Consider the following 223862-nt stretch of genomic DNA (forward strand, 5'->3'; position numbering starts at 1 on the left):
TAGGCACTCTCAGCTGGGTGTAACCGCCATCTACAACACCGCCGCCGTGCCCAGCAACCAGCACAGCAGCGGCGCCAGCAGCAGCTTCCAGCCCAGCCCCCAGGCAGCCGCGCCGAGCTGGCGCTGGCCGGGGTGGAACTTGAACTGCAGGCCGACCGAGAACAGCGCCAGCGGCGTCAAGGTGGCACCGATCGGCGCGAACACCCCGTCGAGCCACCCCGGCCAGCCGCCGAGACGGCCCACCACGATGCCCAGCAACAGGGCGAGGAACGGGGGAAACGAAAACACGCGGCGCAGCATCGGACGCAGCTGCGGCGTACGACCCGCGTACAGCGACGCCACCACGATGCCCGCCGACGCCAGCACCGGAAACGCGCCGAGCTGGTCGGCGACCACCGCCAGCGACAAGCCGGCCTTGCCGTGCAGCGCCTGCACCATCGGATAGCCCATGTAGGCGGTGTTGCCCAGCCCGCACACCAGGATCAGCGACCCGGTGCGCTGCCGCGACCAGCCCAGCCGCGGGCCGAGCAGGCCGAACAGCAGCCACGCGCCGCCGAAGGTGAGCCACATCGCAGCCACCACGAACCACAGGTCGGCGTTGAACTTCAGCTTCGGAATCAGCTCCAGCACCAGCGCCGCCAGCGCCACGTTCAGCACCCACCAGTTGATGCCCTGCACGATGCCCGCCGGCGGCCGCGCGAAACGCGCCACCACGACGCCGAGCAGCAGGCAGACGAACAGCAGCAGCAAGGCACTCATGGGATGCGCACGGACTCGGACAAAGAGCGTCATTAGACGCGAAAAGCGCCGCCGACCGAAAGGCGCGACGGCTGGGCGATAATCGTGCGGATGCCAAAGCCGACCTCCCCTGCAGACACCGATCATCTCGTGCATGGCCTGGCCGGCAGCGACATCGCGCCCGACTGGCCCCCTCTGGTTGTGCCTGAGCTGCGCTCGCTGCTGCACCGCTTTCCGCAAGCTGGCGCCTTGCAGCGTGTCGTCTGGCACAGCCCGCGCCCACTGTCGGCGGCGTGCCTGGTCGACACCGACGCCGGCACGCTGTTCGTCAAGCGCCATCACCGGCAGGTGCGCTCGGCCGCTGCGCTGGCAGAGGAACACCGTTACATCGCGCACCTGCGCCGACACGAACTGCCCCTGGCCGCGGTGCTTTGCGACGGCGAAGGCCACTCCGCCATCGCGATCGGCGACTGGGTCTACGAAGTGCATCGGCGCGCGGCGGGCATCGACCTGTACCGCGAGCTGGTCTCGTGGCAGCCATTGCCGGACCCCAGCCACGCACGCTGCGCCGGCCGCATGCTGGCGCGGCTGCATGACGCCGGCGCCGACTATGCCGCGCCCCAACGCAGCACGCATATCCTGGTCGCGCGCAGCGAACTGATCGCCGCTGCCGATCCGGTCGCGGCACTGGCAGCGCAGTTGCCGCAGCGGCCGGGCCTCGCCGATTACCTGCACGGGCGGCCTTGGCAGCGCGAATTCGCCGACCTGCTCTTGCCATGGCACGAGCGCCTGCAGCCGACGCTGGCGCAGCAGCCGCGGCTGTGGACGCACGGCGACTGGCACGCCTCCAACCTGTGCTGGAGCGGTCGTGGCGACGATGCCGACATCACCGCCGTGCTCGATTTCGGCCTGGCCGCCGCGAACTGCGCGTTGTTCGACCTCGCCACCGCGATCGAACGCAATGCGATCGCGTGGCTGGCGCTGGATACCGGTGCGGCGGCGATCCATCTGCCGATCGCCCGCGCACTGATCGAGGGCTATCGCGAGATCCGCCCCCTTGCCCGCGACGAACTGCAACTGCTGGCCGACCTGCTGCCGCTGGTGCACGTGGATTTCGCCCTGTCCGAAGTGGAGTACTTCCACGCCATCACGCATGCACCCGCGCATGCCGACGTCGCCTGGGGCACCTTCCTGCGTGGGCACGCGGCGTGGTTCGCCACGGCGCCGGGACAGGCGCTGCTGCACGGCATCCGCGCGTTGGCGTGAGGTCCGCCGGTTCGCATGGACCCCGTTCCATGCTTCAATAGCGGTCTTGAAGCGGGGGTGCCCGGCAAAATGCCGGGCTGAGAGAGTCCCTTGGAACCTGATCCGGTTTGTACCGGCGTAGGGAGCTTGCAGAGTCGAATCGTTCTCGCGAACGTGCCGGCTCGCCGTCGCTTCGTCCATCACCCGAAGACGACGACGATGACCCGCACTCCGCTCACGCTTGCCCTGCTTGCCGCCCTTGCCGCCACCAGCGCAGCCGCCACCGGCAGCGCCACCGCGCAACCCGAAACCCCGCAGGCCGTCGACCTGGCCACCGTGCATGTGCGCGGCCACGCACCGGAGCATCCGCGTGACAGCGGCATCGACAGCTACGGCCGCGCCTCCCTGCACGACACGCCGGCCTCGATCACCGTGGTGGCGCGCCAGCAGCTCGACGACCGGCAGATCCGCACGCTCAGCGAGCTGGCCCGCGAGGATGCCGCGCTGGGCGACAACTACGCGCCGGTCGGCTACTACCAGGACATCGCGATTCGCGGCTACGTGCTGGACCCGGCCACCGGCTTTCGCAGCAACGGCCTGACCATCGCCGGCGAGCAGAAGGTGCCGCTGGAAGACGTGCAGCAGGTGCAGATCCTGAAAGGCCTGGCCGGGCTGGAAGCGGGCGTGATGGAGCCCGGCGGCGTGGTCAATTACGTCAGCAAGCGACCGGCCGACGTGCGCAGCATCACCCTGGGCACCGATTCGCACGGCTCGCGCCACGTCGCGGTCGACCTCGGCGGCTGGCTCACGCCGCAGTTCGGCGTGCGCATCAACGCGGCCCACGAGGACATCCATTCGTTCGTGCACCACGCCGACGGCCGGCGCAGCATGCTTGCGCTGGCGGCGGAGTGGAAGATCAGCGAGCGCACCACGCTGGAGCTGGACGGCAACTACCAGACCAGCGGCCAGCGTTCGGTGTCGGGCTACCAGTTGCTCGGCGGCACCACGCTGCCGGCGCACCCGGACGCCACGCGCATGCTCGGCTATCAGCCGTGGCAGCAGCCGGTGGGCATCCAGTCGTCCAACAGCAGCGTGCGCGTCGAACATGCCTTCAATGACGACTGGCGCGTGCGCGTCGCCGGCGGCCACAGCCGCAGCGTGATCGACGACAACGTGGCGTTCGCCTACGGCTGCTTCTATGCCAGCGAATGTGCCGACGGCAGCGTGCCCGGCTGGTTCTTCGCGCCGAACGGCGACTACGACATCTACGATTTCCGCAGCCCCGACGACACCCGCGTCAGCGACGAGGCCCGCGCCGTGCTTGAAGGCCGTTTCGCCACCGGCGCGCTGAGCCACGAACTGAGCCTCGGCGCCAGCGCGTTCCGCCGCACCATCGACCGCCGCGCCTATGTCTACGACTACGTCGGCACCGGCAACATCGACCAGCTCGACCCGCCGGTCTTCGCCCCCTCGCCCAACCAGCCCGGTCCCTCGGAGCGTCGGCTCACCAGTTGGCAGCACTCGCTGTTCGCGCTGGATCGCATGCACCTGGGCGAGCACTGGCAGCTGATCGCCGGCGCCCGCCTCGCACGCCTGCACGAGCGCAGCTACGACGACGGCGGCGCACCCGAGCGCACCACCCGCCTGCGCAAGGCATTGCCGCAGGCCGCCGTGCTGTGGCAGCCGAACGCACCGACCACCGTTTACCTGAGCTACAGCGAAGGCCTGTCGTTGGGCACCGAGGCGCCGTACTGGACCAGCAACGGCGGCACTACGCTGGGGCCGCGCCTGTCGCGCCAGCTCGAAGCCGGCGTGAAGCTGCAGGCCAGCGACGCGCTGGCGCTGAGCGGCGCGCTCTACCGCATCCACCAGCCCTACCAGTTCGCCCGGCCGGACGGCACGCCCGAAGGATTCACTTTCGTGCAGCAGGGCGATGAAGTGCATACCGGCGTCGAGCTGGGTGCGAACGGCCGGATCGGCGACAACCTGCGCGTGATCGCCAGCGCCAGCGTCATCCAGGCCCGCGCCGAAGGCAGTGGCACGCCTTCGTATGAGGGCCACCAGCTGATCAACGTGCCGCGCCTGCGCACGGCCGTGTTCCTCGACTACCGCCTGCCGTTCGCGCCGGCCCTGAGCCTGCTCGGCGGCTGGCGCCACGCCTCGGCCAACGTCGCCACGCCCGAAGGCACCGTGCGCGTGCCGGCCTACGACGTGTTCGATGCCGGCCTGCGCTACACCACGCCATGGCGCGGCCACGCGCTGACCTGGCGGCTGTCGGTGGACAATGTGTTCAACCACTTCTACTGGCGCGACACCGGTTCGGTCGGCGGCGATCGCTACCTGTTCCCGGGCGCGCCGCGGCTGGCGCGGCTCTCCGTCAGCTACGACTTCCAGTGATCTGGATCGAACTCGCCGGTGCGCTGGTCAGCGCCTGGGCCGTCTGGCTCACCGCCAGGCGACGGCCGTGGTGCTGGCCGGTCGGGCTGCTCTCGGTGCTGGTCTACGGCTGGATCTTCATCGACGCCAGGCTGTATTCCGACGCCCTGCTTCAGCTCGCCTTCGCCGGCCTGATCGTTTACGGCTGGCGACGCTGGCTGCAGAACCTGGGGGACGATGGCCGCGTGCAACTTGCACCGCTGCCGGTGACGCAGGCGATCGGCCACGTGGCGATCGGTGCAATCGCCGCCTTGCTGCTCGGCTACGTGATGCATCGCTGGACCGACGCCGCACTGCCCTGGCTGGACGCGGCACTCACCGCCTTCAGCCTGGTCGCGCAGTGGTGGCAGGGCCGCCGCCACATCGCGGCGTGGTGGCTGTGGATCGCGGTCGACGTGATCTATGTCGGCGAGTACATCTACAAGCACCTGCTGATCACCTCGGTGCTCTACGCCGGCTTCGTGGTGCTGGCGGCGATCGGCTTGCGCGCGTGGCGGCAGGTCGGGCGCGCCGCTGCGGCCTGATTTCACGGCACGCTGCGCCCGTCGGGGCACAATGGGCGAATCCGCAACCAGGACGAAACACCATGCCCGATCTGTCCCGTTTCCCGATCACCGCGCGCTGGCCAGCGCGGTACCCCGAACGCATCCAGCTGTATTCGCTCAACACGCCCAACGGCGTGAAGGCGTCGATCATGCTGGAGGAAACCGGGTTGCCGTACGAGCCGCACCTGGTCGACATCACCAACGACGAAAGCCACACGCCGGAGTTCCTGTCGCTCAACCCCAACGGCAAGATTCCCGCGATCATCGACCCCGACGGCCCCGGCGGCGAGCCGCTGGCGCTGTTCGAGTCCGGCGCCATTCTGCTGTATCTGGCCGACAAGACCGGCCGCTTCATTCCCGCCGAACCCGCGCGGCACTGGGAGTGCATCCAGTGGGTGTTTTTCCAGATGGCTTCGATCGGCCCGATGTTCGGCCAGGTCGGCTATTTCAACAAATTCGCCGGCAGGGAGATCGCCGACAAGCGTCCGCTGGAGCGCTACGTCAACGAATCGAAACGGCTGCTCGCCGTGCTCGAAGACCGCCTCGCAGGCCGCGACTGGATCATGGGCGACGACTACACCATCGCCGACGTCGCCACGCTGGGCTGGGTGAACAACCTGATCACCTTCTACGAGGCGCGCGAGCTGGTCGACTACGACCGCCTCGTGCACGTGCCCACCTGGCTGGAGCGCGGCATGGCGCGGCCGGCGGTGGCGCGCGGCCTGCAGATCCCGCGGCGCGGCTGAACCGGGCGCCTGTCGGCTGGACGAAGGCGCGCGCCCGGGGCAAGCTTCCAGTCACGCGGCATCCAGCCGCGTTGCCGCACAGTGGCCATCACCATGAACGACTCGATCGCCTCATCGTTGCTGCCCGGCCTGGCGCTGGCGTTGTGGCTGCTGGCCCCGGCGGCCGGCGCCCAGGACATCTACAAGTGCCCGCAGGCCGGCGGCGGCGTGGCCTATACCGATCGCCCCTGCACCGACGGCAAGGGCCAGCTGCTGCACCAGGCGGACGACAGCGAGGTGATCGACCGCTACCTGCGCCTGGGCCAGGACGACCTTGCCAGGAAATATGCCCACGCCCGCCATCTCGACGCGCTGTACGAGGAGCGCGTGGCCGCCTATCGGCAGGCACAGGAGGACGCGGCGCAACGCCGCTACGACGAGGCACTCGCCGCGCAGCAGCGCGAGGACGCCGCACACCAGCAGGCGCAGCTCGACCAGGATGCCGAGCGCGGCCAGTTGCAGGCCGAGAACGAGGCCTTGCGCCAACAGAACGACCAGTACCGCGAAGCGCTCTCGCAACCCGTGGACGACTACGCGCCGCTGTACTGGGGCGCGCCGGCACCGCCGTACCGGGATCATCCGCGCCACGACGGCGATCGCGGCCATCGCTGGACACCGCCCAGGCCGCCGACCTACCAGCCGTGCACGCAGCTTGCGGGTGGCCGGGTGCAGTGCTGAACCCTCGCGACTGAGCCGCGCAGGCGCTCGATTCAGCGTGCCGCTTGCGGTATGTCGGCGCCCTGGCGGCGAACCAGGGGGTCATCCAGGTGCTCGGCCTTCCACACCATCGCGCGGTGGATGCGCTGCCAGCCGCTGGGGTGATCGAAGAACAGGAACTCCTCGACCGGGCCGGGATGCATCTTGCGGTATTCGGACAACTGCACCGCCGCCTGGGCGAAGCCGTCCGGCTGGCGCGCCGCGTTCAGCCCGAACGCGTCGGCCTCGGCCTCCATGCTGCGGGTGATGGTGTTGTTCACCGGCGTCATGAAGAACATGAAGATCGCGAACAGCGCCGCGAGCAGCGGCAAGCCCGCCACGTCGCCCACGTCGCGCAACTGCCAGCGTTCGCCCCAGCGCCGCTGCGCCCAGCCGAAGCCCCAGCGCACGAAGGCAAAGCCGAGCACGATGATGATGCCGAAGAACACGATGCCCTTGTAGATGTGATTGAGCACGTAGTGGCCCATCTCGTGCCCCAGCACGGCCTTGACCTCTTCGGGCGTGCTGCGCTTGAGCAGGTTGTCGTTGAGGCTGATGCGGGTGGTGCCGAACATGCCGCTGACGTTGGCGCTGATGCGCTTGCTTTGCCGCGAGGCGTCGAACCAGTACACGTCCGAGGCGGGGATGCCGTTGGCGCGCGCCATCGACAGCACCTGCTCCTTCAGCGGGCTCTCCGGCAGCGACTTGTAGGTGTTGAACAGCGGCGAGATGTACACCGGTGCGATGGTGGCCATGAACATCACGAACACGATGGCCACGCCGGCGCCCCACACCCACCAGGTGCGCGTGGCCCGGCGGATCACCGCGTAGATCAGCACCAGCGCCAGCGTGCCGAAGATCAGGCCCACCGCCAGCCCCTTGGCCTGCTCGCCGAGCCAGCCGCCGAGGCTCAGATTCGACAATCCGTATTGGTGCTCACGGAAATAGCCTTCGTACAGCGCCCACGGCAGGGTCAGCACGGTCGTCAGCACGATGTATTGCACCGCGTAGATCGCCGTCTGCAGCCAGCGCCAGCGGGTGAGTCGCTCGGCGAAGTTGCGCATGCGCGCGGAGAGCCGCGTACCGAGCAGCAGCCACGCCACGCCCAGCGCGACCAGCAGGTCCCAACCGGTCAGCCAGTAACCGCCCTCGAAGTAGGCATCGGAACTGGCCCGCTGCGCCGGCGTCAGCTCGTCCATGTAGGCCTGCGTGGCGGCGTCCACGTCGAACGCCGCGACAGCGGAAACCGCCCGCGCCGGGGCCGGTGCGGTGGACGACGGCACCGTCTGCGCGTGGATCGCGCCGACGACGAACCAGGCAAGCAACAGCACGCCGAGCAGCTTCTTCATGATGCCCCCATCCCCATGTGGAGCCCGCACGCTAACCCAAGCGGCGTGCCGTCGCCACCCCCTGCCGGAAAGAAAAGAAAAGCGGGCAGCGTGACGCTGCCCGCCTTCGAGGCCGCTGTCGCGGATCAGCGGCTGAGCTGCTCCACGGTGGCGCCATCCAGTTCGCCGGTGGCAGGTATCTGCCGCGACATCTGGAACTTCTTCAGCTCCGCGCGCGTATGCGGACCAAGCTTGCCGTCGGGCTGGCCCACATCGAAGCCCAGCCGGTTGAGCTTCTCCTGCGCCTGGTACAGCGACATGCCGTTGCCCGTCGGCGCCGCGGCCTGGGCGCTGCCCTGCACCGCCATGTTGCCGCCGGTACCGAGACCGCCAGCGACGTGCTGAGCCTTGTAGTTGCGCACCGCCCTGACCACGTTGTTGTAGGAGTCGACGAACGCGGCAACGATCACCTTGCCTTCGGCCGTGTTCGCGTAGCCGCCACCGATGCCGCCGGCCGCGCCGCCGAACACGCCGCCCAGCCCGCCGAAGTCCCAGTTCTTGGCGCTGCCCTCGGCGATCGCCAGCTGCACGCCGGAACGGTTGTCATCAAGGGTGAGCAGGGTGCTCGCCTCCTTCGAATGCATGCTGCCGCCCACCAGCGCACCGACCGGCCCGAGCAGGCCGCCGACCAGCGCTCCGGCGCCGCCGGCATCGTTGTTGGAGAAGGTGATCGACGGCGTCAACGAATAATCGGCCGAGACCAGCTGGCCCTTGCCGAAGTTGGAGCTGCCGCGCAGCTCGCCGGATTGCGCCAGCGCCCGCTCGCCCATCATGTTGTTCATGGCCCGGCCGCGATCGACCACCACGAAGCAGTTCGACTGCTGGATGATGAGCTTCAGCACCGGCGTGGTCGGCCCGAGCTTGTACTGGTTCGCCAGGATGTTGTACCAGGGCGAGGCCGTGTCCTCAGTCACCGCGATGGTGCCCAGCGGTGCATCGCAGTGGGCAAGTTCCTTGTTGGCATCGTGGCTGTTGGCGCCACCGGCCGAACCGCTGGCGGCCGTCTTGGCCGAGCGCGAGCCGATCTGCATGGTGGAACAGCCGGACACGGCAAAAATCGCTGCCGCAACGGCAAGCGGCAGCAAGGCTGCTTTCATCTTCATTGATTGAACCCCTCTGGCGATGGCGCGGGCAAGCCGCCCATCCATTACCGACACCCGCGTCCCTGCGTAACTGGTTTTCAGAGGCGGGGGTGTCGATGACCTCGACATTGCCCTGGACCGTCGACTTTCCTGATCGACGGCACAGGACTCCCTGTGACCGTGTGGTCGCTCGAAACGCCGGGCGCTTTCGATCCTCTTGAAAGCGATGCCGGCGAGAGCGCGACGAGGCTAACCGATGTGGCAGACCGCGCTCAAGGACGCAACAAGGCAGCGATCACGCTTTGGGCCACGCAGCGGCGTGCGCCGTGCGGATGCGCGGCGAACGCCTGCCTGTCGTCACGCCGGTCGCCTACAATGGGGGCACGACCCGCCGGATCGATCCATGCCCCCGCTCCGCCTCAAACGCTATCTGCTGACCGGCCTGCTGACCTTCATCCCGCTGTGGGTGACTTGGCTGGTATTCAATTTCGTGCTGGGCGTGCTGGCCGGGATCGGCGCGCCGATGGTGGAGGCCCTGCTCGGCACGCTGGCGCTGGTGGCCCCGCATGCCGCCGAGTCGCTGAAGATGGAGTGGCTGACCTACATCGCCGCCCTGCTGATCACGCTGGGCTCGCTGTACCTGCTCGGCTTCGTGGCGAACCGGGTGATCGGCCAGCGCTTCCTCAACGCCTTCGACAACCTGCTCGCGCGCATCCCGCTGGTGCAGACCATCTACGGCGGCACCAAGAAGCTGATGGCGGTGCTGCAGAACAAGCCCAGCGGCATGCAGCGGGTGGTGCTGGTGGACTTCCCCCGCCCCGGCCTCAAGGTGGTGGGTTTCGTGACCCGGGTGATGATCGAGGAAGGCAGCGGCCGGGAGATCGCCGCGGTGTACATCCCGACCACGCCCAACCCCACCGGCGGCTACCTGGAGCTGGTGCCGGTGGACGAACTCGTCCCCACCGACTGGACCATGGACCAGGCCATGGCTTTCATCATTTCCGGCGGTGCGGTGGCGCCGGACAGTCTGCCGGCCGCGCCACCCCCACCTGCTCTTGCCCCCTGACCTTTGACACTGTCTGCCCCCTGTCGATTGGCCTAGCGTGAACGGCTGGGTCCGTGCGCCGGGGGAGCCTTCAAGCGCGCGGCCATGCCCGCAACCTCAACCGCCCAGTTCCACCCATCGAGGGATATCCATGACCAAGCAGTACCTGAAGCCCCTGGCCCTTGCGGTCAGCCTGGCCCTGACCGTGAGCGCCTGCGGCAAGCAGGACGCGACGCCGGCCGATACGCCGGCGCCGACCGCCAGCACCGCACCAGCCGCCGCCGGCAGCACCGCGGCCGTCGACAGCAAGAGCATCTTCGACGTCAGCGAGCTGGGCGCACCGGCCGAGGCGTGCACGGACTTCAACCAGTTCGTCAATGCCAAGTGGGTCGCGGCCAACCCGATTCCGAACGACCGCACCCGCTGGGGCGCGTTCGACAAGCTGGCCGAGGACAGCCTCAATACCCAGCACACCATCGTCGAGAACGCCGCCAAGGGCGCCGACCAGGCGGCCGCCGGCTCGATCGAGCAGAAGATCGGCAACCTGTACAAGTCCGGCATGGACGAGGCCGCCATCGACAAGGCCGGCTTCGATCCGATCAAGCCCAAGCTGGCCGAGATCGACCAGCTGAAAAACGGCAGCGACGTGGCGGCCTTCCTCGACAAGAGCTTCGCCCAGGGCGACATGCTGGTGTTCCAGTTCGGCGCCGGCGCCGACTTCAAGCACGCCGAAACGCAGATCGGCTACACCTTCCAGGACGGCCTGGGCCTGCCGACCAAGGATTACTACACCGATCCGAAGCACGCCGACCTGCGCAAGGCCTACCTCGACTACATCGCCAAGACGCTGGAGCTGACCGGCGTGTCCGCCGCCGACGCCAAGAAGCAGGCCGATGAAGTGATGGCGTTCGAGACCAGGCTGGCCGCCGCCTCGCTGGCGCCGGTCGAACTGCGCACCCCGGAAAACCAGTACCACTTCGTGAGCGTGGCCGAAGCGGACAAGATCACCCCGCACTTCAGCTGGGAGAACTTCTTCAAGGCCCAGGGCGTGACCATCGACAAGGGCTTCTCGCTGTCGCAGCCGAAGTTCTTCGCCGAGTTCGACAAGCTGCTGGCCGGCGCGCCGGCCAGCCAGTGGCAGGCCTACCTGCGCTTCCACACCATCGACGGTGCGTCCGACGCGCTGAGCAAGCCGTTCCGCGACAACAAGTTCGCCTTCTACGGCAAGACCCTCTCCGGCCAGCCGGAACAGAAGCCGCGCTGGAAGCAGGTGCTGAACGCGGTCAACGGTTCGATGGGCATGGCGCTGGGCGAGCTGTACGTCAAGCAGGAGTTCACTCCCGAAGCCAAGCAGCGCGCCGAGGAGCTGGTCACCAACGTGCGCAACGCGCTGAAGGCACGCATCCAGAATCTCGACTGGATGAGCGACGAGACCAAGGCCAAGGCGATCGCCAAGTGGGATACCTTCCTGCCCAAGATCGGCTATCCGGACAAGTTCCGCAGCTGGGACGGCCTGACCATCGTGCCGGACAACTACTACGCCAACCTGGAAGCGGCGCAGAAGTTCAACTACGACTACGACCTCGCCAAGATCGGCAAGCCGACCGACCGCAAGGAATGGGGCATGACCCCGCAGACGGTCAACGCGTACTACAACCCGACCGACAACACGATCAACTTCCCGGCCGCGATCCTGCAGCCGCCGTTCTTCGACGCCAAGGCGGACGACGCGATCAACTACGGCGGCATCGGTGCGGTGATCGGCCACGAGGCCAGCCACGGCTTCGACGACGAGGGCAGCCAGTTCGACGGTGCCGGCAACAACCTCAACTGGTGGAGCAAGGCCGACCGCGCCAAGTTCGACGCGCGCACGGCCAAGCTGGTGCAGCAGTTCAACGACTACACGCCGATCAAGGACAAGCCGGACGCACACGTCAACGGCAAGCTGACCCTGGGCGAGAACATCGCCGACCTGGGCGGCCTCAACGTCGCCTACGACGCCCTGCAGGTCGCGCTGAAGCAGCACCCGGCCGAAGCCAGCCAGACGATCGACGGCTATACCCCGGACCAGCGCTTCTTCCTCAACTGGGCGCGCGTGTGGCGCGGCAACATCCGCGAGCAGCAGGCGCTGCTGCGGCTGAACACCGACCCGCACGCACCGGCCTCGCTGCGTGCGATCGGCGCACCGTCCAACATGCCGGCGTTCGCCACGGCGTTCCAGTGCAAGCCGGGCGACGCGATGGTGCGTCCGGCCGACAAGCAAGTGAAGATCTGGTAACCGCGCTCGCCGCAACCGTTCGCCAACCCGGGCCCCGCATGCGAATGCGGGGCCTTTTTTTCATGCCGGCGCCGGCCCTCTGCCCCTGACCTTTGACACTGTTTGACCCATGACGTTTGGCCTAGCGTGGATCGGCATGGCCACGGCCCTGCCGGCCGTCGAACACCGGCCATTCCGGACACCCAAGCAACGCCTGCGGGCGAACCACCCATGGAGGCAATCCGCATGACCAAGACCCTTCTGAAACCGCTCGCGTTGGCCGTCAGCGCTGCGCTGGCGCTTGCCGCGTGCGGCAAGCAGGAACCCGCCAGCACGTCCGCGGCCCCGGCCGGTACGGCCAGCGCGGCCCCCGCCTCCAGCAGTGCCGCCACGGCGGCAGCACCCAACGTGTTCGACGTCAGCGAGTTGGGCCAGGCCGCCGAGGCCTGCACCGACTTCAACCAGTTCGTCAACGCCAAGTGGGTCGCCGCCAACCCGATCCCGGCCGACCAGACCGTGTGGGGCTCGTTCAACCTGCTGCGCGAGAAGAGCCTGTCCGACCAGCACGCCCTGGTCGACGCGGCCGACAAGAATGCCGACAGCGCCGCGGCCGGTTCGATCGAGCAGAAGATCGGCTGGCTGTACCGCTCCAGCATGAACATGGACGCGCGCAACAAGGCCGGCTTCGAGCCGCTCAAGCCGTATCTGGCGAAAATCGATGCGCTGAAGTCGAACAAGGACATCCCGGCCTGGCTCAACCAGTCCTTCGCCAAGGGCGACAACGCGGTGTTCCGCTTCGGCGCGCGCGCGGATTACAAGAACGCCAAGATGCAGATCGCCTACGCGGTGCAGGGCGGCCTGGGCCTGCCCACGCCGGATTACTACACCGACGCCAAGTACAAGGACGTGCGCGCCGAGTACGTGAAATACCTGGCCAAGCTGTTCGAACTCACCGGCACGCCGGCCAGGGACGCGGCCACCCAGGCCGACCTGGCCATGAAGTTCGAGACCGAGCTGGCCAAACACTCCATCCCGCGGGTGGAGATGCGCAAGCCGGAGAACCAGTACCACTTCGTCACCGTGGCCGAAGCGAACAAGGTCACCCCGCACTTCGACTGGAACAACTTCTTCAAGGCCCAGGGCGTGACCATCGACAAGGGCTTCTCGCTGTCGCAGCCGAAGTTCTTCGCCGAGATGGACAAGCTGCTGGCCAGCGCGCCGCTGGCGCAGTGGAAGGCCTACCTGACCGCACACACGATCTCCGGCGCGGCCGACGTGCTGTCCGAGCCGTTCGTCGACGCGCGCTTCGATTTCTACGACAAGACCCTGCGCGGCCAGCCCGAGCAGAAACCGCAGTGGAAGCGCTCGCTGAGCGCGGTCGACGACGCCATGGGCCAGGCACTGGGCCAGCTCTACGTGGCCAAGTATTTCCCGCCGGAAGCCAAGCAGCGCGCCGAGGAGCTGGTCACCAACGTGCGCAACGCGCTCAAGGCGCGCATCGAGAACCTCGACTGGATGAGCGCCGAGACCAAGACCAAAGCGATCGCCAAGTGGGAGACCTTCCTGCCCAAGATCGGCTACCCCGACAAGTGGCGCAGCTGGGACGGCCTGAAGATCACCGCGGACAACTACTTCGCCAACATGGAGGCGGCGCAGAAGTTCGACTACGACTACAACATCGCCAAGATCGGCCAGCCGACCGACCGCCACGAATGGTTCATGACGCCGCAGACGGTCAACGCGTACTACAACCCGACCGACAACACGATCAACTTCCCGGCCGCGATCCTGCAGCCGCCGTTCTTCTATGCCAAGGGCGACGACGCGATCAACTACGGCGGCATCGGCGCGGTGATCGGCCACGAAGCCAGCCACGGCTTCGACGACCAGGGCAGCCAGTTCGACGGCGGCGGCAACCTGGACAACTGGTGGACGGACGCCGACAAGAAGCAGTTCGACGAACGCGCGCAGAAGCTGGTCGACCAGTTCGACAACTACGCGCCGCTGCCCGACCACCCGGACCTGCACGTCAACGGCAAGCTGACCCTGGGCGAGAACATCGCCGACCTGGGCGGCCTCAACATCGCCTACGACGCGCTGCAGACCGCGCTGAAGAATCATCCGGCCGAAGCCACGCAGAAGATCGACGGCTACACCGAGGATCAGCGCTTCTTCCTCAACTGGGCGCGCGTGTGGCGCGGCAACATCCGCGACAAGGCGCAGATGGTCTACCTCAACGCCGATCCGCATTCGCCGATGAAGTTCCGCGCGATCGGCGCACCGTCCAACATGCCGGCGTTCGCCCAGGCGTTCCAGTGCAAGGCGGGCGATGCCATGGTTCGTCCGGCCGACAAGCAGGTGAAGATCTGGTAACCGCCGCTGCGATGGCAGGCGCAACGCCTCGCCGTCGCGACTGAGGCACCGGCAAGCTGAAACAGGAGGCCCCGCAGGTTGCTGCGGGGCCTCCTGCCATGCGGTGTCCGTTGCCCGCGTGCGGGGTATGGCCGCCTCGTGTAGTTATTGCAAATCATTCTCATTGACAATATCGTGTGCGCCTTTACGGCTGACGCCGTCACTGCATTCGATCGACGGCGATGGCTGTCGCGCGGGCGGGACGAGGACCGGCCAGATCCCGCATGACGCACAGGACCCGCATGAGCCCGATCAAGAGCAGGAAACACCTCGTCCGCCCCACCTTCCCCGCCATGGCGCCCGGACTGCTGACCACCGCCCTGCTCGGCAGCCTGACACTCGTGCCGGCGCATGCCGCCACATCCGCAAACACGTCCTCCGCCGATGCCGCCCTGATCGCGCAGGCGCGCAACCTGCCGCACGTGCAGGTACACGGCAGCGCCGGCGTCGACTACCGCATCGACGAGCTGTCCTCGCACAAGTTCACCCAGCCGCTGCTGGACACTACCCAGACCATCGACATCATCGGCCGCGACCTGATCCAGCAGCAAGGCGCCACCACGCTTTCCGAGGCGCTGCGCAACAGCCCCGGCGTGGGCACCTTCTACGCCGGCGAAAACGGCGCCACCAGCACCGGCGACACGATGTACATGCGCGGCTTCGACAGCTCCGGCAGCATCTTCGTCGACGGTGTGCGTGACCTGGGCTCGGTCTCGCGCGACGTGTTCAACATCGAGCAGATCGAGGTCTCCAAGGGCCCGGACGGCACCGAGTACGGCCGCACCGCGCCGACCGGCGCGATCAACATGGTCAGCAAGCGTCCGCAGCCGGACAGCGCCATCTCCGGCTCACTGGGTTACGGCAGCGCCAGCCAGCGGCGCGCCACCGCGGACTGGAACCAGGCGATCGGCGAAGACGCCGCCTTCCGCCTCAACGTGATGGGCCAGGACAGCGGCGTGCCGGGTCGCGACCGGGTGCGGAACAATCGCTGGGGCGTGGCGCCCTCGCTGGGCTTCGGACTGGGCACTGCCACCCGGGTCTATCTCGACTACCTGCACGTGAAGCACGACAACGTGCCCGATGGCGGCGTCTCCACCATCGGCCTGCCCGGCTATGCCAGTCCCGATCCGACGCGGCCGTTCCTGTCCGACGCCGCGCCGGTCGACCCGCACAACTTCTACGGCACGCGGCAGGACCACGACGACGTGCAGGCCGACATGTTCACCGCGATCATCGAGCACGATTTCTCCGACGACCTCGCCGTGCACGACACCTTGCGCTGGGGCCGCACGCGCCAGGATTACCTGCTCACCTCGTTCACGGCCACCGCGGCGAACTTGTCGACGCCGGACCCGGATGATCCCTCGACCTGGACGCTGGCGCGCAGCAACCCGACCTTCAAGCACCAGACCAACCGCATCCTCACCAATCAGACCAACCTCACCGCCAGCTTCAGCACCGGCGCGGTCCGCCACGACCTCAGCGCCGGCATCGAACTGAGCCGCGAAGAAGCCGCGACCCAGGGCATCGCCCCGCTCCCCGGCAGCACCTGGCCCCCGGCGAACCTGTACCGGCCGGACTCCGACCAGGGCGGCCTGGCCTACGCCCGCAACGGCGCCCACGGCCACGGCAAGACCGACACCGTCGCGGCCTACCTGTTCGACACGCTCAAGTTCGGCGAGCGCTGGCAACTCAACGCCGGCGCGCGGCTGGACCACTACCGCACCCGCTTCGTCAGCACCGACGTCTGCGGCGGCCGGCGCGGCCCGGCCTGCGGCAGCCACCCGGTCGGCACGGTGCTGCCCAGCGTGGATGCGCGCCTCTCCGGCGACCTGCCCAACTACAAGCTCGGCGTGCTGTTCAAGCCCGTCGCCGCAGGCAGCATCTACGCCAACTTCGCCATCTCGCAGGAGCCGCCCGGCGGCAACACGCTCACCCTCAGCAACGCGTCGAACAGTGCCGACAACCCCGACCTCGCCCCCCAGCGCGCGCGCGCCGTCGAGCTGGGCACGAAGTGGAGCGTGCTGGGCGACAAGCTGCTGCTGACCGGCGCGCTGTACCGCACCACGGTCAGCAACGACCTGGTGCAGGACCCGACCGACGGCCTGTACTACCAGGTCGGCAGGAAGCGCGTGCAAGGCGTGGAGATCGGCGCGGTCGGCAGGATCACCGAGCGCTGGGCGGTGAGCGCCGGCTATACCCGCATGGACGCGAAAGTCATCCACGGCAGCGCGGTGACCAGCGACGGCTCCGCCGACCTGCCGTACACGCCGACCAGCGCGTTCACCACGTGGGCCACATATCGGCTGCCGTTCAACCTCACCCTCGGCGGCGGCGCGCGTCACGCCGGCGGGATGAAGCGCGGCAGCGACGGCGCGATCGGCACGCCGGCCTTCACCCGTGGTTACTGGGTGTTCGACGCGATGGCCAGCCTCGAGGTGAACGCGCACGTCGACCTGCAGCTCAATGTCAACAATGTCTTCGACGAACACTACGTCGCGGCGATCAACAAGAGCGGCTACCGCTACACGCCGGCCATGCCACGCTCGGCCATGCTTACCGCGCAGTTGCGCTTCTGACCTGCCGACCCACGCCACCACTTCCCGCGGGTGACCCATGCTGCTGCACATTCCCGGCGTACTGAGCGCAGAACAAATCAGGCGAATGCGCGAGTCGCTCGACGCGGCGCCGTGGGTCGACGGCCGCGAAACGGTGGGTGCGCAGGGCGCGCGGGTCAAGCGCAACCAGCAACTGCCTGACGCCTCGCCGCTGCGCCGGCAACTGGGCGAAACGGTGCTGGCGGCGCTGGCCGCGCAACCGCTGTTCCACGCCGCCACGCTGCCGCTGCGCATCCTGCCGCCACGCTTCAACCGCTATGCGGACGGCGGCCAGTACGGTTTCCACGTCGACGGCGCGGTGATGGCCCTGCCCGATGGCGCCGGGCAACTGCGCAGCGACGTCTCGTGCACGCTGTTCCTCGGCGAACCGGACGAGTACGAAGGCGGCGAACTGATCGTCAGCGACACCTACGGCGAGCACGAAGTGAAACTGCCGGCCGGCGACCTGATCGTCTACCCGTCCAGCAGTCTGCACCGGGTGGCGCCGGTGACCCGCGGCATGCGGGTGGCCTCCTTCTTCTGGGTGCAAAGCCTGGTACGCGACGACAGCCGGCGCCGGCTGCTGTTCGAGCTGGACACGTCGATCCAGGCGCTGACCCGCACCGGCGCCGACCACGCCGCCGTACTGCAATTGACTGGCGTCTACCACAATCTGCTGCGGCAATGGTCGGCGACCTGATCGCCGCGACGGTTCCCTCGACGCGGCGCACGGCGGATAATCGTCGACCCCCGACGCTGATGGCTGCACCATGTTCGTACCCGGTCAACGCTGGATCTCCTCCGCCGAACCCGAGCTTGGCCTCGGCACCGTGTTGCGCGTCGAAGGACGCGGCGTGCAGGTGCTGTTCGCCAAAGCCGGCGTGCTGCGCCCCTACGCGATCGATTCGGCGCCGCTGATCCGCGCCGAGTTCCGCGCCGGCCAGCGCGTGGCGGGCAAGGGCATCGCGTTCCTGGTCGAACGGGTCGAGGCGAGGAACGACCTGCTGGTCTACCGCGGCGAAGGGCGCGAACTGGAGGAGGGCCAGCTCGACGACGAGCAGAGCGTGAGCCAGGCCGACGACCGCCTGATCGGCGGGCGCACCGACAGCGTGGCGCAGTTCGAGCTGCGCCTGGAAGGTCTCAAGCGGCGTGCCGAGGCACGCCGCTCGCCGATGTGGGGCCTGGGCGCGGCACGTATCGGACTGGTACCGCACCAGTTGCGCGTGGCCGGCATCGCCTCGGCACGCCGCCCGCCGCGCGTGCTGCTGGCCGACGAAGTGGGTCTGGGCAAGACCATCGAGGCGGGCATGATCGTGGCACGCCAGCTAGCCACCGGCCGCGCCTCGCGCGTGCTGCTGCTGTTGCCGGATACCCTGGTCTACCAGTGGTTCGTGGAGATGCTGCGCCGCTTCAACCTCAGCTTCGCGATCTACGACGAGGAACGCTGCGAGGCACTGGAACAGTCCGGCGACGCCGGCAATCCGTTCGAGGACGAGCAACTGGTGATCGCCGACTTCGGCTTCCTGGAAAGCTCGCCGAAGTACGCGCAGCAGTTGCTGGACGCACCGTGGGACCTGCTGGTGGTGGACGAAGCCCATCACCTGGCCTGGTCACCGGAAGCGGCCAGCCCACGCTACACGATGGTGGAAAAACTGGCCGCAGCGATTCCCGGCGTGATCCTGCTCACCGCCACGCCCGAGCAGCTCGGCCGCAGCGGCCATTTCGCCCGCCTGCGCCTGCTCGACCCGCAGCGCTACCACGATCTGGACGGCTATCTGGCGGAGGCCGATTCCTACCGGGCGCTGTCGAAAATCGCCGACCGCCTGCTCGATGGCCAGCCGCTCGATGCCGACCAGCACGCCGCCCTGACCGAGGCCTTCCACGGCGACGCAGCGCTCACCGCGCTGCTGGCCGATTCCACCAAGCCGGCCAACGCGCGTGAGCTGCTGGCTGCGCTGATCGACCGCCACGGCACCGGCCGCGTGATGTTCCGCAACAACCGCGTCGGCGTCGGCGGCTTTCCGAAACGCCAGCCGGAGTGGCATCTGCTCGACGCCGACGCGGTCGACGACAGCACGCGGCAGGCGCTGCTGGCCGAGTTCCACGCCGACATCCAGCAGCCGCCGGCGCTGATCGAGGTCGACTACGCCGCCGATCCGCGCATCGACACCCTGATCGCCCTGCTCGAAAAACACCCGCAGGACAAGTTCCTGCTGATCTGCCGCAGCCAGGCCAAGGTGCTGGCGCTGGAAGAAGCGCTGCGCACGAAGAGCGGCGTCGGCGTGGCGCGTTTCCACGAAGGCCTCAGCATCGTGCAGCGCGATCGCAACGCTGCCTATTTCGCGCAGCCCGACGGCGCGCGCCTGCTGCTGTGCTCGGAGATCGGTTCGGAAGGACGCAACTTCCAGTTCGCGCACCGGCTGATTTTGTGGGACCTGCCGCTGGACCCGGACCTGCTCGAACAGCGCATCGGCCGGCTCGACCGCATCGGCCAGAAGCACGACATCGCCATCCACGTCCTGGCCGTGGCCGACAGCGCCCAGCACGCGCTGGCGCGCTGGTACGACGAAGGCGTCGACGCCTTCCGCGCAAGTCCGGCCGACGGCCGCGAACTGCTGCGCTGCTACGGCGAACCGCTGGCACGACTGGCCGACGAACACGCCCGCGGCGACGACAACCGCGATCAGGAACTCGACGCCCTGCTCGCCGAAACCCGTGCCAGCCACGAGCAAATGGCGGCACTCATCCGCGGCGGCCGCGATCACCTGCTGGAACTGGCCTCCAGCCGCGATCCGCACGCCGACGAACTGCAGCAGGCCTTCCGCCGCGACGACCACGACCCCAGCCGCGACGCCTTCGTGCAGCGCCTGCTGGAGGCGTTCGGCATCCATGCCGAGGAACTCGGTGCGCAGGTACTGCTGCTCGACCCGCAATACCTCTCCACCGACGCCCTGCCCGGCTTCGCCGAGGGTCCGCAATCAGTCACTTTCTCGCGCGAGGTGGCGCTGTCGCGCGAAGAGCTGCCGTTGCTGCGGCTGGACCACCCGCTGGTGGCCGGTGCGCTGGACCTGGCGCTGTCCGGCGAGCAGGGCAATGCCGCCTTCATGGTCGACGACGTGCTGGCCCCGCGCACCGCGCTGCTGCAGGCGGTGTACGTGCTCGAATGCGTGGCCGACCGCCGGTTGGATGCCGAGCGCTTCCTGCCGCCGTCGCCGCTGGTGGTCACCGTGGACACCCGGCTGGTCGAGCGCGCCGACTTCACGCCCAGCGAGACGGCGTTGCGCAAGGCCAGCGACCGGCACATCGAGGTGGCGCGCTACCGCAAGTTTCTCGGCAAGCTGGTGCCACCTATGCTCGAGCGCACCGAAACGCTTGCCGGCACGCGCGCCCAGGCGCACATCGACGCGGCCGTGGCCGCCGCCACCGCATCGCTGGACAGCGAGCTGTCGCGGCTATTGGCCCTGCGCGCGGTGAACCCGTCGATCAGCGACGCCGAGATCGCCGCCGTCACCGACGAACGCCACGCCCTGCTCGACGCACTCCCGCAGGCACGCCTGCGGCTCGATGCCGTGCGTTTCGTCGTCAGCGCCGACTTCCTCGCCCTGCGCTGACCCGTCCGCGGCACAGGGCGGACGGTGCCCGCCCTGCGAATTCCGAATCCCGGCTCTACCGCATCAGCCGCCGCTTCGGCTTGATCGGCAGCCGGCCGCGCCAGTACTGGATCAGCACGATGCCGCCGACCATGCCGCCGAGGTGGGCGAAGTGGGCCACGCCGGCCTGGGTTCCGGTCACGCCCAGCACCAGTTCCACCGCTGCGTAGCCGATCACGAAGATCCATGCGGGAATCGGCACCGGCAGGAAGATCAGCATCATCTTCTCGTGCGGGTACAGCATGCCGAAGGCCAGCAGCAGACCGAAGATCGCACCCGAGGCGCCCAGTGTGGGGAAGAACTTCTCCGGCGAGAAGTAGTGCAGCACCAGCAGCTGGGCGATCGCCGCCACGATGGCGCAGACGAAGTAGTAGACGATGAAATTGCGCGCGCCGAAGGTGCGCTCGATGGTGCCGCCGAACATGAACAGCGCGAACATGTTGAACGCGATGTGGGGCAGGCCACCGTGCATGAAGGCGTAGGTCACCAGTTGCCACGGACGGAAGCCGATCGAGGCCAGGCCCTGTGCGGTCTGGTACACCTGATCGGGCCCCCACGGCCACAGCGCGAAATACTGCAGGAAGACTTCGCCGAAGAACTGTTGCAGCAGGTAGACGACGACGTTGGCGATCAGCAGGTTGCGCGTGACCGGCGGCAGATCCAGAGGCATCAGGCAGTTCCGGGGAAGGGGCTCAACCCCAAGCGTAACGGCGCGCGCGCCCGGCCGCCATGCAGGCGATGTCGCGCGGCTCCGATCAGCTCATGGTGCCGACCACAAAAAAGCCGCCTTGCGGCGGCTGCGGAACGCACCCTTGCAGGTACTCAACCCTTGCTGGCGGCCAGCGCCATCGCCTCCGGCCGCTTGGCGCCGGCGAAACGCTTGGCCCAATAGCCATCGTCCAGGCTGGAGATCTCCACCGACTTGCCGGCGCTCGGCGAATGGATGAAGCGTCCGCCGGAAATGTAGATGCCCACGTGCGAGATGCGGTGCCGGCCGTGGGTGCGGAAGAACACCAGGTCGCCGGGCTTGATGTCGGCGCGCTTGATCTTGACCCCGGCCAGGAACTGGCTGGCGGAGGTGTTCGGCAACTGCAAGCCGATGGCATGGGAGAACACGTAGCGCACGAAGCCGCTGCAATCGAAACCCGTGGCCGGATTGCGGCCGCCGCGCACGTAGCGGATGTCGCGCAGGCCCATCGCCGCGGCCAGCAGCGCCTTGCGCAGATCGGTGATGTTCTGGGTGGCGACTCGGGCTTCCGGGGTCTGCGCCGCCGCAACGGTGGCCGCCGGCCTGGCTGCATCCACCGGTGCGTTCACCACCGCGGGAAGCAGGTCACTGCCGTGGCTCGGCAGCACCGACTCGCTCAGGCGGGTCGCCGGGCTGAAGGCAGGCAGCGGCTGGAGCAGCGGCGCGGCCACCCGGGCCGCAGCGGGCGCGCTGAAGGCGGCATCGAATTGGGTGGCGTGAAGGACTCCGGAAAACAGCAGCGCAGGCACAAGCGCAGCAAACACAATCAATCGCTGGGTGGGCATGCTGGAAAATCCCGGGTATTCACGGAGTTGGCCGTCGTCGGAACGCGATGACGGCATAACAGGGCTGTGAAAATACCAAGCCACCACCCTTCGGATGTTGGATTGAGGTTAAGTGAACCCTGCCGTTTCGGGATTTCGGGATGTTGCGCACATTCCCATCAAGCCACTGATTTCAATGGAATTCACGAGCTTCCCGGCGATTCGGGCCAATAGTACGAGTCCGGGTACGGCCGCTTGCCGAAGATCGCCGTGCCGATACGCAACTCGGTCGCCCCCTCGGCGATGGCGAGCGGAAAATCGCCACTCATGCCCATGGAAAGCCTTGTCAAATCATACCCTTGTGCAACCGCCTGGTCACGCAACTCACGCAGCAGACGGAAGCAGCCACGGACCTCGACCGGTTCGCTCGAGTGGATCGCGAGAGTCATCAGGCCACGCACGCGCAGACTGTCGTAACGACGCAAGCTGTTCAGGAAGCCGGCCAGTTGTTCAGGTGGCAGACCGTATTTGCTGGGCTCGGGGGAGGTCTTGACCTGCACCAGCACGTCGAGCGCGCGGCCTTCGTGCTGCAGGCGCCGGTCCAGTGCCTCGGCCAGTTCCAACCGGTCCAGCGACTGCACCTCGCTGACCAGCCGGGCCACGTCCTTCGCCTTGTTGGTCTGCAGGTGGCCGATCATCACCCAGTCGATGCCGCAGTCCGCCAGCAGCGGCGCCTTGTCGCGGATCTCCTGCACCTTGTTCTCGCCGAGCCGCCTCATGCCCAGCGCCACCCCGGCCCGGATCAACTCCGGGCCGAAGGTCTTGCTGACCGGCAGGATGTCGACCTCGGACGGATCGCGCCCAACCTCCCGGCACGCCGCATCGACGCGCTGGCGGAGCCGCGCCCAGTTATCGGCCAGCCAGGAAGTGTCCGTGTCCATGCGCCGCGATCGCGCTCAGGCCTTGTCGCCCTGCTGGTGATGCCGCGCGACCACCTCGGCCACCACCATGCTGACCTTCTTGCCGGTGGGAATATGCAGGAACTCATTCGGGCCGTGCGCGTTGGAATGCGGGCCGAGCACGCCGGTGATCAGGAACTGCGCCTTGGGGAATTTCTCGCCCAGCATGCCCATGAACGGGATGCTGCCGCCCTCGCCCATGTAGGTGGCCGGGGCGCCGAAGTAATTCTGCGAGGCCTCGCTGACCGCCTGCTCCAGCCACGGCGACAGCGCAGGCGCGTTCCAGCCCGAGCCATCCTTCTCCAGGGTGAAGCTGACCTTGGCGCCGTACGGCGGGTTCTTCTCCAGCAGCTGCTTGACGAACTCGCCGGCCTTGGCGCCGTTCAGCGTAGGCGGCACGCGCAGGCTCAGCTTCACCGCCGTGAACGGGCGCAACACATTGCCGGCGCTTTCCAGCGGCGGGATGCCGCCGATGCCGGTGACCGCCAGCTGCGGGCGCCAGGTGCGGTTGAGCACCAGTTCGGCCAGGTCCTTGCTCACCGGCTGCATGCCGTCCACCCAGGGGAACTTGTCGTAGATGTCCTCGCCGAGTACCTCGGCCGAGAGATTGGCCTGGTCGATGCGCTGCTGCGGGATGTCGACGTACAGCTCCTTCGGCTTGATCGTGCCGGTTTCCGGATCCTCCAGCCGCGACAGCAGCTCGCGCAGGATGCGGAAGCTGGACGGCACCACACCGGAGGCGTCGCCCGAATGCACGCCCTCTTCCAGCACCTGCACGCCGAGGTTGCCGCCGGTCATGCCGCGCAGCGAGGTGGTCAGCCACAGCTGGTCGTAGTTGCCGCAGCCCGAATCCAGGCACACCACCAGCGAGGGACTGCCGATACGCTCGGCCAGGTGATCGACATAGAACGGCAGGTCGTAACTGCCCGATTCCTCGCAGGCTTCGATCATCACCACGCAACGCGCGTGCGGGATGCCCTGCTCGTGCAGCGCCAGCAGCGCGGCCAGCGAACCGAAGATCGCGTAACCGTCATCGGCACCGCCGCGGCCGTACAGCTTGTCGCCCTTGAGCACCGGCGTCCACGGCCCGAGGCCTTCGGCCCAGCCGGTCATCTCCGGCTGCTTGTCGAGGTGGCCGTAAAGCATCACGGTGTCGTCGCCCTGGCCCGGCACCTCGATGTAGATGAGCGGCGTGCGCCCTTCCAGCCGTACCACTTCCAGCGTGGCGCCGGGCAGCTGACTCAGCTTGGAGCGCGCCCAGGTTTCCATCAGCTTCACCGCCGCATCCATGTAGCCGTGCGCCACCCAGTCCTTGTCGAACATCGGCGACTTGTTGGGAATACGAATGTATTCAACCAGCTGCGGCACGATCTCCGCATCCCACAAATCGCTGACGAAACGGGACAGACGGCCGGTATCCATGAGGCAACTCCAACGTGGCGAACAATCGCGCATTGTAGCAGCGCCCCGTCGCGGCACCGACGGCGCCGGCGGCGAACGCCTACGACGACGGGCGCGCAAGGCGCACGCCAGGCAACCCCGGGGTCCGGCAGCGCGGCCGTGCGGCGACGCTCATGGTGGGGGCGCGGCGTCGACCGCCGCTATCCGCCCGCAAGCCGACCATTTCACGGAGGAAAAACCATGTTCCACAAGCTCGCCGCCATCGCCCTCATGCTCGGACTCGCCGCCCCGGGGCTGCTGTTCGCCGCCACGCCGGTCAACATCAACAAGGCCGACGCCAAGGCCATCGCCAAGTCGCTCGACGGGATCGGCGCGACGCGAGCCGAAGCCATCGTGGCCTGGCGCGAGGCGCACGGCCCGTTCAAGAAGGCCGACGACCTGAAGCACGTCAAGGGCATCGGCAAGGCCACGATCGAACGCAACCGCGGCGCGATCCTGTTTGCCGACGACGGCACCGCCGACAGCGACACCGCCACCGCACCCAAGCCGCGACGCAGCAAGGCGGCCGCCAGCGAGTAATCCCGGCACCGACCGGCGCAAGCGGTGCACACCCCCGCACCGCTTGCGCTACACTCGCGCGCCGCTTCCGCCGCTCCGCGCCAACATGATCCTCCCGCGTTACCACATCGCCGCCTCCGCCATCGCCGGTGCCGGCAAGGGTCTGTTCCTCGACGAGGCAGTGACCGCGGGCAGCATCCTCACCGCGCCCGACGGCATCGAGCAGACCTACCGACAGGCCGACATCGAGGCATCCGAGTCGTTGCGCGCCTTGTGGCATGCCAGCGCACGCTGGTTCGAGGATCGCTACACGCTGTCGCCCGAATGGCCCGACGAGTGCTATATCAATCACAGCTTCACGCCCAACGGGTTGTGGCACCTGGGTTTCGTGTTCGCCCTGGCCGACCTGCCCGCCGGCAGCGAGATCACCGTGGATTACCGCCACCTGCTGCCCCCGGGGCAGGTCGAGGACTTTGTCGATTCGGCCACCGGTGAGACAATCGCGGGGTTGTCCTGGCGAGAGAGCCTCGCCAGCAGTACCCGTGCCCTGGCCGAGCTGCTGGCATCCCCTCGAACCGGGTCGTGATGGCTGATGGTGATGGTTGAGATTCCTGTCCTCGAGACGCCGCGGTTGTGCCTGACCGCATTGAGCGAACGACACTTCGACGATTACGCCGCGATGCTGGCCGACCCGGACAGCACCCGCTGGGTCGGCGACGGCCAGCCGCTGGATCGCACCAACGCGTGGCGCTCGCTGGCCATGCTGCTGGGCCATTGGCAGTTGCGCGGTTTCGGCATGTGGGCGCTGGAGCTGAAGGAGACCGGCGAGTTCGTCGGTCGCGCCGGCCTGATGTATCCGGAGGGCTGGCCTGACCTGGAGCTGGGCTGGATGCTCAAGCCGACCCACCGCCACCGCGGCTATGCCACCGAGGCAGGCAACGCGACGCTGGATTTCGCCTGGACCCAACTGCGCGTGCCGCGCGTGATCAGCCTGGTGCGCATCGGCAACGAGGCCTCCGACCGCCTGGCCGAGCGGCTCGGCGGCGAACACATCGAGAACATCGACTTCTACGGCAACAACAGCCACGTGTTCGCCTACTACCCGCCGCACCGCGAACGCCGGCGCGCCTACGCCTGAACCGGCGTCAGTAGACGTCGCGTCGATAGCGCCCCTGTTCGCGCAACTGCGCGACCCGCGCGGCACCCAGCACCTCGCACAGCACCGCATCGACGCCGGGCGCCAGTCCGTCGAGGCTGCCGCAGACATAGATCGCTGCACCTTCGTCGACCCAGTGCCGCAGCTCGTCACCGGCTTCGCGCAGGCGTTGCTGCACGTGGATGCGCTCGCCCTGGTCGCGCGACCAGGCAAAATCGGCGCGCGCGATGGCGCCTTCGGCGATCCAGCGTTCGATATCCTCGCGATGAAGGAAATCGTGTGCGCGGTGGCGCTCGCCGAACAGCAGCCAGTTGCGCGTGCGACCGGCGGCGATGCGTTGCTTGAGCAAGGCGCGCAAGGCGGCCAGGCCAGTACCGTTGCCGATCAGCACCAGCGGGCGTGCATCGCCAGGCACATGGAAGTTGACGTTGCTGCGCACGCGCAGCGCAATCTCCGCGCCGATCGGTGCGTGCTCGGTGAGCCAACCCGAGCCCAACCCGGGATAGCCACCACGCGCGCGCATCCGGCGCACGATCAACTGCAGCGTGCCGTCCTGCGGCAGCGAGGCGATCGAGTACGCGCGATGCGGCAGCAACTGCAACATCGCGGCGACGCCCTCCTCGTCCAAGTCTTCGATCTCGTCTGGCTCGGGCAGGCGACAGCGCGCCAGCAAGGTCGCCAACGGCAGCCGCTCCCGGTACCCGAACGGCACCACGACGCGGCCATCCAGCCCGCGCGCCGCCAGCCATGTAGCCACCGCTTCGGCGGCATGGCGGGGACCGATCTCGGCCAGGTCGCCAGCCTGCCAATCCGCGTGACCCTCCAGCGGCTTGAGTGCCAGATGGAAACAGGGCTCGCCCACGCTGCCCGGGTTGAGCAAGCGGCGCTCGACCAGTTGCCAGCGCCGGTACTTCGGCGGCTGCCAATCCGGCAGATCGGGCGCGCCGCCGAGCACGGCCAGGTGATGCTGCCAGCGGCGCTGACTGGCGTCGTCCTCGCTGTCCACCTCCACCGGATCGAACAACGCGTGTGCGCCGCTGGCCTGCAGCCAGCGATGGAGCTGGCGGCCGAAGCCGCAAAAGTCCTCGTAGTCGCTGTCGCCCAGAGCCAGCAGGCCGTAATGCAGACCGGTCAGTGACGCGGGCTGCCGCATCAGTTGCCGGGTGAAGGCCAGCGCCATGTCAGGCGGCTCGCCATCGCCGGTAGTGCTGACCACGAACAGCACGCGACCCGCCTCGCGCAGATCGTCCAGCGCCACCTCGTCGATACCGATCACGCGAGTGGGCAGACCGGCCAGCTGCAGGCTCTGCGAAGTCTGACGGGCCAGTTGTTCGGCGAAACCGGTCTGGCTGGCGTACACCACGCGCAGCGCCGCATTTGCGGACCGCGCCTGGGCAGCGGGGACGTCGCCAGCTTCAAGCGTGGCCCGCTGCCCGGTCGCCACGTCCTTCACGGCAACCGGCTGGCTTGGCGCAGCGCCGAGCCGGAAGCGCGACAGACCAAACAGATCCCGCGCCAAACTGATCCAGTGCCACTGATGCAGCTGGCACATCCAGGATGCGCGACGCGGCAGATCCGTGTTTTCAGCAAGAGAGGCTGGTTGACCCATGGCGATCCGTGTTCGGCGCACCGGACCTTCCCGCGGCACCTCGCGAGGGCGCGAAAGACGGAACCGGCGCGGCGCCGGACGAAAGATCCGGCCGAGCCATTAAATCGCAAACAAGAATCACTCGCAATAGCGCGCGGCAAATGACCACGGGATTTTGGCGGGAACTCGTCTGCCGAACGGCCGCCGAGAAAGAACCGCCTCACGAGCACAGTACTGCGCGAGCGGCGGCATTCGCCCCGGCATCCGGCGACGTGCAGGCGGCTCCCGGTTTCCTTGCAGCGGCCCCCCCGATCGGCGGAGCCAGCTCGGGCAACGCCGGGGGTCAGCTCAACCCGATCTGCTTCATCGCCTTGCTCTTGATCCCGGCGAAGAAGCCCTTCTTCGCATGCGTTCCCTTGTCGCTGCTGAGCCCTTCCAGTTGCAGGCGGGAGCCCATGATGTTCTTGTTGGCGATCTTCAGCAGCGGGTCCATCTGCTTCTTCTTCATCAGCTCGACCTTGTCCATCCAGCCCGGCAGGCCGATGTCGGCGACGAACATGTTGGCGACCGCCGAGGTGTCGGCGCAGGTGAGCAGATAACAGCCGAGGATCGGACACTCGTTGAACACGGTGAGATCCAGCGTGTTGGGCGCCGCCAGCCGCTTGTTGCCGGCGCGCATATCCTTGATGTCCAGACCCAGCGAAAACAGCAGCAGACCCAGGCTGGCCAGCGTGTTGGCCACGCCGATCGCGGCGGTGGTGGCCGTACCGAAGTCGGCGAACAGGCCGCCGATCTTCGCTCCCGTCGCCACCGTCTGCTGGCCCAGCTTCACCGAATGCTGGGCCAGGTCGCGCTTGATGATCGCCTGGATCGCCTCGGCCGCCGCACTCGGGTCGCCCATGCGGAAACCGTTCTTGTACTCGTCGCTCTTGTAGAGGTTGTAGCCATCCTGCGCCACTGCCTTGCCCGCCTTGGCCAGCTTCACCGTGCTGGTGACCACGCCGAGGTAAGGCGTTACCTCCGACACCAGTTCGTGCAGCACCTCGCCGCCGATCGCCTCGATCACGTCGTGGATGTTCTCCACGTCGGCGCACTCGACCATGAAGTTCTCGAACGCTTCCTTCATGCCCGGCACGCTGGCGACCTTGGTCGCCGTGCTGCCGCCCTTGGCCAGCTTGCTGACGTCGGATTTCAGCGACTTGCCGGAGGACAGCAGCGACTTCCCCGTCGACAGCGTGCTGGCACTGCCGAACTTGAGCCTGGTGCCTCCGAACATGTTGACGACGAGCTGCCGGCGTGCCTTGGCAAGCTCGCCCATGGCGATGAATTCGGCGCGGCTCAAAGGTGTGGAAGGCATGATCGCTGTCCCCTCAAGTGATGTCTCATGACTCGTGGCGCCCCGTGCTTCTCCGTGCTCATCGAACAGGCGGAGATGCCACCGGCATTAGAAAAGCGTGAACCCGACCCCGCCCTTGCTTATTCAGCAAGGCGAACCTGATCCCGTTACTGACCACAGAACCAAACTAGATCAACCCTCCACGATAAAGCTCCGCATTCACCGCCACGCCACCCGTGGCCCCATACCGATTCGTGATGACTAGTTGAGACCCGCTGAAGTCGTAAATGAGCTTTCCATAATTGGACGTCTGATTTCTGTCGGGAAACAGATTCATCATCCATTGCGCGCGTACCGGTGAATATGGAATATAACGAAGCGCAAAACGTTCCACCTCGTTGGTGGGAGCGGCATTGGGATTGTTTGCAAACTTCATCATTACGTTGTTTCCAAAGTCCGCGTTGCTCATTTTCAGTCTCTGGAGCAGCGCCGCCTTTTCAATCTCAATCTGCTGCTTTTGCGGGCTGTTCTGCAACGCTGCCACCTCCTGCTTCTTGTCGACGTACAGCACTTGATCCTCGTTTTCGCATGTGTGCTTGAGGTCGCCATCGTTGGAAACCGCCCCGGTCCAAGCCACCATCCGAATGTTTCTTGCGCCACACAATTCGCGGAAGAACTTGTAAGCAAAACTGCTGGCCAACTCGCCGGAGGGAATCATGCCTTCATGGTTCAGACGGACGTTCCTGCAACGCGCGCCGTAGCACATCACGAGGCTGATTCTGTATTTCTCGTCTCGTATTGGCATGAGAAGCTTGGCCAGGCGCCCGAGTTGCTTGAACGTACAGACAGAACCCCCGCTTGTGGAAAATCCTTCATCGGTGTCATCCGGCTTGCCGTGCAACACGAAAACGACCGTCCGCGACTTCTCGATATGCTTGCGGATGTCCTTGACGTCATCCTTGGACAAGGTGCCAGCCGCGTCCCTTGCAATGAGTTCCTGGCATGGGTAGAAGACCATCCTTGCTCGCCCTTTTGTAACCTCTCGCTTGGCATAGACCTGCGCCGTGCCCGCGGCAGCCGCACCTGCGCCAAACTTGGAAGGATCTCGCCCCCCTTTCACCTTGCCAGTCGCCACTCGTGGACTGCTGTCTTCGAAATTGAGAATCGTGTAGTAATTCATGCTGGCTGAATCCCTCTAAACATTGGCTGCCTTCCGCAAGTCGAGGGGTGGGGCGCAGGCCGGTCTCATGCAGATGTTCGATCAGTGCAAGCGAGATGATTTCTGGCCAGTCGGGCGCTTTTACCCAAACCCGTAAGAGAACTCCCCATCCGTCACGCCGACCTGCACTTTCGCCACCTCCTCGCCCGCAATCATCCTGGTGAGGAACGCGCGAGAGATATCCGGCAACATGGAGTTGGTCAGGATCGCGTCGATCATGCGGCCACCCGACTCGGTCTCGGTGCAACGCTCCACCACCAGCTTCACCACGTCCTCGCTGTATTCGAACGGGATCTTGTAGCGGGCCTCGACGCGCTTCTTGATGCGGTTGATCTGAAGCTTGACGATCTTGCCCAGCATCTCCGGGCTGAGCGGGTAGTACGGGATCGTCACCAGGCGACCGAGCAGCGCGGGCGGGAAGATCTTCAGCAGCGGCTCGCGCAGCGCCTTGGCCATGCCCTCGTGATCGGGCATCAGCTCCGGGTCCTTGCACAGGCCGGCGATCATGTCGGTGCCGGCATTGGTGGTGAGCAGAATCAGGGTGTTCTTGAAGTCGATCTGGCGGCCTTCGCCATCCTCCATCACGCCCTTGTCGAACACCTGGAAGAAGATCTCGTGGACGTCCGGATGGGCTTTCTCCACCTCGTCCAGCAGTACTACCGAATACGGCTTGCGGCGCACCGCTTCGGTGAGCACGCCGCCCTCGCCGTAGCCGACGTAACCCGGAGGCGCACCCTTGAGCGTGGAGACGGTGTGCGCCTCCTGGAACTCGCTCATGTTGATGGTGATGATGTTCTGCTCGCCGCCGTACAGCGCCTCGGCCAGTGCCAGCGCAGTTTCCGTCTTGCCGACGCCGGAGGTGCCGGCCAGCATGAACACGCCGATCGGCTTGTTCGGATCGACCAGGCCGGCGCGCGAGGTCTGGATGCGCTTGGCGATCATCTCCATCGCGTGATCCTGTCCGATGACGCGAGCGCCCATCAGCTTGGCCAGGTTCATCACGGTCTCGACTTCGCTCTTGACCATGCGACCGACCGGGATGCCGGTCCAGTCCGACACCACCGAACCCACCGCCTGCTGATCGACCGAGGCCAGGATCAGCGGATGCTCACCCTGCAGCTCGGCCAGCTGGCCCTGCAGCTCCTGCAGCTCCTTCAGCGCGGCGGCACGATCGTCGCCCGCGAGGGCAGCTTCACCCGTTGCCGGAGCTTCCTTGGCTTCGGCAACCTGATTGGCCGATTCTTCCAGGGCGCTGCCGGTGCCTTCGACCGGTGCGCTGGATCCACGCAGCTTCGCGCGGATATCCAGGATCTTGTCGACCAGATCCTTCTCCTTGATCCAGTTTGCTTCCAGCGTTTCCAGCCGCGCCTTCTGCGTGACCAGCTTCTCGTTGGCGGCTTCTTCGCGGGCGGTGACATTCACGCCGACGTTCTTCTCGCGGGCGATGATGCCCAGCTCGGTCTCCAGCGCCTGGATGCGCTTGCGGGTGTCGTCCACTTCGGCCGGCACCGCGTGCTGGCTGATCGCCACGCGCGCGCAGGCGGTATCGAGCAGGCTGACCGACTTGTCCGGCAGCTGCCGCGCGGGAATGTAGCGGTGCGAGAGCTTCACCGCCGCCTCCAGCGCCTCGTCGAGGATCTGCACCTTGTGGTGCTTCTCCATCACGCTGGCGACGCCGCGCATCATCAGGATCGCCTTCTCCTCGCTGGGCTCGTCGATCTGCACGGTCTGGAAGCGGCGGGTCAGCGCCGGGTCCTTCTCGATGTGCTTCTTGTATTCGGCCCAGGTGGTGGCGCCGATCGTGCGCAGGTTGCCGCGCGCCAGCGCCGGCTTGAGCAGATTCGCCGCGTCGCCGGTGCCGGCCGCGCCGCCGGCGCCGACCAGGGTGTGTGCCTCGTCGATGAACAGGATGATCGGCTTGGTCGAGGACTGCACCTCCTCGATCACCTGCTTCAGGCGGTTCTCGAACTCGCCCTTCATGCTGGCGCCGGCCTGCAGCAGGCCCACGTCGAGCACGCGCAACTGCACGTCCTTCAGCGGTGGCGGCACGTCGCCGATGGCGATGCGCATGGCGAAACCCTCGATCACCGCCGTCTTGCCCACACCGGCCTCGCCGACCAGCATCGGGTTGTTCTGGCGGCGGCGCATGAGGATGTCGACCAGCTGGCGGATCTCGTCGTCACGACCGACGATCGGGTCCATCTTGCCGTCGCGCGCCTGTGCGGTGAGGTCGATGGTGAATTGCGCCAGTGCCTCCTGCTTGCCCATCTGTGCGGGCGACATCGCGCCGCTGGCCTCGCCGGGCGCGCTGCCGCCGCCCATCCTGAAGCCGTCGTTGGCGCTCTGCCCGTCCTCGGGCGAGCCGCCGACCACCTCGGCGAACTTCTCCACCAATGCTTCGGGCTTGATCTTGTCGAACTCGGCGGAAATGTTGACCAGCGCGTTGCGCAGGTTGCGCGTGCGCAGGCAACCGACGATCAGGTAACCGGTGCGCACCTGTGCCTCGCCGAACATCAGCGTGGCGAACACCCAGCCGCGCTCGACCGCCTCTTCGACGTTGCTGGACAGATCGGAAATGGACGAGGAGCCGCGCGGCAGCCGGTCCAGCGCATCGGTGATGTCGCGCGCCAGGTTCGACGGGTTGAGGTTGAACTGCTTGACGATGCGGTGCAGGTCCGAATCCTGCAGCTGCAGGATCTGGTGGATCCAGTGCACCAGCTCCACGTACGGATTGCCGCGCAGTTTGCAGAACACGGTGGCGCTTTCGATGCACCGGAAAGCGAGCTTGTTGAGTTTCCCGAACAGCGCGCCGCGACTGATCTCGGCCATGTCATTGATCCTCTGTGTTGATTGCCAATCCCATCATGTCTGCTGCCACGTCGATCCGGCCGCCGGCGGCTATCCCACCGGCTGCAGCACGACCTCATCGACGTCAGCGGCGTGCCGGGGCGACCCCAGCCACGTCGTCAGCCCCATCCTTCCGTCGCGCCCCAGGCGCGTCACCGGCACGTCAGCCCTTTTCAGGACCAGCTGCACGTCCCAGGCTTTTTCCTCGCCGAGATAGGTCTTCACGGCGGCGACCAGCTGCCGGAGCGCGTCGCCGCCCGGCAGGAAATTGTTGAACTGGGCGCGGCTGAGCGGCCCCAGGCGCAGGCGGAAACGCTGCTGGCTGCCGCGCACGTACTGCCCGGTGACCGTGGTCAGGCCCAATGCAGCCACGTCACTCGAGCTGCCCAGGCGCAGCAGCGAATCGGACGGCAGCCGCATCCACTCAGCAATGAACTCGACGATATCCACCGGCACGCGGAAAAATCGCTCCAGCATGCCCTGCAGACCCTCGGCGTTGCGTGCCTGTTGCAACAGGCGCCCCGCGAAGAACCGCTTGAACTGGTCCGGCAGCGCGTCGCGATCGTCCAGATCCGGCGTGGCCAGGCCTACCAGGGCGCCCATGTACAACCGGAAACGGTCCTCCTCGGGACGATCCATCTGCACCGTGGGCTGGGCATCGGCCCAGCTGCGGTAGAACAGGCTCATCATGCGGTGGTGGAAGATGTCGGCGAATGCACGGAACGTGCTGTCGCGGGAATTCATCTCGCGGTCCATCGCATATTCGGTCAGGTGCAGCGGCAGTGGCCCGTTGGGGCCGAACAAGCCGAAGAACAAGCCGTGCATGCGCGCCGGCCTGCCGCCACCGCCGGGCTGGTAGCTGTCCACGGTTCTCGGCGCGAACGCCAGCGACGGCGTCTGGCCGAGCCTCACGAAGTCGTCGCTGGCCTTGGTCGACTGGCCCAGCCGCGGACGCTCCGGGAACGCGCACTCCAACCGCCGGATCGCTTCGAAGAACTCGAAGGACTCGGGGTGGTCGCGCAGCGCATTCTCCAGCGCTACAGCGTCTGCCGTGTTCCCAACCGGGCGGGCCATCGGGCGACCTCGTTGCGTTCCAGCGTGCGCAGAACGGTTTCAGTGAAGGAGTTGATCGATACGTATCGGGCAAAGAACTGCTGCATCACGGCGCCCAGCAGGAACGCGCCGGTGCCTTCGAAGGCACCGTCGTCGCAGGTGAGGGTGATCTCCAGGCCACGGCCAAAAGTGATCGGGCCCGGCAACGGGATACGCCGCACGATGGATTGCGAGCTGACCGCCTTGAGTCCCTCGATCTGGCGCCGCGCACCGGAATCGAATTCGTCGCAGTAGAGGGTCAGCATCTCGCGCAGCGCTGCGGCGCCTTCGCCTGCGTTGTTCTCCAGCAGGGAGACATAGTTGAGTTGCAGGTGACTGAGCAGGCGCCATGCGGTCTCGCCGGTAGCCACCGAGGCGCGTGGCTTGGTCGGACCGGCGACGCAGCGGATCGACTCCACCGGCGCGCCGGTCTCCAGGGTGAAATCGGTATGCGATTTGCCGACCGGCATCTGCAGCGGCAGATCGCGGTTGGTGCACATCAGCTGCATGCCGATCTGGCGCAGCTCGGTCGAGTACGGCGCCTCGCTGGAGTCGACCAGCGAGATGTACATCTCGTTGCCGATGTAACTGGAACGCGCACCCTGGCGCTTCTGCCTGGAGGAAAGCAGCCGCGGTTCGCGCCGGATCGTGTAGTAGGCCGAGTGCCGGGCGTGCCAGCTGCGCTCATCGCAGCCGTAGAACGGCAGGAAGCGCTGTTCCGGCTCCTGCCGGTCGCCGAAACCCTCGACGTTGCCGATGCTGTGGATCTCGAAATCCATCGGCCGGGTGCGATCGGCAAGGATGTGGTACTCGCTGGTGCCCTGCTTGAGGTGGATGCGATCGGCCCGCCGCGGGAACAGGTTGATCGCCGGGGTGCAGAACAGCCGGAAATTGCTCACGTCGACGGCGTTGTGCAGGCTGGCCACGCTGCGATCAAACAGCACCACGATCTCGAACTCGCTGCCCTTGGCGCGGGCCAGCAGCGGCTGCAGGCCGGTGAACTCGGCGAACAGGAAGCGCTCCGGGCAGGCGAAGTATTCCTGCAGCAACCGGTAGCCGCTGAACGAACGACCGGAATACGGAATGAGCGCTTCGTCGTCATCGAAGCCGCGCCGCTGGATGCGGTTGGCGTCGTGGCTCTCGCTGATCGTTCCGGATGCGCCTTGCGCCCGCACCTGGTAGCCGACCGCGTTGCCCAGCAGTTGCTCGTACAGGCGCTTGGGCAGCTCGTCGGTGCCGGCAACGAATACCGGCAACCGATCCAACGCCAGCATGTTGGCCTGGGCACCGGCGGTGACACGAAACTTCAGACGCAGTCCGGCACGCACGGTCTTGCCCGCCGGCAGTACCACCCCGGCGGCGGCAATCGCGGCGGGCGTCTCGAAGTACTTCGCCTCGGTCAGCTCCAGCGGCCACAGGGTGACCTCGTGGGCGGTGCGGTATTCGCAGGCGGTGCGGTCATCCTTGCCGATCAAGCTGCGCAAGGCCGTGTGCCGGGCCACCTTGTGGCCAGCCAGCAGCCCGCTCTCCTTCAGATCCGGGTACATCTGCACCACGGTCATCGACGGTACCGGTGCCAGGTAATGCGGGTAGATCATCTCCAGCAGGTGCTGGGTGAACACCGGATACTGCGCGTCGAGCTTGAGCTGCACGCGCGCGGCCAGGAAGGCAAAGCCTTCCAGCAGGCGTTCCACGTAAGGATCGGCGCACTCGAAGCCTTCCAGGCCGAGTCGACCGGCGATCTTGGGATATTCGCGGGCGAACTCGCCGCCCATTTCGCGAACGTGTTGCAGCTCCCGGTTGTAGTAGCGCAGCAGTCTGGGGTCCATGGGTGATCAGCCGAAGCCCTCCGACACCTTGAAGTTGCCCGTCTCGAGGTCGACCTCGGTCTTCAGGTACAGATTCAACGGGATCGGCTGCGCCCACATTTCCGATTCGATGTTGAAGATCAGCGCCTGGCGATCCATGCGCTTGCCGAGCGCGTTGACGCTGACGCGCAAGGTATTGGCGGTCAGCCGCGGCTCGTAGGCAACGATGGCGTCGCGCACACGACGCTGCAGCGCTTCCGCGTTGATGCCGGACAGCGCCACACCGGTGAGATCCGGAATGCCGAAGTTCAGCACCGAGCGGGAAACCTCGGAATACTCCTCGAGCTCGACGCTCGCCTCCAGGCTCACGCAATTCAACAGCCAGGAAATGTCGCGGGTGACGCATTCGCGCAACCGCGATACGGAGAGCACGCGCTTCTCGCGGCTTTCCTCCAGCTTGCCCGGCTCATCGTCGGTCAGGCGATCTAGCAGCGAAGGCTGAAGTCGTTCCTGGGTGGTGAGTTCAGCCATGGAAGGTCAGTGCTCCCGCTCAGGCGACATCGAACGTGATCAGTCGCACGTCGAGCAGCGGATAGTCGGCCACGTCGGTGGCCAGCATGCGCTGGCCCAGGCCGATCTGGTCGCTGTCCTGCTCCGCCCAGTCGGTCTTGCGCGCGAGCACGATGTCGTGGTCGTCGGACCGTTCGCTGCCGGCATAGCGCCCGGGAATGAAGCCGATCGCCTGCCCGCCGTTGGTCCAGGTCACCTGGGTCGGCACCCAGATCTTGTCGCGCAGATCGCTGGGGGCCTCGAACTTGAGTTCACGCAGCCGCGAGAACGGTACCCAGGAGTAGCCGCCGTTGACGATGATCTCCAGGCACGGCCCGATGCGGGGGTCGGCATCGGCGATCCACTCGAACGCGGTGCCGTCGATGTTGCCCGCCACTGCCGGAGCCTGTTCCAGTGCCTGCTCGCGCAGCGCCGCGGCCTGCTCGTGCTTGCCTTCAGCACCGAGCTTGAGCGACTGCAGCAGCAGCGCCAACCACTGCTCCGGTTCGCCGATGATCACCGGCATGCGTTTGCCGGCGAAGACGTCGGCGCGCACCAGTTCGCCCTTCAGCGCCTCCGAATAGGCGCCGACCATCATGGCGTTGAGCGGGTCGAGTTCGCCGCAGACGTTGAGCTGGTTCTGCGCCCGTTCCCATTGTCCGAGCAGCGCCAGCAACTGGAATAAAAAAACCCGGCGTTTGGCGTCTGCCGGGTTGTTGCGTACTTCCGCCGTGAGCAGTTGCAGCGCCTCGTCCGGCCGGCCTTCTTTGAGCTTGCTTTCGGGTGTCATGTCGTCTCTCGATGCCGGCGACCCCGTCGGCAACGGGGTGGCGGGCGCGGGAAGGTCGCCGTCGCCCCAACCGGCGATCCCGGGTGCAGGCGGACAAATGCCGCCCACCGCACCCGGAACGCCATGGCGCAACAGGCCGTCGCATCCATCCCCTGGACCTGGATCGCCGGATTGCAGCGTCCGGCGAAACCTGGTCAGGCGCCGACTCAGCTCGCCGCGACTTCCTCGACGCTGTACCCCACCGTGCCGGCCGAAGCCACCACGCCCTTGTCGTTCTGGGCGAAATACTCGACATCGAACTTGGCGAAGCTGATCGAGATGTTCTCCGTCAGCATGTCCTCGCCACCCGAGCCACCGGTGGAATAACTGGTGATCATCGCGCTGGTCAGCTTGATGGTGAAGTAGTCCTCCTGCTTGCCGCCTGCCTTGGATATGAACAGGGTCGCGGTGTCGACGTGCGCGCCGGTGACCAGCGCCTTGATGAAGGACGTGGTGCTCTTGTCGATGTACTTGGTGAAGCTGATGTCCTGCACGTTGGCCTTGCCGGCGCCGCCGCCGGTGCCATGGCCGAAGGAACCGCTCTGCGACATCCCCCAGGACCAGGCCAGCAGCTGGATCTGGTCTTTGTGCTTGGCATGCTTGGACTCGCCGGTGAAGGTGACGTCGCCGCCCTCCAGCTTCAGGTGCATGTCTAGTGCCATGAGAATTCTCCTTGTCTGTTGAGATCAGGTGAACCGGACAGTTCTCGCTCGGAGGAAGCTGCTCGGCGATTGACTGGTACTGCCAGTTGAAACCGTGGAACGAACCTGCGGGAAACTTCCGGGTCAGCCCTTGGCCGCCGAAGGAAGACGGGACACCAGCCTCAAGGAAACAGTCAGGCCCTCCAACTGATAATGCGGCTTGAGGAAAAACTTCGACGTGTAATACCCGGGCGCGCCTTCCACCTCTTCCACCACCACTTCCGCGGCCGACAAGGGTTTGCGGGCCTTGGTTTCTTCGCTGGAGTTGGCCGGGTCGCCATCGACGTACTGGTTGATCCAGGACCCCAGCCAGCGCTCCATCGCCGTGCGATCCTTGAAGGAGCCGATCTTGTCGCGCACGATGCACTTCAGGTAATGCGCGAAGCGGCAGCAGGCGAACATGTACGGCAAGCGCGCGCCCAGCGCCGCGTTGGCGGTGGCGTCCGGATCGTCGTACTCCTCCGGCTTGCTCAGCGACTGGGCACTGATGAACGCGGCCATGTCCGAGTTCTTGCGATGCACCAGCGGCATCATGCCCATCTTGTCCAGCTCGGCCGAGCGGCGATCGGTGATCGCGATCTCGGTCGGGCACTTCATGTCCACGCCGCCATCGTCGGTCGGGAAGGTGTGCGCGGGCAGGCCTTCCACTGCGCCGCCGGACTCGATGCCGCGGATGCGCGAGCACCAGCCATATTCCTTGAACGAGCGGTTGATGTTCACCGCCATCGCGTAAGCCGCGTTCTGCCACGTGTACTTGGACGAATCGGCGCCGGCGGTGTCCTCCTCGAAGTTGAACTCTTCCACCGGGTCGGTCTTGGCGCCGTACGGCAGGCGGGCCAGCGTACGCGGCATGGTCAGGCCGATGTACTTGGCGTCATCCGATTCGCGCAGCGAACGCCACGCGGCATAGTCCGGCGTGGAGAACACCTTGGCCAGGTCGCGCGGGTTGGCCAGCTCGTTCCAGCTGTCCATGCCCATCAGGGTGGATGCGGCGGCCGAGATGAACGGCGCGTGCGCCGCCGCGGCGACCTGCGCGATGCCCGAGAGCAGTTCGACATCCGGCGGGCTGTGGTCGAAGTAGTAGTCGCCGACCAGGCAGCCGTAGGGTTCGCCGCCGAGCTGGCCGTACTCTTCCTCATACAGTTTCTTGAAGATGGGGCTCTGGTCCCAGGCCGTGCCCTTGTAGCGCTTCAGGGTCTTGCCCAACTCCTTCTTGGAGATGTTCATCACGCGGATCTTCAGCAGCTGATCCGTCTCGGTGTTGTTGACCAGGTGATGCAGGCCGCGCCACGCGCTTTCCAGCTTCTGGAAATCGGCGTGGTGCATGATCAGGTTGATCTGCTCGCTGAGCTTGCGATCGATCTCGGCGATGTAGGCGTTGATGGTCTGGGCTACGTCATCGGAAACGATGTCGGCCTTGTTCAACACCTGCTCGGCCAGCGTGCGCACGGCCGATTCGACCTCTTCCTTGGCGCGATCGCTCTTGGGCTTGAATTCCTTGTTCAGCAGCGCAGCGAAATCGCCGGCGTCGAGAGTCTGTACGGCGCCTTCCTGGTCGGCTAGTTTTTCGGTGGCCATGCGTGCTTACTCCCCGTCTTTGTTGGTGTCGTCGGCGGGCTTGGGCGCCGAGACCAGCGACTGCAGCAGCGCCGGATCCTTGAGCGCCTGGGCAATCAGGTTTTCGGCGCCCGCCTTGCCGTCCATGTAGGTATCCAGGTTGGCGAGCTGGGTGCGCGCCTCGAGCAGTTTCGCGACCGCACCGACCTTGCGGGCCACCGCCGCCGGCGAAAAGTCGTCCATGCTCTCGAAGGTGATGTCCACGGCCAGGTTGCCTTCGCCGGTGAGCGTGTTCGGCACCGCGAAGGTCACCCGCGGCTTCATCGAGTTCAGGCGGCTGTCGAAATTGTCGACGTCGATTTCCAGCGCCTTGCGATCCTCGATCGGCGGCAACTCGCCCGCATTGGCGCCGGACAGATCCGACATCACGCCCATCACGAACGGGACCTGTACCTTCTTCTGGGCGCCATAGACCTCGACGTCGTACTCGATCTGCACGCGGGGCGCACGGTTGCGCGCGATGAACTTCTGACTACTCTGCTTGGCCATGCGATTCTCCCGGTGGGCATGCGTGGGTTTTCGAAATGCAGCTTCCATCCGTTTCGGCGCGGCCCGGACCTGCCAGGCGGCGGCGAAACGAAAAGTCATTCGGGGTAGGGGCTGAAGCGCAGCGGTCGCGACGACGGATGGTCGTGACGCAGGTGCTGGCGGCGTGTGCCCGGTGCTCGGGGTGGATCAGGGGGGAGCGTGGAAAGGCAGCGCGCCAGCACAAACCGTGTCGACGCGCGGGAGCGTGGCCCGATTCCGGTGGCGAGTGTATGCGCAAGCGTACGTTCCCCTTCGTTCCGCGCGGCAAGTCGGCTTGGCGACGCGATGTTCCCCGGTGGCATACGCAACGCCCCGGACCCCGCCCGACTCCAGTGATGCACCACACCCCGCCACAGCGCGTCGAACCGATGTTCACCCCACCTCGACGCGGAATTCCGGAGTGGCTGAGTGCCCGATCTCCTCAGATCACCTCACGGCCCGCCGGGACCCGAGTCGCCAGCAGCCGGAGTACGATCGACCGTCTGAACAATCTACATCCGTGAATGGATTGCTGCAAGCTGAATCGACCGGGATCGGCCCATCTCCGGAGAGCAACGAAGCTTCGCGGATTCACGCCGGCAGATGCGGTGACGGCATCGGGTGGAGCCGCGTCCACCGAGGCGGCAATCCGCTCGCGAAGGCCATCGGAGTCGGGAGCGCAGCATGGTGCCGCCCGACGAAAAAGGGGAACCCCTCAGGATTCCCCTCTCGGCTCCACTCGATCGGTGGATCATGGAATTGGTGGGCGGTACAAGGATCGAACTTGTGACCCCTACCATGTCAAGGTAGTGCTCTACCGCTGAGCTAACCGCCCGTCGCCGCGGCCAGGCCGTGCGAGCCGCGCAGTATACGGGAGCCGGCGGCGGTCGACAATATCCCGCCCCGGCTCAGCGCAGCGTCTGTTCGCGCAACTGGTGGATCTGGTCCCGCAGCCGCGCGGCGTCCTCGAACTCCAGGTTCTGCGCGTGCTTGTACATCTGCGCCTCCAGCTTCTTCAGCAGGGCGGCTGCCTGGGGCGCGCCGAGACTGGCGTAATCGGCCACCTGTTCGGCCACCGCCCGATCATGGCCCCGGGTCTTGCCGCCGCGCCGGTTGCCGGCCTCGCTGCGCGCGCCTTCCATGATGTCGGCGATGCGCCGCACCACGGTTTTCGGGGTAATGCCGTGCGCCTCGTTGAAAGCGACCTGCTTCTCCCGGCGACGCGCGGTCTCGTCCATCGCCGCCTGCATCGAGCGGGTGACAGTGTCGGCATACAGGATCGCCTTGCCGCGCACGTTGCGGGCGGCGCGGCCGATGGTCTGGATCAGCGAGCCGGTGGAGCGCAGGAAGCCTTCCTTGTCGGCGTCGAGCACCGCCACCAGCGACACCTCGGGCATGTCCAGGCCTTCGCGCAGCAGGTTGATGCCGACCAGCACGTCGAACTCGCCCAGGCGCAGGTCGCGGATGATCTCGCTGCGCTCGACCGTCTCGATGTCCGAGTGCAGGTAGCGCACCTTCACGTCGTGCTCGGCCAGGTATTCGGTGAGGTTCTCGGCCATGCGCTTGGTCAGCGTGGTCACCAGCACGCGATCACCCAAGGCGATGCGCTTGTGCGCCTCGCTGAGCAGATCGTCGATCTGGGTGCGCACCGGGCGCACTTCCACTTCCGGGTCGACCAGCCCGGTCGGGCGCACCACCAGCTCGGTCACCGCCTCGCCGGATTTCTGCAGCTCGTAGTCGCGCGGCGTGGCGGAGACGTAGATCGCGCGCGGCACGCGTGCCTCCCACTCCTCGAAACGCAGCGGCCGGTTGTCCATCGCCGACGGCAGGCGGAAGCCGAACTCGACCAGGGTTTCCTTGCGCGAGCGGTCGCCCTTGTACATGGCGCCCAGCTGCGGCACGGTGACGTGCGACTCGTCCACCACCAGCAGGCCGTCGGCCGGCAGGTAGTCGAACAGCGTGGGCGGCGGCTCGCCCGGTTCGCGCCGGGTCAGGTGGCGCGAGTAGTTCTCGATGCCCTGGCAGTAGCCCACCTCGGCCATCATCTCCAGGTCGAAGCGGGTACGCTGTTCCAGCCGCTGCGCCTCGACCAGCTTGTTCTCCTTGTAGAGGTATTCCAGCCGGTCTTTCAGCTCGAGCTTGATCGTCTCGATCGCGTTGAGCACGCTCTCGCGCGTGCTGGCGTAGTGCGTGCGCGGGTAGACCGTGTAGCGCTGCACCTTGCGGATGGTCTCGCCGGTGAGCGGGTCGAACAGCGCCATCTTCTCCACTTCGCCGTCGAACAGCTCGATGCGCAGCGCCTCGGTTTCCGATTCGGCCGGGAACACGTCGATGATCTCGCCACGCACGCGGTAGGTGCCGCGGCGCAACTCCATTTCGTTGCGGGTGTACTGCAATTCGGTCAACTGGTGGATCAGCTTGCGTTGGTCGATGCGTTCGCCGGTGGCCAGGATCAGGCGCAAGGACAGGTAGTCCTCCGGATTGCCCAGGCCGTAGATCGCCGACACGGTGGCCACGATGATCGAGTCGCGCCGCGACAGCAGCGCCTTGGTCGCCGACAGCCGCATCTGCTCGATGTGCTCGTTGATCGAGGAATCCTTCTCGATGAAGGTGTCCGACGCCACCACATAGGCTTCCGGCTGGTAGTAGTCGTAATAGCTGACGAAGTACTCCACCGCGTTGTGCGGAAAGAATTCCCTGAACTCGCCGTACAACTGCGCCGCCAACGTCTTGTTCGGCGCCATCACGATGGTCGGGCGCTGCACCCGCTCGATCACGTTGGCGATGGTGTAGGTCTTGCCCGAACCGGTGACGCCGAGCAGGGTCTGCGCGGCCAGACCGGCCTCGAAACCCTCGGCCAGGCGCGCGATCGCCTGCGGCTGATCGCCGGCAGGCTGGTAGGGGGCGGCGAGCTGGAAGCGATCGGTCATCGGTTGCAGATGTGGGCGGGACGACACATTTTAAATCCATGCTGCTGACAAGCCGCGTCAGCAGAGTCCGACGCTGCGGGCGGCATCGGGCTGCTGGCTGGCCCGGGCCATCGCCCTAGCATGCAGGTTCCGGCACAGCGCAAGGATGCGAGATGACGACGACGGCACGGAAAGCCAGCCGCGGCTTCAGCCTGATCGAACAAGTCATGGTACTGGCCATCGCCGGCATCCTGACCGGCATCGCGTTGCCACCGCTGCACCATCTGCTGAGCCGCAATCGGCTGCAGGCGGCGCAAAACGACTTCATGGCCGCCTTGCAGCACACACGCAGCACCGCGGCGATCACCGGCAAGCGCACGCTGTTCTGCCCCAGCGCGGACGGCAACCGATGCAGCGACGACAACCGCTGGGAACATGGCTGGCTGCTCGGGCAGGACATCGACGGCGATCACCAGCCCGATGGCCAGCCTGCCCGCACCGGCGCGGCCTACGGCGCGGGTCTGCGCATCACCAGCAGCAACGGTCGCCACGAGGTGCGTTTCCAGCCCGACGGCAGTGCCGGCGGCAGCAACCTGACCTTGCTGTTCTGCGAGCCGGGGCGCGACAGCCAGGCGCTCAGCGTGGTGGTGTCCAATGCCGGTCGGGTGCGCGGCGCGCTGGCGACGACCGCGCAGGCGGCGCGCTGCCAGCAAGGCCACTGACGGGCGGGATCAGCGGTCGTCGCGCGTCCAGATCGCGCCGTCTTCCTCGATCACCGGAAAGCTGGCGATCGGGACATACGCCGGCGGCTTGGTCACCGCGCCGGTGCGCAGGTCGAAGCGCGCGCCGTGGCGTGGGCATTCCACCTCGAAACCGAACACTTCGCCGCCGGCCAGCTCGCCGCCGTCGTGGGTGCAGGTGTCCTCGACCGCATACAGCGCGCCGTCGATGTTGTACACGGCGATCGACGTATCGCCATCCCACACCACCTTGTATTCGCCGGGCAGGAACTCGCTGCGCGTGCCGACCCTGGTCCATCCGTTCATGCAAGCACCTCCGCGAACTCCTTGAGCAGTACTTCGAAACACAGATCGGCGCGACGCGGAATGCCGAAGCGCTCGTTGCCATACGGGAACGGCTGCCGTTCGCCGGTGCGCCGGTAGCCGCGCCGGCCGTACCAGGCGATCAGCTCCTCGCGTTGCACGATCACCGTCATGCGCATGGCGCCGCAATGCCACTGTTCGCGCGCGATGCGCTCGGCCTCGGCCAGCACCTGCTTGCCCAGGCCGTGGCCCTGCTCCATCGGAGCGACGGCGAACATGCCGAAATAGCCGGCCGTGCCCTGCCGCTCGACGTGGCAACTCGCCACCAGCGCACCGTCGCGGAACGCCAGCAGCACGCAGCTGTCCGGCCGCGCGATCAATGCACCGACGTCGGCCGCGTCGGTGCGCTGGCCATCGAGCAGGTGGGATTCGGTAGTCCAGCCACGCAGGCCAGATTCACCGCGATAAGCCGATTCGACCAGCGCGACGATGGCGGGGACGTCCGCGGCAGCGGCGGTGCGGAATGCGATGGAGGCGCGTGGCTCGGTCATCCATGCATGGTAGTGCGCGGCGTGCCGGCCAGCCATGATCTGCAGCAAGCGCGCACGCCGGATCGCCTCATGCCGACGCGGTGGCCAGCCGACGGGTCTCGTAGACCTTGAGGTGCGCCTGAACGAGTTCCAGCATCGTGGCCGGCAACTGCGCCTGCCGCGCACGCGCAAGCATGTCGCCCACCACGTGGTCGGCCTCGATCGGATGGCCCTGGCGCAAGTCGCGCAGCATGGAGGCTTCGAGGCTCGAACCCGGGTCGGTCAGCAAGCCGCGCGCGCGCTCCAGCACGCGCTCGCCCGGCGCGTAGCCGCTGGCCGCCGCGGTCGCGCGGCACTCCTCCAGCAACGCGAGCGCGGCGGTCGCACCGTGGGGCGCCGACGCGATCTCGCCGATCGAACCGCGCATCAGGCAGGTGATGCCAGCCAGCGTGGCGAGGAAGAGCCACTTGTCCCACATTTCCTGCACGATCGTGTCGCTGGGTCGCGCGTCGAAGCCTGCCTCGGACAGCTGGGCAGTGATCTGCCGCATCCGCTCGGAGCGGGCGCCGTCGCGTTCGCCGAAGGTGATGCTGTGCATGCGGTTGAGGTGCCGCACGACGCCGTCGTCGTCCAGCGTGGAGGAAATCACGCACTGGCCGCCCAGCACGTGCTGCGCGCCGAACTTCTCGTCCAGCCGCTCCAGTTGCCGCATGCCGTTGAGCACCGGCAGGATCGTGGTGTCAGCGCCCACGGCCGGTGCGATGTCCTCCAGCGCCTGGTCCAGCGCATAGGCCTTGCAGCTGAGCACGATCAAGTCGAACGGTTCGGCCAGTTCGCTCGCCAACAGCGTCGGCGGCGCGGAAATGTCCGCGTCGCCGGTGGCGCTGCGGATCACCAGCCCGTGTTCGGCCAGTTGCCGTGCGCGCCTGGCCCGCACCAGGAAGGTCACGTCCCGCCCATGCTGCAGCAGGCGTCCGCCGAAATAGCCGCCGGTGGCCCCGGCTCCCACGATCAGGATGCGCATGTCATTCTCCAGTCGGGTCGCCAGCAGGCGCCAGTTGCATGCGGGCGGCCTGGGCGTCCTTCTCGTGCCACAACTCGTTCATCCATGCCTTGACCCGGCCGCGGAACGCCGCGTCCTCGTCGTAGCTGCCGATGAGCTCGTGACCGATCGGACGCTCGCGCACGTGCACGCGAACCTCGCGCACGCGGCCGGCGATCAGGTCAGCGATGGTGCACGGGCCATGCGGATAGACGATGGTGACGTCGAGGATCGCATGCAGCGCCTCGCCCATCGCGTCGAGCACGAAGGCCACGCCGCCGGCTTTCGGCCGCAGCAGGTAGCGGAACGGCGAATGCTGCGCATCGTGCTTGGCCGGCGTGAAGCGCGTGCCTTCGGCGAAGTTCATCACCGACACCGGCATGTGGCGGAACTTCTCGCAGGCGCGGCGGGTTGCCTCGCGATCCTTGCCCTGCAGTTCGGGATGGCGCAGCAGGGTCTGCGGCGAATAGCGCTTCATGAAGGGGAAATCCAGCGCCCACCACGCCAGGCCGAGCAGGGGCACCCAGATCAATTCCTGCTTGAGGAAAAAGCGCAGGAACGGGATGCGTCGGTTGAACACCTTCTGCAGCACCGGGATGTCCACCCAGCTCTGGTGGTTGCACAGCACCAGGTAATTGCCGTCGCGGCGCAGCCCCTCCAGCCCCTGCACCTGCCAGCGCACGCGGGCGAACACGCCGAACAGGACGTTGTTGACGCCGATCCAGCTTTCCGCGATCGCCACCAGCGCGCGCGAGCACGCCTGCCGGATCGCATGCACCGGCAGCAGCAGCTTGAACAGGGTGAACGCGAAGATGAAGACCACGTGCAGCAGGATGTTGAGCGCGAGCGCAAGCAGCGCCAGCGGCACGCGGATGAACGATGGCAGCGAGGCAAGCATGGGGATGATCGATGGGGGGTTCCACCGCGCATGATGCCCGACCGTGGCGGCGGCAGGAAAGCCGCCGCCGGTTCAGCGCAGCAGGCGGCGCACCTTGAGCAGGGCGGCGACGAAGCTGTCGATCTCCTCGCGCGTGTTGTAGAACGCCAGTGACGCGCGCAACGTGGCGGGAACGCCGAAGAACTGCATCAGCGGATGGGCGCAGTGGTGGCCGGAGCGCACGGCGACGCCTTCGAGGTCGAGCAGAGTCGCCAGATCGGTGGCCTGCGCGCCTTCCAGCAGGAACGAGATCACCGGTTCCTTCTCGGCCGCCTCGCCGATGATGCGCAGGCCGGGAATCTCGCGCAGGCGTTCGGTGGCGTAATGCAGCAGCTGCTGTTCCCACGCCTCGATCGCGGTGAAGCCGACCGACTCGTAGTAGTCGATCGCTGCCGCCAGGCCGACGAAGCCGGCGATGTTCGGCGTGCCGGCCTCGAACTTGTGCGGTGGCGCGGCGAAGGTGGTGCCGGAGAACTTCACCTCGCGGATCATCTCGCCGCCGCCGAAGAACGGCGGCATCGCCTCCAGGTGTTCGCGCTTCGCCCACAGTGCGCCGGTGCCGGTGGGGCCGAGCATCTTGTGCCCGGTCAGCGCGTAGAAATCGCAGCCCAGCGCCTGCACGTCGACGCGCCTGTGCGGCACCGCCTGCGAGCCGTCGACCAGCAGCGGGATGCCGCGCTTGCGACATTCGCGCGCGATCTCGCGCACCGGGTTCACCGTGCCCAGCACGTTGGAAACGTGAGTGACGCAGGCCAGCTTCACCTCCGGCGTCAGCAGCTCGACGTACTTCTCCACGATCAGTTCGCCACGCTCGTCGATCGGCGCGGCCTTCACCGTGGCGCCGCTGCGCGCGGCCACCAGCTGCCACGGCACGATGTTGGCGTGGTGCTCCATCACCGTGGTCAGGATGCTGTCGCCCGCCTTCAGTTGCGGCAGCACATGGCTGTAGGCGACCAGGTTGGTCGCCTGGGTGGTGCCGGAGGTGAGGACGACCTCGTCACGCGAGCCGGCATGGATGAACCGAGCCAGCTTGTCGCGCGCGCCTTCGTACGCCGCCGTGGCCTCCTCGCCCAGCTGATGCACCGCGCGCGACACGTTGGCGTTGTGCTCGCGATAGTGGGTATCCACCGCTGCGATCACCGACTCCGGCTTCTGGCTGGTGTTGGCGCTGTCGAAGTACACCAGCGGCTTGCCATGCACCGTGCGCGACAGCAACGGGAAGTCCGCACGGATGCGCTGGACGTCGAAGGCGGCGGACGGGCTGGCTTGTGCGTTCATTCGGAGAATCCGGTGGGAGCTCCCTCCCCTGCTCGCGGGGGGAGGAGACAAAGGTGTCAGGTCGGCAACTGCGCGACCAGCAAACCGGACAAGTGCTCGCGCAGCGCGGCGTTTGGCAGGTCGTCCAGCACCGCGCGGCAGAATGCGGCAGTCAGCAGCGCGCGCGCCTCGGCCAGCGGGATGCCGCGCGAACGCAGGTAGAACAGCGAGCGTTCGTCGAGCTGGCCGACCGTGGCTCCGTGCGCGGCCTGCACTTCGTCGGCGTAGATCTCGAGCTCGGGCTTGGTGTCGATCTCGGCGCTCGGCGACAGCAGCAGGTTCTTGTTGCTGAGGTTGGCATCGCTGCCGTCGGCACCGGGCGCCACCACGATGGCGCCGCGGAACACGCCGCGCGCACGGTCGTTGGCGACGCCGCGCCAGTGCGAGGTGGATGTGGTGTTCAACGCCTGGTGGCGAATCGCCAGCTGGGTGTCGATGTGCTGACGCCCGTGCGGCATGAACACCCCGCGGGTATGCAACTGCGCGTCGTCGCCGATCAGCTCGGCGCGCAGGTCATGGCGCACCAGCGCGCCGCCGAGCTCCAGCACATGCAGGGTGGCCTGCGCGCGCGCGTGCAGGTGCAGGCTGCTGCGTCGAATCAGGTTGGTACCGATCGCGGCATCCTGCAGCACCACGTGATGCAGTTGCGCGCCGTCGCGCAACTCGATGTCGCTGACCAGGGTGGCCAACTGGGCGGCGTCGCCACGGCTGGCATAGTGTTCGACCAGGGACAGCTCGGCGCCCTCGCCCAGCTCGATCACGTTGCGCGCATGCCAGGCCAGCTCCGCCTCCGCGCCAGCAAACACCAGTTGGACCGGCTGCTCGATTCTTGCGTGGGCGGCTACCCGCAGCACCACCCCATCACTGGCAATGGCGGCATTGACCTGCGCGAATGCGTCGCCAGCGTCGCGGTAATGCCGCGACAACGCGAAGCGCAGCGGCTCGGCGTCGCCCTGCAAGGCCAGCGACAACGGCTGCAGCGAAAGCCCGTCCGGCAATGCATCCAGCGTCGACAGGTCGGCACGGAACGCGCCATTGACGAAGACCAGCCGCACGCCAGCCACGCCGGGCAGCGCCAGTGCGGACGCATCCACCGCGCGTGTTTGTGCGTCGGCGTCGCCATTGGCAAAACTGCGCTGGCCGAGGCCGCGCAGCGCGGTGTATTTCCACGCCTCCACCTTGGTATCCGGCAGACCGGCGGCGGCAAACGCCGCGCGATTTTCCTGCCGCGCCGTGTCCAGCCAGGCGATGCCGCTGGGCGGCAGCGGAGCGTCCAGCAACGAGGCGACCAACGGCAGCGGTGCCGGCTGGTTCATGCCTGCGCTCCCGCCCGGTGCGGAGCCGCCGCATGGCCTGCGCCGATGCCGGCGTAACCGTGGGCCTCCAGCTTCAGCGCCAGCGACTTGTCGCCGCTCTCGACGATGCGGCCATCGGCCAGCACGTGCACGAAATCCGGCACCACGTAGTCGAGCAGGCGCTGGTAATGGGTGATCATCAGGAACGCGCGCTCGGGCGAGCGCAACGTGTTGACGCCCTGCGCCACCTGCTTCAGCGCGTCGATGTCCAGGCCCGAATCGGTCTCGTCGAGGATCGCCAGCTGCGGCTCCAGCACCGCCATCTGGAAGATCTCGTTGCGCTTCTTCTCGCCACCGGAGAAGCCCTCGTTGACGGCGCGGTGCAGCAGCTCGTCGGAAATCTGCATCACCTTCAGCTTCTCGCGCACCAGCTTGAGGAACTGCATCGAATCCAGTTCCTTCTCGCCGCGCACCTTGCGCTGGGCATTCAGCGCCGCACGCAGGAAATAGGTGTTGTTGACGCCGGGAATTTCCACCGGGTACTGGAACGCCAGGAACACGCCAGCCGCCGCCCGCGCTTCCGGCGCCAGGGTCAGCAGGTCGACGCCGTTGTAGGCGACCGTGCCGGCGGTCACTTCATAGCCGTCGCGGCCGGACAGCACGTTGCCCAGCGTCGACTTGCCGGCGCCGTTCGGCCCCATGATCGCGTGCACCTCGCCCGCGTTCACCTCGAGGCTGAGCCCCTTGAGGATTTCCCTGCCCGCGACGCGGGCGTGCAGGTTCTCGATTTTCAGCATGGTTTCGACTCGACACAAATTGTAGGAGCGCACCCTGTGCGCGATTGGGTTGCCGGGGAGTTCGATCGCGCACAAGGTGCGCTCCTACCCGTCAACCGACAGCACCTTCCAGGCTCACCTCAAGCAACTTCTTCGCCTCCACCGCGAATTCCATCGGCAGTTCGCGGAAGACCTGCTTGCAGAAGCCGTCGACGATCATCGACACGGCGTCTTCTTCCGGGATGCCGCGGGCGCGGCAGTAGAACATCTGGTCGTCGGAAATTTTCGAGGTGGTCGCCTCGTGCTCGACGATCGCGGTGGGGTTTTTCACTTCCATGTACGGGAAGGTGTGGGCGCCGCACTTCTTGCCGATCAGCAGGCTGTCGCACTGGGTGTAGTTGCGTGCGCCTTCGGCACCCTTCTCCATCTTCACCAGCCCGCGATAGCTGTTGGAGCTGCGCCCAGCGCTGATGCCCTTGGAGACGATCTTCGACTTGGTGTGCTTGCCGAGGTGGATCATCTTGGTGCCGGTGTCGGCCTGCTGGAAGTGGTGGGTCAGCGCCACCGAGTAGAACTCGCCCACCGAGCGGTCGCCGCGCAGCACCACGGAAGGGTATTTCCAGGTGATCGCCGAGCCGGTCTCGACCTGGGTCCAGCAGATCTTCGAGTCGTCGCCGCGGCAGTCGCCGCGCTTGGTCACGAAGTTGTAGATGCCGCCCACGCCGTTCTCGTCGCCGGGGTACCAGTTCTGCACGGTGGAGTACTTGATCTGCGCCTTTTCCAGCGCGACCAGCTCGACCACCGCCGCGTGCAGCTGGTTCTCGTCGCGCTTGGGCGCGGTGCAGCCTTCGAGGTAGGACACGTGCGCGCCTTCCTCGGCCACGATCAGGGTGCGCTCGAACTGGCCGGTGTTCTGCGCGTTGATGCGGAAATACGTGCTCAGCTCCATCGGGCAGCGCACGCCTTTCGGGATGAACACGAAACTGCCGTCGGAGAACACCGCCGAGTTCAGCGCGGCGAAGAAGTTGTCGCCGGTCGGCACCACGCTGCCCAGGTACTTCTGCACGATTTCCGGGTATTCGCGGATCGCCTCGCTCATCGAGCAGAACAGCACGCCGGCGTCGGCCAGCTGCTTGCGGAAGGTGGTGCCGACCGAGACCGAGTCGAACACCGCGTCCACCGCCACGCCGGCCAGCGCGGCGCGCTCGTGCAGCGGCACGCCGAGTTTCTCGTAGGTTTCCAGCAGCGCCGGGTCGACTTCGTCCAGCGACTTGGGCTGCTTCTTGGGCGCGGCGTAGTAGCTGATCGCCTGGTAGTCGATCGGGTCGATGTTGAGCTTGGCCCAGTCGGGCTTGGGCATGGTCAGCCAGTGGCGATAGGCCTCCAGCCGCCACTCGGTCATCCATTCCGGCTCGTGCTTGACCGCGGAAAGCGCGCGGATGGTGCCCTCGTCCAGGCCCGGCGGCAGGCCGGTCATCTCGATCTCGGTGATGAAACCGGCCGAGTAGGTGCGGCCGAGCGCCTCGGCGACGTCGGCGTTGTCGCGCAAGGCGGTGGCGCTGCTGCTGTCGTTGATCATGCTGTTCATTCGGTGATGGCCTCGCCGGTTTTCACGGTGACGGCGATTTTTCGTTTCGCGGGCGGCGGCTTGAGCATGTCCTCCAGGCTGACCGCACGCAGGGCCTGGTCCAGCACGCTGTTGATTCGCTGCCAGCTGCCACGCACGCCGCACTGCGCTTCGCGCTCGCACTGGCCTTCGCCGATACCGCACTCGGTCATGCCGATCGGACCTTCCAGCGCCTCGACGATTTCCGCCAGCGATATCTCGGTGGCCGGGCGGGCCAGCCGGTAGCCACCGTTGACGCCGCGAAAGGATTCGACCAGCTCGGCATGGCCCAGCGCCTTGAGCAGCTTGCTGACCGTGGGCAGTTCGAGCCGCGTCTCGTCGGCGATCTGCGCGGTACTCAGCACGTCCGCCGGGTGCGCGGCGATGCAGGTCATCACCACGGTGGCGTAATCGGTGAGGCGGCTGACGCGAAGCATGGCGAGCGGATTCGGCCGGGCTTGAATCGGGACCAAAATGGTACTGATTAAGCCTGCGTTGGTCAATGTGACCGCGCACCCGGGCTGTCTCGCCATGCCCCGGAGGCCTCGCTAAGCTGGCGGCCATGACTTCGCACGATCGCGCCGCCGCCCGCCTCGCCTGGGCCCGCCAAACCCTGAACGACCCCACGCTGACGCTGGACAGCGCCTCCGCCGATGCCAGCTTTCGCAGCTACTGGCGTACCGGGCACGGCGGGCAAAGCTGGATCGTGATGGATTCGCCGCCCGAGCGCGAAGACCCGCGCCCGTGGCTGGCCATCGGCGAGCGCCTGGCTGCCGCCGGGTTGCACGTGCCGAAGGTGCAGGCGCGCGACCTCGACCAGGGCTTCCTGCTGATCGAGGACCTGGGCTCGCGGCTGTACCTCGATGTGCTGGACGACACCAGCGCCGTCCGGCTCTATGGCGACGCGATGGACGCCCTGCTGGCGATGCAGACGCGGGTGGCCGCCGATGACCTGCCGCCGTTCGACCACCAGGTGCTGGTCAGCGGACTGGAGGTGATGCCCGAATGGTTCCTGCAGCGCCACCTCGGCCACACGCCGGACTGCGGGGAATGGGACGTGCTGGAAGCGGCGTTCGACCTGATCGTGCGCAACGCGCTGGCACAGCCGCGCTGTTTCGTGCACCGCGACTTCCACAGCCGCAACCTGCTGCTGACCGAGGCGAACAACCCGGGCATCGTCGATTTCCAGGGCGCGCTGCACGGCCCGGTCACCTATGACCTCGCCTCGCTGCTGCGCGATGCCTACATCGCGTGGCCGGTTGCGCGCGTGGAGGCCTGGGTGGAGTCGTACCGCCAGCGGCTGCTGCGCGCGGGCGTGATCGACGCGGCAGTGGACGCCACGCGTTTCCTGCGCTGGTTCGACCTCACCGGCTTGCATCGCCACGTGCGCGTGCTGGGCCAGTTCTATCGGCTGTGGTATCGCGACGGCAAACCCGGCTATCTCAAGGACGTGCCGCAGGTGTACCGCTACGTGATCGAGGTGGCGCGCCGCTATCCCGAGCTGGCCGATTTTGCCGACCTGCTGGAGCGCCACGCGCAGGGCCGCGACCTGACCCGGGTGGCCGCATGAGGCACGCACTGATCTTCGCCGCCGGTCGCGGCGAGCGCATGCGCCCGCTGACCGACCGCACGCCCAAGCCGCTGCTTTGCGTGGGTGGCAAGCCGCTGATCGTCTGGCACCTGGAGCGCCTCGCCGCGGCCGACGTGCATTACGTGGTGATCAACACCTCGCACCTGGCCGAGCAGTTTCCGGCGACACTGGGCGACGGCTCGCGCTGGGGCCTGCGCATCCGCTACGCCTACGAAGGCCCGACGCCGCTGGAAACCGGCGGCGGCATGTTGAACGCGCTGCCGCTGCTCGGCACCGAGCCGTTCCTCGCCATCAGCGGCGACGTCTGGTGCGACGCCGATTTCGCCACGTTGCCCGTCCAGCCGGCGGGGCTGGCGCACCTGCTGCTGGTCGACAACCCGCCGCACCACCCCGAAGGCGATTTCGCGCTGGACGGGCAAGGCCTGGTGCAGGCGAGCGGCGAGCCGCGGCTCACCTTCAGCGGCATCGGCGTGTTCCGCCGGGAGCTGCTGGACGGCTGGCGGGAACTTGCCGGCACGGTCGCCGACGAAGGCGCTGCGCCCACCTTCAAGCTGCGCCAGTTGCTGATGGGCGCGATGGATCGGCAAGCCGTCAGTGGCACCCGTCACCACGGCGTGTGGACGGACGTGGGTACGCCCGGGCGCCTCGCACAGCTCGACGCCGAACGCGGCGGTGCAGCGATGCCACATCGCGATCAGCGCGACGCGGGTTTCGCCGAGAACTGAGTCGCGCCCGCCCCCATCGCCGCCGCGCTGTCGGGGTGGACGATCGCCGGCGGCACCGGCAGGCGCTTCGGCGCGGGCGTCGTGGCGACGAGCGGAGCGGCCGGTGCCGCCGGGGTTGGCGCCGGTATCGCCGATGGCTGCGTCGCGCCGCCATCGGCCACTTCCATCGAACGCGCCGCCTTAGCGGCCTGATCGGTCATCACGATGATGCTGATGCGGCGGTTGACCGGATCGGCGGGGTTCTGCTTGTCGAACGGCACCGATGCGGCCAGGCCAACCACGCGCGAGATCTTGTCCGCCTCCAGCCCGCCGGCGATCAGCGCGCGGCGTGCGGCGTTGCCGCGATCGGCGGACAGTTCCCAGTTGCCGTAGTCGTGCTGGCTGTTGTACGGCGCATCGTCGGTATGGCCGGAGATGCTGATCTGGTTTGGCACGTCGTCGATCGAGCGGCCCAGTTCGTGCAGGATCTGCACCGTGTATGGCTTGAGCCGCGCGCTGCCGGTGTCGAACATCGGCCGGTTGAGCTTGTCGACGATCTGGATGCGCAGGCCTTCGGAGGTAATGTCCAGCAGCAGCTGATCCTTGAACGGCGCCAGCGCCTGGCTGCTCTGGATCGAGGCACTCAGCTGCTTCATCAGTTCCTCCAGGCGCGCCTTGTCGGTCTGGCGCGCCAGCTTGATCGCGTCCTCGACGTTGTGCTCGACCTGCGGCGCGCCGCGCTTTTCCGCACCCGGGCCGCGCGGCAGGTCCATCGTCCCGCCCAGCTTGATCATGCTGTCGCTGGCGCCGCCCGGGCCGGCCCGGCCCGGTGGCGCGATCGTGGCGGTGCCCGGAGTCATACTCGGGTTCTTGAAGTACTCCGAGATCGCCGCCTTCTGTTCGCGGGTGCCCACGCCGATCAGCCACATCACCAGGAAGAACGCCATCATCGCGGTGACGAAATCGGCGTACGCGACTTTCCACGCACCGCCATGATGGCCGTGCTTCCGGCGCTGCACGCGACGGATGATGATCGGCTGGTCGAACTCCTCGCTCACGCGCCGGCTCCGGCGCGCGCGCCCTTGAGGTGGCCCTCCAGCTCCATGAAGCTGGGCCGCGCCTGCCCGGCCAGCGACTTGCGCGCGAACTCCACCGACACCATCGGGTTGTAGCCGCGCAGGTTCGCCATCAGCGCCACTTTCACGCACTCGAAGGCCTTGCCGTCCTCCTGCGCGCGGTTTTCCATCGCCGAGGCCAGCGGCCCGGCGAAGCCGTAGCACAGCAGGATGCCGAGAAAGGTGCCGACCAGCGCGCCGGCAATGTGTTCGCCGATGCGCGAGGTATCTCCGCTGAGCTGCGACATCGTGGTGACGATGCCGAGCACCGCCGCCACGATGCCGAAGCCGGGCAACGCGTCGGCGGATTTCATCAGGGCCATCGCCGGCGCCTCGGCTTCCTGGTGATGGACCTCCAGCTCCACCTCCAGCAGTTGTTCCAACTCGTGCGGGTTCATGCTGCCGCCCACGATCAGGCGCAGGCAGTCGGTGATGAACTCGATCAGGTGGTGCTCGGCGAGCAGGCGCGGATAGGCCGAGAACACGCTGCTGGAAGCCGGCTCCTCGATGTGCGATTCGAGGCTGAGCAGCCCGTTCTTGCGCATCAGGCTGAAGACGTCGTACAGCAGCGAAAGCAGGTCGAGATAATCCTGGCGGCGGTATTTCGGGCCTTTCAGCAGGCCCGCGATGTCGCGGAAGGTGGCCTTGACGATCTTGGTCGGATTGGCGGTCAGGAAGGACCCCGCGGCACCGCCGCCGATGATCAGCAGCTCATAAGGTTGCCACAGCGCCAGCAGCTGTCCGTGAGACAGCAGATAGCCGCCCACGACGCTGACGAGCACAACCAGGGTTCCGACCAGGACAAGCATGCAGGTTCCAGCGCGCGGTTCGACAACGAGTTATCGGCCAGCCGCAGGAAAGATGTAGCCCGGATTTGCCGCATGGCCGCATGCTCCGCCAACGGCAGGAGTGCCGGACAAGCGAAAGGCCCGGCATGGCCGGGCCTTTCGCTTGACTCGTGCCACGCGCGATTGCTCAGGGACGGCGCGCCAGCTCCGGGTTGTCGCGGGTGACCGGCATCAGGTCCTTCTTCGACACGCCCAGCCACAGCAGGATCGGGCTGGCCACGAAGATCGAGGACAGCGTGCCGACCACGATGCCGATCAGCATGGTGATGGCGAAGCCGTGCACGGCCGGGCCGCCCAGCAGCCACATCGCGCCCATGGTGATGCCGGTGAACAGCGAGGTGATGATGGTTCGCGACAGGGTGTTGTTGATCGATCGGTTGAGGATCTCCTCCGGCTCGGCCTTGCGCGCGAGGCGGAACAGCTCGCGGATGCGGTCGAACACCACCACCTTGTCGTTGATCGAGTAGCCGATCACGGCCAGCACCGAGGCCAGCACGGTCATGTCGAACTCGCGCTGCACCAGCGCGATGACGCCCAGGGTGACCAGCGTGTCATGGATCTCGGTGGCCACGGCGGCGATCGCGAAGCGGCGCTCGAAGCGGATCCACAGGTAGGCCATGATGCCCAGGATGACCAGCAAGGCTGCCCAGGTGCCGTCCGATTTCAGCTCCGCGCCGACCTGCGCGCTGACGAAGTCGCGGCTCTTCAGCTTGGCGTCCGGACGCGCCGCGTGGAGCTTCGCCATCACGTCGGCGGAAACGCGATCGAGGTTGACCGTGCCGTTGGCCTGGATTGCCTCCGGGTCATCCTTGGCCTGGAACCGGATCGACACCTCGCGGGTGCCGCCCAGGCTCTGCACCACGGCGCCTTCGAAGCCGCCCTTGGCCAGCGCGCCGCGCACGTCGGCGATCTCCACCGGCTGCTCGTAGTTGACCAGCATCGACACGCCGCCGGTGAAATCCAGCCCGTAGTTGAGCCCGCGGGTGGCGATCAGCGCGATCGAGCCGATCATCAGCAGGATCGCCAGGCCGACCGTGTACTTGCGCATCCCCAGGAAGTGGATGTTGCTGTCGTGATTGAAGATTTCCATCGCAATTCTCTGTGTGGACGTTCCGTTCCGGTCAGGCGGCCCTCATGGCCGCACGATCAATTCAGGGAAATCCCGTTCCGGCGAAAGCGGCCGTCCAGGGCCGCATGGTTCGGCCCCCTAGACCGACAGCGTCTTGAGCTTGCGGTGGCCGTGAATCGCCGCGGTGAAGGCATGGGTCAGCGTCACCGAGGTGAACAGCGAGGTCAGGATGCCGATCATCAGCGTGATGCCGAAGCCCTTGATCGCACCGGTACCCATCGTGGTCAGCGCCAGTGCCGCGATCAGGTGGGTGACGTTGGCGTCCAGAATGGTCGACCAGGCCTTCTCGTAGCCGGCGTAGATCGCCGCGTGCGGGGTGGAGCCGTTGCGCAGTTCCTCGCGCACGCGTTCGCAGATCAGCACGTTGGCGTCGATCGCCATGCCCAGGGTGAGCACGATGCCGGCGATGCCGGGCATGGTCAGGGTTACCCCGATCAGCGACATCACCGCCACCAGGATCACCAGGTTGAAGAACAGCGCGATGTCCGCGACCAGGCCGAACAGCTTGTAATAGATCGCCGCGGCCAGCAGCACCAGGGCCAGGCCCAGCATCACCGACTTGAAGCCCTTGTCGATGTTGTCCGCGCCCATGCTGGAGCCGATCACGCCTTCCTCGATGATGTCCACCGGTGCGGCGAACGCACCGCCCTTGAGCAGCAGGGCGAGGTCGGAGGCTTCCTTCGGGCTGCCCAGACCGGTGGTCTGGAACTGCCGGCTGAACGGGCTGGCGATGTTGGCGTCATTGATCACCGACTCGGTGACCTTGGGGACGCGCACTTCCTTGCCGTCGACCATCTTGGTTTCGGTCACGCGCTCGACGTAGACCACCGCCATCGGCTTGCCGACATTGGCGTTGGTGAAATCGCTCATCTTGCGCGCGCCGGCGGCGTTGAGCGTGACGTCCACCTTGGGCGTGCCGCTCTGCTGGTCGATGCCGGAGGAGGCGTCGACCAGCTCCTTGCCGGTCACGATCACCTTCTTGCTGACCAGCACCGGCAGGCCGGTACCGCGCATGTGATAGAGGTTGGCGTCCGGCGGAATGTTGCCGGTCTTCTCCGCCTCGCGCGCCTGCGGATCGCCGGGATGACCGATGCCGGGGCGGTATTCCAGGGTGGCCACGGTGCCGATCAGCTTCTTCGCCTCGGCCGGGTCCTGCACGCCGGCGAGGTCGACCACGATGTGGTTCTCGCCCTGCTGCTGGATCAACGGCTCGGACACGCCCAGCGCGTTGATGCGGTTGCGCAGCGTCTGCAGGTTCTGGGTGATCGCGCCGCGGCCGATGTCGCGCAGCTTGTCGGGTTTGATCACCGCGTTGAGCACGAAACGGTCGCCCGTGCTGGGGCCGTTGGACACCAGCAGGTCGGTGTACTCGTTGGCGATCGCGTCGGCGGCCTTGGCGCGGTCATCCTCCGAGCGCAGCACCACGGCGACGCCCTTGCCGCGCACCGAGTTGCGCGCCACCGACTCATAGCGGATCTTCTTGTCGCGCAGCAGGCTGCGGATGTCGTCCGCGTAGCTGCTTTCCTGCTTGTCGATGACGTCGTTCTGGTCGACCTGCATCAGGAAGTGCACGCCACCCTGCAGGTCCAGGCCCAGCGGCATGGAACGGGCACCGATCATGCCCAGCCATTCCGGCACGGTGGACTGCAGCTTGAACGCCACCGTGTACTGGTCGCCGAGCAGCGCCTTGATCGCGTCCGAGCCGCTCTTCTGCACGTCGGTGTCGGCGAAGGTGGCCAGCAGGTTGTCGCCTTCCACCACGACCTTGCCGAAGGCGATGCGCTTCTGGGTCAGCGTGTCGATGACCTTCTGGCGCACGGCCTGGTCGATCGCCGGCGCGCCGCGGTTGGCGCTTACTTGCACCGCCGGCACCGGCACAAAGGCGTTCGGCAGCGCGTAGATCACGCCAAACACCATCACCAGCGCGACCAGCGCGTATTTCCAGCGTGGAAAATCAGTCATGCCCTGAACCCGTCAAGGCCGCGGCAACAGGCCGCGGCGTTCACCACCATCGAGGAAAGTGGAGGCGCCCGCTGCCATCGCCGGCAGACCAGGCCGCGCCCCCGCCGCCGTCATGCGGACTTAAGCGAGCCCTTGGGCAGCACCTGCTGCACGGCGCCCTTCTGCAGCTTCACCTTCACGTTCGGCGCGATCTCGACCGTGACGAAGGTGTCGCCCACCTCTTCCACGCGCCCGGCCAGACCACCGTTGGTGACCACTTCGTCGCCCTTGGCCAGGGCGGCGATCAGGGCGCGATGCTCCTTCTGCCGCTTCATCTGCGGCCGGATCATCATGAAATACATCAGGCCGAACAGGACCACCATCATGATGATCATGGACATGCCACCGCCTTGCGGCGGGGCGGCCTGGGCAATCACGGGGGAAAGCGGAAAACTCATCTTCGCGTCTCGCAAGTTATGGCGCCATCAGCGATTTCCGCTGAACGCCCGATAAAAGATTCTCGATTATGCCTTGCGGGAGGGGTCAGCGTCACCTGCGGCCGGCGAAAGCTGCCCCTGGCGACGGTCCGGCCCCCATTCCACGCCGCGCCGGGCATAGAACTCCGCGATGAAGCCATCCAGCCGGTGCCCGGCGATCGCCTCGCGCAGGCCTCCCATCAGCCGCTGGTAATAGCGCAGGTTGTGCATGGTGGCGAGCTGGCTGCCGAGGATCTCGTTGCAGCGGTCGAGATGGCGCAGGTAGGCGCGGCTGAAGCCGTGGCTGCAGGCGTAACAGTCGCAGCCCTCCTCGATCACGCCGGTATCGGCGGCGTACTTCGCGTTGCGGATGCGCAGCGTGCCCGCGGCGGTGAACAGGAAACCGTTGCGCGCGTTGCGCGTCGGCATCACGCAATCGAACATGTCGATGCCGCGACGCACCGCCTCGACGATGTCCTCCGGCCGGCCCACGCCCATCAGGTAGCGCGGCTTGTCCCCCGGCAGCAGGGGCACGGTGAAATCCAGCGCGTGGTTGCGCTCGGCCTCCGGCTCGCCTACCGCCAGGCCGCCGATCGCGTAACCGTCGAAGCCGATGCTCACCAGGCCTTCGGCCGAGCGTCGGCGCAGGTTTTCGTAGACGCTGCCCTGCACGATGCCGAACAGCGAATTGGGATTCTTCAGGTCGTCGAAGGCGCGGCGCGAGCGCTCGGCCCAGCGCAGGCTGAGTTCCATCGAATCGGCCGCCACCTTCTCCGTCGCCGGGTACGGGGTGCACTCGTCGAAGATCATCGCGATGTCCGAATCCAGCGTCTGCTGGATCTGCATCGACACTTCCGGCGACAGGAACACCTTCGAGCCGTCCACCGGCGAGGCAAACGTCGCGCCTTCCTCGGTGATCTTGCGCTTGTGCGCCAGCGAGAACACCTGGAAGCCGCCCGAGTCGGTGAGGATGGGTTTGTCCCAGCCGATGAACCGGTGCAGGCCGCCGAACTTCTCCACGATCTCCAGCCCGGGTCGCAGGAACAGGTGGAAGGTGTTTCCCAGGATGATTTCCGCGCCGGTGTCGGCGACGTCGCGCGGCGTCATCGCCTTGACCGAGCCATAGGTGCCCACCGGCATGAAGGCCGGCGTCTCGATCGTGCCGCGGGCAAACGTCAGGCGCCCGCGGCGGGCCGCGCCGTCGGTGGCGTGGAGGTCGAACTGCATGGAAGTCATCGGCCCATTATCGCGGGTTTGGCCCATTCCGCCCATCGCCACATCGTGTGTTCAGGAGCCCGCTTGCGGGAGATGCTCTTTGAGCCGGGATCGGAGATCGCAAGAGCATCGCCCGCAAGCGGGCTCCTACAACAATGCAGCATGTCGCTCAGGCCCCGTGCGGCAGGATCAGCATGGCATCGCCGTAGGAGAAGAACCGGTAGCGCTGTTCGACTGCGTGGCGATACGCGTCCAGCATGAACTCGCGTCCGGCCAGCGCCGACACCAGCATCAGCAGGGTCGACTGCGGCAGGTGGAAGTTGGTGAGCAGGCCGTCGATGCTGCTGAAACGGTAGCCCGGGAAGATGAAGATCTGCGTCTCGCCGGCAAACGGATGCACCAGGCCGTCCTTGCTGGCGCTTTCCAGCGCGCGCACCACCGTGGTGCCGACCGCGATCACTCGCCCGCCGTTCGCACGGGTGCGCCGGATCTGCTCGACCAGGTGCGCACCGACATTGAGCCATTCGGTATGCATGTGGTGGTCTTCGAGATTGACCGCGCGCACGGGCTGGAACGTGCCCGCGCCGACATGCAGGGTGACGTAGCCGAACTCGACGCCGCGTTCGCGCAGCTGGTCCAGGATCGCCTCGTCGAAATGCAGGCCGGCGGTCGGTGCGGCCACCGCGCCGGGCTCGCGCGCGAACACGGTCTGGTAGCGCTCCATGTCGCTGGCGTCCGCGTGGCGCTCGATGTATGGCGGCAGCGGCATCTCGCCCAGCTTCAGCAGCAGTTTTTCCAGCGGCTCCGGCGCCTCGAAACGCAGCCGGAAGAAACCCTCGTCGCGACCCAGCACCACCGCATGGCTGCCATCGGCCAGTTCGATCCGGCCGCCCTCCTTCGGCTTCTTGCTGACGCCGAGCTGCACGGTGGCCTCGTGCGCGCCGGTGACCCGCTCGATCAGGATCTCCACCGCACCGCCGCTCTCCTTGCGCCCGTACAGCCGCGCCGGCAGCACGCGGGTGTCGTTGAACACCAGCAGGTCGCCCGGGCGCAGGAAGTCGGGCAGCTCGCGAAACATGCGGTCCTGCCGCGACCGCGCGGCCACGTCGAGCAGCAGCATGCGGCTGGCCGAACGCTCCGGCAACGGCGCCTGCGCGATCAGCTCGTGCGGCAGGTCAAAATCGAAATCGGACTTCTTCAAGGGTACGGCCGGCATCGGAAAACGGGACATTATCCCGCAGCATGGACGCCCCCGTCGCCTGTCGCCGCCTTACAACCAGCCTTTTTGCCGCGCCAGCCGATACGCCTCGATGCGGTTGCCGACGCCGAGTTTGCCGATTGCCTCGGACAGATAATTGCGCACGGTACCGTGCGACAGGTTGAGTCTCGCGGCGATGTCGCCGGCGGACTGGCCCTCGCCGGCGAGGCGCAGCACCTGGCGTTCGCGATCGTTCAGCGGGTCGGCTTCGGACCAGGCTTCCAGCGCCAGCTGCGGGTCGATCGCGCGGCCGCCGCGATGCACGGTGCGCAGCGCCTCGGCCAGGTTCTCGGCGGGAGCATCCTTCAACAGGTAACCGGACACGCCGGCATCCAGCGCGCGGCGCAGGAAGCCGGGACGCGCAAACGTGGTGACGATGATGACCTTCACCGGCAGCTCGTCGTGACGCTGGATGCGTTGCGCCAGTTCCAGCCCGGTGAGGCCGGGCATTTCGATGTCGGTGACCAGCACATCGGGCTTCAGGCGCTGCACCTCGCGCCACGCCGCCTCGCCGTCCGGTGCCGAACCGAGCACCTCCATGTCCGACTCCATGCCCAGCAACGCCGACAGTGCGCCACGCACCATCGCCTGGTCCTCGGCCAGCAGCACGCGGATCATGCGGCACCTCGCGGCGATTGCTTCAGCGACATTGCAACGGCTCCATCGTGATGACTTCGATCGTCAGGCGGCCGAATGCCCGCCCTGCGCCGCGGCCGCCACGCCGTCGATGCCCTGGGGTGAGGTGGCGACCAATCGCAACACCGGCAGCGGCGCCACCACCAGCAGCGTCGTGCCGCCGCGCAAGGGCGAACTGATCTCCAGCGTGCCGCCCAGCGAGCGCACGCGTTCGCGCATGCCGCGCAGACCGTTGCCGTCGCCGCCGATGCCGCCGCGGCCGTTGTCATGGATGCGCATGCGCACGCTGGCGGGTTCGCGCACAAAATCGACTTTCGCGCAGCTGGCTGCGGCGTGGCGCGCGACATTGGTTGCCGCCTCGCGCAGGACCAGCGAGAGGCCACGTTCGGTATCTTCCGGCAGGTCGCTCGGCGGCGGCTCGTACTCCATGCACACGCCGGAAGACTCCAGCAGCAGCCGCGCCGAGGCCAGTTCAGCGGCCAGGTCGGTGGCATGGATGCCGCTGACCGCGCTGCGCACTTCGGCGAGGGCGTGGCGCGCCACTTTCTCCGCCTCCTCCACTTCGCGCCTGGCCGCCGCATGATCGCGGTCGAACAACTTGCGCGACAGCTCCAGCTTCAGCGTGATCAGCGAAAGGGTATGGCCGAGCAGATCATGCAGGTCGCGGCCGATGCGTTCGCGCTCGGCGGTGGCGGCCAGCCGACGCACTTCTTCGTGCGAGAGCCGCAGCTGCGCGTCCTTCTCCTCGCTGGCATGCTCGGCCTTGATGATGATGCCGATGATGAACGAGGTCAGCGGGATGGAGAACACGGCCTGCCACGGGTAGCCGAGCAGCGAGGTCTCGGCCAGCAACACCACATTGAGTCCGGCCAGCCAGCCGAGATAGGTGCGGAAACGACCCGCGCTGGTGCAGAGCATCACGCAGCCATAGATGAAATAGGTCAGCCCGCTGGGGTACCAGGGCAACAACGACATGCTCAGCAGCACCAACGCCAGCGCGCCGGCGCGGACCTGCGCCCGCGGCCCCGTGATGCACCGGTAATACAGCATCAGGAACAGCGGATAGCTCACCAGCGTGGTGACGACCCAGCGCGTGCTCCAGCCGTCGTCGTTCCACACCGGCACGACGAAGACCCACGCCGACCACAACAGGTGCACCGCGTCGGTCCACGGCGACTTGCCCCGTTGCATGGCGCGCGCCGCCGCGGAGTCCGGCGCCGGGGTCAGAAACTGGACGATGCGCTGGTGCATGGCGCCAGGCTCCCGCAGATTGGGCATGAGGGACATCCTACTTCAACCATTCCGGCGCAAGCGCCGCGCCGCCAGCCACAGGAAAACCGCAGCGAAACCGGCCAGCGCCAGCACGTGGCCCAGCAGTGGGTCATGGTTCAGACCCACTGCCGCCTGGGTCAACTGGTTGAGGTGATAGCTTGGCCACACCGGCGCGATCCGCTGCAGCGCACGCGGCAGCATCGACAGCGGCAGCCACAGCCCGGACAGGAACGCCATCGGCAGGTAGACCAGGTTGAGCAGCCCCGGCGCGCCCTGCCCCTTGAGCAAGGTGCCCACGAACATGCCCAGCGCGCAGAACGGCAGCACGCCGAACGCACCGGTCGCCAGCAGCGCCAGCATCTGGCCGGGCGACAAGCTGACGTGCGCCAGCAGGATGCCGATCGCCAGCAGCAGCGCGACCACCACGCTCGCGGCAATCATCGCCATCACCATCTTGCCCAGCAGGTAAGCACCCGGTGGCATCGGCAAGGCGCGCTTGAGCGTGAGCAGACCGCCGTCGCGCTCGATCGCCAGCGAGACGCCGAAGCCGAACAGGCCCGGCCCGATGATGCCGAACGCGCCATAGCTGGCCAGCAGGTAGCGCGACGCCTCGCCGTGATTGAGCAACACGCCGAACATCAGATAGAACACCGTCGAGAACAGCGTCATCGGCAGGATGAAACCCGGCGCACGCAGGTAGCGCAGGCATTCGCTGCGCATCTCGGCCAGGTAGGCGCCCAGCATGCGCCGGCGCGACATCGTGGCAGCGGCGGGCAACGGAATCGGCATGGCATGTTCCATCTCAGGCAACCTCGCGTCGTGTTTCGGGCAAGCCCTGTTCGGACTCGCGGGTGAGTTCGGTGAAGGCTTCGGCCAGGCCGGCGCGCTGCACTTCCAGTTCGCTCAGCTGCGGGTCGGCGTCGAGCAGGCGGCGCACCACGGCTTCGGCCGCCTCGGTGGTCACGTGCAGGCGGCCCTGGCGCCGTTCCGCCGCAGTGACCGCAGGCCAGCTGCAGACCACGCCGGCATCCACCGCGCTGAGGCAGCGGATGCGCCGGGTCGCGACCCGTGCGCGCAACGCTTCGACCGTCCCTTCGTGGATCACCCGCCCGCGCGCCATCACGCAGACCCGGTCGGCCAGTGCCTCGGCTTCCTCCAGGTAATGCGTGGTCAGCAACACCGAGCAACCCTCGGCCAGCAATTGGCGGATCGCCGCCCACAGCCTCTGCCGGGTCTCGATGTCCATGCCCACGGTCGGCTCGTCCAGGAACAGCAACTCGGGCCGGCCGCACAGCGCCAGTGCGAACTGCACGCGCCGCTGCTGGCCGCCGGACAGCTTCGCGTAGGGGCGCGTCAGCAGGTCGTCGACGCCCGCCATGCGGGCGCTCTCCGCCACGCTGCGGGGAGCCGGGTAGTAGCTCGCGGTCAGGCGCAGCAGCTCGCCCACCCGCAGCGTGCCGGGCAGTTCGGCGTGCTGCAGCATCACGCCGATGCGCTGGCGCGCGCGAACATCCTGGGGGTCGCGCCCGAACAGCTCGACCGTGCCGGCATCGGCGCGCAGCAGGCCCAGCAACAGGCTGATCGCCGTGGTCTTGCCGGCGCCGTTGGGGCCGAGCAGGGCCAGCAGTTCGCCGCGGCGCAGTTGCAGACCCGTGTTTTCCAGCGCAACCAGGCGCCCGTAGCGCTTCTCCACCCCCGCCAGTCGGGCTACCACCTGCTCGGAAACATTCATCGGCACGCTCCTCCTCGATGCCTGCAGCTTGGGCATTCCCGGGCCGATTGCCCATGCGCCGGCGTCAGTCATCGGGGGTGACAGCCGTCATGCCGGGGGTACCGGAGACCCGGCCCGTCGCGTTATGCTGGGCCACTGATCTTGCGCGACCGGCCACGTCCGGGCGCCCCGAAGGGGGCTCGCCACGCTGGAATTTGCGCTACGCAAGAATTTCCGGCCCACGACGCCCACGCGCGGATCGAGCGGCCTGCTTCGCGCCGGGTGCGAGGCGCCGACGTCTACGAGGAGAATGTCATGGGTGTGATCAACCAGCTGCGCGAACTGCGCGAATTCGGCGGCAAGCCCCGCACCACCGGTCTGGACGACGCCAGCATCGAGCGCATGGCGGCGAACGATCCGCTGCTGGGCCAGGCGATCGCCGAGGCCGTCGCACGTCATCGCGAACTGCGCGACGAGCTGGGGGATTTCCTCAAGCTCGACGAAGCCGAGCAACTGGCCAAGGCGCAGGCGGGTTTCGTCAACTTCTACCCGGACGACGCGATCAATCCGTACCTGCCCGCCGCCGCACGCGGCCCGTGGATCGTCACGCTGAAGGGCGCGGTGGTGCACGACAACGGCGGCTACGGCATGCTCGGTTTCGGCCACAACGACGCGGCCATCCTGGCGGCGCTGTCGCGTCCGCAGGTGATGGCCAACGTGATGTCGCCCAGCGTGGCGCAGATGCGTTTTACCGCCGCGCTCGACAAGGAGCTCGGCCGCAGCCGCGGCAAGAATCCATACGAACATTACCTGTGCCTCAACTCCGGCTCCGAGTCGGTGTCGCTGGCCTGCCGCATCGCGGACGTCAACGCCAAGGCGATGACCGATGCCGGCGCGCGCCATGCGGGCCGCACGATCAAGCGGCTGGCGGTGAAGGGCGCCTTCCACGGCCGCACCGAGGCGCCGGCGCTGTATTCGGACTCCTCGCGCAAGACCTACCAGCAGAACCTGGCCAGCTACCGCCACGAGGAGAGCGTGATCACGGTGGCGCCGTATGACGTGGCGCAACTGAAGGCCGCGTTCGCCGATGCCGACAAGCACGGCTGGTTCATCGAGGCCATGTTCCTGGAACCGGTGATGGGCGAAGGCGACCCGGGACGGGCGGTGACGCCCGAGTTCTACAGTGCCGCCCGCGAGCTGACCGAGGCGCACGGCACCCTGCTGCTGGTCGATTCCATCCAGGCCGGCCTGCGCGCGCACGGCGTGCTGTCGATCACCGACTACCCCGGTTTCGAGAAACTGCCGGCGCCGGACATGGAAACCTTCTCCAAGGCGCTCAACGCCGGCCAGTACCCGCTGTCGGTGCTGGCGGTGGGCGACCGCGCCGCCGGGTTGTACCGCAAGGGCATCTACGGCAACACCATGACTGCCAACCCGCGCGCACTCGACGTGGCGCTGGCCACGCTGGGCGAATTGACCGACGAGGTGCGGCAGAACATCCGCGAGCGCGGCAAGGAGTTCGTCGACAAACTCGGTGCGCTCAAGCACGAGCTGGGCGGCCTGATCACCAAGGTGCAGGGTACCGGCCTGCTGTTCTCCTGCGAGCTGGCCCCGGAATACAAGTGCTACGGCGCCGATTCGACCGAGGAATACATGCGCGAGCATGGCATCGGCGTGATCCACGGCGGCGTCAACTCATTGCGCTTCACCCCGCATTTCAAGGTCACCAGCGCCGAGGTCGACCTGATCGTCGCCCACGTGCGCAAGGCCTTGCTGGAAGGTCCGCGCAAGGCCAAGGCCGAAGCGGCCTGAGCTGCGCGGTCACCCACACCAGCTGCGGCGAAACACGACATTTCGCCGCAGCTGAATACTTCATGCACGTAAGAACTTGCCGACTGCCTTGACAGTGTCCCCCTGCCTAGACTGATCCGGCCGGCAGCTGCCGGTCACCCAGGGAGGATTCACCATGTCACTGTCACTGCGCCTGCTCGCCGTCAGCGCCGCCTTCGCCTTTGCCGGTACCGCCTTCGCGGCCAGCCCGGCGACGCCTGCAGCCACCAAGCCGCATACTGCCCAGCAACAGCGGATGATCGACTGCAATCACCAGGCCACCGGCAAGAAGGGCGCCGAGCGCAAGGCGTTCATGAGTTCGTGCCTGAAGGGCCACGCCTCGGCATCTGCGGCGACCGGCACGACCCAGCGCACGAAGATGAAGAGCTGCAATGCGGACGCCACGAGCAAGGCGCTCAAGGGCGCCGACCGCAAGGCGTTCATGAGCTCCTGCCTGAAAGGCGAAGCGACCGCGCACTGAGCACGCCCCGACACGCTGCCCGCGCCCGCGTGCGTGGGCAGCGTTGCTTCGCTAAGCTCTTCGGACTGTCGCGCCCGGCGCCGCTACCAGACCGTCCACCAATGAAGATCGTCGAAGTCCGCCACCCCCTGATCCAGCACAAGCTGGGTCTGATGCGTCGCGCCGGCATCAGCACCAAGGAGTTTCGCGAGCTCGCTTCCGAAGTCGCCGCCCTGCTCACCTACGAGGCCACCAAGGATCTGGAGACGGTCGAGGAGGAGATCGAGGGTTGGGCCGGTCCGCTGCGCGTGCACCGGATCAAGGGCCGCAAGATCACCATCGTGCCCATCCTGCGCGCCGGTCTGGGCATGCTGCCAGGCGTGCTCGACATGATTCCGGCGGCCAAGGTCAGCGTGGTCGGCCTGCAACGCGACGAGCACACGCTCAAGCCCGTCACCTACTACGAGAAACTCACCGGTCGCATGGACGAACGCATCGCGCTGATCGTCGACCCCATGCTGGCCACCGCCGGCACCCTGGTCGCCACCGTCGACATGCTCAAGGCGGCCGGCTGCAAGCGCATCAAGGGGCTGTTCCTGGTCGCCGCACCGGAAGGGCTCGAACGCATCACCGCGACGCACCCCGACATCGAGATCTACACCGCCTCGATCGACCAGCGGCTCAACGAGAACGGCTACATCCTGCCCGGCCTGGGCGACGCCGGCGACAAGATCTTCGGCACCAAGCAGCTGCCCTCCGGCTGACAACACGGCCCCGACAGGCACGCCGCGTCGCTTTCACGGCATGGTCACGTGGCGCCAATAAACTCGGCGCGTTCCGGCTGACCGGACTTCATCGGGGGGAGACACCATGTTCGCAAAGCTCGCGCAACGCGGCCTGTGGCTGTTGCTGGCCGGCGTCGCCTCGACGTTCGCCGCACAGGCTGCCGACGTCAGCATCGACCAGTTCCGGGTCCGCGGTCCCGCCGGCGGCAACGACGAGTTCGTCGAACTGTTCAACGCCGGCCCTGCGGCCATCGACTTGTCGGCGTACAAGTTCAACGCCTCCAACGCCAGCGGCAGCATCGGCACGCGACTCACCTTCCCCGCCGGCACGCAACTGGCATCGGGTTGCCACCTGCTGCTGACCAACAGTGCCAGCAGCGGCTACTCCGGCAGCGTGCCGGGCGATCTCACCTACGCCACCGGCGTCACCGACACCGGCGGCCTGGCCCTGCTCGACGCCGACGGCAACATCGTCGACCAGGTGGGCCTCAGCACCGGTTCGGCCTACAAGGCGGGTACGCCGCTGGCCTCGCTGGGCAGCAGCAATACCGACCAAGGCTACCAGCGGCGACAGACTGCGGCCGGCCTGCCACAGAACACCGGCGACAACAGCGCCGATTTCGTCACCGTGAGCCCGACCCAGCCGCACAACAGCACCAGCCCCTGCGTGGCCATGGGCCCGTCGCTGTCGATAGCCGACAGCAGCATCAGCGTGCATGGCGCCGGTGACGTGGCCATGCCGTTCACCATCACCATGAACCAAGCAGCCCCGAGCGGCGGCACCAGCGTGCACGTGGCCACCGCCAACGGCAGCGCCACTGCGGGCGTGGAGTACGAGGCGCTGGACACCACCCTCACCATCGCCGCGGGCGAGACCCAGGCCAGTTTCAACGTGGTCGTGCACGGGCGCACCACGCCGGCCGACGACAAGAGCTTCAGCGTCACGCTCAGCGATCCCGGCGACGGCGTGGCGCTGGGCGACGCCACCGCCACCGGCACCATCCATTACGACATCCCGGTGCAGGCGGAGATCTGGCAGATCAACGGCAGCGGGCAGCGGGCCGCCCTGCTCGGCAAGTCGGTGCTGACCTACGGCAACGTGGTCACCGCGGTGGGCCCGCTGGGCTTCACCATGCAGACGCCCGATGCGCGCGCCGACGCCAGCCCGCTGACTTCCAACGGCGTGTACGTCTTCACCAACAGCATACCGACAGTGCACGTGGGCGATGCCGTGGACGTGGCTGCACGGGTGGACGACTACTACGGCCTCACCGAACTGAAGAACGCCACGGTCAACGTGGTCGACCGCCACGTGCGCCTGCCGCGTGCGGTCGTGTTCGACCGGCGCACGCCCTCGCCCGATCCGGACCATCTCTCCTGCGGCGCCACCAATTTCCAGTGCTTCATGAGCATGCGCGTGCGCATCGACCACGGCATGATCAACACCGGCAACAAGCGCTTCAGCAGCGAACCGTATGCGGAGGTCAGCATCACCGCGAATGGCCGACGCTCGCTGCGCCAGCCCGGCGTGGTATTCGGCGTGCCGGTGCCCGCAGGCGTGGACCTGCCCAACTGGAGCGGCAACCCGGAAGTGTTCAAGATGAACACGGCCGACTTCGGTGCGGTGCCGCTGAACACGCCGTTCAACGCCGGCAGCACCTTCCACGCCGAGGGCGTGATCTCCTACGACTTCGGTGCCTACACCTTCATCCCCACGCAGTTCCGGCTGGCGTACGCCGCACCAATGCCGCGGCCGGTCTCGCCCACCCCGCTGCTGGCACTGCGCATCGGCGCGTTCAACATGGAACGCTTCTGCGACAGTGTGTTCGACACCACCTACACCTGCAGCGGCGGCAGCAAGGAGCCCACGCCGGACGCCGTCGCGCTGAAGACCCGGCGCCTGTCCAGCTACGTCGGCAGCGTGCTGCAACTGCCCGACGTGCTGTCGGCGGAGGAAGTGGAGACCCTGCCGATCCTGCAGGGCCTGGCCACGCAGATCCTTGCCGACTATGGCGTGGCGTACGACGCCTATCTGCTGCCCGGCCACGATCCCAGCGGCATCAACGTGGGCTTCCTGGTGCGCCGCGACCGCGTGCAGGTACTTTCGGTGCAGCAACTCGCCGCCGGCGAAACCTGGGACGACGACGGCCACACCGCCTTCATCCACGACCACCCGCCGCTGCTGCTCACCGCGCAGGCAGGCCACACGCGCTTCCAGGTCATCTCGGTGCACATGAAGGCGCGCTCGAACGTCGACGACGATACCGCCGACGCCGAGCGCGATCGCGAGAAGCGCTTCCTGCAGGCGAAATCACTGGCCAGCCAGGTGCAGGCATTGCAGCAAGCCGATCCGCGCATGCCGCTGCTGGTGGTGGGCGACTTCAATGCCTACCAGTTCACCGATGGCTGGACCGACGTGGTGAACCTGGTCGCCGGCCGCTACGACGACAACCAGAACCTGCTCAAGCTCGGCCACAATATCGTGCAGCCGGCGCTGTGGAACGCCGTGAACACGGTGCCGCCCAACGATCGCTACTCGTTCCTGTACACGCAGAATTTCGGCGAGATCCAGGGCTATACCAGGGCCGGCAGCGGCAACCCCGGGCGCACCGTGCCGACCTTCCAGGTGCTGGACCACGCCCTGCTCAACGTGCCGGCGCGGCTGCGCTTCCTGGACATGCAGTTCGGCCGCGCCGACCTCGACGCGCCGGCGCAGACCGTCGACGATGCCGCCAGCGCCAGCGACTGGACGCGGGCGATCGGCGTCTCGGACCATGACGGTTTCGTGGTGGACCTGTTCGTGCCGCTGATCCACCGGCGACTGCACTGAACACACCCCGCGAAGGCCGCCGACCGGCGGCCTTCGCACGTTGACCGGGCTCAGCGACCGAAGCGGTCGGTGGCTTCCAGCAACTGGTGCAGGATGCCCGGCTCGAACGCCGAATGGCCGGCGTCCTGCACGATGTGCAGGTCGGCTTCGGGCCAGGCACGGTGCAGATCCCATGCGCTGCGCAATGGGCACACCACGTCGTAGCGGCCCTGCACGATCACGGCCGGAATATGGCGGATGCGATCCACGTTGCGCAGCAACTGATCGTCGTGTTCGAAGAAGCCGCCGTTGACGAAGTAATGGCATTCGATGCGGGCAAAGGCCAGCGCGAAGTCGTCCGCGGCACTCGATTCGATGTGCGACTTGTCCTGCCACAGGAAGCTGGTGGCGCCTTCCCATACCGACCAGGCGCGCGCCGCCGCGCTGCGCACCGCGGCGTCGTCGCTGGTCAGGCGACGGTGGTAGGCACTCATCAGGTCGCCGCGCTCCACCTCGGGAATCGCCGCCAGATAGGTTTCCCATGCGTCCGGGTACAGCGCGTCGCAACCCTTCTGGTAGAACCATTCCAGTTCTTCCCGGCGCAGCATGAAGATGCCGCGCAGCACCAGCTCGGTCACCTTGTCCGGATGGGTCTGCGCGTACGCCAGCGCCAGGGTCGAACCCCACGATCCGCCGAACACCTGCCAGCGGTCGATGCCAAGGTGCTCGCGCACGCGCTCGATGTCGGCGACCAGGTCCCAGGTGGTGTTGTCGGTGAGTTCGGCATGCGGAGTCGACTGGCCGCAGCCGCGCTGGTCGAACAGCACGATGCGATAGATCGCCGGATCGAAGAAGCGCCGGCACTTCGGATTGGTGCCGCCGCCCGGGCCGCCGTGCAGGAACACCACCGGCTTGCCGTGCGGGTTGCCGCTCTGCTCGTAGTACAGCGTGTGCAGCGGCGATACCGGCAGCATGCCGCGGTTGAACGGCTCGATCTCGGGGTACAGCGAACGCAGCGGCGACGACGGCATGACGGCTCCTTCGAATCCACAGACAAGCCGCCAAGGCTAGCACGGGCGCGGTTTGCAGGCCCTCAATCGTCGGCGAACAGCTTGCCGGGGTTGAGGATGCCCCGCGGGTCGAACACCTTGCGCACGCCACGCATCAGGGCGATTTCCGCCGCGTCGCGGGTGCTGTCCAGGTAGGCCCGCTTGACCAGGCCGATGCCGTGTTCCGCCGAGATGCTGCCGCCATGGCGCTGCAGCGTGTCCGCCAGCAGGTGGGTGACGTGTTCGCACTGTTCGATGAACGCGGCCTCGGCAAGATCATCCGGCCGCAACACGTTGATGTGCAGGTTGCCGTCACCGATGTGGCCGAACCAGATCACTTCGGCCCGCGGATACTTGCGTGCCAGCAAGGCCTGCATCTCGTGCAGGAACGCCGGCACCGCACCGACCCGCACCGCGATGTCGTTCTTGTACGGCCGCCGCGGCGCCAGGCTCTCGGTGATGCCTTCGCGCAGCCGCCACAGCGCGGCAGCCTGCGCCTCGCTCTGCGCGATCACGCCGTCGCTGACCCAACCCTGCTCCAGTGCCTGCTCGAACACGGCCAGCGCCGCTTCCTGCTGTCGTTCGTCGGCGGCGTCGAACTCGGTGACCACGTAGTACGGATGGTCCCCGTCGATGGCGCGCTGCGCACCGTGTGCCAGTACGTGGCGCAGCGCGTGGTCGGTGAAGAATTCGAATGCCTGCAGTTCCAGCCGCGCGCGGAACAGCGCGAATACCTGCATCAGCGCGTCCATGTCCGGCAGCGCCAGCAGCATCACCTGCGAGGGCGGCGGCGGATCGGTGAGCTTCAGCGTCGCCTCCACCACGATGCCCAGCGTGCCTTCCGAGCCCACCAGCAACTGGCGGAAATCGTAGCCGCTGGAGTTCTTCACCAGGCCGCGATTGAGTTCGAGCAGCTCCCCGTTGCCGGCGACCACCTTCAACCCGGCGATCCACTCGCGCGTGTTGCCATAGCGGATTACCCGTATGCCGCCGGCGTTGGTGGCGATGTTGCCGCCGATCGAACACGAGCCGCGCGCCGCGAAATCGACCGGATAGATCAATCCATGCTGGCGTGCCGCGTCATGGACGTGCTGCAGGATCATCCCCGCCTGCACGGTGAGGGTGCGATCGACCGCATCGAAGCCGAGCACGCGCTGCATCCGCTCCAGGCTGAGTACCAGCTCGCCATTGGCTGCAACGGCGCCGCCGGACAAACCGGTACGCCCGCCCGAGGGCACGATCGCCACCGCCTGCTCGTTGGCCCAGCGCACGATCGCCTGCACCTCCTCCACCGACACCGGCAGGGCAATCGCCAGCGGCGCCGGCGTCCAGCGCCGGGTCCAGTCACGCCCGTAGTGTTCGAGGTCAGCCGGGGCCGTCAGCAGGCGCAGTTCGGGCAGGCGACGGGACAGATCGGCGAGGCGGTCATGGGACATGCGGCGGCTCCGGGGTGTCCGCACAGACTGCCAGCCGCGCTGGAGCACGTCCAGTGTTGCAGTGCGGCAATTCCTCGCCTACTCTGGACCGACCGCCGCCACCCACCGGACACGCCACGAAGATGCAGACCTCCTATCCGCGCCAGGACATCAAGGTATTGCTGCTGGAGGGGGTCAGCGCCAGCGCGGTGGAGGTGTTCCACCGGGCGGGCTACAGCCAGGTCGAGTTGCACGCCAAGTCGCTGCCCGAGGATGAACTCAAGGCGCGCATCGGCGAAGCCCACATCATCGGCATCCGTTCGCGCACGCAACTCACCGCCGAGGTGCTGGCGCAGGCCAAGCGGCTGATTGCGGTGGGCTGCTTCTGCATCGGCACCAACCAGGTGAACCTGGGCGCCGCCCGCCTGGCCGGCGTGCCGGTGTTCAACGCGCCCTATTCCAACACCCGCAGCGTGGCCGAACTGGTGATTGCCGAGGCGATCATGCTGCTGCGCGGCATTCCGCAGAAGAACGCGCAATGCCACCGCGGCGGCTGGGCCAAGTCGGCCAACGGCAGCTACGAGACGCGCGACAAGGTGCTCGGCATCGTCGGCTACGGCCACATCGGCACCCAGGTCGGCGTACTGGCCGAGAGCCTGGGCATGCGGGTGATCTTCCACGACATCGAGACCAAGCTGGCGCTGGGCAATGCCCGCGCGGTATCCAGCCTGGACGAGCTGCTGGAACGCTCGGACGTGGTCACCCTGCACGTGCCGGAGACCCCGGCCACGCAGCTGATGATCCGCGCCGAACAGCTGGCGAAAATGCACGCCGGCGCCATGCTGATCAACGCCTCGCGCGGCAGCGTGGTCGACATCGAGGCGCTGGCCACGGCCTTGCGCGAAGGAAAGCTGGCCGGCGCCGCGGTCGACGTGTTCCCGCTCGAACCCAAGGGCAACGACGACGCCTTCGTCTCGCCGCTGGTGGGCATGGACAACGTGATCCTGACCCCGCATATCGGCGGCAGCACGCTGGAGGCGCAGGACAACATCGGCATCGAGGTCGCCAGCAAGCTGGTGCGCTACAGCGACAACGGCTCGACCCTGTCGGCGGTGAACTTCCCGGAAGTCACCCTGCCCGAACACCCGCACAGCCGCCGCCTGTTGCACATCCACCGCAACGTGCCGGGCACGCTGTCGCGCATCAACGAACTGTTCTCCGCCGGCAACCTCAACATCGACGCGCAGTTCTTGCAGACCGACAGCGAGGTGGGCTACGTGGTGATCGACGTCAGCGCCGACGAGGCCCAGGCGAATGCGTTGAAGGCGCAGATGGCGGCGATCCCGGGGACGCTGCGCAGCCGGGTGCTGTATTGAACGCCCGAGTCCCGAATCCCGAACATGAAAAAAGCGCCCAATAGGCGCTTTTTTTGTCTGAAACCGAATTGGTCGGGGCGGCCGGATTCGAACCGACGACCCTCTGCCCCCCAGGCAGATGCGCTACCAGGCTGCGCTACGCCCCGACGAAACGGCGATTCTAGCAGCTTGTGGCGCGCTGCCGGAAGCGGGATCTCGCTCAGCGACGCAGCAGCGTCAGCACTTCTTCCAGCTCCATCCGCACCTGACGCACGATCTGGTGCGACATGCTGGATTCCAGTCGTGCCTGCGGGCCTTCCAGCCGTGCGCGCGCGCCGGTAATGGTGAAGCCCTCGTCGTACAGCAGCGAGCGGATCTGGCGGATCATCAGCACGTCGTGGCGCTGGTAATAACGGCGGTTGCCACGGCGCTTGACGGGGTTGAGGGCCGGAAACTCCTGCTCCCAGTACCTCAGCACGTGGGGCTTCACACCGCACAGCTCGCCCACTTCACCGATGGTGAAGTAGCGCTTGGCCGGGATGGCCGGCAGTTCGGTGTTATTCCCTTGATCCAGCATAGCCTTCGACTCTCACCTTGAGTTTCTGCCCCGGTCGGAACGTCACCACCCGCCGCGCGGAGATCGGGATCTCCTCGCCGGTCTTGGGGTTGCGCCCCGGCCGCTGGTTCTTCATGCGCAGGTCGAAATTGCCGAAGCCGGACAGCTTCACCTGCTCGCCGTTCTCCAGCGCGCCGCGCACTACCTCGAAGTAGGCATCCACGAATTCCTTGGCCTCACGCTTGTTGAGACCCACGTCGAGGAAAAGCCGCTCGGCCATTTCCGCCTTGGTCAGCGCCATCTCATCCTCGCAGTTTCCCCTGGCATGTCTGCTCCAACGCGTTCACCGCTTCGCGTACCCAGTGATCCGCGTCGTCATCTGTAAGGGTGCGTGAAGCGTCCTGCAAAATCAAGCCCATAGCGAGACTCTTTCGGCCTGCTTCGACGCCTTTGCCACTGTAACGGTCGAACAACCGCAGCTCCCGCAGCCGCGCGCCCAGCGTGCCGCGAACGGTTTGTTCGATCCGTGACCAGCTGACGCTTTCCGGCAAGTCCATCGCGATATCGCGGCGCACCGCCGGGAAGCGCGGGATCGCGGTCGCCCGGGGCAGGCGACGCGCCAGCAGCGGCTCCAGCGCCACTTCCAGCACGTGCACATCGGGGCCGAGATCGAGCTCCCGCGCCAGCCCGGGATGCAAGGCGCCGAGATAGCCGACCGTCTCGCCATCTCGCGCGACGCGGGCGCCGCGGCCCGGATGCAGCCAGGACGGCAGTTCATCGGCATGGATCGACCAGCGCTCCGGCTCGCCGCCCCAGGCGATCAGCGCATCCAGGTCACCTTTGAGATCGTGGAAATCGAGCGTGCGCGACGGCTCGCCCCATTGTTCGGCGCGCGCGTTGCCGCTGGCCACGATGGCCAGGCTGGGCGTTTCCACCGGCGGGTCGCCGGCCTGCGGATGCGTCAGGCCGTGGATGCCCGGCTCCTCGCGCCCGACCGGACCGTGCCGGAACACCCGCGCCACTTCGAACAGGCGCACACGACCCTGCTGGCGTGCGCGGTTGTGCCGCAACGCCTCGACCAGGCCCGGCAACAGCGAGGGGCGCATCACCGCCAGGTCGGCCGACAGCGGATTGGCCAGGGGCACCACTCGCTCGTTGAAGCCCCAGCTGGAGAGCAACTGGGCCGCCACGAACGACAGGTTGACGGCTTCATAGTAGCCACGCGCCGCCAGTTGCTCGCGCAGCGCCAGCTCGTTGATGCGTGCTTCGGGCTCGATCGCCAGCGCCAGCGCGCCGGACGGCGAATGAGTCGGGATCTTGTCGTAGCCGAAGATGCGCGCGACCTCCTCGATCAGGTCTTCCTCGCGCTCGATGTCGAAGCGGCCGCTCGGCGCGGTGACCTGCCAGCCATCGGCGGTCGTTTCCACCCGCATGCCCAGCGCGGTGAAGATACGCGCCACCTCGGCGTCCGCCACGTCCGCCCCGAGCACGCGCTTCAGGCGTGCGCGGCGCAAGGTCAGGGGCACCGGCTGCGGCAGGTCCGCGGCGTTCTCGGCCACCAGCACCGGGCCGGCCCGACCACCGGCAATCGCCAGCAGCAGTTCGCTGGCGCGCTCCAGCGCGCGACGCGGCAAGCCCGGATCGACGCCGCGCTCGAAGCGGTGCGAGGCATCGGTGTGCAGGCCCAGCTTGCGTGCGCGGCCCATGATCGCGGCCGGAGCGAAATGCGCGGACTCCAGAAACACGTTGCGCGTGGCGTCGGTGACGCGCGAGTCGTGGCCGCCCATCACGCCGGCCACCGCCAGCGCCTTCTTTTCGTCGGCGATCACCACGAAACCTTCGTCGAGTTTTGCCTCGTTGCCGTCGAGCAGTTTCAGCGTCTCGCCGGTGTGCGCGTGGCGCACCACAATGTCGCCGTCCAGCGTATCGTCGTCGAAGGCGTGCATGGGCTGGCCCAATTCCAGCATCACGTAATTGGTGACGTCGACCACCGCGTTGATCGGGCGCAGGCCGGCGCGGCGCAGGCGCTCGGCCAGCCACAGCGGGGTTTTCGCCGCCAGGTCGATACCCTCGATGATGCGCCCGAGATAGCGCGGCGCATCCTTGCCCGCCTCCAGGCGGATGCCGCGGCGCGCTTCGCTGCTCACGGGCACCGCCGCCTGCGCGACTGTCTTCACGTGACTGCCGAACAGCGCGGCCACGTCATGTGCCAGGCCGACCAGGCCGAGACAGTCGGGGCGGTTCGGAGTGAGCTTCAGTTCGAAGCTGGCGTCGGGCAGGCCGAGGTAGGCTGCCAGCGGCTTGCCCACCGGCGCATCCAGGGGCAGTTCCAGCAGGCCGGAGGCATCGGCGTCGATGCCCAGTTCCTTCGCCGAACACAACATGCCGAACGATTCCACGCCACGCAGCTTGGCCGCCTTGATGGCGATGCCACCCGGCAACGTCGCGCCCACCGTCGCCAGCGGCACCTTGATGCCCACCCGCGCGTTCGGCGCACCGCACACGATCTGCAGCGGCTCGCCCTGCCCGGCATCGACCTTGCACACCTGCAGCCGGTCGGCTTGAGGATGTTTCTCGGCCGCGACGATCTCGGCCACCACCACGCCAGCCAACCCATCACCCAGCGGCGTGAGCTCTTCCACCTCCAGCCCGGCCATGGTCAGCGCATGCGCCAATGCCGCACGGTCAGCGTTGACCTCGACCAGTTCACGCAGCCAGTTTTCGGAGAATTTCATGGTTTGAGTCCGGGATTCGGGATTGGGGATTCGGGATTCGGAAAGGCAGGCATCCGAGGCTCTTGCGAATCCCGAATCCCCAACCCCGAATCCCGCTTCTCAGGCAAACTGCCTGAGAAACCGCAGATCGTTCTCGAAGAACGCGCGCAGGTCGGAGACGCCGTAGCGCAGCATGGCGAAGCGTTCCACGCCGAGGCCGAAGGCGAAGCCGGTGTAGCGCTCCGGATCGATGCCGCAGTTTTCCAGCACGTTCGGATGCACCATGCCGCAGCCGAGCACCTCCAGCCAGCGGCTCTGGCCATCCTCGGTCTCCCAGCGGATGTCGACCTCGGCCGAAGGCTCGGTGAAGGGGAAATAGCTGGGGCGGAAGCGCATCTCGAAATCGCGCTCGAAGAACGCGCGGATGAACTCGGCCAGGGTGCCCTTGAGGTCGGCGAAACTGGAAGTCTCGTCGACCAGCAGACCCTCGATCTGGTGGAACATCGGCGAGTGGGTCTGGTCCGAGTCGCTGCGGTAGACCTTGCCCGGCGCGATGATGCGGATCGGTGGCTGGCGGCCGGCCATCGTGCGGATCTGCACCGGCGAAGTGTGCGTGCGCAGCAGGCGCCCATCACCGAAGTAGAAGGTATCGTGCATCGCGCGCGCCGGATGGTGCGGCGGAAAGTTCAACGCCTCGAAGTTGTGCCAGTCGTCCTCGATCTCCGGACCGTCGACGCGCTGATAGCCGAGCCGCGCGAAGATCGACGCGATGCGTTCCAGCGCACGGGTGATCGGATGGATGCCGCCACGCTCGCCATCGCGGCCGGGCAGCGAAATGTCGATCGCCTCGGAGGCAAGCCTTCGATCCAGTTCGGCCTGCTCCAGCACGGCCTTGCGCGTCGCCAGCGCATCGACGAGACGTTCCTTGACACGGTTCACTTCGGCACCGCGCGCCTTGCGCTGCTCGGGCGCCAGGGTGCCCAGGGTCTTCAGCGCGGCGGTCACGATGCCGCTCTTGCCCAGCAGGCCCACGCGCAGGGACTCCAGCGTGTCCAGCGTGTCGGCTTGTTCGATAGCAGCCAGCGCCTGCGCGGCCCGGCGTTCCAGATCTTCCATCGGTGCGGTCCCGGTTCGGACGTGCAAAAACGAAAACGGGGAGGAGGCGTGTGGCCTCCTCCCCGCTTGATTCACATTCTATCGTCGCAGGCGACGATCAAGCAGCCAGGGCGGCCTTCGCCTTGTCAGCGATGGCCCCGAACGCCTTGATGTCGTGCACGGCGATATCAGCCAGGACCTTGCGGTCGACGGTGATGCCCGCCTTGCTCAACCCATTGATCAGGCGGCTGTAGGAAAGCCCGAACATGCGCGCGGCAGCGTTGATGCGCACGATCCACAGTGCACGGAACTGGCGCTTGCGCTGCTTGCGGCCGATATAGGCGTACTGACCGGCCTTGATGACGGCCTGGTTGGCGACGCGGAAGACCTTGCGACGGGCGTTGTAGTAGCCCTTGGCGCGGCCGATGATGGTCTTGTGACGACGACGAGCGGTGACGCCACGCTTTACACGAGCCATGGTCTATCTCCTCACAAGTACGGCAGCATGCGAGCCACGCCCGGGGCGTCGCACGCCTTGAGGTGGTTCGGGGCACGGAGACCACGCTTGAGCTTGGTCGACTTCTTGGTCAGGATGTGCGACTTGAACGCGTGGCCGCACTTGATCTTGCCCGACGCGGTCTTGCGAAAACGCTTCGCCGCCGCCCGGTTGGTCTTGATCTTGGGCATGGAATGCTCCTTGAGTGGGAATGATCCCGTTTCTGACTGATCTGGCGGCAACCGCGGGTTGCTCTTTCCGTCCTGCCACGATCGGTGCACGACCCTTCCGGCGGGTCGAACCGGTGATTATACGGAGTTCCCTACCCCGATACCAGTAGGAGCGCACCTTGTGCGCGATGCTCTTGATCTTCACCCAAGCCGAAGAGCATCGCGCACAAGGTGCGCTCCTACAAAAGCGACGCCCGAAGGCATCGGCAGCCTATTTCTTCTTCGGCCCGATCATCATGACCATCTGGCGTCCCTCGAGCCGGGGATACGACTCGACCTGGCCGTTGTCACCGACGTCTTCCTGGATCTTGCGGGCCAGGTTCTGGCCCAGATCCTGGTGCGACATCTCGCGGCCGCGGAAGCGGATGGTGACCTTGACCTTGTCGCCCTCTTCCAGGAAGCGGAGCATGTTGCGCAGCTTGATCTGGTAGTCGCCCACGTCCGTGACCGGACGGAACTTCACTTCCTTGATCTCGACCTGCTTCTGCTTCTTCTTGGCGGCCTGGGCTTTCTTCTGGGCTTCGAACTTGAACTTGCCGTAATCCATGATGCGGCATACGGGCGGATCGCCATTGGGCTGGATCTCGACCAGATCCATGCCGGCTTCCTGCGCCAGCGCCAGTGCTTCGTCACGGCTCAGGATGCCGAGTTGCTCGGAATCCGCGCCAATGACACGCACCCGCGGAACGCGGATTTCCAGGTTGCGACGATTACCCTTGTTGTCGGTGGTTGCGATACCACGATCCTCCAGAAGAATTGATGAAACAGACCGCTCGGCGTTCAACGCCGGGTTTCGGTCTCCAGTCGCTCGATGAAATCGGCCAGCGGCATGCTGCCCAGATCCTCGCCGGAACGGGTACGGACAGAAACCGCGCCCGTCTCCTTCTCGCGGTCGCCGACCACGAGCAGATAAGGCACTTTCTGCATCGTATGTTCGCGGATTTTATAGCCGACTTTCTCGTTGCGCAAATCCGATTGTACCCGGAAACCTTTGTCGACAAGGGCTTGCGTGACCTCGCGGACGTAGCCGGCCTGCGCGTCGGTGATGCTGAACACCATCGCCTGCACCGGTGCCAGCCAGGTCGGCAGCAGGCCGGCGTGGTGCTCGATCAAAATGCCGATGAAACGCTCCATGGAACCCACGATGGCCCGGTGCAGCATCACCGGATGCTGCTTCCGGGATTGCTCATCGACGTATTCGGCGCCCAGGCGCTCGGGCATCATGAAATCCACCTGCATGGTGCCGACCTGCCAGTCGCGGCCGATCGAATCGCGCATGTGGTACTCGATCTTGGGGCCGTAGAAGGCGCCCTCACCCGGCAGTTCGGTCCAGGTCACCCCGGCGGCCGCCAGGGCACCCCGCAGTGCAGCCTCGGCCCGATCCCACACCGCGTCGTCGCCGATGCGCTGATCCGGGCGCAGCGCGAGGGCGACCTCGATCCTGTCGAAGCCGAAGTCGGCGTAGACCTGCATCGCCTGCCGATGGAAGGCGGTGACCTCCGGCGCGATCTGCTCGGGCGTGCAGAAGATGTGGCCGTCGTCCTGGGTGAAGGCGCGCACGCGCATGATGCCGTGCAGCGCGCCGGACGGCTCGTTGCGATGGCAGCCGCCGAACTCGCCGTAGCGCAACGGCAGGTCGCGGTAGCTGCGCAGGCCCTCGTTGAAGATCTGCACGTGGCCGGGGCAGTTCATCGGGCGCAGCGCGAAGGTGTGCTTCTCCGACTCGGTGAAGAACATGTTCTCCTTGTAGTTGTCCCAGTGCCCGGACTTTTTCCACAGCGACACGTCCAGCACCATCGGGCAGCGCACTTCCTGGTAGCCGCTGCTGCGGTAGACATTGCGCATGTACTGCTCTACCTGCTGCCAGATCGCCCAGCCGTTCGGGTGCCAGAACACCATGCCGGGGCTTTCTTCCTGCTGGTGGAACAGGTCCAGCTGCTTGCCGATCTTGCGATGGTCGCGCTTCTCGGCCTCTTCCAGCTGGAACAGGTAGGCCTTCAGGTCCTTGTCGTTGAGCCAGGCGGTGCCGTAGATGCGGCTGAGCATCGCGTTGTTCGAATCGCCGCGCCAGTACGCGCCAGCCACCTTCATCAGCTTGAACGAATGCAGCTTGCCGGTGTTCGGCACGTGCGGACCGCGGCACAGGTCGGTGAATTCGCCCTGCGAATACAGTGACAGGTCCTGGTCGGCCGGAATGCCCTCGATGATCTCGGCCTTGTAGTGCTCGCCCAGGCCGCGGAAGAATGCCACCGCGTCGTCGCGCGATTTGACGCTGCGCGTGACCGGCAACTGCTCGGCCACGATCTTGTGCATTTCCGCTTCGATCTTCGGCAAGTCTTCGGGCGTGAACGGACGCTCGTAGGCGAAGTCGTAATAGAAGCCGTTGTCGATCACCGGGCCGATGGTGACCTGCGCGCCGGGAAACAGCCGCTGCACGGCCTGGCCCATCAGGTGTGCGGTGGAGTGGCGCAGGATCTCCAGCGCCTCGGGGCTTTTCTCGGTGACGATCTGCAGGCTGGCGTCATGCTCGATCGGGAAACTGGCGTCGACCAGCTTGCCGTCGACCTTGCCGGCCAGGGTCGCCTTGGCCAGGCCGGCGCCAATCGAGGCGGCCACGTCCTGCACGGTGACGGGGTGTTCGAACGGCTTCTTGCTGCCGTCGGGGAGCGTAATCTCGATCATTGCGAAAGCTTCTCTGGAAAAGCAAAAAAGGGCGCGACGCCCTTTCTTTGACAAACGAAGGCGTGGTGGCGGTCAGTCGTGGCAGCGCGTAGTCGTCATGTCGCACACTCGGCCGGCGCAAGCGCGGGCCACCTCGTCTCGTGGATGATGCCGAAATCCTAGTCTAGCCCAGATCGCGCGCGACGCGGAGAGCCTCAGAACGGCTTGGCCAGCACCAGCCAGATCACGCCCAGCAGCAGCAGCACCGGCAGCTCGTTGAGCCAGCGCAACGTGCGTGCCGACGGCAGCGCCAGACCCTTTTCACTGCGCTTGAGCATGCGCCCGGCCCAGGTGAAATAGACCAGCAACACCGCGACCAGGGTCAGCTTGGCGTCGATCCAGTGCGTGCCGGAGGCCACGTTCGGCAGGCTCTGCGGGAATACCCGCCAGCCCTGCCACAGCACCAGGCCGAACAGGAAGGCGATACCGAACATGTTGTGGCCGAACTTGTACAGCCGGCGTCCCATCAACTGCAGCCGCGCCTGCACCGCCGGCTCATTCGCCGCTTCGGCCATGTTCACCAGGATGCGCGGCAGGTAGAACACCGTGGCCATCCACGCGATCACGAACAGCAGGTGCAACGACTTGATCAACAGATAGGTCATGACGAATGGACGTGGCCGCTGCCTCGCGCAGCGGCGGGCATGATAGCGCGAGCGGCCGGTTTCACTCGCGCGCGGGGCCGATCCGCGCCAGCAGCGCCTGCAGCAGGCGCTCCTGGCGTTGCGCATCGAGCGGCGCGTTGGCGCGATCGGTCAGCTGGAAGAAATCCTCGACCCGCTCGCCGAAGGTGGCGATGCGCGCATCGTGCACGCGCACGTCCTCGCCCAGCATCACCTGCGCCACTGCCGCCAGCAGGCCGGGTCGATCGGTGCCGACCAGGGCCATCTGGGTCCGGCCGCCTGCCGCATGGAAGCTGATCTTCGGCGTCATCTGGAAATGCTTCTGATGGCGCGACATGCTGCGCTTGCTCGGCTGCACGCCCAGCGATTGCGCCAGCGCACGCTGCAGGCGCTGCTGCAGCTCCTCGGCGCGCGCGGCGCTGGCCGGTTGCTGGCTGTCGGCTTCTAGCAGCAGGAAGGTATCCAGCGCCATGCCGGTGGGCGAGCTGAGGATGCGCGACTCCATTACCGAGAAGCGCAGGCGGTCCAGCATCGCCGTCACGGTGGCGAACAAGCCGTCCCGATCGGGCGTGTAGACGAACAGCTCGGTGCTGCCGCGCACCGACAACGGTTCCACCGCAACCAGTGGCACCGCACCCTGCGCACGCAGGATGGCCGCGGTCTGCCAGGCGATCTGTTCGGGCCGGTGGCGCAAGAAGCTGAGCTGCGGAAAATCCTCCCAGGCCTTCCGCACGGCAGCTTCGGCGAAGCCATCCTCCTGCAGTCGGGCCAGCGCCTGCGCGCTGCATTCGCGCACGCGGGCGCCCGCGTCGCGCGGCAACTCGACATCGCTGCGCAAGGCATAACGGGTGCTGGTGTAGAGATCGGCCAGCAGGCGATCCTTCCAGCTGTTCCACAGGCGCGGGCTGGTGCCGATGATGTCGGCGATGGTCAGCAGGTAGAGCTGGCCGAGCTGCTCCCGGTCGCCCACCACCTCGGCGAACCGATGTACTACTTCGGGATCGGTGATGTCCTGGCGTTGCGCCGTGGTGCTCATCAGCAGGTGATGGCGCACCAGCCAGGCGACCCGCTCGCCATCGCCGGCAGGAAGCCCCAGGCGCGCGCAGAAGTCCCGCGCGTCCTGTTCGCCCAGCACCGAATGGTCGCCGCCGCGCCCCTTGGCGATGTCGTGGAACATGGCTGCCAGCAGCAGCACTTCGGGCTTGGGCAACTTGGCCCAGATTTCGCACCCGAGCGGAAATTCGGCGCGCGCCGCCGGTTCGGCGAAGCGCGCCATGTTGCGCAGCACGCGCAAGGTATGTTCATCGACCGTGTAGACATGGAACAGGTCGTACTGCATGCGCCCGAACACCTTGCCGAACGCCGGCAGGATCGCCGCCAGCAGGCCGTGCCGGTTCATCCGCCACAACGCCTCCACCGCCGGCGCACCGCGCCGCAACAGGCGCAGGAAGGCGGCCAGCACCTCGCCATCGCGCGCCAGCAGGCCACCATGCGCGTCGGTCGCCTGGTGGATGCGCCGCATGGTGTCGGCACTGAAACCCAGCACGCCGGGCTGTTCAAGCCGCGCGATGAAAATCTCCACCAGCGCCGCGGGTCGACGCATGAACAATTCCGGATCGCGCGCGGCCAGGCGCGCGCCATAACGCACGAAATCGTCACCTACCGGCTGCTCCGCGGCGGGAGGCTCCAGCATCTCCTCGAAGCGCTCGGCCACCTGCACGCCGAGCCGCTCGACCTGGCTGGCCGCGCGGTAGTAGCCCTGCATGAACTGCTCGACGCCGAGGTTCTTCTCGTGCTCGTCCTGGAAACCCAGGCGTGCGGCCAGCGCCTGCTGGTAATCGAACAGCAACCGCTCCTCGGCCCGACCCGCCTCCAGATGCAGGGCGTAGCGGTAACGACGCAGCGTCGATTCGGCCTGTTCCAGCTGGGCCTGCTCGGCCGGGTCGAGCAGGCCTTCGGCGACCAGCTCGGAGAGCTCCCCGGCATGGGCCAGCCGCCGTCCCATCCAGCGCAGCGAATCCAGCGTGCGCAAGCCGCCGGGGCCGTCCTTGAGATTCGGTTCGAGGTTGTAGGCGGTGTCGTCGTAACGGGCGTGCCGCGCATTGCGCTCGTCCAGCCGTGCCGCCAGGTACGCGCGCGGCGGCCACAACGCCGGGTCGTCGACGATGCCCCGCAGCTGGCCGTCGAACGCGGGATCGCCCGCCAGCCGCCGCGCATCGAGCAGGCTGGTGAACACGCTGGCGTCCTGAGCGGCCAGCGCCCGGCATTGTGCCGGTTCGCGCACCGCATGACCTACCTTCAGGCCAATGTCCCACAAGGTGGCGAAAAACTGCTCCAGCGCCCGCAGGCGCGCCGGCTCGGACGCCGTCGCCAGTGCCAGCAGATCCACATCCGAATACGGAAACAGCAGGCCGCGACCAAAGCCGCCAATCGCGAACAGTGCCGCACCAGTCACTTCACCGAGGCAGGCCACCCACACATGCGCAACCACCCGCGCCACTGACTCGCCGCGCCGCCGCGCCAACGCACTGGCATCCATGCCGTCGCGAAACGCCGTAGCCAACCCGCGATCCACGTCCTCCAGCAACTGCCGCAACGCCCGCCGCGCCTCGGCCGAAACGCCGGAGCGCGGCACCGCCACGGGCAGGCGCGGCAAGGGAGGGAGCGCTGGATTCATGGGAGCGGGAAATGAGTGGATGGGAGTGAGGCATGAGAGAAAGCAGTCTGCCATGTCTCCATGGCATCCGGCGCCAGTGCCGCGCGCCCGACTCTGTTTCCCCGCTTCTCCCCACTCACTCCTGCTTCAGGCATCCGGCCAGGGTGTGAGGATCTCGAAGCCGTCGTCGGTCACCGCCAGCGTGTGTTCCCACTGGGCGGACAGCGAATGATCCTTGGTCACCACCGTCCAGCCGTCGGGCAGCTGGCGCGTATGCGGCTTGCCGGCGTTGATCATCGGCTCGATGGTAAAGGTCATGCCCTTCTTCAATTCGACGCCGGTGCCCGGCTTGCCGTAGTGCAGCACCTGCGGCTCGTCGTGATAGACCTTGCCGATGCCGTGCCCGCAATACTCCTTGACCACGCTGAAACCGGCCGCCTCGGCATGCTGCTGGATGGCATGGCCGATGTCGCCCAGCGTGGCGCCGGGACGCACCGCCTCGATGCCGCGCATCATCGCCTCGAAGGTCGTGTCGACCAGCCGCTTGGCCAGCACCGAGGGGGCGCCGGCGACGTACATGCGGCTGGTGTCGCCGTGCCAGCCGTTCTTGATGACGGTGACGTCGAGGTTGACGATGTCGCCGTCCTTGAGCACCTTGCCCTCGTTCGGGATGCCGTGACAGATCACGTGGTTGACCGAGGTGCACAGGGTCTTGGGGAAGCCGTGGTAGCCCACGTTGGCGGGGATCGCCTTCTGCACCTTGACGATGTGTTCGTAGGCGCGCCGATCCAGCTCCTCGGTGGTGACGCCGGGCTTGACGTAGTCCTTGAGCATCGCCAGTACTTCGGCGGCGAGCTTGCCGGCGACGCGCATGCCTTCGAGGTCTTGCGGAGATTTCAGGGTAATAGCCATCGGTTCCACTCATATGGCGGCAAAAGCCAAATAAATCCAGCGACTTGCCGCACTGCCGGCGTACCGGCTACAATTTCGGAGTTTTGCAGGGCCGATGCCTCCCTTTCGGGAGTTGGCCCACGCAAAGCGAACGGGAATTGTAACCCTCCGCGGTACAACACCCAAACCAACGCCACACACGCATCGGCACCGTCTTCGGGGTGCCGCGCCTTGCCCACCATCAAGATCGGGTCAGGCGCGGTCGAAGCCGGGGATGCGTGGAGGTCCCAACCCCCAGGTTCCTTCTCGAGGGAACCGACAATCGGAGCGACACCCCATGGCACAAGTCACCATGCGTCAGATGCTGGAAGCCGGCGTCCATTTCGGTCACCAGACCCGTTACTGGAACCCCAAGATGGCCCCGTACATCTTCGGCGCCCGCGGCAAGATCCACATCATCAATCTCGAAAAGACCCTGCCGCTGTTCACCGACGCGATGAATTTCCTGTCGGGCCTGGCGCAGAAGCGCGGCACCATCCTGTTCGTCGGCACCAAGCGTTCGGCCCGCGAGCCGTTGGCCGAAGAGGCCGCGCGCGCCGGCATGCCGTTCGTCACCTCGCGCTGGCTCGGCGGCATGCTGACCAACTTCCGCACCGTGAAGCAGTCCGTTTCGCGCCTGAAGGAGCTGGAAGCGGCCGAGACCGACGGTTCGTTCGACAAGCTGGTCAAGCACGAAGTGCTGGCCCGTCGTCGCGAGCGCGACAAGCTGCAGGCCTCGCTGGGCGGCATCAAGGACATGAACCGCCTGCCCGACGCGCTGTTCGTGATCGACATCGGCCACGAAGACATCGCCGTGCAGGAAGCCAAGAAGCTGGGCATCCCGGTGATCGCCGTGGTCGACACCAACTACAACCCGGAACTGGTCGACTACGCCATCCCGGGCAACGACGACGCGATCCGCGCGATCCAGCTGTACGCCCGCGCCGCTGCCGACTCGATCCTGGAAGGCAAGGCCGCCGCGCCGGCCGCCGCCCAGGGTGACGGCAACGACTTCGTCGAGCTGGACGAGGAAGGCAACCCGGTCGCCAAGGTCGACCGCCCGCGTCGCGAAGCGGCCCCGCGCAAGTCCGCCCCGCGCCGCGACGGCGGCCGTGGCGCGCGCAGCGAAGGCGCCCCCGCCAAGTAAGCACCGTGGCGGCGGTCATCGACCGCCGCCAGGCTGCCGAGATCAATGCGTGACGGCGTTTGCTTGCCGTCGCGCCATCCAAGCATTGGAGAACTACCGATGAGCAATATTTCCGCCCAGATGGTGAAGGAGCTGCGCGAGCGCTCCGGCGCCGGCATGATGGAATGCAAGAAGGCGCTGGTCGAGAACAACGGCGACCTCGACGCCGCCATGGAGTGGCTGCGCAAGTCCGGCCTGGCCAAGGCCGACAAGAAGGCCAGCCGCATCGCCGCCGAAGGCCGCATCGTCACCAACCAGGCCAGCGGCAAGGCCGTGCTGGTCGAGATCAACTGCGAAACCGACTTTGTCGGCAAGGACGCGAGCTTCCTGAAGTTCAGCGACAACGTGGCCGAAGTCGCGCTGAAGTCCGGCGCCGCCGACATCGACGCACTGAAGGCGGCTGCCTACCCGGGCGGCGGCACGGTCGAGGACGCGGCCAAGGCGCTGGTCGCCACCATCGGCGAGAAGATCGACGTGCGCCGCATGGCCCGCATCGAGAACGACGGCGTGATCGGCAGCTACATCCACGGCGGCCGCATCGGCGTGCTGGTGTCGCTCAAGGGCGGCTCCGAGGAGCTGGCCAAGGGCATCGCCATGCACGTGGCGGCGATGAATCCCGCGCATGTCCGCGCCGAGGACGTGCCGGCCGAGTTCGTCGCCAAGGAAAAGGAAATCGCGCTGAGCCTGATGTCCGAGAAGGACAAGGCCAAGCCGGCCGAGATCCTGGAGAAGATCATCAGCGGCAAGATCCACAAGATCGTTTCCGAAGTCACCCTGCTGGGCCAGCCCTACGTGCTGGACACCAACGTGACGGTGGCCGAGGCGCTGAAGAAGGAAGGCGCCGACGTGATCTCGGTGGCCCGCCTGGCCGTCGGCGAAGGCATCGAGAAGGTGGAAGAGGATTTCGCCGCCGAAGTGATGAAGCAGGCCGGCCTGAGGTAAGGCGACCCGTCATCCCTGACGGTGAAAACCGGCCATCCATGGCCGGACTCTCAAAAAGAGCAGCACTTCGAACAAGGGTCGCGGGAAGCCGCGGCCCTTTTCGTTTTCGCGGCCGGAGATCGGTCGCACGAACTCGTTCCTCACTCTTCTCCCCTCACTCCTCGCTCCCGCTCTCCGCTACAATGCGCCGGTTTGCCCCACACAATCCGGAGAACCCATGAGCGCCCAGCCCAAGTACCACCGCATCCTGCTCAAACTCTCCGGTGAAGCGCTGATGGGCGAGGCCGATTACGGCATCGACCCGAACGTGATCGGCCGGCTCGCCGAGGAGATCATCGAAGTGCGCCGCGCCGGCGTGGAAGTGGGTGTGGTGATCGGCGGCGGCAACATCTTCCGCGGGGCCGGCCTGGCTGCGGCCGGGATGGATCGCGTCACCGGCGACCACATGGGCATGCTCGCCACCGTGATGAACGCGCTGGCGATGGCCGATGCGATCGAGAAGCGCGGCGGCTATGCGCGGGTGATGAGCGCGATCCAGATCCACGACGTGGCCGAGGATTACATCCGCCGCCGCGCGATCCGCCACATCGAGAAGGGCCGCATCGTGCTGTTCGCCGCCGGGACCGGCAACCCGTTCTTCACCACCGATTCGGCCGCCGCGCTGCGCGCGGTGGAAATCGGCGCCGACCTGCTGCTCAAGGCCACCAAGGTCGACGGCGTCTACAGCGCCGACCCCGCCCGCGACGCACACGCCACCCGCTACGAGCGGCTGAGCTACGAGGAAGTGATCCAGCGCAACCTGCAGGTGATGGACACTGCCGCGATCGCCCTGTGCCGCGACCACGGCATGCCGCTGCGCATCTACGACATGAGCGTGCCCGGCAGCCTCATGCGCATCATGAGCGGCGAGTCGATCGGCACGCTGGTCGCTTGAGCCTGCCCGACCCACGGGGGCGACGCCCGCCACTGCTATAATCACGCGTTGCCAGATTCACCGGGATACGACACATGCTCAACGACATCAAGAACGATGCCCAGGCCCGCATGGGCAAGAGCATCGAATCGCTCAAGCACGACCTCACGCGTATCCGCACCGGCCGCGCCAGCACCACCCTGGTCGACCACATCAAGGTTTCCTACTACGGCGCGGACATGCCGCTGGCGCAGGTGGCTTCGGTGACGCTGGCCGACGCGCGCACCATCCTCATCACGCCGTGGGAAAAGAACATGGTGGCGCCGATCGAGAAGGCCTTGATGGCATCGGACATCGGCATCACGCCGACCACCGCCGGCACCGTGATCCGCCTCAACATGCCCGCACTCACCGAGGAGCGTCGCAAGGAGCTGGCCAAGCACGTCGGCCATGAAGGCGAGAACGCCAAGATCGCCATCCGCAACGTGCGCCGCGATGCCCTGCAGCAGGTCAAGGACCTGCTCAAGGACAAGCAGGTCACCGAGGACGAGGATCGTCGTTTCGACGACGAGATCCAGAAGCTCACCGATCGCGCGGTCAAGGACGTCGATGCCGTGGTCAAGGCCAAGGAAGAGGAGCTGATGGCGCTCTGAGCGCCATCGCACCCCGCATGCCGGCCGCCACGGCTGCCCGGGTTCCCCGCCATGTCGCCATCGTGATGGACGGCAACGGGCGCTGGGCCCGCGCGCGGCATCGCCCGCGCAGCTTCGGTCACAACGCCGGGCGCCGCGCGGTGCGCGAGGTGGTCGAAGCCTGCTTGCGCGAAGGCGTGCCGGTGCTGACCCTGTTCGCCTTCTCCAGCGAAAACTGGCAGCGTCCGCAGGACGAGGTCAGCGCGCTGATGAACCTGTTCCTGCGCGCGCTGGACAAGGAGGTGGAGGAACTGCACGGCCATGGCGTGCGCCTGCGCTTCATCGGCGACCTGAACAGCTTCGACGAGCCGCTGCGCCAGCGCATGCGCTCGGCGATGGATCGCACTGCCGGCAATGCGGCGCTGCAACTGAATATCGCGGTGAGTTACGGCGGTCGGTGGGACATCGTGCAGGCCTGTCGCCATGCTGCCGCGGCAGTCGCGCACGGCGAGTTGCGCGCCGACGAGATCGACGAATCACGGCTGGGCCAGTGGATGAGCCTGGCCGAACTGCCGCCACTGGACCTGTTCATCCGCACCGGCGGCGAACGCCGCATCAGCAACTTCCTGTTGTGGCAGGTCGCCTACGCCGAGCTGTACTTTACCGATACGCTGTGGCCCGATTTCGACCAGGCTTGCCTGCGCGAGGCCATCGCCGACTACGCCTCGCGCGAGCGCCGCTACGGCCGCACCAGCGCGCAGCTCGCCCCTGCCCCCTAGAGGATTTCCATGCTGCTTCAGCGCATTCTCACCGCCCTGGTGCTCGCGCCGCTGGCGATCCTGATCGTCCTGCTGCCGCCGACCGGCGTCTTCGGCGCCATCGTGGCCGTGACCTTCCTGGCGGCGTGGTGGGAGTGGGCCCAACTGAGCGGCTTGCGCGGCCGCGCCCGCGTGGCCTTGCTGGTCGCGGCGGCCGTCGTGTTCGTGCTGCTCTGGCTGGCGCGTGACAGCGCGTGGATCGACTGGCTGCTGGCTGCCGGCGTGGCGTGGTGGCTGGTGGCTTGCCTGTGGTTGCGTCATTTCGCGTTCGCCGCGGCACCCACGCGCGACAACACCGCGCTGAAAGTGCTGGCCGGCGCATTCGTGATCTTTCCGGCCTGGGTCGCCCTGGTCCGCATCCATGGCCACTCGCCGCACGGCCAGTGGTGGACCTTGCTGGCGCTGATGACCGTGTGGGCCTCGGACATCGGCGCCTATGCCGCCGGCCGCGCGTTCGGCAAGCGCAAGCTGGCGCCGCACATCAGCCCGGGCAAGACCTGGGCCGGTGCCTACGGCGCGCTGGTCGCCGGCGTGCTGCTGGCGCTGGTCGGCGCCTGGCTGCTCGACGTGCGTGACGTGCGGTTGCTGCCGCTGGCGCTGCTGGCGGCCGCCACCGTGGCCATCTCGATCGTCGGCGACCTGCTCGAAAGCCTGCTCAAGCGGCATGCCCAGGTGAAGGACTCGGGCAGCATCTTCCCCGGCCACGGCGGCCTGATGGATCGGCTGGACAGCGTGTTCGCGGCACTGCCCATCTTCGCCGCCGGCCTGTGGCTGCTGCAGTTGTGACGATTCGCAGAGTCGCCGTACTCGGCGCCACCGGATCGATCGGTGGCAGCACGCTTGATGTCATCGCGCGCCATCCCGAACAATTCCGCGCCAGCGTGCTCACCGCGAATCACCGGGTGGAGGCGCTGGTGGAGCTGTGCGTGCGCCATCGGCCCGACCTGGCCGTCGTGGCCGACCCGGCCCACGAGCGCGAACTGGCTCGCCGTCTGGCTGATGCCGGCGTGCACTGCGAGGTGGCCAGCGGCCCGGCTGCGCTGGTCGCCGCGGCATCCGGCGAGCTGTGCGACACCGTGGTGGCAGCGATCGTCGGCGCCGCCGGGCTGGAGTCGACGCTGGCCGCCGCGCATGCCGGCAAGCGGTTGCTGCTCGCCAACAAGGAATCCATCGTGATGGCCGGCCCGCTGCTGCTGCAGGCGATGGCCCGCGGTGGCGGAGCCTTGATCCCGGTCGACTCCGAGCACAACGCGCTGTTCCAGTGCCTTCCCGGTGGACGACCGGAGCTGGCCCGCAGCGGCGTGCGGCGGCTGATCCTGACCGCCTCCGGCGGCCCGTTCCGCGGCCGCAGTCGCGCCGAACTGGCCCATGTCACGCCCGACCAGGCCTGCAAGCACCCCAACTGGGTGATGGGCCGCAAGATCTCGGTCGACTCGGCCACCCTGATGAACAAGGGGCTGGAAGTGATCGAGGCGCATCACCTGTTCGGCGCGCCGATCGAGGCGATCGACGTGGTGGTCCATCCGCAGAGCCTGATCCACTCGATGGTCGAGTACGTGGACGGTTCGGTGCTGGCGCAGCTGGGCAACCCGGACATGCGCACCGCGATCGCCCACGCGCTGGCCTGGCCGGAGCGGGTGGAGTCCGGCGTCAGCCCGCTCGACCTCGCTGCCTGCGCGCCCTTGCAGTTCGAGGCGCCGGACCTGGCCACCTTCCGCTGCCTGGCGCTGGCCTTCCAGGCGCTGCGCGCCGGTGGCGACGCCCCGGCGGTGCTGAGCGCGGCCAACGAGGTGGCAGTGGAGGCCTTTCTCGCCGGCACGCTGGCGTTCCTGTCGATTGCCGACGTGGTCGAGGCGGTGCTTGCGGAACTGCCGGCGCAAGCGGTGGTCGATATCCCGACCCTGCTCGAGCGCGACCGGGCGGCCCGCGAGGCGGCCCGACGCGTACTGCGCAGGGCTTGCTGATATTCTTGTCCCGATGACTTTCCGCTGCGGTACTTGATGACTTCCTTTTTCGGCTCGGTGTTCTGGTTGCTGGTCACGCTCGGCGTGCTGGTAACCTTCCATGAGTTCGGCCACTACTGGGTCGCGCGGCGCTGTGGGGTCAAGGTGCTGCGTTTCTCGGTCGGTTTCGGCAAGGCGATCTGGAAACGCATCGGCCGCGACGGCACCGAATACTGGATCGCCGCGATCCCGCTGGGCGGCTACGTGAAGATGCTGGACGCACGCGAGGGCGAGGTCGATCCGGCTCTGCGCGACCAGGAGTTCACCGGCAAGTCGGTGTGGAAACGCATCGCCATCGTGGCGGCCGGTCCGGGCTTCAACGTGATCTTCACCATCGCCGCGCTGTGGCTGATGTTCATGCTCGGCCGCAGCGATTACGCGCCGGTGGTGACCGCCACGCCGGACAGCATCGCCGCCGAAGCCGGCATCCAGCCGGGTGACCGCATCCTCAGCGTCAACGGGCGCCAGGTCTCCACCTGGAGCGATTCGATGGACGCCATCGGCAACGCCCTGCTGGCGCTGACCCCGCTGCCGCTGACGGTGCGCCACGCCGATGGCCAGACCAACGAACTCGTGCTGCCGCTGGACCGCCTGCCGGCCGGCCAGCCGATCGACCAGTACTTCGGCAAGCTCGGCCTGCGCCTGGCCCCGCCGCCGGCAGTCGCCGGCACGGTCAAGCCCGGGCAACCGGCCGCGCTGGGTGGCATCCGGAGCGGCGACCGCATCGTCAGCATCAACGGCCAGCCGGTGGGCGATTTCGACAGCCTCGGCAGGCTGGTGCAATCGGCGGCGGCCACCTCGCCGCGACTGTCGATCGGCGTGCTGCGCGACGGCCAGCCACTGACCCTCGCGGTCACCACGACATGGGAATCGCTCGGCGGCCAGCCGGCGAAGTGGATGCTGGGCGTCGCCCCACCGCCGCCGGAGCCGGCCACCGTGAAGTACTCGCCGGCACGCGCACTCGGCGCCGCGTTCACCACCACCTGGCGCAACACGCGACAGACCTTCAGCATGATCGGCGAGATGCTCAGCGGGCATGCCTCGACCAAGAACATTTCCAGCGTGATCGGCATCGCCCAGTACGCCAACGCGTCGGCGCAGATGGGACTGGCGTGGTTCCTGCAGTTCCTGGCGATGGTGTCGCTGAGCCTGGCGATCCTGAACCTGCTGCCGATTCCCGTCCTCGATGGTGGGCATCTGCTGTATTATCTGATCGAATTGGTCAAGGGCAGCCCGGTCAGCGAACAGGCCATGGTCATCGGCCAGTACATCGGCCTGGTCCTGCTGTTCAGCCTGGTGGGGTGGACGCTCTTCAACGACATCCAGCGAACCCTGCTGTCGTGATGTGCATCGCCACTGCCCTCGACCATCTGGCGATCCGCCAGACTGCGCCCACCGTGCTTGCCCGGGCAGGCGCGGTCCGCAACAACTCCCGCTGGAATGCAGCGCCCCTTTTCGCGACGGGCTCACTCCCCGCCGCACGCGTTGACGGGTCGGCCGCGCTGGCCGCCCCGTCAAACTAACCCAACGGAACCGACGATGAAGCGTATCGCCGCGCTGATCCTGCTTGCCTCCCTTGCCGCCAACGCGTACGCGTTCGAGCCCTTCGTGATCTCGGACATCCGCATCGACGGCCTCAGCCGCATCGCGGCCGGCACGGTGTACAACTACCTGCCGTTGAACAAGGGCGACCGGCTCACCAACGCCGAGGCGGCGCGCGCCATCCGCGCGCTGTACCAGACCAAGTTCTTCAGCGACGTGGAACTGGACCGCGACGGCAATATCCTGGTGATCAAGGTGGTCGAGCGGCCGTCCATCGCCAAGCTCAACATCCGCGGCAACCACGACATCAAGACCGACGACCTGAAGAAGGGTCTCAAGCAGACCGGCATCGCCGAAGGCGAGACCTTCGACCGGCTGGCCATCGACGGCGTGCAGCAGGAACTGATCCGGCAGTATTACAACCGCGGCAAGTACAACGTGTCGGTGGAGCCGCACGTGACCCGGCTCGACCGCAACCGCGTCTCCATCGACATCGAGATCCGCGAGGGCAAGGCCGCCAAGATCCGCGAGATCAACATCCTCGGCAACCATGCCTATACCGACAAGCAGATCCGCGACGATTTCGAGTCCGGCACGCCGAACCTGATGTCCTGGTATTCCAAGAACGACCAGTACTCGCGCGAGAAGCTTTCCGGCGATCTGGAGAAGCTGCAGTCCTATTACATGAATCGCGGTTACGCGGATTTCGGCGTGGATTCGACCCAGGTCACCGTCTCGCCGGACAAGCGCAACATGTACATCGACGCCAGCGTCAAGGAAGGCGACATCTACAAGGTCACCGACGTCAAGCTGCTCGGCGACCTGATCCTGCCGGAAACGGCGATGCGCCAGCTGGTGTTCGTCAAGGACGGCGACATCTTCAACCGCGGCGCGATCGAGAACTCCAGCAAGGCGATCAAGGCGGTGCTGTCCAACATCGGCTATGCCTACGCCAAGGTCACCCCGATCCCGAAACTGGACAAGGACAAGCACACGGTCGACCTGACCATGTACGTCGAGCCGGGCCAGCGCGTGTACGTGCGCCGCGTGATCTTCTCCGGCAACACCAAGACCGAGGACAACGTGCTGCGCCGCGAGATGCGCCAGCTCGAGGGCTCCATGTACTCGCAGGCAGCGATCGACCGCTCGAAGATCCGCCTGCAGCGGCTGGGCTATTTCAAGAAGGTCGACATCGACAAGAAACTGGTGCCCGGCTCGCAGGACCAGGTCGACGTGACCGTCAAGGTCGAGGAGCAGGCCGCCGGCAGCATGCAGTTCGGCATCGGCTACTCGCAGTACGCCGGCATCATCCTCAACGCCTCGCTGAGCCAGAACAACCTGTTCGGCAGCGGCGACAGCTTCTCGGTGAGCGGTTCGCGCAGCACCTACCAGACCAGCTTCGGGGCCAACTACTACAACCCCTACCTGACCGACAACGGCATCGGCATCGGCTACAGCGCGAACTACTCCAAGACCGACTACGGCAATACCGACTACGCCAACTACAGCACCAGTGCCAAGGGCTTCTCCACCTACCTGGGCATCCCGATCACCGAAACCGACGGCGTGCGCGTGGGCCTGGGCATCAGCAGCAACAAGGTCAACCTGATCCCGGGCTTCAGCCCGCTGGAGCTGATCGACTACCAGAACCAGCTCGGCAACAAGACCATCCATTCGTGGACCGGCACGCTGGGCTGGAACCACGACACCCGCAACGGCTACTGGGCACCCACCCGCGGCGGCCTGCTGCAGGCCCAGGCCGACGTCACCCTGCCCGGTTCCACCGTGCAGTACTGGAAGCTCACCGCCGAGGCCAATCACTACTGGCCGATCGGCAAGGGCTTCGTGCTCTACCTGGACGGTCAGGTGGGCTACGGCAAGACCTATGGCAAGAACGGCATCAGCGACGACCAGTTCGCCGTGCTGAAGGCGGCCACCGAAGCGCAGCGCGGCGCAGGCTACGTGATGCCGGACATGCGCCAGGACTTCCCGTTCTTCGCCAACTTCTCATCCGGCGGCGTGCGCGACGTGCGCGGCTTCCAGGACAACACCCTGGGGCCGCGCGTGTGCATCGACGGCAGCTCGCCCGACGTCCGCGGCAACTGCCTGGGCGGTTACTGGGCGCAGCCGATCGGCGGTTCGTTCAAGGTGCTCGGCACCGCCGAGCTGTACCTGCCGCTGCCGTTCCTGAAGGACATCAACACCGCACGCGTGTCGTTGTTCACCGACGTCGGCAACGTCTACCGGGATTATCAGAGCTTCGATGCCAGCACGCTGCGCGCCTCGGCCGGCATCTCGTTGCACTGGCAGGCACCGATCGGTCCGCTGATCATCAGCCTGGCCGTGCCGTTCCGCTCGCAGCCGTCTGATGGCCATTACGAGGAACGCATCCAGTTCACCTTCGGCAGCCAGTTCTGACGGCTCACCGGTGCAGGCCCGGCGAGCCCGGGCCTGCCCTTTCCGGCGGCAAGACGCGGCGATGCCGCGTTTTCTTTTTTCGCCCCCCCCAGGCACGGCTGCGTCATGCAGTGCCACGCCCTACAATGACGCGCACAGTCGGGAGCTAGCATGGACCCCATCCACTATTCGGTAGCCGAACTGGCCGAGCGCTTCGGCCTGGAGGTCCGCGGCGACGGCGCGCGAATGGTGAGCGGCGTGGGCACGCTCGCCGGCGCCAACGCCAGCGAGTTGAGCTTCCTCTCCAACGGCAAGTACACCGCACAGCTGCTTTCCACCCGCGCCGGCGCGGTGGTCCTGCGCGAGGAGAACCTCGCCGATTGCCCGACCACCGCGCTGGTCGCGAAAGACCCTTACGTCACCTACGCACGCATCGCCGCCCTGTTCGAGCGCCTGCCCGCCGCGCCCGCGGGCGTGCATCCCAGCGCCGTGGTCGCCGCATCGGCCCGGGTCAGCCCTGGCGCCAGCATCGGACCTTGCTGCGTGATCGAGGCGGACGCCGTGGTCGAGGACGGCGCCGTACTGGGACCGCACTGCATGATCGGCGAGGGTTGCGTGGTGGGCGCGCAGTCGCGGCTGGTGGCCCGGGTCACCCTGGTCACGCGCGTCACCCTCGGTCGCCGCGTGCTGGTGCACCCCGGCGCGGTGATCGGCTCGGACGGGTTTGGTCTGGCCTTCGACACCGACCACTGGATCAAGCTGCCGCAGCTGGGCGGCGTGCGCATCGGCGACGACTGCGAGATCGGAGCCAACACCACGATCGATCGCGGCGCGCTGGAAGACACCGTGCTGGAAGAAGACGTGCGGCTGGACAACCAGATCCAGATCGCCCACAACGTGCACGTCGGTGCACACACCGCGATGGCGGGCTGCGCCGCCGTGGCAGGCAGCGCGAAGATCGGCCGCTACTGCATGATCGGCGGCAACGCCGGCGTGCTCGGCCATCTGGAACTGGCCGACCGGGTTACCATTACCGCCAAGAGCCTGGTCACCCATTCGATACGCGAACCGGGCGAGTACTCCTCCGGCGTGCCGCTGCAGGACAATCGCCTGTGGCGCAGGAATGCGGCGCGATTCAAGCATCTGGACGAATACGCGCGCCGCCTGGCGGCGCTGGAAAAGGACAAGAGCGATGACTGAGGAAAATCTCGAGATCACCTTGCCGGTGCAGGTGGAGCAGATCCAGCGCCTGCTGCCGCACCGCTACCCGTTCCTGCTGGTCGACCGGGTGGTCGAGGTCGTGCCGGACGTCAGCGCGGTCGCGCTGAAGAACGTCACCATCAACGAACCGTTCTTCGACGGCCATTTTCCCGGCCACCCGGTGATGCCGGGCGTGCTGATCATCGAGGCCATGGCGCAGGCCGCCGGCCTGCTGACCCAGATCAGCCGCCGCATGAAGGGCGACGCGGGCAGCCCGCTGTTCTACCTGGTCAAGGTGGACAACGCGCGCTTCAGCGCTCCAGTGGTACCGGGCGATCAGTTGCGCCTGGAAGTGAACCTGAAGCGCCTGGTCCGCGGCATGGGCCTGTTTGCCGCGCGCACCACGGTCGACGGCAAGGAAGTGGCAAGCTGCGAACTGATGTGCGCCGCGAGGTCATGAACATGAGTGACAGCACCGCGATCCACTCCACCGCGCAGGTCGACCCGGGCGCCGTGATCGGCGCCGGCGTGCGCATCGGCGCCTACAGCGTCATCGGCGCGGAGGTGGAGATCGGCGACGGCACGGTGATCGGCCCGCACGTGGTGATCGAGGGCCCCACCCGGATCGGGCGCGACAACCGTATCGCCCAGTTCGCGTCGCTGGGCGGCGACCCGCAGGACAAGAAGTTCGCCGGCGAACGCACCGAGCTGGTCATCGGCGACCGCAACCTGATCCGCGAGTTCACCACCATCAACCGCGGCACCGGCGACGGCGGCGGCATCACCCGCCTCGGCGACGACAACTGGGTGCTGGCCTACGTGCACATCGCGCACGACTGCCAGATCGGCAACCGGGTGGTGTTCTCCAACTACTCCGCATTGGCCGGGCATGTCGAGATCGGCGACTGGACGATCCTGTCCGGCTATTCGGGCGTGCACCAGTTCTGCAAGGTCGGCGCGCATGCCTTCATCGGCATGGGCTGCCTGGTCGGCCATGACGTGCCGCCATTCGTGATGATGGCCAACGAACAACAGGGCCGCCCGCGCGGCATCAACAGCGAAGGCCTCAAGCGCCGCGGCTTCGATGCGACCCGCATCGCCGCGATCAAGCGCGCCTACCGCACGCTCTACATGGCCGGCCTGTCGCTGCCGGAGGCGCGCGAAAAACTTGCCGAACAGGCCCGCGAAAGCGCGGACGTCCTGGCGATGCTGGAGTTCCTCGATCACAGCGAGCGCTCGCTGGCGCGTTGAGCGCGTCGCACTGGTGGCCAATCAGCACGCGTTCTGGCTCTCGCTTCACCACGGAGACAAAATGCAAAACACCGACGTCTCCGCAGCTGCCCCCCTGATCGCCATCCTCGCCGGCGAGGATTCCGGCGACCAGCTGGGCGCCGACCTGATCGCCGCCCTGCGCCGGCACTATCCGCAGGCGCGCTTCATCGGCATCGGTGGCGCGCGGATGCAGCGCGAGGGGTTCGAGTCCTGGTACGACATCCGCGAACTGTCGCTGTTCGGTTTCAGCGAAGTGATCAGCCACCTGCCGCGCCTGCTGAGGCTGCGCCGCTCACTGGTCGCGCGCCTGAAGAAGGCACGGCCAGCGGTGGTGATCGGCATCGACGCGCCGGATTTCAACCTCGGCGTGGAACGGCGACTGAAGGAAGCCGGCCTGCGCACGGTGCATTACGTCAGCCCCTCGGTGTGGGCCTGGCGCGAGAATCGCGTGGAGAAGATCGGACGCAGTGCGGATCGCGTGCTGTGCCTGTTCCCGATGGAGCCGGCGATCTACGCGCGGCATGGCGTCGATGCGCGTTTCGTCGGTCACCCGCTGGCTGACCGCTTTGCGCTGGTCGCCGACCGTGGCGGCGCGCGCCAGACGCTGCAACTGCCGCAACAGGTGCCGGTACTGGCCGTGTTGCCGGGCAGCCGGATGTCCGAGGTGGAGCGACTGGGCCAGATCTTCCTGGACGCCGCCCGGCGAGTCGCCGCCGCCCTGCCCGGCCTGCGCATCGTGGTGCCTGCCGCCAACGCGCGGGTGCACGCGCGATTGCAGCAACTGCTGGCCAGGTGGCCGGACAGCGAACCCGCGCCGCTGCTGCTGGACGGCCAGGCGCACGACGCGATGCTGGCCGCCGACGTGGTGCTGCTGGCCTCCGGCACCGCCACGCTGGAGGCCATGCTGGCCAAGCGGCCGATGGTGGTCGGCTACCGCGTGGCGCCGCTGAGCTACCGCATCGCCCGCGCCCTGAACATGCTCAAGACGGACGTCTATTCGCTGCCCAACATCCTCGCGCGCGCCAGCGGGCTTGGCCCGGGGCTGCGGGTGCCCGAACTGATGCAGGACGATTGCACCGCCGGCAAGCTGGCGGCCGCCACGCTGGACCTGTTCGGTGACAGCGAGCGCCGCGGCGCGATCGTGGCTGCTTTCGAATACCTGCACCATGAGCTGCGCGGCGACATGGCGGACCACGCCGGCGACCGTGCGGCGGCAGCCATCGTCGAACTGATCGGGCAACCACATGCCGCTGGATAGACCGCCCACACGTCACCGTGCATCAGCCCGGGCGCGGATGGATGCGGCGGACCTGCTCACGGCCGGCGTCGACGAGGCCGGCCGGGGGCCGCTGGCCGGCCCGCTGGCGGTGGCCGCGGTGATCCTCGACCCGGCGCGGCCGATCCGCGGCCTCGACGATTCGAAGAAGCTCAGCGAGGCACGCCGCGAGACGCTGTTTCCGCGGATCGTGGAGCGCGCGCTGGCGTACTGCATCGTGCTGGTCGAGCCGGAGGAGATCGACTCCCTCAACATCTTCCACGCCACCATGACCGGCATGCGCCGCGCCATCGCCGGCCTGGCGCCCGCTGCGCAACATGCGCTGATCGACGGCAACAAGCTTCCGCCGGATCTGCCCTGCCCTGCGCGCGCGATCATCGGCGGCGACGCGCTGGAGCCGGCGATCAGCGCGGCTTCCATCCTGGCCAAGGTCACCCGCGACCGGCTGATGGTGCAACTGGATGCGCTCCACCCCGGTTACGGCTTCGCCCTGCACAAGGGCTACCCGACCCCGGGCCACCTCGCCTCGCTGCAGCGACTGGGGCCATGCGCCTTGCACCGGCGCAGCTACGCCCCGGTGCGCCTGCTGCTGGATCAGGGACGCCTGTTCTGAACCGATGCCGCGCGTGGCGTGGAAATGGCCACCTCCATCGACGGCCTCCCGGTGGCGCGAACGCACTGGGCGCACCGCTGGCCGCGTCGCGCAAACCGCGCACAAGTCAATCTTGCCGCTGCCTCCGGTGCCGGGTAGCCTGCACTGACTACGCGCGCAGATTTGCATGACCGCCAGCTTCGCCCACCTCCACCTGCACAGCGAGTATTCGCTGGTCGATTCGACCATCCGCATCAAGGCGCTGGTCGCCGCCTGCGTGCGCGACGGCATCCCGGCGGTGGCGCTGACCGACGAATGCAACATGTTCGCGCTGGTGAAGTTCTACAAGGCCTGCAGCGCGGCCGGGATCAAGGCGATCGGCGGCTGCGACCTGCTGGTCTCGGCGCCGGACGATCCGCGCCCGTGGCGGCTGACCCTGCTGTGCCAGGACCACGACGGCTACCTCAACCTGTCGCGGCTGGTGTCGCGCGCCTGGCAGGAAGGCCAGCACGGCGGGCGCGCGCTGGTCGACGCCGGCTGGCTGCATGACGAGGCCTGCAGCGGCCTGATCGCCCTGCTCGGACGCGACAGCGAAGTAGCCCGCATCGCGCTGAACCAGGGCAGCGATGCCGCACTGGCGAAGCTGCGTCCGCTGGCGCGGCTGTTTCCCGACCGGCTGTACCTGGAACTGACCCGCTGCGGCCGCGACGGCGAGGAGCTCTGGAACAACGCCGCCCTGGCCCTGGCCGCGACGCTCGACCTGCCGGTGCTGGCCAGCAACGACGTGCGCTTCCTCAAGCAGGCCGATTTCGACGCGCACGAGGCGCGCGTATGCATCAACCAGGGCCGCGTGCTGGCCGACCCCAAGCGCCCGCGCGACTACAGCGACCAGCAATACCTGAAGACGCCCGAGGAAATGGCCGCGCTGTTCGCCGACCTGCCCGAGGCACTGGAAAACACCGTCGAGCTGGCCAGGCGCTGCACGCTGGAACTCAAGTTCGGTACCTATTACCTGCCGGACTTCCCGGTGCCCGAAGGCCACGACCTCGACAGCCACATCCGCGAACTCTCGCGGCAGGGTCTGGAAGAACGCCTCGCGCTCGCCCCGCTGGCCGCCGGCCATTCGCGCGCCGACTACGACGCGCGGCTCGAACGCGAGCTGGACGTCATCGTCAAGATGGGCTTTCCCGGCTACTTCTTGATCGTCGCGGACTTCATCAACTGGGGCAAGCAGCACGGCATTCCGGTGGGCCCCGGGCGCGGTTCCGGCGCCGGTTCGCTGGTCGCCTGGGCGCTGAAGATCACCGACCTCGACCCGCTGCAGTTCGACCTGCTGTTCGAGCGTTTCCTCAATCCCGAACGCGTGTCGATGCCCGACTTCGACATCGACTTCTGCATGGACCGCCGCGACGAGGTGATCGACTACGTCGCGCGCAAGTACGGCCGCGACAAGGTCAGCCAGATCATCACTTACGGCTCGATGGCGGCCAAGGCGGTGCTGCGCGATTCCGGCCGCGTGCTCGGCATGGGTTACGGCCAGGTCGACAAGCTGGCCAAGATGATCCCGCCGCGGCCGCTCGACCTGACCCTGTCCGATGCGCTGGGGTTGTCGGAGAAGTCGAAGAAGGAAACCGATCGCGTCGTGCGCGAGTTCTGCGACGCCTACGCGCAGGACGAGGACGCCCACGCGCTGATCGACCTGGCGTTGAGCCTGGAAAACCTCACCCGCAACGCCGGCAAGCATGCCGGCGGCGTGGTGATCGCGCCCACCCCGCTTACCGATTTCTCCCCGCTGTACTGCGAAGCCGGCGGCGGCGGCGTGGTCACCCAGTACGACAAGGACGATGTCGAGGCGGTCGGCCTGGTCAAGTTCGACTTCCTCGGCCTGCGCACGCTGACCATCATCGACTGGGCGGTGAAAGCGATCAATGCGCGCCGCGCGAAAACCGGCGAGGCGGCACTGGATATCTCCGCGTTGCCGCTGGACGACCCCGCGCCGTACGAACTGCTGAAGAAGGCGCAGACCGTCGCCGTGTTCCAGCTCGAATCCTCCGGCATGCAGCGCATGCTGAAGGATGCGAAGCCCGACCGCTTCGAGGACATCATCGCGCTGGTGGCGCTGTACCGCCCCGGCCCGATGGACCTGATCCCCAGCTTCATCGCGCGCAAGCACGGCCGCGAGGAAGTCGAGTATCCCGACCCCCGCGTCGAGCCGATCCTGAAAGAGACCTACGGCATCATGGTCTACCAGGAGCAGGTGATGCAGATGGCGCAGATCGTGGGCGGCTACACGCTCGGCGGCGCCGACCTGCTGCGCCGCGCGATGGGCAAGAAGAAAGTCGAGGAGATGGTCAAGCACCGCGCCATCTTCCGCGAGGGCGCCGCCAAGGACGGGCTCTCCGGCGAAAAGGCCGACGCCATCTTCGACCTGATGGAGAAGTTCGCCGGCTACGGCTTCAACAAGTCGCACGCGGCGGCCTATGCGCTGGTCTCCTACCAGACCGCGTGGCTGAAGGCGCACTATCCCGCCGAGTTCATGGCCGCGACGATTTCCGCGGACATGGACAACACCGACAAGGCGGTCACCTTCCTCAACGAAGCGCGCGCGCTGGGCATCGTGGTGCAGCCGCCGGACGTCAATGCGTCCGAGTACATGTTCGTGGCGGTGGAACCCAAGGTCATCCAGTACGGCCTGGGCGCGATCAAGGGCGTCGGCCACGGCGTGTGCGAGGCGATCGTCGCCGAGCGCGCGCACGGACGCTACACCGACCTGGCCGATTTCTGCCGCCGGATCGATTCGGGCAAGCTCAACCGGCGCGTGCTGGAGGCGCTGATCCTGTCCGGTGCGCTGGACGCGCTGGCCGTCAATCGCGCCAGCCTGATGCTGCAACTGCCCGATGCAGTCAAGGCCGCCGAGCAGCACCAGCGTGACCGGCAATCGGGCCAGAACGACATGTTCGGCGCGGCGATGGGCTCGGCCACGCCGGTACTCGAGATCGAGTTGCCGACCGCGCCGGAGTGGCCACTGGAACAACGCCTGCAGGGCGAGCGCGACACCCTCGGCCATTACCTTTCGGGCCATCCCACCGATCCGTGGAAAGACGAGCTGGCGCAGCTGTCCACCTGCCCGCTGGGCGAGATCGTCGACCGCTACCAGCCGCCGAAACCGCGGCGCAACGACGATGGCAGCGAGAACCGCTTCCGCCGCGGCCCGGACACGCCGTGGACCATCGCCGGCATGGTCGCCGCCGTGCGCAAGCGCGGCGACAGCGACGCGTTCGTGCGCATCGAGGACGGCGGCGGCGCCATCGAGGCGAGCTTCTTCGGCGAGGTCTACCACCAGGCCGCGCCCCTGCTCACGCGTGGGCAATTGCTGGTGGTCGATGGCGGTCTGCGCATCGACGAGTTCTCCGGCGGCGGCTTCCAGTTGCGCGCGCGCAGCGCCTGCTCGCTCGACGACGCCTGCCGCCGCCATGCGCGCTTGCTGCAGCTGAAGTTGAACGGCATCCACGCCGACTTCGCCGAACAGTTGCAGCGCACCCTGGCCGGCTACCGCGGCGGCCACGCCAGCGTCACCCTGCACGGTTACCGCAACCGCAGCGCCCAGGCCGACCTGGAACTGGGCGAGGAGTGGCGCGTCGACGCCATCCCCGACCTGCTGCGCGCCGTACGCGCCCTGCCCGGCGTGCAGGCCGCCCGCCTGCGCATCGTCAAGCAGCAGGATTGAAGATCCGGGATTCGGGACTGAGGATTCGGAAGGCGCAGGAGCCCGCTCGCGGGCGATGCCTTTGCTTTCCCGAATCCCGAATCCCGGCTTTACAGAGCATCGCCCGCGAGCGGGCTCCTACGATTTGCGGCGCGCCATCATCGCCTTCAAATCCGCGAACGGATTGCCGGTCGCCGCTGGCGCCTGGTCCACCGCCATCACCCCGCCGCGCACGTGGTCGATGTGCCGCGCATGCTCGTTGTCATGGCAGTACACGCACAGCAATTCCCAATTGCTGCCGTCGGGCGGATTGAAATCGTGATCGTGGTTGCGATGGTGCACGGTCAGTTCCTGCAGGTTCGCGCGGGTGAACTCGCGGGCGCAGCGGCCGCATACCCACGGATACATCTTCAACGCCCGCTCGCGATAGCCCAGCTCGCGCTGCTCGGCGGCGCGGCGCGCCTCGGCCACGATACGGTCGAGTTTCGCGTGGTCGATGGGCTTGCTGGGCATGGCGGGGTCCGGTGGCAGGGGCTCGATGGGGCGGACGATAACGCAATCGCCGCGCCGACGGCAGGCATCTGTCGACCCGGTCACGGCCATACGGCGCCGTTCTCGCCTTTTCCTGCGGAACGGTATACTTGAGCGCTTCCGCGCCACGAATAGCAACGAATGAACCCCAACTTCCTCGATTTCGAACAACCCATCGCCGAACTGGATGCGAAGATCGAGGAGCTTCGCCACGCCAGCGACGGCCAGGCGTTCAACATCGACGAGGAAGTGGCGCGCCTGCGGCAGAAGGTGAAGGTGAAGACGGCGGACATCTTCCGCAACCTCAACTCCTGGCAGACTACCCAGCTTTCGCGCCACCCGGCGCGTCCCTACACGCTCGACTACATCGGCGTGATCTGCGAGGAGTTCCACGAGCTGGCCGGCGACCGCATGTACGCCGAGGACGCCGCCATCGTCGGCGGCCTGGGCCGCATCAACGGCCGGTCGGTGATGATCATCGGCCACCAGAAGGGCCGCGACACCAAGACCAAGGTACGCCGCAACTTCGGCATGCCGCGCCCCGAGGGCTACCGCAAGGCGCTGCGCCTGATGCAGATGGCCGAGCGCTTCGGCCTGCCCCTGCTGACCCTGATCGACACCCCGGGAGCCTACCCCGGCGTCGGTGCCGAAGAGCGCGGGCAGAGCGAGGCGATCGCGCGCAACCTGCTGGAAATGGCCGAACTCAAGGTGCCGATCATCTGCACCGTGATCGGCGAAGGCGGCTCCGGCGGCGCGCTGGCGATCGGCGTCGGCGACCGCACCAACATGCTGCAGTACTCCACCTATTCGGTGATCTCGCCCGAAGGCTGCGCCTCGATCCTGTGGAAGAGCGCGGACAAGGTGAAGGACGCCGCCGAGGCGCTGGGCATGACCGCCCCGCGCCTGCTCGAACTGGGCCTGATCGACAAGCTCATCCGCGAGCCGCTCGGCGGCGCCCACCGCAACCCGCGCTCGATGGCGATCCGCCTGAAGGCCGTGCTGCTGAACCAGCTGGACGAACTGCAGGCCATGCCGATCCCCGACCTGCTAGAACAGCGCTACAAGCGCCTGCGCAGCTACGGGGCGTATCAGGAATAGTCGGGATTCGGGATTCCAAGAGCGTCGCCGGCGAGCGGGCAGTCGCGGCAACAGGCGCGGCGGGAGTTACCATCCATCCGTCCCCTTCGATGGATATCCCGCCATGGCCCACGACAAGCTTGCCGTCCTGATCGATGCCGACAATGCCCGCCCGGCGATCGTCGAGGGGTTGATGGCGGAGGTGGCCAAGTACGGCACGGCGCACGTCAAGCGCATCTACGGCGACTGGACCAAGCCGGACTTGAACGGCTGGAAGGACGTGCTGCTGCGGCACTCGATCCAGCCGATCCAGCAATTTCGCTACACGGTGGGCAAGAACGCCACCGACTCGGCGATGATCATCGACGCGATGGACCTGCTCTACTCGGCGCGTTTCGACGGCTTCTGCATCGTCTCCAGCGACAGCGACTTCACCCGGCTCGCCTCGCGCATCCGCGAATCGGGCCAGACCGTGTACGGTTTCGGCGAGAAGAAAACCCCCGAACCGTTCCGCACCGCCTGCGACAAGTTCATCTATACCGAGGTGCTGATGCAAGCCACCGAGGCCGAACCCAGTGCCGGCGTCAAACGCCGCAGCGCCAAGGAGCTGCGCGGCGACACGCAGTTGATGAACTTGCTGCGCAATGCCATGGAAGCGGCCTCCGACGACTCCGGCTGGGCCGGCCTGGGCGCGGTCGGCAGCATCATCAGCAAGCAGTCGCCGGACTTCGACTCGCGCAACTATGGCTATGCCAAACTCAGCGGCCTGATCAATGGCATCGGTCTGTTCGAGGCCGATGAGCGGCAGATGGGCGGCGGCAAGCATCTCTACGTGCGCCCGCGCAGCACGCGCAAGTGAACGGCGCGCTGCCGCGCTACCTGCAGGCCGCGCTCACCGCTGTGCCTGCCGCGCCGCTGCTGGTGGCGTTCAGCGGCGGCCCCGATTCCACCGCCCTGCTGCACGCGCTGGCCCGCGAACCACTGGCGCGTGCACGCGGGCTGCGCGCCGCGCACGTCGATCACGGACTGCATCCGGACAGCGCGCGATGGGCGGCGCACTGCGTTCGCTTCTGCCGGGACCTCGGCGTACCTTGCGCGCTGGTGCGCGTGGACGTGCCGCGTGATGACGGCAAGGGCCTGGAAGCCGCCGCGCGACAGGCACGCCATGCCGCGCTGGCCGACCTGCTGCACGATGGCGAGTGGCTGCTGTTCGGTCACCATCGCGACGACCAGGTCGAGACCGTGCTGTTGAAACTGCTGCGCGGCGCGGGGCCGGAAGGGCTGGGCGGCATGCGCGGGCGGCGGCCGTTCGGTACGGGCCAACTGTGGCGCCCGCTGCTGGAGCTGCCACGGGCCACGCTGCTCGACTACGTCGCCGCCCATCAACTCGACTGCATCGACGATCCTTCCAATGCCGACACGCATCTCGCGCGCAATCGCCTGCGCCACGAGGTCCTTCCCGGGCTGCTGCGGTACTGGCCGCAGGCCTGCGACTCGATCCTGCACAGCGCCGCACTGAGTCGCGATGCCGCCGACGCACTGCGCAGCCAATGGCTGCCCGCGTTCGATGCCCTGCACGACCGCGCCAGCGGCAGCCTCGACCTGCCCGGTTGGCGCGCGTTGCTGCCCGCATTGCGCGAGCCGCTGCTCGACCACTGGCTGCACGCGCGCGGGCTGGCTGCCCCCGGTGCGGCGCAGCGTCGGCAGATCGAGCGCCAGTGCGATGCACGTGCCGGCCAATTGCCGTGCGTGCGCTGGGCCGGCACCGAGCTGCACATCTGGAAGCAGCGGCTGTGGGCATTGCCGACGCAGGCACCGGTCGACCCCGACTGGCAACAGCACTGGAGCGGCGAACCGCTGGCGTTGCCGGACGGCGGCGAACTGGCGCTGACGGCGCCGGCGGCCCGCCTGGCGCAACCGCTGCAGGTGCGCATGCGCCGCGGCGGCGAGCGCATCCGCCCCGCGGGTGATCCGCACACGCGCGAGCTACGCAGCCTGTTCCAGCAGGCGCAGATGCCGCCGTGGCGACGCAACGCGTGTCCGCTGCTGTATGCCGATGGCGAGTTGATCGCCGTGGCCGACCGCTGGATCAATGCTCGCGGCAGCGAGCTGTTCGGCCGCGTCGGCGCGCAACCCCGCTGGCGCCCGGGACGCTGATCCGGGTCACGCCAGCGGCTTGCGGCGACGCCGCGCCGATTGATTCGCCCGCCGCGCTGCGCTAGCGTTGCGGGCCATGGCCAAGACCGCTCCCAAGACCGCTGCCGATCCCGCTCCCGCCGTCGATTTCGAACACTCGCTCGATGAGCTGGAGCAACTGGTCACCCGCATGGAAGGCGGCGAGTTGAGCCTCGACGAGTCACTTGCTTCATTCGAGCGCGGCATCGGCCTGTTCCGTCATTGCCAGCAGTCGCTGCAACAGGCGGAACTGCGCGTGCGCCTGCTGCTGGACTCCGATGCCCCCGACCGCGCCGAACCGTTTGAACCCGAACTCTGAGTCCGCCGAACTCGGCCCCGCCCTGCAGTCGCTGGTCGCCCGCGCCGAGCGCGCGCTGCAGGACTGCCTGCCGCCGGCCGTCCACTCCGCCGACCACCTGCGTCGCGCCATGCACTATGCCGTGATGGGCGGCGGCAAGCGGTTGCGCCCGATGCTGGTCTACGCCGCCGCGCACGTGCTGGGCGAGGATGGCCCGGCGCTGGACACCGCCGCCTGCGCGGTGGAACTGATCCACGCCTACTCGCTGGTGCACGACGACCTGCCCGCGATGGACGACGACGCCATGCGTCGCGGCCGACCGACCTGCCACGTGGTGTTCGGCGAGGCGATGGCAATCCTCGCCGGCGACGCCTTGCAGGCGCTGGCGTTCGAGTTGCTGGCCGATGCAGACGCCGATGCCATCGACGCCCGCGTGCGCATCGCCATGCTGCAGACGCTGGGCCGCGCCTGCGGCGCCGATGGCATGGCCGGCGGGCAGGCGCTGGACCTGGCCGCGGTCGGGCGCCCACTGGAACTGGCCGAACTGGAATACATGCACGGCTGCAAGACCGGCGCGTTGATCCGCGCCTCGGTCCGGCTCGGGGCGCTGGTCGGCGGCGCGGACGACGATGCGCTGCGGGCACTGGACCACTATGCCAGCGCCGTCGGCCTGGCCTTCCAGGTGCGCGACGACATCCTCGACGTGGAAGGCGAATCGGCAGTGATCGGCAAGACTGCCGGCAAGGACGCGGCGGCCGCCAAGCCCACCTTTCCCTCGATCATCGGCCTCGACGCCTCGCGCGAGCGGCTGGTCGGCCTGACCGACACCGCCCTGGCCGTCATCGCGCCCTGGGGCGAGCGCGCCGCGCTGCTGCACGAACTGGCCCGCTACGCGGCGCAACGGACGCGCTGACCATGGCAACGAAAAGGCGGCCCGCAGGCCGCCTTTTCAATCCATTCGCCGGACTACTTGATCAGGCGCAGCGTGAACGGATAGCGATACGTCACGCCCTCGTTGGCCTTGATCGCGGCGATGATGGTGAACACCAGCCAGGCGATGCCGATGATGAACCACAGCGGGATCGCGATGATCAGGCCGACGCCGAAGGTCATAACCGAGAGCAGGAACAGCACCACGAACGCGATGGCCACCGTGATGTTGAAGTTCAGCGCCTCCTTGCCCTGGTCGTTGACGAACGGCATGGTGTCCTTCTTGATGAGCCAGATCACCAGCGGGCCGATGAAGCAGCCCCAGCCGCCACCGAGTGCACCGGTGAGGATCGCGCCGAGCAGCGCGGACAGATGCGCGAACATCGCCCACTGCCTTTCCTCGGGGGGCGGGACGCCGGGCGCAGGGTCGGTTGGCGCGGGAGGGATGACGGATTCGGGTGGAACGCTCATGCGCATCTCCTTACGGTGGCGGAACGTGCGTCAATGGTGCGCCGGCCACGGGCCGGTAGTGTCGATGCTAGCAAGCAAAGCCCGCCGTGCCGAGGGTACTTCTGGCAGGGCGGCTCGACTATTCGCCCGCCACCGTCATCTGCTGCAGCAGGATCGAACCGGTCATCACATGTGATCGCGGGTCGACGTCGCTGCCCACGGCGACGATCCCGGCGAACATGTCGCGCAGGTTGGCGGCGATGGTGACGCCTTCCACCGGATGGACGATGCGGCCGTGCTCCACCCAGAAGCCCGCCGCACCACGCGAGTAGTCGCCGGTGACGATCGACACGCCCTGGCCCATCACCTCGGTGACCAGCAGGCCGGTGCCCAGGCGCCGCAGCATGCCGGCGAAATCCGACGCTTCGCCGTCGCCCGCGCCCGGTGCCACCACGAGGTTGTGCACGCCGCCGGCGTTGCCGGTGGATTCCATGCCGAGCTTGCGCGCCGAGTAGCTGCCCAGCATGTAGCGCGCCAGCACACCGCCCTCGATCAGGGCGCTGTCGCGGGTGGCCACGCCCTCGGCATCGAACACGGCCGAGCCCTGGCCGCGCGGCAGGTGCGGCCGCTCGTCGATGTTCAACCACGCCGGCATCACCACCTGGCCCAGATGGTCGAGCAGGAAGCTCGCGCGCCGATACAGCGAGCCGCCACTGACCGCCCCGAGCAGATGCCCGATCAGGCCGCGCGCAAGCTCCGGCGCGAACAGCACCGGGCATTGCCGGGTGGACAGGCCGCGCGCACCCAGCCGCGCCAGCGTGCGCTCGGCGGCCTTGTCGCCGAGCGCCTTCGGGCTGATGAAATCCTCCGCCGCACGCACGCTGTCGTACCAGTAATCGCGCTGCATGCCGTCCTCGTCACCGGCGATCAGCGCCAGCGACAACGCGTGGCGGGTGCCGCGCTCGCGGCCAACGAAGCCGTGCGAGTTCGCGTACACGGACAACCCCTGCCCGGCCTGCACGGAGGCGCCATCGGAGTTGCTGATGCCGGCATGGGCACGCCCGGCATCCTCGATCGCGATACCCAGCTCGATCGCCTGCGTGGTGTCGATGTCCCAGGGATGCCACAGGTCCAGGTCGGGGAACACACTGGCCATGCGCGCGGCATCGGCCAGGCCGGCGGCGGAATCGGCCTCGGTGTGGCGGGCGATCGCGCAGGCCTGGTCCAGCGTCGCCTGGATCGAATCCGGATGGAGATCCGCCGTGCTGGCCGAGCCCTTGCGCTGACCGAAGTACACCGTGAGCCCGAAGCCGCGATCACGTGTGTGCTCGACCGTCTCCACCTCGCCCAGACGCACGTTCACGCTGAGCCCGGTGTCGATGGTGGCGGCCACTTCGGCCTGGCTGGCGCCGGCGGCTCGCGCGCGGCGGATCACGTCCTCGGCCAACTCGGCGAGTCGATCCAGTTCGGATGTACTGCTGTCACGGCTGACGACGACTTCACTCACGTTGGATTTTCCTGGGCGAGGGGCGGGTAGAATAGGCGGTTCGCAATCGCCAGAGCGTTCACATGGGGGCGCGGCGGGAGAATGAAAGGAGCCATGAACCTTCCCGCACCAGCTGTCCCGGGCATCTATCGCCACTACAAGGGCCAGCGTTACCGCGTGCTGGGCACGGCGCGGCACAGCGAGACGCTGGAACCGATGGTGGTCTACCAGGCCCTCTACGGCGAACATGGCCTGTGGGTGCGACCGGCCGCCATGTTTGCCGAAACCGTTGATCTGCACGGCACGCCGACGGCACGCTTTGCCCTGGAGCAGGCCGAAGCCGACCCCGCCGGCAACACACCCGCCCCTGCCGGAATGAACCCGTGAGCCCCAGCCGCAGCCGCAACCAGACCGAACTCGACGAACAGGAGTACGGCCCCAGCCGCACCCAGCAACGCCGCGAGGCGCTGGCCGTGCTGGCGCTCGCCGGCCAGCTGGTCGAACTGCCCGCCACCCGCTTGGCCAAGCTCGACCTGCCCGAGGACGTGCGCCGCGAGATCGAGACCACCCGGCGCATCACCTCACACGGCGCGCGCAAGCGCCAGATGGCCTTCCTGGCCAAGGTCATGCGCCGCTTCGGCGAGGAGGATTTCGCCGCCGTGCGCGCCGAGCTCGGCGAGAACCGCGAGAAGCAGCGCCAGGACACCGCCGCGATGCATCGCCTCGAAGCGATCCGCGACCGGCTGGTCGACGGCGACGACGCGGCGCTGGCCGAACTGATCGCCGAACACCCGCAGCTCGATCGCCAGCACCTGCGCTCGCTGGTGCGCCAGGCGCGGCTTGAGCGGGAGACGCCGAACAAGCCACCCCGCGCCTTTCGCGAGATCTTCCAGCTGTTGAAGGAATTGGCCGCCGGTGATTCCGACGCTTCCTGAGCACGCCGAGGCACGCCCGCGTCGCCGGCTGCACAGGCTCGCGACCCGCCACGCATCGCTTGTCGCGAGGACGCGCGGAGTCCGCTTCAGCCAATTGACGGCCATGCGCTGGCTGACATAGGCTGGCAATCTTTTCCCACCGCCTCGCGAGTCCCCACCATGAGCCTGGAACTGCACATTACCCTCAGCGATGCTGACCTGAAACTGTTCGTCGACAGCATCACCGAGGCACGAAAGCAGGTGGACACCGTGGACGCCATCAGCATCGTCGGCGCCGCGCGCAAGCTGCTCGAGGAAACCAACCGCGCGGAACTGCCGGACTTCGTCGCCAACCGCCTGAAACACCTGGACACCATGATCACCATGGTCGAGGACGCCGGCTTCGCCCTGCCCACGGAGGATCGCGACAACGTGCTGGCCGCGCTCGCGTATTTCTCCAGCCAGGATGACGTCCTCCCCGACAATGTTCCCGTGCTGGGCTTCCTCGACGACGCGATCATGATCGAGCTGTGCATGCGCGAGCTGCAGTACGAAATCGAGGCCTACGACGACTTCCGCCACTGGCGCGACGACGAGGCCACCCGCCGCGGCGAGAGCAAGGCCGGCCTGATGCTGAACCGCGTCGAGTGGGCCGAAGCACGCCGCCAAGAGGCCATCGAACGCATGCACCGACGCCGCCGCGAAGCCTACGCCGGCGGCAGCTGGACACCGGTGCTGTTCAAGGTGCGCTGAATCCGCAGCGACCGTCGACGAAGGGTGCTGCGGCGCCCTTCGTCGTTTCTGCCAACGACAAAGGCCGGCAGCTTCCTGCCGGCCTTTGTCTTGCATCTGGCGCCCGAAGTTGGACTCGAACCAACGACCCCCTGATTAACAGTCAAGTGCTCTAACCAGCTGAGCTATTCGGGCGGGAGCTGCGTAGTTTGTCGACGCGACGACGAACTGTCAAGCCGCAGACGCGGCGATTCCGCCCGCTCAGCGGGTGATCACCCTGTAGCAGGGCACGTAGGCCGAGCCGCCCGGCAACTTCATGCGGTGCTGTTCGACGAAGGCCTGCAACAGCTGGTCCAGCGCACGCATGATGTCGCCGTCGCCGTCGATGGCGAAGGGCCCTTCACGCTCGATTGCCTGCACGCCCTCCTCCTTCACGTTGCCCGCCACGATGCCGGAGAACGCCCGCCGCAGGTCGGCGGCCAGTTCATGCCGGGGACGGCCGTGGCGAATCTGCAGCGCACGCATCGCTTCGTGGGTAGGCCGGAACGGCTGCTGGAATTCCAGCGGAATCTGCAGCGCCCAGTTGAAGAAGAATGCGTCCTTGGTGTCGAGCCGGTTGTGGCGCACCTTCTCCAGTCCCTTGACCATCGCGCGCGCCACCGTCTGCGGATCGTCGACGATGACCTGGTAATGCCGCGCCACCTCGTCGCCCAGGGTCAGGCGGAGGAAACGGTCGATCTGCTCGAAATAGGCGGCCGAATGGCGCGGGCCGGTGAAGATCAGCGGGAACGGCGTGCTGGCGTTTTCCGGATGCAGCAGGATGCCGAGCAGGTAGAGGATTTCCTCGGCCGTGCCTACGCCGCCGGGAAAAACGATGATGCCGTGGCCCAGCCGCACGAACGCCTCCAGGCGTTTCTCGATGTCCGGCATGATCACCAGGTGGTTGACGATCGGGTTCGGCGATTCGGCCGCGATGATGCCCGGCTCGGTGATGCCGATGTAGCGATTGTGCCGGCGCCGCTGCTTGGCATGCGAGATCGTGGCGCCCTTCATCGGCCCCTTCATCGCACCCGGACCGCAGCCCGTGCAGATGTCCAGCCCGCGCAGGCCGAGCTGGTAGCCGACCAGCTTGGAATAGTCGTACTCCTCGCGCGAGATCGAGTGGCCGCCCCAGCACACCACCAGGTTCGGATCCACCTGCGGCTTCAGGATGCGTGCATTGCGCAGGATCTCGAACACGCCCTGGGTCAGCGCGGAGGAGGCGTCGAGATCGAGCCCGAGCTGTTCCAACTGGGTCGACACGTAGACGATGTCACGCACCACCGCGACCAGCAGTTCGTTGATGCCGCGGATGATCTCGCCATCGACGAACGCCGGTGCCGGTGCGTTCGAGAGCTCGATCTTCATGCCGCGATCCTGCTGCAGCACCTGGATGTCGAAATCGGGGTATTGCTCCAGCATGGCGCGTGGATCGTCACTGACGTTGCCGGAGGTCAGTACCGCCAGCGCGCAGCGCCGCAGCAATGCGTGCAGTCCCGAACCGCTGGCGCCGCGCAGGCGGGCCACCTCGTGCCGCGAGAGCACGTCGAGCCCGCCGATCGGGGTGATGCGGGCACTGACCACGCCCGGTTTGCCGGCACGGCCGGCCTGGAAATCATTCATCCACAACTCTCCTGCCGCTGACGACGTGACTGCCTCATGCAGCGTCGTGGCGGGTTGCCAAGCATCCGCCCCGCGAATTACCCGGTCAAGACGACAGGAAGCCGGCGCCCTCGCGGACGCCGGCTTCCTGGTCAAGCGCGAAACGGAACGATCAGAAGGTGTACTTGACCGTCAGCAGCACCGACCAGCGCTGGGCGAGGTCGTCGCCGAAGTTCACGTAGGTCGGGATTTCCCGCGGGCGGTAATTGCCGTTGGCGTCGGTGTAGTTGCTGCCACCGATGTCGTAGATGTACTTGCCGGTGGCCGTATCCACGCCGTAGTAGTCCGCCAGCGCACGACCGCCCGGGAAGTTGACCCGCTTCTCGATGCCCCAGTGCTTGTCCAGCAGGTTCGTGAAGTTGTACAGATCGAGCTTCACGATGCCCTTGTTGCCCTTGAAGATGCCCGGGATTTCCTGGCTGAAGCTCAGGTCGATCTGGTTGATCCAGCCCGCGCGATCCCCGTTGCGGCCGGCGATGCCGCCCGCGTGGTCCTTCAGGTAGTCGTTGCGCTGGATGTACTCGTAGAACTGGGCAATCTTGTCCGGGTCGGTGCCGCCGCGGAACTCCACCTGGCCGGGCTTCGGAATGAAGACCAGGTCATTGCTGCGGCCGTCGCCATTGGCGTCGTTGCCGAACGCCCAGCTGTACGGGGCGGCATTGTGGCCGTCGTACAGGATGCTGGCGCTGGTGGCGTAGTCACCGAAGAAGCTGTGCTGCCAGTTCAGCGAAGCCAGCACGCGGCGCGGGATCGAATAGTTCGACGGGCTGGCCACGTTGTTGTTCGGATTGACGAGGTAGTTGTTGTTGTAGTTGGAGCTGGCCACGGACGAAGTGCCGGGGTTGACCTCGGTGGCGCGACTCCAGGTGAACCCGACCATGCCGGTCCAGCTGTTGGAGAACGGCTTCTTCAAGGACAGCGCGAGGCTGTCGGCACTGCCGCGATGGGTGTTGGCCAGGTTGATCGTGCCGTCGGTGAAGCCCGGGTTGGCCAGGTAGCGGTTGCGCTGCCCGTTGCCACGCGGATCGAGCGAGATGTCCTTGTAGAAGCTCTCGCGGCCATCCGGCAGGATCGCGGTGGCTGCACCGGTGTTGAGGTTCTGGAACAGGATCGCGTTGCGCACCTTGATGTGCTGGTAATCGGCCGTGGCGACCAGGCCCCACCACGGCAGCTCCTTGTCCAGGCCGATGCTGAACTTCCACACGCTCGGCATGCGGAAGCCCGGCGAGACCGTGTTCACCGTCTGCGCACCGCTACCCACCACGCCGTCATTCTGGTGCAGTGGATCGGCACTGAACGCCGGCAGGTTGGTGCCGCTGCAGGGGCCGTTCTGGGTCGGACCACAGTTGAACTGCGTCTGCGTCGCACCCGAATTGGAGTAGATGTTGCCGAGCCACACGGTGGGCGGGTTGGAGATGAACAGGCCGACACCGCCGCGCAGCTGGGTGGCGAGCTCGGTATTGAAGTTGTAGTTGAACGACATGCGCGGCTGGATCACGCGATTGCCGTTGATCGTGGTCTGGTTGGTGCGCCCGAAGCCGCCCGCCGCCGGCGTACCGGTGTGGGTGACCGGATCGTAGCTGCTGGCGATCGGGTCGGCCGCGAACTTGGCGTTGTAGATCGGCTTGTCGCTGGTCAGCGGGATGTCCACGCGCACGCCGTACTGCACCGACAGGTTGTCGGTCACCTGCCAGGTATCCTGCAGGAACACGCCCCACTGCTTGACGTTGAAGCTGGCCGCCACGTCGTTCAGGCCCAGGCCGTCGGCCGGGCGGTTGTAGCGGTACTGGTAGTAGTTGCCGGCCAGGAAGTTCTCGAGGCCGGACAGCCCGTTGGCGTCCTCGAACGTGTAGCTGCCGTAGTAGTTCTGCAGGAACAGGTTGTAGATGTTGTCGCGCTCGTAATCGAAGCCGCCCTTGATCGCGTGGTCGCCGGCAAAGTAGGTGCCGGCCCAGGCGAAGTTGGTGGTGCGCGTGCGCAGGATGTTGGCCTGGCTGGAGTACTCGGTGCCGAACTCCACCGAGGTGCCGTCATTGTACGTGGTGGGGTAGACCCGCACGTCCGGGCTGGCCACGCCGTTGTACGGCCCGCGCAGCTGGTCGAACTTGGCGTACGAGAGGCTGGCCTGGCTGGAGAAGTTCTCCGACCAGTCGTCGTAGAAATGCAGCGCGTAGCTCTTGTTGTCCACGCTGGTGGTGTACCAGCCGCTGGACAGCACCAGGTTGGTGTTCTTGCCGGTAATGACCGGTTTGGTTTCCTTGGTCTGACTGTAGGTGAAGCTGGCGCGGTGGTTGTTGGTGATGTTCCAGTCGATCTTGCCGAGGTAGCGCTTGTCTTCCAGGTTGGTGTTGCCGCCGCCGTAGGCGCCCGGATCGCCCAGGCCCATCGACTTGGCCGCATCGATCACCTGCTGCACCTGGGTCGAGGTCAGGCCGTCGATCGGCGTCGAGGCGCCGGAATCCTCCGGGCCGTACGGGCTGCCCGCGCCGACCTTGACGCTCTTTTCGGCCGACAGGAAGAAGAACAGCTTGTCCTGGATGATCGGGCCGCCGACCGTGGCGCCGCCGGTCCAGTTGCGGGTGAACGCGGCGTACTTCTCGTCGTTCTCGTTCTTGCCGATCATGTCGTCGTTCTGGAAGACGTAGTAGACCGAGCCGTGGAATTCGTTGGTGCCGCTCTTGGTGACCGCGTTGACGTTGGCGCCGACGCCACGACGGATGGCGGTGTCGTAGTTGGCGGTTGAGATGTTGTATTCCTCGATCGTGTCCTGCGAGATCGGGGTGGACAAGGTCGGCAGGCCGTTCGCGTTCAGGCCGAACGGATCGTTGGCGCTGACCGAATCGACGGTGACATTGTTGTAGCGGCTGTTCTGGCCGATGGCCGAGAACTCGCCGCGCTCGCGGTCGGTGATCACGATGCGCGGATCGAGGCGCACGATGTTCTGGATCGAACGGTCGGGGGTCGGCGTCGCTTCGATTTCGCGTGCGGAGACGTTGGTCGAGATGCCCTTGTTGTCCGGGCTGAAGGTCTGCGCCAGCGCGCTGGCGGAAACCGTGACGCTTTCCAGGTTGGTGGCTTCCTTCGCGCTCGGGCCGGCCGGCACGACGAGGTTGATCGCCGATTCCTGCGCCAGCTGCAGGTAGACGTTGTCCTGCTCGGCGGCCACCTGGCCGTCCTTGGAGACCTTGACGTCGAACGGACCGCCCACGCGCAAGCCCTGCGCCGCGTAACGGCCATCGGGGCCGGTGGTGGTGACCTTGGTGGTACCGGACGGCTCGTGCACGATCGTCACGGTGGCACCGGCCACCGGTTGACCGCTGCTGTCCAGCACGCGACCTGAGATCGCCGACGAGGTGACTTGCGCAAAGGCCGGCGCGGACGCCAGCAGTGCAGTGATGGCGAGCGGCAGCAGTTTGGCGCGAATTCGGCTGTTCATGTCTTGTTCGACCCTTGGGTTCACAACGAAAATTGGGTTACGTCACGAAATCAAACGTGCTGCGACCCGGGGTGACCCGGGCCTCGTTGCAAACCGTTTGATGGTCCTGCTTGCTCCCGGCTTCGGGCCCCGTGAGCCAAAGCGGGCGGCGGGCAGCTGTCTCCCTCTGCCAACCAATTGTTAAAAGATTTTAACGACATTGTATGACACTTTCATGCCGCTGGCACGTCATCCCCGTGACGACCGGAACCCCCCGTGGAAGGCGACTTCAGGGCATCGAACGCAGGAATGAAGCCACGCCGGACATGAACATCTGTACCGACAGGGCAATCAGCAGCATGCCCATCACGCGTTCCAGCGCGGTCAGCACGCTCTCGCCCAGCCAGCGGAACAGATAGGTCGAGCTGAGCAGGATGATCGCCGTGGCCAGCCAAGCCAGCAGCAGCGCGAACACCCAGTCCGCGGTCCGGCCGGGCTGGGTGTTGGTCAGCAGCAGCAGTGCAGCCATCGCCGACGGGCCGGCCACGCCCGGGATCGCCATCGGCACGATGAACGGCTCGCCCTGCCCCGGCTTGCCGAAGATGCCGCTGCCATCGGCCGGCGGGAACACCATGCGGATGCCGATCAGGAACAGCACGATGCCGCCGGCGACGCTGATCGAGTCGGGCTTGAGTTGCATCAGGTGCAGGAATTGCTGGCCACCGAACAGGAACACCAGCAGCACGCCCAGCGCGATCAGCAGCTCGCGCACCATCACGTGGCGCCGGCGGCGCGGCGGCACGTCCTTGAGCAGGCTCAGGAAGATCGGGATGTTGCCCAACGGGTCCATGATCAGGAACAACATGATCCCCGCCGACAGCGTGGTCATCTGTGCGTCCATCGCGACTCTGCCGTTGGCTGTGGCCCGGTCATCGACGCAGGTCCAGCGCCGCACCGCGTGCTGCGCGTGCCTGCGGACCGAGCAGGTAGACGGCGGCCGCGGCCGTGGCGTCCGGCGTGGGCTGCTGCATGATGTCGTCGCCGAAATAGGCCAACCGGCGCAATGCCGTGCGCATCGGCGCGGGCAGCAGCGCATGCACGCGCAGCGAGGTTTCGTCGGTTTCCTCGTGCAGGATCGCCACCAGGCGCTCCAACGCGGCCTTGGACACGCCGTAACCGCCCCAGTGGGCGCGCTTCAGGAGGTCCGGGTTGTCCAGCACGAACACGACGGCGCTGTCGCCGGCCTCGGTCAGCAGCGGCATGCAGGCCTGGGTGAGCGCAAACGGCGCATTGACGTTGACGTGCATCGCACGCAGCCAATCATCGGGTCGCTGCATGGAAATCGGCGTGAGCCCGGCGAAACTCGCCGCGCAATGCACGATGCCGTCGAGACGGCCGAGATCGCGCTGCAGGCCGTCGGCCAGCGCGGCGTACTCGCGCGGCGTGGCCACCTCCATGTCCAGCGGATGGATCACCGGTTCGGCCAGGCCCTCTTCACGCATCGCGTCGTAGAGCTTCTCCAGCTGGCGCTTGCGCTTGCCGGTGATGACCACGGTGGCGCCGGCCAGCGAGGCCGCGCGCACCACCGCGCTGCCGAGTCCGCCATAGGCGCCGGTGACCAGCACCACGCGGCCGGCCAGACTGCCGGCCTCGGGCTGCCAATCGGCCGGCAGGTGCGCCACGGGCAGGCCGCTCAAGAGGCCGCTCCCGCCACGTCGCTGGCCATGCGCGCGAGTTCGCCGGAGGACATCAGCTCCTCGATGATGTCGCAGCCGCCGATCAACTCGCCATTGATGAACAGTTGCGGGAACGTCGGCCAGTTCGCGAAGTGCGGCAGCGCGGCGCGAACCTGCGGATCGGCCAGCACGTTGACCGCATGGAAGGTTGCGCCGGCCTGTGTCAGCGCCTGTGCCGCGCGGCTGGAAAACCCGCACATCGGAAATTCCGGCGTGCCTTTCATGAACAGCACGATGGGATGCTCGGCCAGCAGCGCCTTGATGGGCTCGTTGATGTCCATGGTCGATGTTTCATCTTTACAATGCGGGCAAGCCGCTATTGTATCAGTCACCCGCCGGCCGCCAGCTGTTGCGCCGGCATCTTTCTCTCTCAGCAACACTCCAAGGAGTCGCCCATGGCCATCGAACTTCCCCCGCTTCCGTACGAAAAGAATGCACTGGAACCGCACGTCTCCGCCGAGACGCTCGAGTACCACTACGGCAAGCATCACCAGGCCTACGTGACCAATCTGAACAAGCAGATCGAAGGCACCGAGTTCGCCGACGCAAAGCTCGAGGACATCATCCGCAAATCCTCCGGCGGCATTTTCAACAACGCCGCGCAGACCTGGAACCACACTTTCTACTGGAACTCGATGAGCCCGAACGGCGGCGGCGACCCCACCGGCAAGCTGGCCGACGCGATCAACAAGGCGTTCGGCTCGGTGGCCAAGTTCAAGGAGGAGTTCAGCAAGTCCGCCGCCGGCAACTTCGGTTCCGGCTGGACCTGGCTGGTGCAGCGCCCGGATGGTTCGCTCGGCATCGTCAACACGTCCAATGCCGGCACGCCGATCACCGGCAGCGACAAGCCGCTGCTCACCGCCGACGTATGGGAGCACGCGTACTACATCGACTACCGCAACGCGCGCCCGAAATACCTGGAGGCGTTCTGGAACCTGGTCAACTGGGATTTCGCGGCGAAGAACCTGGCCTGATTCCGCAGTTCAACGAAAAGGCGGCGCCATGGCGCCGCCTTTTTCGTGTCTGCCTTGCGGGGCGGACCTTGGTACGTGCTGTTCTCCCAACACCGCATCCCGCGCCGCGCGCAAACGCATTCGCGCGCGGGGTGCGCTCCTATACGTCGGCCAGTGCGCGCAGCACCGGCTCCACTTGCGCCTCGCGCCCGAGCGCCTGCGCGATGTTGCGCAGGCGTGTCGCCAGCGTGGAGGCATCGGGCGCGCACACGGTGGCATGGCCGACCTTGCGCCCCGGCCTGGCCTGCTTGCCGTAGTCATGCCAGTGGGCATCCACGCCGCACAGCACGGGCGTGGCGTCGGGCAACTCGCCGATCCAGTTGAACATGGCCGCCGTGCCGCGCACGCCGGTGTCGCCCAGCGGCAGGCCGAGCACGGCGCGCACGTGGTTCTCGAACTGGCTGGCGTGCGCGCCCTCGATCGTCCAGTGACCGGAGTTGTGCACGCGTGGAGCCATCTCGTTGCCCAGCAACTCGCCGTCCTTGACGAACAGTTCCAGCGCGAACACGCCGACATAGCCCAGGCGCTCGGCCAGCGCACGCGCGTGTTCGCTGGCGCGCTGCTGCAGCGGGCCCAGGCTCGGCGCCGGCGCCAGGCTCATCGACAGCACGCCATCGACGTGCCAGTTGCCGGTCAACGGCCAGGTGCGGAACTCGCCATCGCGCCCGCGCACAGCAATGATCGACAGCTCGCGCTCGAACGGCACGAAGGCCTCCAGGATCAGCCCCAGCGTCGCCGCCTGGGCGCCCAGCGCCGCCCATGCCGCATCCGCGTCGCCCGCCGTGGCCAGCCTGAACTGGCCCTTGCCGTCGTAGCCCAGCCGCCGGGTCTTGAGGATGGCCGGGGCACCGATCGCGGCCAGCGCCTGGTCCAGCTGCTCGCGCGTGTCGACCGCCATGAACTCGGTGGTGGGCAGGCCGCAGGCACGGAACAGGGTTTTCTCGGCCAGCCGATCCTGTGCCACGGCCAGTGCCTCGGGCGCCGGGTGCACGGCCACCCGTTCGGCCAGCCAATGTGCGGTGTCGGCCGGCACGTTCTCGAAATCGAAGGTGACCACGTCCACTTGGTGAGCGAACGCCTCCAGCGCCGCACGATCGCTCCAGTCGGCCACCACCAGGGGGGCCACCTGCCCGGCGCAGGCATCGGCCGAACCATCCACGGCGAGGCAGTTCACCCCCAGCGGTGCGGCCGCCAGGGCCAGCATGCGGGCAAGCTGCCCGCCGCCCAGGATGCCCACCACGGGCTGGTGCCGCCCACTCATGTCCGTGGGTCCGGCTGATCGAGCACGGCGCGGGTCTGGCGCGACCGCCATTGTTCCAGCGCACCAGCCAGCGTCTGGTCGTGCAGGGCCAGCACGGCGGCAGCGAGCAAGGCCGCGTTGACCGCCCCGGCCCGCCCGATCGCCAGCGTGCCCACCGGGATCCCGGCCGGCATCTGCGCGATCGACAGCAGCGAGTCCATGCCGTTGAGTGCCTTGGATTGCACCGGCACGCCGAATACCGGCAGTCGGGTCTTGGCCGCCAGCATGCCCGGCAGGTGGGCGGCGCCACCGGCGCCGGCGAGGATGACCTGGATGCCGCGCCCGGCCGCCTGCTCGGCATAGCTGAACAGCAAATCCGGTGTGCGATGGGCCGAGACCACGCGAACCTCGTGCGCCACGCCCAGCTCGGTCAGCACATCGGCCGCGTGCTGCATGGTTTCCCAGTCCGAATGCGAACCCATCACCACGCCCACGCGTGGTGTTTCTGTGGCTGCTGTCATGGCCGGAATGTCCAAAAGCCGTTATTGTACGGGCTTTCCCGGCCCGACACACCCGAACCCCCGATCATGGACAAGCGCCTGCTCGACATCCTCTGCTGCCCCGTCAGCAAGACCCCGCTGCGAGCGATGACACGCCAGCAACTGGATGCGCTGAACGAGGGGATCTCCGCGGGGAAGATCGACACGGTCGCCGGCGTGCCGGTACGCGAACGGGTGGCCGAGGCGCTGATCACCGTCGACCGCAAGGTCATTTACCGCATCGAGGACGGCATCCCGGTGATGCTTCCCGAGGAAGGCATCGGCACCTTGCAACTGGCCGATTTTCCGACTGGCCAGGGCTAGCGAACCGTGACGGGCTGGAATGGGCATGACAGGCGGCCGCGAATTGGCTTATTGTCGGCCTCTGCGCAACCCTGCCGGGTCCGGCCGTGCGTGGCACAGCTCAGGGGAACATGGCGATGAACGAGGCCAATGAGCCAACCAGGGTAGTCAACTTGAACCAGCGCCTGGACCCGTCCAGCGAGCGCGTGGGCGAACTGCTGAACGCGGTGCGCGGGATCGCCAACAAGCGCCTGCAGCAATGGGTGGGCAATGCCTTCGAGCAGGTCGACGACGCCTTGTTCGACCTCGCCGAGAAGGCCGAAAACAACGCGGCGCAGATGCATTACTTCGACGGCATGCGCGAAGTGCGCAAGCGCCGCCCCGGCATCGAGCGCAGCTTCCTGAGCGCCGTCGCCCGCAAGCTCAGCGACCTGGCGCATCCGGGCAAGGCCGCTGCGCCGGCACCGGCGCCCTCGTTCGGTGCGGCCGAGCTGACCCTGGTGGCCGAAAGCGACCTGGAAGAGTCGCTCGCGATCACCAGCATGATCAGCAAGAACGACGCGCGCCTGGCGCGCGACCTGTTCGCGGTCAACCAGCGCCTGTCCGTGATCTGCGGCGGCTACAAGATCGACGACGCCAGCAATCCGGTGGCACCGGCCACGCTGTCCCAGGCGTTCCGCGAAGCGCTGCAGGAACTCAGCGCGGACATGCGCGTCAAGCTGATCATCTACAAGCTGTTCGACCGCTACGTGCTGTCGCTGCTGGAGGAGCTGTACCAGGAGATCAATGCCGAGCTGGTTCGCGCCGGCGTCCTGCCGCAGTTGCGCCACGGCGTACCGCGCGGCGGCCAGGCCAGGGGCGGCAGCGCGGCAGCCACGGCCGGTGCCGGCTCCGACGGTGTTGCTGCCGCAGCGGGCATGGACGAGGGCGCAGAAATCTCCGACGACCTGCTGCACACCCTGCACGCGCTGTTCAGCGCACGTCGCGGCGGTGCCGGCGGCGGCCGCGCGATGCGCGAGGGCGGCGCGGCAGCGACCGGTTCGCTGCCCTCGGTCAACGAACTGCTGGGCGCACTCAGCGTGCTGCAGAGCCAGATCGTCAGCAACAACGGGCCAGTCAGCTACGACGATTCCGACGATGCCGCCGCGCTCAGCCGCGAAGTGCTGCAGCTGAAGACGCAACTGCTCACCCAGATCGGTGCCCTGCGCGGTGAGCGCCCCAGCCATGTGGCCAGCATGGACGAGGACACGATCGACCTCGTCGGCATGCTGTTCGAGTTCATCCTGGAAGACCGCAACCTGCCCGCGGCGATGCAGGTGATGCTGGCGCGGCTGCAGATTCCCTACCTCAAGGCGGCGATCCTCGACCGCAAGATGTTCTCGCATCGGCAGCACCCGGCGCGGCGGCTGCTGGACAGCCTGGCCGAGCAGGCCAAGAGCTGGTCGGAGGAGTCCGACCGCGACCATCGCCTGCACGAGAAGGTGAAGTCGATCGTCGACCAGTTGCTGCACGATTTCGACGACGACATGGGCATCTTCGAGCGCCTGTTGACCGACCTGCAGCAGTTCCAGGACGTCAACAAGCGACGCTCCGAGCTGGCCGAGCAGCGCGTGGCCGAATCGGCACGCGGCCGCGAGAAACTGGAGCAGGCACGGCGCCGTGCGGCGCGCGAGATCCTGGAACGCATCGGCACCCAGAAGCTGCCTCCGCTGATCCATGGCGTGCTGGCACGCGCGTGGGCCAACCATCTGGTACTGACCCTGTTGCGTCAGGGCGAGGATTCGCCCGAGTTCAAGGCCGCCCTGCGCTTCATCGACGAGTTCATCGCCAGTACCCGGCCCGCGAACGACACCACCAGCCGCCAGACCTTGCGGCAGATGCTGCCCGGCATCGAGCGCGCGTTGCGCCAGGGCCTGGCCAACGTGGCGTTCCAGGAACAGGATGTCGAACGCCTGCTGAGCCAGTTGCACGCCTACTACCGCCAGCAGCTGGGCGAAGCGCCCGCGGCGGATGCGGCCGAAGTCGCCGCGGCGAACGAGGAAGACGTCGCGATGCTGGCCATTCCCGACAGCATCCAGCCCGTGCTCGACCGCCAGGCGGCTCCGGCGGACATCCTCGAGGAAGAGGAGCTGGCCGAGGTTCCGCCGGACAGTCCCGAGTGGTACCAGGTGCAGGCGCTGCAACCGGGCAACTGGCTCGAGTTCACCCTGGACGACGAGCCACCGGCGCGGGCCAAGCTGTCCTGGATCAGCCCGATGAGCGGCCGCTACCTGTTCGTCAACCGCCGCGGCCTGAAGGTGGCCGATTACGCGCCGCGCGAACTGGCCAGCCTGTTTGCGGACGGCAAGGCGCGCGTACTGGCGGCCAACGCCCTGTTCGATCGCGCGATGACCGCAATCGTCGGCAAGCTCAGCCAGACCGGCGACGAGGCGCCCGCCGATGGCGCTGCCCCCACGGACACCGAATGACTGCCACCTCCCGTTTCGCTCCACCGTCCGCCACCCAAATCGCCGCCGATGTCGAACGCGCCCTGGCCGAGGATCTGGGCCAGGGCGACGCCACTGCCGACCTGCTCCCGGCCGATGCGCAGGCGCAGGCCCGGCTCACCTGCCGGGACGCCGCCGTCATCGCCGGCAGTGCCTGGTTCGACGCCTGCTTCCGGCGGCTGGATCCCGCGGTGCAGATCGACTGGCAGGTACGCGACGGCGACCAGGTCACCCCCGGCACGCTGATCTGCAGCCTGGCGGGGCACGCCCGTTCGCTGGTCACCGCCGAACGGACGGCACTCAACTTCCTGCAGCTGCTGTCGGCCACCGCCACCACGACGGCACAATACGTCGCCGCGGTGGCCGGCACGGCCGTGCGCGTGCTCGATACCCGCAAGACCGTGCCCGGTCTGCGCGTCGCGCAGAAGTACGCCGTGCGCTGCGGCGGCGGCTACAACCAGCGCATGGGCTTGTACGACGCGATCCTGGTCAAGGAAAACCACATCATCGCCGCCGGCGGCATCGCCGCGGCGGTATCGGCCGCGCGCCAGCTGCACCCCGACCTGCCACTGGAGGTGGAGGTGGAGAACCTCGACGAGCTCGAACAGGCGCTGCAGGCCGGCGTGGACCGCATCATGCTCGACAACTTCGAGCTGGCGCAGATGCGCGAGGCCGTGGTGCGCACGGCGGGCCGCGTGCCGCTGGAGATTTCCGGCAACGTCGACCTGCAGACCATCGGCGACTTTGCCCGCACCGGGGTGGATTTCATCTCGGTCGGCGCGCTGACCAAGCACGTGCACGCGATCGACCTCTCGCTGCGCCTGCAGTTGGTCTGACCACCGCCTTGCGCCTGCGCGGGCACGCCCACACACTGGGGGCATGTCCGATTTCTCCGCCCTCGTCCTGTTGCTGGTGCTTGGCGCCACCGTGGGGCTGTGGCTGAAGTTCAGCGTGGCGCGCGAACGTGCGGTGCGCGTGGCTCGGCAACAGTGCCACTTGCACGGACTGCAACTGCTGGACGAGACAGTGGGCCTGCGCGCGCTGCGCCTGCGCCGGGTCAACGGCCTGCGCCGGGTCGAGCGCGGTTACGGTTTCGAGGTCAGCGTCGACGGACACGATCGCGAACCGGGCCGGTTGTGGATGATCGGCGACGCGCTGACCGACCTGAGCCTGCCGGTGATCGAACCGGAGGTGGCCGCGGACCGACCCGATGACAGCTTTGCGGCGAGGTCGGGCAAGGTCGTGGCATTGCGTCCGCGGCGGGCCGACCGGCAGCCCTGAGGGCGCCGGCCGCCCGTCGAGGCGGCTGGCTACTTCACCACGCGCAGGTGCGGCACCGAACGCCTGGGCTTGTCGCCCGCGTCGTCGGCGGCGGGGGACGGGCCATCCGGCGGCGGCGGGTCGGTCGGCGGGGTGTCGCCGCCTTCGCCCTCGGCCGGAAACATCATGCCCTGGCCGTTCTCCTGCGCGTACAGCGCGAGCACGGCCTGCACCGGAATCTGGATCGCCTGGCTGACCCCGGAGAAACGGGCCTGGAAACTGATCCAGTCGTTGCCCAGGTCGAGGTTGGCCACCGCGCGGGTGGCCAGGTTGAGCACCACCTGGCCGTTCTGGATCACCTGCGGCGGCACCCGCACGCCGGCCACGCCGGCATCGACCAGGATGTAGGGCGTCAGATCGTTGTCGGAGATCCAGTCGTAGATCGCCCGCAGCAGGTACGGACGATTCGAAGTCATGGCGATGGCGTCATGCTTGCTCATGGACCGGCCGCATGGCCTTTTCCTCGTCGGTCATGCTGCGCGCGAACCCCTGGCTGTGGAACAGGCGCTCGCCGTAATCGACGATCGACTTGCCCTCGCGACCCAGATCCACGCCGAGCCAGGGCAGCCGCCAGATCACCGGCGCCACCAGGCAATCGGCCAGGCTCATCTCCGGGTTGAGGAAGAACCGCGAGGCCTTGAACAGTGGCACCGTGGACAGCAGTTGTTCGCGCAACCGCTTGCGTGCCGCATCCGCCGGACGGCCGCCGGCGCGGATCTTGTCGACCTCGGGCAGCCAGTCCTTCTCGATGCGCACGGCCGCCACGCGCAGGCGCGCGCGCGATTGCGGGTCGATCGGCATCAGCGGCGGGTGCGGATAGCGCTCGTCGATGTATTCGCAAACCACCGCGGTATCGAACAGCGTCAGGTCGCGATCGATCAGGGTCGGCGTGCTGCCGTACGGGTTGAGATCGAGCAGATCCTGCGGCGGCCGGGCGTGGTCCACCAGCACCCGTTCGTAGCTGACCCCCTTGGCGGCCAGCACCAGTCGGGCGCGATGGCACTGGATGTCATCGGCCGTGGTGTACAGCGTCAATGCGTTACGCAAGCGGGGGTTTTGAACCATGCGCGATTCCCCATCGGTGAGACAGACGCGGCGGCCCGTGGCCGCCGCGTCCGCAGTGCCTTGCGGCTCAGTGGACGTCTTTCCAGTATTCCTTCTTGAGCAGCGCCGCCAGGAAGGTGAACAGGGCCAGGAACAGCAGCACCCAGATCCCGTAATGGTGGCGCTGCAGCGCCGCCGGCTCGGAGACATATTGCAGGAAGCTGGTCAGGTCGCGGGTGGCCTGCTGGAACTGCGCCGGGGTCATCTTGCCCGGGTGCGACAGCACCAGCTTCTCCACCCCCGCGGCGTCGCCATCCTTCGCCGGCTGCATCTGCGCGGACTGCATGCCCTGCAGCTCCCACAGCGGGAACGGCATGGCGGCATTGGGCAAGGTGGTGTTGTTCCAGCCGATCGGGCTCTTCGGGTCGAGGTAGAAGGTGTTGAGGTAGGTGTAGACCCAGTCGGCACCCTTGGCATCCACTTCCAGCGAGAGATCCGGCGGAGCCTTGCCGAACCAGGTGCCGGCCAGCGCTGCCGGCATGTGCGAGATCACCGGCTCCTGGAACTTGGCGCCGGTGAAGTTGAGGTTCTTCATCACCTCGTCTTCGGTCAGGCCCAGGTCTTCGGCCATGCGCGAATAGCGCACGTACTTCAGCGAGTGGCAACCGACGCAATAGTTGAAGAACAACCGTGCACCGCGTTGCAGCGAAGCCTGGTCGCGCACGTCGGCGCCGGACTTCATCAACTCGACCTTGGCGCCCTCGGCGGCATGCGCCGGCAGGGTGCCGACGATCAGGCCGAGCGCCAGCGCGATACCGGAAAGGAAATGCTTCATCGTCGTTGGCAGCTTAGTCATGCGTGGTCACCCGATCCGGAACCGGCTTGGTCGTCTCCCAGCCGAAATAGGTATAGGCCCAGAGGAAAACGAAGAAACCGAAGTACAGCAGCGTCATCAACCGGCCGAACAGGTTTTCCCAGAACGTGAGGTCGACATTGCCGAACCACGCCGGAATGACCTCCGCCGTGATGCCTGCGCCGACCGCACCAAGCCCGAAGAACGACAGCACGAAGACCGTCAGCGCCACCTTGTAGCCGGTGCCGCGGTAACGGATCGACTTGACCTTGCCGCGATCGAGCCAGGGCATCGCGAACAGCACCGCGATGGCGCTGAACATCGCCAGCACGCCCCACACGGCCGAGCCGAGGAAGGACGGGATCATGCGCACGATCGCGTAGAACGGGGTGAAGTACCACACCGGCTTGATCTCCGGCGGAGTCAGCAGGTTGTTGGCCGGGATCGCGTTGTCATGCTCCAGGAACCAGCCGCCGAAGGTCGGCGCGAAGAAGATGATGAACGCGGCGATCAGCAGGAAGAAACCCACGCCGACCAGATCTTTCACCGTGTAATACGGATGGAGCGGAATGCCGTCGGCAGGCTTGAGCGCATCCCAGCGGTTGCCCTTGGGACCCTTCTTGATCTCCACGCCATCCGGGTTGTTCGAGCCCACCTCGTGCAGCGCGGCGATGTGCAGCACCACCAGCAGCAGCAGCACCAGCGGCAGCGCGATCACGTGCAGCGCGAAGAAGCGGTTGAGCGTGGCATCGCCGGGCAGGAAGTCGCCCATGATCCACTGCTCCAGCCCGCCCCCGATGTAGGGCAGCGTGCCGAACAGCGAGATGATCACCTTGGCACCCCAGAACGACATGTTGCCCCACGGCAGCACGTAGCCCATGAAGGCCTCGGCCATCAGCGCCAGGAAGATCAGCATGCCGAGCAGCCAGACCAGCTCGCGCGGCTTCTTGTACGAGCCGTACATGAGGCCGCGGAACATGTGCAGGAACACCACCACGAAGAACAGCGAGGCGCCGGTGGAGTGCATGTAGCGGATCAGCCAGCCCCACTCCACGTCACGCATGATGTACTGCACCGAGTCGAAGGCTCCCGCCGCGCTCGGGGTGTAGTTCATGGTGAGGAAGATGCCGGTGACGATCTGGTTGACCAGCACCAGCAGGGCCAGCGAACCGAAGTAGTACCAGAGGTTGAAGTTCTTCGGCGCGTAGTACTCGGTCATGTGGGCGCGGTACATCGGCATCATGCCGGGGGCGCGCTCGTTGACCCACTCGCCGATGTTGCTGAATACGTTGGCCATCAGCCAGCCTCCTTCGGATCCACGCCAATCTGCACGGTGGTGTCGTCCACGAAGTGGTACGGCGGGACCTGCATGTTCTTCGGCGCCGGCACATTCTTGTAGACGCGGCCCGCGATGTCGTAGCGCGAGTGGTGGCAGGGGCAGTAGTAGCCGCCCTTCCAGTTCGGGTCGAACGGCTCGGGCTTGATCTCGCCGTAGAAGTCCGGCACGCAACCGAGGTGAGTGCAGATGCCGACCATCACCAGCCACTCGGGCTTGATCGAGCGCGTTTCGTTCTGCGCGTACTTCGGCTGCTGCTCGACCTCGGACTTGGGATCGACCAGCAACGGATCCTCTTTCGGCAACTGCGCCAGCTGGGCCGGCGTGCGGTTGACGATGAAGACCGGCAGGCTGCGCCAGGCCACGATCAGCTGCTGGCCCTTTTCGATCTTCTTGAGCGACTGGGTGACCGGAGCGCCTGCGGCCTTGGCCCGCGCGCTGGGCTCCCACGACTTGATGAAGGGCACAGCTGCCGAGACGACCCCGATGCCACCCACCACTGCGGTGGTCGCGGTCAGGAATCGGCGGCGGCCGTGATCGACGACTTCGTTCGCCATCAGGCTCTCCGGTACTTGCAAGGTCATGCCAGGACGGGGTTTCAGGCCCCGCAAAAATCGCGTTAGTGTAGCGTCAGGGGCCGCGCCGTACAATAAAGCGGATGCCTGCCGGACTCTGCCCGGTGCCTGCCCAGCCACGACTCGCCGGAACGTTCTCCCCGACATGAAACATGCCGCCGGCACCCTTCTGTTCATTGCCCGCTTCGTCATCCTTGGCCTGGCGCTGGCCTTCTTGATCGGCCTGTTCTGGCCCGGCAGCGGCGAGCGTCTGCGCGAGCGGGTCGGGTTCGCCCCCGCGGCGGTCACGCAGGCGCAGCCCGGACAGGCCGGCGCGGCTCCCGCCTCCTACGCGGACGCGGTGGCCGCCGCCGCGCCGTCGGTGGTGAACATCTATGCCAACAAGATCATCACCGAGCAAGCCCTGCGCATGTACGACAACCCGGTGCTGCAGCAGCTGTTCGGCGGCCAGCCGACGACCTACCAGCATCGCGAGCAGACGCTGGGTTCGGGCGTGATCGTCAGTGCCCGCGGCAACGACTACGTGCTGACCAACAACCACGTGATCGCCAATGCCGCCGACATCCAGGTGTTGCTGTACGACGGCCGCATCGCCAAGGCGCGGCTGGTCGGTTCCGACCGCGAGACCGATCTGGCCGTGCTGAAGATCGACGCCAGCAACCTGCCGGTGATTCACATGGCCGACCCCAGCCAGTTGCGCCCCGGCGACGTGGTGCTGGCGATCGGCAACCCGTTCGGCCTCAACCAGACCGTGACGATGGGCATCGTCAGCGCGATCGGGCGGCAGTTGAACAGTTCCAGCGCCGAGGATTTCATCCAGACCGACGCGGCCATCAACCTGGGCAATTCCGGTGGCGCGCTGGTCAACACGCAGGGGCAACTGGTCGGCATCAACACCTTGCTTATCGGCAAGGGCCAGGCCGCCAACGCGGAAGGGATCGGTTTCGCCATCCCGGTGGCCACCGCCACCAAGGTGCTCGACCAGCTGATCACCACCGGGCACGTGGTGCGCGGCTGGCTTGGTGCCGACTACGCCTTCGTGCCGGTCGCGGCGGACAGCGGCTTGCCGGCTGCCGCGCGCGGCGCGCAGGTCATCGCGGTGTATTCCGGCGGCCCGGCTGCGCAGGCGGGGATCAAGCCGCGCGACATCCTGCTGCGCATCGGCAACGACGACATCCTCGGCCCGGCCGACCTGCGGCGGCGCGAGGCCTCCCTCAAGCCCGGCAGCCAGGTGCAGATCTCCGGCCTGCGCGATGGCACGCCGTTCCAGGCCACGGTCACCCTGGCGCAGCGTCCGCCGATGGATGGATCTCTCTCCAGCCAGCCCTGAGCGGCTCGCCGCGGCGGCGAGTGTCAGCCCGGGCCGCGCGAAGCCAGCGGCGGATGGATCGCCGCGCCGTAACGCCGGCGCAGGGTTTCCACCCGCTCCACGTAGACCTGGGTCTCCGCATACGGCGGCACGCCCTTGTAACGCTGTACCGCGCCCGGCCCGGCGTTGTATGCCGCCGCGGCCAGCCGCTCGTTGCCGTCGAAGTCGCGCAGCAGCAGGCTCAGGTAACGGGCACCGCCGCGGATGTTCTGGGCGGAATTGAAGGCATCCAGCACGCCCATGTCGCTGGCTGTGCCGGGCATCAGCTGCATCAGCCCCTGCGCCCCCTTGAGCGACAACGCACGCGGGTTGAACGCGCTTTCGGCGTGGATGATCGCGCGCAGGAACGCCTCGTCGACGCCGTACTCGATGCTGGCCGCGCGGATCGTGTCGGCATACGCATCGAGGTTGAGCGCCACGCGATCCCAGCGGATCGTCGAATGCAGGTTGCAGGCCACGCAGGTGGAGATGTAGCTGAACAGCATGGTCACCGCGCGGCCCTTGCCGCCGGCCGGGCGCAGGTTGGTGTACTCCACGCTGCCGTCGGCGCGCACGATGCGATAGACCGCCCCGCGCAGCACGCGGTCGCCAGCGTCGGCCATCCTGGGCGCGACCGGCGCGGCGTCGGCATGGTCTTCGCGGTACTGCCACTGGCCCGGCGTGCCGGCTGCCCTAGCCGCCAGCGGCAACTTCGCCGTGCTGACCGCCGAACTGCTCACCGCAGCCAGCGACTCGCGCTGCACCCGCGTCGCCTCGCGCGCCTGTGCGGTGCTCGCCGCGCCGCCTTGTACGCGAGCCAGCGACACCGGCCGGGCGCCATCGGCCGCAAGGCTCTGCGCCGTGGTGACCACCTGGCCGCTGACCCCGGTCAGCGACGCGCGCGCAACCGGTGCGGCCCGACGTACAACCTTCGACTCGGCATAGCTGCTGATCGCCCGGCAGCCGTGATACCCCGCCCGCTCGCTGCTGTACACGGTTTCGCCGCTGCTGCCGATGCACTGATACAAGGTGCCGGCGCGCGCCGTCGTGGCCAACAGGCAGGCGGCCAGCAACGCGACCCCGAGAAGGATCGAACGCAAGGGGAAACCGCGAACAGGCCGATCGACGCGTCCCCCGTGACTGGCGGCACCGGACATGGGCGCAGTGTGCCGCCACGCGCGGCCAGCGCCAAGTGCGCAGGGTCTCAGTTCCACGATCACGGCGAGCACCCAGGCGGCCGAGGGAAAAGCGCAAGTGCTTGATCTGGCAGGCACATCGGCAGCAGGGTAAACTGCGCAGTTCTGCGGACAACGCCTCCGCCCCCATGAATCACGGTACCCACGCGATGAGCGGCAAGCTTTTCATCAAGACCCACGGCTGCCAGATGAACGAGTACGACTCGGCCAAGATGGCCGACGTGCTGAAGGCCTCGCACGGCCTGGAGCTGACCCAGGACGAGTCGGAGGCGGATGTGATCCTGATCAACACCTGCTCGATCCGCGAGAAGGCGCAGGAAAAGGTGTTCAGCCAGCTCGGTCGCTGGAAGCAGCACAAGCGGGACGGCAAGCCGGTGTTGATCGGCGTCGGCGGTTGCGTGGCCTCGCAGGAAGGCGCGGCGATCGTCAAGCGCGCGCCCTACGTGGACCTGGTGTTCGGCCCGCAGACCTTGCACCGGCTGCCCCAGCTGATCGAGGCCCAGCGCGCCACCGGCAAGCCGCAGGTGGACATCAGCTTCCCCGAGATCGAGAAGTTCGATTGCCTGCCGGAGCCGCGCGCCGAAGGTCCCACCGCGTTCGTCTCGATCATGGAAGGCTGCTCGAAGTACTGCAGCTACTGCGTGGTGCCGTACACCCGCGGCACCGAGATCAGCCGTCCGTTCGACGACGTGCTGGTGGAAGTGGCCCAGCTCGCCGCGCAGGGCGTGCGCGAAGTGAACTTGCTCGGCCAGAACGTCAACGCCTATCGCGGCCCGACTCATGACGGCGGCATCGCCGACCTCGCCGTGCTGATCCACGCCATCGCACAGATCGAAGGCATCGGCCGCATCCGCTTCACCACCTCGCATCCGCTGGAGTTCTCCGACTCGCTGATCGAGGCCTACGCCAACGTGCCGCAACTGGCCAACTACCTGCACCTGCCGGTGCAGGCCGGCTCCGACCGCATCCTGTCGGCGATGAAACGCGGCTACACCACGCTCGAGTTCAAGCAGAAGATCCGCAAGCTGCGCGCGGTGCGGCCGGACATCTGCGTGTCGTCGGACTTCATCGTGGGCTTCCCCGGCGAGACCGACGAGGATTTCGAGAAGACCATGAAGCTGGTCGACGACGTCGGCTTCGACCAGAGCTTCACCTTCATCTTCTCCTCGCGCCCGGGCACGCCGGCGGCAGGTCTGGCCGACGACACGCCGGCGGCGGTCAAGCACGAGCGCCTTGCGCGCCTGCAGGCCGCGATCAACGCAAACGCGAAGAAGATCAACGAGGCGATGGTCGGCTCCGTGCAGCGCGTGCTGGTGGAAAAGCCCAGCACCCGCAACCCGAACGAACTCAGCGGCCGCACCGAGAACATGCGCTACGTGAACTTCGCCGGCGACGCGCGCCTGATCGGTCAGTTCGTCGACGTGGTGGTCACCGACGCGATGGCCAATTCGCTGCGCGGGCGGGTGAAGCTGGCCGACGAAGTCGCCGCGTAGCGCGGGCTCTGCCCGCCGTGATCTTGCGGTACGACGATGGCGGCAGTAGCCGCCCTGCGCTCCCGCAACAACGCGCGGACAGCTTCGTCAATCCAGCCGCTTGCGGAAGCGCAATATCGCCAGCGCCATCATCGCCAGCGTGAACACTGCCAGCGCCAGCACGTCGAGCCACATCTCCCGCAAGCCCGCGCCGCGCAGCATCACGCCGCGGATCAGGCGCAGGAAATGGGTCAGCGGCAAGATCTCGGCGAGCCACTGCACCAGCTTCGGCATGCCGGCGAACGGGAACATGAAGCCCGACAGCAGGATCGATGGCAGGAACACGAAGAACGTCATCTGCATCGCCTGGAACTGCGACTGCGCGCGCGTGGAGATCAACAGGCCCAAGGCGAGGTTGGCGAGGATCAGCAAGCCCGAGGCCAGGTACACATCGACCACGCTGCCGAGAATCGGCACCGCGAACAGCCACGTGCCGAGCGCCAGGATCACGCTGGTCTGCACCAGGCCGATCGCCACGTACGGCAGCACCTTGCCGATCATCAGCTCCGAGCTGGTCAGCGGGGTGGCGATCAGCAGCTCCATGTTGCCGCGCTCGCGCTCGCGCACGATCGCGATGGCGGTGAACAGCACCATCGTCATGGTCAGGATGACGCCGATCAGGCCGGGCACGATGTTGACCGCGGAGCGTCGCTGCGGGTTGTAGAAGGCGACCATGCTGATCCGCCCACCGACCGGGGTACTGGTCGCCGGCGCGCGGGTATCGGGCGCGGCGCTGTCGATCGGCACCTGCATCAGTTGCGCGGCAGCGGCCTGCACCGCCGTGTCGCTGCCGTCGACCAGGATCTGCGCCACCGCGCGGCCGTCGATGCGGCGCCGCTCGAAATCCGGCGGCACCACAATGCCGATGCCGACCTGCCCGCGCCGGATCATCGCCATCAACTCCTGCGGCGTGTTCACCCGCGCCACCGGCGCCACCACGCCGGTGGCCAGCATGTCCATCACCAGGGCGCGCGAACCGGCGCTGTTGGCCTGGTCGACGATGCCGGCGTCGAGCCCGCGCAGGTTGGTGTTGATTGCATAGCCGAACAGCACCAGCTGGATCACCGGGATGCCCACCACCATCGCCAGCGTGATGCGGTCGCGGCGCAGCTGGCGCAGCTCCTTGACCACGATCGCCCACAGCCGCCGCACGTTCATGCGGCGCGCTCCGCGTCGCGGCGCGTGGCGGCGACGAACACGTCTTCGAGATTCGGCGGCGCCGCCGCCAGCGCGGCCTTGTGCCCCGTCGTCGCCAGTGCCCTGTCCATGTCCGGGGTAACGCCCTCGGCCCCGGTCAGCACGCGCAGGATGTTGCCGACCTGGGCCACGCCGAGCACGCCCGCCACGCTCGCGAGCGCGCGCTGGGCGGCGCGCGGATCGTCCGTTTCGACGGTGAACGTGCGCCCTTCCAGTTGCGCGGTCAGCTCGCGCGGTGTGCCGTCGGCGACCAGTGCGCCGCGGTCGAGGATGGCCAGCCGGTGGCAGCGCTCGGCTTCGTCCATCAGGTGGGTGGAGACCAGCAGCGTGGTGCCGGCATCGGCCAGCTCGAAGAGCTTTTCCCAGAAATCGCGGCGCGATTCCGGATCGACCGCGCTGGTCGGTTCGTCGAGGAACAGCAGCTGCGGCTCGTGCAGCACCGCACAGGCCAGCGCCAGGCGCTGCTTCTGGCCGCCGCTCATGGTGCCGGCCAGTTGCCGCTGCCGATCGCCGAAGTGGTACTGCTCGATCAGCTCGTCGACGCGGCGTTTGGTCTTCGCCTTCGGCACGCCCTGGATCGCGGCGAGGAACTCCAGGTTCTCGCGCACGCCGAGGTCCTCGAACAGCGAGAATTTCTGCGTCATGTAGCCGATATGCGTACGCAGTTCGTCGGCCTGTGCCGGAATCTTCAGGCCGAGCACCTCGATCTCGCCCCCGCTTGGCGTCAGCAGCCCGCACAGCATGCGGATGGTGGTGGACTTGCCCGAGCCGTTCGGGCCGAGGAAGCCGTAGACGCGCTGCGCCGGCACGTCGAGATCGACGTGATCGACCGCCACCAGCTTGCCGAAGCACCGGGTCAGGCCGCGCGCGCGAATCGCCACATCATCCGCTGCGGCATTCATTTCGCCGGCCCGCGAAACTCGACGCGCACTGGCAGGCCGGCGGGCAGTTCCGCCGCGTCCGCGCCCAGGGCGACTTCGGCGAGATAGCTGAGCCGCGCCGCGTCGTCGCCGATCAGTGCGTAGTACGGGGTGAAGTCCGGCTCGCTGCGGATCATGCGCAGCTTGCCGGCATACGGTCTGTCGCGACCGGCCACGAATACGTCGATGGCCTCGCCGACGTGCATGCCGGCGCGCTGCTGCACCGGCACGTAGATGCGCGCGTATGGCGCGTCGCCGGCCAGCAGGATCGCCAGTGGCGCGCCGACCGGCGCCTGGTCGCCCAGGCGGTACGGCAGGCTGTCGATGCGCCCGGCGCGCGGCGCCACGACGGCCAGCTTGCCCAGCAGCACTTGCTGCGCGCTGACTTGCGCCTGCGCCGCCGCGACGGCGGCTTGCGCCTGGGCGAGCTGCTCCGGACGCGTGCCGTGCAACAACTCGTCGAGCGCTGCGCGTGCGGCCGCTGCCTGGCCATCGGCGTTGCCTGCCGCGGCGCGGGCGCGATCGAGATCGGCCGCGGCCACGTAGCTCTTGCCCTTCAGCGGCAGCAAACGGTTGTAGTACGCGCGGGCTTCGCGTGCCTGTGCCTGCACCGCGGCCAGACTCGCGCGGGCCCTGGCGATGTCCTCGCGGCGCGGCCCGGTCCGGAGTTCAGCCAGGAGTTCGCGCTGCTGCTCCAGCTGGGCCTGGGCGGCGGCGAACTCGGCGCGGGTATGCGCGGGGTCCAGTTGCAGCAGCGGCTGGCCCGCCTTGACCTGCTCGCCTTCGCGCACGTCGATCGCCACGATGCGCTCGGCAACCGGCGCCGGCAGCGTGATGCGGTCGAACTCGAGCGTGCCCAGCGCCTGCGGCACCTGCTTGCTGCAACCGGCGGGAACGGCGAGCACCAGCGCCGCCAGCGACTGGCAGATCACGGTCGTGAACTTCATGCAGGCTCTCCACGTTTCGTCGTGCCGACGCCCTGTCCCAGCAGCGCCAGCGTGTGTTCGAGCATGGCCCCGGGGCCGAGTGCCTCGGCATCGAAGGCGCGCCGCCAGATCGGCGCGCCGGCGGCAGGAAACAGGGTCAGGCCGACCAGCGAGACGACCAGCAGGCGGGGGTCCAGCGCCGCGTTCAGCCGTCCATTTGCCTGCGCCGCGGCGAAGCGTTGTGCCAACAGCTGCGGCACGCCCGGCACGGCCCGGTCGAACAATATCTCGCGCAGCGCACCGCCCTCGCACAGCACTTCGCGCACCCACAGCGGCGGCAGCCAGGGATGGCTCGCCACGACGTCGCTGATCCCGCGCACGAAGGCTTCGGTCAGCGCGGCCGGGTCATTGCCGGCAAGCTCCAACTGCGCGCGCAGCGGCGCTAGCGACGGCAGCAGACGCTCGTCGATCACGGCCTGCAGCAGCCGCGCCTTGTCGCCAAAGTAGTAATGCAGCATCGCCGGGGTGACCCCCGCCTCGGTGGCGATCGCCCGCAACGAGGTGGCGGCGATACCTGTGCGCGCGAACTGCCCCAGCGCCGCATCCAGCAGATGCCGGCGCAGATCCTTCTCGTCGCCGCTGGGGCGCCCGGCGCGGCGCTGCGGTTTTGCGCGTTTGCCTGAAGTAGCCATGGGTATAAATTAATTCATCGTTTAATTATTTGCAAACCCCCAGGCGCCGGCGGGCACCGGCATGGTCCTTCCGGCGCCTCCGCGCTACTCTCGCGCCCCTATGAGCGAACTCAACCAGCGCGACTTCACCCTCGATCCCGAGGACAACGCCCGCCTCGCCAACCTGTGCGGACCGTTCGACGAACACCTGCGCCAGGTCGAACTGCGCCTCGGCGTGGAGATCAACCACCGCGGCAGCATCTTCCAGGTGATCGGTGAGGACGCGCCGGCGCGCGCCGCCGAAAAAGTACTGCGCGCGCTGTACGCCGGCACCGCCGACGAGGCGCTGACCGGCGCGAAGATCAACCTGCATCTGGCCGAATCGGGCATCGACGCGATCGCCGAGTCGGCCGCCGAAGGTGCGCAGGAAGTCGTCATCAAGGTCAAGCGCGGCGTGATCAAGGGCCGCGGGCCGAACCAGGCGCGCTACCTGCACGCGATCGCCAGCCACGACATCAACTTCGGCGTGGGCCCGGCCGGCACCGGCAAGACCTACCTCGCCGTGGCCAGCGCGGTCGAGGCGCTGGAGGCGAACCGGGTGCAGCGGCTGATCCTGGTGCGGCCGGCGGTGGAGGCCGGCGAGAAACTGGGCTTCCTGCCCGGCGATCTGTCACAGAAGGTCGATCCCTACCTGCGCCCGCTGTACGACGCGCTGTACGAGATGCTCGGCTTCGAGAAGGTGGCCAAGCTGATCGAGCGCAACGTGATCGAGATCGCGCCGCTGGCCTACATGCGGGGGCGCACCTTGAACGATTCCTACGTGATCCTCGACGAGGCGCAGAACACCACGGTCGAGCAGATGAAGATGTTCCTCACCCGCATCGGCTTCGGCACGGTGGCGGTGATCACCGGCGACGTCACCCAGGTCGACCTGCCGCGCAACACGCGCTCGGGCCTGCGCCAGGCGATCGAAGTGCTGCGCGGCGTGGCCGGCATCAGCTTCACCTTCTTCACCTCGCGTGACGTGGTGCGCCATCCGCTGGTGGCCAAGATCGTGCGCGCGTACGAGGCGTTCGAGCAGAAGGACGAGGACGGCGAATGAGCGCGCCGGTGACGCTCGCCGTCGGCTACGCGGTGCCACGTGCCGGCCTGCCCGCGCCGGCCAGCTTCCGTCGCTGGGTCGAGGCCGCGCTGCGTGGCGCGAAACGGCGCAAGCGCGCCGAACTGGCCATCCGCATCGTCGACGCCAGGGAGGGCCGCGCGCTCAACCGCGATTACCGCGGCAAGGATTACGCCACCAACGTGCTGTCGTTTCCCGCCGAACTGCCGCCAGGCGTGGATCTGCCGCTGATCGGCGACCTCGCCATCTGCGCCCCGGTGGTGCTGCGCGAGGCGGCCGAACAGGGCAAATTGCCACGCGACCACTGGGCCCATCTCACCATCCACGGCGTGCTGCACCTGCTCGGTTACGACCACATCGAGGAGGCCGAGGCCGAGGCGATGGAGGCGCTGGAAACCCGCATCCTGGCCGGCCTCGGCATCGCCGACCCGTACGCCTGAATCCTGCAGGGCGCACACGGCCCGCCATCCTCGTGTGGCGAAACGGCGGCGGGCAGCGCCCGCCCTGCGCGTCACCCTCGATTGCACATGCCGTGCGGCCGTGCAGGGTCGAAACGGATTTTTCCGCTAGAATCAAGCTTCCGCCCGCGTTTGGGCTGATTTCCAAAGAGTGATGAACGACGACCCTGGCAGTACCAGCGGCCCGGCCCACCGTACCTGGTGGGATCGACTGGGCCACCTGTTTTCCGGCGAGCCGCGCAACCGCAACGAGTTGCTTGAGGAGTTGCGCGCCGCGCAGAGCAACGGCCTGCTTTCCGTCGATACCCTCACCATGGTCGAGGGGGCGATCAAGGTCACCGAGCTGGACGTCGACGACGTCATGGTGCCGCGCGCACAGATCGTGATGCTCGCGGCGGACTCCACCCTGTCCGACCTGCTGGCCACCGTGGTCGAATCCGGCCACTCGCGCTTTCCGGTGCACGGCGAGGACAAGGACGAGATCCTCGGCATCCTGCTGGCCAAGGACCTGCTCAAGTTCTTCGGTGCCACCGAACACTTCGACATCCGCTCGATCCTGCGCCCGGCCGTGCTGATTCCCGAGTCGATGAAGCTCAACGTGTTGCTCGAGGAGTTCCGCCTCAGCCGCAACCACATGGCGCTGGTGGTCAACGAATACGGCGGCGTCGCCGGCCTGGTGACCATCGAGGACGTGCTGGAGGAAATCGTCGGCGAAATCGACGACGAGCACGACGACGAGGAAGAGCCCGAGCTGATGCACGAACAGCCCGGGGGCGACTGGCTGGTAAGCGCGCTGACCCCGATCGAGGATTTCAACGAGCAGACCGGCGCCGGCTTCCCCGACGAGGAGTACGACACCGTCGGCGGCATGGTCACCGCCGAGTTCGGCCACCTGCCCGAGGTCGGCGAAGAAGTCGCGATGGGCGACTACCTGTTCCACGTCACCGCGGCGGACGACCGTCGTGTGCAGCAGTTCCGCGTGGTCAGGCAACCCGGCCTGATGACTTCCTGACCCTGCACATGGATTTGCTCCGTCGCGTGACCTTGCTGCTTGCCCTGCTCGTGCTCGCCGCGCTGGCGCCGGCACGCGCCGGCATCGCCGAGGCGCCTGGCGCCGATCTCGAAGTGTCGCTGGTGACCTACGGGCCGGGCGACATCTACTGGGAGCGCTTCGGCCACGATGCCATCGAGGTGCGCGACCGCGTCTCGGGCGAGTCGGTCAATTTCAACTACGGCGTGTTCGACTTCGAGGAGAAGAACTTCCTCCTCAACTTCGCCCGCGGCCGCATGCATTACATGATGGACGCCGAAGCCAGCGGGCCGGAGGAGGCCTACTACACCGAAGTCGGCCGTTCGGTGACGCGCCAGCGGCTGGCGCTGGACGCCGACCAGGCTGCCCACCTGCGCGACGACCTGCTGTGGAACCTGCGCCCGCAGAACGCCGTCTACGACTACGACTACTACGCCGACAACTGCACCACCCGCGTGCGCGACGCCTTCGATCGCGCACTCGACGGCGCCGTGAAGAACCATCTGCGGGCACATGCGGGCGAATTCACCTATCGCCAGCAGACGGTGCGGCTGATGAGCGCGCAGCCCTGGCTGATGCTGATGCTGGACCTGGGCCTGGGCCCCTACGCCGACCAGCCGTTGACGGCGTGGCAGGAGAGTTTCCTGCCTGCCGTGCTGCAGACGCAGTTGCGCCAGGTGCGGATCACCGGGCCGGACGGCGGCAGTCGGCCGCTGGTGCAGGACGAACGCGTGGTGTCGCCCAACCGCCTGGTGCCGCCGCCGACCTCGCCACCCGACCTGCGCGGGCCACTGGGCGCGGCGGGCCTGCTGCTGGCGGCGCTGCTGCTGGCCGCACGCCTGTGGTGGCCACTTGGCTACTCCCTGCTCGGCACCCTGTTCCTGCTGCTGGCCGGCCTGGTCGGCGTGGTGTTGCTGGGTCTGTGGACGCTGACCACCCATCACTCGGCCTGGGCCAACGCCAACCTGCTGCTGTTCAATCCGCTGGCGTGGTTGCTGCTGCCCACGCAGTGGCGCGCGCGTCGCGGTTTCGCTGCGTCACGCTTCATCGACGGCCTGATCATGCTGCAGTTGCTGGCCCTGCTCGCAGCACTCGCGCTGCACCTGCTGCCCGGCACGGTGCAGCAGAACCAGCCGTGGCTGCTGTTTGCCCTGCCGTGCTGGCTGGCGCTGGCCTGGGGCCTGCGGCGCAACCGCTGATTCCCTCGCACTCGCGTTGCCCCGCCACGGCGGGCACGGCATCATGGGGCATGACCCCGACCTCGCCATCGCCTGCTGCACTCGTGCCCGTTACCGAGCCGATGGTGGTCAACTGCATCGCCTACCATCGCGACGGCACGCGCCTCGGCGAAATCGGCCTGGATGCCATCAGCGACGTGCTGGCGGTGCCGGACACCTTCGTCTGGGTCGGCCTGCACGAACCGGACGAACCGTTGCTGGAAAAGCTGCAGGAAGAGTTCTGCCTGCACGACCTGGCCATCGAGGACGCGCATACCGCGCACCAGCGCACCAAGATCGAAACCTACGGCGACTCGCTGTTCCTGGTGGTGCAGACCGCACAGCTGATCGAGGCCGAGCTGCAGTTCGGCGAGACCCAGATCTTCCTCGGCGAGCGCTACCTGGTCACCGTGCGCCATGGCGCCTCGCTCTCGTACGCGCCGGCGCGACGCGCCTGCGAGAACGTGCCGGAGCTGCTCGCCAACGGACCCAGTTACGGCCTCTACGGCGTGCTCGACCTGATCGTCGACAACCTGCTGCCGATCGTGCGCGACTTCCGCGAAGAGCTGGGCCTGCTCGAACAGGACATCTTTGCGGAGACCTTCAAGCGCAGCACGGTGCACCGGCTCTACGACATGCAGCGCGACCTGATGACGCTGCGCCTGGCCGTGGCGCCACTGCAGGACATCACCAGCCAGCTGGTGCGCCTGCACCAGGGCCTGATCCCCGACGAACTGCGGCCCTACTTCCGCGACGTCTACGACCACGTGTTCCGCGTCAACGAGTCGATCAGCGCGATGCGCGAGATGCTCACCGCCGCGATCAACGTCAACCTCTCGCTGGTCACCTTCGGCCAGAACGAGGTGATGAAGAAGCTCGCCGGCTGGGCCGCCATGCTGGCGGCACCGACCCTGCTGACCAGCTGGTACGGCATGAATTTCCAGCACATGCCCGAGCTCGGCCAGCCGTGGGCCTATCCGGCGATCATCGTGGTGATGGCCGGCGTGGTGGGCGGCATCTACGCCGCACTCAAGCACAACAAGTGGCTGTGACGGCCCGGCCAGCCTCGCTGGCTGCCTGAAACGAAACCCCGCATGCGCCGCGCCCGACGCCGCCCTTCCGTGCGTGTCCGGCTCGCCGGCGGGCGACCAGGCCGCGAGCCCTAAAGATTTCGTCCGATCGGCCGAACAATGGGTACCCACCTCTCAATCCCAGGGGATGCATCGACCCATGAAAACTCTGCTCATGACCACCGCACTGCTGCTGGCCCCCATGGCCGTGCACGCCGAATGCTCGATCAAGGACTTCGCGATCACCGAGTTCACCCCGTCGGCCGCCAGCGGGCTGTCCGGCAAGCTGAGCCTGCGCGGCCAGCTGATGAACAGCTGCACTACTCCTTCGGCGGCACAGATCCGCATCGAGCTCAAGGATGACGCGGGCAACGTCCTGCAGTCGAAGCAGGCCTGGCCGGCTGGCACCTCCAACATCACCCCCGGCCAGTCGGTGTCGTTCGACCTGGGCCGCCTGTTCCACTACCAGCGCAACATCTCCAGCTTCACCGCCAGCGTGGTGAAGGTTCGTTCCTGGTAAGTCGGTCGGCTCCATCAAAAGCAAAAGGCTCCGCGAGGAGCCTTTTTACTGGGTGGCAAACGTGTTTGGCATAACCCGACAGAACTGCAGGAGCCCGCTCGCGGGCGATGCTTTTTCGAATCCTGAATCCCGGCAAAAGCATCGCCCGCGAGCGGGCTCCTGCAAAAAAAGGAATGCCGTTGGCCCGCCCCGACAACCAGGGTGCTCCTCAATGCAGCACGAACAGCTTGTCGAAACCGGCCACGCGCAAGGTGCCGCGCAGCTCGCTGTTGGCGTTGACGATGCGGATGTCGGCGTGGTCGGCGCCGGCGTGTTCACGCAGCAGCAGCAGCATGCCCAGCGCGGAGCTGTCCATGCGGGTGACCTCGGCCAGGTCGATCAGGTAGCTGCGGGCCACGCGGCCGGCACCGAGGCAGGCGTCGTGGAATTCGCGGTGGATGCTGAAATCGAATCGCTCGCCCAGTTGCAGGCTGAGGCAATCGCTTTCGGCGTCGTGGTGAACAATCATGGCCAATCCTCAGAAGAGTTCGATTTCGCCGGCGTCCATGCTGCTCTGCAGGGCCGGGCCGCGGGAGCGCAGGCGCGCCTTCTCGCGTTGCACTGCGAGGCGTGAACGCACGCGCCGCGCGCGCTCGTCCAGCGCTTCGGCGTCCATCGACGCGCAAGCCAGCTCCTCGATGTCGCGGGTGCATTCGGCGGTGATCTCCTGCAGTTCCACCAGTCGCGCGCGGGTCTGCGTGATCAGCTGGCTCAGGATGTCCTCGAACTGCAGCGAGCGGATCGTGGTGGAGACGTCGCTGCCCAGGCCGCGGTTGATCTCCACCACCTGGTCGGCCACCGCGCTGGTGCGCGCGTCGCTCTCGGTGACGTGGGCCATCATCGCGTCGATGCCGCCCTTGGCCGACAGCGCCACGTTGAGATCCTGCGAGGCCATCGTGCCGACCAGGCCGCGCAGTTGCTCCATCGCGGCACGGGCGCGTTCGACGTGGCTGCCGATCTGCTCGTTGAACTGGTTGGAGTTGCTGGCCAGGTTGCGGATCTCGCCCGCCACCACGGCGAAGCCGCGGCCGGATTCGCCGGCGCGTGCCGCCTCGATGGCGGCGTTGAGTGCCAGCAGGTTGGTTTCCTCGGCGATCGTGTTGACATTCTTCAGCAGGCCGAACACCGCGTCCATTTCCTTGGCCATGCCGTCGATGCGGTAGACGATGCGCAGGCTCTCGCGCGACATCTGCACGATCATGCCGACGAAGTGCTCCAGCAGGTCGCCGGTGCGGGTGGCGAAATCCTGGATCGACACGCCGCTGCCCTGCACCTCGATGATCTGCTTGAGCAGCGATTGCTGCAGCGCGGTCTTGTTGGACAGGCCGTCGAAACCGCCGCCGAGCTCGGAGACGGCATCGCGCAGCAGGCCCAGGCCCTGGTGCAGTTCGCGGCTGGCATGGCCGAGTTCGTCGACCAGCGCGCCGCGCACGTCTTCCAGTGCTTCGCGCACCGGCCCGGCGTGGGCGCCCGGCGCCGGTTCGGCGACGGGCGTGGCACGGTGGCGCGTCTCCACGATCCACACCACGGTCAGCAGCACCACCAGCAGCGGTGCCAGCCAGGCCGGGTGCCACAGCAGCGACAGCAGCAGCGCCAGCGCGCTGGCGGCGACGCCGGCGACGGGGCGGGCTGCAAGACCGGAGAGTGAGAAAGTCATGATCGGATTCCTGATCAGGCGCGCAACGCGCCGGCGAGAGGTTGGCGCGCCAGCGCCAGCAGGCGCGGTGCGATGTGATCCAGCGGCAGCATTTCGCCGGCGGCGCCGAGTTTCCACGCGGCACCAGGCATGCCCCACACGACCGAGCTGTTCTCGTCCTGCACCAGCGTGGCTGCGCCGGTCTGGCGCAGCTCGAGCAGGCCGCGGGCGCCGTCGTCGCCCATGCCGGTCAGCAGCGCGGCGATGGTGGCCGCGCCGGCGCTGGCGGCCAGCGAGCGGAACAGCACGTCGACGCTGGGTTTGTGCCGGTTCACCGGCGGGCCGTCGTGCAGGCGGCAGACGTACTTCGCGCCGTCCCACATCGCCAGCAGGTGGTGGCTGCCGGGGGCGACGTAGGCATGGCCGGACTGGATCGGCTGACCATCCTGCGCCTCGCACACGCGCATCGCCGAACAGCGGTCCATGCGCGCGGCGAACGGGCCGCTGAACGCGGCCGGGATGTGCTGGGTGACCAGGATCGGCGGCGCATCCGGCGGCATCGCCTCCAGCACCACGCGCACCGCCTCGGTGCCGCCGGTGGAGGCGCCGATGGCGATGATCGGACTGCCGCCGCGGCTGCCGGCGGTCTGTGCCCGCGGCAGCACGGCGTCGGCAGACAGGCGCGGCGCCACGTCCAGCTTGCGCACCGTGGTCCGCGCGCGCGGGCGGGTGCGCGCGGCGAGCTTCACCTTGTCGCAGATCTCCTGCGCGCATTCGCCGAAGCGGCTGGCCAGGTCGTGGTCGGGCTTGGCGAAGAAATCCACCGCGCCCATTTCCAGCGCACGCAGGGTGACGTCAGCGCCTTCCACGGTCAGCGAGGACACCATCACCACCGGCATCGGCCGCAGCCGCATCAGGTTTTCCAGGAAGGTGATGCCGTCCATGCGCGGCATCTCCACATCCAGGGTCAGCACGTCGGGGTTGAGCTGCTTGATCTTCTCGCGGGCAATCAGCGGATCGGCGGCGGTGCCGACCACCTCGATCTCCGGATCGCAGGCAAGCATCGTCGACATCAGCTTGCGCACCAATGCGGAATCGTCGATCACCAGAACGCGCACCCTTGTCATTGCCTGCTTCTCTGCCTTGTCTTGTCAGGAATGGGCGGTGCCGGGCGAGTCGCGCGCGGGGTACGAACGGTGCGGTCACCTCTCGTCCCTCGCCGCCGCCACTAGAACAGCTCCACCTCACCCTTTATCGGATCATTTGCCAAACGCTTGAGGTAACCGCTCTCACCGGCCACCAGCGCCACGTCGTCGCTGCGCCGGAGCAGGCGCACGCGGGCGCGCCCGCTGTTCGGGAAGAACTGCACCTGGCGCGGAAACACGTCGCCGAGGTCCGACGCCACCAGCTCCAGGTTCTCCGCCGCGATGTAGCGACGCACGAAGTCGATGTTGCGCTGGCCCACGTCGCTCATGCGCGCCAGCACGCGACCGCCGCCGAATACCTTCACGCGCAGGTCGGCGCGCTGGCCGCCGGCTTTCAGGATCGCGTTGATCAGCTGCTCCATGGCATCGCTGCCGTAGCGCGCCGCGCGGCCCACGGTGGAGGACCAGCTGTCGCGCTCGCCGACCGGTTCGGGCAGCATGAAATGGTTCATGCCGCCGATGCCGCGGCGCACGTCGTGGATGCAGGCGGAGACGCACGAGCCCAGCACCGTGCTGAGCATTTCTTCCTCGCCGCTGACGTAGAACTCGCCGGGCAGCACCTTGACCGTCATGCAACCCTGCGCCGGGTCCCAGAACCGGCGCAGGTGCTCGAAGCCCGGCGGCGCCGCGGAAAGTGCCGGAGCCTTGCGTCGATCGGCCAGCTGCACGTCCATCAACCGCGTTTCCGGTAGACCGTGCGGCCGATCAGTTCGAAATCCTCGCTGATGCCGTGCAGCGATTCGCTGTGGCCAAGGAACAGGTAGCCGCCGGCCGGCAACAGTTCCGCGTAGCGACGGAACAGGCGCTGCTTGGTCGGCTGGTCGAAATAGATCACCACGTTGCGGCAGAAGATCGCGTCGAACGGGCCTTTCATCGGCCATTCGTGCAACAGGTTCAGCGGCTGGATGGTGACCAGCTCGCGCAGCTTCGGATGCACGCTGGCCAGGCCTTCGTACTCGCCCGAGCCGCGCAGCATCCAGCGGCGGCGATGGGCATCGCTGATGCCGCCGAGGCGGTCCAGCGGATAGACGCCGCGGCGCGCGGTTTCCAGCGCCTGCGGCGACAGGTCGGTGGCAAGGATCTTCGCGTCCACGCCATTGGCACCGTGCTCCTCGATCGCCTCGGCCAGCACCATCGCCAGCGCGTAGGGTTCCTCGCCGGTGGAGCAGCCGGCCGACCAGATGCGCAGGCGCTCGCCGTTGCGACGCTTGTCTTCCAGCCAGCGCGGCAGCAGCTCGGCGACCAGCAGGTCGTAGTGGTGCACCTCGCGAAAGAACGAGGTCACATTGGTGCTGATGACGCTGGCCAGTTCGCCCAGCTCACTCTGCGGGTCGCGCTGCAGCAGCTCGCAATAGCTGCTGAACTGCTGCAGGCCCAGCGCGCGCAGGCGGCGGAACAACCGTCCCTGCACCAGCTGGCGCTTGTGCTCGCCCAGCGAGATGCCGCAGTGGGTGTAGACGAACTTGCGCAGGAACTCGAACTCGCTGTCGCCTAGGCGCGGACCGCCGGCGACCTCGACGACGGGCATGTCGACCGTCGCGTTCATGTTCAGAACTCCTTCCATGCACCGGCCGCGGCGGCGTCCGCCTCGGCCACCGCGCGCGCCGGCTGCGCCTTGCGCACGGCGGCGAACACGGCCTCGGTCTCCACCGCGACGGCTGCCACCGGCGCCTTCGCCGGCGCCGCCTGGCCGCTGTCGGCGACCTGGAAGAACGCCACCTGGCGCGCCAGTTCGTCCGCCTGCTCGTGCATCGCGCGGGCGGCGGCCGAGGCTTCCTCGACCAGCGCGGCGTTCTGCTGGGTCATCTCGTCCATCTGCATCACGGCGTTGTTGACCTGATCGATGCCGGCAGACTGCTCATGGCTGGCCGCGGCGATCTCGGCCACGATGTCGGTGACTTTCTTCACGCTGTCGACGATCTCGGCCAGCGCCTTGCCTGACTGGTTGACCAGCTCGGAACCGGTACGCACCTTTTCCTCGCTGTCGCTGATCAGGCCCTTGATCTCCTTCGCCGCGCCGGCGCTGCGCTGGGCCAGGCTGCGTACCTCGGTGGCCACCACGGCGAAGCCGCGGCCCTGCTCGCCGGCGCGCGCCGCTTCCACCGCGGCGTTGAGCGCCAGCAGGTTGGTCTGGAAGGCGATCTCCTGGATCAGCCCCACGATGTCGCCGATCTTGCGGCTGGAGGCGTCGATCTCGGTCATCGCCGCGATCGCCTTGCAGGCGACTTCGCCGCCGCGCTCGGCCTGTTCGCGCGCGCCGCGGGCGAGCTGGTTGGCGTGGCTGGCGTTCTCCGCGTTCTGCTTCACGGTGGAAGTCATCTCCTCCATCGACGAGGCGGTTTCCTCCAGGCTGGAGGCCTGCTCCTGCGTGCGCTGGCTGAGGTCGTCGTTGCCGCGCGCGATCTGCTGCGCGGCCGTGCTCACCGCATCCGAGCCAAGCCGCACTTCGCCCACGATCTCGCTGAGGTGCTGGTCCATGTTGCGGAAGGCGAGCAGCAGGCGACCGAACTCGTCCTTGCGGTTCACGCGGATGTCATGGCCCAGCTTGCCCTCGCCGATCTGGTCGGCGATCTTCACCGCATGGTGCAAGGCGCCGGTGATCGAGCGGATCAGCCGCACCGCCACGAACAGCGCCAGCAGCAGGCCGGCGATCAGTGCCGCCAGCGTGGTGGTCTGCACGAAGCGGTAGCGCTTGACCTGCGACTGGTAGATGTCACGCACTTCGTCGCTCTGCGCGGTGACCAGCTTGTCCAGTGCGTCCTGGCGCATCATCAGCAACGGGCGCAGCTGCATGTCCATCATGTCGGCGGTGCCGGTGTCGCTGGAATTGAGGCCGTCGTAGATCTCCTTCAGCGCATCGCTGTAATCCCCCGTGGTGTCGTTGTAGTCCTTGTATTTCTTGGCGACCTCCGGGCTCAGATGAATGGCGGCCAGTTGCTTGTTGACCGCCGCGATATCCTTCTGGATCTGCTCGGACTCGGCGACCTTCTGTTTCACCTGGTTGGGCTTGTCGATCGCGCCGGCGGCCTCGCCCAGCACGATGAAATTCAGCAGCGACTTGGCGCGCAGCTGGCCCATCAGGCTGGCCGGCACCATCGCCTCCTCGTAACTCGTGCGCATGCCCTCGTTCTGCCAGGACATCACGCCCAGGCCGATCGCCGCACCGGCCACCAGCATCGCGCCGAGCAGCGCGAACACGCCGATCAGGCGCGCCTTGACGGTTAGGGTGGGCACCTTGGCGAAACGTGCCAGCACTTTCTTGATCTTCATGAGCATTCCCCGATTCAGGCGGCAACTTCGACTTCGCGGACATGCGGCAGCGCCGCGTCCAGGGTTTCCACGTCTTCCGGACGCATCAGCTTGTCCACGTCCAGCAGCATCACCATGCGTTCGACATGGGTGGCCAGACCTTTCAGGTAGCGGGTGTCCACGACGGCGCCCATGTCGGGCACCGGCTTGATCGCGGACGGGTCGATGTCGACCACGTCGGAGACGGCATCCACCACGATGCCGAACAACCGCTCGGCGACCGCCACGATGATCACCACCGTGCTGTCGCCATAGCTCTCGCGCTCCAGGCCGAAGCGCAGGCGCAGGTCCATGATCGGCACGATCGCGCCGCGCAGGTTGAGCACGCCGAGCAGGTGGTCGGGCGTCTGCGGGATGCGCGTCACGCGCGACCAGCCGCGGATCTCGCGCACCGACAGGATGTCGACGCCGTACTCCTCGCCCGCCAGGTTGAACGTCAGCTGCTGCACCGTCGGTGCCGCGCCATCGGTGTTCTCGTGCATGAGCCTGCTACCTCGTGATGGGCGATTGCGGTCGCCGTGCCGCCATCACCTGTGTCGGCACGGCGACAGGAAACTTGAGCGGAAAGCGGACGCGGCCGCTGCTGCCGCGCCGTGCGGAAGACGGGCGCGGTCCCGCCATCGGGCGGCCGCTGGCAGGCAAGCGCCCGGGGGGGGACCGCGAAACGGAGAATCAGAACTCGGTCCAGGCGCCGGCGGCCGCCGCGCGCCGCGGCGCCGGCTCGGCAGCACGAGCCACCGCCTTGCGCGGCAGCTCCACCACGCGTGCCGATTCCGGCGCCGCGACGGGCGCTTGCGCATCGGACGGTGCGCCGCCGAGCTGGAAGAACCTCATCTGCCGCTGCAGTTCCAGCGCCTGTTCCTGCATCGCCCGCGCGGCGGCGGCGGCCTCCTCGACCAGCGCCGCGTTCTGCTGGGTGACCTCGTCCATCTGCATCACGGCGCGGTTGACCTGGTCGATGCCGGCGGACTGCTCGTGGCTGGCCGCAGCGATCTCGGCAACGATGTCGGTGACTTTCTTGACGCTCTCCACGATGCCGGTCAGCGCCGCGCCGGACTGGTCGACCAGCGCGCTGCCGGCCTGCACCCGCTGCACGCTTTCGTTGATCAGCCCCTTGATCTCCTTCGCCGCCGCCGCGCTGCGCTGGGACAGGCTGCGCACCTCGCTGGCCACCACGGCGAAGCCGCGGCCCTGCTCGCCGGCACGCGCGGCTTCCACCGCGGCGTTGAGCGACAGCAGGTTGGTCTGGAACGCGATCTCGTCGATCAGCCCCACGATGTCGGCGATCTTGCGGCTGGAGGCATTGATCTCGTCCATCGCCGCCACCGCCTGCGCGGCCACCTCGCCGCCGCGCTCGGCCTGCTCGCGCGCGCCGCTGGCCAGCTGGTTGGCGTAGCTGGCGTTCTCGGCGTTCTGCTTCACGGTGGAGGTCATCTCCTCCATCGAGGCGGCGGTTTCCTCCAGGCTGGAGGCCTGCTCCTGCGTGCGCTGGCTGAGGTCGTCGTTGCCCTTGGCGATCTGCTGCGCTGCGCTGCTCACCGCCTCCGAGCCATGTTGCACTTCGCCCACGATGCCGGTCAGCCGGTCGCGCATGCGGGCCAATTCGGCCAGCAGGCTGCCGGCGGCAAACGTCTTGCCACCGTCGTCCTTGCCCAGGTCGCCGTTGGCGATGCGCGTGGCCATGGCCACCGCGAAACCCGGCTCTCCGCCGATGCTGCGACGGATGCTGCGCATCGACAGCCACACCAGCCCGATCACCAGCAATGCCAGCAATCCCGCCTTGCCCAGGTTCAGTGCGAGGGTCTGGCGGAACTGCGCATCAATGTCGTCGAAATAGGCGCCAGCGCCGAAGTGCATGCCCCACGGCTGATAGCGCTCGGAGTAGGTGACCTTGCCCACGATCTTCTTGCTGCTGGGCTTGAGCCAGTCGTAGTAGGTCAGCCCGCCGCCGTCCTTCATGTCGATGGCATGCATCGCCTGGAAGATCGCCTTGCCATTCTGGTCGGTCATGTCGCGCACGCTGGTGCCGAGCTTGTCCAGCATCACCGGGTGCGAGGTCAACGTGTAATTGTCGTCGAATGCGAAGACGTAGCCGGCACCCTTGTTCCACTGCATGTCGTGGATCTGGGCGAGCGCGCGCTTCTGCGCCTCCGCCTCGCTGAACTCGCCCTTGCCCGCGCGCTCGTGGAACGCGGCAGCCACCGACACGGCCGACTCGATCTGGCTGCGCAACAGGCTCTGGAGCCCGTCCATCTGACCGGCGCGATTTTGCAGCGCATTCATCACGGTGAGGCCGAACAGCCCCAGCACGACCACCGACACGACCAGCACCAGCCGTGCGTTCAGGCTGAGCCGATCAAAGAAACCGCGTATCGCCGACAACATCTCGAACACCTCGAAGAGAAGGCCCGCCGGCCACCATGACCGCGCGGGGCGGCGCGCAGAGGCGCCGTAACACTCGCCGGCGAACGCATCCGGGTTCGTCGGCACTTTTCATGAAACACGCATGGCGCGTGGCCGCGGCTGCGGCGCTCACGCCGCCTTGCTGCGCTGGCCCAACCGCACCACCCCACATACATCCACGATCAGCGCCACCGAGCCATCACTGAGGATGGTGGCGCCCGAAATGCCCTGCACGCGCTGGTAATGCGCCTCCAGCGACTTCACCACCGCCTGTTGCTGGCCGAGCAGGTCATCCACCAGCAGGCCCACGCGGCGCCCCTCTTCCTCGACCACCACCACGATGCCGCGCTCGATCTCGGTGATCGCCGCGTTGCAGCCGAACGCGCGGTGCAGGCGCATGATCGGCAGGTACTCGTTGCGGAAATGGAACACCTCGCCGCCGCCGGCGATCTTGCGCACCATCTCCGGGCGCAGCCGCAGCGATTCGACGATGGAGATCAGCGGCACGATGTAGCGCTCCTCGCCCACCGCGGTGACCAGGCCGTCGATGATGGCCAGCGTGAGCGGCAGGGCGATGGTGAACACGCTGCCCTTGCCGCTCTGGCTGCGCACGCCGACGCTGCCGCCGAGGTCGCGCACGTTGCGGCGCACGACATCCATGCCCACGCCGCGGCCGGACAGGTCGGTGGCCTGCGCGGCGGTGGAGAAGCCCGGCTGGAAGATCAGCTCGGCCACCTCGGCATCGTCCACTTCCTGGCCGGGGCGGATCAGGCCGCGCTGCTCGGCCTTGGCCACGATGGCGGCGCGATTGAGGCCGGCGCCGTCGTCGCTGATCTGCACCACGATGTTGCCGCCTTCGTGGTAGGCGTCCAGCCGCAAGGTGCCGGTTTCGTTCTTGCCGGCGGCGCGGCGCTGCTCCGGCGATTCCAGGCCGTGGTCGATCGCGTTGCGCACCAGGTGCACCAGCGGATCGCCGATCTTTTCCAGCACCGTCTTGTCCAGCTCGGTGTGCTCGCCGTGCAGCTCCAGCTTCACCTGCTTGCCGAGCTTGCGCTCCAGGTCGCGCACCAGCCGCGGGAAGCGGTTGAACACCGAACCGATCGGCAGCATGCGGATGCGCATCACGCTCTCCTGCAGCTCGCGCGTGTTGCGCTCCAGCTGCAGCAGGCCCTCGCGCAGGCGTTCGAGCTGCGAGGGATGGAAATGTTCGCCGATGTCGCTGAGCATCGACTGGGTGATCACCAGCTCGCCCATCATGTTGATCAGCGCATCGACCTTGTCGATGCCGACGCGGATCGAGCTGCCCTCGCTGCTTGCGGCCGCCGTCTCGCGGACCGGGCGCGGCGCGCTGGCGGCGGGTGCAGCGACGGGTGGCGCGACAGCGACCGGCGCGACGGGTGCAGCGGATGCAGCCGGAGCGATCGGCTCGATCGCCAGCTCGCAATCGCCCTCGACCCAGTCGAACACCGCGGCCACCTCGGCGCGCGCCACGGCACCATGCAGGCGCAGTTCCCAGCCCAGCCAGCACTGGCCCGGATCGAGCTCCGCCAGCTGCGTCGGCGCAGCGTCGACCACGAACGCACGGCACACGTCGAGCCGACCCAGCTGCTGCAGTTCGCGGAACAGGCGCAGCGGATCGTTGCCGGTCTGCAACAGGTGCGGCAAGGCCACGAAGCGGATCGCCCAGCCGTCCACGCTCGCTGCCGCGGCTGTCGTCGCGGCCGGCGCGGGGGCCGCCTCGCCGCTGACCAGGCGCACCAGTTCGCCGCGCAGCGCCTCGCTGTCGGCGTCGGCCGCGGGCAGGCCGTGGCTGGTGTGGTCGAGCATCGCGCGCAGGCAATCCACCGAGCGCAACAGCAGGTCGATCAGTTCGCCGTCCACGCCGCGACGTTCGCTGCGCACTTCCTCCAGCAACGATTCGGCCACGTGGGTGAACGCGGCCACCTCGGCAAAGCCGAACGTGGCCGCGCCGCCCTTGATCGAGTGCGCGGCACGGAAGATGGTGTGCACCAGCTCATGGTCGGTCGAGCCCGAATCCAGCGCGAGCAACGCCGCCTCCATCGCGTCCAGCCCTTCCAGGCTCTCCTCGAAAAAGGTCTTGTGGAACTGGGTCAGGTCGACGGCGCCCATCGGTATTCCTTCAGCCGAGCACGCGCTTGACGGTGGCCAGCAGCTGTTCGGGGTCGAACGGCTTGACCAGCCAGCCGGTGGCGCCGGCGGCCTTGCCTTCCATCTTCTTCTCGGTATGCGATTCGGTGGTCAGCATCAGGATCGGCACGCCCTTGTACGCATCCAGCGCGCGCAGCTGGCGCACCATCGCGATGCCGTCCATCACCGGCATGTTGACGTCCGCCAGCACCAGCTCGAACGCGTTGCCGCGGGCGGCATCCAGCGCCAGCTGGCCGTTCTCCGCCTCGGTCACCTCGTGGCCGGCGCCACGCAGGGTGAAGGCCACCATGCCCCGCATCGAGGCCGAATCGTCTACCGCGAGAATCTTTGCCATGCTGCCACCTCGTATCAGGCCGACGTTGCCGTCGGCAGGTTCAATGACTGTTCCAGCCCGAGCAGGGCCGCGGCCTCGTGCAGGACCTCGTTGGTGCCGCGCCAGGCCAGCGCGCCGCCGTTGTGCTCCAGCTCGCGCCGGAACAACACCAGCAACTGCAGGGCCGCGGTATCGATGCGCTCGAGCGCCTGCGCGTCGATCACGATGTCGCCGTGCTGCAGGACCTGCTGCAGTTGCGCCTTCAAAGCCGCCTGCGCGGCCAACCGGCAATCCGCCGGCAGGCAGACCACCGCAGCCTCGTCGGCCACCGCTGTTGGCTGCTTGTTCTTCGCTGCCCGCTTGCCGCCCATTTCGATGACTCCGTTCGCGCCGTTGTGCGCCGACGCTTGCTCTATCGGCCGCCAGCCGAATCGCTTTAGCGCGCCGTGCCATCCGCAGGAGCGCGCTCAAGTATTCCCGCCAGCGGCCGATGACCTTCGCGACCACCACCCTTCCCGTCCGCGCCAGGCGCAGGAACTTACGCTTGAACATCCCACCGATCAGCCTCGCCGCGCTTACCTGGGCTGGTGCCGCCTCCGGCACCACCGCCCAGAGCTGGCGCATCGGCACGGTGCTGGCGGCGCGCCCGCTGGGCGTGAACCCGCAAGGCCTGCTGGTGTTGCAGATCGGCGCGCTCACGGTGGAGGCGGACGTCTCGCACAGCCAGTTGCCGGCCCAGTTCCAGGTGCGCGTGCTGAGCCTGGGCGCGCAGCCGCAACTGGAGGTGCTCAGCCAGGCGGCGGACCCCACGTTTCAGCGCATGCTGCGCGAACGCCTTCCGCAGCAGAACGGCTACACGCCGCTGCTCTCCACGCTCTCCGCGCTGGCCCAGCGGCCGGCGCTGCGCCAGTTGCCGGCCGACGTGCGCACCGCGCTGGCGGTGCTGGAACAGGCGCTGCGCACGCCGGCGGAAATCACCCGCGGCGACGGCCTGCGCGAGGCGATCCGGCGCAGCGGCCTGTTCTTCGAATCACGACTGCTGCAACCGCGCCCCGGCCAGCCGATGCCACCCGCCGACGACTGGAAAGGCGCCTTGCTGCGCCTGGCCAGCCTGCTCGACCGGCGCGCGCCGGCGCCGCCGCCATCGGATCGCGGCAACGCCGCCCCACCCCTGCTGCAACGCGCGCTGCAGGCGCAGCCGCGACTGTCGTTGCCGTTGTTGCCCCCGCTGTCGTCCGGCGACGACGACGTGACGCAACTGCTGCGCCGCCTGCACGGCGACGTCAAGGCCGCACTGGCACGCATCGAGGTGGCACAGCTCGACGCCAGCGCCCACCCCGCCTCGGCCTGGGTCATCGAGGTACCGTTGCTGGGCAAGGACGGCCACGACGTGCTGCAGATCAAGCTGGAGTTCGGCACCGACGGCGCCGAAGGCAGCAAGGGCTGGACCCTGGGTTTCGCGCTGGACCTGCCTCCGCTGGGTCCGGTACAGGGCGAGCTGCAATTGAACGAGCCGCGGCTGTCGGTGCGACTGTGGGCCGAGCGCATCGAAACCGCACAGAAACTGGAGCGCCAGTTCACTCCGCTGCGCCAGCGCCTGGCTGCCTGCGGCGTGCTGCTCGACCAGCTGAGTTGCCAGGTCGGCATACCGCACCCACCGGGCAGCAGTGCCCTGTTGCTCAAGGCCACCGCATGAACGAGCAGCCGCCACCGAAGCGGGTCAGTCTGCGTCTTGCCAGCGGCGGCGAAGAAACCGCGCCGATGTCGCCGCAGTCGCTGGAACTGCTGCTGGCCCGCGCCCGCGAGATGGGCGTGCCGCTGCACCACGACGCCCAGATCGCCGCCCTGCTGGCCACGTTGCGCCTGCGCGACGACATCCCCGTGCAGCTCTACGCCGCCGCCGCCTCGGTGCTGGCGACGATCTACGACGCGGCAGAAGAATAGGCGCGAGGCGTGCCGGCCGACCCGGAAACGGCAGGAGCCCGCTTGCGGGCGATGCCTTTGGCCGGGAATCGGGAATCGCGAAAACAAAAGCATCGCCCGCAAGCGGGCTCCTGCGGGAGCGCAACACCGGCACGCTGATTGCAGCCGATGTCAGGAACCGGCCGGATGCATCTGCATGACGAGCCGGGCCTCGTCGCGCGAGAGGCCGCAGCGATTCACCAACTGGTCGAGGTCGGCGCCTTCGCGGGCCAGTTGCTGGGCCAGCTCGTAGGACTGGCGCGTGGGCGGCGGTTGCTGCTCGGCGTGGCGGATCTGCCGCTCGACGCGGCCGAGCGCGGCGACCAGCATCGAGGTCGGCACGTCGGTGAAGCTTCGGACGGCGTCCTGCGCCATCCGCTCGATGCGTTGTTGCAGTCGCTGCGACTGGCGCCAGAGGCTCAGCAATGCCGCCGCCTGCGCCAGCGCGAGCGCCAGCAGCAGCCCGATCCCGATCTCAAGCCACATGGCCGGCTTCTCCCCCCAATCGACACAACCGACATACATCAAGCAAGGCCACGAATCCGCCTTGCCATGACAGTATGCCGGTAACCGGGTCGTCGCGGCGGCTGGCGCGACCGGGGGGTGGGGGTTCGATCTCGATGCCGTCGCTGTGCAGCAATTCGCCGACCGCGCCCACGCGCAGGCCGACCAGGTGTTCGGCGTGGGCCAGCATCACGATGCGCACGCTGGCCGGGTCGAGCGGCGCGTTCGCCACGCCCATGCGGCGCTGGCCGTCGAGCACCGGCACGATGCGGCCGCGCAGGTGACGCACGCCGAGTACGTCGGCGGCGGCGCCGGGCACGGGGGTGATGTCGCCGTCGCGGATCACCTCGTTCACCGCCTCCAGCGGCGCCGCGTAGAGCTGCGTGCCGATGCGGAACGACAGCCAGTGCCCGGCGGCAGCGGCGGGTGCGCAGGCTGGCGCGTTCATGGGCAGGGTCCGGCAAGATGGAAGAGAGACACGGCGCTCACCGATCCGGACTCAGGTTGCGTGCAGTGGGCGGCGCATCGGCGGGCACGGCGGGCGCGGCTGCGGCAGGCAGCGGCTCGGCGGGATGGACGGCGATCACCGCGGGCACGACCGGCAGCCGACCTGCCTCGGTGGCCGCGGCGGGCGCGGCCGCGTTCGCGTTCGCGACGGGCACGGCGGCCGGGCCGGCCCGCTCGCTCCATTGCTGCGCATCGAGTTGCCGGCGCGGATCACTCATGCGCTCGTTCATCACCACCACCAGCACGCGGCGGTTCTGGTTGCGGCCTTCGGCGGTGTCGTTGGTGGCCAGCGGACGCACCTCGCCCCAGCCGATGATGCCCAACCGGTCGGGGGCCACGCCGGTCGTCGCGAACAAGCGGGCCACGCTGGCCGCGCGCGCGGCGGAGAGTTCCCAGTTGGACGGGTACTGCGCGGTGCTGATCGGCACGTTGTCGGTGAAGCCCTCCACGCGCAGCGCGTTGGGGAAGCGGGCCAGGATGGCGGCCAGGTTCTCCAGCACCGCGCTGGCCGAGGCGGAAAGCTGCGCCACGCCGCTGGGGAACAGGATGTCGGTGCGGATCTCGATCTCCAGCCAGTTCGGCGTGTGCCGCACCACCACCAGCTTGCGGTCGATCAGCGGCTGCAGTGCCTTGCGTACCTGGTTCTCGATGTCGTGCAGGCTTTCCGCGCCGCCGCGCCCCGGTGCCGGCGGGCGTTGCAGCGGCAACGGCAGCGTCACCGGGTTGCTGCGGTTGGCGGCATGGCGGATCGGCACGGCCGCGGCCGGCTGGCGCTGCCCTTCCGACGCCGGCGGCGGCGCGATGACCTGGCTGTTGCCGTTGAAGGCCTGCAGCAGCGATTCGGACATCACGCGGAACTTGCCCTCGTTGACCACCGACACCGCGTACATCACCACGAAGAAGGCCAGCAGCAGGGTCATCAGATCGGCATAGGGGATCGCCCACGCCTCGTGGTTCTGGTGCTCCTCGTGGCGATGCCGCCTCATGCGACGTAACCCTGCAGGCGCGCCTCGATCTGGCGCGGGTTGTCGCCCTGGGCGATCGAGACCAGGCCCTCGACCAGGATCTCGCGCATCTGCGACTGCTTGCCCACCAGGCTCTTCAGCCGCGCGGCCATCGGCAGCATGAACAGATTGGCCAGCGCCACGCCGTAGATCGTCGCCACGAAGGCCGCGGCGATGCCGTGGCCGAGCTTGCTCGGGTCGGCGAGATTCTGCATCACCGCCATCAGGCCCATCACCGCGCCGATGATGCCCAGCGTGGGCGAGTAGATGCCGGCGTTCTCGTAGACCTTGGCGCCGGCCAGGTCGATCGCCTCGCGCGTGTCCATGTCCACTTCCAGCACGCTGCGGATGGTGTCCGGCTCGCCGCCGTCGACCAGCAGTTGCAGGCCCTTGCTGATGAACGGGTCGCTCTCGGACTCGATCTGCGGCTCCAGCCCGAGCAGGCCCTGGCGGCGCGAGATTTCGCTCCAGCCCACGATGCGGCTGATCAGGTCGCGCGGCTCGTGCTGCGGCGGCCGGTAGATCAGCTTCATCATCTTCAGCGCGTGCTTGATCACCGCGCCCTGGTTCTGCACCAGCAGCGCGGCCAGCGTGCCGAAGAACACGATCACGAACGCCGCCGGGTTCCACAGCGCCTCCACGGTGGAGCCCTTGAGCACGGTGCCCAGGACGATCACCACGAAGCCCAGGATGGTGCCGATGGTGCTGATTCTGTCCATGCGCTCAGACTTCCTTCTGCAGCGGGGCGGAGCAGCTGTCGGCCGCGGCGACCAGGCCGGCCAGGTCCATCACCAGGGCCAGCCGGCCGTCGCCGGTGACGGTGGCGCCGGCGATGCCGGAGGCGTCGGCGAACAGCGGGCCGAGCGGCTTGACGATGACGTCCTCGCGCCCGCGCACCTCGTGCACCAGGCAGCCGAGGCGCTGGTGGCCGATGTGCAACACCACCACGTGGCGGCCGGCGTCGGCATCGGTGCCCACCCAGCGCGCGAGATCGGTCAGCGGCAGCGCGCGGCCGCGGTGCTCGGCGACCAGACGGCCGTCCAGCTCGCGATCCTGGCCGTCGGCCAGTTCGAACACTTCCTGCACGTTGCCCAGCGGCAGCGCCAGCAGGCGATCGGCCACGCGCACCATCAGCACGCGCAGCACGGCGAGGGTCAGCGGCACGGTCAGTTCCAGTTCGCTGCCGTGGCCCAGCCGCGACTGCACGCGCAGGGTGCCGCCCAGCTCGGCCACGCGGGTCTTGACCACGTCCATGCCGACGCCGCGGCCGGAAATGTCCGACACCGCCGCGGCGGTGCTGAAGCCGGGACGGAAGATCAGTTCGTAGCACTCGGCCTCGCTCAGGCGGGCGGCCTGGGCGCTGTCCAGCAGGCCCTTCTCGACCGCCTTGCGGCGCAGGATGTCCGGGTCCATGCCGTGGCCGTCGTCGCTGACCGCGATCACGATGCGCTCGCCGCGCTGGCTGGCGGAAAGCGCGATGCGGCCCTTGCGCGGCTTGCCGTTGCGTTCGCGTTCGTCCGGCATTTCCACGCCGTGGTCGAGCGCGTTGCGCAGCAGGTGGATCAGCGGATCGGCCAGCGCTTCGACCAGGCTGCGGTCGAGGTCGGTGCCCTCGCCTTCCAGCACCAGTTCGACCTCCTTGCCGAGCTGGCGCGCGAGGTCGCGCACGATCCGCGGGAAGCGCTGGAACAGGCGCCCGACCGGCTGCATGCGCATGCCCATCGCCGCGCCCTGCAGCGCATCGGTGACGCGATCGAGTTCGCCGGCGGCGGTGGCCAGCGATTCGTCGCCGAGGCGCGCGGCCAGGCTGAGCAGGCGATTGCGCAGCAGCACCAGCTCGCCGGCGTGGTTGACCAGCAGGTCGAGTCGCGCGGTGTCCACGCGCACCGAATGGTCCGCCGCCGGAGCCGGGCGCGCCGGTGCGGCGCCTGCCGGTGGCGCGGCCGCTGCTGGCGCGGGTGCGGCAGGCTGGCCCGGCTTGCCGTGCAGGCTGTCGAGAAGGGCCTCGAACTCGTCGTCGTCGATGCCGGCCGGCGGCGCGGCGGGAAGCGGTGCCGGCGCGACGGTGCCGGGGGCGGCGGTGCCGTACAAGGTGTCCAGCAGCGCCTCGAATTCGTTGTCGTCGATCGCGCCGGCGTCGGCGGACGCCGCGGCCGGCGGCGGCGCGGCCACCGGTGCCGGCGCCGCGGCGTGCGGCGTGAGCGCCTGCAGCAGGGCGGACGGCGGCATCGCCATCGCGCTGCCGTCGCTCACCGCGGCCATCATGTCGTTGAGCAGGTCCAGCGCCTGCAGCAGGCCGTCCATGTGGGCGGCGTCCAGTGCGAGCTTGCCGTTGCGCGCTTCGTTGAGCAGGTCCTCGGCGTGATGGCACAGCAGCACCATCGGCTCCAGCGCGAGGAAGCCGGCGCCGCCCTTGACCGTGTGGAAGGCGCGGAACACGGCGTTCAGCAACTCGCTGTCGCGCGGGGAGGTTTCCAGCGCGACCAGTTGCTCGCCGAGCCGCTGCAGCAGCTCGCCGGCCTCGACCAGGAAGTCCTGGCGCAATTCGAGGTCGAATTCCGCGTCCATCTCAGAACCCGAATTCGCTGAGCAGGCGGTCGGCCTCCTCCTGGCTGGAGACCTTGGCCGCACTGGCCGGCAGCTCGCTGCCTGCCAGCGCGCCGGTGAGGCGCACCAGTTCCAGCAGGGTCGACTCGACCGAACCGATGAAGTTGTCGACCTTCTTGATGCGTTGCCCGGTGAGGTCCTGCCACGACTGCGCCACCACCAGTTCGGCCAGCCCTTCGCGGCAGCCGTCGGCAAACATCACCGACTCGCGCGCCAGCACTGAAGCCGGCTCGTTGTCCTGCGACCACTTGAGCATCTCGGCGGCGTTGATGGTCAGCGCCTCGGCCTGCGGGCGCATGCGTTCGGCGAAGTCGATGGTGCGATGCGCGGCGTTCGCGCTCATCTCCAGCGCGTCCTGCAGGTAGCGGCGCGCATCGGCGGCATTGCCGGGGAAACCGTCCTGCGCCAGGTCGCTGCCCAGCCGGCGCACGGCGTCGTGCAGGTCGCGCGCAAGCTGGCCGAGTGCACGGAACATGTGCTGCTCGCGCTGGCGCACGATGGCGTCCAGCGCCTGTTCGAACTCGGCGCCGTCCGGGCTGTTCAGCAGCGCGCGCAGTTCGGTCGGCAGGTTCTCGTCCATCGCGAGGGCGGGTGCGGCGCTCATGCCGTCACCCCGCCGGCGGCGATGCGCTCGAAGATCTTGGTGAGTTTTTCCTTCAGCGTGACCGCGGTGAACGGCTTGACGATGTAGCCGTTCACGCCGGCCTGGGCGGCGGCGATGATCTGGTCGCGGTTGTTCTCGGCGGTGACCATCAGCACCGGCAGACCCTTCAGCGACGCTTCGGCGCGGATCGCCTTGAGCAGGTCGATGCCGGTCATGTTGGGCATGTTCCAGTCGGTGACCACCAGGTCGAACGGCTGGCTGCGCAGCATCGCGATCGCGTTCTCGCCGTCGTCTGCCTCCTGGATCAGCGGGTTGCTGAAACCCAGCTCCACCAGCAGGTTCCTGACGATGCGCCGCATGGTGGAGAAGTCGTCCACCACCAGGATTTTCATGTTCTTGTCCAACGCTTCTCTCCACATGGGCCGTCAGGCGGCCCCTTGGTTTTGGTCCGTCCGGCCGCGGTCAGCCGCGCCAGCCGGAAAGTCGTGCACGCAACCGGAGCACCGCCTGCCCGTGGATCTGGCAGACGCGCGACTCGCTCACCCCCAGCACCGCGCCGATCTCCTTCAGGTTCAACTCCTGTTCGTAGTACAGCGACATCACCATCTGCTCGCGTTCGGGCAGGCCGCTGATCGCCTCGGCCAGGTCCTCGCGCATGCCGTCGCGCTCGATGTTCTCCGACGGTCCGAGGCTGCTCTCGTCGGCCACGTCCATCACGCCGCCTTCGTCGCCGTCGTCCGACCCGGTGAGGCTGAGCAGCCGCACGCAGGCAGCATCGGCCAGCACCTGGTGGTATTCCTCGGCGCTGATGCCCAGCCGCCGCATCACCTCCTTCTCGTCCGCCTCCGCGCCCGTCTCGACCTCGATCTGGCGGATCACCTCCGCCACCTCGCGGGTCTTGCGATGGACCGAGCGCGGCGCCCAGTCGGTGCGTCGCAACTCGTCCAGCATCGCGCCACGGATGCGGATCCCCGCATACGTTTCGAAGCTAGCCCCGCGGTTCTGGGCGAAATTGCGCGACGCTTCCAGCAAACCGATCATTCCCGACTGGATCAGGTCGCCCACGTCCACGCTCGCCGGCAACCGCCCCATCAGGTGATAGGCGATCCGCCGCACCAACGGTGCATGCCGGCGTACCAGTTCGTCGGCACTTTCGCGGGAAACCTGCAGATACTCCGAAGCCACACTCATCTCGGCACCCCATCAGCCGTTGCGTTCCGGCCGCCAAAGAAGGCAATCCGGTCGAACACTGCGCGGTCCGTCTCCGCCCACTTATCGACCAGTTCCGCCAATTTCTTGAATGCCAGCGCCGAATGGCTCGACGGCCACACGTCGACGACGGCACACTGCCTGCGGATGGCCTGGCGCAGACGCTCGTCGTGCGGCACCCATCCACTGAAATCGATCACCACGTCCAGGAAGCGGTCGCTGACCCGCGCCAGCTTCTGGTGCAGGGCCCGCGCATCGCCCTCGTTGCGCACCATGTTGGCCACCATGCGGATGCGCCGCACGCCGAAATCGCGGCTGAGCACCTTGGTCAGGCCGTAGGCGTCGGTCAGCGAGGCGGGCTCGTCGCATACCACCAGGATCACGTCCGCGGCGGCGGCGGCGAACATGGTCACGTTGTCGGACAGGCCGGCGGCGGTATCCACCAGCAGGAATTCGGGCGGCCGCGCCAGTTCGTCGAAGGCGCGGATGATCGCCGCGTGCTGGCCGTTGTCGAGCTGCGCCAGCCGGCGCGCGCCGGAGCCGGCCGGCACCACCTGCAGGCCGCGCGCGGCGGGCAGCAGCAGCTCCTCCAGCGTGCACTCGCCGTCGAGCAGGTGGCCGATGTGGCGCGAAGGGCTGAGCCCCAGCATCACGTCGACATTGGCCAGGCCCATGTCGGCATCCAGCAGCATCACCTCGCGGCCGGCGATGGACAGCGCCATCGCCAGGTTCACCGCGACCGTGCTCTTGCCCACGCCACCCTTGCCGCCGGCCACCGCGATGGTGCGGCACGGCGGACGCGCCGGCGCACCGTTGCCGAACAGGTTGCTGGCCTGGTGACCCGGCGGCAGCGCGGCCGGCGGGGTCGCCGGGCTGGCGGCCATGCCCAGTGTCTGTTGCAGCCCGAAGGCCTGGTCCATTGCAGGTACTCCGCTCATGCGCTGGCTACCGCCAGTCCGAACCGGTCGGCCATCAGGCTGTCGTCGGGAACGCCGGTCTTCAGCGATTGCGCCGCGCGGCACACCAGCACGCGCGCGTCGGCCACGCTGATGTCCTCCGGCACGCGCTGGCCGTCGGTGGTGTAGTCCAGCGCCAGCCGGCGCCGGATCAGCACCGACAGCGCGCCGCCCAGGTTCGGCGCTTCGTCGAGTTTGGTCAGGATGCAGGCCCGCGGCTGCAGCGGCAGGTAGGCGCGCACGGCGTCGTCCAGCGACTGCGCATGCGTGTTTGCCGCCAGCACCAGGGTGGCGCGCAATTCGTTGGCCTGGGCCAGGGTATCCAGTTGCTGGTTGAGTCGCGGGTCATGGCTGGCCACGCCGGCGGTGTCGATCAGCACGGTGTGGCGATCGCGCAGGAGCTCCAGCACCTTGCGCAGGCTGTCGCCGTCGTAGGCCGGGTACACGCGCACACCGAGCAGGCGGCCGTAGTGTTCCAGCTGCGCCGCGGCGCCGATGCGGTAGTGGTCGGTGCTGACCAGGGCCACCTGGTCGGCGCCGTGGCGCATCACCGCGCGCGCGGCCAGCTTGGCGATGGTGGTGGTCTTGCCCACGCCGGTGGGACCGACCAGGGCGGTGACCATCGGCGCATCGTCGGCCAGCGCGCGGCCGCTCACCGCCAGACGGCGGCTGAGCATGCCCAGCGGCAGGTAGCGCGCCTGCTCGGCGTTGATCTGTTCGGGCAAGTCGTCGACCAGCGAACGCGCCACGTCGGGCTCGATGCCGATGCGGGTCATCTCGCGCAGCACCCGCGCACGCAGCGGCTGGCGCCGTTCCAGGTCGTTCCAGGCAAGGCTGGACAGCTGCACTTCCAGCATCTCGCGCATGCTGCCCAGCTCGTTGCGCAGGCGTGCCGTGTCCTGCGCGGCGCGCTCGATCAGCGGCGCGGCCGCGGCACGCTCGGCGACCGGTGCGGCAGGCGTTGCGGCGGAGGGCGCGGCGGCGCGGGCGCGGCGTGCTGCCGCGGGGGAGATTGCCGCGCGTGGCGCGGCGGTCTCTGCCACCGGCGCGCGTGGCGTCGGCGCCGTCGTCGGTTCGATGCCGGCCACCGGCAAGGGCGGCGGCGGTGGCGGCTCGGCCGGCGCACGCGCGGCACCCTGGCGCGAAGCCTCGCGCATCAATGCCTCGTCATAGTCCAGCGCCGCAATGATCTCGATGCCCTCGGCAATCCGCCGCGTCGACAGGATCACCGCCTCGTCTCCCTGCTCCTCGCGGACCTCGCGCATCGCCTGGCGCATGTCGGCGGCCACGTAACGTTTGATCTTCATCTTTGCTCCGCAAACGGGAATGGGAAATCAGGGGATGGGAAATGGGGAACGGTCGGATGACCGCGAGGTGTGGGGTTGTGCCGCTCTTGTTTCTTCCATTCCCGATTCCCTGACGCCGGTTCCCGGCCCTTACCTTCCCAACGCCTGTACCAAACGCACCCGACGGTTGTCGGGCACCTCGTTGTAAGCCAGTACGTGCAGGTTCTGTGCCACATGGCGAGTGAAGCGCGCGAGCCATGGCCGCAGCGGTGGCGCGACCAGCAATACCGCGGGTTCGCCGCCCATTTCCTGGCGTCGCGCGGCATCGGCCACGCTCTGCTGCAGGCGGTCCGCCAGGCCCGGTTCCACCGCGGCTCCGGCCACGCCGCCGCCACCGGAAAGCGAGCCGAGCAGGATCTGTTCGAGCTCCGGCGCCAGCGTGATCACCGGCACTTCGGTGCCCAGCCCGGTGATCTCCTGCACGATCTGCCGGCCCAGCGCGACGCGCACGGCGGCGGTCAGAACGCCGGGATCCTGACTCTGCCCGGCGTGCTCCGCCAAGGATTCGACGATGCTGCGCATGTTGCGAATCGGCACCCGCTCGGCCAGCAGGTTCTGCAGCACCTTGACCACCACGCCCAGCGACAGCCGCTTGGGCACCAGGTCCTCGACCAGCTTCGGCGCATTGGCGGCGAGCCGATCCAGCAGCTGCTGCACGTCCTGGTGGCTGAGCAGTTCGTGCGCATGGCCCTGCAGGATGTGCGACAGATGCGTGGCGATCACCGTGGCCGGGTCGACCACGGTGTAGCCGTAGCTCTGTGCCAGCTCGCGCTGGCCGCTCTCGATCCACACCGCTTCCAGGCCGAACGCCGGGTCCTGCGTGGCGATGCCTTGCAGCGTGCCGTGCACCTGGCCGGGGTTGATCGCCATCAGGCGGTCGTTGTGCACCTCGGCCTCGCCCATCGGCACGCCCATCAGGGTGATGCGGTAGGTGTTGGGGCCGAGGTCGAGGTTGTCGCGGATGTGCACCGCCGGCACCAGGAAACCGAGTTCCTGCGACAGCTTGCGGCGCACCGACTTGATCCGCCCCATCAGCTCGCCGCCCTGATGCACGTCGACCAGCGGAATCAGCCGGTAGCCGACTTCCAGGCCCAGCGGATCGACGCTGGCCACGTCCTCCCAACCCAGCTCGACGCGCTCGGCGGGCGCAGCGGCGACCGGCGCCTCGGCCACCGACTCGGCCAGCCGCTCGCGCGTCTCGCGCTCGCGCTTGAACAGCAGCCACGCCATGCCGCCGCAGACGCCGCCCAGCAGCAGGAAGGCCACGTTCGGCATGCCGGGGATCACGCCCATCACGCCCAGCACCACCGCGGCCACCGCCAGCGCGCGCGGCTGGCCGAACACCTGGCCGACCACCTGCCGACCCATGTCCTGGGACTTGGACACGCGGGTGACGATGATCGCCGCGGCCACCGACAGCAGCAGCGCCGGTACCTGCGCCACCAGGCCATCGCCGATGGTCAGCAAGGTGTAGGTGCGTGCCGCTTCGCCGGCAGACAGGCCGTGCTGCATCACGCCGACGAAGAAGCCGCCGACGATGTTGATGAACAGGATCAGGATGCCGGCGGTGGCGTCGCCGCGGACGAACTTGGAGGCGCCGTCCATCGAGCCGTAGAAGTCCGCTTCCTCGCGCACTTCCTGGCGGCGCTCGCGCGCCTGCTCCTGGGTCAGCAGGCCGGCGTTGAGGTCGGCGTCGATCGCCATCTGCTTGCCGGGCATCGCGTCCAGGGTGAACCGCGCGGTCACCTCCGACACGCGGGTGGCACCCTTGGTGATCACCACGAAGTTGATCACCACGATGATCGCGAACACCACCAGGCCGACGGCGAAGTTGCCGCCGATGACGAACTCGCCGAACGCCTCGATCACCTTGCCGGCGGCGCCGGGGCCGTCATGGCCGTGCAGCAGCACCACGCGGGTCGAAGCGATGTTGAGCGCGAGGCGCAGCAAGGTGGCCATCAGCACCACGGTGGGGAACGCGGCGAATTCCAGCGGCCGCATCACGTAGACCACCGCCAGCAGGATCACCAGCGACAGCGCGATGTTGAAGCTGAACAGGATGTCCAGCAGGAACGGCGGCATCGGCAGCATCAGCATGCCGAGCATCGCCAGCATCATCACCGGGGCGCCAATGCCTCGTCGCGCGAGGTGTCTGAAATTGCCCAGTACGTCTGCACCCGTCATCGTTTTGACTCGTCACGCATCGCGGTAGGGGCCCATCAGGTCAGGATCGACCTCGGGGTTGGGTGCGGCCGGCGGGCTCTCGCCCTGCGCCGCGGCTTGCTTGAGCTGGTAGACCCAGGCGAGCACCTGGGCCACCGCGACGAACAGCGACGCGGGGATTTCGCGGCCCAGTTCAGTCGTTGCATACAAGGCGCGTGCCAACGGCGGCGCTTCCACCACGGGGATGCGGTGGCTGGCCGCCACCAGGCGGATCTGCGCCGCCAGCACGTCGACGCCCTTGGCGATCACCCGCGGCGCGCCCATGCGGCCGTCGTCGTAACGCAGCGCCACCGCGAAGTGGGTGGGGTTGACCACCAGCACGTCGGCGCGGGGCAGTTCCTCCATCATGCGGCGGCGCGCCTGCGCCTGCTGCACCTGGCGGATGCGCCCCTTCATCTCGGGGTTGCCCTCGCTCTCCTTCATCTCGTCCTTGATCTCCTGCTTGGTCATGCGCAGGTTCTTGGCGTGGTCGAACTTCTGGTACAGCGCATCGATCGTACCGATCAGCGCCAGGATCACGCCGAACCACAACGCGGCACGCCCGAGCAGCCCGATCGACTGCGCGATGCCGGCCGCCACCGAGCCGCGTCCGGTGGCCTGCAGCTCGCCCTGCCAGTGCTGCAGCACCAGCGCCAGCACGCCACCGATGAACAGCAGCTTGAGCAGTGCCTTGCCCAGTTCCACCAGACCACGCAAGGCGAAAATCTTGCCCAGTCCCTTGATCGGATCGAGCCGCTCGAACTTCGGCTGCAGCGCTTCGGTGCTGAAGTTCAACCCGCCCAGCAGCAGCGGCCCGGCCAGCGCGGCCAGCAAGGTGGCGATGGCCACCGGCGCAAACAGCAGCAACGCCTCGTGCATCGCCGCGTGGAGCGCGCTGCCGGCCAGTGCGTCGGTGAACAGCGCATCGCGCGAATAGCCCAGCCCCAGCGCAAAGATCCGCCGCGCATGCTCCAGAGCGCTCTGTCCGCTGTTCATCAGCGCCGCCACGCCGGCCAGCACCACCAGCGCGCCGGACAGGTCGCGCGATCGCGGAACCTCGCCCTTCTCGCGCGATTCGCGAAGTTTCTTCTCTGTCGGTTGTTCGGTTTTTTCCTGGTCGCTGTCGTCGGACATGGCGTCAGCCTCCGAACAATTCGCGCATCAGCGACCAGGCGCTGCCCTGCAAGGCCTCGAACGCGCCCGGCAGGCTGCGCAGCGACAGCCACAGGGCGATGAAGCCCAGCGACACGGTGATCGGAAAACCCACCGCGAACAGGTTCATCGACGGCGCCGCGCGACTGATCGCGGCGAAGCCGATGTTCACCACCAGCAGCGAGGTCATGGCCGGCAAGGCCACGCGCACCGCGCCGGCGAACAGTTCCGTGCCGAACGCCACCACCGCGTGCAGCGCGTTGGCGCTGACCGCCGGCGTGCCCGGCGGCAGGGTATGGAAGCTGTCGGCGAGCAGCGCGATCAACTGCAGGTGGCCGTCCATCACCAGGAACAGCAAGGTCACCAGCAGCAGGTAGAACTGGCTCAGCACGGTGGACTGGCCGGCACCCGGGCTGACCACCTGCGCAAAACCCAGGCTCATGCTCTGCGCCACCAGCTCGCCGCCGAACGACACTGCCTCGAACACCAGCTTCAGCACGAAGCCCACCATCGCGCCGATCACCACCTGCCCCGCCAGCGTGGCCACGCCTGCACCGCTCAACGGATCGATCGTGGTCGGCGCCAGCGGCGCCAGCACCAGCGACAGCACCACCACCACGCCGACGCGGATGCGCGCCGGGATCACCGTGGAGCTGAACACCGGCGCCACCAGGCACAGGCCGCTGACCCGCCCCAGCGACCAGAACAGGCTGCCCAGCCACGCCGGCAGCTGCGCCAGATCCAGCGCAGTCATCTGATCGCGCCCGGCAGGCTTTGGATCAGCTGCGTGGTGAACTGCACCAGCAGGCGCAGCATCCACGGCCCGGCCACCAGCGCCACCAGCGCCATCGCGATCAGCTTGGGGATGAAGCTGAGCGTCATCTCGTTGATCTGCGTCGCCGCCTGGATCACGCCGATCAGCAGACCCACCGCCAATGCGGTGAGCAACAGCGGCGCGGCCACCAGCATCGCCACGTAGAGCGCGTGCTGGCCGAGCTCCATGATGGATTCGGGAGTCATGGGCGGGGTCCTGCGGCGGCGTTCGCCGCAGCAGCGGTAGCAAACCGTCGCGTCGTACCTGTAGGAGCGCGCTCGCGCGCGAAGCTCTTGGCTCCATTCAAAGCCGAGCGCGGTCGATCACCCGCCGCTGTAGGAACGCACCCTGTGCGCGATGCTTTTGCTTTCAGAGCGAAGAGCGGTCGATCGCCTTCGGCGACCGAGTCACTTTTCTCTTGCGTGGCCAAGAGAAAAGTAACCAAAAGAGAAGGCCACCCCGCTTGGCGCTTGCCGGGCTCCTGCCCGGCAAGTCCGTGAGCCGGGGCCGGGCTTTTCGACAGCACGTCGGGCAACCGCTCCCTGCGTTGCCTCAACTCGGGCATCCATGCCCTCGCCATGTGCTGGCGAAAAGGCATCGGCATCCCTGCCGATGCCCGCTGCGCGGCCTGTCGTCCCCGACTCACCGCCGCACAGGGGCCCCGGTAAAGCAGCGGGCCATCGTGGCCCGCACTTTTCAGAACGGCAAAAGCAAAAACAGAAGCAGAACAACAGCAAGAGCGCAACGCCGCTCCTGCTCCCTCTCCCCCGGCGACGACGGGGGAGAGGGCTGGGGTGAGGGGGAAGCTCTTGACCTGGCTCTGTTGAAGAGTGCGGGCCACGATGGCCCGCCGCTCTACCGGGGCCCCTCTGCAGCGGCGGGTGGGCGAAGGAAGGCCCGAAGGGTGGCCGGCAGGGATGCCGGCCAGTTTGGCGTCAGGGCAGGATGCCCTGTCGACAAACCCCGTAGCCCGACCGCGAACCTGATGGACAGGATGTCCATCAGGCGCGGAAGCGGGGTGGCCTTTCTCTTTGGTTACTTTCTCTTTGGCCACGCAAAGAGAAAGTAACTCGGCTGCCGCAGGCAGACGAAAGCTTCTGCTCTGAAAGCTCTTGCTGTGAAAGCTCTTCGCAGGGGCAAGCCAGAGCATCGCCCGCGAGCGGGCTCCTACAGAGGCGCCGGCGGTCATGTGTAAAAGCTCCCCGCCAGCGTGCCCAGCAGCAGCGTCCAGCCATCCACCAGCACGAACAGCATGATCTTGAACGGCAGCGAGATGATCATCGGGGAGACCATCATCATGCCCATCGACATCAGCACGCTGGCCACCACCAGGTCGATGATCAGGAACGGGATGAACAGCAGGAAGCCCATCTGGAAGGCGGTCTTCAGCTCGCTGGTGAGGAACGCCGGCATCGCCACCTTGAACGGCACGTCCGCCTTGCTGGCGTAGGGCTTCTCCTTGGCCAGGCGGGTGAACAGCTGCAGGTCGGCGTCGCGGGTCTGCTCCAGCATGAAATGCTTGAACGGTGCGGAGGCTGCCGGCAGCGCCTGCTCGGCGGTGATCTGGCCATCCATGTAGGGCTTGATGCCGTCGTCGTAGGCGCGGGTGAGCACCGGCGACATCACGAACAAGGTGAGGAACAGTGCCAGCCCCAGCAATACCTGGTTGGGCGGCGTCGACTGCGTGCCCAGCGCCTGGCGCAGGAAGCCGAGCACGATGATGATGCGGGTGAACGAGGTCATCATCAGCGCGATCGCCGGCAGCAGCGTCAGCGCCGTCATCAGCGCCAGCATCTGCAGTGACAGCGTCCAGCTCTGGCCGCCGTCGGCCGCGGGTTGCACGTTCACCAGCGGAATGCCCGGCGCGGCCGCCAGGCTGGCCAGCGGCAACAGCAGCAGCGCGCCGCCGATGATCCAGTGCCGCGCGCTCACGAGCGCACCTTCAGCCGCGCCAGCAGATCGCCGAACACGGGTTTGGCCGGCTCGTTCGACGCAGCCGGAACGACCTCGCGCGGTGCCTCGCCGTCGTAGACATGCAAGGTGCGCATGCCGCCGGGGCCGGTGCCGATCAGCAGCCGCTTGCCGTCCGCGTCCAGCAGCAGCAGGCGTTCGCGCGCGCCCACGGCAAACGATTCCACGCAGCGAATCCGCCGTCCGCCACCACCCGGCCGGCGCTGCAACCGACGCGTCACCCAGCCGGCGGCGAGGATCATCGCGATGATCGCCAGCAGACTCACGATCACCCGCAACAACTCGCCGCCCACATTGACGTCAGCGGCGGGCAGCGCCGCCGGCGCCAGGGCTGCGACACGAATCCCGAATCCCGATTTCACTGTCCCGAGCTTGTCGAAGGGTCGATTCACGACGCTGTCACCGCAACTTGCGCACGCGCTCGGCGGGGCTGATCACGTCGGTCAGGCGGATGCCGAACTTCTCGTTGATCACCACCACCTCGCCATGCGCCACGAGGGTGCCGTTGACGAACACGTCCAGCGGCTCGCCGGCGGCGCGGTCCAGTTCCACCACCGAGCCCTGGTTCAACTGCAGCAGGTTGCGGATGCTGATGCGGGTGCGGCCGACCTCCATCGCCAGGGTCACCGGCACGTCGAGGATCATGTCGAGGTTGACGTCGCCGCCATCGGCCGCAGCCCCGTGCAGGGCATCGAATTGAACGCGCTCGCCGGCATCGGCGACGGCATCTGCAGACTGGTTCATGAGAGGTTCTTCCGGGTGGAGGGATCGGTGGCTGCCGGTCGCTCGCGACGACCGGCCGGGACATGGAAACGCACGGCGTTGCGGCCGTTGGACTGGCCGTAGCGGCCGCGGAAAACCGGCACGTCCTCGGCATACACGGTGGTCAGCTCGGGCAGCTGCACGGGGATCACGTCACCGGGACGCAGATGCAGGAACTGGCCCAGGCTCAGCTGCGCTTCCAGCAGCAGCGAGCTCACGTCGACCTCGGCGTCGAGTACTTCCTCGCGCAGCATTTCCGCGAAGCGGTCGTCGCCATCCATGCGGTCGCTCTGCACGCCGGCGTCGAGCAGGGTGCGGATCGGCTCGACCATCGCGTAGGGCATGGTCAGGTGGATTTCGCCGCCGCCGCCGTCCAGTTCGACGTGGAAGCGCGACACCACCACCGTCTCGGTGGGGCTGACGATGTTGGCGAACTGCGGGTTGATCTCCGAGTTGAGGTACTCGAAGTTGAGCGCCAGCACTGGCGCCCACGCCTCGGCCATCGCGCCGAACAGTTCGGCGAGCATGATCTGGATCACGCGGTTCTCGGTCGCGGTGAAGTCGCGGCCCTCGATGCGCGCGTGGAAACGGCCGTCGCCGCCGAAGAAGTTGTCGATCACGGTGAACACCAGGCGCGGCTCGAACACCACCAGCGCGTTGCCGCGCAGCGGCTTGATGCGCACCATGTTCAAGTTGCTGGGCAGGGCCAGGCCGTGCACGTACTCGGCGAACTTGACCATCTTCACGCCCAGCACCGAGACCTCGCAGGTCTTGCGCAGCACGCCGAACAGCGCGGTGCGGAAGAACCGCGCGAAGCGATCGTTGACCATCTCCAGCGTGGGCAGGCGGCCGCGCACGATGCGGTCCTGCTGGGTGAAGTCGTAATTGATCACCGCATCCGGCGGCAGCGGTTCGTCGCTGCCGGTGGCCACCGTGCCACCGGTGACGCCATCCATCAGCGCATCGATTTCGTCCTGGGAAAGCAGGTCGCTCATGGCCGTGGCTCCCGTCTACTGGATCACGAAGCTGGTGAAATACAGCGCGTCGATGCCCGGCCGACCGAGCCGCTTGCCGACCACCTTGCGCACCTCGGCCAGCGCGTCGGCCTGCAGCTTCTCGCGGCCGGCGGTCTCGCTGACCGTCTCGAACTTCTGGCTGCTGAACAGCGAAACCAGCCCGTCGCGCAGGATCGGATCGACATCCTTGGCCACCGTGATGGCCTGCTCGTCGTGCGCCATCAGGGTCACACCCACCTGCAGGTAGCGCAGCGCATCGCCATCGCGCAGGGTGACCACGAACGCCGGATCCATCGCCAGGAAAATCTCCGGCTTGTTCGCCTCCGCCTTCGCCTGCTTGTCCGGCGCGGCGCGATGCGACTGCCAGTAGTAGCCGCCGCCGGCCAGCGCGACGAGCAGCACCACCACGATCCCGATCAGCAGGGGCGAACGCTCGCGCGGTGCCTGCTCCTCGTCTTCCACTACCTCGGGTGCTTCGTCGTTGCTCATGGAGAATCTCGTGTGGGGATCGGGGGCCGCCGTCGTCGGCTCACGAGATCAAAAGCAATCCGCGTGCCATCGCGAATACCTGTTTTCATTCATGCATTTGCGCAATTTCGGGGACGCCGCGGCGCTTTCTTGACGCGTGCCGAAACGGTGGCGTGCCGCCATCCCGTCAGGCGCGCCCGTGACGCGCAGACAACGATCTTCCAGGCGCCACCCCGTAGGGCGGGCACCGCCCGCCCTTCTTCGCGTCGGGAGCAGAAGCGGCGGGCAGTGCCCGCCCTACGCAGCGCGCTTGTTCGCCGCGGATCGGGGTTCAGGCGAAGGCGTCGACGAGTCCGACCTGGGCCAGCGGGACGATCTGGCCGGGACCGGCGACGTCGTCGATGGCGGCGATTTCGTCGCCCTGCCCGCGATGGCCGGCTTGGCCGCCGCGATCGTGTTGTCCCACGTCGGCGTGGCCGAGCGACAAGCCGTGGCGGGCGAGCATCTGGTCGAGCTGGGGCAGAGCCTGCTGCACGGCGGTAACGGCGCCGGGGTGCTGGGCCTGCAACACCACATCGACGCGGTTGTGCTGCACGCTGATCTTCAGATCGAGCGAACCCAGCTCTTCCGGATGCAGGCGGATGCGTGCCTGCTTGACGTCATGGCCGACGAACCAGGCCAGCTGCTGGCCCAGTTCCTGCGCGAAGGCGTGTGCGGGAGCCACCGGTACCGGCGCGGCGGCCGGCGTCATTGCCGCGGCGGCGTGGGCGACGGCGGGCGCCACGCTGGGCGCGACCTCGAGTCGCGCCGTTTCGCGGGTGGCGTCCGGGTCGAGCTTCAGCAGTTCGGCGGCAGGGGTGGCGGTGGCTGCAGCCATGACGGCGGGGTCGATGGCAGGCGTGACGGGCACGGCCGTTGCGCCAGCCTGACCGAGCGCCGCAAGCCCGGGCTGCGCGGCGGCCAATCGTGCCGCGGTGGCGTCGACGATGCCGGACGCGGCGCCGCCGACCGGCGCGGCGGGATGGACCGGCGCGGGAGCGATCAAGGCGAGCATCGCTTCGACCAGGGCGGGGGCGCCCGCGTCGGCGTCGTCGTCCTTGCCACGGGCGGGCGGCTCCGCGGTGGCCACGTCGGCGATCGCCTCGTGCGATGACGGTGGCGCGGCGACCGGCATGGCGGGAGCGGCGGCGTCAGCAGCCGGCGGCGGCGTGGTGGCCTCGCGCGACGGGTCCAGGCGATCGGTGGCGGACGCCAGTTGCGCGTTTGGCCCCTTCGGCGAGGGATCGTCGCGACGGTCGCGCCCCGGGTCCGGGCCGTGCTGCGGACGCGCATCGTGCGCATCGCGGGCGGACGAAACGCCCTGCCCGCGCGCGTCCTGCAGGCGCTGGTGGAACGGCGCCGCGCCCGGGGATTCCGACGTGCTCGTGTTCGCGACCGCTTTGGCGGCGACCGTGGATGCGGACAACGATCCGACGTGGCTGGCAGTCATGGCAAGAAGGCTCCTGGCGGGGCAACACGGCCGCGCCGGAGCGCAGGCACGTGGCCGAGGCGGGATGGGCGGGCGCGATGCATCACGGCCGCCGGTGCTGGAAACGTTCGTCGAGTTCGGCCTGCTCGCGGCGTTCCTCGGCGCGGCGCTCGTTCTCGACGTGATGGGCGACCACGCTGTCCAGCGCGCTTTCGCGGGCGTGGCTGCGGGTCCAGTCCGCGCGCACCAGCTCCAGCTGGCGCTGCTGGCGGGCGACTTCGGCCACCTGCTGGGTGATCGCCTGGTCGATGCGCTGGATGAAGGCCTGCCGGTTGAGCATGGCGCTGACGCTGGAGGCGGCGTCGCCGCCGCTGGCGTACTCGTCGCGATAGCGATGCAGTTCGCTCAGCTGGTGTTCGGCGCGCGCCAGCTGCTGCTGCTGCGCGGCGAAACGGGTCAACGCATCCTCGCTGCGCTGGCGGGCCTGGTCCACGGCCGGTTGCAATCGTTCGGCGCGGGAACTCATTCATGCACCTGTTCGGCAAGCACGGCCAGGCGTTCGATGGCCTGGTCGAGCGTGATCGGTTCGTCCACTTCCTGCTGCAGGAATGCGCGCAGTTGCGGCCACATCTCGATGGCCAGGTCCACCTGCGGGTCGGAACCCTTCTGATAGGCACCCACCGCGATCAGGTCGCGTTGCTGGCGATAGGCGGAATAGATCTGGCGGAAGCGTTGCGCGCTGCGCATGTGCTCGCGCGTGGCGACCGCCGGCATCACGCGGCTGATCGAGGCCTCGATGTCGATGGCCGGGTAATGGCCGGCTTCGGCGAGGTCGCGCGAGAGCACGATGTGGCCGTCCAGGATCGCGCGCGCCGCATCGGCGATCGGATCGTGGCGGTAGTCGTCGCCCTCGGTGAGCACGGTGTAGAAGGCGGTGATCGAGCCCTTGCCGTCGGCATCGTTGCCGGCGCGCTCGACCAGCGCCGGCATCATCGCGAACACCGACGGCGGGTAACCCTTGGTCGCCGGCGGTTCGCCGATCGCCAGCGCGATCTCGCGCTGCGCTTGCGCGTAGCGGGTCAGCGAATCCATCAGCAGCAGCACGCGCTGGCCGCGGTCGCGGAACCATTCGGCGATCGCGGTGGCGTACTGCGCGCCGCGCAGGCGCTTGAGCGGCGGCGCGTCAGCCGGCGCGGCGACGATCACCGCGCGCCGCCGCCCTTCCTCGCCCAGCGTGTGCTCGACGAACTCCTTCACCTCGCGGCCGCGTTCGCCGATCAGGCCCACCACCACCACATCGGCGTTGGTGTACCTGGTCATCATGCCCAGCAAGGTGGACTTGCCCACGCCGGAACCGGCGAACAGGCCCAGCCGCTGGCCGCGGCCGACGGTGAGCAGCGCGTTGATCGCGCGCACGCCGGTGTCCAGCGGGGTGTCGATCGGCTTGCGCGCCATCGGGTTGATCGGCTCGGCCTTGAGCGCGGCGTGCTCGTCCGATTCCAGCGGACCCTGCCCGTCCAGCGGCACGCCATCGGCGCCGATCACGCGGCCGAGCAGGCCCGCGCCCACCGGCAAGCCGCCGCTGCGCGCGCACGGGCGCACCCGCGCATTCGGCAGCACGCCGTGCATGTCGCCTACCGGCATCAACAGCAGGCGCTCGTCGGCGAAGCCGACCACCTCGGTATCGAGCGTGGCGCCGTCGGCGGTGTCGACCAGGCAACGCGCACCCAGCGCGGCCTCGCAGCCTTCGGCCTCCAGGGTGAGTCCGACCACCCGGCGCAGGCTGCCCTCGACCACCAGCGTGCGCGCGGTCTCGGCGAGACTGCGCCTACGGGACAACTTCTGCTGCCACGTTTCGCGGCGTGCGGCGATGGCGGACTCAGGCGTCATGGAGCGGACAGCAAGGAGTGTGTGGCGAGATCAAGGGGAGGGCTGCACGAAACCCGCTCCCCCCCCTGCCTGCAGGGGGAGGTTGGGAGGGGGTAAAGCTCTTGACCTTGCTCCTGGCTTGCCAGGAGCAACCCCACCCCAACCCTCCCCTGCAAGCAGGGGAGGGGGCACAAGCACCACTACGTGGACGGGGTGTGTTGCTCCGGACAGCAGCGAGGGGATGGTGGCTCACGCGTTGCCCTCCCCGGCGGCGACAACCTCGTCACCGGCGTCGTCGCCGAGCACGGCATCGACCACCGCGGCCAGGCGGGCATCCACGCGTGCATCCAGCCGCGAGCGTTCGCTTTCCAGGCGGCAGTCGCCGCGCGCCAGCGTGGGATCGGCGAGCAGTTGCCAATGGCTTTCGAGCGCGCCGAGGTCACGCAGCAGGGCCAGGTCGTCCGGGTGCACGTGCACGCGCAGCTCGCGCGCGGCGGCGGGCAGCGCGGCCGCGGCCTGACGCACGGCCTGCGCGATCAGCTCGGGGGAGAGTTTCAATTCGCGCACGATCACCCGGCGTGCGATCACCGTGGCCAGCCGCGCCAGTTCCTTCTCGACCTGCTCGTCGAGCGACTGCAGCGGACGGGCGACGGCGTCGCACAGCGCACCGAGCCGGGCCAGTTGCTCGCGCACCTGTTGCTGCCCCGCGGCCAGCCCTTCGGCGTGGCCGCTGGTGAAGCCCTCCGCCCGCGCCTGCTGGTGCAGCGCCTCCAGCTCGCGCACGGTCGGTTGCGGGGCGGGCGGATCGGTCGCGCGGCGATGCGGATGGTCGTTGCCGACCTCCGGCAGCTCCCAGCGCCGGAAATCCTGTGCCGCGTTGTGGAACACGGCGACCATCAGACGAACTCATCCCCGCCGGCGGCGAGGCTGAGCTGGCCAGCGTCGGACAATTTGCGGGCGATGCCGAGCACTTCCTTCTGCGCCGCGTCGACTTCGCTCAGGCGCACCGGGCCCTTCACTTCGAGGTCGTCGCGCATCATGTCGGCGGCGCGCTTGGACATGTTGGCGAAGATCTTTTCGCGGATCTCCGGCTCGGCGCCCTTCAGCGCGGTGACCAGGGTGGCCGAGGGCACTTCGCGCAACAGCACCTGCATGCCGCGGTCGTCCAGCTCGACCAGGTCTTCGAACACGAACATCAGGTCTTCGATCTTCTCGCCCAGCGCCTCGTCCTGGCTGCGGATGGCCGACATCAGCTCGGTCTCGCGGCTGCCTTCCATCGCGTTGAGGATGTCGGCGGCGGCCTTGAGCCCGCCGACGCTGGCGGACTTGAGTTTCTTGGAACCGCCGGAGAACTGGCGCTCCATGATTTCGTCCAGCTCGTTCAGCGCGTGCGGCTGCACACCGTCGAGCGTGGCAATGCGCATCAGCGCGTCGGAACGCACGCGCGGCGGCAGGTAGCCGATCACTTCGGCGGCCTGGTCCGGCTCCAGGTGCGCCAGCACCAGCGCGATGATCTGCGGATGCTCCTGGTTGATCATCTCGGCGATCGCGCGGCTCTCCATCCACTTGAGCGATTCCAGGCCCTTGCTGGAACGCCCGAGCAGGATGCGGTCGATCAGGCCGCCGGCCTTGGTCTCGCCCAGTGCGTTGACCAGGATCTTGCGGATGTATTCCTCGGTGCCCACGCCGAGCGAGGTCTGCCGCCCGATGTCTTCGTCGAGCTTGTCCAGCGCCTTGGTCACGTGTTCGCGGCTGACGCTGGTCAGCGCGGCCATCGCGGTGCCGATGGTCTGCACGTCGCGGGCGCTGAGGTGCTTGAGCACCTCGGCGGCGTCCTGCTCGCCCAGGGTCAGCAGCAGGATCGCCGCACGCTGGGCACCGGTGATCGGCGCGTCATGTTGGTTAGTTGCCATCTTCGCTTACCCAGTTCCTCACGACCTGCGCCACTTGCCTGGAGTTTTCGCCGACCAGGCGGCGAGCCTGGCCGATGCGTTGTTCGTATTCGAGCGCGGGCATGGCACCGGCGAGCCGCGCCGGTTGTTCGTCGGCCTCCGGCTCATCGGCCACGCGCACCGAGATCTGCGATTTCGGCGCAGGCAGCGCCCTGGCACCGGACGTGCCGCGGGTCACGCCGCGCAGCAGCGGGCGCAGCAGGCCGAACGCCACCAGCAAGGCGATCAGCACGCCGATGCCCTGCTTGATCAGATCCATCGCGCCGGGCCGCTCCCACAGCGGCGGCTCGGGCAACGCATCGGGCGCCACCGGACGCTGGAACGGCTGGTTCACCACGCTGACGCTGTCGCCGCGCGCGGCGTCGAAGCCCACCGCGTTCTTGGTCAGCTCGGTGAGCCGCTCCAGCTCCTGCGTGGTGAACGGCACGCCGGCGGAAGCCGCAGCGGCGGCGCTGGCGGCGGTGGCCGGGCCCTTGTCGGCGAGTTTGTTGTCCAGCACCACGGCCACGGTGAGCCGAGCCAGTCGTCCGGCCGGGTCGCTGATGTGGCTGATGGTGCGATCGAGTTCGAAGTTGCGCGTGGCGCTGCTGGACACGTCGCCGCTGGCCACCGTGGCGCTGGACGCGGCGGCGGCCGGGTTCGCCTTGCCGGCATCCGGGTTGGCCGCAGTGGGCTGCGCCACCAGGCTGGGCGGCTGGTTGCTCAACGCGCCGGGGACGCCGCCGTTGCCGCCCGCGCCGCCGCGCCGTTCGCTGCTGGTCTGTTCGCTGCGCAACGCCGGGTGGTCGTGGCCGTAGGTTTCGGTGGCTTTTTCCGACTGGCTGAAATCGAGATCCGCATAGACCTGCGCGCGCACGCGGCCGGGTCCGACCAGCGGGGTGAGCAGTTCCTCGATGCGCTGCGCGTAGGTGTTCTCGATGCGCGTGGCCATGCGCAGGCGATCGTCACCCACGGCGGCGGGACTGCTCGGATCGGTGGTCAGCAACTGGCCCTGCTGATCGACCACCGACACCTGCCGCGCGTCGAGCCCGGGCACGCTGGAGGCGACCAGGTGCACGATCGCGGCGACCTGGCCGGCGTCGAGCTGGCGACCGGGATAGAGCGTGACCAGCACCGAGGCGCTGGCTTCGCGGTTGTCGCGGATGAATGCCGACGGCTTGGCCATCGCCAGATGCACGCGCGCGGCGCGCACCGACTGCAGGCCGCCGATGGTGGCGCTGAGATCGCTCTCCAGCATTTGCTGGTAGCGGGTGCGCTCGGCCAGGTCGCTCATGCCGAACGGCGAGTCGGACGCAGGCATCACGCTGCTGCTGGCGCTGCCGCGCGGCAGGCCCTTGCTGGCCAGCTTCAGGCGCAGGCCGGCCAGGTCGGCGGCCGGCGCCATGATCGAGGAGCCGTCCGCACTCAACTGGAACGGCGTGTTGCCCGCCTGCAGTTCCTGCGCCACCGCAGCGGCGTCCTTCTGGTCCAGCCCGGCGTAGAGCAGGCCGTAGTTCGGGCCACGCGACCACAGCACCACCGCCACGCCCAGCGCCACGGCGGCGGCGATCGCCACCAGCAACAGCGCCTGGCGCGCGGCCGGGCTGCGGGCGATCTGCTTGAGGGGGTCCTGTCGCGGCGCGTCGTTGTCGCGCGCCGCGATGGCGTTGTCGGCCATGGTGTTGCTCGTATGGGGTAAGCGGGGTCAGCGGGGCGCCGGGATCACACCGGCATGTTCATGATTTCCTTGTACGCATCGACCAACTTGTTGCGCACCTCGACCATCGTGCGCAGCGAGAGATCGGCCTTCTGCACCGCGATCATGGTGCGGCCCAGGTCCGCGCCCGGATCGCCGCGCTCGAAGCTGGCGGCCATGCGGCCGGCTTCCATCTGGTTGCGCCCCACCGCGGACACCGACTCCTTCAACACCGACGAAAAGTCCGGCTGTGCCGCGGTCGGTGCGATCTTCGCCACCGCTTGCGGCGCGCGCACCTGCGCCGACATCTGGCGCATCTGTGAAAGCAGGTTGTTGACGTCGATCGTGCTCATCGCGGTGCGTCCTCATGACGTATTCCCGACGCGTGGCGGGTTTCTCGGGGGTGGTTGCAGGAGGCGTGCCAGTGGGGCCGACATTGGAGATTTGCAGAAGCAGCGACACGGCGGCTCTTGCTGTTCCGAATTCCGGCCGCTAGGCGGCCATGCTGTTCTGCAGTCCGTATTTGCGCAGCTTCTCCACCAGGGTGGTGCGTTGCATGTGGAGCAGGCGGGCAGCGTGGGCGACGACGCCGCCGGTGGCGTCGAGTGCCTGGCGGATCAGACCCACTTCGATGTCGGCAAGGTGGTCTTTCAGATCGAGGCCTTCTTCCGGCAGCAGGCGTTCGGATTCGGCCGCCGGTTGCAGGGCAATGCCGGCGATCGCGGGCTCTTCGCCCATCATCGCCAGCACCGCGGCACCGTGTTCCTCGCCGGCCAGCGCGGCGCCGCGGTACTTCGCCGGCAGGTCGCTGCTGCGCACTTCGCCGTGCGGAAACAGGATGGCCATGCGCTCGACCAGGTTGGACAGCTCGCGCACGTTGCCCGGCCACGGGTAGGCGCGCAGCGACTGCATCGCGCCGGTGCTGAAACGCACCACGCCCAGGCCGCGGCGCGCGCCGCGCAGGTTGAACTCGGCGATCAGGGTGGGCAGGTCCTCCAGCCGCTCGTGCAGCGAGGGCAGCTCCAGCGGGAACACGCTGAGGCGGTAATAGAGATCCTCGCGGAAGCGATCTTCGGCGATCGCCTGCTCCAGGTTGCGGTGGGTGGCGGCGATGATGCGCACGTCGCAATGCAGCGTCTTGTTGCCGCCGACGCGCTCGTAGGCGCGCTCCTGCAGCACGCGCAGCAGCTTCACCTGCATCGGCAGGCTCATGTCGCCGATTTCGTCGAGGAACAGGGTGCCGCCCTCGGCCATCTCGAAGCGGCCCTTGCGGGCGCTGATGGCACCGGTGAAGGCGCCCTTCTCGTGGCCGAACAGTTCGCTTTCCAGCAGCTCCGGCGGGATCGCGCCGCAGTTGATCGCCACGAACGGCTTGTCGCGACGCGGCGAGTTCTCGTGGATGGCGCGGGCCACCATCTCCTTGCCGGTGCCCGATTCGCCAAGCACCAGCACGTTGGAATCGAACGGCGCGACCTGGCGGATCAAACCGTTGACCCGCACCATCGGCGCGGAGTCGCCGACGAAGCGCAGCCCGCCGGAACGGCCGCCGAGCAATCGTGCATATACATTGCGCAGCGCCTCGGTGAGCTTCTCGTAGCTGAGCGGGAACGCCAGCGTGGCGGTACGGCCGGCGAACGGGGATTTCGCCGCGCCCAGCCGCTGCGCCCAGGGCGAGTCCTCGGCCAGCAACACCGGGATGTGCGCGGCGCTGGCGCCGAGCAGGGCGAACTGCCGCTCGGCCTCGGCCACGTCGTCGATGCCGCCGACGTATACCGCGCGCCATGCGTGGGAAGACTCGTCGGTATGTGCGCATTGCGCGCCGTGCTGCGGGTGGTAACCGAGGAAGTGGAGCGCCGACATCACCGCATTGACTCGCGCCGCATCGGATTCAATCACCAGAAAATCGAACTGCTGCATCTCTCTCTCCGTACTGCATCGTTGGCTGACCCAACTTCCGGCATGGCCATATTTCGTCACCGCCAGCGATTCGTCGCCGGGCTGATGAGCCGGTTGCAACAAGGAGGCCAGTTTCCGGCGCGCTCGCGCCGACAAAATGACGCGCACCGGAAGCCGGCGGCGTGAACGTTCCTCTGCGTGATCGAGCTGCGCGCTGTAACTCACTGACGCAGCAAGGAACGACGAAAACGCTCCCATAACCCTGCGTTATTCAACGCAAACATTCGAGCCAATTCCACGGCGATTGCCGCAGGGGGCTTCCGATGCACGGACTTGCCAATCTGCGAACTGGATCACACGAGTCGACGGCGGCTTCGCTGGCGCGACCGGTCGTCGTGCCCGGCTTCATCCAGGTAGCTGGCGCGCTTCTGCCACTTTGCGTCGGTGATGGCGAAAAACGAGGCGCTCAATTGCGTCACCCAATGCCTCGTTCACCGTGGGAAAACGAACGAATGTTCGACCATCGTCGAATTGCATTTCGCGCAGCGCGGGCAGTTCCAGCGGCAGGCTGCGGCAGTGGTCGAAACGCAGGCTCAGCAGGACCGCGTCGCCGGGCAACGGCAGGTCCGCACCGAGCACCGCACCGCGCGCGTTGATCCGCACCAGGTGCCGGGCCGGCAGTGTGCCCGGGGGCACCAGCAGGCGATCGACGATCTCCACCAGCGCGGTGAGCTTGGCATCCATGCGACGCATCTCCTGCATCAGCGGATTGTCGTCGTCGGCCGACTCCATGCGGCGTTCTTCCAGGGCGGCGATGGCTGCCAGGGCATTGCCGTTGCTCTCGGCGAGGGCCTGCGCCTGGGCCTGCAACATCGGCCAGGCCAGCGGCTCGATCGCCACGTGCAGCAGCTCCTCGATGCTGACCCGCTGCTCGAACTCGTTCCAGCTGGCGTTGTTCATCGTGCGGCTCCCGGATGTCGGCTGGTGGCGCTGGCGGCAACGCCTGTCTGGCGCAGGCGACCTGCCGTGCATGATGACACCGCCGGGCGGCTCAGGCCTGCGCGTAGGCCGCGATGGCCTGGGCCCGGTCTCGCTCGCGCTGCCACTGGTGGGCGAGCGCCTCGCGCGCGCTGCCCAGCAAGGCCTGCAGTTGGCGATCGCAGGCCAGGATCTCGCCGAGCTGGGCCTGGGTGACTGCGTCGTCGCCATGCTGGCGATGCACCAGCGGTGCACGCGCCTCTTCCAGTTGCAGCAGCTGCTCCCAGTCTTCCCGGCGGGCGGCGGTGAGCATCGCGCGGGTGATGACCAGCGCGCTGGTCAACGCCGAGGCGGTCGCGATGACCGGGGGCGACACCTTACGCTCCCACCGTGCGACCGGCCGGGGCCGGGGCGATCTGCACCCAGCTGTCGCGCACCTGCTGCAACAGGCGGCTGACCTCGTCGATGATGCTGGCGTCGTCGCGCAGGTTGGCCTGCAGCAGGCGCCGGCTCATGTATTCGTAGAGCGAATCGAGGCGGTCGACCAGGCTCGGGTCGGCCTTGCGGTCGAGCGCATCGCGCAGGCCGCCGATGATCTCGATGCAGCGGCTGATGGTCTCGCCCTTGGGCCCGGTCTCGCCGCGCATCATGTGCGCGCGGGCCTTCACCAGGCGCTCCAGCGCGCCATCCATCAACAACGTGATCAGGCCGTGTTTGTCGGCCGACTCCACGCCGCCGTGCGAACGAACCTGTTGGTAGGCGCCTGCGCCGTAACCGAATCCCATGATCGTCTCCTGCCCTTACTTCTTGTTGATGTTGTTCAACGCGTCGAACTGCTGCTGCAGGTAGCTGCTGGTGCTGTTGAGCTTGCTCATCAGCGTGTCCAGCGCGGTGAATTGCGCCTGGTAGCGCGCGGTGAGGTCGGCCATGCGGCTGTCCAGCGTGGCTTGCTGGTCCTTCAGCGCGCTCAGCTGCTGGCTGATGCTGCTGGTGCGGCCGGCCAGCGTGCCGTTCGTGCCGACCCACTGGTCGAGCTGGCCGTTCAACTGGGCGGCCAGGCCGGTATCGCCGCCGAACAACTGGCTGGCGAGCTTGCCGCCGTCGCTCATCGCCTGGGTCAGCTTGTCGTTGTCCAGCTTCAGTGTGCCGTCCACCTGCAGCGAGATGCCCAGCGCGGCCAGCGAGGTGCCGTTGGCCACGCCGCCCACCAGCCGCGAGAGCGTGCTGTTGATGCCGTTGATGGTGGCGTCGCCGATCATGGCGCCGGCCGTGCCACTGGTGGCGTCGTACTTGGTGAGGTTCTGGTAGATCCCCACGAAACTGTTGTAGGTATTGACCAGGTTGCTCAGCGCGCTGCTGCCCTTGCCGGGGTCGTTGGCCACGGTCAGCGTGGTCTGGCCCGAAGCGACCAGGTTGAGGGTCAGGCCGTCGATGGCGCCGCTGACGCTGTTGCCGGCGCTGTGGCCGGCTACGTCGTCGATGCTGTACTTCGCATCCTGTGCGGCGGTGATGACGGTCAGCGCGTTGCCGCTGCCGGCGGCCGCATCGTAGTCGAGTGCGGCCAGGCCGCCGTCGCCGCCGCTGCTGCTCACCACGAAACCGTTGGCCGCGCCGGTGCGCGTACCGCTGAGCACCAGGTGCGCACCGTCGGTGCCGGTGACGATGGTGGCGCTGACGCCGGGATTGTCGCTGGCCTTGTTGATGGCGTCGCGAACCTGGGCCAGCGAGTTGTTGGCATCGGTGAGATCCAGGCTCATCGACTTGCCATCCACCGTGAGGCTGAGCGTGCCAGTGCCCACCTTGGCGCTGCTGTCGGCGAACGCGCCGGAGGAAGCCTTGAGCGCGGTGGCCAGCTGGGTGACGTCGATCTTGTAGCTGCCGCTGACCGGGGTGCCGGAGGCCGTGGCACCGAGGACGTCGGTGTCGGCGGCGGTCACCGTGCGCGCATTGAAGGCGCTGCCGTCGGTGATCGAGGCCATGGCTGATTGCAGCGCGGAGAGCGCGGCGCTGACCTGGCCCAGGCCGGACAACTGGGTATTGGCCAGGGCAGCCTGGTTGGTGATCTGGTTCTGCTGCGGCGCCTTCTTGGCGGCCACCAGCTTGTCCACCAGGGTGGCGACATCCAGGCCGGAACCCACGCCCATGGAGGTCAGCAAACCCGTGGTGGGTGTGGTGGAGCCTACCGTGATAGCCATGGACGTCGATTCCCGTAATGAGGGAAACGGCCGCGGACTGTCCGCGGCCGTTTCGGGTCAAGCAGTTACTGCAGGAGCTTCAACACGCTCTGCGTGGTGGCGTTGGCCTGCGCCAGCACCGAGACACCGGCCTGTTGCAGGATGTTGGCGCTGGACATGTTCGCGGTCTCCGCGGCGAAGTCGGCATCCTGGATCTGGCTGCGCGACGCGCTCAGGTTCTGCGAAATGGTCTGCAGGTTGGCGATGGTGGAGGTGAAGCGGTTCTGCACCGCGCCCAGGTCGCTGCGCATGGAGCTGATGGTGCCCAGCGCCGAGTCGATGCGGCTGATGGTGTCATTGGCACCGGCCACCGACTTGACGTTGGCGCTGGCCAGGTCGCCGCCAACGGTGTTCGTGGCGCTGAACCCGAGGACGCCGGTGCCCTTGGAGCCACCGACCGTGAGCGCTTCCTGCGAGGCCAGGTGCAGCACACCCGTGGTGGCGTCGGCGTAGGCCGAAACACCGGCGATGCCCTTGGCATTGATCGCGGCCGCCAGCGAAGCGGCGTCGTTGAACGTGCCTTCGATGCCGACCGCCGAACCCGAACCGGCCTGCAGCGTGAACTCGCCGGAGCCCAGGGTCAGCGGGGTCGCGTCGCCGACGGCCACGCCGGTGACACCGGCGGTGACGGCGCCAACGGCCGCATTGGTGCCGGCAGTCACGGCCATTGCATCGGTGGTGGCCGTGTTCTGGGTGATCACCAGACCACCGGCAGAATCGGTGACCGTGTACTTGCCCGCCGCGTTGGAGTCTGCGTCCAACTGGCCCTGCACATCGGCGGCCATGGTCGCATAGGTGCCGCTGGCGTTGGCAGCTACGTTGACGGACACGCCCGCAAAGGTGAAGTCCGTGGCCGCCGTGGCCGAGGCTACTGTCACAGCGGCGGTGCCGACGACGGCCGTCGTGGCCGAAGTGGCAGTGAACACGCCCGTCGCGCTCGCGGCCGAGGCGATCTTGCCCACCTGCGCCGAACCCGCACCCTGGCTCAGGTTGACCGAAATGGTCTCGCCGACGTTGGCACCGATCTGGAACGCGGCCGAACCGAAGCTGCCGTCCAGCACATGGCGGCCGTTGAAGGTGGTCTGCTGCGAGATACGGGTGATCTCGGCCAGGCGCTGCTGCACTTCGGCATCGAGCGCAGCGCGGTCGGAGTCGGAGTTGGTGGCGTTGGCGGACTGCACGGCCAGCGTGCGGATGCGCTGCATGTTGTTGGTCACCTCGTTCAGCGCCGACTCGGTGGTCTGCGCCAGCGAGATGCCGTCGTTGGCATTGCTGACGGCCTGGTTCAGGCCGTTGATCTGGGTGGTGAAGCGGGTCGAGATGGCGAGGCCGGCGGCATCGTCCTTCGCGCTGTTGATGCGCATGCCCGAGGACAGGCGCTCGATCGCGGTGCTCAGTTTGCTCTGCGAGGCAGCCAGGTTTTTCTGGGCATTCAGCGAGCTGATGTTGGTGTTGACGCTCATGACCATGGGAATTCTCCGAATCGAGTTGGTATGCCGACATTGGTCGGCTCAGACAATCCGGCGGGGATTCACCATTGAATGCATCCGCCTTGTGTGCTGTTTCGACCCGTCACACGAAAACTTGAGCCTTGTCAACGCAAATAATCGAAAAGTTTTGAACCCTGGATCTTGGTGAACGTCTGCTGCGCGGCTTGCAGCGCGGTGGTCTGCGCACCGAGCTGGCTGATCGCGTCGTAGTAGTTCAGATCCTGCACGTCGGAGAGCGACGTCTTGTACTGCAAGGTGAGGTCGTCGTTGAGCGCGCCCTGCTGATCCAGCGCGTTCATGCGCGCGCCGACCAGGCCGCGCGTGCGCGTGATGGAGTCGAGCGCCTGGTCGAGATTGGCGAACTCGGTATTGAGCGCGTTCTGCATGGGCGCGTCGCCGCCGTTGGGCATGCGCAGCGTCTTGATGATGTTGTCCAGCGTGGTGAACACGTCCTGCTTGCCCGAGGCGCCGAGCGCGAAGCTGTCGCCGGCATCGGGTGTACCGCTGAAAGCGACCTGCGCACCGCGGAAGCTGACGCTGCCGCCCTTGGCCGGGTCATAGCTGCCGCTGTCGAGCACGGCGCCGCCGGCATCGCGCACTTCGTACGCATCGGCGGCGGTGAACACGATGCTGTAGGCACCGCCATCCCATGCCGACGGACTGGCCGACGGATCGCTGACGCTGCTGGCGCCGGCCACCATCGAGCCGGTGTTGGCCGCCGCCGCGCTCACCGCGAAGGTGCCGTTGCCGGTGGGGATGTCCATGAACACCGCGCTGCCCGCGTCGCCGGTGGCCACCTGCAGGCCGGGACCGGCGGCGACCATGCGCTGGCCGTCATCGCCGAGGTAGCTGACCGAGTCGCCCGAGACGAACGGCTGCGTGCCGGTGCGGTTGCCGGCGAAAATGTATTCGCCCTGGCCGTCGGTGCTGTTGGCCTGGCCCAGCATCTGGCCGCGCAGTTGCGACAGTTCGGCGGCGATGTCGCCGCGGCTGCCGTCGGTCTGGCTACCGTTGGCAGCCTGCAGCAGCAGGGTGCGCACGCGCTGCAGCACGTTGCCGGTGTTGGACAGGGTCTGGTCTTCCAGGCCCAGCCGCGCGTTGGCCGAGGTGATGTTGCGCTGGTATTGCGCCGAGTCGGCGATCAGGTGCGACATGTCCAGCGCACGCGCCGCGCCGACCGGATCGTCGGACGGCTGGTTGATCCGCTTGCCGGTACTGAGCTGCGTGTTGAGATCGGACAGATCGCTCTGCCGGTTCATCATGCTGCCGACGGACTGCTGCTGGATCCAGCTGGTGGAGACGCGCATGGTTTAACTCCGCACCGCGCCGAGCAGCGCGTTGAAAATGCTGTTGGCCGTGCTGATGACCTGGGCCGAGGCCTGGTAGGCCTGCTGGTAGCGCACCAGGTTGGCGGCTTCCTCGTCCAGGTTCACGCCGGAGACGCTCTGCTGCGCGCCCATCGCCTGGTTGTAGACCGCGGTCTGCGTGGTCAGCTCGTCCTTGGCCAGCGCGCCGGCGCTGCCGACCTGGCCGACCAGCTGGCTGTAGGCGCGACCGGTGCTGGTGACGCCGCCGTCGAGCACGCCGAGATTGGCGACCTTGCCCAGCATCAGCGCGTTGGCGTTGTCGCCCTGCGCGTTGCTGTTGGCCTTGAGGCTGAAGCTGTCGCCGGCCTGCGGCGCGCCGTCGAGCTGCATGCTCCAGCCGTTGTGCACGATCGGCTGGCCGGCGGTGAAGGTCTGCGCCGGGCCGCCGTCGATGCTGTAGCTGGTGGGCGAGCTGAACACGATCGAGGAGGCGTTGAGCAACGCCGGGTCGCTGCCGTCGGCGATGCTGGCGCGAGCGATGGCGGAACTGGTGTTGCCGGCGCCGGCAGCGACCACGAACGGGGCGGCGGCGGCGATCTTGTCGGGCTGGTCGATGGTCACCGCGAAGCTGGCCGCGGCATCGCGGCTCGGCTGCACACGGAAGCTGTCGCCCGCGCTGGCACCGCCACCGACCACCAAGCTCAGGCCCGCGGCGGTGAACGGATCGGCGCTGGTGCCACTGCCACCGAGCGCCACCGCGTTGCCGCTGGTGTCGCGCATGCTCCAGGCCGTACCGTCGAAACTCAGCACGTATTCCTTGGCGCCCAGTGCGCCGATGTCGGTGATGCTGGCGCTGACGGTGCCGTTGCCGTTGTTGGTCGAGGCGCCCTGCACCGTGGGTCCGGCGGCGGCGAAGAACTGGCCGCCGACATCACCGTGCAAATCCACGCCCTGCGCATGCTGCGCGTTGAACGCGCTGGCCATCGCCTGCGCCGCCCGGCCGAGCTGGATCCGCGCCGGGTCCAGCACGTTGCTGCGGAAATCCAGCAGCGCGCCCAGCGCGCCGCCACCGATGCGTCCGCTGATCACGTTGCCGCTGCCGGCGCCGACCACCTCCACGCGGGTGGCGTCGTAGACGTTGGCGGCGGTGCCCAGCGCGTGCGCCTCGGTGCCGGTGACCAGCGCCTGGCCGTTGCCGGCGAACACGCTGATGGTGTTGTCGTTCTGCGGCACTACGCTGATGCCCACCTCGCCAGCCAGCTTCTTGACCAGCGCATCGCGCTGGTCGAGCAGGTCGGCCGGCGGCATGCCTTCGGTGGAAGAGAACGAGCGGATCTTTTCGTTGAGCTTGGCGATCGACTGCGTGTCGACATTGATCGCGTCGACGGTGTCGCCGATCTGCTGCTGGATCTGGCCGGAAAGCTGGCTGAACTGGCCGGACAAGGCGCGGAACGTGGTCGCCAGCCCGCCGGCGCGGGCCAGCAGCACCTGGCGCGAGGCGGCATCCGAGGGCGCGTTGGCCATGTCCTGCACCGCGCCGTAGAAACTGTCCAGCGAGGTCTGCAGGTTGCTGCTGCCCGCCAGCTGGTTGTTGAGCTGGGCCGTGAGCCCGGCCATGGTGCTCGCGCGACCCTGCCCCGAGCTGGCCGACCACAGCGAGCTGTTGAGAAATTCGCTGTAGGCACGCTGCACCGCCACCGTGTTCACGCCCGTGCCCACGTAATACCCGGCCTGCCCCTCGGGCAGCCGCGCACCGAACGACACCACCTGGCGGCTGTAGCCGTCGGTGTTCACGTTGGCCACGTTGTGGCTGACCGTGCTGAGCCCGATCTGCGAAGCAAGCAACCCGGACACGCCGGTCGAAAGCATGTCAGCCATGGTGGTACATCCTCGACAACGGGGGCACCGCCGGAATCGCGCGGTACGTAGTGACGGTAACGGCGGCCGGCTCAATCTCTTTAATCAACGCGGGAACCAACCGCGGCGAGGGGCGCGCGTTCATTCGGCGCCGCCATCTGCATGCAGGCTCGCCAACGCCTCGCGCATCTGCGCGCTGTTGGCGATCGCGGTGATCTTGGCCACATAAGCCGGGTCGGTGGCATAGCCGCCGTGCACCAGCCCGCGGGCGAACGCGGCGATGTTCTCGCCCTGGCCCAGCGCCTGCGCATAGCGCGGGCTGTCGGAGATCAGGCGCGCGTAATCGGCGAACGAATCGGCCGGCGAATCGTAGGCGCGGAACGCATCGCGCTTGCGCACCGCCACGCCATTCTCGTATTCCAGCGTAGGCACGCTGACCTTGTCGCCGTCCCAGCTGCTGCCGGCCTTGATGCCGAACAGGTTGAAACTGCTGCTGCCGTCGCCGCCCGTGGGCAGGTGCTTGCCCCAGCCCGTTTCGAGAGCGGCCTGCGCCAGCAGCGCGCGCACCGATACGCCCAGTTTCTTCGCCGCCTCCGCCGCATGCGGCGCCAGCGCGCGCACGAAATTCACCGGATCGCCGCCGGGCAGCAACCTGGCCGCGGTATCGGCCACATCCATCGCGCCACGACCCATGCGATCGAGCACGCGTTGCCATGGCGAGCTGTCGTCGGCAGTCGACGGCATGCCGAGTGCGCTCGTCGCATCGTCGCCAGCGGCGGGGTCAGCGCCCAGTTGCAGCAGTGCGCGCACATGGGCATTGCGCACGTCGGCGACCGGCATCGCGAAAGCCTGATCGGGGGCAGCAGTAGCCGCTGCTTCCTTGCCGCCCAGTTGGCGCACCAGCATCTTCGCGATGCCCAAACCGTTCTTGCCGTTGGCCAGGCTCAGCGACAGCTGCTGGTCGAACAGCTGGCGATAGGAATCGACCTGCTCGCTGCCGGCGAGGTCGCTGCCCATGCCGGCGTTCGCCTCGCGCATGGACTTGAGCATCATCTGGGTGAAGATCGCCTCGAACTGTTTCGCCACCGCCGGCAGCGCGCTCTTGCCGCCGTCGCTGCGCGCCTGCGCGCGCAACTGCTGGAAGCCGGACAGTTCGGTCCAGGTATCCAGCGCGGGGGAGGAGGGGTTCAGCGGCGTCATCACATCACCTCGCTCAGATCACCACCAGGTCGGCATGCAGAGCGCCGGCCTGTTTCAGTGCCTGCAGGATGGAGATCAGGTCGCTGGGCGTGGCGCCCACCTGGTTCACCGCGCGCACGATCGCATCCAGGCTCACGCCCGGGCCGAACTTGAACATGTGCGCGCCTTCCTCGCTGACCTGCACGCTGCTGGACGGCACGATCGCGGTCTGGCCCTGGCTGAACGGCGCCGGCTGGCTGACCTGCGGCTGTTCGCCGATGGTCACCTGGATCGCGCCGTGCGCCACCGCTGCGGCGGTGACGCGCACGTCCGAGCCGATCACCACGGTGCCGGTGCGCGAGTTGACGATGATCCGCGCCGGCGCGTCGCCCGGCTGCACGTCGAGATTCTGGATCGCGCCCAGCCACGCCACCTTCTGCGCCGGGTCCTGCGGGCCGCGTACCGATACCGTGCCGCCGTCCACCGGCTGCGCGGTGCCGGCGCCGTAGGCCTGGTTGATCGCGGTGGCGATGCGCGTGGCGGTGGTGAAGTCGGCCGTGTTGAGGTTCAGCATCAGGTCGCCGCCGCCGGCGAACGAGGAGGCCACCACCCGCTCCACCGAGGCGCCGTTGGGAATGCGCCCGCTGGCGGAGATGTTCACCTGCACGCTGGAGCCGCTCTTGCCCTGCGCGCTGATGCCGCCGACCACCACGCTGCCCTGCGCCACCGCGTAGACGTTGCCGTCCGCGCCGCGCAACGGCGCCATCAGCAGCTGGCCGCCGCGGATGCTCTTGGCGTTGCCGATCGAGGCGACGGTGACGTCGATGGTCTGGCCGGGCTTGGCGAACGGCGGCAGGTCCGCCGTGACCATCACCGCCGCGGCGTTCTTCAATTGCGGCCGCGCATTGGCCGGCACGGTGATGCCGAACTGCTGCAGCATGTTCTCCAGGCTCTGGGTGGTGAACGGCGCCTGCGTGGTCTGGTCGCCGGAGCCGTCCAGGCCCACCACCAGGCCGTAGCCGATCAGCTGGTTGCTGCGCACGCCGGCCACCTGCGCCAGGTCGCGGATCTTGTCGGCGTGGGCGGGAGTGACGAGCAGCAGACACAGCGCGATGCCCAAGGCGAGCCGCACACTGGCTCCCTCTCCCCTCGGGGGAGAGGGTTGGGGTGAGGGGACACGCTTGCGAAAGAGGTGGATCACGCCGCGCACAAGAGCCAGAGCGTTGTGCGCGTGCCTGGATTCGCGCGCGACAATCCGCCCCTCATCCCAACCTTCTCCCCGAGGGGGAGAAGGGGCGAAGGTGCCGTGCGGGTTCGCGCCCTCGTGCCTCCGCGCACCCGTCAAGCCAATGGACAAATGGGCGTTCATTCAAAAGGGCATCCACTTGGAATTGAAGAAACGCGACAGCCAGCCGCGCGTGTTCGCGTCGGCGAGGGTGCCGCGGCCGGTGTAGCTGATGCGGGCATCGGCCACGCGGGTGGACGGCACCACGTTGTCCTGGCCGATGTCCTGCGGGCGCACGATGCCGGCGATGCGCACCAGTTCCTGGCCCTGGTTGATGGTCAGCCACTTCTCGCCGCGCACCATCAGGTTGCCGTTGGACAGGCGCTGCGCCACGGTGACGGTGATCTGCCCGGTGAGCTGGTTGCTCTGGCTGCTGGAGCCGGCGCCGTCGAAGCTGCGCTCGCCGTCCACGCCGATGTCGGCGACCTTGCCGCCGATCGCCAGCGCGTGACCGAGCACGGTGGGCGAGGCGAGCTTGGCCTTGTCGGTCTTGCTGGTGCTGGTGGTGGCCTTCTTGCTGGCCTGGGTGCTCTCCACCAGCGCCACGGTGAGGATGTCGCCCACGCGGTGCGCGCGCGGATCGGCGAACAGCTCCATGTTCTGCTGCTCGTGGTAGATCGAGCCATCGGCAGGCGCCGCGGCGATCTGTTGTGCGGGCGGCAGGGTCGGCGCCCACTGCGCGTCGTCGCGTGCAGTGGGGCCGCTGGCGCAACCGGCCAGCAGGGCCAGCGCGCACACGGCAAGGGGGAAACGGCAGGCAGGCATCACGTCGCGCCTCAGGTCTTGTTGGTGAGGAACTGCAGCATCGAGTCGGCCGCCGACACCGCCTTGGAGTTCATCTCGTAGGTGCGCTGGGTCTCGATCATGTTGACCATCTGCTCCACCACGTTGACGTTGGAGCTTTCCAGCGCGCCCTGCGCCAGCGTGCCCAGGCCGTTGAGTCCGGGCTGGCCGATCTGCGGCGAGCCGCTGGAGGCGGTCTCGAGATACAGGTTGTCGCCGTTCGGCTGCAGGCCGGCCGGGTTGATGAAATCGGCCAGCTGCACGGTACCGATCTGCTGGGTGGCGGCCTGGCCGGGCAGGCTCACGCTGACCGTGCCGTCGCTTCCGATGGTGATGCTCTGCGCATTCGCCGGCACGCTCAGCGCCGGATCCAGCGCGTAGCCGTTGGCGGTGACGATCTGCCCGTTCTGGTCCATGTGCAGCGAACCGTCGCGGGTATAGGCGATGGTGCCGTCGGGCATCGTCACCTGCAGGAAGCCGCGGCCCTGCACGGCCACGTCCAGCGAGTTGCCGGTCTGTTCGATGTTGCCCTGGGTGAACAGCTTCTCGCTGCCGACCACGCGCACGCCGGTACCCAGCATCAGGCCGGACGGCGCCTGCGTCTGCTCGGTGGTCTGCCCGCCGGGCTGGCGCAGGTTCTGGTAGACCAGGTCCTGGAACGCGGCGCGCGCGCTCTTGTAGCTGGTGGTGTTGGCATTGGCCAGGTTGTTCGAGATCACGTCCATGCGCGTCTGCTGCGCATCGAGGCCGGTCTTGGCTACCCACAAGGATGAAAACATGTCGTTGGACTCCGTCTGGACGTCTGGATGTCTGTTTTAATGAGGCCGGTCAGGTCATCTGCAGCAGGCGCGAGGCGGCCTGCGCGTTTTCGTCGGCGCTCTTGATCGAACGGATCTGCAGCTCGTACTGGCGCGACAGCTGGATCATCTGCACCAGCGTCTGCGAAGGGTCGACGTTGCTCGACTCCAGCACGCCGGATTTCAGCGTCACCGCCGGATCCGACTGCGCGGTAGTGCCGTCGGCGAGATGCATCAGCCCGTCGCTGCCCAGCGCGAGCTGGTCGACGGCCGGGTTGACCAGCTTGATCCGGCCCACCGCGGCGATGGTTTCCGGCGACTGGCCCATCGGCACCACCGACACGGTGCCGTCGGCGCCGATGTTCATCTGGCTGCTCTGCGGCACGCTGATCGGACCGCCCTCACCCAGCACCAGGTTGCCGCGCGCATCGGTGAGCAGGCCGTCCGGGGTCAGCCGAAGTTCGCCGGCGCGGGTGTAGCCCTCGCTGCCGTCGGCGCCCTGCACCGCGATCCAGCCGGTGCCCTGCACGGCGACATCCAGCGTGCGGCCGGTCTCGATCTGGCCGCCCTCGCGCAAGTCCACGCCCAGCCCGTGCGCCACGCCGTTGACGCGCGTGGCCAGCCCCGGCCCCTGGATCACCAGCGGCTGGAAGGCCGACAGCTGCGCCTTGAAACCGACCGTGTCGGCATTGGCCAGGTTGTGCGCCACCTCGGACTGCGCCCGCATCATCTGCGTGGCGCCGGTCATGGCGACGTAAAGGGAACGATCCATGAAGAGTTCCTCGAGGAGTGAGTGGAGAGGAGTGAGAAGAGAGAGAAAGCCGCGTTTCCCTCACTTCCTCACTCCTTGCTCCTCACTTCTCAATTGCGGATGTTGATGATGGTCTGGGTGAGCTGGTTGTCGGTGGAGATCACCTGCGCATTCGCCTGGTAATTGCGCTGCGCCTTGATCATGTTGACCAGCTGGGCGGTGAGATCGGCGGTGTTGGAGGCCTCCAGCGCGCCGGCCTGCACGCTGCCGAAGGTGCCGTTGCCGGCCGCGCCCATCACCGGCGTGCCGGAGTCGAAGGAGGCCGCCCAGTTGGTGTTGTCCAGCTGGCGCAGGCCCTGCTCGTTGGAGAACTGGGCGATCGCCAGCTGGCCCAGCGCGGTGCTCTGGCCATTGGAGTACTTCGCCTGCACCACGCCCTCGCGCGAGACGTCGATGCTGGACAGGATGCCGGTGGGATAGCCGTCCTGGTTGATCGCGCTGGCGGCGTAGGCGTTGCCGAACTGGGTGGCCTTGGTCATGTCCAGGGTCAGCTGCATCGGGTCGGCGCCCGGGCTCACCGCCGCGGCGGGGAACGCGAGCTGTCCGTTGGCCGGGGCAATCAGGCTGCCGTTGCTGCCGAAGGTCAGCGTCTGCGGCGTGCCGACCGCGGTGCCGTCGATGTAGAGATTGGTGTTCCACACGTTGGCCGCCGGGTCCTTGACGAAATACACCACGCCGTTGTGGGTGGCACCGAGCGAGTCGTAGGCGGTGAACGGCGTGGCCTGGTTGTAGCTGGACGGATCGTTCAGCGGGTCGAAGGCGGTCGCCGGCGCCGTGGCGTCGGAAGGCAGGTTCAGGGCCATCTGCACCGAGCTGGTGGCCTTGGCCGCGTTCTGCGCGGTGAACAGCTGCAGGTCGGTCATGGTGCTGGTGTCGAAACCGCCGCCGGCCACCGAGGGGAACACCTGCAGGCGCTGGCCGTTGGCGTTCATCACGTAGCCGTTCTGGTCTTTCTGGAACGCGCCGGCGCGGGTGTAGGAGTAGCCCTTGCCGTCGCGCACGGTGAAGAAGCCTTCGCCGCTCAGGGCGAAGTCGAGACTGTTGTTGGTGGTCTCCACGCTGCCGGCGGTGAACTGCTGGGCCACGTTGGTGAGGCGCACGCCGCTGCCGACCTGGCTGGAGCTCAGGTTGGGGCCGGCCGCGCTGAACAGCTCGGCGAACTGCGCGCGCGAGCCCTTGAAACCGGTGGTGCCGGTGTTGGCGATGTTGTTGGCCGTGACCTCGAGATCTTTCGAGGCGGCGTTCAGACCGCTCAGTGCAATGTTGAATGCCATCGGAGCATTTCCTCGTTCGGTTGCGACCCGGAGGTCGTCAGTTGATCTGTGCGACCTGACTCAGCAGGACCCCGCCAAAACCATCCACGTCCAGATAGGTGCCGTCGGCACCGGTCATGCCCACGCCGGTGACCTTGCCGCTGACGTACGTCGCCACGGCGGTGTTGCCGGCCTGCGCGGCCAGGCCGTAGGTGCCCGGCGCCAGCGCCTCGCCGTTGTCGCCGATGCCGTCCCAGTGGAAGCGCACCAGCCCCGGCGAAGGCTTGCCCAGGTCGATCGTGCGCAGCACGGTGCCGCTGGCGTCGGTGATCTTGACGAACACCTGGCCGCCGCCGTCGGGCACGTTGACCGCGCCGTCCATGCCGCTCGCGGCCAGCGTGCCGGCCTCCGAAGGCACCACCACGTCGCGGCCGATCATCCCGCTGGCCTGCAGGATCTGGTTGCCCTGCAGCGACTTGCCGAGATCGTCGAACGAGGTCTGCAACGCCTGCGTCGCCGAGACCTGGCTGATCTGCGCGAGCTGGCTGACCATCTGCGATGAATCCATCGGCTTGGTCGGGTCCTGGTTGCGCATCTGCTGCACCAGCAGGCTCAGGAAATCGGCCTGGCCCAGGGTTTTCTCCTTGCCCAGGCTGGCTGCCTTCGCCGCGCTGGCGGCATTGCCGATCGCCATGTCGCTCATGCGTGGTTCCTCGTGGCGGACTGAAGGTGGTTCATGCGTTGGCGCCTCACTTGCCCAGATCCAGGGTTTTCTGCAGCAGCTGCCGCGCCGAGTTCATGACCTCGACGTTGTTCTGGTACGAGCGCGAAGCCGAAATCATGTTGACCAGCTCGTCGACCGGGTTGACGTTGCTCGCATAGACGTAGCCGTCGGCATCGGCCAGCGGGTTGCCCGGTTCGTAGCGGCGGGGAATCGCCGCCTGGCTCTCGGTGACGCCGAGCACCTGCACGCCGTCGCCGGGCGCATTCGGATCGCCGGCGCCCTGCTGATTGCGGATGGTGGCGAACAGCGGCTCGCGCGAGCGGTAGGCCGCTTCGGGCGAACTGGCCACGCTGTCGGCATTGGCCAGGTTGCTGGCCACCGTGTTGAGGCGGGTCGACTGCGCGGCCATGCCGGAGCCGGCCACGCTGAAGATGGAGAACATCGACATCAGCCCTGGCCTCCGTTGATCGCCATCCGCAACATGCGGATCTGTGCGGTGATGAAGGACAGGCTGGCCTGGTAGTGCACGCCGTTGGCGGCGAACGCGGCCTGCTCCACCTGCGCATCGACGGTGTTGCCGTCCATGCTGGACTGGGTCGGCACGCGGTAGGCGAGCGTTTCGGCGCTGCGCCCGGCGCCGGCGATCTGCCCCGGCGCATCGGTTTCCAGCGCCACGCCGTTCGCCGCGCCGCTGGCCGTGGCCAGCGCCTTGCGGAAATCCACGTCGCGCGCCAGGTATCCGGGCGTGTCGGCGTTGGCCAGGTTGTTGGCCAGCACCTCGGTACGGCGCTGCCACAGGTCAAGCGCCTGGGTATGGATGCCGAACAGATTGGGGGTGGATGGGTTCATCGTTTCGCTCCGCATGCACTGCTGCACGGAAGCGAAAGGCAAATTGCATGCCACGGGCCGGGAAGCCTTGCGGCAGCTCAAATTCCGCGCATGTCGCACGGCACCGTCAGGCCGATGCCGCGGCGAAAGACGGTTTGTTGACGCAGCCCCGGCGCCGCGCGCCCGGCGTCAGCCGGTTGCCGCCTGCGGTGCGGCGACAGGTTCGGGCAACAGTTCCATCACTGCCTGCGCCAGCTGGTCGGGATGGAACTTGGCCACGAATCGGTCGGCCTTGACCTCCTTCACCATGCCCTCGTTGAACATGCCGCTGAGCGAACTGTGCAGCAGCACCTTGATCCGGCGCAGCGTCGGTGCTTCGCGGATGGCGCGGGTCAGCGCATAGCCGTCCAGGCGCGGCATCTCGATGTCCGACACCACCAGTTCGATCGCCTGCGCCGAGTCGCCTGCGGCCAGTTCCAGCAACCGCTCCAGCGCCTCGCGCCCGTCCTTGGCCACCACGCAATCGGTGCCCAGCTGCTTGAACAGATTGACCAGCCGTCGGCGCGCGATGCCCGAATCGTCCACCACCATCACCCGCCGCGAGGCCAGCGAACGGTGGCTGGCCTCGCGTTGCAGCCCCGCCGACAGCTCGGCCGGCGGTGCGTCGATGCTGGCCAGCACGTGCTCCACGTCGACCACCGCCAGCAGCGCGCCATCGACCCGGGTCACCGCGTTCACCCGCGAACCGAACCCCAGCGCGCTGGCCGGCGCCGCCATCGCGTCGCCCGCGCAATGCACCATGCGCTGCAGGTCGGCCACCAGGAAACCCTGCACCGAGCGGTTGAACTCGGTGACCATCAGATGCGCCGACTCGACCTCGCGCAGCGGCGCGTAGCCCAGCGCGGCGGCGAGGTCGATCACCGGGATGGTCTGCCCGCGGTAATCGCAACTGCCCGCGATCAGCTCGTGCACGCCGTGCAGGCGCTCCATCGGCGGGCGGCGCAACACCTCGCGCACCTTGAACACGTTGATGCCGAACAGCTGCTCATCGCCCAGCCGGAACAGCAGCATCGCCACCCGGTTGTGCCCGGCCAGCCGCGTGTGTTGCTCCACTTTCTCCAGCAATGTGCCGGCCATGCGGCCTCCCTCGGCAAGCGTGGCCGCAACGCGACCGTCTGCTGCGCTATCGGCAGCCCGCGCCGCGTCTTTAGCCGAACGCGTCCGCGAACCCGCAGGAGCCCGCTCGCGGGCGATGCTCCTGCTCTTGGAAGCTCTTGCGAATCCCGAATCCCGGCTTCAAAAGCATCGCCCGCGAGCGGGCTCCTGCAGGTGGGCGGTGCGGGCAGCGTCGACGGCACTGGCACGCGGATTGCTTGCTCAAGCTTCGACATCCGTGGCCGATGCAGCAGCCATTCCATCCCTTTGCGAGTCGATGCCAGCACCATGAGCTTTCTCCTCAAACAGCACATTGCCGCCCTGGTGAAGGCCGCCGCCCAGGGCGATGACGCCGAGCTCGCCGTGCTGCGACGCCGCCATCCGCGCACCGCCGCGGTGCTGGCGCCGCTGCTGGCGCGCGCCGCCAGCCGACCGCCGTCGGCGGTGGCGTTGCAGACCATGGAGCAGCAAGGTCTGGTGCTCGGTGCCGCGCAACAACTGGCGCGCGAGCAGACTGCGCTGGACCAGGCCGCCGCCGAAAGCCGCGCCAGCGTCGATCGCTTGACGGATGGCAGCGCCGGGATCTCGACGGCCCTGCAGCAACTGGCCACCGATCTGGAGCAGGCCGGCCAAGCCGGCACCGTCGGCGCCGAGGGCGTGAGCGAGCTGGACGGCCAACTGCGCCTGCTGCGCAGCGCGCTCAGCGCGATGAATCGCAACCAGAGCAAGCTGGCCGAACAGGTCGCACAGATCCGCAAGCTGACCGGCGCGGTGCAGGAGATCGCCCACCAGACCAATCTGGTGGCGTTGAACGCCGCCATCGAGGCGGCCCGCGCCGGCGAGACCGGGCGCGGCTTCGCGGTGGTGGCCGACGAGGTCAAGCAGCTGGCCGAGAAGACCGCGCTTACCACGACCGAGATCGAGACCGTCACCGTCTCCATCGGCGATTTCTCGCTGCAGCTCGATGGCGACGTCAACCACGGCCTGCAGCAGCTCAAGCGCGCCCAGGTCGGCGTGAGCCAGTCCAGCCACCTGCTGGGCGAAGGCAGCGCCGCCTTGCGTACCGCCAGCGAGCGCGTCCGCAAATTGCAGCAGGGGCACGACGCGCAGCATGCACGCGCGACCACGGCGCAGGCCGCGCTGGGCGCCTCGCAGCGCCGCAGCAACGAGGCGCGGCGGCAATCCGAATCACTCCACCGCGCCGCCCTGCTGACGCATCGCCTCGGCCTGGACTGGCTGGAAGGCGAAAGCGGCAACGATCCGGCCAGCCTCAGCCTGACCGTGCGCGAAGCGGCCATGAACCTGCGTCAGGCGATGAACCTGGCCCTGCTCGAACCGGCCGCGCTGGATCGGCGCTGGTTCGACACCCACGCCCTGGTCAACGGCGTGCGGCGGCTGGCCCACCTGCGCCACGGTGCCGACAACGGCGCCGCGCTCGGCGATGCCGGTTCCCAGCTGGGCGAACAGGGCCAGCGCTTCATCACCCTGCTCGGCGCCGGCCAGCTCGACCAGGCCAGCGCCGTGGCACGCGAACTCGAAGCCGGCCAGGACGCCCTGCTCGCCCAGCTCGACGCCATGCTGGCCGACGCATGACCCTGCGCGCCGCCCTCGCCACCGTCGGGTTGACAGCGTTGCTCGGCAGCGCCACCGCGCATGCCGCTGCCACGCAGTCGCTGGACAGCGTGCGTGCGGCGGCCGAACAGGCGGTGCAGGATCGTTACAGCCGGCCCGGCAGCCGCGTGGTGGTGAGCACCGAGCCGCTGGACACGCGCCTGCAACTGGAGGCGTGCAGCGAACCGCTGCGCGCGCTCGTTTCCGACCAGGCGCAGCCGCGCTCGCGGATGACCGTGCCGGTGCAATGCCCGCAGCCCGGCGGCTGGATCGTGCGCGTGCCGATCCGGTTGCAGGTGTTTCGCCATGTGCTGGTGAGCAGCCGCGCGCTGCTGCGCGGCGACGGCATCGGCGCCGCCGATGTGCATGCCGAGGAACGCGACGTGACCCGCCTCGGCTACGGCTACCTGGACAACCTCGACCAGATTGCCGGCCGCACGCTTTCGCGCGCACTGGCGCGCGGCAGCGTGCTCAGCCCCGGCAGCCTGGGAGGGCGACGCATGGTGCGCGCGGGCGACCACGTGCAGGTGCTCGCGCAGCTCGAAGGCATCTCGGTGCGCGCCGAGGGTGTGGCGCTGGGCAGCGGCGACAATGGCGCCCGCCTGCGCGTGCGCAACGCGGCATCGGGCCGGGTGATCGACGCCATGGTCAGCGCGCCGGGCGTGGTGGTGGCTCTGCCGTGAAACCGACACTCCTCATTCGAACCATGAAAATCAGTCACTTGTGCCACGGCGCGAGCGGTGGCCACGGCCCGGTCGATTTTTCGACGGGCTGCTAAAGTTTTCCGGACAGCGGCCGATTATCCAGTCACAGGGCACACTCCAGCGGGACGGGTTCCATGAACACGACGATTACCAACAACGGTTTGCCGAAGCTGCCGCAGGCCGGCAGCGGCACGGGCAGCGGCACCTCGACCAACGCGGCCGCCGCGCCGGAGGCTTCGGTCGCCGCCCCACGCAGTGCCGATCAGCTCAAGCTGACCGACTCGGCTCGGGCACTGCAGGAGGCCGCCCGGCTGGGCGACGCTTCGCCGATCGACGCCAAGCGGGTCGAGCAGGTGCGCCAGGCCATTGCCGACGGCAGCTACAAGATCGACGCCGGCAAGATCGCCGATCGCCTGCTGGCGATGGATCAGCAACTCGGCGGCACGGACAAGGCATGAGACAGCCGCTGCAGCACGAACTGAACGATGCGCTGGCGTCCGTTCTGGACGAGATGCAGCAGCGTGCCAACGAACTGCAGTCGACGCTGGAAGACGAGCGTGCCGCGCTCGACCACGCCGACGCCGAAGCACTGGACGCGGCCGGCAACCGCAAGCAGGCACTGATGCAGCAACTGGAGCAGCTCGACGCCGAGCGCCAGTTGCTGCAGCGCCAGCAGCCGGTCGGCGATGCCATGCGCGCATCGCGCTGGGCGCAGATCCTGCAGGTGTTGCGTCACTGCCACGCGCTCAACCTGCGCAACGGCAGCCTGGTCAACCAGCGGCTGGCGCAGTTGCGCCAGGCACTGGCCATCCTCACCGGCCACGCCGGCGAAGGCGAACTCTACGGCAGCAGCGGTGAACTGCATGGCAGCCTCCGCTCCAAGTCGCTGGCTGCCGCATGACCTCCACTCTCATCCAACCCGCTGCCACCTGTCCCCGCAGGCGACTCCCCCACTGACCGCGCGGCAGCCGCTGGCTGGCCTCGCACCGACGCGATGACCGACATGAGCAACCTCCACGCTTCCCCCGTCGCCTCTTCCAAACACGCCAGCGCTGCCGAGCAGCAGCAAAACACTCCGCTTGTCCCGCTGGCCACGCCGCTGCCGGTACTGCGCACGCCGATGCTCGACCGCGAGCGCAACCTGTTCGCCTACGAGATCGTCTTCCACTGCGAGCCGGGCGACGAGCAGAACCTGCTGCGCAGCGTGCTCTCCACCATCACCGACGGTGCGCTGACCCGGCTGGTCCGCGGCAACCGCGCCTTTCTCAACCTGCCGGCCGAACTGCTGCCCGAGGATTCCGACGTGCTGTTGCACCAGCCGCGCCTGGGCGTGGTGCTGCAGCCCTCGGTGGCCGACGACCCGGCACTGATGAAGCGCCTGCAGCAGATGGCCGAACGTGGCTGCCAGCTGCTGCTGGAAGCCGGCGACATCGACCCGGAAAACAGCCGCCAGTTGCAGGCGCTGCTGCAGATCGTGCAACTCGCACGGCTGGACGCCAGCCGGCTCACGCCGGAAGCCCTGAAGGAACGCACCGACTACCTGTTCGCCCGCGGCATCCGCGTGGTCGTCGGCCAGGTCAACGACCATCCCACCTACGAGCGCTGCCTCGAACTGCAGGTGCAGGCGGTCCAGGGACGGTTCCTGCTGATCCCGCAGCCCGTCGCCGTGCCGGTGCTCACCGCCAACCGCATGAGCATCCTGCGCCTGATGGGCGCGTTGCAGGAAAAGAATCCCGGCCCGGTGGAACTGGGCAACATCATCCGCGATGACGCCGTGCTCAGCTACAAGCTGCTCAGCTGCGTGAACTCCGCCTATTTCGCCCTGCCGCGCCAGCTGAAGTCGGTGCAGCAGGCGGCGATCTTCTTCGGCGTCACGCGCATGCGCAACTGGATCGAGACGATGTCCATGTGCAGCATGGACGATCATCCCCCCGAGTTGCTGCGCGCGGCGCTGATCCGTGCGCACATGTGCGAGAAATTCGCCGCCGGCAACTCGGCCATCTCGCCGGAAACCGCCTTCACCGTGGGCCTGTTCTCGCTGCTGGACACGCTGATGTGCGCGCCGATGGACTTCCTGCTCAGCCATCTGCGGCTGGTGCCGGAAGTCAGCGAAGCACTGACCGACCGCAGCGGTCCCTACGGCGCCCTGCTCAAGCAGATCATCGCCTGGGAAGCCGGCGAAATGACCGGCGGCATGGCCACGCCCCAGCGCATCATGAGCATGGCCTCGATCTACCTTGGCGCCACGCAGTGGGCCGACCAGGTGTTTGCCTCCGCCAACGACAAGCAGGCGGCCTGACCGCAAGCCGGCCAACGCCGGGGCGGGCATGCCCCGGCGCGACAAGCCCGCGTCCATCGCCGATAATGCGCATTCGTCGCGAATGCGCCGCGTCGGCAACTCCGCTTGCCGCAGATCAGCGACCCCGACCCCGCGCGCATCGCACACTCCCACGCCGTACCCGCGCGCTTTTCGCGCGCGCACAGGAATGAACCGATGAGCCGCACCATCCACTGCAGCAAACTCCACGTCGACGCCGAAGGCCTCGACTTCGCCCCCTGGCCCGGCCCGCTCGGCCAGCGCATCTACGCGGAGATCTCCAAGCCCGCGTGGCAGCAGTGGCTGGCCCACCAGACCACCCTGATCAACGAGTACCGGCTCAACCCGCTCGACGCGAAATCGCGCCAGTACCTGGGCGAGCAGATGGAGAAATTCCTGTTCGGCGGCGATTTCGACCAGGCCGCCGGCTTCACCCCGCCGCCCTCCGCGTCTTGACGATCCCGCGCACTTTCGGTCTAATGCACGGCTCCACGCATCAACGGCAACCCACCCGGTTGTGCTTGATCGCCAGGTTCCCGGCCGGGTAGCTCAGTTGGTAGAGCAGGGGATTGAAAATCCCCGTGTCGGCGGTTCGATTCCGTCCCCGGCCACCATGAATTCCAAGGGCTTGCAGCGATGCAGGCCCTTTTCATTTTTCGCAGCTGCCGTTCGCCGGCGGTTGCGCAGCACGCTCTGCGGCGCCCGGTGGCGGTCAGCATCCCCACCCCTGCCCATGTCCGGCGGGTATCCGGTCGATCTGCCTGGTCTTGCCGAAGCGCCCGCGTCCCCTCGCAAGGGCAATTCGCCGTGCCCCTCTGCCGGATGGCGAGGGGATTTTCGGCTGGTGACGCCCGATCCTGTGACGCAGTTCTCATTTGGCACGGTTTCTGCTGCCGGTTTCAGTGAACCACCCCGGTTCCGTCATCGAGAAGCAGCCATGGAAGAAGTCATCGATTGCACCGCATCGAACTCTCCCGAAGAACTGGCGATCCATTTCCTGCTGCGCCACGCGGCGTGCCGCATGGCGCTGACCGGACAGGCCGATGAAGAAGCGTTGCTGCAGGCAATGCTGCGGATCCGCCGGGACCAGCGGCGACAGGACGTGGCCCCGGCACGCACGCCGGCACCGGTCGAGGCCGCGCCCGCGGCCAGGGTGACGAGGGACGACAGTTGCGCCGCACGTTTTTCCCGTGCATATGCCGCTGCACGTCACCGGGCCTCGCCGGCCGACACTGGCTGGCGCGCACGCGACGCGGCCTGAGGGCGGCGCGGGTGGGGTGGCCATGCGAAAATACGCGAACTCCGCCCCGACCAGTGTCCCGATGACAGCCTCGAAATACGATTTCCGCCAGTTCCAGGAAGAACTCGCCCAACTCGAACGCAAGACCCCTGCCCCCGCACCGGCCAAACCGGTGGGCAAGAAGGCCGCCGCCGCGCAGCGCCTGTCGGTGGCGCGCGATGAGTTCCTGGCCCTGCGCCAGCGTCACGGGCTCAGCGTGGCCGACGTGGTGGCGTTCTTCCCCGAGGAGGAAGGCATCGCCTACCTGCAGGAACTGATTGCCGCCGCGCAGACCAAGCCGCGCCGCCGGACCAAACCGAAACCGTAGGGCGGGCACTGCCCGCCATCGTCATGTCGCGAAATGGCCGGCGGGCGGTGCCCGCCCCACGCGATGGGGTCACGCAAAAAACTGCACAAGCTATTCGGCAGCGGCTGGAGCGAGCGTCACGTCGCCGAACCACGCCTGCACGTGGCCACCGGTGTTGTCGGTGTCGGCGGCGAGCGCGATGCCGGTGATACGTGGCGCGGGGCGACCGAATGCGGCCAGGTAGTCGGCGGCGAGATCGCGACTCTGCACCTGCCAGGCGCCGGCGCGGGCGTTGCCGCTTTGCAGGACCACCGTGTGCATCAGCGGCGAGAACGGACTGGGAGCGATGGTGCCGATCGGATGCCGGTTGTCCCACACGTAGCAAAGCGCCGCGGTGGGCATCGCGTGGCCCAGCGCGCGGCGGGCCAGTTTCAATTTCATGCGCTGCAGCCAGGACAGGCTGGACGGCGGCACGTCGAAGAACACGTAGACGCGCGCGGCGAAATCGTCGCCCTTCTTCCGCGCGAGATCCGCCGCCGCCACGCTGTGGTCCACCTTCCAGCGCCAGCCGAGCGTGGTGGCGGCAGGCAGGTCCAGCGTGTGGGCGATGGCGCCGGCAGCGTGATCGGCGTCGATGTGGAACACGCCGTGGGCGCCGTCGCGCACGATCGCCATCGGCGCCGCCGGACGGTGCCGCGACATGGCATACGCCTTCCAGCCTGCCGGCAGCGTGTTGCCCGGTGCGGCGTCGGAGAACCGCAGCGTGATCGGCGTCGCCGCCCACGCGACCGGCATGAGCACAAGCAGCAGCATCGCCCATCGTGACCGGCGCAAGCCGTGCGCGCGTCCACGCATGGTGCGTCCGGCCTGCCGGCTCGTCGCGGAAAGTTTCGTCATGGGCCAAGCCGGTGGGGAACGTGCGGGGAGCATACCGGTGCGATGTGCAGCGGGCGTGGATGACGAAGCACGCGAGCCGCATCTGTGCGTCGTGCAACGCCGCATCCGGCGCGCCGCGAAAAAAATATCGCGATTGAAGCGCGACAGTTGCGTCAAACCCCTAAAATTTCGCTACATTGTGCGGGCCGCAAGGCCTCCGAGCCCAGAAAGCCGGGGTTTCCTACTATCGAGACCAACTAATGGCTACCAAAACCACTGCCAAGAAAGCTCCCGCCAAGGCTGCCAAGCCTGCCGCCGCCAAGTCCGCCGCGCCGGTCAAGCCGATCGGCGAGAGCCTGTCGAAGTCCGGGCTGATCGCCCACATCGCCGCCCAGGCCAATGTCGAAGCAAAAGCGGTCAAGGCCGTGCTCGCCGGCCTGGAGTCGGCCGTGCTCGCCTCGGTGCACAAGAAGGGCGTGGGCCAGTTCACCCTGCCCGGTCTGTTCAAGATCAACGCCGTGAAGGTTGCCGCCAAGCCGAAGCGCAAGGGCAAGAACCCGTTCACCGGCGAGGAGCAGGTGTTTGCGGCCAAGCCCGCCACCGTGAAGGTGAAGGTGCGCCCGCTGAAGAAGCTGAAGGAAGCTGCGCTCTGATGTGCGCGGGTTGATCGACCTCGCGTTGATCAATACCGTCTGATCCACTCGCGCGCCGCCGCCCGGCACTCCACCGGGCGGCGGCGTCGCGTTTGCGGTACGGTCCATCACGTTGCTGAACCGTTGGCGGGGATTCACTCCCGCGTTCACCGCGTGTTTTCGTCGGGCACCCAAGACTCGAAGCTTTCCGCAAGCAACGAGGTGCGCCATGAAACCGACGATCCCCTCCCTGGCCCTGGCCCTGAGCATCGGCGCGCTGTCGCTGGGCGCCTACCAGAGCGCGATCGCGCAGCAGGCGCTGACCGAAGCGCAAGTGCGCGCCCGACTCACCGCCCAGGGCTACACCGACGTGCACGACCTCAAGTTCAAGGACGGCATGCGGAAGGCCGAGGCGGACAGCGCCGACGGCAACGACCTGGACGTGCGCGTCGACGCCAGCACCGGCCAGATCTACCCGGATGCGCAAGTCTCCACGCTGAGCAAGCACGACGTGGAAGCGGCGCTGTCGACCCAGGGCTACACCCACGTGCACGACGTGGATTACGACGACGGCATCTGGAAGGCCAAGGCCGACAACCCCGCCGGCAAGAAGGTCAAGCTGCGCATCGACGCGCACAGCGGCAAGGTGATCGGCATCGACTGAGCACAGCCGGCGCCGCGGGCATCCGCCGGGACATGGACCGGTACCGGCTTGTTGACTAGTATCGGGCTTCCCTCCCCCACGTGATGGATTGCCCGTGAAGCGATTGATTCTCTCTGCGCTCATCATCGGCGCCTGTGCCGGCGCACAGGCTGCCGATGTCCCCACCTTCAGCACGCAGCGACTTTCCGACGAGGTCAAGACGCTGAGCTCCGATGCCTTCGAGGGCCGCGGTCCGGCCACGCCGGCGGAGACGCGCACGATCGACTACGTGGTCGAGCAGATGAAGGCCGCCGGCCTGCAGCCGGGCGGCGACCTCAAGGACGGCAAGCGGCTGTGGACGCAGGCCGTGCCGCTGCTGCGCAGCGAGATCATCGGCAAGCCTTCGCTCAGCCTGACCCTGGGCGACAAGAGCGAGCCGCTCACCCAGGGCGAACAGATCGCCATCCGCGCGCCGATGAACGGCGCCAGCGCGATCGACATCAGCCACGCGCCGCTGGTCTTCGTCGGCTACGGCGTGAAGGCGCCGGAGCGCAACTGGGACGACTTCAAGGGCGTCGACCTGCACGGCAAGATCGCCGTGGTGCTGGTCAACGATCCGGATTTCGAAACCGGCAAGGGCGACTTCGGCGGCAAGGCCATGACCTACTACGGTCGCTGGACCTACAAGTACGAGGAAGCCGCGCGGCAAGGCGCGCTGGGCCTGCTGGTGATCCACGAGACCGCACCGGCCTCCTACGGTTGGGCCACGGTGAAGAACTCCAACACCAACACCATGTTCGACATCGTGCGCGACAAGCCGGGCGACTCGCACGTGCCGCTGGAAGGCTGGATTCAGCGCGACCTGGCGGTGCAGCTGTTCAAGCACGCGGGGCTGGATTTCGACAACGCCAAGAAGCTCGCGCAGACGCGCGCGTTCAAGCCGATCGCGCTGAAGGGCGAAAGCCTGTCGGCCAACTTCAAGGTCGACAAGAGCGTGATCACCTCGCACAACATCGTCGGTCGCGTGATCGGCTCCAGGCACCCCGACCAGACCGTGATCTACAGCGCGCACTGGGACCACCTGGGCGTCGGTCTGCCCGATGCCACCGGCGACCGCATCTACAACGGCGCGGTGGACAACGCCACCGGCACCGCGGCGCTGATCGAGATGGGCCGCGCCTTCGCGCACGCGCCGCAACCGGAGCGCAGCGTGGTTTTCCTCAACGTCACCGCCGAGGAAAAGGGCCTGCTCGGTTCGGAGTACTACGCCAGCCATCCGCTGTACCCGCTGGCCACCACCACCGGCGTGATCAACATGGATGCGCTCGACCCGCAGGGCCCCACCCGCGACTTCACCATCTCCGGCAGCGCCAAGCTCGGCCTGCTGGACGATCTGACCGCCGACGCGAAGCAGTTCCACATGGTCTACACGCCGGACTCGCATCCGGAAGCGGGCTACTTCTTCCGCTCCGATCACTTCTCCTTCGCCAAGCGCGGCGTGCCGGCAGTGTCGTTCGGCTCGGGCAGCGACCGCATCGACGGCGGCCTGAAGGCGGGCGAGGCGGCGGACAAGGAATACACCGCCAAGCACTACCACCAGCCCTCCGACGAGTGGCAGGCGAGCTGGCCGTTCACCGGCATGGCGCGCGACCTGCAGCTGCTCTACACCGTCGGCAGCCAGCTGGCGAACTCGGACCAGTGGCCGGGCTGGAGCAAGGACTCGGAGTTCCGCGCCGCGCGTGAGGCAACGGCGGACCAGCGCAAGTAAGGCGTCGGGTGTCGCGTCGCGCACACGCTCGACGCGACACCGGAAACCTCCATCCACAAACGCAGCGCCCTCGTAGGGCGGGCACCGCCCGCCGCTCCTGGTCACGCTGCCACGAAGAGCCGGCGGGCAATGCCCGCCCTACGTCGCGCATGGGCGTACGGCGGTTTCCGATCGACGAGCGAGCGTGATGCGGGGTGCGCTCCTGCAAAGGCGAAGGGCCGCAAGCAACGCAGGGACCGCGCCATCAACCCAGCCGGGCGAACCACGCTCCGTGACCGGGCAGTTGCAGCTTGCCGTCCTGCATCGTGCCGGCTTGCAGGCCGTGACCGTCGAGTGCGACCGGGGCACCTGGCAGCGCCGGCAAGGTCACCTCGACGGTTGAGGTGCCGAGGTTGAACACGACCAGCAGCGTCTGGCCCTGCAGTCGACGGGTGAAGGCGAGGATCGGCTCGGGCGTTTCCAGAAAGGCCATGTCGCCCCAGCGCAGCGCCGGATGCGCCTGGCGCCAGCGCATGAAGGTGCGGAAGCCGTTGAGCACGGATTGCGGGTTGTCCTGCTGTTGCGCCACGGCGCGGGCGCGATGTTCCTCGGGCACGGGCAGCCACGGCATGCCGTGGCTGAAACCGGCCTGTGCGTCCGCGTCGCTCCACGGCATCGGCGTGCGGCAGCCGTCGCGGCCCTTGAACTGCGGCCAGAACGCGATGCCGTACGGGTCGCGCAACGATTCATAGGGCACGTCCGCTTCGGTCAGCCCCAGTTCCTCGCCCTGGTAAATGCACACCGAACCGCGCAGCGAGCAGACCATCGCGGTGAACAGATTGGCCAGCTGCGCCGAGGCGTCGCCGTTGCCCCAGCGACTGAGCACGCGCTCCACATCATGATTGGAGATCGCCCAGCACGGCCAGCCTTCGGTCATCTGCGCTTCCAGCTGGCGTACCGTGTCGCGGATGTGCGCCGCGCTGAAATCCTCGGTGAGCAGCTCGAAGCTGTAGCCCATGTGCAGGCGGCCGTGCATGGTGTACTCGGCCATCGTGGCCAGCGAATCCTCCGAGGAGATCTCGCCCAGCGCGGCCACGTCGGCATAGCCGTCCATCAGCTTGCGCAGTTCGGCCAGGAAACCCAGGTTCTCCGGCTGCGTGTTGTTGTAGTAGTGGTACTGGAACGCGTACGGGTTGGCCGGGCTGAAGCCGCGGCCCACGCGGCGCTCGCTGGGCTTGGCCGGGTTGTCGCGCAGCTGGCGGTCGTGGAAGCAGAAGTTGATCGCATCCAGGCGCACGCCGTCCACGCCCTTGTCCAGCCAGAAGCGCACGTTGTCCAGCGTGGCCGCGCGCACCTCGGGATTGTGGAAGTTCAGGTCCGGCTGCGAGGCGAGGAAGTTGTGCAGGTAGTACTGGCCGCGGCGCGGCTCCCACTGCCACGCACTGCCGCCGAACAGCGACAGCCAGTTGTTCGGCGGCGTGCCGTCGGGCCGCGCGTCGGCCCACACGTACCAGTCGGACTTGGAGTTGTCGCGGCTCTGCCGGCTTTCGCGGAACCACGCATGCTCGGCCGAAGTGTGGCTGAGCACCTGGTCGATCATCACCTTCAAGCCGAGCCCGTGCGCCTTGTGCAGCAGACGGTCGAAATCCTCCAGCGTGCCGAACAGCGGGTCGACCTCGCGGTAGTCGGCGATGTCGTAGCCGAAATCCGCCATCGGCGACTTGAAGAACGGCGCCACCCAGATCGCATCCACGCCCAGCCCGGCCACGTAGTCGAGCCGTTCGACGATGCCCGGCAGGTCGCCCACCCCGTCACCGTCGGTGTCGAGGAAGCTGCGCGGGTAGATCTGGTAGATGATGGCGCCACGCCACCACGGGGTCTCGCTCATTCGCCTGTCCATGCCGTTGTCGCCCGCGTGACAGCGCGCGCAGAAGCGCGTTGCCGTCGGGCCTGGCAGGCAGCTTAACGGCTGCGTTCGAACCCGCCGCGATCGTGCATACGTATTCATGGACGCCGGCTGTCGCTTTGCAACATGACCCTGGCGTCGAGCGTATGGACGTCCAAACGCAAACCCACCCGGCTCGCCTCGCACCGCGCCGCACCGCCGTTTTCAGGGAAATTCCGCCCGCGGCGCGAATATCGCGTCGGTGCCGCCCGGCGCGAGCACCGGCAACGCGGCGAAATGCTTTGCGACGCGCCGCAACAGAATGAATACGTATGCATGAACGGCTCGCCCTCGCGCAGCCGTCCTAACATCGGCATCACGGAATCGGTCGCCGTGTGTCCGGCGGAAGCCGGCTACAACATTCCGGCCACCATCACGATCATCAAAAAGACTTGCAGCACCCTGGGAGGGGACAACGGTGATACTCAAACACAACGTGCTTGCCTTGGCGCTGGCGTCGGTCGGTTTCTGCGCATTCATTCCCGCCCACGCGGCCACCCCGCTGGCCGGGAGCGCAACCGCCGCGCAGGACACTCAAACCCAGGACGCCCAGACTCAGGATGCGTCCGCGACCGACACCAAGGTCGACAAGGACCGCCGCCGGTCCGCCAAGGACAACGCCAAGCAGCTGCAGACCGTCGAGGTCAGCGGCTTCATCAGCAGCATCGAGAACTCCACCGCGCTCAAGCGCAACGCCAGCAGCATCGTCGAGGCCGTCTCGGCCGAACAGATCGGCAAGCTGCCCGGCGTCAGCATCGCCGACACGCTCGGCCGCCTGCCCGGCCTGGCCGTGCAGACCGTCAGCGGTCGCCCGCAGGTGCTGACCATCCACGGCCTGGGCCCGGACTTCTCCACCGCGCTGATCAACGGCGGCCAGCAGGTATCCACCTCCAACAACCGCGACGTGCAGTTCGACCAGTATCCGTCGAGCTGGTTCGACAACGTGGTGGTGCACCTGACCCCGCAGGCCAACCTGATCGGCCAGGGCCTCACCGGCACGGTGGACATGCACACCATCCGCCCGCTGGAAAAGAGCGGCCCCGAAGCGGCGGTGAACGCGCACTACATCTGGGACGGCATGTCGCAGCTGTCCGACGGCCGCGGCGTCAGCGACAAGGGCTACAACCTCAACGGCGTGTGGGTGAACCAGTTCGCCGACCACACGATCGGCGTCACGTTGGGCGTGGACATCGAATCCAACCCCGCGCAGATCCAGCACCAGGCACCCTGGGGCTACCCGAGCGACGCCGACGGCAATGCCGTGATCGGCGGCTCGAAGAACTACGGCATCTCCGACACGATGAAGCGCCGCGGCGTGCTGGCCACCGTGCAGTGGCAGCCCAACGACCACTACACCGGCACCGTCGACCTCACCTACGACAACTTCAAGGAAGTGCAGCAGGCCAAGGGCATGGAGTTCCCGCTGTTCTGGGGCAACGCCACGCTGGCGCCCGGCAGCAACGTGCAGAACGACTTCGTGCAGAGCGGCACCTACGACGGCGTCAAGGCGGTCATCCGCAACGACTACAACAGCACCAGCGCGCGGGTCTACAACTTCAACTGGGACAACAAGTTCACCATCAACGAGGACTGGTCGATCGACGCCAACGCGAACTATTCGCGCGCCACGCGTGACGACATCAACCTCGAAAGCTATTCCGGCAGCGACTTCGGCGCGAACAACGGCGCCCGCGACAGCCTGGCCTTCTTCGAGCGCAACGACGGCCTGTTCTACGTCAACCCCTCGCTGGATTACGGCAGCGGCATGGTGCTGACCGACCCGCAGGGCTGGGGCGGCGGCAACGACGTGGTGCAGGCCGGCTTCATCAACGCGCCGCACACGGTCGACTACCTGGCCAACCTGCACCTGGCGGTGGAGCGCAGCTTCTCCAGCGGTCCGTTCTCCAGCGTGGAGTTCGGCGTGGCGCACAGCACGCGCGACAAGACCTACCACATCGACCAGAGCTTCCTGACCCTGGGCGGCGGCACGATCAGCGGCGGCAACGCCGTGCTGACCGCACCGTTCACCGGCACCAGCTGCAGCCCGTTGTCGTGGATGGGCGTGGGCGCGCAGACCTGCTACGACCCGTTCAGCCTGCTCGCCAGCGGCACCCTGGTCAGCGTGCCTACCTTCGGCTCCTCGCTGTCGATGCCGCCGAACTGGAAGGTGCGCGAGAAGACGCTCACCCCGTACTTCCAGTTCAACCTGGATACCTACCTCGGCGACGTCAGCCTGCGCGGCAACTTCGGCGTGCAGGGCCAGCACACCTCGCAGCGCGCGGTGGGCGAGCGCGTGGCGCCGGGCAGCGCGATCACCGGCAACGCGATCACGCTGATCCCGGTGGTGGGCAGCACCAGCTACAACAAGGTCCTGCCCAGCGCCAACCTGATCTTCGGCTTCGGCAGCAATGACGACCTGCGCGTGAGCGCCGCGCGCACCCTGGCCCGCCCGCGCATGGACCAGATGAACGCCAGCCTCGGCGTCAGCGGCGACATCACCCACCTGACCAGCACCGACCCGAACCAGGCCTACTTCAGCGCCTCCGGCGGCAACGCCAAGCTCAAGCCGACCATGGCCGACAACTACAACGTCAGCTACGAGCACTACTTCTCCGGCGGCAACGGCTACGAGTGCAAGGCCACCGACGCGAAGAACTCGGACATCTGCCGCAGCGGCGGCGGCGGCTACTTCGCGCTGTCGGGCTACTACCTGAAGCTGAGCGACTACATCAACCCGAACGCGGCCTACCTGTACGACTTCGCCTCGTTCCTGCCGTTCGGCCTGACCCCGGACCAGCAGGCCCAGCTCGGCACCACCCTGGGCACCGTCTCCGGCCCGACCAACGACGGCCACGGCTACGTGAAGGGCGCGCAGGTCACCTTGAACCTGCCGTTCAACCTGCTGACCCCGTCGCTCGACGGCCTGGGCGTGATCTTCACCGGCAACCGCACCGCCAGCTCGCTGGTGTATGCCGGCAACAGCAACCCGATCACGGTGCCGGGCCTGTCCAAGTGGGTCGCCAACGGCACGCTGTACTACCAGCACGACGGCTTCGAGGCCCGCGTCAGCGACAGCTACCGCTCCAGCTTCCTGGGCGAGGTGTCGGGCATCAGCGCCTCGCGCATCGAGCAGACCATCCAGGGCGGCAGCACCTACGACGCGCAGGTCAGCTACACGTTCGAGAGCGGTGCGCTGAAGGGCCTGACCCTGATCGCACAGGGTTCCAACCTCTCCAACAAGACCTTCATCACCTACCAGAACAACGACCCGCGGCAGGTGCTGACGTGGGAGCGTTACGGCCGCCGCTACGATATCGGCGTCTCGTACAAGTTCCAGTAAACGAGCACACACCTGCTCCCCTGCGGGCCCCGTTGGATGGATTCAACGGGGCCTTTTTTTGACAGGGGCGACCGGGCGGGTTACTGAACGCCGGGAGACGGACTGGGAACGAGGGCATGCAGGCGCAACCGATCCAACGCGTGGTGATCGTCGGCGGCGGCACGGCCGGCTGGATGGCTGCCGCGCTGCTCGCGCGGGCACTGGGCAAGGCGGTGCGGATCCGCCTGGTCGAGTCCGACGAAATCGGCATCGTCGGCGTGGGCGAGGCCACCATCCCGCAGATCCGCCACATCAACACCTTCCTCGGCATCGACGAGGACGACATGCTGCGCGCCACCCAGGGCACCTTCAAGCTCGGCGTGCAGTTGAACGATTTCGGGCGGCTGGGCGATTCCTACCTGCACGCCTTCAGCGACATCGGCCTGCCGCTGGGCCTGATCGGCTTCCACCATTACTGGCTGCGCGAGCGCCGGCGCGATCCGGCCAGCGACCTGTGGGCGTATTCGCTCAACACGCAGGCGGCGAACGAGCACCGCTTCGCGCGCATGGAGAAAGTCGGCGACACGCCGCTGGGCGGCATCAAGTACGCCTACCATTTCGACGCCGGGCTCTACGGCCAGTACCTGCGCAAGCGCTGCGACCCGGCGGTGGTGCAACGCACCGAGGGCAAGGTGGTCGAGGTCAGGCTGCGCGAGGGCGACGGCTTCATCGAATCGGTGCGGCTGGCCAGCGGCGAGACGATCGAGGGCGATCTGTTCGTCGACTGCTCGGGCTTCCGCGGCCTGCTGATCGAGGGCGCGCTGCACGCCGGCTACGAAAGCTGGCAGCACTGGTTGCCCTGCGACCGCGCGATGGCCGTGGCCTGCGCGCGCAGCGAGCCGCTGTGGCCCTACACCCGCGCCACCGCGCGCGCGGCCGGCTGGCAATGGCGCGTGCCGCTGCAGCACCGCACCGGCAACGGCCTGGTCTACGCCAGCGCGCACATGGGCGACGACGAAGCGGCCGCGACCCTGCTGGCCCACCTCGACGGCGAGCCGCTGGGCGAGCCGCGCCCGCTGCGCTTCACCACCGGCATGCGGCGCAAGGCATGGCAACGCAACTGCGTGGCGCTGGGCCTCGCCGCCGGCTTCATGGAGCCGCTGGAATCGACCAGCATCCACCTGATCCAGTCCGGCATCAGCCGGCTGCTGGCGATGTTCCCCGACCGCCAATGCGATCCGGTGCTGGTCGACGAATACAACCGCCAGACCCGTTTCGAATACGAGAGCATCCGCGATTTCCTGATCCTGCATTACAAGGCCACCGAGCGCGACGACACGCCGTTCTGGCGCCAATGCGCGGCCATGGACATTCCGCCCGGACTGGCGCGCAAGCTCGCGCTGTTCCGTGGCCACGGCCAGATCTTCCGCGAGCGCGAGGAGCTGTTCACCGAGGTCGCCTGGCTGCAGGTGATGATCGGCCAGCGCATCGAGCCGCAGGCCTATCACCCGCTCGCCGACGCGCTGGGCACGGCGCAGCTGGATGGATTCCTCACCGACATCCGCACCCTGGTCGGCCGCGCTGCCGCCAGCATGCCCGACCACGCCCGCTTCGTCGCCGACCATTGCCGCGCAGGTGACTCATGATTGAGCAAGACCATGGGGTTGATGCAGAAGATCCGGCGGGCAATGCCCGCCCTACCACCATCGCGCCGTAGGGCGGGCACTGCCCGCCAGCTGTTGCTGATCCAGCGAGGAGATTCACCCATGTCTACACGCCTGCGCTACGCCCTGTTCGGCCTGGTCGCCCTGCTTGCCATCACCAGCCCGTTGCAGGCGACGTCACCGGAGATGTCCGGTGATGCGCCTGCGGCATCCTCCGGCGTGTGGTACGAGATCTTCGTGCGCAGCTGGGTCGATACCAACGGCGACGGCATCGGCGACTTGAACGGTGTCACCGCGAAACTCGATTACCTGCAATCGCTGGGCGTCAGCGGCATCTGGCTGATGCCGATCAATCCCTCGCCCAGCTACCACGGCTACGACGTCACCGACTACCGCGGCATCAACCCCGAGTACGGCACCCTGGCCGACTTCGACCGCCTCCTGGCCGAGGCGCACAAGCGCGGCATCAGGATCATCATGGACCTGGTGATCAACCACAGCAGCAGCGAGCACCCGTGGTTCAAGGCCGCGCGCGATCCGGCCAGCCCGTACCACGACTGGTACCAGTGGTCGAACCAGCACACCGATCTCGACGCGATCAGCGCCACCGGTTCGCCCGCGTGGCACGCGCTGGGCAAACAGCACTATCTCGGCATCTTCGTCGACCAGATGCCGGACCTGAACTTCGACAACCCGGCCGTGCGCAAGGAGATGATCGACATCGGCCGGTTCTGGTTGAAGCGCGGCGTCGACGGCTTTCGCCTCGACGCGGCCCAGCACGTCTATTACGACTTCGAGAGCCAGCGCCACGACCCGAAGATCCTGGCGAAGAACCTCGCCTGGTGGAGCGAGTTCCGCCATGGCATCGACAGCGTCGACCCGCAGGCCTATGTCGTCGGCGAGGTCACCCGCGACACCGAGGCCGAGCTGGCGCCGTGGTTCAAGCCGCTCAGCGGCGTGTTCAACTTTCCGCTGGCCGTGCAGCTGATCGAAAGCGCCCGCAGCGGCCAGGCCGGCAAGCTGCCCGCGCTGCTCGACGGCACCACGCAGGCCTATCACGCGGTCACCGGCAAGTACGGCGTGGACGTGCCGTTCCTGTCCAACCACGACCAGGAACGCGTGATGAGCCAGCTGCACGACAACCCGCAGCAGATGCGCATTGCCGCCGCGATGCTGCTCACGCTGCCCGGCGAGCCGTTCATCTACTACGGCGAAGAACTCGGCATGCGCGGCAATAAGCCCGACCCCGACCTGCGCGAGCCGATGCGCTGGTATCGCGACCCGCAAGGCACCGACCAGACGCACTGGAAGGCTTTCAGTGCCGGCGACGGCCCGGACATCACCGTGCAAGCGCAGCAGGATGATCCGCACTCCCTGCTGACGCGCTATCGCGAACTGATCGGCTGGCGCCGTCACATCGGCGCCTTGCGTGATGGCGCGCTGACCACGCGCGACTTGGGCAACCCGCAATTAATCGCGTGGGAGCTGCGCGATGCGCACGGTGCAGTGCTGGTGGTGCACAACCTGTCCGGCAGCGCGCAAACCATCCGGCTCGCTGCGCACGACCTGCAACGCTATGCCGGCGTGCGCGCCCGTACCGAGGACGCGACTACGCTGGCGCAAGGTGTGCTGCACCTGCCGTCGTACGGCTCGGCGGTGCTGCAACCGGCATCGGCCAGCACCAAGTGAATCGCGAGAACCGCCACCACGGCAGGAGCCCGCTCGCGGGCGATGCTCTGGCTTTGCCGGATCCCGAACCCGCCATCCTGAGCTTGTCGAAGGGCCGAATCCCGAATTCCGGCCCAAGCGCATCGCACGCGAGCGGGCTCCTGCGGGAGGGACATGGCTCCCACGCGAACGCAAGCCTGCACCGACCCCACTGCGGAGCCCACTCATGATCCGATCGTCCGCCCTGCTCGCCGGCATCTTCGCCACGATGCTCGCGCTCGCCCCAGCCGTCCCGGCCATGGCCAAGGCACCCACCACCTCCTCGACAACGAGTGAGCGCATCGACATCCCCACCGACACCGGCGGTGTGCGCATCACCCTGCCCGCCGCCAACGTCGTGCACCTGAGCGCGCTCGTCGACGGCAAGTCGCCGGCACGTTCGATGGTGATCGACCCCGCGCTCGCATCCGCGCCGACCGGCACCGGCGAAGCGACCACGGCGCTCACGCTCGACTCGCCGCAGGTGAACGTGCGCTACGATCGCGCCGCGCACAGCCTGTCCATCGCCGACGCGCAGGACCACGTGCTGCTGCACATCGCCGACGTCAGCGCGCTGGCGCACGGCAAGCTCAGCCTCGGCCACGCGGCCGGCGATCCGATGTATGGCGTCAGCGGCTACGACGCCTTCACCAGCGATGTCGGCGCCGGCATGCTGCGCCAGGGCAAGCTGGAGGCCAAGGCCGGCGAGCAGGGCTGGGCCGGCGCGCCGCTGGCATGGAGCACCGCCGGCTACGCCGTGCTGGCCGACATCGACGGCGGCCACTTCATGCTGGCGCCCGCCAGCATCGACATCGCCGCACCCGAGGCGACGCCGCTGGGTGTCTACGTGATCGTCGGCGCGCCCAAGGCGATCTTCGCCGCGGTCGCCGACTTGAGCGGCCACACGCCGCTGTTCCCGAAATGGGCGATGGGCTTCACCAACAGCCAGTGGGGCATCGACCAGAAGGAACTCCTGCAGATCGTCGACACCTACCGCGCCAGGCACATCCCGATCGACAACTTCACCCTCGATTTCGACTGGAAGGCCTGGGGCGAGGACAACTACGGCGAGTTCCGCTGGAACCCCGCCAAGTTCCCCGACGGCCCCGGCGGCGCGCTGGCGAAACAGCTGCACGCGCGCGGCATCCAGCTCACCGGCATCATGAAGCCGCGCCTCCATGTCGACACGGTGGAGGGACGTTACGCGACGGAGCACGATTTCTGGGTGCCGGGCGAGAAAGTCAGCGACGACTACTTCTCGCACAAGCCGGTGAAGAACATCGACTTCGACATCCCCGCCGCGCGCACCTGGTTCGCCGAGCTGGCGATGAAGTACGGCTTCGACCAAGGCATCGTCGGCTGGTGGAACGACGAGGCCGACACCACCGGCAGCGACACCGAGTTCATGAACATGCAGCGTGCCTTGTATGAGGCACAGCGCGCGCAGAGCAAGCTGCGCGTGTGGTCGGTCAACCGCAACTTCTGGCTTGGCTCGCAGCGCTACGCCTACGGCCTCTGGTCGGGCGACATCGACACCGGCTTCGCCAGCATGGCCGGCCAGCGCGCGCGCATGCTCAGTGCGATCAACGTCGGCGCCATGCAATGGGGCATGGACGGCGGCGGCTTCAAGGGCCACCCGTCGAACGAGAACTACGCACGCTGGATCCAGTTCGGCGCGTTCACCCCGATCTTCCGCGTGCACGGCGCGTTCGACGAAAAACGCCAGCCCTGGGTCTACGGCCCCGTCGCCGAGAAATCCGCCACCGCGGCGATCCGCCTGCGCTACGCGCTGATCCCCTACATCTACAGCTACGAGTACGCCCGCCACGTCGACGGCGTCGGCCTGGTGCGTCCGCTGCTGTTCGACTGGCCGCACGATCCGAAGGTCGCCAACGACGTCGACAGCTGGCTGTTCGGCGATTACCTGCTGGTCTCGCCGGTAGTGCAGCAAGGCCAGACCGAAAAACACATCTACCTGCCCGCCGGCACCTGGCTCGACTGGTTCACCGGCAAGTCCTACGCCGGCGGCCAGACCATTACCCTGGCAGTGGACGCCACCCGCTGGAGCGACATCCCGCTGTTCGTGCGTGAAGGCGCCATCGTCCCGACCCAGGCGGTGCAGGACTACGTCGGCCAGAAACCCGTCACCGAAATCTCGCTCGACGCCTTCCCCACCGACCAGCGCACCAGCTTCGACTACTACGACGACGACGGCAGCACCTACGCCTACGAACACGGCGCGTACTTCCGCCAGTCGCTGTCCCTGCAGCAACACGGCGACACCGTGATCTTCACGACCGCCCTACCCGAGGGCAGTTTCCGGCCGGCGCTGCGCAGCTACCTGTTGAAGATCCACGGCTACGCCGCGCAGAACGTCAGCCTGGACGGCAAGCCGCTGGCCACGCAAGCCGACACGGCCGGTCTGCAAGGCGCCACCACTCCCGGCTGGGCCAGCGGCCACGACCGCTTCGGCGCCGTCACATGGGTGCGCCTGCCCGCCGGCAAGAGCGTGACGATCACGCTGCACGAGGGGCGGTAAACGCGCGGCGCCCGCACGCGGCGAGCTCCACACGCCACCTCCGCGAAGCACCTGCCCCAGCGGTCGAGGGATCGGCCAACCGGGTTCCCCGCAAAGCGAGCAGTCGAGCTTTCGCCTCTGCAGGAGTGGCGTCACCACGCCGGAAGTCCCGGCCGCCCCGCAGCGGCCGCGATCCAATGCACGGAAACGGAGCGCACACCGCTTGCGCCGGAACAGTCACAGCGTTTACGCCGTTACACCCTCATATGTGCACCGGTAATTCATACCGCCCGAAAAGTTGCTGATAACAACGAAAAGGGCCCGCACCAAGTTCCGCCCACCATCCGCAAGCCCATGATCCGGCGCAAGAATGCCTCGCTTGTGCGAGCACCCGCACCGCCGCATACTCGGCGCAACACCTCACTTTCGGGGGCTACTGAGCGTTAGGCTTTACAGGGGGTTCTGAATGTTCTGCGTTAAATGCGGGAATGAAGCAGTTGCGGAGGCGGCATTTTGTGGGCATTGCGGCACTCAAATGTCTGTTCTCGCAAGCGCACCGCCAGTTGGCGCAGCCACTGCGTCCTCAACGCCTCCACCCGTTTCGGTCATGGCCCCACCTGCGAATCAGGTTCGCCCTTGGGTGCGCTACTGGGCACGCATGTTCGATATCTACGTGGCTGCGATCGTCGTCGGCATCACGGTGGGCGTAGCCGCTCCTCACGCACTCGACCAACCAGGCAGCGACCAATTGTTTGGTGTTGCCGTCATCTTTTTTTGGGTCTTCATCGAGTCACTTCTTCTATCCACAATGGGCACCACGCCTGGAAAGTGGCTCTTTAAGACACGTCTTGTCGCCCCGTCAGGCGGAAAGCCGAGTTATTCCGCAGCAATCTCCAGAAGCTTCAAGGTATGGTGGCGTGGCCTTGGCATTGGATTCCCAATTGCAAGTCTTATCACGCTCATAGTGGCGCACGGAAACCTTACGAAAACTGGCATCACCACGTGGGACAGAGATGATGGCTTCACCGTTGTTCATGATCGCATCGGGCCGGTACGTATAATTTTTGCCGTCATAGCGTTTTTGTTGTTTTTCATTCTCGTTGTTATCGGCACTGTAGGCGCCGCCTAACCACTCATTCGAGGCGGACGGCTACGCCGCCGCTCAATTCCGGCGTTAGGCCTCATCGGAACAATCATGCTCGATCCCGAAAAAGTGCTCGCTGGCGCGCGCTCCGCGGTCAATTTCAATCCTCGCGACTTGGCCAGGGAATTGGCGGCTTACGGGGAGGAAAATGCAGCGGACAAGCTCCTGCAGCTAGACCAGCAAGCCATAGCTGCAATTGGTGTTCTTGCTTCCAGACACTATTCTGCGCCAGACAGGCCAATACTCGACAAGGCAATTTGCTTAGGGATGCTCTGATTTATT

At 67.5% G+C, this 223862-nt stretch carries 205 protein-coding genes, 4 tRNA genes, 1 pseudogene and 1 riboswitch; of the genes and pseudogenes, 78 read left to right on the forward strand and 132 right to left on the reverse strand.

What is annotated here, in order from left to right:
• Nucleotides 1-39: 39 nt before the first annotated feature.
• A pseudogene (locus B1991_RS03390) lies at nt 40-759 on the reverse strand (AEC family transporter); the annotation flags it as partial.
• Nucleotides 760-849: 90 nt separating this feature from the next.
• Between B1991_RS03390 and B1991_RS03395 the strand changes: the two are divergent.
• From B1991_RS03395 to B1991_RS03415, 5 genes are all read left to right on the forward strand, one after another.
• Nucleotides 850-2004, forward strand: a complete 1155-nt coding sequence (locus B1991_RS03395) for a phosphotransferase enzyme family protein (protein ID WP_136257304.1) — start codon at nt 850-852, stop codon at nt 2002-2004.
• 43 nt (nt 2005-2047) lie between these two features.
• Nucleotides 2048-2145, forward strand: a riboswitch (TPP riboswitch).
• Nucleotides 2146-2202: 57 nt separating this feature from the next.
• Nucleotides 2203-4380: a TonB-dependent siderophore receptor gene (locus tag B1991_RS03400; protein ID WP_136257305.1), complete on the forward strand. Its 2178-nt coding sequence runs from the start codon at nt 2203-2205 to the stop codon at nt 4378-4380.
• Nucleotides 4377-4943, forward strand: coding sequence for a nicotinamide riboside transporter PnuC (pnuC, locus tag B1991_RS03405; RefSeq protein ID WP_136257306.1), 567 nt, complete (start codon nt 4377-4379; stop codon nt 4941-4943). The genes B1991_RS03400 and pnuC overlap by 4 nt, the downstream gene beginning before the upstream one ends.
• A gap of 62 nt (nt 4944-5005) precedes the next feature.
• Nucleotides 5006-5710, forward strand: a complete 705-nt coding sequence (locus tag B1991_RS03410) for a glutathione S-transferase N-terminal domain-containing protein (RefSeq protein WP_136257307.1) — start codon at nt 5006-5008, stop codon at nt 5708-5710.
• 93 nt (nt 5711-5803) lie between these two features.
• Complete coding sequence (locus B1991_RS03415) at nt 5804-6427, forward strand: DUF4124 domain-containing protein (protein WP_136257308.1); 624 nt, start codon at nt 5804-5806, stop codon at nt 6425-6427.
• Between the two features lie 32 nt (nt 6428-6459).
• Here the strand turns inward: B1991_RS03415 and B1991_RS03420 are convergent, their stop codons facing one another.
• Both B1991_RS03420 and B1991_RS03425 read right to left on the reverse strand, forming a co-directional pair.
• On the reverse strand, nt 6460-7794 hold the full coding sequence (locus B1991_RS03420; protein WP_136257309.1) for a M48 family metallopeptidase: 1335 nt from the start codon (nt 7792-7794) through the stop codon (nt 6460-6462).
• A 125-nt stretch (nt 7795-7919) separates the two neighbouring features.
• The gene (locus B1991_RS03425; RefSeq protein ID WP_210772085.1) at nt 7920-8936 is read right to left on the reverse strand and encodes a peptidoglycan-binding protein; all 1017 of its coding nucleotides are present in this window, start codon (nt 8934-8936) and stop codon (nt 7920-7922) included.
• A 382-nt stretch (nt 8937-9318) separates the two neighbouring features.
• Between B1991_RS03425 and B1991_RS03430 the strand changes: the two genes are divergently transcribed.
• From B1991_RS03430 to rapA, 6 genes are all read left to right on the forward strand, one after another.
• A complete protein-coding gene (locus B1991_RS03430) occupies nt 9319-9981 on the forward strand; it encodes a DUF502 domain-containing protein (RefSeq protein WP_136257310.1) in 663 nt (220 codons plus the stop codon).
• Between the two features lie 130 nt (nt 9982-10111).
• A complete protein-coding gene (locus B1991_RS03435) occupies nt 10112-12238 on the forward strand; it encodes a M13 family metallopeptidase (protein ID WP_136257311.1) in 2127 nt (708 codons plus the stop codon).
• 225 nt (nt 12239-12463) lie between these two features.
• Entirely contained in the window at nt 12464-14590 is a 2127-nt protein-coding gene (locus B1991_RS03440; RefSeq protein WP_136257312.1) for a M13 family metallopeptidase, read from the forward strand.
• Between the two features lie 281 nt (nt 14591-14871).
• Nucleotides 14872-17208 (forward strand): catecholate siderophore receptor Fiu, encoded by a 2337-nt coding sequence (locus B1991_RS03445; protein ID WP_136257313.1) that lies wholly within the window; start codon nt 14872-14874, stop codon nt 17206-17208.
• A gap of 37 nt (nt 17209-17245) precedes the next feature.
• Nucleotides 17246-17926: a Fe2+-dependent dioxygenase gene (locus tag B1991_RS03450; protein WP_136257314.1), complete on the forward strand. Its 681-nt coding sequence runs from the start codon at nt 17246-17248 to the stop codon at nt 17924-17926.
• A gap of 70 nt (nt 17927-17996) precedes the next feature.
• Nucleotides 17997-20837: an RNA polymerase-associated protein RapA gene (rapA, locus tag B1991_RS03455; RefSeq protein WP_136257315.1), complete on the forward strand. Its 2841-nt coding sequence runs from the start codon at nt 17997-17999 to the stop codon at nt 20835-20837.
• Nucleotides 20838-20892: 55 nt separating this feature from the next.
• On the opposite strand, the gene B1991_RS03460 is transcribed toward rapA, so the two are convergent.
• The 4 genes from B1991_RS03460 to B1991_RS03475 form a co-directional block, all read right to left on the reverse strand.
• Nucleotides 20893-21546, reverse strand: a complete 654-nt coding sequence (locus tag B1991_RS03460; protein ID WP_136257316.1) for a rhomboid family intramembrane serine protease — start codon at nt 21544-21546, stop codon at nt 20893-20895.
• A 152-nt stretch (nt 21547-21698) separates the two neighbouring features.
• Entirely contained in the window at nt 21699-22409 is a 711-nt protein-coding gene (locus tag B1991_RS03465; protein WP_136257317.1) for a C40 family peptidase, read from the reverse strand.
• A 182-nt stretch (nt 22410-22591) separates the two neighbouring features.
• Nucleotides 22592-23329, reverse strand: a complete 738-nt coding sequence (locus B1991_RS03470) for a YggS family pyridoxal phosphate-dependent enzyme (RefSeq protein ID WP_136257318.1) — start codon at nt 23327-23329, stop codon at nt 22592-22594.
• 15 nt (nt 23330-23344) lie between these two features.
• Nucleotides 23345-24769: a M20 family metallopeptidase gene (locus B1991_RS03475; protein ID WP_136257319.1), complete on the reverse strand. Its 1425-nt coding sequence runs from the start codon at nt 24767-24769 to the stop codon at nt 23345-23347.
• Nucleotides 24770-24988: 219 nt separating this feature from the next.
• Here B1991_RS03475 and B1991_RS03480 point away from each other — a divergent pair, with 219 nt between their 5' ends.
• The 3 genes from B1991_RS03480 to B1991_RS03490 all read left to right on the forward strand — a co-directional run bounded on the left by B1991_RS03480 (nt 24989) and on the right by B1991_RS03490 (nt 26444).
• Nucleotides 24989-25327: a ComEA family DNA-binding protein gene (locus B1991_RS03480; RefSeq protein WP_136257320.1), complete on the forward strand. Its 339-nt coding sequence runs from the start codon at nt 24989-24991 to the stop codon at nt 25325-25327.
• An 85-nt stretch (nt 25328-25412) separates the two neighbouring features.
• Entirely contained in the window at nt 25413-25892 is a 480-nt protein-coding gene (locus B1991_RS03485; RefSeq protein WP_136257321.1) for an SET domain-containing protein-lysine N-methyltransferase, read from the forward strand.
• Nucleotides 25893-25904: 12 nt separating this feature from the next.
• Entirely contained in the window at nt 25905-26444 is a 540-nt protein-coding gene (locus B1991_RS03490) for a GNAT family N-acetyltransferase (protein ID WP_136257322.1), read from the forward strand.
• A gap of 7 nt (nt 26445-26451) precedes the next feature.
• Here the strand turns inward: B1991_RS03490 and B1991_RS03495 are convergent, their stop codons facing one another.
• From B1991_RS03495 to uvrB, 13 genes are all read right to left on the reverse strand, one after another.
• A complete protein-coding gene (locus tag B1991_RS03495; protein ID WP_246031040.1) occupies nt 26452-28014 on the reverse strand; it encodes a sulfite reductase subunit alpha in 1563 nt (520 codons plus the stop codon).
• Nucleotides 28015-28393: 379 nt separating this feature from the next.
• Nucleotides 28394-29407, reverse strand: a complete 1014-nt coding sequence (locus tag B1991_RS03500) for a hypothetical protein (protein ID WP_136257324.1) — start codon at nt 29405-29407, stop codon at nt 28394-28396.
• A gap of 166 nt (nt 29408-29573) precedes the next feature.
• Complete coding sequence (locus B1991_RS03505; RefSeq protein ID WP_136257325.1) at nt 29574-30566, reverse strand: hypothetical protein; 993 nt, start codon at nt 30564-30566, stop codon at nt 29574-29576.
• Nucleotides 30567-30686: 120 nt separating this feature from the next.
• Nucleotides 30687-33434: a type VI secretion system ATPase TssH gene (gene tssH, locus B1991_RS03510; RefSeq protein ID WP_136257326.1), complete on the reverse strand. Its 2748-nt coding sequence runs from the start codon at nt 33432-33434 to the stop codon at nt 30687-30689.
• Between the two features lie 69 nt (nt 33435-33503).
• On the reverse strand, nt 33504-34526 hold the full coding sequence (tssG, locus tag B1991_RS03515) for a type VI secretion system baseplate subunit TssG (RefSeq protein WP_136257327.1): 1023 nt from the start codon (nt 34524-34526) through the stop codon (nt 33504-33506).
• Nucleotides 34490-36373: a type VI secretion system baseplate subunit TssF gene (gene tssF / locus B1991_RS03520; protein ID WP_136257328.1), complete on the reverse strand. Its 1884-nt coding sequence runs from the start codon at nt 36371-36373 to the stop codon at nt 34490-34492. Before tssF ends, tssG begins: the two co-directional genes overlap by 37 nt.
• Nucleotides 36374-36379: 6 nt before the next feature.
• Nucleotides 36380-36883 carry a type VI secretion system baseplate subunit TssE gene (tssE, locus tag B1991_RS03525; RefSeq protein ID WP_136257329.1) on the reverse strand — a complete coding sequence of 168 codons (504 nt, stop codon included), beginning with the start codon at nt 36881-36883 and terminating at the stop codon, nt 36380-36382.
• Between the two features lie 19 nt (nt 36884-36902).
• Nucleotides 36903-37691 carry a type VI secretion system accessory protein TagJ gene (locus B1991_RS03530; RefSeq protein WP_136257330.1) on the reverse strand — a complete coding sequence of 263 codons (789 nt, stop codon included), beginning with the start codon at nt 37689-37691 and terminating at the stop codon, nt 36903-36905.
• 206 nt (nt 37692-37897) lie between these two features.
• Nucleotides 37898-38392, reverse strand: coding sequence for an Hcp family type VI secretion system effector (locus B1991_RS03535; protein ID WP_136257331.1), 495 nt, complete (start codon nt 38390-38392; stop codon nt 37898-37900).
• Between the two features lie 123 nt (nt 38393-38515).
• Nucleotides 38516-40009, reverse strand: a complete 1494-nt coding sequence (gene tssC / locus B1991_RS03540) for a type VI secretion system contractile sheath large subunit (RefSeq protein ID WP_136257332.1) — start codon at nt 40007-40009, stop codon at nt 38516-38518.
• Nucleotides 40010-40015: 6 nt separating this feature from the next.
• Nucleotides 40016-40537, reverse strand: a complete 522-nt coding sequence (gene tssB, locus B1991_RS03545) for a type VI secretion system contractile sheath small subunit (RefSeq protein WP_136257333.1) — start codon at nt 40535-40537, stop codon at nt 40016-40018.
• Between the two features lie 778 nt (nt 40538-41315).
• Nucleotides 41316-41390, reverse strand: a tRNA-Val gene (locus tag B1991_RS03550).
• Nucleotides 41391-41463: 73 nt separating this feature from the next.
• Nucleotides 41464-43485 (reverse strand): excinuclease ABC subunit UvrB, encoded by a 2022-nt coding sequence (gene uvrB / locus B1991_RS03555; protein WP_136257488.1) that lies wholly within the window; start codon nt 43483-43485, stop codon nt 41464-41466.
• Between the two features lie 152 nt (nt 43486-43637).
• Between uvrB and B1991_RS03560 the strand changes: the two genes are divergently transcribed.
• Nucleotides 43638-44186 carry a GspH/FimT family pseudopilin gene (locus B1991_RS03560; RefSeq protein WP_136257334.1) on the forward strand — a complete coding sequence of 183 codons (549 nt, stop codon included), beginning with the start codon at nt 43638-43640 and terminating at the stop codon, nt 44184-44186.
• Nucleotides 44187-44195: 9 nt separating this feature from the next.
• Here B1991_RS03560 and B1991_RS03565 read toward each other — a convergent pair whose 3' ends face one another.
• The 9 genes from B1991_RS03565 to B1991_RS03605 form a co-directional block, all read right to left on the reverse strand.
• A complete protein-coding gene (locus B1991_RS03565) occupies nt 44196-44510 on the reverse strand; it encodes a non-heme iron oxygenase ferredoxin subunit (RefSeq protein WP_136257335.1) in 315 nt (104 codons plus the stop codon).
• Nucleotides 44507-45058, reverse strand: a complete 552-nt coding sequence (locus tag B1991_RS03570; protein ID WP_136257336.1) for a GNAT family N-acetyltransferase — start codon at nt 45056-45058, stop codon at nt 44507-44509. Before B1991_RS03570 ends, B1991_RS03565 begins: the two co-directional genes overlap by 4 nt.
• A gap of 67 nt (nt 45059-45125) precedes the next feature.
• A complete protein-coding gene (gene panE / locus B1991_RS03575; protein WP_136257337.1) occupies nt 45126-46061 on the reverse strand; it encodes a 2-dehydropantoate 2-reductase in 936 nt (311 codons plus the stop codon).
• Between the two features lies 1 nt (nt 46062).
• Complete coding sequence (locus B1991_RS03580) at nt 46063-46977, reverse strand: acyltransferase (RefSeq protein WP_136257338.1); 915 nt, start codon at nt 46975-46977, stop codon at nt 46063-46065.
• Between the two features lie 72 nt (nt 46978-47049).
• Nucleotides 47050-48294, reverse strand: coding sequence for a cysteine desulfurase (locus B1991_RS03585; RefSeq protein ID WP_136257339.1), 1245 nt, complete (start codon nt 48292-48294; stop codon nt 47050-47052).
• Nucleotides 48295-48350: 56 nt separating this feature from the next.
• Nucleotides 48351-49649, reverse strand: a complete 1299-nt coding sequence (gene sufD, locus B1991_RS03590) for a Fe-S cluster assembly protein SufD (RefSeq protein WP_136257340.1) — start codon at nt 49647-49649, stop codon at nt 48351-48353.
• Nucleotides 49646-50425 (reverse strand): Fe-S cluster assembly ATPase SufC, encoded by a 780-nt coding sequence (gene sufC, locus B1991_RS03595; protein WP_136257341.1) that lies wholly within the window; start codon nt 50423-50425, stop codon nt 49646-49648. The genes sufD and sufC overlap by 4 nt, the downstream gene beginning before the upstream one ends.
• Nucleotides 50426-50516: 91 nt before the next feature.
• Nucleotides 50517-51983, reverse strand: coding sequence for a Fe-S cluster assembly protein SufB (gene sufB, locus B1991_RS03600; protein WP_136257489.1), 1467 nt, complete (start codon nt 51981-51983; stop codon nt 50517-50519).
• A 5-nt stretch (nt 51984-51988) separates the two neighbouring features.
• Nucleotides 51989-52447: an SUF system Fe-S cluster assembly regulator gene (locus B1991_RS03605; RefSeq protein ID WP_136257342.1), complete on the reverse strand. Its 459-nt coding sequence runs from the start codon at nt 52445-52447 to the stop codon at nt 51989-51991.
• Nucleotides 52448-52572: 125 nt separating this feature from the next.
• Between B1991_RS03605 and B1991_RS03610 the strand changes: the two genes are divergently transcribed.
• A complete protein-coding gene (locus tag B1991_RS03610) occupies nt 52573-53580 on the forward strand; it encodes an aminoglycoside phosphotransferase family protein (RefSeq protein WP_136257343.1) in 1008 nt (335 codons plus the stop codon).
• On the forward strand, nt 53577-54326 hold the full coding sequence (gene murU / locus B1991_RS03615) for an N-acetylmuramate alpha-1-phosphate uridylyltransferase MurU (RefSeq protein ID WP_136257344.1): 750 nt from the start codon (nt 53577-53579) through the stop codon (nt 54324-54326). Before B1991_RS03610 ends, murU begins: the two co-directional genes overlap by 4 nt.
• On the opposite strand, the gene motB is transcribed toward murU, so the two are convergent.
• From motB to B1991_RS03670, 11 genes are all read right to left on the reverse strand, one after another.
• Nucleotides 54296-55363: a flagellar motor protein MotB gene (motB, locus tag B1991_RS03620; protein WP_136257345.1), complete on the reverse strand. Its 1068-nt coding sequence runs from the start codon at nt 55361-55363 to the stop codon at nt 54296-54298. The two genes, murU and motB, sit on opposite strands and share 31 nt — an antisense overlap.
• A complete protein-coding gene (gene motA / locus B1991_RS03625; protein ID WP_136257346.1) occupies nt 55360-56229 on the reverse strand; it encodes a flagellar motor stator protein MotA in 870 nt (289 codons plus the stop codon). Before motA ends, motB begins: the two co-directional genes overlap by 4 nt.
• Nucleotides 56230-56395: 166 nt before the next feature.
• Nucleotides 56396-57358 carry a protein translocase subunit SecF gene (secF, locus tag B1991_RS03630; RefSeq protein ID WP_136257347.1) on the reverse strand — a complete coding sequence of 321 codons (963 nt, stop codon included), beginning with the start codon at nt 57356-57358 and terminating at the stop codon, nt 56396-56398.
• Between the two features lie 117 nt (nt 57359-57475).
• A complete protein-coding gene (gene secD / locus B1991_RS03635; RefSeq protein WP_136257348.1) occupies nt 57476-59359 on the reverse strand; it encodes a protein translocase subunit SecD in 1884 nt (627 codons plus the stop codon).
• Nucleotides 59360-59469: 110 nt separating this feature from the next.
• Complete coding sequence (gene yajC / locus B1991_RS03640; RefSeq protein ID WP_136257349.1) at nt 59470-59796, reverse strand: preprotein translocase subunit YajC; 327 nt, start codon at nt 59794-59796, stop codon at nt 59470-59472.
• A 66-nt stretch (nt 59797-59862) separates the two neighbouring features.
• Nucleotides 59863-61050 carry a tRNA guanosine(34) transglycosylase Tgt gene (tgt, locus tag B1991_RS03645; protein WP_168709574.1) on the reverse strand — a complete coding sequence of 396 codons (1188 nt, stop codon included), beginning with the start codon at nt 61048-61050 and terminating at the stop codon, nt 59863-59865.
• A 148-nt stretch (nt 61051-61198) separates the two neighbouring features.
• Nucleotides 61199-62230 carry a tRNA preQ1(34) S-adenosylmethionine ribosyltransferase-isomerase QueA gene (gene queA, locus B1991_RS03650; protein WP_136257490.1) on the reverse strand — a complete coding sequence of 344 codons (1032 nt, stop codon included), beginning with the start codon at nt 62228-62230 and terminating at the stop codon, nt 61199-61201.
• 69 nt (nt 62231-62299) lie between these two features.
• A complete protein-coding gene (locus B1991_RS03655; protein ID WP_136257350.1) occupies nt 62300-62905 on the reverse strand; it encodes a response regulator transcription factor in 606 nt (201 codons plus the stop codon).
• Nucleotides 62906-62968: 63 nt separating this feature from the next.
• The gene (locus B1991_RS03660) at nt 62969-64201 is read right to left on the reverse strand and encodes a sensor histidine kinase (protein WP_246031041.1); all 1233 of its coding nucleotides are present in this window, start codon (nt 64199-64201) and stop codon (nt 62969-62971) included.
• Between the two features lie 15 nt (nt 64202-64216).
• Nucleotides 64217-64984, reverse strand: coding sequence for an ABC transporter permease (locus B1991_RS03665; protein WP_425466646.1), 768 nt, complete (start codon nt 64982-64984; stop codon nt 64217-64219).
• A gap of 13 nt (nt 64985-64997) precedes the next feature.
• Entirely contained in the window at nt 64998-65927 is a 930-nt protein-coding gene (locus B1991_RS03670; protein ID WP_136257352.1) for an ABC transporter ATP-binding protein, read from the reverse strand.
• Nucleotides 65928-66221: 294 nt separating this feature from the next.
• On the opposite strand from B1991_RS03670, the gene B1991_RS03675 reads away from it, so the two are divergent.
• The 4 genes from B1991_RS03675 (at nt 66222) to B1991_RS03690 (ending at nt 71811) form a co-directional block, all read left to right on the forward strand.
• Nucleotides 66222-67718, forward strand: coding sequence for an aminotransferase class III-fold pyridoxal phosphate-dependent enzyme (locus B1991_RS03675; RefSeq protein ID WP_136257353.1), 1497 nt, complete (start codon nt 66222-66224; stop codon nt 67716-67718).
• 154 nt (nt 67719-67872) lie between these two features.
• On the forward strand, nt 67873-68217 hold the full coding sequence (locus tag B1991_RS03680) for a PsiF family protein (protein WP_136257354.1): 345 nt from the start codon (nt 67873-67875) through the stop codon (nt 68215-68217).
• 101 nt (nt 68218-68318) lie between these two features.
• On the forward strand, nt 68319-68960 hold the full coding sequence (gene upp / locus B1991_RS03685) for a uracil phosphoribosyltransferase (RefSeq protein ID WP_136257355.1): 642 nt from the start codon (nt 68319-68321) through the stop codon (nt 68958-68960).
• 106 nt (nt 68961-69066) lie between these two features.
• Nucleotides 69067-71811, forward strand: coding sequence for a lamin tail domain-containing protein (locus B1991_RS03690; RefSeq protein WP_136257356.1), 2745 nt, complete (start codon nt 69067-69069; stop codon nt 71809-71811).
• A 50-nt stretch (nt 71812-71861) separates the two neighbouring features.
• Here B1991_RS03690 and pip read toward each other — a convergent pair whose 3' ends face one another.
• The gene (gene pip, locus B1991_RS03695) at nt 71862-72821 is read right to left on the reverse strand and encodes a prolyl aminopeptidase (RefSeq protein ID WP_136257357.1); all 960 of its coding nucleotides are present in this window, start codon (nt 72819-72821) and stop codon (nt 71862-71864) included.
• Between the two features lie 62 nt (nt 72822-72883).
• Nucleotides 72884-74275: an FAD-binding oxidoreductase gene (locus B1991_RS03700; protein ID WP_136257358.1), complete on the reverse strand. Its 1392-nt coding sequence runs from the start codon at nt 74273-74275 to the stop codon at nt 72884-72886.
• A 122-nt stretch (nt 74276-74397) separates the two neighbouring features.
• Here B1991_RS03700 and serA point away from each other — a divergent pair, with 122 nt between their 5' ends.
• On the forward strand, nt 74398-75630 hold the full coding sequence (serA, locus tag B1991_RS03705) for a phosphoglycerate dehydrogenase (protein WP_136257359.1): 1233 nt from the start codon (nt 74398-74400) through the stop codon (nt 75628-75630).
• Between the two features lie 69 nt (nt 75631-75699).
• On the opposite strand, the gene B1991_RS03710 is transcribed toward serA, so the two are convergent.
• The 12 genes from B1991_RS03710 to map all read right to left on the reverse strand — a co-directional run bounded on the left by B1991_RS03710 (nt 75700) and on the right by map (nt 87612).
• Nucleotides 75700-75776: transfer RNA gene (locus tag B1991_RS03710), tRNA-Pro, on the reverse strand.
• 53 nt (nt 75777-75829) lie between these two features.
• Nucleotides 75830-76186 carry a MerR family transcriptional regulator gene (locus B1991_RS03715; protein WP_077513841.1) on the reverse strand — a complete coding sequence of 119 codons (357 nt, stop codon included), beginning with the start codon at nt 76184-76186 and terminating at the stop codon, nt 75830-75832.
• Nucleotides 76167-76466, reverse strand: coding sequence for an integration host factor subunit alpha (ihfA, locus tag B1991_RS03720; RefSeq protein ID WP_136257360.1), 300 nt, complete (start codon nt 76464-76466; stop codon nt 76167-76169). Before ihfA ends, B1991_RS03715 begins: the two co-directional genes overlap by 20 nt.
• Nucleotide 76467: 1 nt before the next feature.
• Nucleotides 76468-78900 (reverse strand): phenylalanine--tRNA ligase subunit beta, encoded by a 2433-nt coding sequence (pheT, locus tag B1991_RS03725; RefSeq protein ID WP_136257361.1) that lies wholly within the window; start codon nt 78898-78900, stop codon nt 76468-76470.
• A 99-nt stretch (nt 78901-78999) separates the two neighbouring features.
• Entirely contained in the window at nt 79000-79995 is a 996-nt protein-coding gene (gene pheS / locus B1991_RS03730) for a phenylalanine--tRNA ligase subunit alpha (protein WP_136257362.1), read from the reverse strand.
• Between the two features lie 97 nt (nt 79996-80092).
• Nucleotides 80093-80452, reverse strand: a complete 360-nt coding sequence (rplT, locus tag B1991_RS03735) for a 50S ribosomal protein L20 (protein WP_136257363.1) — start codon at nt 80450-80452, stop codon at nt 80093-80095.
• An 11-nt stretch (nt 80453-80463) separates the two neighbouring features.
• Nucleotides 80464-80661 (reverse strand): 50S ribosomal protein L35, encoded by a 198-nt coding sequence (rpmI, locus tag B1991_RS03740; protein WP_008213504.1) that lies wholly within the window; start codon nt 80659-80661, stop codon nt 80464-80466.
• A 250-nt stretch (nt 80662-80911) separates the two neighbouring features.
• On the reverse strand, nt 80912-81436 hold the full coding sequence (gene infC / locus B1991_RS03745) for a translation initiation factor IF-3 (protein ID WP_342773760.1): 525 nt from the start codon (nt 81434-81436) through the stop codon (nt 80912-80914).
• A 44-nt stretch (nt 81437-81480) separates the two neighbouring features.
• Complete coding sequence (gene thrS / locus B1991_RS03750; protein WP_136257364.1) at nt 81481-83382, reverse strand: threonine--tRNA ligase; 1902 nt, start codon at nt 83380-83382, stop codon at nt 81481-81483.
• Between the two features lie 194 nt (nt 83383-83576).
• Nucleotides 83577-84026 carry a CopD family protein gene (locus B1991_RS03755; protein WP_136257365.1) on the reverse strand — a complete coding sequence of 150 codons (450 nt, stop codon included), beginning with the start codon at nt 84024-84026 and terminating at the stop codon, nt 83577-83579.
• 61 nt (nt 84027-84087) lie between these two features.
• On the reverse strand, nt 84088-86721 hold the full coding sequence (gene glnD / locus B1991_RS03760; protein WP_136257366.1) for a [protein-PII] uridylyltransferase: 2634 nt from the start codon (nt 86719-86721) through the stop codon (nt 84088-84090).
• Nucleotides 86722-86847: 126 nt separating this feature from the next.
• Nucleotides 86848-87612 (reverse strand): type I methionyl aminopeptidase, encoded by a 765-nt coding sequence (map, locus tag B1991_RS03765; protein WP_136257367.1) that lies wholly within the window; start codon nt 87610-87612, stop codon nt 86848-86850.
• Nucleotides 87613-87928: 316 nt separating this feature from the next.
• On the opposite strand from map, the gene rpsB reads away from it, so the two are divergent.
• The 15 genes from rpsB (at nt 87929) to dnaE (ending at nt 106130) form a co-directional block, all read left to right on the forward strand.
• The gene (rpsB, locus tag B1991_RS03770; protein WP_136257368.1) at nt 87929-88777 is read left to right on the forward strand and encodes a 30S ribosomal protein S2; all 849 of its coding nucleotides are present in this window, start codon (nt 87929-87931) and stop codon (nt 88775-88777) included.
• A gap of 99 nt (nt 88778-88876) precedes the next feature.
• Nucleotides 88877-89758 carry a translation elongation factor Ts gene (tsf, locus tag B1991_RS03775; protein WP_136257369.1) on the forward strand — a complete coding sequence of 294 codons (882 nt, stop codon included), beginning with the start codon at nt 88877-88879 and terminating at the stop codon, nt 89756-89758.
• A 217-nt stretch (nt 89759-89975) separates the two neighbouring features.
• Entirely contained in the window at nt 89976-90692 is a 717-nt protein-coding gene (gene pyrH / locus B1991_RS03780; protein ID WP_136257370.1) for a UMP kinase, read from the forward strand.
• Nucleotides 90693-90766: 74 nt separating this feature from the next.
• Nucleotides 90767-91324 carry a ribosome recycling factor gene (gene frr, locus B1991_RS03785; RefSeq protein ID WP_136257371.1) on the forward strand — a complete coding sequence of 186 codons (558 nt, stop codon included), beginning with the start codon at nt 90767-90769 and terminating at the stop codon, nt 91322-91324.
• Nucleotides 91325-91341: 17 nt separating this feature from the next.
• Complete coding sequence (uppS, locus tag B1991_RS03790) at nt 91342-92082, forward strand: polyprenyl diphosphate synthase (RefSeq protein ID WP_136257372.1); 741 nt, start codon at nt 91342-91344, stop codon at nt 92080-92082.
• Between the two features lie 9 nt (nt 92083-92091).
• The gene (locus B1991_RS03795) at nt 92092-92907 is read left to right on the forward strand and encodes a phosphatidate cytidylyltransferase (protein WP_136257373.1); all 816 of its coding nucleotides are present in this window, start codon (nt 92092-92094) and stop codon (nt 92905-92907) included.
• A gap of 2 nt (nt 92908-92909) precedes the next feature.
• Nucleotides 92910-94085 carry a 1-deoxy-D-xylulose-5-phosphate reductoisomerase gene (locus tag B1991_RS03800; RefSeq protein WP_136257493.1) on the forward strand — a complete coding sequence of 392 codons (1176 nt, stop codon included), beginning with the start codon at nt 92910-92912 and terminating at the stop codon, nt 94083-94085.
• Between the two features lie 36 nt (nt 94086-94121).
• Nucleotides 94122-95468 carry an RIP metalloprotease RseP gene (gene rseP / locus B1991_RS03805; RefSeq protein ID WP_136257374.1) on the forward strand — a complete coding sequence of 449 codons (1347 nt, stop codon included), beginning with the start codon at nt 94122-94124 and terminating at the stop codon, nt 95466-95468.
• Between the two features lie 195 nt (nt 95469-95663).
• Nucleotides 95664-98084 carry an outer membrane protein assembly factor BamA gene (bamA, locus tag B1991_RS03810; RefSeq protein ID WP_136257375.1) on the forward strand — a complete coding sequence of 807 codons (2421 nt, stop codon included), beginning with the start codon at nt 95664-95666 and terminating at the stop codon, nt 98082-98084.
• A gap of 150 nt (nt 98085-98234) precedes the next feature.
• Nucleotides 98235-99263, forward strand: a complete 1029-nt coding sequence (lpxD, locus tag B1991_RS03815; protein WP_136257376.1) for a UDP-3-O-(3-hydroxymyristoyl)glucosamine N-acyltransferase — start codon at nt 98235-98237, stop codon at nt 99261-99263.
• Nucleotides 99256-99723: a 3-hydroxyacyl-ACP dehydratase FabZ gene (gene fabZ, locus B1991_RS03820; RefSeq protein ID WP_136257377.1), complete on the forward strand. Its 468-nt coding sequence runs from the start codon at nt 99256-99258 to the stop codon at nt 99721-99723. The genes lpxD and fabZ overlap by 8 nt, the downstream gene beginning before the upstream one ends.
• A gap of 2 nt (nt 99724-99725) precedes the next feature.
• The gene (lpxA, locus tag B1991_RS03825) at nt 99726-100514 is read left to right on the forward strand and encodes an acyl-ACP--UDP-N-acetylglucosamine O-acyltransferase (protein ID WP_136257378.1); all 789 of its coding nucleotides are present in this window, start codon (nt 99726-99728) and stop codon (nt 100512-100514) included.
• 61 nt (nt 100515-100575) lie between these two features.
• Nucleotides 100576-101793 carry a lipid-A-disaccharide synthase gene (lpxB, locus tag B1991_RS03830; protein WP_136257379.1) on the forward strand — a complete coding sequence of 406 codons (1218 nt, stop codon included), beginning with the start codon at nt 100576-100578 and terminating at the stop codon, nt 101791-101793.
• A 37-nt stretch (nt 101794-101830) separates the two neighbouring features.
• Nucleotides 101831-102424 carry a ribonuclease HII gene (gene rnhB, locus B1991_RS03835; protein ID WP_210772086.1) on the forward strand — a complete coding sequence of 198 codons (594 nt, stop codon included), beginning with the start codon at nt 101831-101833 and terminating at the stop codon, nt 102422-102424.
• 166 nt (nt 102425-102590) lie between these two features.
• Nucleotides 102591-106130 carry a DNA polymerase III subunit alpha gene (gene dnaE, locus B1991_RS03840; protein ID WP_136257381.1) on the forward strand — a complete coding sequence of 1180 codons (3540 nt, stop codon included), beginning with the start codon at nt 102591-102593 and terminating at the stop codon, nt 106128-106130.
• Nucleotides 106131-106247: 117 nt separating this feature from the next.
• On the opposite strand, the gene B1991_RS03845 is transcribed toward dnaE, so the two are convergent.
• A complete protein-coding gene (locus B1991_RS03845) occupies nt 106248-106622 on the reverse strand; it encodes a YajD family HNH nuclease (RefSeq protein WP_136257382.1) in 375 nt (124 codons plus the stop codon).
• 159 nt (nt 106623-106781) lie between these two features.
• Between B1991_RS03845 and B1991_RS03850 the strand changes: the two genes are divergently transcribed.
• The 5 genes from B1991_RS03850 to B1991_RS03870 all read left to right on the forward strand — a co-directional run bounded on the left by B1991_RS03850 (nt 106782) and on the right by B1991_RS03870 (nt 111103).
• Entirely contained in the window at nt 106782-107738 is a 957-nt protein-coding gene (locus B1991_RS03850; protein ID WP_136257383.1) for an acetyl-CoA carboxylase carboxyltransferase subunit alpha, read from the forward strand.
• Nucleotides 107739-107841: 103 nt separating this feature from the next.
• On the forward strand, nt 107842-108576 hold the full coding sequence (locus tag B1991_RS03855; protein WP_136257384.1) for an NYN domain-containing protein: 735 nt from the start codon (nt 107842-107844) through the stop codon (nt 108574-108576).
• Nucleotides 108573-109874, forward strand: coding sequence for a tRNA lysidine(34) synthetase TilS (gene tilS, locus B1991_RS03860; RefSeq protein ID WP_136257385.1), 1302 nt, complete (start codon nt 108573-108575; stop codon nt 109872-109874). The genes B1991_RS03855 and tilS overlap by 4 nt, the downstream gene beginning before the upstream one ends.
• 76 nt (nt 109875-109950) lie before the next feature.
• Nucleotides 109951-110211 (forward strand): exodeoxyribonuclease VII small subunit, encoded by a 261-nt coding sequence (locus B1991_RS03865; RefSeq protein WP_136257386.1) that lies wholly within the window; start codon nt 109951-109953, stop codon nt 110209-110211.
• Complete coding sequence (locus tag B1991_RS03870) at nt 110195-111103, forward strand: polyprenyl synthetase family protein (protein ID WP_136257387.1); 909 nt, start codon at nt 110195-110197, stop codon at nt 111101-111103. The genes B1991_RS03865 and B1991_RS03870 overlap by 17 nt, the downstream gene beginning before the upstream one ends.
• A gap of 53 nt (nt 111104-111156) precedes the next feature.
• Here the strand turns inward: B1991_RS03870 and B1991_RS03875 are convergent, their stop codons facing one another.
• A complete protein-coding gene (locus tag B1991_RS03875) occupies nt 111157-111591 on the reverse strand; it encodes a DUF4870 domain-containing protein (protein WP_136257388.1) in 435 nt (144 codons plus the stop codon).
• A gap of 118 nt (nt 111592-111709) precedes the next feature.
• Nucleotides 111710-113077 carry a metalloprotease PmbA gene (gene pmbA / locus B1991_RS03880; RefSeq protein WP_136257389.1) on the reverse strand — a complete coding sequence of 456 codons (1368 nt, stop codon included), beginning with the start codon at nt 113075-113077 and terminating at the stop codon, nt 111710-111712.
• Between the two features lie 93 nt (nt 113078-113170).
• Here pmbA and B1991_RS03885 point away from each other — a divergent pair, with 93 nt between their 5' ends.
• The 3 genes from B1991_RS03885 (at nt 113171) to B1991_RS03895 (ending at nt 114723) form a co-directional block, all read left to right on the forward strand.
• Nucleotides 113171-113443 carry a DUF1653 domain-containing protein gene (locus tag B1991_RS03885; protein WP_136257390.1) on the forward strand — a complete coding sequence of 91 codons (273 nt, stop codon included), beginning with the start codon at nt 113171-113173 and terminating at the stop codon, nt 113441-113443.
• Nucleotides 113440-113991 (forward strand): ribosome biogenesis factor YjgA, encoded by a 552-nt coding sequence (gene yjgA / locus B1991_RS03890; protein WP_136257391.1) that lies wholly within the window; start codon nt 113440-113442, stop codon nt 113989-113991. Before B1991_RS03885 ends, yjgA begins: the two co-directional genes overlap by 4 nt.
• Before the next feature lie 159 nt (nt 113992-114150).
• Nucleotides 114151-114723, forward strand: a complete 573-nt coding sequence (locus B1991_RS03895; protein WP_136257392.1) for a YkvA family protein — start codon at nt 114151-114153, stop codon at nt 114721-114723.
• A 97-nt stretch (nt 114724-114820) separates the two neighbouring features.
• On the opposite strand, the gene B1991_RS03900 is transcribed toward B1991_RS03895, so the two are convergent.
• From B1991_RS03900 to grxD, 6 genes are all read right to left on the reverse strand, one after another.
• A tRNA-Asn gene (locus B1991_RS03900) sits at nt 114821-114897 on the reverse strand.
• A 66-nt stretch (nt 114898-114963) separates the two neighbouring features.
• A complete protein-coding gene (gene ppnN, locus B1991_RS03905; protein WP_136257393.1) occupies nt 114964-116364 on the reverse strand; it encodes a nucleotide 5'-monophosphate nucleosidase PpnN in 1401 nt (466 codons plus the stop codon).
• Nucleotides 116365-116515: 151 nt separating this feature from the next.
• Entirely contained in the window at nt 116516-119839 is a 3324-nt protein-coding gene (locus B1991_RS03910) for a TonB-dependent receptor (RefSeq protein WP_136257394.1), read from the reverse strand.
• A 268-nt stretch (nt 119840-120107) separates the two neighbouring features.
• The gene (locus B1991_RS03915) at nt 120108-120707 is read right to left on the reverse strand and encodes a YhgN family NAAT transporter (RefSeq protein ID WP_136257494.1); all 600 of its coding nucleotides are present in this window, start codon (nt 120705-120707) and stop codon (nt 120108-120110) included.
• Between the two features lie 40 nt (nt 120708-120747).
• A complete protein-coding gene (locus B1991_RS03920) occupies nt 120748-121515 on the reverse strand; it encodes an SDR family NAD(P)-dependent oxidoreductase (RefSeq protein WP_136257395.1) in 768 nt (255 codons plus the stop codon).
• On the reverse strand, nt 121512-121835 hold the full coding sequence (gene grxD, locus B1991_RS03925) for a Grx4 family monothiol glutaredoxin (RefSeq protein WP_136257495.1): 324 nt from the start codon (nt 121833-121835) through the stop codon (nt 121512-121514). The genes B1991_RS03920 and grxD overlap by 4 nt, the downstream gene beginning before the upstream one ends.
• Before the next feature lie 114 nt (nt 121836-121949).
• Here grxD and B1991_RS03930 point away from each other — a divergent pair, with 114 nt between their 5' ends.
• Nucleotides 121950-122528, forward strand: coding sequence for a superoxide dismutase (locus tag B1991_RS03930; protein ID WP_136257396.1), 579 nt, complete (start codon nt 121950-121952; stop codon nt 122526-122528).
• A 139-nt stretch (nt 122529-122667) separates the two neighbouring features.
• Here B1991_RS03930 and B1991_RS03935 read toward each other — a convergent pair whose 3' ends face one another.
• Entirely contained in the window at nt 122668-123828 is a 1161-nt protein-coding gene (locus tag B1991_RS03935) for a 5-(carboxyamino)imidazole ribonucleotide synthase (RefSeq protein WP_136257397.1), read from the reverse strand.
• Nucleotides 123825-124328: a 5-(carboxyamino)imidazole ribonucleotide mutase gene (gene purE / locus B1991_RS03940; RefSeq protein WP_136257398.1), complete on the reverse strand. Its 504-nt coding sequence runs from the start codon at nt 124326-124328 to the stop codon at nt 123825-123827. The genes B1991_RS03935 and purE overlap by 4 nt, the downstream gene beginning before the upstream one ends.
• 66 nt (nt 124329-124394) lie before the next feature.
• Here purE and B1991_RS03945 point away from each other — a divergent pair, with 66 nt between their 5' ends.
• The 4 genes from B1991_RS03945 to B1991_RS03960 all read left to right on the forward strand — a co-directional run bounded on the left by B1991_RS03945 (nt 124395) and on the right by B1991_RS03960 (nt 128416).
• Nucleotides 124395-124670 (forward strand): Trm112 family protein, encoded by a 276-nt coding sequence (locus B1991_RS03945; protein ID WP_136257399.1) that lies wholly within the window; start codon nt 124395-124397, stop codon nt 124668-124670.
• A gap of 116 nt (nt 124671-124786) precedes the next feature.
• Nucleotides 124787-127117 carry a DUF1631 domain-containing protein gene (locus B1991_RS03950; protein ID WP_136257400.1) on the forward strand — a complete coding sequence of 777 codons (2331 nt, stop codon included), beginning with the start codon at nt 124787-124789 and terminating at the stop codon, nt 127115-127117.
• Nucleotides 127114-127971: a carboxylating nicotinate-nucleotide diphosphorylase gene (gene nadC / locus B1991_RS03955; RefSeq protein ID WP_136257401.1), complete on the forward strand. Its 858-nt coding sequence runs from the start codon at nt 127114-127116 to the stop codon at nt 127969-127971. Before B1991_RS03950 ends, nadC begins: the two co-directional genes overlap by 4 nt.
• A gap of 43 nt (nt 127972-128014) precedes the next feature.
• Nucleotides 128015-128416 (forward strand): DUF3301 domain-containing protein, encoded by a 402-nt coding sequence (locus B1991_RS03960; protein WP_136257402.1) that lies wholly within the window; start codon nt 128015-128017, stop codon nt 128414-128416.
• Between the two features lie 29 nt (nt 128417-128445).
• On the opposite strand, the gene B1991_RS03965 is transcribed toward B1991_RS03960, so the two are convergent.
• The 5 genes from B1991_RS03965 to petA all read right to left on the reverse strand — a co-directional run bounded on the left by B1991_RS03965 (nt 128446) and on the right by petA (nt 132245).
• Nucleotides 128446-128871: a ClpXP protease specificity-enhancing factor gene (locus B1991_RS03965; RefSeq protein WP_136257403.1), complete on the reverse strand. Its 426-nt coding sequence runs from the start codon at nt 128869-128871 to the stop codon at nt 128446-128448.
• A gap of 10 nt (nt 128872-128881) precedes the next feature.
• Entirely contained in the window at nt 128882-129520 is a 639-nt protein-coding gene (locus B1991_RS03970) for a glutathione S-transferase N-terminal domain-containing protein (protein ID WP_136257404.1), read from the reverse strand.
• Between the two features lie 67 nt (nt 129521-129587).
• Nucleotides 129588-130355, reverse strand: a complete 768-nt coding sequence (locus B1991_RS03975; protein WP_425466647.1) for a cytochrome c1 — start codon at nt 130353-130355, stop codon at nt 129588-129590.
• A complete protein-coding gene (locus B1991_RS03980; RefSeq protein ID WP_136257405.1) occupies nt 130348-131649 on the reverse strand; it encodes a cytochrome b in 1302 nt (433 codons plus the stop codon). Before B1991_RS03980 ends, B1991_RS03975 begins: the two co-directional genes overlap by 8 nt.
• Nucleotides 131649-132245: a ubiquinol-cytochrome c reductase iron-sulfur subunit gene (gene petA, locus B1991_RS03985; protein ID WP_136257406.1), complete on the reverse strand. Its 597-nt coding sequence runs from the start codon at nt 132243-132245 to the stop codon at nt 131649-131651. Before petA ends, B1991_RS03980 begins: the two co-directional genes overlap by 1 nt.
• Before the next feature lie 163 nt (nt 132246-132408).
• Here petA and B1991_RS03990 point away from each other — a divergent pair, with 163 nt between their 5' ends.
• Nucleotides 132409-133593 carry a S1C family serine protease gene (locus B1991_RS03990; RefSeq protein WP_136257407.1) on the forward strand — a complete coding sequence of 395 codons (1185 nt, stop codon included), beginning with the start codon at nt 132409-132411 and terminating at the stop codon, nt 133591-133593.
• A 23-nt stretch (nt 133594-133616) separates the two neighbouring features.
• On the opposite strand, the gene B1991_RS03995 is transcribed toward B1991_RS03990, so the two are convergent.
• Nucleotides 133617-134711: a lytic transglycosylase domain-containing protein gene (locus tag B1991_RS03995; protein WP_246031042.1), complete on the reverse strand. Its 1095-nt coding sequence runs from the start codon at nt 134709-134711 to the stop codon at nt 133617-133619.
• Nucleotides 134712-134956: 245 nt separating this feature from the next.
• Between B1991_RS03995 and miaB the strand changes: the two genes are divergently transcribed.
• Nucleotides 134957-136300, forward strand: a complete 1344-nt coding sequence (miaB, locus tag B1991_RS04000) for a tRNA (N6-isopentenyl adenosine(37)-C2)-methylthiotransferase MiaB (RefSeq protein WP_136257497.1) — start codon at nt 134957-134959, stop codon at nt 136298-136300.
• An 87-nt stretch (nt 136301-136387) separates the two neighbouring features.
• Here miaB and B1991_RS04005 read toward each other — a convergent pair whose 3' ends face one another.
• Genes B1991_RS04005 through B1991_RS04020 form a run of 4 tightly spaced genes read right to left on the reverse strand, consistent with a single transcriptional unit; the run spans nt 136388 to nt 140074 of the window.
• The gene (locus B1991_RS04005; RefSeq protein ID WP_136257409.1) at nt 136388-137497 is read right to left on the reverse strand and encodes an ABC transporter permease; all 1110 of its coding nucleotides are present in this window, start codon (nt 137495-137497) and stop codon (nt 136388-136390) included.
• Complete coding sequence (locus B1991_RS04010; RefSeq protein WP_136257410.1) at nt 137494-138438, reverse strand: ABC transporter ATP-binding protein; 945 nt, start codon at nt 138436-138438, stop codon at nt 137494-137496. The genes B1991_RS04005 and B1991_RS04010 overlap by 4 nt, the downstream gene beginning before the upstream one ends.
• Complete coding sequence (locus B1991_RS04015) at nt 138435-139403, reverse strand: HlyD family secretion protein (RefSeq protein ID WP_136257411.1); 969 nt, start codon at nt 139401-139403, stop codon at nt 138435-138437. Before B1991_RS04015 ends, B1991_RS04010 begins: the two co-directional genes overlap by 4 nt.
• Nucleotides 139400-140074 carry a TetR/AcrR family transcriptional regulator gene (locus B1991_RS04020; RefSeq protein WP_136257412.1) on the reverse strand — a complete coding sequence of 225 codons (675 nt, stop codon included), beginning with the start codon at nt 140072-140074 and terminating at the stop codon, nt 139400-139402. The genes B1991_RS04015 and B1991_RS04020 overlap by 4 nt, the downstream gene beginning before the upstream one ends.
• 100 nt (nt 140075-140174) lie before the next feature.
• Here B1991_RS04020 and B1991_RS04025 point away from each other — a divergent pair, with 100 nt between their 5' ends.
• The 6 genes from B1991_RS04025 to B1991_RS04050 all read left to right on the forward strand — a co-directional run bounded on the left by B1991_RS04025 (nt 140175) and on the right by B1991_RS04050 (nt 145468).
• Nucleotides 140175-141155 carry a PhoH family protein gene (locus B1991_RS04025; protein WP_136257413.1) on the forward strand — a complete coding sequence of 327 codons (981 nt, stop codon included), beginning with the start codon at nt 140175-140177 and terminating at the stop codon, nt 141153-141155.
• A complete protein-coding gene (ybeY, locus tag B1991_RS04030) occupies nt 141152-141613 on the forward strand; it encodes an rRNA maturation RNase YbeY (protein WP_136257414.1) in 462 nt (153 codons plus the stop codon). Before B1991_RS04025 ends, ybeY begins: the two co-directional genes overlap by 4 nt.
• A 172-nt stretch (nt 141614-141785) precedes the next feature.
• Nucleotides 141786-142643, forward strand: coding sequence for a CorC family transporter (locus tag B1991_RS04035; RefSeq protein WP_136257415.1), 858 nt, complete (start codon nt 141786-141788; stop codon nt 142641-142643).
• An 8-nt stretch (nt 142644-142651) separates the two neighbouring features.
• On the forward strand, nt 142652-143860 hold the full coding sequence (locus tag B1991_RS04040) for a lipoprotein N-acyltransferase Lnb domain-containing protein (protein ID WP_136257416.1): 1209 nt from the start codon (nt 142652-142654) through the stop codon (nt 143858-143860).
• 50 nt (nt 143861-143910) lie between these two features.
• Nucleotides 143911-144930, forward strand: a complete 1020-nt coding sequence (locus B1991_RS04045; RefSeq protein WP_246031043.1) for a magnesium and cobalt transport protein CorA — start codon at nt 143911-143913, stop codon at nt 144928-144930.
• Nucleotides 144931-145108: 178 nt separating this feature from the next.
• The gene (locus B1991_RS04050) at nt 145109-145468 is read left to right on the forward strand and encodes a hypothetical protein (protein ID WP_136257417.1); all 360 of its coding nucleotides are present in this window, start codon (nt 145109-145111) and stop codon (nt 145466-145468) included.
• A 208-nt stretch (nt 145469-145676) separates the two neighbouring features.
• Here the strand turns inward: B1991_RS04050 and B1991_RS04055 are convergent, their stop codons facing one another.
• The 11 genes from B1991_RS04055 to B1991_RS04105 form a co-directional block, all read right to left on the reverse strand.
• Nucleotides 145677-145976: an STAS domain-containing protein gene (locus tag B1991_RS04055; RefSeq protein ID WP_136257418.1), complete on the reverse strand. Its 300-nt coding sequence runs from the start codon at nt 145974-145976 to the stop codon at nt 145677-145679.
• Between the two features lie 9 nt (nt 145977-145985).
• Complete coding sequence (locus B1991_RS04060) at nt 145986-147164, reverse strand: methyl-accepting chemotaxis protein (RefSeq protein ID WP_136257419.1); 1179 nt, start codon at nt 147162-147164, stop codon at nt 145986-145988.
• A 14-nt stretch (nt 147165-147178) separates the two neighbouring features.
• A complete protein-coding gene (locus B1991_RS04065; RefSeq protein WP_136257420.1) occupies nt 147179-148270 on the reverse strand; it encodes a protein-glutamate methylesterase/protein-glutamine glutaminase in 1092 nt (363 codons plus the stop codon).
• Between the two features lie 101 nt (nt 148271-148371).
• Complete coding sequence (cheD, locus tag B1991_RS04070; protein WP_136257421.1) at nt 148372-149022, reverse strand: chemoreceptor glutamine deamidase CheD; 651 nt, start codon at nt 149020-149022, stop codon at nt 148372-148374.
• Nucleotides 149022-149894, reverse strand: coding sequence for a CheR family methyltransferase (locus tag B1991_RS04075; RefSeq protein WP_136257422.1), 873 nt, complete (start codon nt 149892-149894; stop codon nt 149022-149024). Before B1991_RS04075 ends, cheD begins: the two co-directional genes overlap by 1 nt.
• Nucleotides 149895-149896: 2 nt before the next feature.
• Nucleotides 149897-151618, reverse strand: a complete 1722-nt coding sequence (locus B1991_RS04080) for a methyl-accepting chemotaxis protein (protein WP_136257423.1) — start codon at nt 151616-151618, stop codon at nt 149897-149899.
• A 14-nt stretch (nt 151619-151632) separates the two neighbouring features.
• Complete coding sequence (locus B1991_RS04085) at nt 151633-152139, reverse strand: chemotaxis protein CheW (protein ID WP_136257424.1); 507 nt, start codon at nt 152137-152139, stop codon at nt 151633-151635.
• A 190-nt stretch (nt 152140-152329) separates the two neighbouring features.
• Nucleotides 152330-154042: a methyl-accepting chemotaxis protein gene (locus B1991_RS04090; protein ID WP_136257425.1), complete on the reverse strand. Its 1713-nt coding sequence runs from the start codon at nt 154040-154042 to the stop codon at nt 152330-152332.
• Nucleotides 154043-154189: 147 nt separating this feature from the next.
• On the reverse strand, nt 154190-156190 hold the full coding sequence (locus B1991_RS04095; RefSeq protein WP_136257426.1) for a chemotaxis protein CheA: 2001 nt from the start codon (nt 156188-156190) through the stop codon (nt 154190-154192).
• A gap of 10 nt (nt 156191-156200) precedes the next feature.
• The gene (locus B1991_RS04100; RefSeq protein WP_136257427.1) at nt 156201-156563 is read right to left on the reverse strand and encodes a response regulator; all 363 of its coding nucleotides are present in this window, start codon (nt 156561-156563) and stop codon (nt 156201-156203) included.
• A 14-nt stretch (nt 156564-156577) separates the two neighbouring features.
• Nucleotides 156578-156913: an STAS domain-containing protein gene (locus B1991_RS04105; protein ID WP_136257428.1), complete on the reverse strand. Its 336-nt coding sequence runs from the start codon at nt 156911-156913 to the stop codon at nt 156578-156580.
• Between the two features lie 173 nt (nt 156914-157086).
• On the opposite strand from B1991_RS04105, the gene fliK reads away from it, so the two are divergent.
• Nucleotides 157087-158238 (forward strand): flagellar hook-length control protein FliK, encoded by a 1152-nt coding sequence (gene fliK / locus B1991_RS04110; RefSeq protein WP_136257429.1) that lies wholly within the window; start codon nt 157087-157089, stop codon nt 158236-158238.
• Nucleotides 158235-158486 (forward strand): EscU/YscU/HrcU family type III secretion system export apparatus switch protein, encoded by a 252-nt coding sequence (locus tag B1991_RS04115; RefSeq protein ID WP_136257430.1) that lies wholly within the window; start codon nt 158235-158237, stop codon nt 158484-158486. The genes fliK and B1991_RS04115 overlap by 4 nt, the downstream gene beginning before the upstream one ends.
• Nucleotides 158487-158636: 150 nt before the next feature.
• Here the strand turns inward: B1991_RS04115 and B1991_RS04120 are convergent, their stop codons facing one another.
• The 44 genes from B1991_RS04120 to B1991_RS04335 all read right to left on the reverse strand — a co-directional run bounded on the left by B1991_RS04120 (nt 158637) and on the right by B1991_RS04335 (nt 201149).
• Nucleotides 158637-158990 carry a DUF2802 domain-containing protein gene (locus B1991_RS04120; RefSeq protein ID WP_136257431.1) on the reverse strand — a complete coding sequence of 118 codons (354 nt, stop codon included), beginning with the start codon at nt 158988-158990 and terminating at the stop codon, nt 158637-158639.
• A complete protein-coding gene (locus tag B1991_RS04125; RefSeq protein ID WP_136257432.1) occupies nt 158980-159456 on the reverse strand; it encodes a chemotaxis protein CheW in 477 nt (158 codons plus the stop codon). The genes B1991_RS04120 and B1991_RS04125 overlap by 11 nt, the downstream gene beginning before the upstream one ends.
• A 37-nt stretch (nt 159457-159493) precedes the next feature.
• Entirely contained in the window at nt 159494-160501 is a 1008-nt protein-coding gene (gene motD / locus B1991_RS04130) for a flagellar motor protein MotD (protein ID WP_136257433.1), read from the reverse strand.
• Complete coding sequence (locus B1991_RS04135) at nt 160498-161238, reverse strand: flagellar motor protein (protein WP_136257434.1); 741 nt, start codon at nt 161236-161238, stop codon at nt 160498-160500. The genes motD and B1991_RS04135 overlap by 4 nt, the downstream gene beginning before the upstream one ends.
• 4 nt (nt 161239-161242) lie before the next feature.
• Nucleotides 161243-163087 carry a chemotaxis protein CheA gene (locus B1991_RS04140; protein WP_136257435.1) on the reverse strand — a complete coding sequence of 615 codons (1845 nt, stop codon included), beginning with the start codon at nt 163085-163087 and terminating at the stop codon, nt 161243-161245.
• A gap of 1 nt (nt 163088) precedes the next feature.
• Nucleotides 163089-163730, reverse strand: a complete 642-nt coding sequence (locus B1991_RS04145; protein ID WP_136257436.1) for a protein phosphatase CheZ — start codon at nt 163728-163730, stop codon at nt 163089-163091.
• Complete coding sequence (cheY, locus tag B1991_RS04150; protein ID WP_136257437.1) at nt 163727-164134, reverse strand: chemotaxis response regulator CheY; 408 nt, start codon at nt 164132-164134, stop codon at nt 163727-163729. The genes B1991_RS04145 and cheY overlap by 4 nt, the downstream gene beginning before the upstream one ends.
• A gap of 58 nt (nt 164135-164192) precedes the next feature.
• Nucleotides 164193-164921, reverse strand: coding sequence for an RNA polymerase sigma factor FliA (locus B1991_RS04155; RefSeq protein WP_136257438.1), 729 nt, complete (start codon nt 164919-164921; stop codon nt 164193-164195).
• Nucleotides 164918-165859, reverse strand: a complete 942-nt coding sequence (locus B1991_RS04160) for a MinD/ParA family protein (protein ID WP_136257439.1) — start codon at nt 165857-165859, stop codon at nt 164918-164920. The genes B1991_RS04155 and B1991_RS04160 overlap by 4 nt, the downstream gene beginning before the upstream one ends.
• 14 nt (nt 165860-165873) lie before the next feature.
• The gene (gene flhF, locus B1991_RS04165; RefSeq protein WP_136257440.1) at nt 165874-167202 is read right to left on the reverse strand and encodes a flagellar biosynthesis GTPase FlhF; all 1329 of its coding nucleotides are present in this window, start codon (nt 167200-167202) and stop codon (nt 165874-165876) included.
• Between the two features lie 129 nt (nt 167203-167331).
• Nucleotides 167332-169425 (reverse strand): flagellar biosynthesis protein FlhA, encoded by a 2094-nt coding sequence (flhA, locus tag B1991_RS04170; RefSeq protein ID WP_136257441.1) that lies wholly within the window; start codon nt 169423-169425, stop codon nt 167332-167334.
• A 12-nt stretch (nt 169426-169437) separates the two neighbouring features.
• On the reverse strand, nt 169438-170577 hold the full coding sequence (gene flhB, locus B1991_RS04175) for a flagellar biosynthesis protein FlhB (RefSeq protein ID WP_136257442.1): 1140 nt from the start codon (nt 170575-170577) through the stop codon (nt 169438-169440).
• A 4-nt stretch (nt 170578-170581) separates the two neighbouring features.
• Nucleotides 170582-171349 (reverse strand): flagellar biosynthetic protein FliR, encoded by a 768-nt coding sequence (fliR, locus tag B1991_RS04180; protein WP_136257443.1) that lies wholly within the window; start codon nt 171347-171349, stop codon nt 170582-170584.
• On the reverse strand, nt 171346-171615 hold the full coding sequence (fliQ, locus tag B1991_RS04185; protein WP_136257444.1) for a flagellar biosynthesis protein FliQ: 270 nt from the start codon (nt 171613-171615) through the stop codon (nt 171346-171348). The genes fliR and fliQ overlap by 4 nt, the downstream gene beginning before the upstream one ends.
• A gap of 979 nt (nt 171616-172594) precedes the next feature.
• Nucleotides 172595-173341 carry a flagellar type III secretion system pore protein FliP gene (gene fliP, locus B1991_RS04190; protein ID WP_281280524.1) on the reverse strand — a complete coding sequence of 249 codons (747 nt, stop codon included), beginning with the start codon at nt 173339-173341 and terminating at the stop codon, nt 172595-172597.
• Nucleotides 173338-173772: a FliO/MopB family protein gene (locus B1991_RS04195; RefSeq protein WP_246031044.1), complete on the reverse strand. Its 435-nt coding sequence runs from the start codon at nt 173770-173772 to the stop codon at nt 173338-173340. Before B1991_RS04195 ends, fliP begins: the two co-directional genes overlap by 4 nt.
• Nucleotides 173773-173779: 7 nt before the next feature.
• Entirely contained in the window at nt 173780-174124 is a 345-nt protein-coding gene (fliN, locus tag B1991_RS04200) for a flagellar motor switch protein FliN (protein WP_136257445.1), read from the reverse strand.
• The gene (gene fliM, locus B1991_RS04205; RefSeq protein WP_136257446.1) at nt 174121-175137 is read right to left on the reverse strand and encodes a flagellar motor switch protein FliM; all 1017 of its coding nucleotides are present in this window, start codon (nt 175135-175137) and stop codon (nt 174121-174123) included. The genes fliN and fliM overlap by 4 nt, the downstream gene beginning before the upstream one ends.
• A gap of 15 nt (nt 175138-175152) precedes the next feature.
• Nucleotides 175153-175647 (reverse strand): flagellar basal body-associated FliL family protein, encoded by a 495-nt coding sequence (locus B1991_RS04210; RefSeq protein ID WP_136257447.1) that lies wholly within the window; start codon nt 175645-175647, stop codon nt 175153-175155.
• Between the two features lie 310 nt (nt 175648-175957).
• A complete protein-coding gene (locus B1991_RS04215) occupies nt 175958-177115 on the reverse strand; it encodes a flagellar hook-length control protein FliK (RefSeq protein ID WP_136257448.1) in 1158 nt (385 codons plus the stop codon).
• A gap of 82 nt (nt 177116-177197) precedes the next feature.
• Nucleotides 177198-177620, reverse strand: a complete 423-nt coding sequence (gene fliJ, locus B1991_RS04220) for a flagellar export protein FliJ (protein WP_136257449.1) — start codon at nt 177618-177620, stop codon at nt 177198-177200.
• Nucleotides 177617-178984 (reverse strand): flagellar protein export ATPase FliI, encoded by a 1368-nt coding sequence (gene fliI, locus B1991_RS04225; RefSeq protein ID WP_136257450.1) that lies wholly within the window; start codon nt 178982-178984, stop codon nt 177617-177619. Before fliI ends, fliJ begins: the two co-directional genes overlap by 4 nt.
• 228 nt (nt 178985-179212) lie before the next feature.
• Nucleotides 179213-179860, reverse strand: a complete 648-nt coding sequence (locus B1991_RS04230; protein ID WP_136257451.1) for a FliH/SctL family protein — start codon at nt 179858-179860, stop codon at nt 179213-179215.
• Entirely contained in the window at nt 179860-180849 is a 990-nt protein-coding gene (gene fliG / locus B1991_RS04235; protein WP_246031050.1) for a flagellar motor switch protein FliG, read from the reverse strand. The genes B1991_RS04230 and fliG overlap by 1 nt, the downstream gene beginning before the upstream one ends.
• 16 nt (nt 180850-180865) lie before the next feature.
• Nucleotides 180866-182572, reverse strand: coding sequence for a flagellar basal-body MS-ring/collar protein FliF (gene fliF / locus B1991_RS04240; protein ID WP_136257453.1), 1707 nt, complete (start codon nt 182570-182572; stop codon nt 180866-180868).
• Nucleotides 182573-182616: 44 nt separating this feature from the next.
• Complete coding sequence (gene fliE / locus B1991_RS04245) at nt 182617-182943, reverse strand: flagellar hook-basal body complex protein FliE (RefSeq protein WP_136257454.1); 327 nt, start codon at nt 182941-182943, stop codon at nt 182617-182619.
• A 139-nt stretch (nt 182944-183082) separates the two neighbouring features.
• A complete protein-coding gene (locus B1991_RS04250) occupies nt 183083-184507 on the reverse strand; it encodes a sigma-54 dependent transcriptional regulator (protein ID WP_136257455.1) in 1425 nt (474 codons plus the stop codon).
• A 384-nt stretch (nt 184508-184891) separates the two neighbouring features.
• On the reverse strand, nt 184892-185446 hold the full coding sequence (locus B1991_RS04255) for a PilZ domain-containing protein (RefSeq protein ID WP_136257456.1): 555 nt from the start codon (nt 185444-185446) through the stop codon (nt 184892-184894).
• Nucleotides 185447-185537: 91 nt separating this feature from the next.
• Nucleotides 185538-185840 (reverse strand): flagellar protein FliT, encoded by a 303-nt coding sequence (gene fliT, locus B1991_RS04260; RefSeq protein ID WP_246031045.1) that lies wholly within the window; start codon nt 185838-185840, stop codon nt 185538-185540.
• Nucleotide 185841: 1 nt separating this feature from the next.
• Complete coding sequence (gene fliS / locus B1991_RS04265; RefSeq protein WP_136257457.1) at nt 185842-186249, reverse strand: flagellar export chaperone FliS; 408 nt, start codon at nt 186247-186249, stop codon at nt 185842-185844.
• A 15-nt stretch (nt 186250-186264) separates the two neighbouring features.
• Nucleotides 186265-187659 (reverse strand): flagellar filament capping protein FliD, encoded by a 1395-nt coding sequence (gene fliD / locus B1991_RS04270; protein WP_136257458.1) that lies wholly within the window; start codon nt 187657-187659, stop codon nt 186265-186267.
• Nucleotides 187660-187724: 65 nt separating this feature from the next.
• Nucleotides 187725-189167 carry a flagellin N-terminal helical domain-containing protein gene (locus B1991_RS04275; protein WP_136257459.1) on the reverse strand — a complete coding sequence of 481 codons (1443 nt, stop codon included), beginning with the start codon at nt 189165-189167 and terminating at the stop codon, nt 187725-187727.
• Nucleotides 189168-189292: 125 nt separating this feature from the next.
• Nucleotides 189293-190495: a flagellar hook-associated protein FlgL gene (gene flgL / locus B1991_RS04280; RefSeq protein WP_136257460.1), complete on the reverse strand. Its 1203-nt coding sequence runs from the start codon at nt 190493-190495 to the stop codon at nt 189293-189295.
• Nucleotides 190496-190498: 3 nt separating this feature from the next.
• The gene (gene flgK, locus B1991_RS04285) at nt 190499-192373 is read right to left on the reverse strand and encodes a flagellar hook-associated protein FlgK (RefSeq protein ID WP_136257461.1); all 1875 of its coding nucleotides are present in this window, start codon (nt 192371-192373) and stop codon (nt 190499-190501) included.
• A gap of 120 nt (nt 192374-192493) precedes the next feature.
• Complete coding sequence (gene flgJ / locus B1991_RS04290) at nt 192494-193552, reverse strand: flagellar assembly peptidoglycan hydrolase FlgJ (protein ID WP_136257462.1); 1059 nt, start codon at nt 193550-193552, stop codon at nt 192494-192496.
• Between the two features lie 13 nt (nt 193553-193565).
• Complete coding sequence (locus B1991_RS04295) at nt 193566-194663, reverse strand: flagellar basal body P-ring protein FlgI (RefSeq protein ID WP_210772088.1); 1098 nt, start codon at nt 194661-194663, stop codon at nt 193566-193568.
• 237 nt (nt 194664-194900) lie between these two features.
• Nucleotides 194901-195581, reverse strand: a complete 681-nt coding sequence (gene flgH / locus B1991_RS04300) for a flagellar basal body L-ring protein FlgH (RefSeq protein WP_136257463.1) — start codon at nt 195579-195581, stop codon at nt 194901-194903.
• Between the two features lie 11 nt (nt 195582-195592).
• On the reverse strand, nt 195593-196378 hold the full coding sequence (gene flgG / locus B1991_RS04305; RefSeq protein ID WP_136257464.1) for a flagellar basal-body rod protein FlgG: 786 nt from the start codon (nt 196376-196378) through the stop codon (nt 195593-195595).
• A 49-nt stretch (nt 196379-196427) separates the two neighbouring features.
• Nucleotides 196428-197168 (reverse strand): flagellar basal-body rod protein FlgF, encoded by a 741-nt coding sequence (gene flgF, locus B1991_RS04310; protein ID WP_136257465.1) that lies wholly within the window; start codon nt 197166-197168, stop codon nt 196428-196430.
• Between the two features lie 89 nt (nt 197169-197257).
• Complete coding sequence (gene flgE / locus B1991_RS04315; RefSeq protein ID WP_136257466.1) at nt 197258-198481, reverse strand: flagellar hook protein FlgE; 1224 nt, start codon at nt 198479-198481, stop codon at nt 197258-197260.
• 37 nt (nt 198482-198518) lie between these two features.
• Nucleotides 198519-199163: a flagellar hook assembly protein FlgD gene (locus B1991_RS04320; RefSeq protein ID WP_136257467.1), complete on the reverse strand. Its 645-nt coding sequence runs from the start codon at nt 199161-199163 to the stop codon at nt 198519-198521.
• A 46-nt stretch (nt 199164-199209) separates the two neighbouring features.
• Nucleotides 199210-199632: a flagellar basal body rod protein FlgC gene (gene flgC / locus B1991_RS04325; RefSeq protein ID WP_136257468.1), complete on the reverse strand. Its 423-nt coding sequence runs from the start codon at nt 199630-199632 to the stop codon at nt 199210-199212.
• The gene (gene flgB, locus B1991_RS04330) at nt 199632-200033 is read right to left on the reverse strand and encodes a flagellar basal body rod protein FlgB (RefSeq protein ID WP_136257469.1); all 402 of its coding nucleotides are present in this window, start codon (nt 200031-200033) and stop codon (nt 199632-199634) included. The genes flgC and flgB overlap by 1 nt, the downstream gene beginning before the upstream one ends.
• 168 nt (nt 200034-200201) lie before the next feature.
• Nucleotides 200202-201149, reverse strand: a complete 948-nt coding sequence (locus B1991_RS04335; RefSeq protein ID WP_136257470.1) for a chemotaxis protein — start codon at nt 201147-201149, stop codon at nt 200202-200204.
• A 306-nt stretch (nt 201150-201455) separates the two neighbouring features.
• Here B1991_RS04335 and B1991_RS04340 point away from each other — a divergent pair, with 306 nt between their 5' ends.
• The 9 genes from B1991_RS04340 to B1991_RS04380 all read left to right on the forward strand — a co-directional run bounded on the left by B1991_RS04340 (nt 201456) and on the right by B1991_RS04380 (nt 207406).
• Nucleotides 201456-202760: a methyl-accepting chemotaxis protein gene (locus tag B1991_RS04340; RefSeq protein ID WP_136257471.1), complete on the forward strand. Its 1305-nt coding sequence runs from the start codon at nt 201456-201458 to the stop codon at nt 202758-202760.
• Nucleotides 202757-203461 carry a flagellar basal body P-ring formation chaperone FlgA gene (gene flgA / locus B1991_RS04345; protein ID WP_136257472.1) on the forward strand — a complete coding sequence of 235 codons (705 nt, stop codon included), beginning with the start codon at nt 202757-202759 and terminating at the stop codon, nt 203459-203461. The genes B1991_RS04340 and flgA overlap by 4 nt, the downstream gene beginning before the upstream one ends.
• 155 nt (nt 203462-203616) lie before the next feature.
• Entirely contained in the window at nt 203617-203940 is a 324-nt protein-coding gene (gene flgM, locus B1991_RS04350) for a flagellar biosynthesis anti-sigma factor FlgM (RefSeq protein ID WP_136257473.1), read from the forward strand.
• Nucleotides 203937-204383 carry a flagella synthesis protein FlgN gene (locus tag B1991_RS04355; RefSeq protein ID WP_136257474.1) on the forward strand — a complete coding sequence of 149 codons (447 nt, stop codon included), beginning with the start codon at nt 203937-203939 and terminating at the stop codon, nt 204381-204383. The genes flgM and B1991_RS04355 overlap by 4 nt, the downstream gene beginning before the upstream one ends.
• Nucleotides 204384-204485: 102 nt before the next feature.
• Complete coding sequence (locus tag B1991_RS04360) at nt 204486-205781, forward strand: EAL and HDOD domain-containing protein (RefSeq protein WP_246031046.1); 1296 nt, start codon at nt 204486-204488, stop codon at nt 205779-205781.
• Nucleotides 205782-205976: 195 nt separating this feature from the next.
• Entirely contained in the window at nt 205977-206255 is a 279-nt protein-coding gene (locus B1991_RS04365) for an oxidative damage protection protein (RefSeq protein ID WP_136257475.1), read from the forward strand.
• A gap of 82 nt (nt 206256-206337) precedes the next feature.
• Nucleotides 206338-206413: transfer RNA gene (locus tag B1991_RS04370), tRNA-Phe, on the forward strand.
• 230 nt (nt 206414-206643) lie between these two features.
• The gene (locus B1991_RS04375; RefSeq protein WP_136257476.1) at nt 206644-207060 is read left to right on the forward strand and encodes a hypothetical protein; all 417 of its coding nucleotides are present in this window, start codon (nt 206644-206646) and stop codon (nt 207058-207060) included.
• A 61-nt stretch (nt 207061-207121) separates the two neighbouring features.
• Nucleotides 207122-207406, forward strand: a complete 285-nt coding sequence (locus B1991_RS04380; RefSeq protein ID WP_136257477.1) for a 2-hydroxyacyl-CoA dehydratase — start codon at nt 207122-207124, stop codon at nt 207404-207406.
• A 90-nt stretch (nt 207407-207496) separates the two neighbouring features.
• Here the strand turns inward: B1991_RS04380 and B1991_RS04385 are convergent, their stop codons facing one another.
• Complete coding sequence (locus B1991_RS04385) at nt 207497-208282, reverse strand: DUF3047 domain-containing protein (protein WP_246031047.1); 786 nt, start codon at nt 208280-208282, stop codon at nt 207497-207499.
• A gap of 239 nt (nt 208283-208521) precedes the next feature.
• On the opposite strand from B1991_RS04385, the gene B1991_RS04390 reads away from it, so the two are divergent.
• From B1991_RS04390 to B1991_RS04400, 3 genes are all read left to right on the forward strand, one after another.
• Nucleotides 208522-208914 carry an HU family DNA-binding protein gene (locus tag B1991_RS04390; RefSeq protein WP_136257478.1) on the forward strand — a complete coding sequence of 131 codons (393 nt, stop codon included), beginning with the start codon at nt 208522-208524 and terminating at the stop codon, nt 208912-208914.
• 208 nt (nt 208915-209122) lie between these two features.
• The gene (locus B1991_RS04395; RefSeq protein WP_136257479.1) at nt 209123-209557 is read left to right on the forward strand and encodes a PepSY domain-containing protein; all 435 of its coding nucleotides are present in this window, start codon (nt 209123-209125) and stop codon (nt 209555-209557) included.
• Between the two features lie 94 nt (nt 209558-209651).
• Nucleotides 209652-211304 carry a M28 family metallopeptidase gene (locus B1991_RS04400; RefSeq protein ID WP_136257480.1) on the forward strand — a complete coding sequence of 551 codons (1653 nt, stop codon included), beginning with the start codon at nt 209652-209654 and terminating at the stop codon, nt 211302-211304.
• Between the two features lie 244 nt (nt 211305-211548).
• Here the strand turns inward: B1991_RS04400 and B1991_RS04405 are convergent, their stop codons facing one another.
• On the reverse strand, nt 211549-213171 hold the full coding sequence (locus B1991_RS04405) for an alpha-glucosidase family protein (RefSeq protein WP_136257481.1): 1623 nt from the start codon (nt 213169-213171) through the stop codon (nt 211549-211551).
• 475 nt (nt 213172-213646) lie between these two features.
• On the opposite strand from B1991_RS04405, the gene B1991_RS04410 reads away from it, so the two are divergent.
• The 6 genes from B1991_RS04410 (at nt 213647) to B1991_RS04435 (ending at nt 223856) form a co-directional block, all read left to right on the forward strand.
• Nucleotides 213647-216568, forward strand: coding sequence for a TonB-dependent receptor (locus tag B1991_RS04410; RefSeq protein WP_136257482.1), 2922 nt, complete (start codon nt 213647-213649; stop codon nt 216566-216568).
• A gap of 116 nt (nt 216569-216684) precedes the next feature.
• On the forward strand, nt 216685-218193 hold the full coding sequence (locus B1991_RS04415) for a tryptophan halogenase family protein (protein ID WP_136257483.1): 1509 nt from the start codon (nt 216685-216687) through the stop codon (nt 218191-218193).
• A gap of 120 nt (nt 218194-218313) precedes the next feature.
• The gene (locus B1991_RS04420) at nt 218314-219900 is read left to right on the forward strand and encodes an alpha-amylase family glycosyl hydrolase (RefSeq protein WP_136257484.1); all 1587 of its coding nucleotides are present in this window, start codon (nt 218314-218316) and stop codon (nt 219898-219900) included.
• 205 nt (nt 219901-220105) lie between these two features.
• Nucleotides 220106-222457, forward strand: a complete 2352-nt coding sequence (locus tag B1991_RS04425; protein ID WP_246031048.1) for a glycoside hydrolase family 31 protein — start codon at nt 220106-220108, stop codon at nt 222455-222457.
• A gap of 445 nt (nt 222458-222902) precedes the next feature.
• Nucleotides 222903-223565 (forward strand): RDD family protein, encoded by a 663-nt coding sequence (locus B1991_RS04430; RefSeq protein WP_136257506.1) that lies wholly within the window; start codon nt 222903-222905, stop codon nt 223563-223565.
• Between the two features lie 66 nt (nt 223566-223631).
• The gene (locus B1991_RS04435) at nt 223632-223856 is read left to right on the forward strand and encodes a hypothetical protein (RefSeq protein ID WP_136257485.1); all 225 of its coding nucleotides are present in this window, start codon (nt 223632-223634) and stop codon (nt 223854-223856) included.
• Nucleotides 223857-223862: the final 6 nt, after the last annotated feature.

The organism is Rhodanobacter lindaniclasticus, assembly GCF_004799035.1.
Lineage (GTDB): Bacteria > Pseudomonadota > Gammaproteobacteria > Xanthomonadales > Rhodanobacteraceae > Rhodanobacter > Rhodanobacter lindaniclasticus.

Coding starts and splice junctions, on each gene's coding strand:
- B1991_RS03395 (WP_136257304.1), top strand. CDS start 850: ATGCCAAAGCCGACCTCCCCTGCAGACACCGATCATCTCGTGCATGGC.
- B1991_RS03400 (WP_136257305.1), top strand. CDS start 2,203: ATGACCCGCACTCCGCTCACGCTTGCCCTGCTTGCCGCCCTTGCCGCC.
- B1991_RS03410 (WP_136257307.1), top strand. CDS start 5,006: ATGCCCGATCTGTCCCGTTTCCCGATCACCGCGCGCTGGCCAGCGCGG.
- B1991_RS03415 (WP_136257308.1), top strand. CDS start 5,804: ATGAACGACTCGATCGCCTCATCGTTGCTGCCCGGCCTGGCGCTGGCG.
- B1991_RS03420 (WP_136257309.1), bottom strand. CDS start 7,794: ATGAAGAAGCTGCTCGGCGTGCTGTTGCTTGCCTGGTTCGTCGTCGGC.
- B1991_RS03425 (WP_210772085.1), bottom strand. CDS start 8,936: ATGAAGATGAAAGCAGCCTTGCTGCCGCTTGCCGTTGCGGCAGCGATT.
- B1991_RS03430 (WP_136257310.1), top strand. CDS start 9,319: ATGCCCCCGCTCCGCCTCAAACGCTATCTGCTGACCGGCCTGCTGACC.
- B1991_RS03435 (WP_136257311.1), top strand. CDS start 10,112: ATGACCAAGCAGTACCTGAAGCCCCTGGCCCTTGCGGTCAGCCTGGCC.
- B1991_RS03440 (WP_136257312.1), top strand. CDS start 12,464: ATGACCAAGACCCTTCTGAAACCGCTCGCGTTGGCCGTCAGCGCTGCG.
- B1991_RS03445 (WP_136257313.1), top strand. CDS start 14,872: ATGAGCCCGATCAAGAGCAGGAAACACCTCGTCCGCCCCACCTTCCCC.
- B1991_RS03450 (WP_136257314.1), top strand. CDS start 17,246: ATGCTGCTGCACATTCCCGGCGTACTGAGCGCAGAACAAATCAGGCGA.
- rapA (WP_136257315.1), top strand. CDS start 17,997: ATGTTCGTACCCGGTCAACGCTGGATCTCCTCCGCCGAACCCGAGCTT.
- B1991_RS03460 (WP_136257316.1), bottom strand. CDS start 21,546: ATGCCTCTGGATCTGCCGCCGGTCACGCGCAACCTGCTGATCGCCAAC.
- B1991_RS03465 (WP_136257317.1), bottom strand. CDS start 22,409: ATGCCCACCCAGCGATTGATTGTGTTTGCTGCGCTTGTGCCTGCGCTG.
- B1991_RS03470 (WP_136257318.1), bottom strand. CDS start 23,329: ATGGACACGGACACTTCCTGGCTGGCCGATAACTGGGCGCGGCTCCGC.
- B1991_RS03475 (WP_136257319.1), bottom strand. CDS start 24,769: ATGGATACCGGCCGTCTGTCCCGTTTCGTCAGCGATTTGTGGGATGCG.
- B1991_RS03480 (WP_136257320.1), top strand. CDS start 24,989: ATGTTCCACAAGCTCGCCGCCATCGCCCTCATGCTCGGACTCGCCGCC.
- B1991_RS03485 (WP_136257321.1), top strand. CDS start 25,413: ATGATCCTCCCGCGTTACCACATCGCCGCCTCCGCCATCGCCGGTGCC.
- B1991_RS03490 (WP_136257322.1), top strand. CDS start 25,905: ATGGTTGAGATTCCTGTCCTCGAGACGCCGCGGTTGTGCCTGACCGCA.
- B1991_RS03495 (WP_246031040.1), bottom strand. CDS start 28,014: ATGTGCCAGCTGCATCAGTGGCACTGGATCAGTTTGGCGCGGGATCTG.
- B1991_RS03500 (WP_136257324.1), bottom strand. CDS start 29,407: ATGCCTTCCACACCTTTGAGCCGCGCCGAATTCATCGCCATGGGCGAG.
- B1991_RS03505 (WP_136257325.1), bottom strand. CDS start 30,566: ATGAATTACTACACGATTCTCAATTTCGAAGACAGCAGTCCACGAGTG.
- tssH (WP_136257326.1), bottom strand. CDS start 33,434: ATGGCCGAGATCAGTCGCGGCGCGCTGTTCGGGAAACTCAACAAGCTC.
- tssG (WP_136257327.1), bottom strand. CDS start 34,526: ATGGCCCGCCCGGTTGGGAACACGGCAGACGCTGTAGCGCTGGAGAAT.
- tssF (WP_136257328.1), bottom strand. CDS start 36,373: ATGGACCCCAGACTGCTGCGCTACTACAACCGGGAGCTGCAACACGTT.
- tssE (WP_136257329.1), bottom strand. CDS start 36,883: ATGGCTGAACTCACCACCCAGGAACGACTTCAGCCTTCGCTGCTAGAT.
- B1991_RS03530 (WP_136257330.1), bottom strand. CDS start 37,691: ATGACACCCGAAAGCAAGCTCAAAGAAGGCCGGCCGGACGAGGCGCTG.
- B1991_RS03535 (WP_136257331.1), bottom strand. CDS start 38,392: ATGGCACTAGACATGCACCTGAAGCTGGAGGGCGGCGACGTCACCTTC.
- tssC (WP_136257332.1), bottom strand. CDS start 40,009: ATGGCCACCGAAAAACTAGCCGACCAGGAAGGCGCCGTACAGACTCTC.
- tssB (WP_136257333.1), bottom strand. CDS start 40,537: ATGGCCAAGCAGAGTAGTCAGAAGTTCATCGCGCGCAACCGTGCGCCC.
- uvrB (WP_136257488.1), bottom strand. CDS start 43,485: ATGACCGATCGCTTCCAGCTCGCCGCCCCCTACCAGCCTGCCGGCGAT.
- B1991_RS03560 (WP_136257334.1), top strand. CDS start 43,638: ATGACGACGACGGCACGGAAAGCCAGCCGCGGCTTCAGCCTGATCGAA.
- B1991_RS03565 (WP_136257335.1), bottom strand. CDS start 44,510: ATGAACGGATGGACCAGGGTCGGCACGCGCAGCGAGTTCCTGCCCGGC.
- B1991_RS03570 (WP_136257336.1), bottom strand. CDS start 45,058: ATGACCGAGCCACGCGCCTCCATCGCATTCCGCACCGCCGCTGCCGCG.
- panE (WP_136257337.1), bottom strand. CDS start 46,061: ATGCGCATCCTGATCGTGGGAGCCGGGGCCACCGGCGGCTATTTCGGC.
- B1991_RS03580 (WP_136257338.1), bottom strand. CDS start 46,977: ATGCTTGCCTCGCTGCCATCGTTCATCCGCGTGCCGCTGGCGCTGCTT.
- B1991_RS03585 (WP_136257339.1), bottom strand. CDS start 48,294: ATGAACGCACAAGCCAGCCCGTCCGCCGCCTTCGACGTCCAGCGCATC.
- sufD (WP_136257340.1), bottom strand. CDS start 49,649: ATGAACCAGCCGGCACCGCTGCCGTTGGTCGCCTCGTTGCTGGACGCT.
- sufC (WP_136257341.1), bottom strand. CDS start 50,425: ATGCTGAAAATCGAGAACCTGCACGCCCGCGTCGCGGGCAGGGAAATC.
- sufB (WP_136257489.1), bottom strand. CDS start 51,983: ATGATCAACGACAGCAGCAGCGCCACCGCCTTGCGCGACAACGCCGAC.
- B1991_RS03605 (WP_136257342.1), bottom strand. CDS start 52,447: ATGCTTCGCGTCAGCCGCCTCACCGATTACGCCACCGTGGTGATGACC.
- B1991_RS03610 (WP_136257343.1), top strand. CDS start 52,573: ATGACTTCGCACGATCGCGCCGCCGCCCGCCTCGCCTGGGCCCGCCAA.
- murU (WP_136257344.1), top strand. CDS start 53,577: ATGAGGCACGCACTGATCTTCGCCGCCGGTCGCGGCGAGCGCATGCGC.
- motA (WP_136257346.1), bottom strand. CDS start 56,229: ATGCTTGTCCTGGTCGGAACCCTGGTTGTGCTCGTCAGCGTCGTGGGC.
- secF (WP_136257347.1), bottom strand. CDS start 57,358: ATGGAAATCTTCAATCACGACAGCAACATCCACTTCCTGGGGATGCGC.
- secD (WP_136257348.1), bottom strand. CDS start 59,359: ATGACTGATTTTCCACGCTGGAAATACGCGCTGGTCGCGCTGGTGATG.
- yajC (WP_136257349.1), bottom strand. CDS start 59,796: ATGAGTTTTCCGCTTTCCCCCGTGATTGCCCAGGCCGCCCCGCCGCAA.
- tgt (WP_168709574.1), bottom strand. CDS start 61,050: ATGACTTCCATGCAGTTCGACCTCCACGCCACCGACGGCGCGGCCCGC.
- B1991_RS03655 (WP_136257350.1), bottom strand. CDS start 62,905: ATGATCCGCGTGCTGCTGGCCGAGGACCAGGCGATGGTGCGTGGCGCA.
- B1991_RS03660 (WP_246031041.1), bottom strand. CDS start 64,201: ATGCCCAATCTGCGGGAGCCTGGCGCCATGCACCAGCGCATCGTCCAG.
- B1991_RS03665 (WP_425466646.1), bottom strand. CDS start 64,984: ATGCCGATTCCGTTGCCCGCCGCTGCCACGATGTCGCGCCGGCGCATG.
- B1991_RS03670 (WP_136257352.1), bottom strand. CDS start 65,927: ATGAATGTTTCCGAGCAGGTGGTAGCCCGACTGGCGGGGGTGGAGAAG.
- B1991_RS03675 (WP_136257353.1), top strand. CDS start 66,222: ATGGGTGTGATCAACCAGCTGCGCGAACTGCGCGAATTCGGCGGCAAG.
- B1991_RS03680 (WP_136257354.1), top strand. CDS start 67,873: ATGTCACTGTCACTGCGCCTGCTCGCCGTCAGCGCCGCCTTCGCCTTT.
- upp (WP_136257355.1), top strand. CDS start 68,319: ATGAAGATCGTCGAAGTCCGCCACCCCCTGATCCAGCACAAGCTGGGT.
- B1991_RS03690 (WP_136257356.1), top strand. CDS start 69,067: ATGTTCGCAAAGCTCGCGCAACGCGGCCTGTGGCTGTTGCTGGCCGGC.
- pip (WP_136257357.1), bottom strand. CDS start 72,821: ATGCCGTCGTCGCCGCTGCGTTCGCTGTACCCCGAGATCGAGCCGTTC.
- B1991_RS03700 (WP_136257358.1), bottom strand. CDS start 74,275: ATGTCCCATGACCGCCTCGCCGATCTGTCCCGTCGCCTGCCCGAACTG.
- serA (WP_136257359.1), top strand. CDS start 74,398: ATGCAGACCTCCTATCCGCGCCAGGACATCAAGGTATTGCTGCTGGAG.
- B1991_RS03715 (WP_077513841.1), bottom strand. CDS start 76,186: ATGCTGGATCAAGGGAATAACACCGAACTGCCGGCCATCCCGGCCAAG.
- ihfA (WP_136257360.1), bottom strand. CDS start 76,466: ATGGCGCTGACCAAGGCGGAAATGGCCGAGCGGCTTTTCCTCGACGTG.
- pheT (WP_136257361.1), bottom strand. CDS start 78,900: ATGAAATTCTCCGAAAACTGGCTGCGTGAACTGGTCGAGGTCAACGCT.
- pheS (WP_136257362.1), bottom strand. CDS start 79,995: ATGGAAGATCTGGAACGCCGGGCCGCGCAGGCGCTGGCTGCTATCGAA.
- rplT (WP_136257363.1), bottom strand. CDS start 80,452: ATGGCTCGTGTAAAGCGTGGCGTCACCGCTCGTCGTCGTCACAAGACC.
- rpmI (WP_008213504.1), bottom strand. CDS start 80,661: ATGCCCAAGATCAAGACCAACCGGGCGGCGGCGAAGCGTTTTCGCAAG.
- thrS (WP_136257364.1), bottom strand. CDS start 83,382: ATGATCGAGATTACGCTCCCCGACGGCAGCAAGAAGCCGTTCGAACAC.
- B1991_RS03755 (WP_136257365.1), bottom strand. CDS start 84,026: ATGACCTATCTGTTGATCAAGTCGTTGCACCTGCTGTTCGTGATCGCG.
- glnD (WP_136257366.1), bottom strand. CDS start 86,721: ATGAATCCAGCGCTCCCTCCCTTGCCGCGCCTGCCCGTGGCGGTGCCG.
- map (WP_136257367.1), bottom strand. CDS start 87,612: ATGGCTATTACCCTGAAATCTCCGCAAGACCTCGAAGGCATGCGCGTC.
- rpsB (WP_136257368.1), top strand. CDS start 87,929: ATGGCACAAGTCACCATGCGTCAGATGCTGGAAGCCGGCGTCCATTTC.
- tsf (WP_136257369.1), top strand. CDS start 88,877: ATGAGCAATATTTCCGCCCAGATGGTGAAGGAGCTGCGCGAGCGCTCC.
- pyrH (WP_136257370.1), top strand. CDS start 89,976: ATGAGCGCCCAGCCCAAGTACCACCGCATCCTGCTCAAACTCTCCGGT.
- frr (WP_136257371.1), top strand. CDS start 90,767: ATGCTCAACGACATCAAGAACGATGCCCAGGCCCGCATGGGCAAGAGC.
- uppS (WP_136257372.1), top strand. CDS start 91,342: ATGCCGGCCGCCACGGCTGCCCGGGTTCCCCGCCATGTCGCCATCGTG.
- B1991_RS03795 (WP_136257373.1), top strand. CDS start 92,092: ATGCTGCTTCAGCGCATTCTCACCGCCCTGGTGCTCGCGCCGCTGGCG.
- rseP (WP_136257374.1), top strand. CDS start 94,122: ATGACTTCCTTTTTCGGCTCGGTGTTCTGGTTGCTGGTCACGCTCGGC.
- bamA (WP_136257375.1), top strand. CDS start 95,664: ATGAAGCGTATCGCCGCGCTGATCCTGCTTGCCTCCCTTGCCGCCAAC.
- lpxD (WP_136257376.1), top strand. CDS start 98,235: ATGGACCCCATCCACTATTCGGTAGCCGAACTGGCCGAGCGCTTCGGC.
- fabZ (WP_136257377.1), top strand. CDS start 99,256: ATGACTGAGGAAAATCTCGAGATCACCTTGCCGGTGCAGGTGGAGCAG.
- lpxA (WP_136257378.1), top strand. CDS start 99,726: ATGAGTGACAGCACCGCGATCCACTCCACCGCGCAGGTCGACCCGGGC.
- lpxB (WP_136257379.1), top strand. CDS start 100,576: ATGCAAAACACCGACGTCTCCGCAGCTGCCCCCCTGATCGCCATCCTC.
- rnhB (WP_210772086.1), top strand. CDS start 101,831: ATGGATGCGGCGGACCTGCTCACGGCCGGCGTCGACGAGGCCGGCCGG.
- dnaE (WP_136257381.1), top strand. CDS start 102,591: ATGACCGCCAGCTTCGCCCACCTCCACCTGCACAGCGAGTATTCGCTG.
- B1991_RS03845 (WP_136257382.1), bottom strand. CDS start 106,622: ATGCCCAGCAAGCCCATCGACCACGCGAAACTCGACCGTATCGTGGCC.
- B1991_RS03850 (WP_136257383.1), top strand. CDS start 106,782: ATGAACCCCAACTTCCTCGATTTCGAACAACCCATCGCCGAACTGGAT.
- B1991_RS03855 (WP_136257384.1), top strand. CDS start 107,842: ATGGCCCACGACAAGCTTGCCGTCCTGATCGATGCCGACAATGCCCGC.
- B1991_RS03865 (WP_136257386.1), top strand. CDS start 109,951: ATGGCCAAGACCGCTCCCAAGACCGCTGCCGATCCCGCTCCCGCCGTC.
- B1991_RS03875 (WP_136257388.1), bottom strand. CDS start 111,591: ATGAGCGTTCCACCCGAATCCGTCATCCCTCCCGCGCCAACCGACCCT.
- B1991_RS03885 (WP_136257390.1), top strand. CDS start 113,171: ATGAACCTTCCCGCACCAGCTGTCCCGGGCATCTATCGCCACTACAAG.
- B1991_RS03895 (WP_136257392.1), top strand. CDS start 114,151: ATGAGCCTGGAACTGCACATTACCCTCAGCGATGCTGACCTGAAACTG.
- ppnN (WP_136257393.1), bottom strand. CDS start 116,364: ATGAATGATTTCCAGGCCGGCCGTGCCGGCAAACCGGGCGTGGTCAGT.
- B1991_RS03910 (WP_136257394.1), bottom strand. CDS start 119,839: ATGAACAGCCGAATTCGCGCCAAACTGCTGCCGCTCGCCATCACTGCA.
- B1991_RS03915 (WP_136257494.1), bottom strand. CDS start 120,707: ATGACCACGCTGTCGGCGGGGATCATGTTGTTCCTGATCATGGACCCG.
- grxD (WP_136257495.1), bottom strand. CDS start 121,835: ATGGACATCAACGAGCCCATCAAGGCGCTGCTGGCCGAGCATCCCATC.
- B1991_RS03930 (WP_136257396.1), top strand. CDS start 121,950: ATGGCCATCGAACTTCCCCCGCTTCCGTACGAAAAGAATGCACTGGAA.
- B1991_RS03935 (WP_136257397.1), bottom strand. CDS start 123,828: ATGAGTGGGCGGCACCAGCCCGTGGTGGGCATCCTGGGCGGCGGGCAG.
- purE (WP_136257398.1), bottom strand. CDS start 124,328: ATGACAGCAGCCACAGAAACACCACGCGTGGGCGTGGTGATGGGTTCG.
- B1991_RS03945 (WP_136257399.1), top strand. CDS start 124,395: ATGGACAAGCGCCTGCTCGACATCCTCTGCTGCCCCGTCAGCAAGACC.
- B1991_RS03950 (WP_136257400.1), top strand. CDS start 124,787: ATGAACGAGGCCAATGAGCCAACCAGGGTAGTCAACTTGAACCAGCGC.
- nadC (WP_136257401.1), top strand. CDS start 127,114: ATGACTGCCACCTCCCGTTTCGCTCCACCGTCCGCCACCCAAATCGCC.
- B1991_RS03960 (WP_136257402.1), top strand. CDS start 128,015: ATGTCCGATTTCTCCGCCCTCGTCCTGTTGCTGGTGCTTGGCGCCACC.
- B1991_RS03965 (WP_136257403.1), bottom strand. CDS start 128,871: ATGACTTCGAATCGTCCGTACCTGCTGCGGGCGATCTACGACTGGATC.
- B1991_RS03970 (WP_136257404.1), bottom strand. CDS start 129,520: ATGGTTCAAAACCCCCGCTTGCGTAACGCATTGACGCTGTACACCACG.
- B1991_RS03975 (WP_425466647.1), bottom strand. CDS start 130,355: ATGACTAAGCTGCCAACGACGATGAAGCATTTCCTTTCCGGTATCGCG.
- B1991_RS03980 (WP_136257405.1), bottom strand. CDS start 131,649: ATGGCCAACGTATTCAGCAACATCGGCGAGTGGGTCAACGAGCGCGCC.
- petA (WP_136257406.1), bottom strand. CDS start 132,245: ATGGCGAACGAAGTCGTCGATCACGGCCGCCGCCGATTCCTGACCGCG.
- B1991_RS03990 (WP_136257407.1), top strand. CDS start 132,409: ATGAAACATGCCGCCGGCACCCTTCTGTTCATTGCCCGCTTCGTCATC.
- miaB (WP_136257497.1), top strand. CDS start 134,957: ATGAGCGGCAAGCTTTTCATCAAGACCCACGGCTGCCAGATGAACGAG.
- B1991_RS04005 (WP_136257409.1), bottom strand. CDS start 137,497: ATGAACGTGCGGCGGCTGTGGGCGATCGTGGTCAAGGAGCTGCGCCAG.
- B1991_RS04010 (WP_136257410.1), bottom strand. CDS start 138,438: ATGAATGCCGCAGCGGATGATGTGGCGATTCGCGCGCGCGGCCTGACC.
- B1991_RS04015 (WP_136257411.1), bottom strand. CDS start 139,403: ATGAAGTTCACGACCGTGATCTGCCAGTCGCTGGCGGCGCTGGTGCTC.
- B1991_RS04020 (WP_136257412.1), bottom strand. CDS start 140,074: ATGGCTACTTCAGGCAAACGCGCAAAACCGCAGCGCCGCGCCGGGCGC.
- B1991_RS04025 (WP_136257413.1), top strand. CDS start 140,175: ATGAGCGAACTCAACCAGCGCGACTTCACCCTCGATCCCGAGGACAAC.
- ybeY (WP_136257414.1), top strand. CDS start 141,152: ATGAGCGCGCCGGTGACGCTCGCCGTCGGCTACGCGGTGCCACGTGCC.
- B1991_RS04035 (WP_136257415.1), top strand. CDS start 141,786: ATGAACGACGACCCTGGCAGTACCAGCGGCCCGGCCCACCGTACCTGG.
- B1991_RS04040 (WP_136257416.1), top strand. CDS start 142,652: ATGGATTTGCTCCGTCGCGTGACCTTGCTGCTTGCCCTGCTCGTGCTC.
- B1991_RS04045 (WP_246031043.1), top strand. CDS start 143,911: ATGACCCCGACCTCGCCATCGCCTGCTGCACTCGTGCCCGTTACCGAG.
- B1991_RS04050 (WP_136257417.1), top strand. CDS start 145,109: ATGAAAACTCTGCTCATGACCACCGCACTGCTGCTGGCCCCCATGGCC.
- B1991_RS04055 (WP_136257418.1), bottom strand. CDS start 145,976: ATGATTGTTCACCACGACGCCGAAAGCGATTGCCTCAGCCTGCAACTG.
- B1991_RS04060 (WP_136257419.1), bottom strand. CDS start 147,164: ATGACTTTCTCACTCTCCGGTCTTGCAGCCCGCCCCGTCGCCGGCGTC.
- B1991_RS04065 (WP_136257420.1), bottom strand. CDS start 148,270: ATGACAAGGGTGCGCGTTCTGGTGATCGACGATTCCGCATTGGTGCGC.
- cheD (WP_136257421.1), bottom strand. CDS start 149,022: ATGGACGTGCAGCTGGCCGATCGACGCAAGGCTCCGGCACTTTCCGCG.
- B1991_RS04075 (WP_136257422.1), bottom strand. CDS start 149,894: ATGAACGCGACGGTCGACATGCCCGTCGTCGAGGTCGCCGGCGGTCCG.
- B1991_RS04080 (WP_136257423.1), bottom strand. CDS start 151,618: ATGAAGATCAAGAAAGTGCTGGCACGTTTCGCCAAGGTGCCCACCCTA.
- B1991_RS04085 (WP_136257424.1), bottom strand. CDS start 152,139: ATGCACGAGAACACCGATGGCGCGGCACCGACGGTGCAGCAGCTGACG.
- B1991_RS04090 (WP_136257425.1), bottom strand. CDS start 154,042: ATGTTGTCGGCGATACGCGGTTTCTTTGATCGGCTCAGCCTGAACGCA.
- B1991_RS04095 (WP_136257426.1), bottom strand. CDS start 156,190: ATGGGCGCCGTCGACCTGACCCAGTTCCACAAGACCTTTTTCGAGGAG.
- B1991_RS04100 (WP_136257427.1), bottom strand. CDS start 156,563: ATGGCAAAGATTCTCGCGGTAGACGATTCGGCCTCGATGCGGGGCATG.
- B1991_RS04105 (WP_136257428.1), bottom strand. CDS start 156,913: ATGGGCGGCAAGCGGGCAGCGAAGAACAAGCAGCCAACAGCGGTGGCC.
- B1991_RS04115 (WP_136257430.1), top strand. CDS start 158,235: ATGAACGAGCAGCCGCCACCGAAGCGGGTCAGTCTGCGTCTTGCCAGC.
- B1991_RS04120 (WP_136257431.1), bottom strand. CDS start 158,990: ATGTGGCTTGAGATCGGGATCGGGCTGCTGCTGGCGCTCGCGCTGGCG.
- B1991_RS04125 (WP_136257432.1), bottom strand. CDS start 159,456: ATGAACGCGCCAGCCTGCGCACCCGCCGCTGCCGCCGGGCACTGGCTG.
- motD (WP_136257433.1), bottom strand. CDS start 160,501: ATGAGGCGGCATCGCCACGAGGAGCACCAGAACCACGAGGCGTGGGCG.
- B1991_RS04135 (WP_136257434.1), bottom strand. CDS start 161,238: ATGGACAGAATCAGCACCATCGGCACCATCCTGGGCTTCGTGGTGATC.
- B1991_RS04140 (WP_136257435.1), bottom strand. CDS start 163,087: ATGGACGCGGAATTCGACCTCGAATTGCGCCAGGACTTCCTGGTCGAG.
- B1991_RS04145 (WP_136257436.1), bottom strand. CDS start 163,730: ATGAGCGCCGCACCCGCCCTCGCGATGGACGAGAACCTGCCGACCGAA.
- B1991_RS04155 (WP_136257438.1), bottom strand. CDS start 164,921: ATGAGTGTGGCTTCGGAGTATCTGCAGGTTTCCCGCGAAAGTGCCGAC.
- B1991_RS04160 (WP_136257439.1), bottom strand. CDS start 165,859: ATGGACCAGGCCTTCGGGCTGCAACAGACACTGGGCATGGCCGCCAGC.
- flhF (WP_136257440.1), bottom strand. CDS start 167,202: ATGAAGATCAAACGTTACGTGGCCGCCGACATGCGCCAGGCGATGCGC.
- flhA (WP_136257441.1), bottom strand. CDS start 169,425: ATGACGGGTGCAGACGTACTGGGCAATTTCAGACACCTCGCGCGACGA.
- flhB (WP_136257442.1), bottom strand. CDS start 170,577: ATGTCCGACGACAGCGACCAGGAAAAAACCGAACAACCGACAGAGAAG.
- fliR (WP_136257443.1), bottom strand. CDS start 171,349: ATGACTGCGCTGGATCTGGCGCAGCTGCCGGCGTGGCTGGGCAGCCTG.
- fliQ (WP_136257444.1), bottom strand. CDS start 171,615: ATGACTCCCGAATCCATCATGGAGCTCGGCCAGCACGCGCTCTACGTG.
- fliN (WP_136257445.1), bottom strand. CDS start 174,124: ATGAACCAGTCTGCAGATGCCGTCGCCGATGCCGGCGAGCGCGTTCAA.
- fliM (WP_136257446.1), bottom strand. CDS start 175,137: ATGAGCGACCTGCTTTCCCAGGACGAAATCGATGCGCTGATGGATGGC.
- B1991_RS04210 (WP_136257447.1), bottom strand. CDS start 175,647: ATGAGCAACGACGAAGCACCCGAGGTAGTGGAAGACGAGGAGCAGGCA.
- B1991_RS04215 (WP_136257448.1), bottom strand. CDS start 177,115: ATGACTGCCAGCCACGTCGGATCGTTGTCCGCATCCACGGTCGCCGCC.
- fliJ (WP_136257449.1), bottom strand. CDS start 177,620: ATGAGTTCCCGCGCCGAACGATTGCAACCGGCCGTGGACCAGGCCCGC.
- fliI (WP_136257450.1), bottom strand. CDS start 178,984: ATGACGCCTGAGTCCGCCATCGCCGCACGCCGCGAAACGTGGCAGCAG.
- B1991_RS04230 (WP_136257451.1), bottom strand. CDS start 179,860: ATGGTCGCCGTGTTCCACAACGCGGCACAGGATTTCCGGCGCTGGGAG.
- fliF (WP_136257453.1), bottom strand. CDS start 182,572: ATGGCCGACAACGCCATCGCGGCGCGCGACAACGACGCGCCGCGACAG.
- fliE (WP_136257454.1), bottom strand. CDS start 182,943: ATGAGCACGATCGACGTCAACAACCTGCTTTCACAGATGCGCCAGATG.
- B1991_RS04250 (WP_136257455.1), bottom strand. CDS start 184,507: ATGCAGCAGTTCGATTTTCTGGTGATTGAATCCGATGCGGCGCGAGTC.
- B1991_RS04255 (WP_136257456.1), bottom strand. CDS start 185,446: ATGAACAACGCCAGCTGGAACGAGTTCGAGCAGCGGGTCAGCATCGAG.
- fliS (WP_136257457.1), bottom strand. CDS start 186,249: ATGGGATTCGGTTACGGCGCAGGCGCCTACCAACAGGTTCGTTCGCAC.
- fliD (WP_136257458.1), bottom strand. CDS start 187,659: ATGGCTATCACGGTAGGCTCCACCACACCCACCACGGGTTTGCTGACC.
- B1991_RS04275 (WP_136257459.1), bottom strand. CDS start 189,167: ATGGTCATGAGCGTCAACACCAACATCAGCTCGCTGAATGCCCAGAAA.
- flgL (WP_136257460.1), bottom strand. CDS start 190,495: ATGCGCGTCTCCACCAGCTGGATCCAGCAGCAGTCCGTCGGCAGCATG.
- flgK (WP_136257461.1), bottom strand. CDS start 192,373: ATGGCTGACATGCTTTCGACCGGCGTGTCCGGGTTGCTTGCTTCGCAG.
- flgJ (WP_136257462.1), bottom strand. CDS start 193,552: ATGACGCCGCTGAACCCCTCCTCCCCCGCGCTGGATACCTGGACCGAA.
- flgH (WP_136257463.1), bottom strand. CDS start 195,581: ATGCCTGCCTGCCGTTTCCCCCTTGCCGTGTGCGCGCTGGCCCTGCTG.
- flgG (WP_136257464.1), bottom strand. CDS start 196,378: ATGTTTTCATCCTTGTGGGTAGCCAAGACCGGCCTCGATGCGCAGCAG.
- flgF (WP_136257465.1), bottom strand. CDS start 197,168: ATGGATCGTTCCCTTTACGTCGCCATGACCGGCGCCACGCAGATGATG.
- flgE (WP_136257466.1), bottom strand. CDS start 198,481: ATGGCATTCAACATTGCACTGAGCGGTCTGAACGCCGCCTCGAAAGAT.
- B1991_RS04320 (WP_136257467.1), bottom strand. CDS start 199,163: ATGAGCGACATGGCGATCGGCAATGCCGCCAGCGCGGCGAAGGCAGCC.
- flgC (WP_136257468.1), bottom strand. CDS start 199,632: ATGTCGATGTTCTCCATCTTCAGCGTGGCCGGCTCCGGCATGGCCGCG.
- flgB (WP_136257469.1), bottom strand. CDS start 200,033: ATGAACCCATCCACCCCCAATCTGTTCGGCATCCATACCCAGGCGCTT.
- B1991_RS04335 (WP_136257470.1), bottom strand. CDS start 201,149: ATGGCCGGCACATTGCTGGAGAAAGTGGAGCAACACACGCGGCTGGCC.
- B1991_RS04340 (WP_136257471.1), top strand. CDS start 201,456: ATGAGCTTTCTCCTCAAACAGCACATTGCCGCCCTGGTGAAGGCCGCC.
- flgA (WP_136257472.1), top strand. CDS start 202,757: ATGACCCTGCGCGCCGCCCTCGCCACCGTCGGGTTGACAGCGTTGCTC.
- flgM (WP_136257473.1), top strand. CDS start 203,617: ATGAACACGACGATTACCAACAACGGTTTGCCGAAGCTGCCGCAGGCC.
- B1991_RS04355 (WP_136257474.1), top strand. CDS start 203,937: ATGAGACAGCCGCTGCAGCACGAACTGAACGATGCGCTGGCGTCCGTT.
- B1991_RS04360 (WP_246031046.1), top strand. CDS start 204,486: ATGAGCAACCTCCACGCTTCCCCCGTCGCCTCTTCCAAACACGCCAGC.
- B1991_RS04365 (WP_136257475.1), top strand. CDS start 205,977: ATGAGCCGCACCATCCACTGCAGCAAACTCCACGTCGACGCCGAAGGC.
- B1991_RS04380 (WP_136257477.1), top strand. CDS start 207,122: ATGACAGCCTCGAAATACGATTTCCGCCAGTTCCAGGAAGAACTCGCC.
- B1991_RS04385 (WP_246031047.1), bottom strand. CDS start 208,282: ATGACGAAACTTTCCGCGACGAGCCGGCAGGCCGGACGCACCATGCGT.
- B1991_RS04390 (WP_136257478.1), top strand. CDS start 208,522: ATGGCTACCAAAACCACTGCCAAGAAAGCTCCCGCCAAGGCTGCCAAG.
- B1991_RS04395 (WP_136257479.1), top strand. CDS start 209,123: ATGAAACCGACGATCCCCTCCCTGGCCCTGGCCCTGAGCATCGGCGCG.
- B1991_RS04405 (WP_136257481.1), bottom strand. CDS start 213,171: ATGAGCGAGACCCCGTGGTGGCGTGGCGCCATCATCTACCAGATCTAC.
- B1991_RS04415 (WP_136257483.1), top strand. CDS start 216,685: ATGCAGGCGCAACCGATCCAACGCGTGGTGATCGTCGGCGGCGGCACG.
- B1991_RS04420 (WP_136257484.1), top strand. CDS start 218,314: ATGTCTACACGCCTGCGCTACGCCCTGTTCGGCCTGGTCGCCCTGCTT.
- B1991_RS04425 (WP_246031048.1), top strand. CDS start 220,106: ATGATCCGATCGTCCGCCCTGCTCGCCGGCATCTTCGCCACGATGCTC.
- B1991_RS04430 (WP_136257506.1), top strand. CDS start 222,903: ATGTTCTGCGTTAAATGCGGGAATGAAGCAGTTGCGGAGGCGGCATTT.
- B1991_RS04435 (WP_136257485.1), top strand. CDS start 223,632: ATGCTCGATCCCGAAAAAGTGCTCGCTGGCGCGCGCTCCGCGGTCAAT.